Raw genomic sequence first — 230,686 nt, forward strand, 5'->3', positions numbered from 1 at the left:
TGATGGATATAATATTGTCCAAAATAATGAGGAAGTAGCAGGACAGACAGTCTTTCACTTCCATATGCATTTAATTCCGCGTTATAATGGAGATAATGTCGGAATTGGATGGAAGATGGGTGAGCTGTCTGAAGCAGATAAAAAAGAGATTTTAGAAAAATTAAAGTAAATTTGGGGATAGAATGTTGACAGGTAATCATGAATTTGATGAGATTTATAGCAAATACAAAAATCTTGTTCTCAAAGCAGCATACGATTATTCAAAAGATTACAATGAGGCGGAAGATATCGCACAGAACACATTCCTCCAGTTATACATCCATTACGATAATATGGAAAAGACGAATATTGTTTCATGGTTATATACAACAGCAAAGAATTATGCGTTGAACTACAGGAAGAAGGCTGCAAAAGAAATCTTTGAAAATGAAGACGACGCGGTCAGTATACTGGAACAAGAAAGAGAAAGCACAGAAGATGAATATATGGAAATGGTTCTTGATTTAGAGACAAAAGAATTTGTAAATCATTTATTTCTTGCATTACTTGAGAAAAATGAGAGATGGTATAAGGCTATTGTTTTGGCATATCATTTGAAAATTCCACAAGCTGAAATTGCAGAAGAAATGGGAATTAGCATTGAGGTATTACATAGTATTTTGCATAGAGCAAAAGAATGGATGAAGAAAAACTTTGGAGTAGAGTTTAATGAACTAAACGAGATCTAACAAATACCGAATGTTGGATGTCCAGAAAATCCGAACATTTTACATTCAGTATTTGTTAGTTATTGTATTAGGATTTTAAGCTGACATTTTCAATAAGCTGAATAATCGTCTGAATAGAATCCTGCTGGTTGGAATTTCTCATAGCATCTATAAATGTACCGCGGTCATTGTAAAGCTTTTGTACAGAATCTAGTAAGGTATCTTTGGAAAGATCCTCTTCTTCAAGTACCATGCTGAAGCCTTGCCGTTCAAAAGAACGCGCATTTAATATCTGATCTCCGCGGCTTGCATTTGCAGACAGAGGAATCAAAAGATTTGGTTTTCTTAATGCTAACAACTCACAGATAGCATTGGCGCCGGCTCTGGAGATAACAATATCTGCAAGTGAAAATATGTCACGAAGCTCATTTTTGATATATTCAAACTGGCAGTATCCTTTAATTTGAGAAAGAGAATTATCCAATTTCCCTTTGCCGCACAGGTGAATAACTTGAAATTTTTTTAGAAGTTCTGGTAGAGATTGCCGTATGGCTGTATTGACGACAACTGAACCAAGACTTCCACCAATTACAAGGATAACTGGTTTATCAGCAGAAAAACCACATAAGTCCATGGCGGCAATCTTATTTCCGGAAAGTAATTCCTGGCGGATTGGAGAACCTGTCAGAATCGCTTTTTCCTTTGGCAGTGTCTCTAACGTTTCTGGAAAGTTACAGCATACTTTTACAGCAGAGGGAATCGCAATTTTATTTGCAAGTCCAGGGGTCATATCTGATTCATGTATGATTGCAGGGACTTTATTTCTTTTTCCTGCAAGCACGACAGGAACAGAGACAAATCCTCCTTTCGAAAAGATTACATCTGGTTTTAATTGTTTGATTAAGGATTTCGCTTCACGGAAACCCTTAAGTACACGGAATGGATCAGTGAAGTTCTGTACACTGAAATAGCGGCGCAGTTTACCAGAAGAAATACCATGATAGGGAATTCCGAAAGGTTCAATTAATTCCTTTTCGATCCCTGTATAAGAGCCTATGTATTGGATATCATAACCTAATTCTTGAAGTTTAGGAATTAGGGCAATATTTGGAGTAACATGACCGGCTGTTCCGCCGCCGGTGAGAACGATACGTTTCATAATGAAAACCTCCAGATTTAAAATAATGATGCAGGCAGAAAAAGCCTATATCTTAATAGAAAACAAATATATTTTCATATTAACCTTATTTAATAAAATGTCAAGGAGAAAGTATTATAAAAAGAGGCAGATGGATGAAGAAATATAGAAAGTTATCACTGCAGGATGAAATAGACAAAGAGGCAAAGAGAATAGAAAAAAGAATATTGGAGAATCCAGACTTGAAAGATATTCAAGTTTCGGAGGAGTTCGATGCTGCTTTTTTGAAAAAAGTCCAGGAATATGAGAAGAAAAAAGCAGAAAGAGAAAAAAAGAAGATACATCCTACAGAAGATACAGAATTTGCAGAAGAACTTGTGCCAGATATGGACAAGTTGCCTTTTGACAGAAATAATGAAAAGGATTTTTCGAAAGGTAAGAAAGATGCTGCAGGTACAGTAACAGTATATCGCAGAAGAAAAAGAAGCTATCTTTTTGTAGCACTTGCAGCAGTATTTGTTCTTGTACTGGGAAGTGGGCTTACCAGTGTAAGAAGCAAATCATACTGGAAAGAATTGTGGAATAATTTTGTGGGAGATGAGAAAGTAAGTGGCATAGATGTTGAGGATATGGAAAAACAAGAAACAGAAGATTTAGACGAACTTGGGATTTATAAAGAAATAACTGAAAAACTAGGAATTTCAGTAGTTCGATTACAATATAAGCCTAAAGGAATGGTGTTAAGCAATTATAATTTAGATATTGAGCAAAAAAGAGCGCAATTGTTTTATAATTATAATAACAAAATAATAAAGTATACAATATATTTGAATGATACTGATTCTTCTTTAAGTCAAAAAGAATTAGACAAGTTGACAGATGTATTTATAGTTGAAAATGGAGACGAAAAAATACAGGTGGAAGAATATCAAAAAGATAGCGAATATAGATATATAGCTGATTTTGAAAATCGAGGTATTCATTATCAGTTGAAGGGTGTCATGGAAAGAGAAGAATTTAAGAATATCATAAAAAATTTAAAAATTTTATAAATTATGCGTAAGTTTTTGGCAGTTCAGTTGTTTATTTATTGAAAAGGTGAAAAATAATGCAATATAGAAGAGGTATAAAAAGTGAAAAAGAGAGTTTTGTCTATTTTAGGCAGTATTATGATGCTATGTTGTGTATTTACAGTATCTTTAACAGATGTACAAGCAGCAGGTAACGAATTGATCCAGGTAGATGGTTCTTACCTGACAACAGAAGATACATCTATTGGAAAGAGTCCGGAATCGATACTTAGAGGCGAGTACCTCATGGATGGAGAATGTTCTATCTCGAAAGCTGGAAGAAATCGGATCTATGTATATGCAGCAACAACGGCAGATTGTTATGTTGATTTTATTTCCGTTATTATCTATGTGGATCAGTATAATGAAGAGACTGGTAATTGGGAACAGATTGATGCTTGGTCTGTAGACGATACAGATAATTATTTTGTTGCCACTTCAAAATCTATTACAGTAGAAAGAGGATATTACTACAGGGTACATGCAGATCATATTGCAGGAATGGAAGATGAATATCCATATGAAGAAACTTTTTCCTATACAAATGGTATCCTTGTCCCATAACCTCCATAATTTGTAAAAGCCTCTCTTTTGAGTCTTGAAAGCAGGCGCCGTGATGAAGCGTAGCAGGAACTATTAACAATTGATTTGATTATAGAAAACCTGTACCGAGAAAACACCACAAACTTTACGCTAATTACGGCGCCCGCTTTCAGGATTCAAGAGAGAGGCTTTTATTTTTTGAAAAAAATTAAAATAAAATTTAATTGTGCAATATATATAAAAAATGAAAGTAATACATTTATTAATTGACAAAAATGTAAATGAAATGTTAGTATATAAATACAAAATGAAACGTTTCATATGGAGGTTAAATTGTCATCTTATAAAGATATAGTAAAGCTTACAGGACTGTCATTGGGAACTGTCTCCAATGTTATACAGGGGAAAGGTAATGTAAAAGAAAAGAATAAAGAAAAAGTTTATGCAGCAATGCGACAATTAGGCTATCGGATTGATTATCAGGCAAGAGGGCTGGCAACAAATAAAACAAGCTTGATCGGACTTATTGTAAGTAATATCGAAAATATCGCTGAGACAAAAATGCTAATGCCAATGGAGACATTTGCAGAGAATCATAAGTGCAGGATTATTACAGCAACTTCTCGTAATGATAGTGAAAGGGAAAGACGAAACTGTGAGGCAATGCTGAGCAGCAAGGTGGATGGGCTGTTTATCTTTTTTGAATCACTTGAAAATAAAGAATATTTTAGGAATTTAGCGGAAACAGAAAAGATTCCAATCATTTTTTTGGCAAGATACCTGGATAACTGTAAACTTCCTTATGTTGCTGTTGATAATCAGTATGCGGCAAAGAGTATGGTAGATTTTGTTTATGAGCGAGGTCACAGAGAGATTACATATCTAGATATTGCAGAGGAATCTATGTTGTCACCAAACAGAGACAGAAGGCTTGGCGTTGAGCTAGAATGTAAGAAAAGGGGGATAGTGTATAAGAAACGGGAATATAAAAGATTGGAAAACGATATGGAGGTCGGATACCATGCGGCGGAGGAAATGATATTATCGAAGAGTATGCCTAGCCTGGTATTTCCAAGAGACGATAGTTTTGCAATTGGCTTTTACAATGCATGTATTCGATATGGGATTCGTATTCCTGAAGATGTATCGATTATGAGCTTTGGAAATTTTTATCCGAAAGAAGTTACGCCAAAACGTCTTACGACTTATGACAGAAGATTCGACAAAGTGATCCACGAGGCTACGCTTATGTATTTGAAAATTAGAGAGGCAAGAGATAATGGATTGGAGGAAGATAAGATTAAGAAAAAGTTATTTGTAAAAGGAAACATTATAGTTGGAGAAACAATAAAGGATTTAACAAAGTGATTATGAAGATGGTTCACGTGAACTGTCTTTATAATTGGTAAGAAAATGAAACGCTTCAAAAATAAGGGAAGGAATGAAAATATGAAAAAGAGAATTTTAAGTATGTTTTTAGCAGCTGCAATGGTTTTTAGTATGACAGCATGTTCAGGAGACAACAAGGATAATTCTTCAGGAAAATCTGATGGAGATTCTATTACAATCAGTGTTCATCCGTCTGGACATGGCCTTCCTGCTTATGTAGCAGAACAGAATGGATATTATGAAGAGGAAGGGCTGAACGTAGAAACTTTAGTATATATTGGAGCGCCGCCTCAGATGGAAGCATATCAGACGGGAGCCTGGGATATTGGAACGACAGGCTTTGGAGGAATCGTCTTAGGAGTAGCGCAGAAGGATTTGAAAATAATAGGTCTAAGTATCGATGATGGAGCTTTGATGGGCCTGTGGACAAAAGAAGACAGCCCGATTGTAGAGGCTGGCTATAACGAGGAGACAGGATGTTATGGAACTGCCAAGGACTGGAAAGATGCGGAAATACTGTATACACAGGGAACAATTACGGATATTCTGTTGATTAAGACATTGGATAAACTTGGCTTGACCATTGATGATGTTGTCCGTACCAATATGGACTCTTCTCCTGCATTTACGGCATTTAAGTCAGGAAGTGGCGACATGGTGCAGGCAAATGCTTCTTTCTATTTTAATGCGGAAGAAGAGGGATGGGTTCCTGCGACCACAGGAGAAAGCCAGGAAATATTCTTACCGTGTGCAATTACAGCGAGTGAGACGATTATTAAAGAACGGCCAGAAGTTGTGGAAAAATGGGTGCGTGCTTATATGAAGGGTGTACAGTGGATCAAGGATAACCCAGAAGAAGCGGCAAAGATGTTTGTAGAATTTTCAGAGGCAAATGGAGTAGCGACAGATGAAGAAAATGCACTGAAATTTGTAAATGCACAGGTGATAGATATTCCGTCCCCAGAAGAACAGATGGAATATTTTGCGGAAGGGGAAAACGGAACCGTTTTACAGGACAGATTGGCAGAAGTAATGGATATTTATATCGATATGGGAAATTATACAGAGGAAGAAAAAGCGGCATTGATGGAAGAAGACAGTTATGACAGTTCTTTTATGGAAAAAATGGTAGAGGAATAGAATCTGGTAGAGTTCTCAAATTGAAAGTAATGTATTAGAGAAAGGAAATCATATGGAAAATCCAGCTAATATGGAAAATGCGATTCGTACACTCAGAAAGAAGGAAAAAAAGAAAAAACGGACGACAATTCTGTGCGGAATTATCAGTATTGCTGTATTTCTATGTGTTTGGCAGCTATTGTGTACATTGAAGATAGTAAGTGGAGATGTATTGGCATCTCCACTACAGGTTATTGACGCAATTATAACTAAAATAGGTGATCCCAGACCAGATGGAAATACTTTGATTGAAAATATTTTATCTAGTTTTAAGCTTGCCATGATTGGTTTTTTCCTGGCGCTTATTGTTGGCCTTCCTCTAGGACTTCTAATGGGGTGGTACAGACCGCTGGATAAATTAGTAAAGCCAATTTTTGAATTAATTCGTCCGTTACCTCCGATTGCATGGATACCGATTGTAATTGTACTGTTGGGTATCGGGACAGTAGCAAAATCATTTATTATATTTTTTACAACTTTTGTACCTATAGTCATTAATTCTTATACAGGCATTAGGGAGACAAATCAAGTTTATATCAATTACGCGAAAACATGCGGTTATTCTAATTGGAGAGTGTTCTGGACAATCGGAATACCGTCTGCTATGCCTTTGGCATTTGCAGGAATGGTCATTGCTTTAGGAAATGGATGGGGTACATTGATTGCGGCAGAAATGTTGGCATCAAGCAGCGGGCTTGGCTACATGATTTTTATGGGTAGAAATTACGGGAGAATTGACATTATTATAGCAGGTATGCTGGTAATAGGTTTGATTGGGCTCGGATTGACTACGGCGCTGAGTAAGATTGAAAATTATGTCTTGAAATGGAGGATAAATACGAAATGAAAAACAATGTAAAAAAATTTTCAACACGTGAAATCATCCTGAACATACTGCCGTTAGTCTCTATTATATTGTTTATCTTTATGTGGATTTTAGCTTCGGGAGAAGGAAAAATTATACCAGCTCCTGCTGATGTAATAGAAAGAGGAGAACGTTTACTAGAGAAACCTATCAATAATATTACATTGGCGGGACATATATGGGCTAGTATGAAACGTGTACTAAGCGGACTCGTATTAGCTTGTATTTTTGGAATTCCTTTTGGACTGTTGATCGGGTGGAACAAGAGATGCTGTGATTTTTTAAAACCTATATTTGAATTGATTCGTCCAGTGCCTGCTCTTGCGTGGATCCCATTGATGACACTGTGGTTTGGAATAGGAGAATCTTCAAAGATCGCACTTATTTTTATAGGAACATTGATGCCTGTAGTAGTAAATACATACTCTGGCGTCAGATTGATTCCTAGACTGAACATTGATGTTGCCAGAGCATTTGGAGCGACAGAATTTCAGATTGTGAAGGAGATAGTGCTTCCCTGTTCTTTAAGCGCGATTATGGCAGGAGTTAAAACAGCCATGGGGACAGCGTGGATTGTTGTACTTGCGGCTGAGATGATTTCGGCAAACTCAGGGCTTGGATTTATGATTATCAGGGGCTCTGATGTGGCCGATCTATCATTGGTTATTCTGGCAATGATTATCATCGGTGTGATTGGAGCAGTGCTTTCTTGGTTGTTGACACTTGCAGAAAGGAAATTATGTCCATGGAAAGAAGAAATAAATTAGAAATCAGAAATATCAGCAAGGTATTTTTAACGAAAAAGTCTTATGAAATAGCGATCGAAGATGTAAGCCTGGACGTAAAAGAAAATGAGTTTCTTGTGTTGCTGGGGCCAGGAGAATGTGGAAAAACCGTTTTACTGAATATTATAGCGGGCTTAATGAAGCAGACGGAAGGAAGCGTATATATAGACGGAGAAGTATCGCAGGGAATCAATAAGAATATTGGATTTGTATTTCAAAAATTAGGCATCATGCCATGGCTTACTGTTCGTGATAATGTGGCTCTTTCGGATAAGTTTCATAAGGTATCTAAGAAGGAAAGGTATGAAAGAACCCAAAAATATATAGACCTCGTAGGGTTAAATGGATTTGAAAAGCATTATCCGCGGCAATTGTCTGGTGGAATGAAACAAAGGGTAGGTATAGCGAGAGCTTATGCGAGTAATCCAGAAATTCTTCTTATGGATGAACCGTTCGGGCAGCTAGATGCACAGACAAGATATTCGATGCAAGAGGAGATTCTTAAGATATGGAATCAGAATAAAAAGACGGTTATCTTTGTCACAAATAATATAGAAGAAGCTGTGTACCTGGGTGATAGAATCGTTCTTTTTAGCGCGCGTCCGATGAAGGTAAAAGGAATTTATGACTTGAAAGACTTAAAACGTCCAAGAGATTACACAGATCAGGAATTTCTTAGAATACGAGAAGAAATCAGCAATCATACAGACCTGGTAATAAAATAAGGAGAGAATGCTGTGAAGAAGAATGTAAAAGTTCAGGTAAACAATTTATGTAAATCGTTCGGTGATTTGAAAGTAATTGAAGATTGTAGCTTTCAAATCAAAGAAGGAGAATTTGTATGTGTTGTAGGACCTACGGGGTGTGGGAAAACTACTTTTTTGAATGTACTTTCGAATCTGCTTGAGCCTACGTCAGGCGAGGTTTTAATAGACGGAGAAAAGGCGAGTCCCAGGAAACATAACTTGTCGTTTATTTTTCAAGAGCCGTCATCACTGCCTTGGCTCACAGTAGAAAAGAATATTGCATATGGGTTGAAAGCTAAAAATAAAGACAAAAAGTATATTCAAGAGCAGACAGAAAAAATACTCGATCTAATGGGACTTCAGAAGTACAGAAAAGCATACCCCGCAGAGCTGTCTACGAGTTCAGAACAAAAGATAGTAATAGGAAGAGCCTTTGCAGTAAATCCAGATTTGCTTCTGATGGACGAGCCATATGGACAGATGGATGTAAAAACCAGGTTTTACCTGGAGGATGAAGTTATTAGAATGTGGAAAGAACTGCAAAAGACAATTATTTTTATTACACATAATATAGAAGAGGCTGTTTATATGGCGGAAAGAGTACTGATTTTGTCCAATAAACCAGCGAAAGTAAAGGATGAGGTGGTAATTGATCTGCCCCATCCGCGGAGAGTAGATGACCCTAGATTTATAGAAATCAGAAATTATATTACAGAACAAATTAAATGGTGGTAAAGCTTATGGATAAACCGAACATTTTGTATATTATGGTAGATCATCAAATTTATTATAGGCATGGATGGGATTTTGGACCGAAAATAAGAAGAGACAATTTTGAAGAATTTGCCTTAAGTGGAGTAAATTTTACAAGAGCGTATTCTTCTAACCCCTTGTGTGGGCCGACGAGGAGATGCGTATTAACAGGTTTATATTCTCACCATCACGGAGAAATTTTAAATGATGTAAATGTGCCATTTTTAGAAAAGACATATCTGGATATTCTGACCGAGAATGGGTATAGAAATTATTATTATGGCAAATGGCATGCTGGAAATGGTACGGCGCTGGAACATGGGTGTGAAGGATACTGTTATCCATCGTATGGGAATCCTTATTTGACGCCGGAATATCAGAATTATCTGAAAGAATATAATCTACCGAAACCAAAGATCAAGATCGAGTGTACAATGGATCCGTGGAGACTGGATATTAAACCAGGAGAAATATATGTGCAGGACAAGGAGTGGACTAATGAGGAGGCATCCGGCATACTTCTGACGCCGAAAGAGACGCATGAAGCCTTCTTTCTGGCTGATATGGCGTGTAAACGATTGGAAAATATAAAAAAGGAAGGGAATCGAAACCCATTTTCTTTGAGGCTGGACTTCTGGGGGCCACATGCGCCCTATTTTGTGACACAGGAATATGCAGATATGTACCCTCCGGAGGATATTCCACAGTATCCCACGTTTGACTCGGCTCAGTTGGAAAAGCCGTCCTGCTATAGAAAAGAACATAATTTAGGAATTGCTGACAATGAGGGGAATCTGATTTATCCAAACCCTATACCCTGGGAAAAATGGCAGCTCTTATTATCACGGTGCTATGCACATTCTACAATGGTAGATGATGCGGTCGGAATTGTGATAAAGAAATTAAGGGAATTGGGGTTGGATGAAAATACACTTATTATCTGGACGGCAGACCATGGAGATGCGATTGCTTGCCAGGGCGGAAAATTCGATAAGGCGAGCTATATGGTGGAAGAAGTAATGAGGGTGCCACTGGCAATGAGTTATAAAGGAGTAATAAAACCAAAACAGGTTACAGATGCGCTTGTCAGCAATTTGGATATTCCAACAACTATATTGTCGGCAGCAGGACTTTCATTTGATTATGAGCCGGACGGAAAGAATCTTTTAGAGATGGAGGCATCTGGTTTTAAAAAGAGAAGAAAATTCTTTGTCAGTGAAACATATGGACATATTGAAAGAAATGTGGCAAAGTCTTTAGTGACATCTAGATATAAGTATACAGTGAATAAAGAAGATATTTCAGAACTCTATGATCTGGCTCTAGATCCCTATGAGACGAGGAATTTGATTTTTTCAGAATCACATTTAACATTAAAAAATGAACTAGATGAGATGCTCAAAAATTGGGTAAAAGAAGAAAAAGACAATTTTTTCGACGGAGACAGTGATTACATATTAAATGAATTTTTAAGCAAAGGGACAAGTAAACCAAGAGATTATTAAAGAAAAAAGCAATCGGATTATTTTCCGGTTGCTTCTTTTAATGCTTTTGCCAACTGATCAGGGCAAGAGGTTGTTTTAAAACCACATTTGATTCCCTCGATTCTGCGGATAGCCTCATCTACGTCCATTCCTTCGATAAGGCGGGAAATTCCCTGGAGATTTCCATTGCATCCACCTACAAAAGATACATTTTTTACTTTGTTGCCTTCGATATCAAAATGAATTTTCTGGGAACAGACGCCCTTTGTTTTGTAATCCATAAAAACACTCCTTTTTAAATTTTCCTGGCTTTGTCTGGGAATTTATTATGCAAATACCGCAAACTTAACAGCATTATAAATGTTTATTCCAATAATTACAACCATCAGGAAAATAAATAATTTATTTACTGTATTTTCATCTATTTTTTTATTGATCTTGCCTCCTATCGTACCTCCGAGAACCCCTCCAATCACCATGAAAATAAGATATGATACCTGTACATCTGGGATAGTTTTTGTAACGCAGGTCTGCACAAGACTTGTAATCTGGGAAAACATGATAATATACAGAGAACTTAAAGCAGCCTCTTTTGTAGACATAGAGAAAAACCAGGCGAGGACGACAAGATTGATAGGTCCACCGCCGATGCCTAGGAAGCTGGACATAATCCCCAGAAGAATACCGATGACAATACACAGCCAGACTTGCGTATACTGCTTTGTGCGGATATGCTTTTTGCAGAGGGTATAAATCAGTGTTCCTACAGTTATGAATATCAGTACAATTGCCTGGGTCAATCCTACGAGATTTTCATTTCCAACGGCATCCTTAAGAGTCTGAAACATAATCTTTCCCATGACTCCGCCCGCCGCCGCACCTATGGCGAGGGAGGTTGCAATTTTAATATCAAGCTTTGCAGATTTGGACTTGATATTTTTGTAGACAGAGATAACGGACATTGCAAGAACTGTACAGCCAGAAAGGAAACTAATACTGCTTACACTCATAATTCCGGTTGCGTCAAGTACCGGTTTGATAATGACACCGCCGCCGATACCGCAGATGGAACCTACAATGGAAGAAAGAATACTTACGATAAAAAAGATACAAATACCTGCCATGTTTACCTCCTTAAAAATTTTGCGATTTCCTCTAACCGTGATCCGGCCTTGGCAAAAAACATCCGGTAGCTTTCACAGAAATAGCTGCGATAAGCGCCGCTTTCAGGCTCTTTTATCCGGCTTCTTCTACATCCTCCACGGCAAAGAAAATAGTATGGACATGCCTTACATGTATTGCTGATATGTTTCGATTGTTCAATAAAGGCTTTTGCCCTTTCATTTTCAAAAAAATCAGATACTTTATTTTCATTGAAGTTTCCTAGCTTATATTCATCCAGCACATAAAAATCACACGGGTACACACTGCCGTCTGCCTCTACTACTCCCTGCATACTACAAATTCCCCTCTGCTCACAGGATTCAGGCGGATAGCCCATGCAAATCCCGATATAATTTTCGAACTGTCTTATATAGGGGGCTTTTCCGCGTTTCCAGTCTTTATACCACATATCAAAGAGTTGAATCAAAAACTCTCCATACATGGAAGGGGTGAGAGAATAGGAATTTTGCCGGTCTTCTTCCCCCAACGGCTCCAGACATGTAATGTACTGTTGGTAACTCCAGCCATTTTGTTTATATTCCTGATATATCTGCCGAATTTTTGGCGCAGTGAACGCATTTACTACTGTCAGAATGTTATATTCTACTTCATATTCTTCAAGCAGACGGATAGAGTTACGGATTTTTTTATAAGTGTCAGCTCCTGATTTTGTATGGCGGCAAGCATCATGTGTTTCCTGGGTACCGTCCACAGAGACTCCAACGAGAAAATGATTTTCTCTAAAAAATTTGCACCATTCATCGTTGAGCTGAAGTCCATTTGTCTGTATCGCGTTAGATACTCTGACTTTATTCCGGTTAAAACGATTCTCAAATTCTACTGCCTGCGCAAAGAAAGGAAGTCCCCGCAGCGTAGGCTCCCCACCCTGAAAGGCAAAGCAGATATCAGTCTGTGCATGAAATAAGTTTTTTTTAATTATATTTTTCAATGTATTTTCCGTCATCATTCCATAGGAGGCATGTTCTCTTTTTGCTGCTTCGTCGCAGTAGAAGCAATAATCACAATACATATTGCACTGGCTTGATGAGGGTTTTATTAATACGGTCTGTAAGTACATTTGATTATCCTTTATTCCTTTATTATCTTGCAGTTAAATATATGACATCTCATATAGTGTAACATAGATTAGAGTTTCGTACGCCTTTTTTCGCGATTATTTTTATAAAAATGACAATTTTGAAGTGATTCATAACAGTTTGGAGAACAGAGAGAAATTTATTGTTAAGTAAAAGGCTTAAAGTAGATTTTCAGCAGCTTCAAAATAGAGTGAAACACAGAAATATTGTTGGAAGGGCCTGTTTGATTTGTAGAAATATGTAGAACGGTTTTTGAGGAAAGTCCTTGAAAGATAGGCTATAATGTGCTCAAACGCAATGTCGGGCTGATAAGTTCCGGCAGAAAATATTGCGGCAGAATCAAAAATAGGAGGAATAGCTATGTTGAAAGAAGTAGCAGCGGACACCAATATTATTGTGTATCTGATGATTATAGTCGGTGTTATCGGAGTTCTGGCAAAAGTAATAAATCAGATTACATTGCGCAGATTGGTGAAAGCCGCAGGCAGTATGTCTAAGAGTACACACAAACTGATAAAATTGGTGCGTGCGAAATATGAGCATGCATGTATGGCACATGATTCAGTAGAAAATACAAATGCATTTGTAGAAAAATATATATTCGAATACCGAGGATTCCTGTTCCGGATACATACCTGGAGGCAGTTGGAACTACAGGCAATCTGGTTTTCAGGAATACTGGCGGCGCTTGGAGCGTCGGCTCACTATCTTTCCTACGGATTTAATGAATCCGTGTTTCAATATATTGCGGCAGGGGCGGCAGAGATGGTATTTTTGTTTGTAATCAGGCAGCTGTCGGACGAGCCATATAAAATCAATGCGGCAAAGATTTATATGGTGGATTACTTGGAAAATATATGCTCCTGTCGCTACAAGAAGCAGAAGACACCGGAGAAAGAAGCGATCAATGTAATTGCCGCGGATAGTACGGCAAAGATGGCTCCGATAAGAGAAGAAAGCGATGCAGCACCCGCAGAATCCGGCGTGCCTGCAAAAGCAGAACCTAATTTGTCTATCAATATAGAAGGAGAACCAAGAGATGTAAAAAAGGGAGAGGAGGCGCGTCAGAGTGTACGCAGGACTATGAAAGAAAAACTGGAAGAACAGGGAGAGCCGGCTTTGAAAGAGGAGGCAATCAGACAGATACTGGAGGAGTTTTTGGCTTGAATAACCCTTGCAGATTTGGTAAAATATGCTTATGACAGATAGCACAAAGAGGCTATGAGAAAGGTCAGCGGAGAGGAAGGGTATCAATGGCTAAAGTAACATTTGATTATTCAAAAGCATGTAGTTTTGTTCAGGAACATGAAATGGAATATATGAGTGGGCTGGTGGCTCAGGCAAAGGACAAGCTGCTTGAGAGGACAGGAGCTGGAAACGATTTTCTTGGGTGGATTGACTTACCGGTGGATTATGATAAAGAAGAATTTGCCCGTATCCAAAAAGCAGCAGAAAAAATAAGGAATGATTCCGAAGTTTTGCTTGTGATTGGAATCGGGGGATCTTACCTTGGCGCAAGAGCTGCGATAGAATTCCTGGGTCATTCTTTTGCAAACGTCGTTTCTAAAGACATTCGTAAATCTCCTGAGATTTATTATGTAGGTAACAGTATCAGCAGTACATATATTAAAGATCTGGCAGACGTAATCGGAGATAGAGATTTTTCTATTAATATGATTTCAAAATCAGGAACTACTACAGAGCCAGCCATTGCCTTTCGAGTTTTTAAAGAAATACTGGAAAAGAAATATGGAAAAGAAGAGGCCGCAAAGAGAATCTATGCTACGACAGACAAGGCGAAGGGAGCATTGAAAAAGCTTGCGACGGAAGAGGGGTATGAGACGTTCGTAGTTCCGGATGATGTGGGAGGACGTTTTTCTGTTCTGACAGCTGTAGGACTTCTGCCTATCGCGGTAAGCGGGGCTGATATTAAAAAATTGATGGAAGGCGCGGCTTCCGGAAGAAAAGCGGCTATGGAGAATGATTTTGCAGAAAATGACGCTTTGCAGTATGCGGCAATTCGCAACATTCTGCTGCGTAAAGGAAAGACAATTGAAGTTTTTGCTAATTATGAACCGAGCCTGCATTATGTATCAGAATGGTGGAAGCAGCTCTATGGAGAAAGCGAAGGAAAGGATCAGAAAGGAATTTTTCCTGCATCTGTTGACTTGACGACAGATCTTCACTCTATGGGGCAGTTTATACAGGACGGAAACAGAATTTTATTTGAAACAGTATTAGATGTTGAGAAATCAAGGGAAGAAATTATTATAAATGAAGAGCCGGTTGATTTAGACGGACTGAATTATCTGGCAGGGAAAAATGTGGATTTTGTCAATAAGAGTGCAATGAATGGGACGATTTTGGCACATACAGATGGAAATGTTCCAAACCTTATTGTAAAAATACCTGAGCAGAACGAATTCTATCTGGGAGAGTTATTCTATTTATTTGAATTTGCCTGTGGCATAAGTGGATATTTACTCGGCGTTAATCCATTTAACCAGCCAGGCGTAGAAAGCTATAAGAGAAATATGTTTGCTCTGCTTGGAAAACCAGGATTTGAGAAAGAAAGAGAAGAGTTGTTAAAGAGATTGTAAGTTGGTATGTAGGAAACTATGTAATGTAAAGTTCATGTAGGAAGTTCTATAAAAAAGCTGACGCAAAAGTTTGTTTGCGTCAGTCTTTTTTTGTGGTTCTATTTTTATGAAGTAAGAGGGAAACTTTAAATTCATTATCATCATATTCGAATTTGGGGATTCCCTGATATTTTTTAGCTATATCTAATACAGAACGGATTCCAATACCTTTTCTGTTCTGTGCTTTAGATGAAAGAAAAATCTGACCTTGCTGTTTTATTTTTCCCTCGTAACTGTTTTTGATTATAATGATGAAGGTGGCATTCGTAGGCATATATAACTGTACACGTATAAATCGTTTTTTTGAAAGCTGGCGGATACAGGCTTCTAATGCATTTTCAAGAAGATTTCCAAGGATAATACAAAAATCGGTATCCTGGATGGGGAGTGTATCTGTCAGGGAAACAGAAATTTGGATGTCAATTTGGTTTGCTAAAGCTTCTCTCTTATAATATCCAAGTATTGCATCTACAGCAGTATTACCGCTGTAAATTTCTGCCGCAGCAGGTTCCAGTCCGGAGATGCTGTCCTTTATATATTCTGCCATTCCAGGATAATCTTCTTGTGTTATAAATCCCTGAAGGGCAAGAAAATGGTGGCGCATATCATGCCGGATACGGCTTGTATCTTGAATATGCTGCTGCAGGTGCTCTAATTGTTTATGCTGTGCGGTAATCTGTGTGTCAGAGATATGCAGTTCTTCCCGAAACCGAGCGCTTTCACTTAAGCCTATAATCATTTTTAGTAGAATAATATACGTAGAAAATGATAGAAGAATCCATAGGAAAGGCAGCAAATAAAGTTCTGTTCCTGGGGAAAGAGTTTCTGTATTAAAAGAAGGTCCGATATACAGAGAATACAACAGATTATTACATAGAGGAACAATCCAGATGTAAGACCAGAGGGAAAGAGAACCACTTAGATCCAGGGCGGGACGCATCAGTTTCTTAAAAAATAAGAAAATAAAAGGGAATGTAACAACAATATTGATGAACATAGGCCATGCAGGGTAACCGGAGAAAACGGAAGGGAAATAACCGGTGACAGTATAATACAATAAATAAGAAAGCAGGATTACATTGTCGGCGTAACATTTGACAACAGAAGCTATAAAAAGAGCATGTACTAGTTTATAATCTACGGCAATATAAAAAATCAGCATTTCTGACAGCATAGTTATGGTAATGACACATGTCTGGATAATCCGAGAATTTTCCAGAAAATGTACGCTAAGAGCAGCTCCGAGAAGCGACAGAAGCGCAAAGACTGTGATGGAACTAAAGACGCGCAGCAGAAAAGGAGATTTAATTTTATCACGAAATGTATGATAAAGTATAAAAATAATGGGCAGAACAAAAAGAAAGATAACTATTAATGTGGAGAGGGAAAGATTCATATAGGGCATCTCCTGTTTACATAATCAAACATATAATTTGCGTAGGCTTGTGTAACTTCTTGATGCTTTCCCTTAGAAATGGGAATACATACGCCAGTTTTAAGAAGAAAATCTCCGCCTTCTAAGGATTCGATATAGTCCATATTTACCATGCAGTTTCTGTAACACCAAAGAAACTGGGGATAGGGCTTCAGCATAGGAGAAAAGGCATCAAAGGACATATAAGACCGAACAACGTTTGAAGTAGTGTGCACCTGTATATAGTGGTTATGATAGTCTGTGAAAACAATATCGTTGATAAGAATTCTGGTATACTGACGCGCCTCTTTCAGTTCAATATAATGTATAAAGCTCTGAAATATTTTTTCAAAATGATCTAAAGCTTCGGACAAATCGGCATAACTGTAAGGCTTCACTAAGTAATCCAGAGCATGAAGGCGGAATGCCTTGACAGCATGCTCTTTACTTGCAGTGGTGAAAATAATCTGGCAATTTGGGTAATGCCTGCGGATAAGAGAGGCGATATGATCTCCGTTTATCTGCTTCATATAAATATCCAGGATGACAAGATCATAAGAATGTTCTTTCAGTGAGGAAAGAAAACGAGACTCATCATGGAAGGGTTCAATCGTCATATGAACCTGATGTTCCTGGCAGTATTTCCGTATATTTTCATATAAGTACTGTATATCAGATAAAGAATCATCTACAATAGCAATCCGCATGAAAATTCCTCCTAAGTATATATACTTTAAAGAGCACACCGCAATGTATGCCTGTTCAGGCTGGCGGACTTTGTCCGGTAAGGTATACCCTAAAGGGCATACGTAATTCATGCCTATTTAGGCTGGTGAATTCTGCCCGATAAGGGATTATTTATAATTTTATCGTATACTTTGTTATGTGCAAAGGGGAAGAACAGTAAAAATAACAGAATTATAGTAAAAAATTAAAATTTAGAAGATTTTTTCGTACAAAATAAAATGGTATATAAATATAGTTTATGATATAAAACAATCGTAAAATATGATTGAAAAAGAACATAATATATGATATTATGCAATTAATAAAACATATCCGTGTTAATCAGAAGGAGGAAATTTGATGAGTAAAATTGATGAGATAACTCGTGAAAGCTGGATTATGAGTACATTCCCAGAATGGGGAACATGGCTGAATGAAGAAATTGAAAATGAAGAAGTCAAACCAGGAACAGTAGCGATGTGGTGGCTTGGCTGCACCGGAATGTGGTTTAAGACGCCGGGAGGTTGTAATATTACAGTGGATCTGTGGTGCGGAAATGGAAAGAGAACGCACGGAGACGGAAAGATGAAAGTTGGACACCAGATGGCAAATATGTGCGGGGCGAGAGCGATGCAGCCGAATTTAAGAGCAGTTCCGTTTGTCATTGATCCTTTTGCAATCAAACAAGTAGATGCGGTTCTTGCTACGCACTACCATCAAGATCATATGAGTGCAGAATATGCTTCCCATGTAATAAAAAGTGGTATGATGACAGTGGATGAAAACGGAAAAGAAATTCCTGTTCCATTTATCGGACCGAAAAAGTCGGTAGAATTGTGGCAAAAATGGGGAGTACCGGCAGAGAGATGTATAACGGTAAAACCAGGGGATTCTATTAAAATCAAAGATATAGAAATAATCGCACTGGATTCTTTTGACAGAACCTGTATCGTAACTACAGATTCCCAGGGCCCCGATAGAGAAGATTTGGAAGGAAAATGCCCGATAGATATGGATGACAAAGCGGTAAATTACCTGATTAAAACACCAGGTGGGACTATTTATCACAGTGGGGATTCGCACTATTCTATTTATTTTGCAAAGCATGGCAAGGATTATGATATTGATGTTGCATTTGGTTCTTATGGGGAAAATCCGGTTGGTATGCAAGATAAGATGACCTCTGTAGATATTCTCCGTATGGCGGAGGCATTAAGATGCAAGGTAGTGATTCCCATTCACTATGATGTATGGACAAACTTTATGGCAGATGTCAATGAAATTAAGGTACTGTATGATATGAAAAAAGATCGTCTGGGTTATGAATTCCATCCGTTCTTCTGGGAAGTAGGAGGAAAATATGTATATCCTGCAGACAAGGATAAACTGGCATATCATCATAGGAGAGGATTCGAGGACTGCTTTGAGGCTCCTCAGAATATACCGTTCCGTTCTCTTTTGTAAATCAGAGACCACTTTTCATAGAGAAGGAGTCCTCTCCTTTAGAGATGTTATAAATAAAGAGGGACAGATAGAGAAAAAGATGGTATGATGATTAAGATAATGTATGGACGGGGTGTACAGTAATGAAAAGAGAACGGGCATATGTAGAAGGAAGAAGAAGGCAGATACTTGCTCTTATGAAAGAGAATCCGGCAGTACGGGTAGACGAGCTGGCAGAAAAATTTCAGGTGTCGCTGATTACGATCCGCAGGGATTTGCAATATCTGGAGGACAAAAATCTTCTTGTCAGATTTTACGGAGGAGCTGTCTCTGCAAAGACAGAGCAAAAAGAGGATGAAGAGGTGTCCATGTATAGGAGACTTATCGCCGAGTATGCAGCGACGCTTGTAGAATCTGGAGATTCCCTGTTTATCAATTCCAGCAGAAATGCACTACAAATATTAAAGTATATTAAATGCGACAATGTGACGGTCATTACTAATAATGGGAAGGCGATTCAGACAGATTATCCAGAAGGCATCAGCGTGCTGATGACTGGAGGGGAGCTACGCCATCCAAAGGACGCAATGGTAGGAGATTTTGCTATCCGCAATTTGCAGACAGTATTTCCGAAAAAAGCATTCGTTGGCTGTTCAGGCATTTCTCCGGTATCTGGGATGACAACAGAGATTGCGGCAGAAGTAAAAATGAATGAATTAATGATACAGAATGCGACAAAAGATGTATATGTACTCGCAGACCATACAAAGGTAGGAAAAAACAGCAGTTTTACAAGTGCTCCGGTTGAACATATCGGGCATTTGATTACGGATGAAAAAGCGCCGGAGGATGTTCTGAAACAACTGAAAGAACGGGGCGTGCAGATTCATCAGGTTAGGAGAGAGGAAGAAGCAGGAGGCGTAAGCTTTGAAAATAAATAAAAAGGTGTTGGGAAATCTTACAAAATGTTATTCTATCGCGCCGCTTATGTACAATGGAAAACAGCATATTCTGGTGGCAGCAGAAAAGCATGACCCGTGTTATCTGTTTGATGAAGAAGGAAACAAGGTAGACACAGTATGGGAAGAACCAGGCGGGGTTATGAGTATGGTACAGGTGCCAGGAAGCAATGGGGTATTTCTGGCAACACATAAATTTTATTCTCCAAACGACTCAAAGGAAGCGGAAATTGTGATTGTGTCACCGTCAGAAAAAGAAGGATGGAAGATCCGTACCCTTGTGGAGCTTCCTCATGTACACCGTTTTGATATAGTCACGCGCAATGGTATAAATTACTTGATTGCATGTGCACTCAAATCGGGACATGCATATAAGGATGACTGGTCGATGCCGGGCAAGACATACGCGGCAGTGCTTCCGGAGGACTTAAGCGGCTTTGATAAGGAACATCAACTGGAGCTGACAGTTATCAAAGATAATATGCTGAAGAATCATGGTTACTATAAAATGCAAGAAAACGAGATGGAGATATGCCTGATTTCTTGTGACGAGGGAGTCTATAAATTTATTCCTCCGGCAGAGATAGGAGAAAATTGGGAAATTGAGAGGTTGACGCAAACCCCGGGAAGCGACGCGGTTCTTGTTGATTTAGACAGAGACGGAGAACCGGAGTTGATTATGATTTCTCCTTTCCATGGGCAAAATATATATATCCTCAAGAAAATAGACGGGGAATACAAAAAAGTCTACACATATGATACTGCAGAATTTGCTCACGCAATTTATGGAGGGACTTTACTTGGGGAGCCTGCCGTTATCATAGGGCACAGGAAAGGAGAAAGAAATCTCCTGGCATTTACATATGATGAAAAGGAAAAGCAATATAAAGTAACGGTTCTAGACAGAGATTGTGGTCCGGCGAATGTATGGAAATATGAAAGAGACGGTAAGGAAGTGCTGATTTCTACAAATAGAGAGATTGATGAAATCGCAATGTATATCTTTTAGGGGATATCTTATACAATGAGACTGCTGAAATGTGCAGAAAGACCGCAGAATCGGTTTCCCTCACCAAGGATGAAGAGGGAAATTTAGTCATTATGGATATTGAATCATATAACCGTAGGGAGAAGATGTGTAGTGTAATCAAGGAGGCGGCGGGATTATAGTTGGCTTATCAAGTAACAATAGAATATTAGAGCGAAAATCGTCACTTAATTGCAGGTGGCGATTTTTTTGTCCTTGCCCGTGGTGTGGAGGTGGGCTTATATTTCCTATCCCATCTAAAGTTCGGAACGGAACTCCTTAATTGGGCGTGGATAAAATCAGAAATTCTCATGTCAAAGAAGATTTTACAGTGAACTTGACACGGCCAATGAGCTCGATATGGTACAGTCTTGCGGAAAGGTCATGACTTTAAGGATTATATCTACTCAGATACCGTTGAGTTTGATTTGCTCAGCATAACCGCTGCCTGATGGATGGAAACTCCTTTACGACAACCAGTACCAGCATTTGACGGAGTTGGCAATTCCTATCCAAGGACTTTGCAGCCCCTTTTCTTTTTACAATAAATTGTTTGGATTATACCCCATTTTCTGAGAAATTTTTTGAGAATATTCTAATAAATCAGCAATGACGCTTTTTTTCATTTCTTCTGTTAACATTGCCTTAATTAATCCAATACTAATACCAGCAATAACAATTCCATTTAGGGAAAAAATAGGTGCAGAAATAGAGATTACACCTATTTGATTTTCTTCATTTTCTATAGCGTATCCCTGTTTTCTAATAAGCGCTAATTCTTGTTCTAATTTTTTAGCAGAAGTAATTGTATTTGGAGTTTTTGCAATTAGTTTGTGTTTGGAGATATATGCGTGAATACGTTCTTCTGACCAAAAAGCAAGGATCGCCTTTCCCACGCCTGTACAATAGAAGGGAAGCCGGGAATTGACCTGGCATACGATAGGAAGAACAAAATTATATTTGCTAACTTCTATATAAAGGACTTCTTCTTCCGACTCAATTCCCAAATGAATACTAGCTGTATACTTTGCCGCTAGTTCCTCCATATAGGGCTTAGTTATAATACGGATATCTAAAAAATCTTCTGCTTTCATTGCAAGCTCAGCAAGAAATAATCCCAGATGATATTTTTTTGTATCAGGATTTAATTCCACATATCTATGCTGTTCCAGGGTCGATAAAAGTCCATAAGTAGTCGCTTTATTTAGATTCATTCCTCTGGAGATTTCTGATAAACCACAGGTGCCATTATTTTCGGCAATAAACGCAACAATTCTAAGTGCCCGGTCAACAGATTGAATGGTTATCTTTGATTTTTTATCGTTCTCTTGTATTGTTTTCATATCTGGTTTCTCCTTCTCCCTAATACGTTATCTTAAAAATTATGGAAAAGCAAGCAAAAATATTTTAAGTTGATTATTTGTGGAAAGTATCTAAAAATATATAAATTATTTTGTACATAATTTTTATTGACAGTAAATATATAGAAAGTTAATATATAAATACAATGGTTGTTATTATAATACAATGGTTGATATTATAAAACAATAAGGAGGAGAAAATGAAAAATATTAGTATGAAAACAGTGACAAAGGAAGAATATGAAAATCTTGAGAGATGTATGGAAGAATTGCCAGACCCGATAGGAGCAAGAAATTGGGAGCCGGATAATACAATTATTGAAAAGATTAAAAAAATGCAGAAAACAGAACGATTGAGCAAATTGAGAGAACGGGTTTTGGATTCAAAACAGCAGCTTTATATTAAAGAAAGGGGAAAACTAGTTACTGAAAGTTATAAAGCGACAGAGGGAGAGGATGCAAATATCCGTCAGGCAAAAGCACTTGCTCATATTTTAGAAAATTATCCGGTATATATCCGTGAAGATGAATTAATCGTGGGTTCTGTAACACCTACCCCGCGCGGATGTCTTTGGTTTCCGGAAATCTGCGACTGGTTGATTGATGAAATTGATACAATTTCAACCAGGGAATATAACCCAACATATGTAACAGAAGAAGATAAGGAATATTATAAGAAGGAAATTCATCCATACTGGAAAGATCGGTGTAGTTTCTCACGTATTCAGAAGCAGCTTCCGGAAGAGATACGGGAAAAACAGAAATACGGACTCTGGTCGTGCGGAATTTCTATGGAGCAACCGATTGGTCATATCTTGTCTTTGGATAAACATAGGTTAGAAAGAGGAATTAAATGGTATAAAGAAGAGGCATTGAGATTGATAGATACGGCGGATCAGACAGATCCTAAATATGTAGATAAATTACAATTCTGGAATGCTATTGTGATTATCTGTGATGCGGTACATGTATTTGCGGAGCGTTATGCAGACGAGGCGGAAAAGATGGCGAAAACATCACAGAATAAAAAACGTAGAGACGAACTTTTGAAGATTGCTAAGACACTTAGGAAAGTTCCGTGGAATGCACCAGATAATTTTTATGAGGCAGTACAGTCGGCATGGTTTATGCAGTTGATTTATTACTATGAGTCAAATGCAGTTGCTGAGTCTCCGGGAAGAGTAGATCAGAAATTTTATACATATTTTAAGAAAGACCTAGATAATGGAGAACTGACGCTGGAAGAAGCAGAAGATATTATAGCATGTTACTGGTTGAAACTGGCAGAGACAAACAAAGTATATACGCAAGGAGAGTCGCGCTATAGAACCGGAAATCCTATGTTCCAGAATATAAGCTTGGGTGGTACAGATGTCAACGGAGAAAGTGCGGTCAACGAATTAAGTTATTTATGCTTGAAAGTAGAAGAGTTTGTACATCTAGATCAGCCCAATGTAGCGGTTTGGGTAGAAAAAAATGTACCGGATGATTATCTGGAGACTGCTGTAAAAGTAATTCGAAGTGGCGGTGGAAAGCCTATGTTTCTGGGAGCCGATTCCAGAATCAATCATTTTAAAAAAGCATGCGGACTGTCTGAAAAATCGGCACGAACCTATGATTCTGTTTGTTGTTCTTTTATGTGGCACCCACACCTCCCTAATATGGATCATGCGGCTGACATTAATCCGGGAATTGCACTGGAATATGTTTTTACAAATGGAAAAGACAGAAAAACAGGAGTACAGGTCGGACCGCAGACTGGAGATCCGAAGGATTTTAAAAATATCGAAGACGTTTATCATGCTTTACAGAAGCAGATACAATACGGAATTAAAATGGCTGTGATGCATGCAAATACAATATATAAAGTATGGCAGGATTTTCTGCGTATGCCTTATACTTCTATGTTCCAAGGAACAAGTCTGAAAGATGGATTAGATATTACATGTGGCGGTTCATTAGGACATAGTGCTGCCATGGGCGTATCGGTAGGACTGGTAAACTGTATTGATTCGCTGGGAGCTGTTGAGAGAGTAGTCTTTGATGAGAAAAAGGCTACAATAGAGGAGTTGGTTACGGCTTTGGATAATAATTTTTCAGGGTATGAAAAACTTCAAAAAGCTCTTCTTCAGGCGCCTAAATATGGAACCGATAATGAATATGTAGATAAGTGGATTGTACCTATAGAACATACGATCAATCATGAATACCTGAAATATCCAATGAGATTTGGACGTTTACGTAAGAATCCGGTATATATTCATCTGTCGGCAGGAGTGTTATATGGAAGTATGATGGGGGCGACTCCAGACGGGCGTAAAGCAGGGATGCCGCTTGCAGAAGGAGGAATATCTCCGATGCAGGGTCTGGCTTTGAATGGACCTTCTGCGTCTATGCGCAGCGCTGCAAAGTGGGATTATTCGGAAATCAATTCTGTTGTATATAATCAAAAATTCCATCCACGTGCACTTGAGAAAGAGGACGATGTTCAAAAATTAGCCAGCCTGATACGGATTTATTTATGTAATATGGGAAAAGATGGACGTGGAGCAAACCATGTGCAGATCAATGTCGTATCGGCAGAAACACTTAGAGATGCACAGGAACATCCGGAAAAGTACAGGGATTTAATTATCCGCGTTGCGGGCTATACAGCATTTTTTACAGAAATTTCCAGAGATTTACAGGATGACTTGATTGCAAGAGTAGAATTTGAATCTGTAGGGTAAATATAGAGGTGACAAATGTAATGAAATCGGGATACGTATTTGATATACAGAATTGCTCTATGCATGACGGACCGGGTCTGCGCACGACAGTCTTTTTCAAAGGCTGTCCGCTGCGGTGCCTGTGGTGCAGTAATCCAGAATCCCAAATTCAACCCCCGCAGATTATGTTTTATGCAGATAAATGTATAGGATGTAAAGAATGCATAAAAGTGTGTGAGACAAAAGCGGCGGAAACAGGAGTAGGATGTACAGGCTGTGGAAAGTGCGCAGAAGTCTGTTTACATGATGCAAGAAGAATAGTAGGAAGAACTATGACCTCTGAAGAGGTATTTGAGGAGATAAAAAAGGATAAATTGATTTATGAGCGTTCCAATGGAGGTGTAACTCTCAGTGGTGGAGAAGTATTGATGCAGCCAGAGTTTGCAGTCGAGATATTGAAACGCTGCCGGGAAGAAAATATACATACGGTACTCGACACAACCGCATATTGCCGGCCAAAGATTTTTGAATCTGTAGCAGAATATATTGATCTGGCCTATGTTGATATGAAGGCAATAGACAATGAAATTCATAGAAAATATACAGGGGTAGATAATACATGGATCTTACAAAATTTTCGGTATTTAGATGATAATAAGATTCCATTTGCTGTACGAATGCCAATTATTCCAGGATATAATGATTCAGAAGAACTGATTGACAGAACCATTTCTTTTCTAAAAGAGCTGAGAACAGAATTTATGGTATGTCTGCTCCCGTTTCACGCATATGGGAAATCAAAGTATGAAAGAATAGGATGGAAATGGCCTATGGGGGAATTACCAAATATGGAACGCCACGAATTGGAACCAATGTATGAAAAGTTCAAAAAAGCAGGATTGCATGTGATGATTCAATAAAAATTTCAGGAGGAGTAAAAGGTGAAAATAGTAGTTTTGGATGGATATACAGAGAATCCGGGTGACCTAAGCTGGGAAGGGATTGGAAAGTTTGGCGAACTGATCGTATATGACCGGACAGATATTTATAATGAGGAGGAAATACAGGAAAGAATAAAAGATGCAGAAGTAGTCTTTACAAATAAAACTCCGATTTCCAGAGAAAGTATGGAAAGCAGCAGAAATTTAAAATTTATAGGTGTGCTTGCTACAGGGTACAATGTAATTGATATACAATCAGCGAAAGAAAAAGGGATAGTAGTTTCTAATGTGCCTGCTTATGGAACAGAGGCGGTAGCACAATTTTCCATTGCACTTCTTTTGGAAATCTGTCATCATATTGGACACCACAGCCAGACAGTAGCAGAAGGAAGATGGGAAAAGAGCTCAGATTTTTGTTATTGGGATTATCCATTGATAGAACTCTTGGATAAAACGATTGGAATTATCGGATTTGGAAGAATCGGACAGGCAGAAGGAAGAATTGCCAAAGCAATGGGGATGCATGTGCTCGCATATGATTTGTATCCAACAGAAAGTGGAAAAGAGATTGCAGAATATACAGATTTGGAGACACTGATGAGCAAAGCGGATGTAATTACACTCCATTGTAATTTGACACCAGAGAATACAGGAATGATCAATAAAGATACAATTGCTAAAATGAAAGACGGCGTAATTCTTATCAATAATTCGAGGGGGCAGTTGATCAATGAACAAGATGTTGCAGATGCTCTCAATTCTGGAAAAATCAGTGCGGCAGGATTAGATGTGGTGTATACAGAACCAATACGAGGAGATAATCCACTATTAAAGGTAAAAAATTGTATTATTACGCCACATATTTCATGGGCTTCTAAAGAAAGTAGACAGAGGATTATGAAAATCAGCGAAGAAAACCTGGAAGCATTTGTAAAAGGAAATCCGATTCATGTTGTCAACGCATAGTTTTCGTAAGAAAATCTTCACATATATTCTTTGTGAAGATTTTTTTATAAAAAAAGTGTGGTGAAATAATAAAAAGTGAAGTATATACACGGTATTTAGAATAGGGATGCGGATGAATGAATATTAAATTTGGAGATAGAAAACTCCGTAAATATCAGAAAAAGAGAGGATTGTTATTCTGAGATAAAAGTTGAAAAAGTGTGGTGGCATATATTTTGCTAAGTAAAAAGATAAATCCCAAAAGAAAGGATGGAAAAAGAGATGGGAAATTATCTATTATTTAGAATTGACAGCAGATTGGTACATGGGCAGGTATGCACTGCTTGGATACCGGAGAAAGGCATTAAAAGGGCGGTGATTATTCATGACGAATATGCACAGGATCCTTTTTTATGTGACCTGCATGAGATGGCAGTACCTTCCGGAGTGAGGTGCGACACAATAACAACTGAGGAGGCGGCAAAACAATGGAGAGAAAATCAGTTTGGAGATGAAAACACAATCGTAATTTTTCAGACGCCAGAACATGCGATGAAAGCATATGATGAAGGGATTAAATTTAACAGAATTCAAGTTGCTACGTTAGCAGGAGAAAAAAATTCTGTATGCGTATATAAACAGGTGAATGTCAGTATGGAACGCGCAAAAATATTTCAGGAAATGGATAGTAAGGGAATTAAAGTATATTGTCAAATGTTTCCTGCGGATACAGAAACATCTATGATAGAACTGCTTAATCAGTCGAGAAATAAAAAGGCATTGGGACTATAAAAGAGGGGAGGAATTTTTTTGATTACATTACAACAGGCGTTATTGATTGCTTTATTTTACTTTTTAATTTTGAATCCATGGTTTACTATGGCAGCTAATCAACTGAGAAATCCTGTTTGTATCGGGATTTTTCTGGGAATTATCATGGGTGATCCAATCCAAGGAACAATATTGGGCGGTATGATACAGACAATGAATATGGCGCCTACTACAGTAGGAAATACAATAACGATGGATTTGCAAATGGCATCTTTTATTGCAATTCCTCTTGCAATGGCAGCAAATTTGGAGACGGAAGTGGTTATGGCGGTAGCAGTACCATTTACAGTTATCGGAGCTTTTTTACAGCCATTGTGCCGTTCTTTAAATCAGTTCGGTATTGTGTTGACGGATAAAGCGGCAGAAAAAGGAAATACAAGGTTGTTTTATTTTGTTTCGCTGTTTTTCCAACCGATCATACAGTTCCCGATTTATTTTGGACTCATGTTTTCTGTATTATTTTGGGGACAGGGAGCCATGAATTCTATACTTGCAGCTATTCCAGAATGGATGATGATTTCTTTTATTACACTGGCAAAATTTCTCCCTGGTATTGGATTTGCATTATTCCTAAAGAGTTCAGGACATAAAGAGAAATTTCCTTTGTTTTTCCTTGGCTTCTATATTATGTATTTCTTTAGTGAACAGATTACATTGATCGGCGTTACGATCATAGCAGCATTAATTGCAGTTATGATGGTAAACAATAAGAAAACAGCAGAACAATAATAGAGATGGAGGAAAAATGATGGGTGAAGAAATAAAAGTTCCAAAGAGTTTAGATAAATGGACATTGTTTAAAGTATTTTATATGTCGAGTACCTTTATATCAAATTTTATTACATATCCCAGATTCTATGGGACAGGATTTGCAGCGGCTGTATTACCTGCGATTAAGAAATTATATAAAAACAAACCGGAAGAAATCAAAGATGCGATGAAATCATATGGAGAAGCTTATTATTTGGCAGAGCCTATGACAGGATGTGCGGTGACAGCCATTATTCTTCGCATGGAAGAAGAAAGAGCAGCAGGACACGACATCCCCCGGTCTACAATGAATAATCTAAAAACAGGCGTTATGGGTGGTCTAACAGGATTTGGAGACACAATTTTTACAAGTACATTGAGGCCGTTAGCGTTGTCAATCTTTACTCCGATGGCGATAGCAGGAAATATCATGGGTCCGATCGGGTTTATTCTATTTAAAACAGCATGCCGATATGGATGGGCGGTTTTCATGTTTACAACATGCTACAAGCTGGGTAAAAATGCTCTTGGGAGTATCATGAAACAGGGTTCCGGAATCATGGGAAAATTAACGGACGGGGTTATGACATTGAGTATGATGGTTATGGGTGCAATGGTGTGCAAATATGTGACGCCGTCTATTGCATTATCCTATACAAGTGGGGAAACTACGGCGTCTGTACAAACAGTGCTGGACAGTGCTTTACCGGGTTTACTGCCATTGGGCTCTGTATTTTTAATTTATTATCTTATGAATAAAAAGAATTTAAGCGTAATAAAGATTATTTTAATATTCCTGGTAGTTTGTATTATCGGTGCACTCTTGGGAGTATTTGCATAGGGAAACGGGTAAATAAAATGCAAAGAAAAAAGCGGGTAGAAGAGTTTGTCTTGTATCAATGGAATAAAGCAAAGAATGAAAAGCAAGATATACATATAACTGCGGAAATGACAGCGGCCGCATTAAATATATGGAGAAGCGATGCTTCCAGGGACTTAAATAGCCTGGTAAAAGACGGGATTTTACAGAAAACAGATACGTACCCAGTATGTTTTTTCCCAAAAGAGAAAAAAATATCTGATTTTTCGGATAAACAAAAAACGTTTGAGCCATTTGAATCCATAATAGGATGTAAAGGAAGTCTGAAGAGCCAGATCCAGATGGCAAAAGCCGCGGCAGTCTACCCGCCATACGGTCTTAATATTTTCATTGCAGGAGAAAGCGGTGTTGGGAAAACGATGCTGGCAGCAGAAATATGGCGTTATGTGTGCTATATGAGACAGAATAATTCCGTGCCTTTCGTTTCTTATAATTGTGCAGAACATGCGGATAATCCACAGCTTCTGTTATCTCATTTATTCGGACATAAAAAAGGAACTTTTACTGGTGCAGATCAAGATAAGCCGGGAATTATAGAGATGGCTAATGAGGGAGTATTATTTTTGGATGAAATACATCGGCTTCCAAATACAGGACAGGAGATGCTTTTTACGGTGATGGATAAAGGTGTTTTCATCCCATTGGGCGGTATATATGAAAAATCTGTTCATTTAATGATTATCGGAGCGACAACAGAATCCGTAGACAATGCTGTGTTAGATACGTTTAAAAGAAGAATGCCGATAGTGCTGAAAATCCCTCCTTTTCGAGAACGACCGCTTTCAGAACGGCTTGCATTGATTACTATATTTTTTACAAAAGAGAGCGAAAAGCTGAAAATGCCGATATACGTGGAGAAGGAAGCTGTACGGTATCTAATTGCTTTTGAAAGTAAGACAAATATAGGAGATTTAAAAAATGAAGTCCAGATTTGCTGCGCTAGAGGATATCTGCGTTATATTGAACAGGAAAAAACAGATACAGATTATATTTTAGTACAAAAGCAGGATTTGTCGAGAACTATTATTTTAGAACAGAACAGAGAAACGTCAGTGGAGGAATTCATAAATCGCGAAATAACCGGTGGAAAAATCTGTATCACAGCGCAGAAAACAGATTTGAATCCGGAAAATGAAAAACAGATTAGCTTTTTCAAAAACAGAAAAAGAGGATTGGAGGAATTTGCTTCGCCAGGCATATGGAAACTTGCCAGACAAATAGTGGAAACTGCGGAGTTAGAACTCGTAGAAGAATATAATGATAAAACTATACAGGCTATTGCGCTGTGTCTGGAAGAGATTCGTTTTTTTACTCATCAGGGAGGGGTACCGGATGAGTCGGATACATTATATGCTTTAACCAGCCTTCAGAATAGTAAGGAAGGAATTTTTGTGATGTCTATTCGTCCTTTGCTTGAAGAACATTTTGATATGAAATTAATAGACAGTGAAGTCTTACTACTGGCGTCGGTTTTAAGACAGCATGCAAATAGCTTTGACAGAGAAAAGTTGAGAAAAAGCAAATTTGGACTAATACTGGCATCATCCTGTAAAGAACGGGCAATTTCTATGGCTAAAAACATTAACAGAACATTTAGTGAAAAATTAGCGTATCCGGCTGAAATTAAATCGAATACAGAGAAAAATCTAAAGTTAGAAGAAATAATAGATGCGGTACGTAAATTGGGTAATGCTAAGGGAGTTATTATATTGACAGATGAGAGGACTTTATTTCATACCCAAAAGTATATAGAAAAGTATACCGGCGTAAGCTGTTATATTATTCCAAAACTAACCATTCAAATTGCTATTGAAATAGCTAAAATGATATTGGTAGCAGGTGATGGACAGGAAATTAAAGCAATTTTTAATATCGGAAGGCGGAGTGGCTCTTTGGAGAAGCTAATCAATATATTGACAGGAAAAGGAATAAAATAAATGATTTTATATTTTATCAGACATGGAAAGACAAAACTGAATTTTGAAAAAAGAATATCTGGAGCGCGTGTAGATGCCCCGCTTTCCAGTAGCGGTATCTTGGAGCTTAGAGATTATGTGAAGGAAAAGCTCTATCCGGCAGATCCGGGAAACTGTTATGCCAGCAATATGAAACGGACGCAGCAGACACTTCATGTAATATATCCGGATAGGGATTGTAAGTATACAGCATTATTACAAGAGAGAGATTTTGGAGCCATTGAAACAGAAAAAGACAGAGAGAAGATTATACGATGGCGTAAAAGTATTTTTGATGAACAGGGAAAGGAGAGGGAAGAAGCATTTGGATCCGGAGAATGTACTCGGATTTTTGCTGAAAGGGTAAATAGAGATTTTCAGAAATTTTTAGATGCACGTTTTGAAAATGAAGAAAAAAAGATTACAGTATGCGGTCATGGAGCATATCTGCGTCAGCTTGGATTTAATTATGGGATAATGCAGCTGGGCGATTATAGAAATTTGGTTTGTAATGGAAAAGGAGTTGTATTCGATATAAAGCAAATGCATCCAGGAAAATATAGCATGAAAATAATAGATTTTATTGGCGGAGGCTATATGCGAGAAGTCATGGAAATAAGAAAATTTTTAGAATAGATGGAATAATTAGGAGGCGTATTATGATACAAAAATTTAAACCAGATAAAATTGAAAAAGGCTTAACTGGAATTATTGTGTTAAGTCATGGCCCAATGGCGGTGGGAATGCTGGATTCTGCGGCTGTTATTCTTGGAAACGAAGTGAAAAACAGCGCAGCATTTTGTCTAGAAGCAAATGATGATCCAGAAAAATATGGGGAGACAGTGCAGAATGCGATTGAGTCGTTTCAGAATGACTGTCTGATATTTGTAGATATTATAGGCGGAACACCGTATAATCAGTTACTTCTTACTTCTAGAAAAAAAGGGAAGATTCCTCTGGCAGTAACAGGAGTGAATTTACCGATGGTAATCGTAGCGTCATCTTTACGGGCGTCTGGAATGAAAGGAGATGAACTGATAGAAACGATGATAGAAGAAACGAAAGCGGGAACAATCAATGTAAAAAAGCGGCTTGAAAAAATGGTGAAATAACAGGGGGGAGAATATTGAAGCTCATATGGAGGAGAAAATACAAGACAGAAAAAGAAGCACGTCAGTTTATGGCATTCATCCAGGTTATCCTGGTACAAGAAGTCGGAAAACTGGCGGAAAAAGAAGGGAAAGATGTAAAAGAGGCAGGGATACTTGCACTTCTGCATGGTATTGCATTACTCTTCTTAAATTTGGAGAGGGCAAATCAGCTCTCTTTTCTTGATGTGGAGAATATGATACGGTTAAAAGAACAGATTATTATGGTAAATATGAACTTTGCATTTGGAAAGAAAGAAGTAACAAATGAAAGAATTGAAGAATTTTCAAAATTAATATACGAAATATTAAAGCTGACAGGTTTGAATGGAACAGATGAAAAAGAAATAGTTATAGAGCGCATCGGTGCCTCTCTATGTGAGACTTTACTACTAAAAAATAAAGAAAATGTACAAAATATATTAAGGAAATTGCAGGAAATGACAGGCCGGGAAATAAGTAGAATCAGCAGGCTACAGAAGACAGCTTGTTAGAACAACTAACCTGTAAATTTTGATGAGCCCCCTTCTAAGAAGAGAAGTGAAATGCAGACTTTCTACTTGGAAGGGAGCAAACTTTTAAATGAAAATTTTTGAAAATATTCGGATGTTTTTCTTGTTATTCCTTGAGAGCTTCAATGAACTGTACAATTTTTTCTCCTGCCTCTTTTTCATCCGGTCCTTCTACTTCCAGCAAAAAAGTTGTACCTCGGGAAAGACCGGCAGATAGGATGCTAATAATACTTTTTGGATTTACTATTGCATTTCCAGAGATTATTCTTATATCACTCTGTACGTTCCGGCATAATGCGGCAAAATCGGACGCAGGTCTTGCATGGAGACCAGTTTCATTTTTTACAGTTACTTCTTTTTTAAACATGTTAAAAATCTCCTTTTTTTATATTTTTCTCATTTAAATAAATGAGATGACTCACTTCGTCAGATGTTTTAGCGTGCTCTATTTTCCGCATAAACGATGGATCTTTCAGCAGGTGAATCAGAGAAAACAGCGCTCTTAAGTGTTCTTTTTTATCGATAACAGATAAGAGAATAATATAAGAAACTGGCTTCGGACCATCTGGTGTAGGAAATAAAACAGAGGCTTGCAGGCGCGTAAGCGCTATACCTAGTTTATAGCTGTTTTGTCCCGGAGAAGCGTGAAGGAGGGCAATGCCTTCCGAAATAATATAATAGGCTCCGTATGTTTCTGTAATATGGATTATTTCTTTTAAATAGTTTTTGTGAAAATACTGTCTTTCAAATAGAGGAACCGCAGATTGATAGATGGTATCTTTCCAGTCTGTACAGTGGGTATCCAATTGTATAAATGCAGGCGTAAGCAGCTGGTACAGACAGGGAGAAGAGTCCCTTTCTAAGGAAGGCGGGGTATAATCGGCGGCATAATAAATAGCTTCTGTTATCTTCCCAAAAACCTCATCTGCATTTTTGTCAACAAGTTTATAGAATACAGGGCGTATAGCATTTATAATCCGTTCAATTGTATTATCAGCTATTACAGCAGCAGGCTTGATTCCGGCATTGTGCATATCCCTTATTTTTTTTGAAATTCGCATTAAATCCTGATTTGTAATATTACCGGAAACATTTATAAATTCAATGGGACTTTGGTAGATGGGAATTGCCGAGATCAGCAAATCGGCATCCTCCGGAGTCAGTGAGGATATTTCCCAGGAATTTATTAGGCGTGTAACATGAATATTTGTAAAACATGAAAGTTTTGCCTTTATAAACTGTGAAGTCCCTGTGCCGGTATTGCATGCGACGACGACACGGTAAACATAATGATTGGAACGATACCGTTCTATGGCGGCGCTAAAATGTATGGCGATATAAATGATTTCCGTTTCGCTAAGTGGGCGCTGAAAATAGTCCTCTACTGGTCTGATATTCTCTTTTACCGCGCGGATAACGTCAGATTGTGTATTGCGAATATCGTTTAAAACAGGATTGTCGTTTTTATCTGTTACGGAGATTGTAGCGATAGAAATCAAATGACTGGAAAGATTTTCTAGTAATTGAAAATCGTGTTTTAAATCAATATGTAGATAATCTGATATCTTATCTATCAATGCAGTTGTCAATAATTGTATTTCCATAGTGTTGCGAGAAGGTCCTGCAATACCGGAAGGAGAGATTAAATTTTTCAATGTAGAAGATAAAAATAGTATTTCTGAACGTATGACCGGTATATTACAGACAGCAGAAAGGAAAGACAAGATTTTTTCTGCACAGCAGCAGAAATCAGGTTCTCTGATTTGATACATATCGATATAATTTTTTGTATGTATTTTTTCTATTGCAAAGTTGAGATAATAATTTAATATAGTAAACGTCTGATCAGAAAGAGAAATCCCCAATTCATGCTGTATCTCGTAAAGTACATTTTGTGTGATTTTGCGATTATCTTGTCTGGTTACAATATTAGATTTTAAAATCAGATTCAGTAAAAATTCATTTTCTGTGACTGTTTGCTCAATAAGCTTTACAAGCGCAGAGCGCTTCTCGTTTTCCGTATTTTTTAAAATCAACCCCTTGTTAGAGGAAGAGTACATCTTTAATCCCAATTGCTGGGTATATTCCCGCAAAAGAACAGAAGTATTGATAAAGGTAGTCCGACTGACAGAAAGCTGTTCGGCCAGTTGATTAATAGTTGTGTATTTTTCTCTGAAGAGCAGAATGATGGTTGTTACAATACAAAGCTCTTCCTTGGAAAAATGATAGAAATATAAATTAGATTCAGAAGCTCTTAAGTTCACATATCGTTTAATTTCTGTGAAATTTTCCGGACAAATAATGACACCCTTCTTAATTTGTATTTTTTCATAGTGATGTTCGGATAATAGTTCATTGATCATATTAATATCATTGCGAATAGTCTGCGTAGACACCTGATATTTGTTAGCCAAATCTTCCAGTGTACATTCTGTCTGGTAGGAAAACTCTACAATAAGTTCGATAATACGCTTATACATAATTAAACACCTCTTTACATATTTTTGACAAAAACGTGAATTTAAGATAGTGCTTTTTAATTATATTATAAATATTGTACGATAAAAATATAGTTCATAAAATTTTATTTAGAAAAAATTACCTGAACTAAACATTTTAAATCGGATGGGATAGTATAAAAGTATATTCAGTGTGTGCACAGATTGAATCGGAAAAAAGAAAAAATTGGGACAGAATACTTATTTTAGGAATCTAAGGAAATTATCTATTAAGCACAAGAGGAGAAAACCTTATGGAAATTGTAAAGGAAATTATTTTAGGTATTTATAATGCCGGAGCAGCGGTATTTTTACCACTGGTATTTTTTATCGTTGGATTGTTCTTCAGAATGAAGCCAACGAATGCATTGCGCGCAGGGTTAAAAGCAGGCATTGGTCTGGCAGGTGTTTCATTAATCACAAATTACCTGATTACAACCTTAACACCCGTAATTGAATATTATGCAAAGACAAGCAGTGGCGCGAGATTTGACATTGTAGATGTGCCATGGTCCGTATCAGCAGCGCTGCCGTTTGCACTTCCTATTTCTGTATTTTTAATTCCATGTTTTGCTGTACTGACTGTTCTGCTGGTGCGTTTCAAGGTATTCCATACATTGCAGCTTTCTATATGGGATTATGGTCAGCAGCTGACAGTGATCGGGTTTATCTATGTATTATCAGGAAATATGATACTGGCCGTTATCTGTGGATTTTTAAATTTTGTTTTCTGTATATGGTGCGGAGATAAATATGCTCCCAAATGGTCGGAAACATTAGGATTGGACGGAACCACTTCTTCTAACGTAACACAGATGAGCATGGCGTTTCCGGTATGTTGGGCTGCGAATAAAATCATGGATCATATTCCAGGCATAAAAAATAATAATTTTACACCTGAAAAGCTCAGCAAAAAGATTGGTATATTTGGAGAACCTGCTGTAATCGGTTTGATTGTAGGTATGTTTATGGCGATTATTACAAAACAAGACATTACTTCTATATTCAGTATCGGCATGGGCGTTGCAGCTTCCATTGTACTAATACCTCATACGATCAAGATTTTTCTGGACGGAGTAGGTACTCTGACGCAAGGAGCGCAGGCATGGGCTGGAAATAAACTGGGTGAGGGTCATAAGGTTTATATAGCGTGTGACATGGCTATGTCGGTTGGCTCTCCGGTCGTTATTACGATCAACAGTTTGATGATCCCTCTGGCAGTTGCGTTTGCATTGATTGTTCCTGGATTTAGGTACTTTCCTACTGGCTTGATGGGAGGCATTATTTATATGGTAGGTATATGTACTGTATACTGCAAAAATGATTTCATACGTTCTTTTGTATGTTCTATGTTGTATGTATTTTTTATGATGTCACTGATGAACTATCTGGCTCCTGAAATAGGACAGGTTTTTGCATATCTGGATCCGACACTGACAGGAACGATTACATCTCCAACAGCATTGGATTGGTTTAGCATTATAGGATGTATTATAAAACGGTTGTTCTTTATGTAATTTTATAAGATCAGGAGTGGGAGTTCCCCTCCTGATCTGCAAAGATTAGTTTACTTCTGGGAAAGGGACGGAAAATGAAAAAAATAGTAAACGCGAAAATAGTGACTCCGTATAGATACTTGGAAGGGTATGATGTCGCATATGAGAAGGGAAAAATTGTAAAAATTGAAAAAAATATTGAAAACTGTGAGAAGATCATAGACGGACAGGGGCTGTTGCTGGCACCGGGATATATAGATTTACATATTCACGGAGGAGGAGGTTATTCCTTTATTGAAGAAAAAGAAGCGGCGGTTTGCCATGCAATGGATGAAGTTGTAAAACATGGAGTAACCTCAGTATTGGCATCCCATATGGTTCCTATAAAAAAATTAGGAAAGATTTACCGGAAATATATGGAACGCTCTGAAGGACCGGAAATTTTGGGGCTTCATGCAGAGTGCGTAGACTGGGAATATATTTATGGAGATCCAATGAATGAAGGAAAGAAGACGCCGGATTATAGTATAGAAAAGTGCAAAAAAATAGTAGAAGAAATACCGGTGATAAAGAGAATAGGAATAGATCCATGCATCAAAGGGGCGCCTGAAGTTACCAGATATTTCGTATCGAAAGGAGTGACAGTCTCTATTTCACACTGCGGACCGGCGGATTATAAGCAGATTATGAAATGTGTAGAGGCAGGTGCAAATAGTGCAACACATTTATACACAGGTATGTTTGGATTTTATCGGGATAATGATACGGGAGAAAGATTTCCAGGGTTGATTGAAGACTGTCTTTTGGAACCAGATATATATGCGGAAGTTATCGGTAATGGGAAACATCTCACCGGACCAATGTTAAATTTCATATACAAAAATAAAGGAGTACAGGGGATGTACCTTGTTACAGATGCGGCTACACGGAGAGAGCCTTTTGCAGAAGGGGAAGAAATGGTTGTTCCCAATCATTTACCAAACAGGATCAGTATAAAGACAATGGCTCCTATGGATTATATTGTGCAGCAAACATATCGTTGTTCTAATATCCCCCTGTTGGATGTAATCAGAATGGCGACCCTTACTCCAGCGCAGGCGATAGGAGTTGCTCACCGGAAAGGGAAAATATGTGAAGGGTATGATGCAGATTTTGTACTTTTAGATGGAGAATTGAATGTAAAGGCAGTGATTGCCAGGGGCAAAATCTGTAAGGAGCTTGAACACTAAGGAGGAGAAGATGAAAAAAGAGGATATTCTGGTGGTTGACGCAGAGGCAAGCGATTACAAAGAAGCAATTGAACATGCGGGAAACTACCTTTTTGAGAAAGGATATGTAAAGGAGAACTTTGTGGAAGAATGTTTGAAACGTGAATTGACATATCCAACCGGATTGCCATCAGCAATTCCGATTGCGATTCCACATTGTTCCAGTAAGTTTGTGAAGAAGGAGGGGATGTGTGTCTTAAGATTAAAAAAGGAAGTAGATTTTCATCGAATTGATGATATCGAACAACATGTCAGTACATCGCTTATTTTTAATCTTGCTTTAAAAAAAGATGAGGAACATGTTACATTTTTGCAGAAGTTTGTATTGGCGCTTGGAAGTGAAGACGGAGATTTTGCAAAAGAGTGTCTGACGCAAAAGAAAGAGGAAGTGGCGGAGTTATTCGCTAAATATGAAATTATATAAAAAATATACATGCAGGGAGAAGGGAATTGAAACATGGGAAAAAAAATTGTATTTGCATTTGATGGGAGACGGCAGCCGGATCCTTATCATGGGCGCGACGATATTGCGGGACTGATCAGACAGAGCGAGAAATATGGATATGAAGTCGTATGCACGTATGACGACGGTTTGTTTTGCGAGGGCGGAGATTACCGTTCTGTGGCGCGCAGAATTGAAGAAGAAGGACCGGACTGGGTTATTTATTCAGAGGAATATCTAAAGACGGTGGAAGACTGCGAAATTCTGGTTATTATGTATAATGGAGTAAATAAAGTTCTTCTGGAGCGTGCCAGGAAACTAAAATATATTGCCGTTATGCGCAGTGGTTTGGAAAATGTAGATGTGGAAGAGTGCAAGAAACGAGGCATTAAAGTAAGTAATTGCCCGGGAAAAGTCTCTGAACCGGTATCGGAAATGGCGTGTACGATGATTTTAGATGTGATGAGAAGTGTGACGGCGGTGAATAAAAGCTGGAAGCCCGGAAATGGTTTTCAGGCAGTGGAAAGCAGTAAGTTATCCTGCGAAACGACAGTGGGTATCGTTGGATTTGGGATAATTGGGAAAAAGGTAGTAAAAAAGTTAAGCGGTTTTGATTTTCGATTTATTGCCTATGATCCGTTCGCTGATGCAGAGGTTGCAAAAAAGCTGGGAGTACATCTGATCAGCCTGGATGAATTAATGAAAAATGCCGATATTATAACAATCCACGCACGTCTGCTTCCCGAAACAGAGAATCTGATCGATGAAGAAAAAATTGCGTTGATGAAGCCATCGGCTTATCTTATTAATACAGCGCGGGCAGGCTTAGTAAATGAAGAAGCATTGATTAAGGCTTTAAGGGAAAAGAGAATAAAAGGCGCTTCTTTGGATGTGTTTAAGGAAGAACCTCTTCCGGATAATCACATTTTACATCAGCTGGATAATGTGGTTCTTACACCACATATGGCAGGAAATGCGGGCGACGTTATGTTGTTATCAGTAAAGATGATGATGGAAGAAGTAATACGTTACATGAACGGTGAAAAATTAGAAAGTCAGGTTGTTTAGGAAGGAGAAAAAGAGTATGAAATATGGATTTATTGGTGTAGGAAACATGGGATATTTTATGGCAGGACATTGTCTGAAAGCAGGCTATGAAATGGTAGTCAGCAGTACACATGCAAAAGATGCTGTGGCAAAACTGGTTAAGGCAGGAGCAGAGGAAGTGGCTTCCAATGCAGAAGTAGGACAAAAAGCAGAACGCATTTTTCTTTGTCTGCCCAACGGGGATGTGGTAAAAAATGTTATAGATGAATTGATAAAAGCTGAAAATTCAGTAGTAAAGGAAATTTATGATTTTAGTACGGTAGGGCCGATGGTTTCAAAAGAGTTGGGAAAGGAAGGAGAAGTAAAAGGATATAAATACTACGACTGTCCTATAGCCGGGGGAGTTGCAGGCGCTGAGGCGGCGACGTTGTCTATTATGATTGGATGTGCAGACGAAGAATTTGAAAAGGTAAAAGAAGTCGTGTCACCGATGGGAAAACACATTATGCATGCAGGAACAGTAGGTTCCGGATCCGCAGCTAAGATGTTTAATAATTATTTGGGGGGCTCTGAATTAGTTGCATGCTGTGAAGTAATGGTGATGGCAAAACAACTTGGCATGGATGTAGAGAATTTGTTCCAAATTATCAATAAAAGCACAGGGCGAAATTTTGCTTCTGAAATGGCAATTCCGGGTTTCTTAAAACACCGTGATTTTACGCCGAAGTTTACGACGGATTTATTCTACAAGGATATTAATATTGCTATGCAGACTGCGGATGAACTGAAACTTCCGGTAACAATAGGACCGGCTACCCTGCAGGCGTTTGGGGCAACACGTGCAATGGGATGCGGGCAAGAGCATAGCATTGCTGTTGTAAAATATTATGAAGCATTAGCCGGGGTAAAAGTGAACGAGGAAGATTAGGAAAGAAAGGGTGAAAGAAGATGCTTGTTAATACAAAAGACATTTTAGATGCAGCGAAAAAAGGAGGCTATGCAGTAGGGGCGTTTAATGTGCTGACCCATCCTACAGTTGAGGCGATTATGTCAACGGCAGAAGAAACGAATTCCCCGGTTATCGTTCAGTTTAATGACTGGGTAGATCCGGATTTAGCTCCGGCAAGACGCAAAACACAATTTGAAGCAGATATGTTTATGCATTATCTGGTAGAACGTGCGAAAGCCTCTCCGGTGCCTGTTGCGATTAACCTGGATCATTGTAAGACATATGAGGGCTGTATCCGCGCAATACAATGGGGAGCTACCTCCGTTATGATAGACGGTTCAGAATTGCCGTTAGATGAGAATATAACCGTTACAAAAAAAGTGGTAGATATCGCTCATGTCTGCAATGTATCTGTAGAGGCAGAAATAGGGCATGTGGGAGGTCGTGGCGATGATGTAGTAAAAGAAGATATATATACGACGGTGGAAGAAGCAAAAAAATTTTATGAAAACACAGGGGTAGATATGCTTGCGGTATCTATCGGAACAACACATGGGGTGTATTTGAAAAAACCAGAATTAAAATTTGACCGCATTGCAGAATTAAATGAGGCAATTCCAATTCCATTGGTGATGCACGGGGGAAGCGGTCTAACAAAAGAAGACTATATAGAAGTTTCCAAAAGAGGGATTTCTAAGATTAATTTTGCTACATATATGTTCCTGGCAGGCGGACAGGCAATGGCAGATATCATTGGTGACGGTTCTATGAAAAAAGCAGAGTTTAACACGATTATGAAAGCAGGGGTGGAAGCACAAAAGGAGATTATTCGGGAGCATATCGGATATTTCGGAACTGAAAAATGGAATAAAAAGTAAGTTAGAAAATTATGAAGAAAAAATTGCAGTATAGAAGAAAATATATATGTTTGCTTCTGTTTTGTTTATGTAGTTTTGCTATAAATTTGTATTCGGCACAATTATCTCCTTTAGCAGGACAGTTGATGGATAAGTTCCATATTACCAGGGGTCAATACACATCTCTGTATATGAGTACACTGCTTCCATCGCTGTTTCTGGGAATACCCTGTGCATGGGCAGTAAAAAAATTAGGCATAAAAAAATGTCAGTGTACCGGAATGGGGATTGGTTTGGCGGGGCTTATAGTAAGACTACTCTTTGAAGATTTCATTTTATTTTATTTTTGTACACTGCTCATTGGATTTGCTAATATTGTTATCAGTACTATGGGAGTATCCACCTTTACCCAGGGTTTTAAAAAGGAGAGCGCAGGGATTGTTACAGGGTGCATGATTGCGTCTGGCGCTGGCGGAAAGATGTTGGCAGAATCGACAACCGCCTTATTTCCTGCTTTTTGGCAGATGTCTGTGTTGGATATTATTTTACAGTGTAGTATTTTAGCGGCCTGGATTATTTTGATGGACGACTTTAAGCCAAATGATACAGCTGCATCTGTTGCGCAGACTTTTAAACAGGTCATGAGAAATAAATACATTTGGATAGCAGCAGCTGGACTTATGTTGGTGTTTGGACTATATACCGGTATAAGCGCTCAGATGCCGTCCATTTTATCACAAAAAGGATACAGCACCTTTCAGGCAGGACTCATAACTTCTTTTATATCTGTGGGATACTTTGCGGGTGCTGTTGCATTGCCAAAGATTGCATCTATGTTCTGGGAGAAAAAGAATTTTATGATATTATTTGCAGCAGTGAGTAGTCTGTGTACGATGTTTGTTGCAGTTAGTATGAACAAGCTGGTGTTAATTTTATGCATATTCAGCATTGGCATGTGTGTTGGAGGATTACTTCCGTTAACGCTGTCTATACCGGTATCCATCCTAAATTTTGATATGCAGAAGAAACAGACAGCAGGTGCTTTGTTGACTACTTTTCAGTTGGGAGGGGCCGTTTTGATACCGGCATATGTAATTGTACCTTTAGCAGGAAATAGTGAAAATGCGATTCTTATATATACGGCAATACTAATGGCGGTGGAAGGAATATTTTTTTGTAAATTACCTAAAAATAAAATCAGGAGGGTTAGAAAATGAGGAGTTTAAAAGTAATTATTGCCTGTGGAAGCGGAGCCGTTACCTCTACTATGTGCGGCGGAGTGGTGAAAGAACTTGCAGCAGAAAAAGGAATATCTGTTGATGTGACAACTTGTAGCATCATGGAATTTGAAGCACAGAGAGAAGAATATGATGTGAAGTTTACTACAATGGCTTATAAATTTCCGGAAGGTGAGAAATATACCCTTAATATTTTCCCTTTAATTACAGGTATCAATGCGGCGGTATGTAAAGAAAAAATTGCAGAGATATTGTTGGAAGCAGCGCAGGATGAAGAGAACAGATAAATATGATACATGTCAAAAAAGAGGAATGTCTAATTCAAATTTTCAAGAAAACCCTTTCAAACTTTTTAAGAAATAGAGTATAATAATAGACAGCCGGAAAGCTTTCCGGCTGTCTATTCATGTGTAGAAAATGTTGTGAAGGAGGAATTGAAGGATGTTAAGAATTGGAATGCTGACAAGCGGTGGAGACTGTCAGGCTTTGAATGCGGCGATGCGCGGTGTCGTAAAGGGTATTTGTTCCAAAAGGGACGACGTGGAAATATACGGTTTCAAAGATGGATATAAGGGTTTGATATACGCAGATTTTAACATGCTGACTTCCAAAGATTTTTCGGGAATTCTGACTCGAGGCGGGACGATTTTAGGAACATCCAGACAACCGTTTAAATTGATGCGGGTACCGGACAAGGACGGACTGGATAAAGTGGAGGCAATGAAACATACGTATCACAAACTAAATTTGAACTGTCTTGTAATTCTTGGGGGAAACGGCACGCAGAAAACAGCGAACCTGCTCAGAGAAGAAGGGCTGAATATCGTTTCTCTTCCAAAGACAATAGACAATGATCTCTGGGGAACGGAGATGACATTTGGATTCCAGAGCGCAGTAGATATTGCGACAGACACGATAGACAGGATTCATACAACAGCAACTTCACACAGCAGAGTATTTATTATAGAGATTATGGGACATAAAGTTGGACATGTTACATTGCATGCAGGGATAGCGGGAGGAGCAGATATTATTCTTCTGCCGGAAATACCATATGATATTGATGTGATTGCCAAGGTAATTCAGAAACGTTCCGCCGCTGGCAAGCCGTTTACAATTCTTGCGGTGGCAGAAGGTGCAATTTCTAAAGAGGATGCAAAATTAAAGAAAAAAGAATACAAAGAGAAAATCGCAAAGAGGAAATATCCTTCTATTGCGTATGAACTTGCAGAGCAGATTCAGAAGAAGACTGACAAAGAGGTGCGGATTACTGTTCCAGGACATACGCAAAGAGGCGGTTCTCCCTGTCCATATGACCGCGTATTTTCTACCAGAGTAGGGGCAAAGGCTGCGGAATTGATCCTGAATGAAGAATATGGCTATATGGTTGCGATGAAAAAAGGCGAGACGACGAAGGTTCCGCTGGCTGAAATAGCAGGTAAATTAAAGTATGTAGATCCAGACTGTAGTATCATCAAGGAAGCCAAGATGACAGGAATCAGTTTTGGAGATAAATAAAAAGTAAGAGGTGTAATTCATGTCATATACGGCACTTTACAGGAAATTTCGTCCGATTGCGTTTGAGGACGTAAAAGGACAGGATCATATTATTACAACACTGAAGAATCAAATTAAAGCAAACCGTATCGGGCATGCATATTTGTTCTGTGGGACGAGAGGAACAGGGAAAACGACGGTGGCGAAAATATTTGCCAAAGCAGTGAACTGCGAACAGCCGATTGATGGAAGTCCGTGCGGAGAATGTGCTATGTGCCGTTCCATTGCGGCAGGGACTTCTATGAATGTGATTGAAATTGACGCAGCATCCAACAATGGTGTGGATAATATTCGTGAAATTCGGGAGGAGGTGACATACCGCCCTACAGAAGGACGGTATAAAGTCTACATTATAGACGAGGTGCATATGCTTTCCATAGGCGCCTTTAACGCACTTTTAAAGACATTGGAGGAACCGCCGGAGTATGTGATTTTTATTCTTGCCACAACAGAAGTTCATAAGATACCGATCACGATTTTATCCAGATGTCAGCATTATGATTTTAAAAGAATCAGTATTGAGACGATTTCCAGGCGCATGCAAGACTTGATGGAGAAGGAACAGGTAAATGTAGAGGAGAGGGCGATCCGTTATATTGCAAAAGCGGCGGATGGATCTATGAGAGATGCATTAAGCCTGCTCGATCAGTGTATTGCATTTTATTTAGGGCAGACACTGACGTATGATAATGTGCTGGAGGTGCTTGGAGCAGTAGACACAGATGTGTTCAGCCAGCTGCTGCGCAGTATCCTTTCAAGAGATGTGGCAAAGGTACTGGACACTGTGGAGGAGCTTGTCATGCAGGGAAGGGAACTCACCCAGATGGCAGCAGACTTCACATGGTATTTGAGAAACTTGCTTCTGGTAAAAACATCTGATAATATAGAGGATGTATTGGACGTATCCACGGAAAATATGATGCAGTTAAAAGAAGAGGCACAGATGATTGAGACGGATATGCTTTTCCGTTTCATTCGTGTGTTTTCAGAACTTTCAGGACAACTAAAATATGCGACCCAGAAGAGGGTACTGCTGGAAGTAGCGCTGATTAAATTATGTGTTCCGGCAATGGAGACAAAAGCAGACACCCTGTTGGATAGAATCCGCGTTATGGAAGAAAAGATAGAAAAAGGGATTCCCGCGGGGAATATGGCAGAGCAGACAGCATATATAAATGCGGACAGCAGGGCAGCGGATGCACACGAAGTACGTCAGAACAGCGCAGAGCTTCCAAAGGCTATTCCAGAGGATGTCAAAGAAGTGGTTCAAAATTTCCGTTCTATAGCGGACGAGGCGTCAGGGCTTTTGCGCAATTACCTGAAAAAAGCAAGATTAAGCCTGGGAGGTGACAATCGTCTTATGATCGTGATGCCGGGGAGCCTGGAGGCAGAGTTTGTCGGCAGAGAGGATCATATAAAGGAATTAGAAGCTCTGATTGAAAACCGTATCGGAAAGAAAGTAGAAGTAGAAGTGCGGCATGTAGAAGAAGGAAGGCACTTTGAAGATACATTCGTGGATATTGAACAGAAAATAAATATGGAAATTATAGTGGAGGATTAATCATGGCAAAACGTGGAGGTTTCCCGGGCGGAGGAATGCCTGGAAATATGGCGAATCTTATGAAGCAGGCACAGAAAATGCAACGTCAGATGGAAGAACAGCAGAAAGAACTGGAATCCAAGGAATTTACTGCGGCAGCAGGCGGAGGAGCTGTAGAAGTAACCGTTTCGGGAAAGAGAGAGGTACTGAAGGTAAAGCTTGCAGAGGAAGTAGTAGATCCAGAAGATATAGAGATGCTGGAGGATCTGATTGTGGCGGCCGCAAACGAAGCTCTGCGTAAGGTGGAGGAAGAGTCTGGCGCAGCAATGTCGAAGCTGACAGGAGGCTTGGGTGGCGGTATGCCGGGGATGTTCTAAAATGGAGTATTACAGTAATCAAATCAGCAGACTTATCGAGGAGTTTTCAAGACTCCCGGGAATTGGAAGCAAGTCGGCACAGCGGCTTGCTTTTCATATTATTAATATGCCAAAGGAGCAAGTGGAGAATCTGGCGAAAACGATTGTAGAAGCACGCAATAATGTACGCTACTGCAGGCAGTGCTGTACGCTGACAGACAGGGAGATATGTCCGATATGCAGTAACGAAGAACGGGACCAGAAGACGATTATGGTGGTGGAGACGCCGCGCGATCTGGCTGCGTATGAAAAGACGGGCAAATACAATGGTGTATATCATGTATTACATGGCGCGATTTCGCCCATGCTGGGAATTGGGCCGGGAGATATAAGACTAAAAGAACTGATGGAACGGCTTCAAGGAGAAGTAGATGAGGTGATTATCGCCACGAATTCTAGCTTGGAAGGAGAGACAACGGCGATGTATATCAGCAAGCTGATTAAGCCTGTTGGAATCAAAGTAAGCAGAATCGCAAGCGGCGTTCCGGTTGGAGGAGATCTGGAATATATCGATGAAGTTACCCTTCTGCGTGCTCTGGAGGGAAGAATTAGCCTTTGATGTCAGTATAGTACCAGATGTCAGAGAAACAAAAAGCGAGGAACACAGGCGGTGAATAAGAGAAAAGTAACGTCATCTGATGTGGCAAAAAGAGCAGGAGTATCGCAAGCAGCGGTCTCCATGATATTAAATAAGAAATACAATGTTTCGTTTTCAAAAGAAACGGTACAGAGAGTGGAAAATGCGGCAGAAGAGCTGGGGTATGAACTGCCTAAGAGGAAAACACGCAGGGAAGTTCGCCGCGAAAAGTTGTTGGTGGTGCTATGTCCAAATCTGACAAATCCTTATTATGTAATGCTACTGCAAGGAATCGAATCTAGGGCAACAGAACAGGGATTTGGATTATTTGTGTGTAACACACAGAGAGACTTAGAGCTGGAGGAAAGGTACTTAAAGATGATGCCGGGTCTGAATCCGCAAGGGGTTATTTATGCATGTAATCCAAGCAGGTGTTTTATGCATTTGGTAGAAGAACTCTCTGGGAAAATTCCTTTTGCCATCATTAACAATCAAAATGAAAAACTGGACGTGGACGCTGTGGAACTGGATAATGCAAAATTAGGACGTCTGATGGCAAAACATCTGTTGGAGTTAGGACATAAGAATGTGGCATATATTGCTCCGCCTCTGACAGTAAGACAAAAGCAGCGTTCAAAAAGAGTAGAGGGATTTTTAAAGGAATTTAAGGATGCGGGCCTGGGAGAAAATGTCATCATAAAGGCGGCAGATGAACAGATTGATAAAGATATTCCGGGAATTGATTCGGAATATCGGATCGGATACGACCTTACAAAAGAGCTTTTAAAAGAACATAAAAATCTGACCGCAATCGCAGGATTGAATGATATGATTGCTTTTGGAATTCTGGATGCACTCTATGATGAAAAATATAAGGTGCCAGGAGATATTTCTGTAATGGGATGTGATAATACTCTTTTTGCAAAAATGCACAAGGTCTATCTGACGACAATCGAGCATTTTGTTATTTATAAAGGAATGGACGCCTGTGATATTATTATGAAAAAGATGAATACGAGAATGAAACGTTACGCAGAAATAGAGCCAGTCAGCATTTACCATGTGGAGTATGAACCTAGAATTGTTGTAAGAGGAACAACGTCGTATCCGCACAGTAAAAAAAGAAAAATTAATACAAGAAAGTAAATTATTATTAATAATTTAAATCCATCCTTTTCCGTTTTTGAAAAAAGGGTAGATGTAAGCAAAAGCGAAGGAAAATTTGAACTTTTACAAGAAGCAATGACGGAAGTAAAGAATTAATAAATATAGATTATAAATACTATAAAATTATTAATAATTTCAAGCGCTATTGACCTGTTTTCCGAGATTGGGATATAATCGAAAATAGGTACAATTGGTTTAAAGTTCAAGGAGGAACAACGCATGAAATTTTTTATTGACACAGCAAATGTAGAGGACATTAAGAAAGCGAATGATATGGGAGTTATCTGTGGAGTGACAACAAATCCATCTCTAATTGCAAAAGAAGGCCGTGTATTTGAAGAAGTGATTGCAGAGATTGCTTCTATCGTAGACGGGCCGATCAGCGGAGAAGTAAAGGCAACAACAACGGATGCAGAAGGGATGATTAAAGAAGGAAGAGAGATTGCAAAAATCCATCCTAACATGGTTGTAAAAATTCCAATGACTTCGGAAGGATTAAAAGCATGTAAAGTGCTTTCAGCAGAGGGCGTTAAGACAAATGTGACGCTGATTTTTACTGCAAATCAGGCATTGCTTGCGGCACGTGCAGGCGCTACATATGTGTCTCCGTTCCTGGGACGCTTGGATGATATTTCTGTAAGGGGAACGGATTTAATTGCAGAGATTGCACAGATTTTTGAAGTAGCAGGAATTGAGACGGAGATTATCGCGGCGAGTGTGCGTAATCCGATCCATATTACAGACTGTGCTCTTGCGGGGGCGGATATTGCGACAGTACCATATAAGGTCATTGAGCAGATGACACATCATCCTTTGACAGATGCAGGAATTGAAAAATTTCAGGCGGATTATAAGGCAGTATTTGGCGAATAAAAGCAGCAGGAGGAAACCATGAATAAACTGGAATTAATGAAAACTGCAAACGAGGTCCGCAAAGGGATTGTAACGGCAGTACATAGTGCAAAAGCCGGACATCCAGGCGGTTCTCTTTCAGCAGCAGATATTTTTACCTACCTTTATTTTGAAGAAATGAATGTAGATGCAAAAGATCCGAAGAATCCGGATAGAGACAGATTCGTACTTTCTAAAGGACATACGGCGCCCGGCCTTTACTCTGTTTTAGCGCAGAAAGGATATTTCCCGATAGAAGATTTAAAGACACTGCGTCATACAGGATCTTATCTTCAGGGACACCCAGATATGAAGCACATTCCGGGAGTAGATATGACGTCCGGCTCACTAGGACAAGGAATTTCAGCAGCAGTTGGAATGGCGATTGCAGGAAAACTGCAGGGGAAGGACTATCGTGTATATACACTGCTGGGAGATGGAGAAATTCAGGAAGGACAGGTCTGGGAGGCAGCTATGCTGGCAGGACATAAGAAACTGGATAATCTGGTTGTGATTGTGGACAATAATAATCTGCAAATTGATGGGGCAATCACAGAAGTCAATTCTCCATACCCGATTGATAAGAAATTCGAAGCTTTTAATTTTCATGTAATCAATATAGACGGGAATGATTTTGATCAGATAGAAGCAGCGTTTAAAGAGGCAAGAACAGTAAAGGGATGCCCGACTGCGATCATTGCCAAGACTCTGAAAGGAAAGGGAGTCTCTTTCATGGAAAATCAGGTAGGATGGCATGGCAAGGCTCCGAACGATGAAGAGTATGAAATTGCAATGAAAGACTTGGAGAAAGTAGGTGAAGCATTATGCCAGAAGTAAAGAAAATCGCGACAAGAGACAGCTATGGCAATGCTTTGGCTGAACTTGGAAATGAGCATAAGGATATTGTCGTGCTGGATGCGGATTTGGCGGCAGCGACAAAGACAGGAGTATTTAAGAAGGCACATCCAGATAGATTTATTGACTGCGGAATTGCAGAAGGAAATATGATGGGAGTTGCGGCAGGTCTGGCGGCAGCCGGAATGGTTCCATTCGCAAGCTCTTTTGCAATGTTCGCGGCAGGACGTGCTTTTGAACAGGTGAGAAATTCTATTGGATATCCGCACTTAAACGTAAAGATTGGCGCTACACATGCGGGCATTTCCGTAGGAGAAGACGGGGCTACACATCAGTGTAATGAAGATATTGCTTTGATGCGTACGATTCCGGGAATGGTTGTGCTCAATCCTTCGGATGATGTAGAAGCAAAAGCTGCGGTGCGTGCGGCGTATGAACATCAGGGACCAGTTTACTTAAGGTTTGGACGTCTCGCGGTTCCGGTTATCAATGACAAACCAGATTATAAGTTTGAAATTGGAAAAGGTGTAGTATTAAGAGAAGGAAAAGATGTAACCATTATCGCGACCGGACTTCCGGTGGCAAATTGTCTGGAAGCAGCAGAAAAGCTGGCGGCAGAAGGAATAGAGGCAAAGGTCATCAATATCCATACGATCAAACCACTGGATGAAGAGCTTGTGGCTGCGGCGGCAAAAGAGACAGGTAAAGTCGTTACAGTTGAGGAACATTCTGTAATCGGAGGACTGGGAAGTGCAGTGTGTGACGTCCTTTCAGAAAAGGCTCCGACCAAGGTGTTGAAAATCGGAATCAATGATACATTCGGTGAATCTGGTCCGGCATTGGAGCTTCTGAAAAAATACGGACTGGATACAGAGAGTATTTATCAGAAGATTAAGGCATTTATATAGAAGCAGGAGGAAAGCTTCCTGCACTATAAATTTAAGAAAAGAGGGTATACAGTATAAAAATGCTGTTATACTCTCTTCTTTTTATGCGCTCCTTTAGACAAAAATGACTGAAATAGTGCGATTTCGGATATGATAGAAGTTAAATTGTTAAAGGAGGAAACAAAGGGTATGCAAAATGACAGAATACAGATTGAGAAGGTAATGTTAACGGATTTTAAAAAGTATCTACAGGAACGGGAGAATGCTCCTTCCACAATAGAAAAATATCTTAGAGATGTAAGGAAATTTATAGAGTATTCTTGGAGAGAAAAAATAATTAGTAAAGAGGTACTTCTTAGTTATAAGACGTGGCTGATGGAACAGTATTCTGTAAGTAGCGTCAATTCTATGCTTGTTGCGCTTAATCAGTTTTTACAGTTCTTAGATATGGGAAAGCTACGTTTAAAAAGAGTAAAAATGCAGAGGCAGGATATGCAGAGTATGGGAAAGGAGCTGCAAAAAGAAGAGTTTCACAAATTGATTCAATATGCCAGAGAACAGGGGAAGGAGCAACTGGCTATGATTATGGAAACGATTGGCGCAACAGGAATCCGTATCAGTGAATTGAAGTTTTTTCGTGTTGAAAACATTAGAAATGGGTTAATTAAAGTATGGAACAAAGGAAAATACAGACTTGTTATTCTTCCGCGAGTCCTACAAAAGAAACTTTTGAACTTTATTAAAAGGCAAAAAATCAGCAGCGGACCTATTTTTTGTACGAAATCCGGTAGAGAAAAAAATCGCTCCAATATATGGAGAGAAATGAAAAAGTTAGCTATAGGGGTTGGAATTGCGCCGGAAAAAGTATTTCCACACAATTTAAGACATCTTTTTGCACGCGTTTTTTATAAACGGACCAAAAATTTACTCAATCTTGCTGATATTCTGGGACATAGCAATCTGGAGGTGACACGTATATACGCGTCAGAAGGACTTGCAGAGTGGAAACGGAATATAGAACAATTGAAAATTTTAGAAATAAAAACAACATAATATTAATTATGTTGTTAAAAATTACTATAATTATGTGGAACTTAGAAAATACTTATTTCCCTTGATTTTATACTACATATTTTTAAAAGTCAATACTTCCAAAACATATTTCAAGGTAATAATCGTTAGGTTTTCTGAAGCTAATATCTATATTTAGGCATACAAAAAACACATAAAAATCAGTATGCCTGAAATCTATGCTCTCTTTTGTAAAAATCCCTAATAGAAAAAGTAAAAGCTTATAAAAAGGTAGATGATTTTCTAGCAGATATTCTTTCCAGACAAAGGATTTATAGTCCAATACAGAAAGAAACAACAACATAATTAATATTATGTCACTTTGCCATTTGTCATTCCCCATATTTCTTCAATTGCAAAACAACATAATTAATATTATGTTGTTTTGCCATGTAAATTACCTTTGCAGATAAATGGAACTGAAAGTATAGCATCTATAAACCAAATTTTTATAAGGGGAAGGGATTTCAGCAATGAGCAGGACAAAAAAAGGAAGAAAATTAAGGGGAGGAAGGAAGCTACGAAGGATTGGTGCAGGTATCGTATCAGCCGTAACCGTGATAGCAATGGCATTTGTACTTCTTCCCCAGGAATCTGTACAGGTTCTTGCAGCGGAAACGGCTGCGGACAATAATACGACAAAAGACTATATGCAGTCGCTGGGCGAGAATGCGTCTACTAGATATGCAGGACGCGTATGGACAGACAAGACTGTTTATACGGAAGATGCAGTATTTACTGGGGACGTGGGAAGTGTAACAGTGGAGAAGGGAGATGCAGATTTTCTGGTATCCTATTCGGCACTGTCTACTTCAATGGAAATAAGCGGATCGGCAGTGGCACCTTTGGATGTTGTTTTTGTTATAGATGATTCCAGCTCGATGGTAAACAGCGGATACTTGGATGATACGGTCACAGCAGTAAATCAGTCACTTGCCAGTCTAATGGAAATGAATGAAAACAATCGGGCAGCAGTCATATTATATGACACAGACAGTGCTTCACTGCTTCCACTTGGACATTATACATCCTCGGAGAATGGTACATTTATCAACTATACAGGCTCGGGGCGTTATTTTTATAATACAGTGGAACAGGATGTAGCATATAATAATCCTTCCTCTGACAGATGGGGTGTGGATACAGATGAATGCCTGGACATGGGAAGTAGTCGTGGGACAAACATTCAGATGGGTGTATATACAGGGATGAATATTCTGGCAGAAAACCAGGATACTACGGTTCAGGTGGACGGGACCACAGTCAACCGTGTTCCGGCAGTGATCGTACTTTCTGATGGTTCTCCGACTTATTCTTCTTCCAGTAGAAGCTGGTGGAGTCCAAGTAATGATAACAGACAAGGACCCGGAAGCAGTACATATTATGGGAATGGCATGCTTGCTATGGCAACAGCTTCCTATATGAAACAGCAGATCACAGATAACTATGCACAGGGTAATGCAGAATCTCCCTATGCGGCGCGGGTCTATACGGTGGGAATGGGAATTACCTCTCTGGACAACGAAGAATGGAGCTGGGGACAATCGTATTATACAGGCGAGAGGGATCTTGCCAATCTGACATTAGATCCATCCGGACAGGGTAATTGGAATAATGAGATCGCTGAACAAGTCAAAACGGCATTTGAACAGTATACACAAGGAAATAATGTTGAAATAGAGGTTGATTCGGGAGGCTGGGGAAGCAGTGGAACATATACCATGAGACACCCTGAATCTGGCGATATAACCTCTCTTACTTATAATGATGGATATTATGATGCGGCTGCCGCAGGGGATGTAGTGGGGGTATTTGAGGATATAATCAGTGAAATATCTATCAGCACGCCGCAGGTACCGACAGAAGTGACAGGCAGTGATCCGACAACAGATGGTTATATTACCTATACGGATCCAATCGGAGAATATATGGAAGTATCCGATGTAAAAGAGATTATTTTTGGCGGAACAGAATTTACAAAAAAAGAAACCTCTGCTGCAGGGCAGAAAGTGACATATACCTTTGAAGGCGAAATTAACAGCGAGGTATATGGCAAGCATAATCTAAGCGAGATTCAGATTACAGTGGAGCAGACAGATGATACACACCAGATACTCACAGTAAAAATTCCTGCTTCAGTGATTCCGCTGCGAGTAAATACAATTGCATTAGATGCGGATGGTAATGTAAAAAGTAATACAAATAACCAGGCATATCCTATTCGTATCTTATATACGATTCATGCACAGGAAGGAGTGGATCTGGAAACCCTCGAAGGTGTCAGTGAAGAATATATTGCGGAACATACAGGTACGGACGGCAAAGTAAACTTTTACAGTAATGTATATACGGGCAATACACAAGGAGACACATCTGTAGGAGATGCAAAAGTAGAATTTACTCCGGCAAAAACAAATCCGTTTTATTTTGTGCAGGAAAATATACCTTTATATACAGATGAAGGGTGCAGGGAACCAGCGGTACAGTATGATAAAGGGGCGACCTATTATTTCCAGATTTACTATTATGACGGAAACGCGAAGCGTACAGCAGTGGTGAGCCGGAGTGCAGACCTAATGGAAGGTTATACGGAAGTTATACAGGGACAGCTCAATTTGAAGGAAGGTTCTCCAAGACTTGGAAATCTTCAAGATTTTACGCAACATAAAGAGGGAAATACAACGGATACTGCTGCCGCTTATTATTATCCGACATTTACAGGAGATCTTGATACAGGGCACTTTACGGTATATTTAGGAAATAACGGAGTTCTTAAGGCGGAAGCTCCAAGTTCTTTGACAATAGAAAAAGAAGTAACTGCAGAGGAGGGGCTAACTGCACCTGATAAGGCTTTTTCATTCCAGGTAACTATTCCTTCAAAAGCAGAAACAACGATACAGGCAGTTCTGCATACAGAGGGAAGTTCTGATTCTACAGTAGAACTAAAATTTGGCGGTGACGGTGTGGCCGAATTTGAACTAAAAGATGGGCAGTCCCTAGAAATACCACATATTGGCAATGGTACAGAATATAAAGTAGAAGAAAAGAATATCCCACAGGGCTTTGCATTTGTACAGACAGAAACAACAGTGGGAGAGCAGGAAGCAGTTATCGGAGATTCCAATCCGGCAGAAGGGACTATGACAACAGCAGATGCGCATGTTGTTTTTCATAACCGTTACAGCACAGAGCCACTTACTATAGATGCAGATGTTACATTAGGTCTTGCTGGGACAAAGATACTTTCCGGAAGAGAGTTTAAGGAAACAGACAGCTTTACATTTAAGCTGCGCGCAAGTCAGGTGACACCGAATGCGCCTCTTCCAGAAGAAACAGAAGTGACAATCGAGCCGGACAATGGTGACACAGCAGATTTTACCTTTGGTGAAAAGAGCGATATTACATTCACAAAACCAGGAGAATACCGTTATATTATCCAGGAAGTAAATCCGAATGTAGCGGAAGGGGGACAGGGTCTGCCAGGAGTTACTTATGATGCAACATTGTACCGCTTGATCGTGACGGTGAAGGATGAAGGCAACGGCACACTGTCAGAGACACATACTTTGGAAAAGCAGATTGCGGGAAGCGACACATGGCAGCCAGTATCGGCAGGAGAGCTGGATTTTACAAATACATATAATGCCGAAGCGGTGACAGCTTCTTTGAGAGGAACAAAGGAACTGAATGGAAAAGAACTTGTGGATAGTGCATATACGTTTATACTTAGCGCAGGTGGTTCCAGGGCAATAGGAAGTGAGGACGCATACCAGGAGGACAGCACTCAGCCTATGCCGGTAAATACAGAAATTAGTAATATCGCTGCCGGAGATATTGTATTTGACGGGATTACCTTCACACAGGAGTCAATCGGGAAACAATATCTGTATTATGTGACAGAGAAGCAGCCGACAGAGAATGGGCTGTATGACGGTACGCCACTCGAAGGAGCCGTTAAGAATGAAACAGGACAATGGGTATATGAAGGCGTTACGTATGACCATTCTGTAAAGGAGATTACAGCAGCAGTATCCAGTGAACTTGTAGAGGAGACAGAAACAGTTCGAGTGACAACAAGTGGGGAAGAATTTGTATTTACAAATACATATAAAGCCATAGGAACACTGGATTTGACAGGAACAAAGACGATAGACGGGCGCAGCTTCCAGAGTAGGGATACATTTACATTCACAGTAGAGAACACAGAAAAGCCGCAAGAAGTGGAGAAGGCGCCTATGCCAGAATCCTCTGAGGTGACTGTGACACCGACTTCCGGTAACAGTGTAGCAGTTGAGTTTGGTACAATAGAATTTACCGAAGAAGGGACATATAGATACCAGATCACCGAGACAAAAGGAAGCCTGGGTGGAATGACGTATGATACAGAGGCGAAGCTGGTAACCGTAACTGTAACAGATAACGGGGACGGCACAATGCATGTGGATACTTCATATTCCACAGGAGAATCACTTATATGGGAAAATACATATAAGGCGGTTTTTAACACAGATACAGCAGTGAACTTAAACGGAACAAAGAATCTGTCAGGGCAGAGCCTGGAAGAAAGTGAATTTTTCTTTACTGTAGAAGCAGTAAATGACGCGCCTATGGGGGAAAGCCTGGGAACAAATTCTAATGAAGCAGGCACGGACGAGGATGGAGATGGAACTTATACAGGCGATATCCGCCTTCTGAAAAATATTACGTATACAGAAGCAGGAGAGTACTACTATCTGATACGGGAACAGATTCCAGAAGTCCCACGTACTGGAATGACGTATGATGAGACTATATATCAGATTACTGTGAAAGTTACAGATGATCTACAGGGAACTTTGACAGCAGAAGAACCTATTATTGAAAAAGGAATTATGTCAGATGGTATCTTTACGAAAACAGAGGACGCACAAAGTATAGTATTTAATAATCAGTATGCGCCTCTTACTGTCAATGTTACACCTCTTACACTTACGAAGGTTTTAGATGGGGACAGGGCGGAAGGACTGAAAGAAGGGGAATTTTCCTTTGAATTGAGCCTTGTTTCAGCAAATCCAGAGGATGGAATTATACTTCCTTCGGAGACAATCATAACAAATAGTGCGGACGGTACAGTGCAATTCGGCGATATAACCTTTACAAAACCAGGAACCTATGTGGTAAAAGCGGCAGAATTAAAACCACAGGATGGTAAAGTACCAGGAGTAGAGTATGACAGCCATGAAATAACAACAACCTTTACTGTGCGTGATATAGATGGACAGTTGAGATACAGCAGAAATACGCAGGGAAGTCAGACATTTACAAATACATATAAGGCAGAAGGAAGCTTAGAGGGAAGTACGACTCTACAGGTTGAAAAAATTCTTTCTGGCCGTGAATGGCAGGAAGGGGATAGCTTTACGTTCCTTTTGACAGGAGATGAAACGACAGAACAGGCTGTACAGGATGGCTTTATCACGATGCCGGACAGAGAGATTATAATAGAGAATACAAGTGAACATAAGACTGCGGCATTTGGGAACATTACATTTAGTAAGCCAGGCGACTACATCTTCTATATTTCAGAAAAAGCAGGGGGAATCGGAGGAATTACATATTCAAAAGCACAATATACGATTTCTGTGCATGTCGAAGACAACGCGGACGGTACAATGACGGTGGTTTCTTCTATGGTACAGACAACAAATGATGCAGGTGAAACAGGTAGTATACCTGCAGCAGATAATACGGCTGTATTTACGAATACATATATAGCAGGAGAGATAGTTGTAGATGATACAGATCTACAGTTTACAAAGGTATTCACCGGAAAAGACTGGAATAAAGAAAACTTTGAATTTACCTTGACACCGACAGGCGGTAAAGATGACGAAGGAATAGAGATTACACCGCAAGATGTACCAATGCCGGACATAACAAAGGTATCTGTTGATACACCAGATACAACAGGTGGAAATTCTGCTACATTTGGTTTTGGGCCAATTACTTATACACAGGCAGGAGTTTACTATTATGATGTGACAGAAACCAATGGCGGTACGACACAGAATGGTATCACCTATGACGGAAGGACAGCGAAAATTACGGTTACAGTTACGGACGATTTAAATGGCAGCCTTGTCGCACATATAGAAAAAGAAAATGATACTTTCAGGAACAGCTATTCTACAGAAGTAGATTATGATGCCAAAGGCGGACTTTCTGTGGTGAAGAACCTCACCGGCCATGCAATGGCACAGGGACAGTTTACTTTCCATATTACACCGGCAGATGAAGCGTCAGCAGAAAAAGCCGGAATAGATCCGAGTGGAAAAGAATTTACCAACGCAGCAGCAGGCATGGAAAATGGAATAAGTACAGACACAATGATACCGCTGACGGGTCTTACATTTACGCAGGAAGATAGTGAAAAGACTTATACATATGAGATAAGAGAAACTGGAGAGCAGGCGGAAGGCTATACAAATGACAGCACTGTATATACGGTAGAAATATCTGTTTCAGATGATGGGGATGGTGTGATGACGGTTACGACTACAGTGACTCCTTCAGATGGAGAAGCACAGACATTTGTTTATAAAAATACAGAAGAAACACAGGCTCCAGTTGAACTTACATTTGACAATTTATATGAGGCAAAAGGTACGTTAGGAGGAGATGGTGAGGTTTCTCTGGAAGCAGCCAAAATACTCAACGGGCAGAATCTTGACGAGGGTATGTTTACCTTCCTGGTAAAAGATAAAAATGAAAATACAGTGACAACAGGAACGAATATGGCAGCGGCAGATGGAGAACAGGGAAAAATTGTGTTCGATCCAGTTACCTTTACGACAGAAGGATTGGAACAGGCTGTACAAGACGGTATTGCAGAGTATAAAGAAAAAGACGGAAATAGAATGTATATATTCCAATATACTGTATCGGAGGATGTGAGCAGCCTGCCGGAAGGAGTGACCGCAAATGCAGAACATTTTGCAATCACGGTAACTGTGGAAGATAAGGGAAATGGAAGTCTTGCTATTGCAGTTACATATCCGGATGAGGGACTTACATTTATCAATACATATGGTAAAGATGAGACAGCGCAGATTCTTATAAATGGATTTAAGGAGTATGAAGTACAGTCAGGAGACAATGCGCCTGATATTACAGGGGCGTATACCTTTACTTTGTCAGGAAACAATGGAGCGAAGCTGCCGGAGAAGATTACAGCCCAAAATGATAAGGCAGGCAATATATCTTTCGGAATGATCACTTATACGATGGAGGATATGATTGGAGCAGAGGAAAATCCGGACGGAAGCAGGACAAAGGAGTTTATATACACTGTGACAGAGGAAGGAGAAGTACAGGGAGTTGCCAACGATCCTGAAACAGAAAAGACGTTTACAGTGACGGTGACAGACGATGGAAACGGACATTTAAGTGTGCTGTCTAATCCTGTAGGAATACAGTTTACTTTCACAAACTGTTATTTTGTTACACCGACAGATCCATCTTCGCCAACAGACGGAAGTATAACACTCACAAAGGAATTGACAGGACGTAAGCTGAACGCAGATGAATTTACTTTCGTAATGGTAGATAAAAATGGAAATATCGTTTCCCAGGGAACCAATACCGAGGATGGCAATGTAATCCTTAGTGGAATCACCTTTGAAAGCCAGGGAACATATACTTATGAACTCCGAGAGGAAATAGGAACACTTGGGGGAGTCAGCTATGACAGCCGTATTTATAAGGCTTTTGCGTATGTGACGGATACAGGGATAGGCACCTTGGATGTTCAGTGGAGTATTACGGACAGCGAGGGAAATCCTGTAGATAAGATTGCATTTTGCAATACATATAAAACAGAAGGAACTGCAAGCGTACAGATCGGGGCATCTAAGAGGTTAGATGGTCGTGCCCTCAAGGAAGGCGAATTTACATTCTGCCTTAAGAATGAAGACGGGGAGACTGTGGCGGAAGCGATAAATGACGAAACTGGTAGAATACGGTTCGAGACATTGTCCTTTGATAAAGCCGGTACTTATGTATATACTGTATCCGAGATGGCAGGTGCAGACGAGACGATCCTGTATGATGATACGACATATGAAGTGACTGTAACGGTTGAAGATGATTTGCAGGGACATTTGAAGGCTTCTGTGGATACAGCAGGTAAAGAGCTTGTATTTACGAATGTTTATAAAGAACCTATAAAAGAGAAAGGTTCTTCTGCTCCTGGAACGGGAGATGATTCTGCGGTTAGGCCAGTTTTATTAACAGCGGTGGTAGCGCTAGTTATCTTGGCAGCAGCAGTTGTATTGATATTAAGAAGACGTAGATAAAGAAAAGGGGAAGTCGGTTAATACCGAATTTTAACCCCTGACACACAGAAAAGAGACAATCCCAGAGAATTCGGATTTTTTTAGGAACAGAATTCTCTGTTGGATTGTCTCTTTCTTTTTATCCCTCGTATTTTAGGGCGCAAAAGTCCCCTGTTCTGGATTGCAAGGGGCGCTCCATCCGTTAAGCGGCTTTCTGCTCCTTTTTCCCTTCGTATTTCTCGATTTCATGATGCAGGAACCGGTGGTATTTCAGGATGTTCCGGCCTATTGCATACAGCATGAACTCTTTATACACTTTTTCCGCTGAACGGTAATTAAAACGCCGGAAGTTTTCGTTCTCTTTGATATCTCCAAAGTGCCCTTCTGTCTGAATCGATCGTGTCTGGCGTTTCAGAATCCCTTCTTCACTCTGGATATTCGCATTGGATTCCTCCCGCAACGCTTCCCACCGTTCGTTGATCTTCATGACTTTATTGCGGTCTGGATTCTTTTGGGCATTGTATCTGTAAAGACATCTGGATTTATGCTCACAGCCGCTGCAGTCCGCACAGCCGTATACTTCCACCGTCTGGGTATAGCCGTCCTGTTCTTTGCTTTCTGTCCGGATATGGCGCAGTTCCCTTCCATCATGGCAGATGTAATAATGCTCATCTTCAAAGACAGCGTATGTCATGTTGGAATACTTCCCGATGTCCTCTTTGTATGCCCGTGTCTTTCGTTTCTCATGGTCTTGAAGTTTGATATAACTCCGGATCTCATTCTCTTTCAGATACAGCAGGTTCTTCTCACTGCAGTAGCCGCTGTCGGCAGTCACCGCCTCCAGCGTATCTCCAAACGCATTCCGGTGCTTTTCTAAAACCGGGATCAGCGTATTGTAGTCTGTCCGGTCATTGCTCACATATCCATGGATAATGAAGTAGTTCTCTACCGCGATCTGGACATTGTATGCCGGTTTTAACTGCCCGTTCATCATATGGTCTTCTTTCATCCGCATGAAGGTTGCTTCCAGGTCTGTTTTGGAATAGCTGTTGCGGTCTTTCCCCATGATCTCAAAACATTCCTTATATTCCATCAGGCGGGTCCCGCATTCTTCCAGTTCCTCGCAGAGCTTCTGGATTTCTGGTTTATGTTTCCCCTTCCCGTAAACAAATCCGATCCCCTCTCCCTGCGCAATCCGCATCAGGTTCCTTTGCAGCTTCAGGAGCTCCAGTGGGGAACAGTGGTCAATCTCAAGAATAGTGTTATTGGAGATTTTCTTATGTTTTGTCAGCTTTCGTTTCCTGTTTTCTTCAATAACCTTCCGGACTTTGTCCATTCCTTCGACCACAAACATCCGGGCATCCCCGAGGTCGTATTTGGGACCGTACCCGTTCTCGAGCAGAAACGTATTATACTTTGAATAAAGGGCATCTATGGTGTCCAGCAGGCCGGCAAGATGATAGTTGAGGCTGCCCCGCCAGACGAACGTATATCTGTTTGCGTTTGCTTCGATCTTTGTCCCATCGATGTAGAGCTCTTTCAGCGTGATAAGGCCTTCCTTTTCCAGACGGCGCATAAACTGGTAATTCAATTCATCCAGAACTTCTCCCGTCAGCTTTTTCCCTTTAAAATCGTAAAAAACATCCCGCCTCGGTTTCTGCCCTTTGGTCAGCCAGATAAAGGCAAGAACTCTCTGGCATAAGTCTACAATACGGTCAACAGCCCTGACCCCGCGCATGTTTGCGTAGGTAACAACAGCATACAGCATGATTGGGTTAAACCCGGTTCTTCCCTTATCTGAATAACAGGCCAGCAGGCCTGAAAAATCTAATTCCTCCATTACTTTTTTCAGGGTATAGACTGGATCGTCGTCGGGTAAACACAATTCAAAGAAACTGAAGTTGATTTTTTGTTGACCAATTTCAAAAAAATCGTTATAATAATCTTGTTTAAGCATAGTTCCATTATAACATGGAACGCAGAGAAGGATGGTTGTCGTTAGCCATCTTTCTCTTTTTTAGGGAATAAATTCAGGGGCAGGTGTGACTCGTGCGAATCACACCTGCCCCTGTTTAAGACTATCTATTTCCCGATAGCCCCTTTTATCTGTTTTTGGCTACCTGCGGGACGATTCCAGCAGGCCACAGTATTTATCTGTCAATGTGGTGATCCATCCTTCCTTTGTCCTGGGGAATGCAAACAGTGTGACCGGCCACATATGATGCAGGATAATATCTTTTTCTATATGGTTTAGATGAAAAAATTTCCTGGCGTGCTTATAGGCCGTCTTTGGATGGGTAAGGCCGTGGAAATGATTTCCTGTCTTCTTTGCATGAGTATGCCAGTCGTAGAGAAATAAATCATGGAGCATTCCCGCCCGCGCCGCAGAAGAAGCGTCCAAATGAAAAAAACGGCACCACTGGTAATTATAAAAGGCCACATGGAGGCAGTGCTGATAACAGTTCGTCTGTCCATGATGGGGATAGAGCTTCATACGTAATACGACGGGATGTTCCGCAATGTCTTTGATACATTCATAGAATTCTTCACCCCAGTCGCGTTTTAGATTTTCGTGTTTTTGTACTGCCTCTCTGTGCAGGTTTTTAAGTAGCTTATTATGCAGTCTGATCATCTTTTCTCCTCAAAAACATTCATAGTTTTCCTTATTATACATGAAAAGAAAAACGGATACAATGAGGGAATCACTCTTTCCAGCGTGCAAAATGGGTATTTTTTGAATTTGTCGAACTTACCTGACAGCAACTGCTAAAATCAGCCTGTTTTTGTATGCTATGCTAAGAAAAAATTTAAACAGAGGTGAGTATAATGGAGAGACAGATTCCAAAAAATGTGCGGCAGATTGGGAATGTCAGTGACAGTCCGAAGATTTATGTGGAGGATTATGTAGATACATTTTTTACACAGTTATGTGAGAAAGCAGAGGAAGGGCCTGTAGGAGCATTTCTTATAGGAGATATGCAGAAGACAGAAGAAGATGAATATGTGTATATATACGGGGCGGTACGTATACACGATCTGAAGCTTTCGGGAAAAGACTATGTAATTGATGAGGATACTTGGAAAAAGGCATATGAAGATTGTAAGCAGTATTTTGAGGATGGGGAAATGCTTGGCTGGTTTGTGGCTCATGCGGGCGTGCCTCTGACGCCGGAACACAGCACGATAAAGTTACATAAAAAATCGTTTCCGAAGAAAAATACCATATTTATTATGAAAGATCCGGTGGAGAAAGATGAGGTTTATTATGTTCATAAGCTCAATGATCTTATGGAGATAGGCGGACATTATACTTATTACGAGAAAAACCCCTGCATGCAGAATTATATGATTTCTGCAAGAAAGAAAAATGGGGTGTGTGCCTCGGAAACTGTTGAGGATAGAGCTGCAAAGGACTTTCGTAGTCTGGTTAGAAGCAGGGAAGAAAAGCAGCAACAGAAAAAAACAAACCGTATGATCTATGCGGTGAGTGCGTGTCTGGTTCTTGTAGTGATTATCATGGGAGTTACAATGGTAAATAATTTCGATAAGATGAAATCTGTACAGACTACGCTGAATAACTTGGCAGATGTGACCTCTTCTGATACGAGTTCCGTTGAGACGCAGGAGACAAGCGGCAGTGTAACTGCAGTGACAGGGGAGGAAACAAAACAGACGGATACGCAGCAGGACGCGTCAGCTCAGGACACAGAACAGGAAGATGGACAGGCTTTGGAGGCAGAAACGGAGAATGAGGACAAGCAGGGAGGTAGCGAAGACGTGAAAGTACAATCTGGCGAAAACGGCAGTGACGGGGTCTATATAGTAGAAGAGGGTGATACGTTGGCAATTATCAGCAAAAAGATGTACGGCGATGTAAATCATGTAGAATCGATATGCAAGATGAATGGAATCACAGATGGAAATCTGATTTACGTGGGCCAGAAATTGCTATTACCTTAAAATGATGTTATAATCGTGTGGAAAAGATGAAAGGCAGAAATTAAGGGGAGTTGTATGGCGCAAAAGAAAAACCCATATCTACGGGCGGTAAAGGTTCCGGATGTGGAGGAAATAAAAAAAAGGGAGAAAAAGCACCGCAGAGAAAAAATAAAAAAAATAGTCGTGATAACCGGACTGATAGTTCTTGCTGTGATTGGTACTATTTTGCTGCTGAAAAACAAAGCGTATGGGACAGCGCGGACAGCGGCAGAATATATACAGGAAACCTCCGATAGTAATCGGTATGCAGTATTTGCAGACGGGCTAGTCCGCTATAATCGGGACGGGGTTGTGCTGTTGAACCATAAAAATGAAGAACAATGGATTCAGCCCGCACAGTTTCAGAATCCTGCAATTGATGTAAATGGAGATACATTTGCAGTGGCGGATATTGGGGGGAACACTATTTTGGTTTTTACCGAGAAGGGGCTAAAAGGAGAAGTGGAGACGAATCTTCCGATTGAAAAGATTACGTTGTCTGATCAGGGAATTGTCGGTGTTCTTCTGAAAAATGAGAATACGCCGATGGTGATGGCGTATGATGCTACGGGAAATATATTAGTCGAGCATCAGGTGACCGTGGGAAATGCCGGGTATCCCACGGCGCTGGAAATCTCAGACGACGGAACGCTTCTTGCTGTTTCCTATTTATCTGTAAATGGAGCTGTATTGAAATCCAGGGTTGTATATTATAATTTTGGCGAGACAGGAAAGGCAAAAGCAGATAATGAGGTAAGTGCACAAGAATATGCGGATACGGTTGTTGGAGAAATATTTTTTATGGGGAACGACCGATCAGTGGTAGTAGGAGATCATTCCTTTGTTATCTACGAAGGTGCAGATATTCCGGAAAAGAAGAAAGAAGTAGAGCTAAAACAGGAGATAAAAAGTGTCTTTCATACAGACAAGTATATTGGATTTGTACTTTTAAATAATGAAAAATCAGGCTATGAAGTTCGTCTTTATGATAAAACAGGTAAACAGGTGATGAACCGAGGATTTACTGGGGAATACAGCAATGTAAAGATGGACGGAGACGAAATTATTCTGTATGAAGGTTCAAAATGCTGCATTATTACAGATACAGGAATTTTGAAGTTTCAGGGAGACTTGAAGGTGGATGTACTGGAAATCACCAGGGCATGGGGACTAAACAGATACTATGTGATGAGCGCGAATGGACTGCGCGTAATTTACCTGACAAAATAGGAGAACATATGGATAATTGGCTGTTGATCATTGTAGGAGTTATATTTTTGGTGAGTGTTGTAGTAGGATACATCCGAGGATTTTTCAAGATTGGATTGTCCTTGCTTTCTACTGTTTTGACTATTGTTATAGTGATTGTTTTGTCGCCTTATGTGGCAGACGCACTCCAGAAATATACACCGGTCAATGAACTGATAGAAAAAAAGGTTGTAGAAGCATTTATGCCGGAGATTTCTACAGAAGAGTTAGGCAGCGCGGATTTAAGCGGCACGCCTCTGGAAGGCTTGAATCCAGATGAAATTCAGGAATTAAATGATTTGGATTGGGATATGCTGGGGATTACTCCACAGGATATCTTAAGTGTCGTTGGGGAGATTCCAAAGGACATTCAGATTCGGGAAATTGAAGATGCCCCGATTCCAGAATTTTTAAAAAATGCATTAATAGAAAACAATAATGCCACGATTTATGATGAATTGGGAGTTACTACCTTTCCTGAATATGTGGCAGCGTTTATATCCAGGCTGGCAGTGAGGATTCTGTCGTTCCTCGTGACGTTTTTATTGGCAATCATTATAGTAAAGGCGTTGATGGTTGCTGTGAATATTATTGGAGAGCTTCCGGTTATCGGATTTTTCAATCATTTGGGCGGTGCTGTGTTGGGAGTCTTTATTGCTCTGCTTATCGTGTGGCTTGGTTTTTTGATTTTAACAGTTTGCTACTCGACTGCCGCAGGAACAGCATGCTTTGAAATGATTGAAAAGAGTTCGATTCTTACATTTCTGTATGAAAAGAATATTTTACTTAGTAAGTTACTGTCATTTTAGAGGTGGGGGGAATTACCTCTTTTCCTATAAAAACAGGATATGTTATAATAAAATAAAAGGGGACAGTCGAAGCTGTGATTGATATTAATAATTTGCAGGAATACTTTTTGAAAGATACGATAGTTATATCTGCACATGCAAAAAACAGGTGCAGAGAACGAGGGATTAAGCAAAAAGACATTAGGAATTGTATAATGACAGGAGAAATTATAGAGCAGTACCCAGAGGATTATCCATTTCCGAGTTGTCTGGTTTGTGGAAAATCTACAGATGGCAGAATTATACATGTCGTTATTAGTAACGAGGGAGAAACAGGGCGTATTATAACAGCATATATTCCAAGTTTAGATAAATTTGAGAGAGATTTAAAAACCAGAAGGGAGCATTCATTATGAGATGTACAAGCTGTAAAAATGAAGAAATGATAGAAACTAAAACAACATATTTTGCACAGCTTAAAAATTGTTATGTAATTATTGAGAATGTACCGTGTTTAAAATGTACACAGTGTGGGGATGTTGTTTATCGAAATTCAGTTATGGAAAAGGTAGATGATATTTTAGATGAGTTAGAAAAAATAGTAAGTAAAGTATCTATTATTGATTATTCTAAAGTGGCATAATGAAGAAAGCTTCAGAAAAAACAAAAATTAATGACTAGATATTGACAAGATCCCTTGTTGTATGATATTCTATCAAGGCTGTATGAAAACAGTCGTATGGGGGATTAGCTCAGTTGGGAGAGCGCCTGCCTTGCAAGCAGGAGGTCACGAGTTCGAATCTCGTATTCTCCATTATAAGAGTAGAAAGTGTATAAGTTTAATTCTATAACAGTACAAGAAAGAGGCGGATACCAGAATCGGTATCCGCTTTTTTGCCTGTCCTTTTAGTTTGGATTTAGGGTGGAAAAGTAAATGTATCACCCATTGCACCGGTAATTTCTTCATTACCAGCGCCATTGCGGTATATCCGTCGAGTTGCCCGAGTTAAAATAATTGAAATTTTCATAAAATATGTAAGAAATATCCCCTGTCAGATTATCTGACAGGGGCGGTCGTATTACGTATAATTAAAGATGGTTTTAATATAACCCGTTCCGGTTGTGAATGGGAAGTAGTTAATTGTTTTATCATTAACTCGGAAGCAATCCGTCCCATTTCTTCTGCATGCTGGCTAACAGTGGTAAGCTGAATGCTATGCAGAGAGGAGATGGATATATCATCAAATCCGATAATAGAAAGCTCATCTGGAATATGAAGTCCCTCTTCTATACATCCATCCATAAAGCCGATTGAGGTCATATCATTTACAATGATGACGGCAGTGGGACGGTGCACAAGCTGTAAAAACTCTTTTGAAAGTTGCTTTCCGTCCTCCAGCTTTAAGTTACTTTTCCAAATATATTCTTCTTTGACCGGCAGATTATAGTTTTGCATTGCTTGGCAGAAACCGCTGTATCTTTGTGTGGAAGCAGAAGAGGAAGAGGGACCTTCAATAAATCCGATCTCTTTGTGGCCAAGATTAATCAGATGAAGAGCTGCTTCATATCCAGCTTGAAAGTTGTCGGTCAACACAGAAGAGCCGGAATAATCCGGAATAATCCGATTTACCAGAACTTTTGGAATGGGAAGCCTCTCTAATTTCTGGGAGATTGCCTTGTCCTGCGCTGTGATTAGAATCAGACCGTCAAAATGGAACAATTCTGCCTTTTTTATAAATTCAAGTTCTTGTTCCGTATTATATTCGCTGTTAAATAATACCATCATATAATTGTGTTTTGCTAGGTGTTTCTGAATAATATTGGCAAGATCCGCATAAAACGGATTTCCCATATCTCCCATAATTAGTGCGATGATATGTGTATTCTCAGTGAAAGACTGACGTATGCTGCCGGGTGGCCGGTAGCCAATCTCATTACAAAATTTTAAAATTTTGTCACGCAGTTCCTCTCCGACCCCGCTTGAACCAGACAATGCACGGGATACAGATGCGGTAGAAATATGGAGCGCTTCGGCAATATCAGATATAGTATATTCTTTTCGTTTCATAAACTGTACTCCAAACATTTGATTTACCAAATTATATCATACTTTTAAAGTATTGAAAATCGGGAGATGGAATAGACATTTATAGGGGTTCCATCTCCCGAAGGGAGGACATATTAATTTTATAAAGATACCGGTATTTTCACAGCATATCCGTACAGCAGGGAAATCAGCATTTTGTAAAGTACATAGAGATTCCCTGGCCGCCGCCGATACACATAGAAATCATAGCATCCTTTTTATCTGTACGCATCAATTCATACAATACTTTTACTGTAAGTATACAGCCAGTTGCTCCGATCGGATGGCCGATGGAAATACCGCCGCCATAGATATTCACTTTTTGGGGATCAAGTCCTAAGTCACGACTTACAGCGAATGCCTGGCTTGCAAAAGCCTCGTTAATTTCAAACATGTCAATGTCTTTTAAGTTCAGATTTAATTTTTTAGCCAGTTTTTCGCTGGAGAATTTCGGTGAATATCCCATTAACTCTGCGTCAAATCCCGCTACAGTATAACCTTCGATTTTTAATTTTGCAGTTATGCCGAGTTCCTCTGCCTTTTCTTTAGACATTACGACAACAGCGGCGGCACCGTCATTTAAACTAGAGGAATTACCGGCTGTCACTGTACCGCCTTTTACGAAACAGGGGCGAAGTTTTGCCAGCTTTTCAATGGTCTGCCCATCTCTAGGTCCTTCATCGGTGTCAAAGATAGTTACATTTCCTTTTCTGTCTTTTAACTCCACAGGAAGAATTTCGTCTTTGAATTTACCTGCTTTGATTGCTGCACATGCTCTTTGGTGAGACTGAAGTGCAAATTCGTCCTGTTCTTCTCTGGAGACATGGTATGTAGAAGCAACATTCTCGGCTGTCACACCATTATGATTGCCGTCTAAGGGCCAGGTCAGAATATCAATGACACCGTCCTCAAATACTTTGTGTCCCATCCGTGCGCCCCAACGCGCATCTTTTATGTAATAAGGAAGCTGAGAAATGCTCTCTGCTCCGGCAGCGACTACAACATCTGCAAAACCAGTTTGAATTTCCATTACTGCGTCTGCAATCGCCTGCAAGCTAGAACCGCACTGCCTGTTTACAGAGTAAGCAGTGCACTCTTTTGGAAGTCCGGCTTTTAAGCTGATAGCACGGGCTACAAAACCATTTTCAGCAACTTCTCCTACCTGACCTACAATGACTTCATTTACATCATCTGGTTGGATTCCGGCACGCTTTACTGCTTCTTTTACAACCATAGCACCCATATCAATAGCCGAGAGGGATTTTAAACTTCCGCCAAAAGAAGCTACTGGCAGGCGAACGCCGCTAACGATTACTACATCTTTGAATTCATTCATATTTCATTCCTCCTAAAATTAATTTCTAAATTAGACGATCATGCCACCGCCGACATTGATAACTTCAGATGTGATATATGCAGCTTCATCTGACGCCAGAAATGCGACCATATTTCCAACATCAGACGGTTTTCCTGCATATCCCATGGGGATTCTCTGCATCATACTGTCCCAGGCAGCTCCATCATTGACAGTTTTTAATTTTGTTGTCATGTCTGTTTCGATAAATCCAGGGCAGATAGCATTGCAGGTAATTCCTTTTCTTGCATTTTCTCTGGCGGCTGTCTTTGTAAGGCCTACGACACCTGCTTTGGCCGCGGCATAGTTTGCCTGCCCGATATTGCCGAGCCAGCTTCCAGAAGAAATATTGATAATACGACCATAATTTTTGGTACGCATATATTTAAGCGCTTCCTGTGTTCCATAAAATGTTCCGGTCAGATCAATGGCGATAACAGTGTCCCAGTTTTCTACTGGCATTTTGTGTAACATACCATCGCGATTGATTCCGGCGTTATTCACCATGATGTCCAGGGTTCCATAGGTGTCTATGGCATATTTGACAAGGGCCTGCACATCTTCTTGTTTCGCCACATTTGCCTGAAAGGAACTTGCTGTTCCGCCGAAAGCTGTAATTTCCGCTACTGCCTTTTCCGCAGAAATAACATCAGCGATTACGACTTTTGCTCCTTCTTCTGCGAGCTTTACTGCGATTCCTTTGCCAAGGCCTCTGCCTGCTCCTGTTACGATTGCTACTTTGTCTTTTAGTCTCATAATTGTACCTCCTAAAATGATTTGTTTGCTATTATATTTTTAAGACCAAATGGTCCATTTTCACGGAAGAGTTCTGGATTCATAAGCTTTAAGTCCGAACTAAAAATTGGGCGGAATTCCATCAAGTCTAAAATCTGTGTTTGTAGATCTATGCCGGGCGCTATTTCTGTGAGTACTAGACCTTCAGGCCGAAGTTCAAATACGGCACGTTCTGTTACATAGTGCATTTTTTGACACTTACTGCGAGCGATTTTTCCGTTGTAGGAAATCTGAGAAACATTTTTTACAAATTTAGTCAGGCTTCCTTCCTGAAGAATATGAAGCTTGTTATCCTCAAAGCTGCATTTGAGGCCTTTTCCTGTAAAGGTAGAACAGAAAACAACATGTTTGGCGTTAGTCGTAATATCTATAAATCCGCCTGCACCTGTAGGAAGAGGGCCTAATCGGGTGGCATTGACATTGCCTTCTGGATCGATCTGTCCGGCACCCATAAAAGTAATGTCTACTCCTGCTCCGTTATAGTAGTCAAACTGATCGTCGTGACGTACCAGAGCAAAATTGTTTTTAGCGATTCCGAAATCTACACCTCCAAGCGGTATGCCTCCATAAATTCCAGATTCTACTGTTATGGTAACGTCTTCATCTATTCCTTCTTCGGAGAGAATTGGGCCGACTACATCATTTGGAATCCCAGTTCCTACATTCAATATATCATTCACAGAAAGCTCCATCATGGCGCGTCTTCCGATCAATTTACGGATAGTAAGAGGCAGAATGTCGGAAGTGGAAACCGGAACCTTTATATCACCGCAGTAGGCGGGATCAAAGGCAAAACTGTGTGTCTGCCGGTGATTGGTTTCCGGATCATCACACATGACAACTGCGTCAATAAATACGCCGGGAACAGTGACACGTTTGCAGTGAAGCTGACCGCTTTTTACTTTATATTTTGCCTGAGCAATGACCTTACCACCAAATTTCTTACATGCGAGAACAGCCGGAAAGACCTCCAGGCTCATTGCCTCTTCATCTGTTGTGAGATTACCGAGCTCATCTACATAGGTGCCGCGGATAATTACATAGTCGAGAGGAATAGGTTTATAACGCATATACTCTTCTCCGTCGATAGTGACGACATCGGAAATATCCGGAGCAGATTTTGTTATTTCATTCATTTTTCCACCGTCAAGTCTAGGATCTACAAAGGTTCCAAGACCGACCTTGGTAATTTTTCCCGGCTCACCGCCTGCCATAGAACGGAATAGCTGCGCAAACTGCCCCTGAGGGATACAGTAAGCCAAGATTTTATTCTCAGAAATCAATTCCATCATTTTAGGCTGGAGACCCCAATGTCCTCCGATAATACGGTGAAGCATGCCTTCATGGGCAAAGTGCTGGATACCTCTATCTCTGTCACTCTGGCCACAGGAATGTACCAATGTCAGATTTTTGGGACTCCCTTCTGTAAGAAAACGGTGTTCAACTGCTTTTAAGATTGTCTCGGAAGCAGATACAAGTGTCATGCCGATTGTGGCGATGGTACTGTTGTCAGAAATCATTTCTGCTGCTTCTGCTCCATTGATAAAACGTGGCTTTTTCATAAAGAACCTCCTGTTTAAAGATTTTGTGACAATAACTGTCGAATTTTGTTTTTATCGATTTTTCCATTTGGAGTAATGGGCAATCTGTCTGTAAAAATAAATTTTGTAGGTATTTGAAATGTGGCGAGGCTTTTTCTTAGCCTAAGCTGGATCTCCTCCGCTGTAAGGGAAATACCTCTAGAAAGCTTAATCATAGCTGCGGGTGTCTCCCCATATATGGCATCGGGTATTCCGACTACAGTAGCCTCTGCAATGCCAGGGATACTATAGAGTATATTTTCTACATCCAGGCTGCATATCTTTTCGCCGCCGCGGTTAATCATATCTTTTTTCCGATCTACAATATAAAGATATCCTTCCTTGTTAAGGTACCCGATGTCTCCGGTATCAAGCCATCCATTTTGGAAGGCTTTTGCCTGTAGGTGGTAGTATCCTGTAGTAACGACACTTCCTTTGATTAAGACGGATCCAGGTGTGTTGTAGGGAAGGAGCGTGCCCTCCTCATTGCAGATCTTAAGCTGTACGCCGGGAACTGGCTGTCCGGAAGAACCAATATAAGGACTGACTGCCGCATCATCCGGAAAAATAGTTGCGGGGGAGGAAGTCTCAGTGAGTCCATAGACGGTACGAAACCGTACGTGAGGCATCCACTGATGGAGTTTGAGTATCTTTGCTTTCGGCATATTAGCGCTGCCACAGGCAAGAATACGTAAGGAGGGAAGATTAGGCCATTCCCCCTCATGTTCCATTAACATGGAGAATACAGTGGGCGATCCATGTAGGAACGTAATATTGTACTGGTTTACTGCATTGAGAACTCTTCGCGCATTAAAGAATTTATGTAAATAGATACAACTACCGCAATGGATAAAAAGCCCTAGTAGCGCGAGGAGTCCGGTTACATGGTAGATAGGTACCGGAATAACCGTACGATCTGTCTCCGTAATATGAAAAATTTTCTGATATACAGTTATCGCGTGAATGGCGTTGTAATTACTCAAGCAGACACCTTTGCTCTGCGAGGTAGTTCCGGAAGTAAACATAAGAATAGCTGTATCATCCAGAGACCGGCAGTCTGTCTGCAAATTACAGACAACACCGCCTACAGGCAGCGTACAATGCCCTTGTCCGTTTGTGACGGGAAGAAGGAATATAGCAGAAGAGGGGAGCGTTCCTCGGAACCATTCTGAAAAATCTTTATCATAAATAACTCCAGAAAGTTCTACTTTTTCCATCAGAGAAAAAATTTCTGCTTTCCTATATTTTGTAGAAAGCGGGACAACAATGGCACGCAGCTTATTAATCGCGTAGAAAGCAGTACAAAATTCGATACTGTTATACATAAGAAGTCCGATACGAGAACCGGCACGGACATAGTACTGTGTGTAGAGGACACGAGAAAATTCCTCAACTAATTCAAAAAACTGCTGATATGTATAAGTTGCTCCGTTATCGTCGACGATACAACATTTATCAGGAAAGTGGTTTTTTGAATTTACAAGGGAGTCATATAGAGAGCAGGGGGTATTTTCATAGAGCTCCCAGTTTCCGTTTTGAAGCTGTACTTTATGAAGCCCTGCGCGTATGTCATCCTGCCACAATGTACTTCCGTCAATAAAAGACTTGTTTGAATAATCGTGATTCATACTCTGCCTCCATAGTGAGTATTTTGATTACGTTGTTCTTTGCGCATATAATACGTTGAAAATTTGAGAAAGTCAATAAGAAAAAAGTAAAAAATACTAAAAACAGAAAAATAGTTGCATAATAAGCAACTAAAAGTGAGGGGTTGCGCGATGTATTAAAGGTAATGAGTTTGATTGGTTACAAGTAACGTAAATTTTACTTAAAATAAAAAAGGATATATAGAAAATAAAAGATTGAAAATAGTTGCGTTATTCGCAACTGATATTGCGATATTTGTTGACGTCGAAAATAACCCATGCTATTTTTAAGTCAAAAGGCATGATATGTCAGGTGTTTTTCATTGGAAAACAGAAGAAAGGACGGTAATATGAAGAAAATGGATAAGGTAAAAGTAGGTCTTGTAGGCTTGGGGCTAGTTTCAGACTCTCACATAAAAGCATTTCAGTCTCATAAGAATGCTGAAGTTACGGCTGTATGTGATTTGGATGAACAGTATGCAAAAGAAGTTATGCAGCAATATGGAATTACAAAGTATTATGCTGATTATGACGAAATGTTAAAAGATGAGGAAATTAATTTGGTAGATATCTGTACACCGACATTTACACATGTAAAGATGACCGTAGCGGCAGCAGAGGCGAAAAAAAATATTTTGTGTGAAAAGCCGTTTTGTATGAATCTGGAAGAAGGGCGCGTTGCATGCGAAGCAGCGGAGAAAAATGGAGTTTCCCTTACAGTAGAAGAATCTTATCGCTTTATGACATCTATTATAAAAGCAAAAGAGCTAATTGATGCAGGAGAGATTGGAAAACCGACACAAATCAGACAGCGTTTTGGAGAGTGGGTTCCCAAAGAAGGGGTACTTGATACGAGAGAGACAACGGAGAATCACCGCGGTTGGAGAATGAATACAAAGAAAGCTGGTGGAAATGGATTTCCATGGATGTTTGATCATTGCGTACATTTTTTCACAGCAGCGGAGATGCTTATGGGAAGCAAGATTACAGAAGTATATTCAATGATGTCAGACAACTCATGGATTCACAAAAATAGTGATGACAAAGTGGAAATGTCCTTGCATGGCGGAACAGAAGTCGGCGATATTGCAATGCTGACATGGAGTCACGCGGATCCTGCATGTAAAGGTGTGTGGATGCGTGCCGAAGAAATCAACGGCAAATATGACTATATGACAGGATTTTCGATTACTGTAATCGGTGAAACAGGGATGATTGAAGTTCTTGGAGAAGGAGCTGGCGGGTTACAGTATAACGGTGAAGAAGTTCATTTGATTCTTCGCAAGAAGGATGGAACAGTACAGACGATGCGTTTTGAAGAAGGTGGCGATGATATATGGGAATCTGAGATGTCGTATTACAGCCACGCACACATGAATTTGATTCATCGTATGGTAGACAGTCTGCTGGAAGGGAAAGAGGTTCCTTATTCAGGAGAACAGGGCGTACATGATGTAAAAACAACACTTGCGGCAATCTGTTCTGCAAAAGAAGGAGTTCCTGTAAAAGTAGATGAAGTGACAGATGCCAGATATTTGAATTAAAAGAACATAATTAAATAGGAGGTGGCAGTAATGAGTACATTTATAAATCGATTTAGCCTGGAAGGAAAAAAGGCGATCGTAACCGGAGGCGCAAAAGGTTTGTGCAATGGAATGGCACAAGCACTTCACGATGCGGGAGCTGAGGTCGTGCTGTTGGATATTCTGGATATAGTGGATAAGTCTGCGGAAAAGATGGCTGTAGAGGGAGCGCCGGTACACGCGGTGAGAGGGGATTTATCAAAGCCAGAAACATTGGAAGATGTGTATGGAGAATGTCTCAAGAAACTGAACGGACGAGTGGATATTCTGTTAAATGGAGCAGGAATCCAATATCGCTGTCCGGCAGTAGATTTTCCGGCTGATAAATGGGAGAAGATCTTGGATATTAACTTAAGCGCTGTTTTTTATATGTCCCAGCTTGCAGGACGCACAATGCTTGAACAGGGGTATGGAAGAATTATCAATGTTGCTTCTATGACGGTTTACTTTGCAAGTGTTCTGATTCCGGCATATAGTGCAAGTAAAGCAGGTGTGGCACAGCTTACAAAGGCACTTTCCAATGAATGGGCGGCAAGCGGTGTGACAGTAAATGCCATTGCTCCAGGATACATGGCAACTGAATTGACAGCAAATATGAAAGAAGTAAACCCAAAACAGTATGAAGAAATCACCGGAAGAATTCCAATGGGACGCTGGGGAAATATGGAAGATCTCCAGGGAACGGCAGTATTTCTTGCATCTGATGCAGCAAACTATATTTCCGGAGCAGTGATTCCGGTTGACGGCGGATTTATGGGAAAATAAGGAGAGGTATGACTATGAGTGAAATGATGGAACAGAGAAGAAAAAGAGCGAAAGAGATTAAAACATTCGGTACGGTGCGAAAAGCAATAGAAGCGGGGCACCTGGAACAATTTCAGGATATTAGCCTTAGTGAGGCGGTTGTTTTAGGACTGATTAATCAAGGAGTAAAAACCTTTGTGGGAATTTTCGGACATGGAATGACAGATGTAGGCGAAGTGCTGCGTATATATGAAGAGGAAAATGCCGTAAAGACAGTAAATGTACGAAACGAGGTGGAGGCTGCTCATATTGCCTCTATGCTTAGATGGAAATACAATGAGGTTTCCGCAGTATTTACCTCCATCGGCCCGGGAGCTTTGCAGGCTACAGCAGGTTCTTTGGTTGCGCTGGCGAACGGACTTGGCGTATATTATCTGATGGGAGATGAAACAAGTCATAGTGAAGGCCCTAATATGCAGCAGATACCGAGAAGAGAGCAGGAGCTGTTCCTCAAACTTCTGTCAACATTCGGACCGGCATATTCACTGCATACACCAGAAGCTGTGTTTACAGCATTAAAAAGAGGAGATGCCGCAGTGAATGGAAGAGCGAAACAGACGCCATTCTATATGTTGCTTCCGATGAATATCCAACCCAAGATTATGGAAAAATGCAATCTACTGGAATTTGTTGAAAAATCAGTGGAGTCAAAAGTCGTAAGTACAGATGTAAAACTTTATGAATCAGCGGTTGAGGCAATTTGTAATTCGTCCAGAATTACTGTAAAAGTAGGGGGCGGTGCAGCTAATATTTCGACAGAGGTAATAGATGAATTTTTGGAGCTTACAGATGCCGTATATGTACATGGACCTCAGGTTTCAGGCTTGTATCCCTATTCAAAACCGAGAAATATGAGTGTTGGAGGCTCCAAAGGCTCGATCAGTGGGAATTATGCGATGAATGAATGTGATTTGCTTATTGCGATCGGGGCACGCGGTGTTTGCCAGTGGGATAGTTCAGGAACAGCCTTCCGTAAAGCAAAGAAAATCATTAACATCAATTGCGATTATGACGATCTGGCACAGTATGGTAATTCTGTACGTATCCAAGGTGATGCTCAAGAGGTGCTTTTAAGACTGAATGATTTACTTAAAAAGACGGAGCATAAAGCGGCAAATCCAGAATGGTTAAAAGAATGTACACAAAAACGAGATGAGTGGGAGGCATATAAACAGGCAAGATATGCTCATCCGGTTTTAGTTGATGAAAAACGTGGAAAATCTATTCTTACAGAACCTGCTGCAATTAAAGTAGCAGTAGACTTTGCTGACCGGCATGGATGCGTGAAAATATTTGATGCAGGAGATGTGCAGGCGAATGGCTTTCAGATTGTGACAGATGAAAAGCCAGGGCAGACAATCACAGATACAGGCTCATCTTACATGGGATTTGCAGTATCATCTACACTTGCATTTGCATTAGCAGGAGGCAAGGACTATCCGATGGCATTTACCGGCGACGGCAGTTTTATGATGAATCCACAGATATTGATAGATGCGGTGGAACATGGCTTAAAGGGGATGATCGTTCTGTTTGACAACCGACGTATGGGGGCAATTACCAGCCTTCAGTATGGACAGTATGATGTGGGATTCAAAACAGATGATACAGTTGCAGTAGATTATGTGAAAATGGCAGAAGCCGTAGAAGGAGTCAAAGGATTCTATGGCGGAGCTACAGTAGAAGAACTTGAAAAAGCATTAGATGAAGCATATGCGTATGAAGGATTGTCATTAATACATGTTCCTGTATATTTCGGCAGAGAAGAATTTGGTGGACTAGGTTCCTTTGGAGATTGGAATGTAGGTAACTGGTGTAAGAGAGTTCAGGAGATGAAGCATAAAATTGGATTCTAAGAAAAGGAGATGATAAAAAATGAAAATAGCAGTTATTAATGAAGTAAGTGCTTGCCAGAGAAATATAGATATTATAGCGGCATTAAATGCTGTAACAGATGCAGAAGTTTTAAATATCGGTATGAAAGAGTCCACAGAGGAGCCGCAGCTTACATATATTCATACCAGCTATATGGCGGCACTTTTGCTCAATGCTGGAGCCTGCGATATGGTCATCGGCGGTTGCGGCACAGGTCAAGGGTTTTTAAATGCGGTATTACAGTTCCCAGCCGTAACTTGTGGACTCGTTAGTGACCCACTGGATGCATGGTTGTTTTCACAGATAAATGGAGGGAATTGCGTTTCTCTCCCATTGAATAAAGGTTATGGATGGGCGGCAAATATCAATCTGAAATATGTGTTTGAGAAACTGTTTGCAGATCCATCAGGAGCAGGATACCCTCCGGCACGTGCAGAAAGCCAGGCACAGAGCAGAAAGACACTGGAAAGAATTTCTGCTGTTACACATAAAGATATGCTGACAATCTTGGAGGAATCTGATAAGGAGATTTTGAGAACGATTGCCCGAAATCAGACCTTTATGGAAGAGTTGGTACATGCTTCTATGGTGGATGAAAAATGGATTGAAATCTTGAAAAAATCCTGATTATATGTAATGATACTGGTAAATAGAGACCAGTATAAGGAGGAAAACCCCATGATACAGTCGTTGGCACGCGGGATCGAGATATTGTCTATTTTAGAAAGAATGGAAAGTGCGGGTGTGACAGAGATTGCAGAAGAATTAGGAGTGGACAAAAGTACGGCTTCCAGGCTGCTTCAGACACTCAAAGAATACGATATGGTCCGTCTTGATCGGCATACGAAGAAATATCGTCTTGGATTCAGGATATTGTATCTTGGGGAAGGGCTTCGTAATAATATAAATGTGGCATCTATAGCCCGACCGTATATGTATAAACTGTGTGAAACGATTGATGAGAGTATACATCTTGCAGCATTGAGCAACCGAATGGTGTATATTATTGATCAGGTTTTGAGCAAAAAAGAATATAAACTGTCAGCACGTATTGGTATGACAGAGTCCTGGCATTGTTCTTCTGTAGGGAAATGCATACTTTCTTATAAATCTGCCTCTTACTTAGAAGAAATCCTGGCAGGACATGAAATGGTGAAATATACGGATAAGACAATTATAGATGCCGATATGCTGAAAAAAGAACTTAAGTGTATTCGGGAAAACGGCTATGCGATTGATAATGAGGAGCGTACGCCGGGAGTATGCTGTATTGCAGTTCCTATTTTTGACTATCATGGGAATGTAAATCATTGTATTGGAATATCTGCACCGAAAGAGCAGTTTACAGAAGCTGCGATTAAAAATTACGTTCGACACATGCAGAAGTATGGAACAAAGATCAGTAGAGAGCTGGGATACGGGTTTAATAGGAGATAAAAGCAGGAGAGGTGTTCTTTGCGAAGGACACCTCTTATTATTTATATTTTATATAAGCGGTGTAATAGGTTTCTTTTTTCGGTATTCTTTTGGAGTACACTTCATTAATTCCTGAAAAACTTTGCTGAAATAACTGCCTGAACTAAAACCACAGCTTTCACTTACAGTGATGATATTTTTATCAGTCTGGAGCAGCATTTGCGCAGCGGTTCTAATTCGGTACTCATTTAAGTAGCTGGCAGGCGAAATTCTAATACAACGCTGGAAACAACGACTGCATTCTCTTGTGCTGATGTTAGCTGCCGCCGCGATATTTTCCAGTGTAATCTTCTCCATATAATGTGCATGGATAAATTCCATCATTGTTTTTAGACGTTCTGTGTCAATCAAATTTCCGCCTTTGTGATTGCTGCGCAGTTCTGCTGTGTCTTCAAACAGCAGACACCAGAATCGGCTTAATTCACTTCGTATCTCAAATTCATATCCAAACTCTTCTGTACGGTTTAATTCAATAATTTTCAGACATTTTTCTATCATGCGGATGCGCCTGTACGAGTCTGGACGGATAATATAAGTCTGGAAATCTTCATTTTGTATAATAGGAAGTAAATATTTTTGTTCAAACAGACTATTGTACATTCCTGACAAAAAATGCATGTCAAATATATGTGCATATGTTTTGCAGCCATTCATCTGTTCTTTGGCGCCTATATTGTGCATAACACCAGAATTAATAAAAATTATTTCGCCTTTTTTCAAAATATAGGTATTGTCCGCAGTACGAAGCTCTACTTCTCCTTCTTCTATGTAATCCAGTTCGAGAAGTGGATGCCAGTGCCAGGAAAGACACCGATTTATGCAGGTATTTAAGTCTGTGTAATTACAGATATAAGGGAATTCCACTGAATTTATAGGAAGAATTTCTTTTTGTTCTGCTGTTGTCTGGAAATTTGAACTGTGAATCATAGGAACCTCCTACTGTGTATGGATATAAATACAAAAAATTATATTTTTTGTCTTAAAATTACTCTTTTGTAAATTGAAATTTGTACAGTAAAAACATAAAAAAAGATGAACTGTACATAAAAAAGATTATATATTGGTTAAATTATACAAAAATATTGAAACGGAAGCAAGTCTTGATAGTAGTGTTTTTAGTCTGGAAAGACATTTCTTGTCAAAGCAGGAAAAAATATAATACATATATACAGAGCGAAAATAAAAAGAAGGAGGTTTTAGAATGAACCAAAAGAAAACAGGGGTGTCTCTGGGCGTCAGGCTGGCTTATGGAGGCGGCGATGCAGCAGCGAATATTGTATTTGGGATGATCTCTACAATCCTGACATTATTCTATACAGACTATGCGGGCATACCGGCAGCTACAGTAGGTGTTGTTATGTTAGTCACTAGAATATTTGATGGATTTTCAGATGTAATTATGGGATATATCATTGAAAATACACATTCCAAGTGGGGGAAAGCGAGGCCTTGGCTCTTATGGATGTGTGTACCATATGCGATTTCTGCAGTTCTGCTTTTTGCGGTACCAGATTCCAGTGTAATGACGAAGGCAGTTTACATGTTTGTTACATATAATTTATGTACAACGGTCTGCTATACAGCGACAAATGTTCCGTACAGTACATTGACGTCTATGATTTCCAGAGAACAGCACGATCGTGACATGTTAAGCATTTACAGAATGGGAATCGCTCCATTTGGAAGGATTCTGGCAGTAAGCTTTACACTGCCATTAGTGAAGCTATTTGGTGATGCACAGTCATCATGGATAAAAACAATGGCAATTTGGGCTACGATTGCTGTCATTCTGAATCTCTGGTGTTTTTCAAAATGCAAAGAGAACGTAGATATTCCGGCGCGCAATGATACGAAGGTACCACTTAGAAAATCTTTAAAAGCGTTGCTGACAAATCAGTATTTTTATGCGGGAATATTCTTCCAGATGTTCCAGAATATCCTTTTTGCAATTACAGGAACCATGCTTCCATATTATTGCAAATATGTATTCCACAATGATTCCTGGCTTTATAGTGCGATGTATACAGCGGAGACATTGTTGATGATTGTCATAACAATGGCGTTTAGCCCGCTTCTGCTGAAAAAATTTGGGAAAAAGAAGATGTCCCTTGGTGGACTGGTGCTTGCAGTTCTAGGACAGATTATCTTTATGTTTAATCCATATAATCAAACATTGGTATTTTTAAGCTGTATTTTGAGAGGAATTGGTTTTGCTCCGCTTAATTCAGTATTCTATGGATTTGTCAATGAGGCAGTAGAATTTGGACAGTGGAAATCTCATATACGCCAGGAAGGGCCGATTTTTGCAGGAAGCAATATGGGAACAAAATTTGGAGCAGGTGCAGCTTCAGCGATTATGACTTCTCTGCTTGGATGGGCAGGTTATATCAGTACATCTGGGACAGCAGTTGTGCAACCGGACAGTGCGGTGAACATGATTATTACCATTTATACATGGGGACCGGTTCTTGTGTATGCAGGATATATATTACTTCTGTTGCTATACAGACTGGATAAGAAATATCCGGCGATTATGAAAGAACTGGAGGAACGCGAAGCAAGAGGGGAATTATAGGTAGCAAAAAATTTACATAAATCTAAAAAAAACGGAGGTATTAAAAATGAAAGTAGATAAGGTAAAGGTAGGAGTAGTTGGTCTTGGGATGGTTTGTTATTCGCATATTGATGCTTATGAGGCACATCCGGACGCAGAGGTTATTGCGGTATGTGATTTGAATGAAGGACAGGCAAAAGCAGTAGCAGAAAAATACGGGATCCCTAAATATTACACAGACTATGCGGAAATGTTAAAAGATCCGGAAATTAATACAGTTGACATTGCGACCCCTACGTTTATGCATTCGAAAATGAGTATCCAGGCAGCAGAAGCGGGGAAAAATATTTCCTGCGAAAAACCATTCTGCCTTACACTGGAGGATGGGATGGCAGCGTGTGAAGCGGCAGAGAAAAATGGAGTTACACTGATGGTAGGCGAATCTTATGTATTTATGTCCTCTATAGAAAAAGCAAGAGAATTGATCGATGCAGGGGAAATCGGAAAACCAACGCAGATTAGGGAGAGATTTGGTGCATGGATAGAGAAAAATGGAGTTATGGATAACCGGCCAGTATCTGCAGACAGACAATGGCGTATGGATTCTTCAAAGGCAGGTGGAAATGGTTTTCCGTGGATGTTTGACCACTGTGTACATTTCTTTTCTACAGCAGAGTATCTTATGAATGATTCTAAGATCAAGGAAGTATATTCTTTAAAGAGTAGTCTAGACTGGATGAACGATCAGCAGATACATAAAGTAGAAAGTGATAAGATGCATTTATATGGTACAAACGCAGCGGGAGATATTCCGATTATGACATGGACGTATGAGGATTCTGCATGCCAAGGTGTTTGGATGCGTGCGGAGTATTTAAATGGAAAATATGATCCATATACAGGCTTCTCTGTCATTGTAAGCGGTGATAAAGGAATGATTGAAGTACTGGGAGAGGGTGGAAAAGGTCTGAAATATGAGGGAAAGGACGCACATCTTGTTTTGTACCGTCAGGATGGCACTACAGAGGCGTTCCGTTTTGATGAAGGTGGAGATGAAATCTGGGATTCTGAAGTATCTTATTACAGTCGGGCACACAGAAATCAGATCTTTGAATTTGTCGATAGCCTTATTGAGGGCAGAGCTCCAAGATATACAGGAGTAGATGGGACTCGTGCGGTGCGCACGACTATGGCTGCTATTTGTTCTGCGAAAGAAGATGTACCTGTAAAAGTTGCAGAAGTAGACGATGCAAGATACGATAAGTAAAGAAAAAGAAAACACCTAAAAGCTCTCCATGAAATGTTCCCTGTCAGAGTATAACTGGCGGGGAACATTTTCTTTTATGTTTTAGGATAGAAGTTTGTCTTGAGAAATGCCAATTATTGCAGGCGGCAATTGTAAGAATATTGCTTCCTATATAAGTAAATGTATGATAAAATGATGACAATAATATTTGTAGAGAGACTTTAAGCATTCAGATAAATACTATGAAGAATAGACTTGAAAAGAAAAAACATGTAAAAAAGGACAGAAGCAAAAAATACACCAGATATGATATATATATGGTTTTTGCGTGTATTCTTTTATTGGTAAGTGGAATTTTTACTGTATGGGCGGCAAAAGATACGCAGATGGCGCAGTGGTATTCCGTACATATATATCCGTTGCTGGTGATGTCTATAGGAAGAGCAGCCGGAATGGTTTCATTTTCTGTGTCAGAAATTTTGATTTACTTATTGTTACTGCTGTTTTTGCTTTCCTTTATTCAAATGATATGGAAAATATACAGGGGCAGAAAAAAGGGAGAAGCATTTTTTGAGTGGTTTTCCAGAGTATTTCTGGCACTGGGTATTCTTGTGTTTCTCTATGTTGTAGGATGTGGTATAAATTATCACAGAATACCGTTTTCAGAGGAGGCAGGAATAAGGACTGCAGACTATACAGTAGAGGAATTAGAAGAAATCTGTATATGGTTGACTGAAGAGGTTAATGAAAGGGCAGAACAAGTAAAAAGAGACAGCAGTGGTCTGCTGTGTTTTGGAGGCGTGTCTGATACAGAAAAGGGCGACCTGGCAGGGGAGACAAAACCAGATACAGTCCGTAGAGATGCAGTGTCAGCAATGGAGAAGCTGGGTGAAGAGTTTGCCTGTCTGAAAGGATATTATCCCCAGCCCAAAGGATTGGTGGTATCGGAGCTTTTGTCTTATCAAGGATTGACGGGAATTTATCTGCCTTTTACAATAGAAGCTAATTATAATGAAGATATGACTGCATACAATATACCATTTACGCTCTGCCATGAGCTTTCTCATTTGCGGGGATTTATGCAGGAACAGGAGGCAAATTTTATTGCATTTTTGGCATGTACAGAGTATGAGAGTATAGAGTTTCAATACAGCGGATATCTATCTGGATGGGTGTATTGCATGAACACTCTTTATGATGTATCTCCGGAGAGGTGGCAGGAGACAAGAGCAATGCTGTCCGCAGCGGCGGAACCGGATTTAGCGGCGAACAATGTGTTCTGGAAGGCGTACGACGGCACAGTGGCAGAAGTGGCAAATCAGGTAAATGATACATATCTCAAGGCGAACGGACAGGAAGACGGTGTACACAGCTACGACAGGATGGTAGATTTAATCGTGGAATATTTTTATAAAAAACTGTAACTTTTACAGGCGATAAAGGGTATTTTATATGAAAGGACGGGCACAAAAAAAGAACAAAATAGATGCGGAAGAGGCGCTTATGGAATACGGGGACATGGTGTACCGTATTGCATTGCTTCAGATGAAGAACAGAAGTGAAGCGGAAGATGTCTTTCAGGAGGTATTTCTGCGGCTGGTAAAATATCACAGCCGTATTGAGGGCCAAGAGCATTTAAAAGCGTGGCTTATCCGAGTTACGATAAACTGTTGTAGAAAGCAGTTTGACAATGCGTATAGGAGAAAGACAGTACCGTTTTTGAAAGAGGAAGCTGCAGAGTCCTTTTATGAGATGGAAACGGAAGAATACGGTGTGTATGAAGCAGTACAGAATCTACCGCCAGATTATAGAAGCGTGGTGCATCTGTTTTATTATGAACAATATACAGTCAGACAAATCAGTGAGGTTCTCGATGTGTCAGAATCCGTAGTAAAGACTCGGCTTTCCCGTGCAAGGGCGAAGCTAAAGGAGATACTGAAAGGAGAATTTGGAAATGCAGGAGCAGTATAAAAACGCAAATGATAAAATTCATGCTCCGCAGGAACTTTTGGAGAGAACTAGAAAGCAGATAAGAGCCGAAAAAAACAGGCGCAGGACGGTATGTATTGTTAGATACGGCGCAGCAGCAGCGTGTTTTTGTCTGGTGGCTATAGGAGCATGGCAGTTTACTACAAGAGATAAGATATATATAGAAGAAGTGCAGATTGCAGCGGCAGAATGGACTGCCGGAAAAAATTTTGGAAAGGCGGAGAAGAACGATCGGGAGCAAAGCGCACAAGAGACGTCAGACATCAATATAGAGTTTCTTGCAGGAGACAGCAAAGACGTGGCGCCGCAGGAAGTATGGGAGCTTAAGACAAGTAAGATAAATGGTACAGAGGTGCATATTGGAAGAGAGGGTGCGACGAAGTGGTTTGCGGCCTATGAAAAAGAGGGTGATTATTATTATGTAAAGGGAGAGGGTATTTCAGAAAAAGAATTCCTGGCATATTTGCAAAAAAATCTGTAATTACTGTAACCTTAGAGAAGGATGAGAGGTATTATAAGTAGAACGCGGATAATTATAAGTACTCTGTAAAGAAAAATCAGGTTTAGTAAAACAGATGAGGGGTGGTAGGATGAGAAAACAATTAGCTAGGTGTCTATGTGCTGTGATGGCAGTAGTGATGCTGTCCTCGGGATGTACAATTAAAAAAAGCAGCGAAGATAAATATGGCGCAGTGATGGAGACGGAGAAGCTAGCAGAAAAGATCAAAGAAAAATATGCAGAGGATGAAAAATATGAGTATACAGAACCACTCAAAGATGTTGCACGGGATGAAAAGCTGACGCTTCAGATGGGATTTGACATTAAGGGCAGAGAGTTCACAGAGTATACGCAGATTGTAAATGTATTCAAGGATGCGAATCTGAAACAGGCTGCCGGCTGTCATTTTGAATGGGATGAAGAAGAACAGATACTTTCGGTTACTCCTCCACGCTGGGAAGCAGCGGGGATCGCTAGTACGAATCTGGGGGAAGAGGATCCAGGGTATAATCCGGCGGATAGTACTTTATTTGATAAAGGAGAATTAAATGACTGGGGAAACCTTCCGCAATATTACATGGTACAATATGTAGACAGTGAAACAGGGGAAGTGTTAGAAAAGCCGAGAGTAACAGTCTTTACAATCGAGCATGAGGTGAAGACAGCCCCGCGGGTAAGCCTGCAGATAAGCGACGAGGGAAAACCAGTATTTAGGTGGAAAGGTGTCAAGGGAGCAGAAAAATATTATGTTCTGTCTATGGAATATACGGAGGAGAATGGATTTACCGGAAGCGGGCTGGTGAGGGGAAGTACAGACAAGACACAATGGATACCAGATTCAACAGCACAGTTTATTACTTATACGGTATCGGAGGCAGAGAGAAGCGAAGCATATAATATAGAGAAATATGGGGAAGGAACGGAGGCGATTCCAAAAGATACGGAATATGATACATATTACTGTGTTGTCGCTGTATCAGAGGACGGAACTTCTGCGATCAGTAATACATTTGATGTAAAGGATATTGCACGAAAGGTTCCTTATACAGAAGAGGTGAAAATGAACCTGTCCGAAGGTGGTTCCAACTATGTAGACCATTTTGCGGATATGCCTTCTTATAAATGGATCACAATGTGCGACGGTACACTGGTTCAAAAATTGATTAATTATGAGTTTGACGAAGCAAAAAAGACGACGGAGACATGGGGCGAATATGAAAAGGATGATATGTCGGACTTAAGACTGGTGGAAGTAGAGATTGTAAAAGTGCCGTATACGATAGACGGAACAGACTTTAAAGGAACCGTTATTGTGGAGAATTATAACCCGAATACATGGGAAGAGGAAATGGAGGCGGTTTATAAGCGGCAGGAGGAGCTTCGCAGCAAAGGTGGGGCAATAGACATAGAGATGACGCAGGAAGAGGAAGAGACAGAGGAAACTGCCGGTGCGGTAAGTGTGTCCGCATATAAGGTTTCGGCAAACGGTGCTTTGAGTGAATATCTTGCTGTGAATATGATGAACGGCAGTACAGCAATAAGTCTGGAGGATTTTCCGGAAAGTGCAGATCAGGAGTATCTGCTGGATTCCTGGGAGGAAGCAGTTTATCAGAACCCTATGGTTCTAGGGGTAGAAAGCGCAGCTTTGTCGGGCGGCGGTAAAACGCTGACGGTCAAATATGATACAGACGCAGAGGAGATAAAACAGAAACAAAAAGAAATAGATGCAGAAGTAAAGCGGGTCATAAAAAAAATTATTACAGAGGACATGACGGAACTAGAGAAGGAGCTGGCGATTAATCAATATTTGTGCGATACGGCTGAGTATGACATGGACGCCCTGGAAAATGCAGAAGAAAAGGAATTTGCTGACGTAGATGCGGAATTTAACGATTCGTTTACACCATATGGTGTACTTCTGAATAAAAAGGGAGTGTGCTCTAGTTACGCGGGTGCATTTAAACTTTTGGCAGATGAGGCAGGACTAGAAAGTATTGTGGTAACGGGATATTTAGAAGGAGACCTGCCCCATGCATGGAATAAAGTAAAAATTGACGGACAATGGCAGATTGTAGACAGTACAAATAATGACAATGAGTTGATTTTTAATGCACTTTTCAATCTTCCAGATGACGCGGCCAAGAAGGTTTTGGTAGAGGATGCCCGATATGTGCTGGACGACAGGCTTTCAGATTATGAGGCCTCTACTGACGAGAAGGAATATTATCATATAGAAAAGAAGTTCTATGAAAAAAATGAGATTGCCTCTCCGGTGATAGAGGCGTTAAAAGCGGAGGGGAGTGCAGTTTTCAGAACAGATTATAATCTAAATGATGAGGAGTTCATGGAAATTGCTAAACAGGTTATCACCCAATATGAGAGCGATAAATTAAGCGGTTCTTATTGGATGGGAGTGATATATTTAACGAATCATTAATGGAAAAGGAGAGAAAGAAGTATGAAAAAGAACAGAAAAAGAGTTGCAGCGGCGGGAATTGCTGTGGTGATGACGGCATCTATGGTGTCCGGCTGTGGAACAAAGGCGACACCGGAGAATTTATTCAATGATATGTCGAAAAATATGAAGGACGTGGAATCCGTACTTTGTAACATGAATATGGAAGCTTCTCTGACAGACGGCACAGATAGTATGGAAATGAGTATGAAGCTGGAGGTGGAAGCAACCCAAAAGCCAGAAGCGGCGCACCTGAAAGGGAATGTTTCAATTGGTGTCAGCGGAACAGATATGAGTACAGAGGTAGAAGGATATTCAGTTAAGGAAGACGATAAGTATGTATCCTACAGCATGGTTGAAAATGAATGGTCGAAAACGGAAATGGACGAAAGTGAAGTGGATGTACTCAATGACAGTATGTTTGACGGGTTAAAAGATGCGGCAGACGATTTTGAACTGTCGAAGGATTTGACTGAAGTAGAGGGCGAAGAATGTTTCGAACTAACCGGAGACATCAAAGGGGATACACTGACTAGTTTGATGGATGAGGAAATGATGAGTTCCTTCGGCTTGGATGTTTTGGCGGATGAGGATGTGATGGCAGATGTGACGATTCCGTGCACTGTAGAAGTTTATAAAGATTCAATACTTCCGGCACGATTGAATATAGATATGAAGGAGGTTATGGAGTCTATACTGGAAGAGTCCGGAGAGGATGTAGAAGTATCTGATTATTTTATAGAGATGATTTATGCAGAATATGACAGTGTGGATGAAATTACTGTTCCAGATGAGGCGAAAGAGGCAGTTTCTGATTCTGATGCGGGCAAAGATGTTAAGGAAGATAACAAAGATACCGGAAAAAAGGCGTCAGCGGCTAAACAAAGTGAGGAGCTTGGAGAAAGCTGGGACAGTTATACGGTTCAGATCAATGATACAGTTATTACACTTCCATGTGAATTTGCAGATATAGAAGCAGCAGGATTGACCTTGAACAGCAGCTATACGCCGGAAAATTATGTGGTGAATGCAGACGAATATGAATTGGCATATTTTATGGATGCAAATGGAAATGAAATTATGGTTGACGTTATCAATACCTCCGGTGAAGCGAAGGAATTAAAAGACTGCTTGATCGGTGGAATTTCCGTAGATGACTATGGCGTGGAAAACGGAGGAATGACAGTTATTTTCCCAGGAGGTATTCAGATAGGAAGCACGAAGGAGGATGTGACAGCCGCTTATGGATCCTGTGAGGATGTCTACGAAGGAGACTATATGCATATGTATAACTGGTATGCAGCCGACAGCTATTTCAATGGCTGTGAAATAGATTTTGACGCAGAAACAGGCCTTGTAATGTCTATGTATCTGGATCGCCATGAATAAGAAACAGAAAGAGAAGCCGTGTAGCGGCTAATCCAAGTTGCTTTGGCTGACCTGTTGCATTTTTAAGAGAAACTTAGAAAAAAGGGCTTGCAAAAGAGAAGTATATATGCTAATATAAAAAACGGTCACTACGAAAGTGGTGACCGTTTTAAGGCTCCGTGGTCAAGCGGTTAAGACATCGCCCTTTCACGGCGGTAACACGGGTTCGATTCCCGTCGGAGTCATTATTGTCCGGTAAGTTTGAGAAATCTCACTGACGTGACGATGTAGTGCACACGTAAGTGCCTAAAAAATAGACACTAAGTGCTCATACTCAGGCGCAGTAGCCAAGTGGTAAGGCGTGGGTCTGCAACACCCTGATTCACCGGTTCAAATCCGGTCTGCGCCTCTTGTTAGATACCCTGAAATGCTTGATTTTCAAGTGTTTTAGGGTATTTTTCTTACATTATGGGTGGATAATAATCCTTTGAGAGATACGCGCATATAATTGTAATAGAGTGCCAGAAACGCCATTTTATGATTTGAACCTAATAATAGAAAAAGAATATGTAAAGGACTGGAGTGAAGCGAAGTTTATGGCAAAAAATGATATTGTACTGTCGCTTTCCTGAATAAAGCCGCAGCAGAGACGCTCCATGAAATCCATCGGCAGGGCGAAATTAGGATTATAGTCTATACTTATCTGGTAAATGATTTGGTTACTTCAATGAAAGCTTGAATTCAAGGGAATTAAATAAAGGAAGAGATATACTGGGAAGTGATACAACGTTATCAAGGACGTATTCCTGTTATATCTGGAGGATCTGATTATCACGGAGACAGGAAAAGAGGTGTGGAAAACCCAAGAGAAATAGGAGAATGTGGACTGACAGAAAGTGAATTCTATCAGAACCGAGTTTTATGTTCACTTTTACCAGAAATAAAGATGGAGGTGTGTAAGCGGTGAAAGAAATTTTTCATAGAATTAGCGTAAGAAAGTACCAAAAACAGGCAGTAGAGCCGGAGAAAATCGAACAGCTATTAAGGGCAGCAATGGCGGCGCCGTCTGCAAAAAACCAGCAACCATGGGAATTTTATGTAGTGACGGATAAGGAGAAAATGGTGCAATTATCGGAGGTAAGCCCGTATGCAGGATGTGCGGCAGAAGCTCCAGCAGTGATAGTATCTGTTTACCGGAGAGATACAAAACTTCCGGATTATGCGCAGATCGATATGAGTATTGCCCAGGAAAATATGTGGCTGGAGGCAGATGCCTTGGGTTTAGGGGGCGTATGGCTTGGTATTGCGCCTCGCAAGGAACGGATGAAAAAGGTGGAAGAAATACTGGAGATACCCGAAAGTTTAAGTGCGTTTTCAGTGTTTGTGTTTGGGTATCCTGCGGAAGAACGTCCGCAGCAGGATAGATTTGACAGAAGCAGGATTCATTATATTTGATGGATCCTGTTTATATTTATACCCTATAAGTGTGTAGGAATGTTAGGAGAAAAAATGAATAAATTGACAAAAAGAATACTGCAAATTTTATCTTATGAAAGTACAGAATGGAGCGTAGAAACTGCAAGAAAAATTACGGAGTTAAAAAAATTAGATCCCATTCGGGTGATCGCCAAAAAGCTGGATCGGGAAATTTATAATGGAGATTATAAAATTCCGGTAAGGCTCTACTTTGCTTCTAAGGACATGGAAAAAATTGGAGAAAAGTATGCGGGAAAAGTAATCTTGTTTTTACATGGAGGAGGCTGGGTGAATGAAAGTATAGAAACTTATGAACGGATCTGTATGCAGATGGCATATTCTACGCAGCAGTTAGTGATTTCCGTGGGATACAGGCGTGCACCAGAGTTTCGGTTTCCGGTTCCGCTGCAAGACTGTTATACTGCGGCAGAGGCATTATTTTGCGGAAAACTTTTGGAAAATGTAAAGCCAGAAGATATTACTGTAATTGGAGACAGTGCTGGAGGAAATCTGACAGCAGCGCTTACATTAATGGCAAAAGAGAAAGGAGATTTTATGCCTAAACGTCAGATACTCATTTATCCGGCAGTTTGGAATGACTATACAGATACTTCTCCATTTCTATCTGTAGAAGAAAATGGAAAAGAATATCTTTTGACAGCGGAAAAGATGGAAACTTATTTGAATTTATATCAAAAGGAAGCAAAAGATCGGGAAAATCCGTATTTTGCACCGCTACTTGCAAAAGACGTAAGAGGACTGCCAAGAACATTGATTCTGACAGCGGAATTGGATCCTCTGCGGGACGAAGGAGAGCGATACGGACAAAGACTAAAAGAGGCAGGAAATCAGGTGGAGATAAAACGCATACCAGATGCTATCCATGGGTATTTTGCATTGGGAATCAAAAATATATATGTAAAGGAAAGCCTGCATTTGATTTGTACTTTTTTAAAGGAGGAATGAAAAATGAAGGAGAAAAGGAGAAAATTGGATAATGCGGCACTGGCATTTCCGGCGGCTACAGATAAAAATGATAGCCGTGTATTTCAGATTTCTTGCGTGCTGACCGAGGAAATAGAAGAGGCTGCGCTAAGAAAAGCGGTAAATGCGGCAGTACGTCACTATCCTATGTTTCAGTGCGTGCTGAAAAGAGGAAACTTCTGGTTTTATTTTGAAAAAACAGAGATGCCTCCGGTTATACGCAAGATGGATGACACCCCGTGCCAGGCACTTTATATAAAAGAGGAAGAAACACTGCTGTATCAGATCATATATGGTAAATGTGAGATTCATCTTGAAATTTTCCATGCTTTGACAGATGGGACAGGTGCTATTGCCTTTCTCTGTGCGATAGTGCGAGAATATTTAGAAATTGTGCATCATCTACCAGGGGAGAGATACATATATCCTTCTGTAGAGCAACAGGAGGAAGATAGCTTTTCAAAATATTATTCTTCTGAAAAACAGGAAAAACAGACAAAAAAGAGTGAACATGCTGTTCAAATTACAGAGGATAAAATGCAGGATGGAAAAATGCGGGTTCACGAATATACAGTGTCATCTGAACAGCTTTTAAGCAAAGCAAGGGAGTACAGAGCTTCGATTACAGCATATCTGACGGCTGCCTTTTTACAGGCAATTGCGATGTCTTTGCATACAAAGCAGAAAAGAAGACCGATTGTGTTGATGATACCTATTAACTTGAGAAAATTTTATCCATCGGAATCAATGGCGAACTTTTTTGGATGGATGGAAATAGAGTATCGGTTCCGAGAAGGAACTTCCTTTATGAATGTGCTGCACCATGTAAAACGCCGGTTCATACAAGACTTACGGAAAGAACAGGTTGCGGCTAGAATGAATCGATATGTGAAATTAGAAAAGAATATATTACTTCGGATCATTCCACTAAAAATAAAAGATATTTTTCTGAAATGGGGAACAAAGCTTGGTAGCAAAAATGTAACAGGAGTATTCTCCAATATGGGAATAATAAAGATGCAGGAAAGTTATAAGCCATATATCAGAAGATTTGGGGCTATGGCAAGTACAGACAGGATACAAATGTGTTCCTGTTCTTATGAGGATGCGTTTTATTTTAGCATTACTTCTAAATATACAGAGGAGAAAATAGAGAATCTTTTTTTACAATTCTTACAGAAGGAAGGACTGGAAGTAAAAGAAATCAGAAATAGTAGTAAGAATGTACTATAAAAAATACATGAAAATTGTTGAATATTATATAGTTTTACCATATAATTATTTTTAATTGATAATTTTTTAACTATAACGTATAAAATTAAGGAGGGATTCCAATGTTAGACCAGACATATTATGAAAAAACGGATGAGATTATTGCGGAACATGGAGCCGAACAGGCATCTCTCATTCCTATTATTCAGGATATTCAGGCAGAATATCGTTATCTACCGCCGGAGCTTTTGGATTATGTAGCAGGAAAGCTTGGGATTAATGAAGCGAAAGCATACAGTGTCGCAACGTTTTACGAAAATTTTTCCTTCGAACCTAAAGGGAAATACATTATTAAAGTCTGTGATGGGACGGCATGTCATGTACGTAAATCTATCCCTATATTAGAACGGCTCTATAGTGAGCTGGGACTATCCAGCGAGAAAGCCACAACAGACGATATGATGTTTACCTTAGAGACAGTATCTTGCCTGGGAGCCTGCGGGCTGGCGCCGGTATTGACGGTCAATGATAAGGTATATCCGGCTATGACTCCGGACGCGGCAGCAGAGTTGATTCATGAATTGAGAGGAGCTTGAGCTTATGGAAAGGATTGAAAACAGAGAGATGCTTGAACAGGTCTGTCAGACCTCAAAAGCGCAGATAGAAAACAGCAGATGCAGAATATTGATTTGTGCCGGTACAGGATGCCTGGCAGGTGGTTCTGGTAAAATTTTTGAGAGAATGTGCGAGCTGGTGAAGGACAATCCAGATGTGGAAGTGCATTTTGGGCCAGAGATAGCGCATGGAAAGAAAGAGATACATAAAGACGGGGAAATCGGTGTGAAAAAAAGCGGTTGTCATGGCTTTTGTGAGATGGGGCCTTTGATGCGGATCGAACCGCAGGGAATTCTTTATACAAAGGTACAGTTGGAGGACTGTGACGAAATTTTTCACAGAACGATCGAAAAAGGAGAGCCCATTCGCCATCTTCTTTTTAAGCAGGACGGAATCGAATATAAACGTCAGGAAGACATTCCATTTTACAAGAAACAGACTAGAAATGTTTTGAGAAACTGTGGGCACATCGACGCAGAGCATATTCAGGAATATATTTCCACAGGTGGTTATAAGGCATTGGAGAAGGTGTTGTTTGAAATGACACCGGAGGAAGTGATAAAAGAAATCTCCGATTCCAATCTCCGTGGACGTGGGGGCGGCGGCTTCCCAACTGGATACAAATGGTCTCAGGTGGCAAGACAGAAGGAAAAGACACGTTATGTTGTCTGTAACGGGGACGAGGGAGACCCGGGAGCTTTCATGGACAGAAGTATCATGGAAGGCGATCCGCATAAGATGATAGAGGGAATGATGATTGGAGCCTATGCGGTGGGAGCAAGAGAAGGATATATTTATGTGCGCGCGGAATATCCGCTTGCCATCAACCGTTTGAAACTTGCCATCTCCCAGGCGGAGGAATGTGGTCTTTTAGGAGAGCATATCCTGGGAACGGATTTTAGCTTCCACTTACATATCAACCGCGGAGCAGGCGCATTTGTCTGTGGCGAAGGAAGTGCATTGACGGCCTCCATTGAAGGAAACAGAGGTATGCCGCGTGTAAAACCGCCGCGTACAGTAGAGCAGGGCTTGTTTGGTAAGCCAACCGTTTTGAATAATGTGGAGACCTTTGCGAATGTGCCGATGATTATATTGGAGGGTGCTGACTGGTTTAAGAGCATTGGGCCGGAGAATAGCCCGGGTACAAAGGCATTTGCCCTGACAGGAAGTGTAAAGCATACGGGACTGATTGAAGTGCCAATGGGAACGACACTGCGCGAAGTCATTTATGACATTGGCGGTGGAATCAAAGGGGATGGAGAATTCAAGGCGGTGCAGATAGGCGGCCCGTCCGGCGGCTGTCTGATTACTCCGCATTTAGATGTAAACCTGGATTTTGACTCTCTGAAAAAAATGGGTGCCATGATCGGGTCAGGAGGACTTGTTGTTATGGATAACCATACCTGTATGGTAGAGGTGGCAAGATTCTTTATGAATTTTACACAGAATGAAAGCTGTGGAAAATGCGTTCCATGCAGGGAAGGAACCAAACGCATGTTGGAGATTCTGGAGAGAATCGTGGCAGGAAATGGCAAAGTAGAGGATCTGGATCTTCTGGAAGAGCTGGCGACGACGATAACAGAGACGGCGTTGTGCGGTCTTGGAAAGAGTGCTGCGCTTCCTGTTATGAGTACGCTTAAGCTGTTCCGGGAGGAATATATGGAACATGTAGTAGACAAAAAGTGTGTTTCTCATACTTGTACGGCGCTTCGCAGGTTTATTATCAGTCCGGAACGGTGCAAAGGATGTTCTAAGTGTGCAAGGAACTGTCCGGTAGGGGCGATCAGCGGCAGAATCAAGGAACCATATGTAATCGACAATGAAAAATGCATCAAGTGCGGCGCATGTGAGAGTGCATGTGCATTTGGCGCAATACATATTGAAGGATAGGAGGACACAGGCATGAGTTATATGACAATTAATAATAGAAGAGTAGAATTTACGAATGAAAAAAACGTTCTCTCCATTATCCGTAAATCGGGGATTGACCTTCCAACTTTCTGCTATCATTCAGAGCTGTCTACATACGGCGCTTGTCGTATGTGTGTGGTAGAAGACGACAGAGGAAAGATATTTGCTTCCTGTTCTGAGACTCCAAGAGATGGAATGGTAATATATACGAACACGCCGCGTCTACAGCATCACAGAAAGATGATTATAGAACTTCTGCTGGCTTCCCACTGTCGGGACTGTACGACCTGTGCAAAAAATGGGATCTGTACGCTGCAGAAGCTGTCTAGGCAGCTTGGCATTATGGATGTGCGGTTTGAGAATAATAAAAAACAGCTTCCCAAGGATACCTCCTCCGAATGTGTGATTCGAGATCCAAATAAATGTATTCTATGCGGTGACTGTGTGAGAACCTGCGACGAGATACAGGGGCTGGGAATTTTAGATTTTGCATTCCGCGGCTCTAAGATGCAGGTGACGCCGGCATTTAATAAAAACCTTTCTGAGACGGATTGTGTAGGTTGCGGTCAATGTCGCGCGGTCTGTCCAACAGGAGCAATCAGCATCAAACAGGATGTAGAGCCGGTATGGAAAATTCTTGCGGATAAAAATATACGGGTTGTGGCGCAAATTGCGCCGGCAGTGCGTGTTGCGGTCGGAGACAAATTCGGCATTAAAAAGGGAGAAAATGCACTGGGGCGTTTGGTTGCAGCTTTGAGAAGAATCGGGTTTGATGAAGTGTACGACACGAATTTCGGCGCGGACTTAACGGTTATGGAGGAGTCAAAAGAGCTGGTAGAACGTCTGGAATCAGGAGAAAATCTTCCACTATTTACGTCCTGCTGTCCGGCATGGGTAAAATTCTGTGAGAGAAAATATCCGGAATTCAAAGAGCATATTTCCACATGCCGTTCCCCACAGGAGATGTTTGGCGCTCTGATAAAAGAAGACGCGAAGATGAAAGCAGATAAGGAACCCAGAAAGACAATGGTGGTTTCCATTATGCCTTGTACGGCAAAGAAAGCAGAAATCACCAGACCGGAGCATTTCACCGACGGGGTACAGAACGTAGATTATGTACTGACGACGACAGAAATAACAAGGATGATTCAGGCTGCCGGAATCGATCTGGCACAGGTGAAGCCAGAAGCAATGGATATGCCGTTTGGCCTTGCATCAGGAGCAGGCGCGATTTTCGGAGTAACCGGTGGTGTGACAGAGGCTGTGTTAAGGAGGCTGGTGAACAGCAACCGAGCAGAGGATCTAGAAGCCATCAGCTTTACGGGAGTCCGCGGCGCAGAAGGAATAAAAGAGGCGACAGTTAAGCTAGGGGAGAGAGACGTGCATATAGCGGTTGTAAATGGGCTTCACTGTGCGTCTGAGGTCTTGGATAAAATAAAAACAGGTGAAGTACACTATGATTTTGTAGAGGTGATGGCATGTAAGAGAGGATGTATCGCCGGAGGCGGACAGCCTGTGCCGATTGGGCCGAGAACGAAAAAAGCGCGTATGGAAGGAATGTATAAGATTGATAGTACCGCGCAGATTAAGCTGTCCAATGAAAACCCGATTGTGACGACGGTATATGAAGGAATCTTAAAAGGAAAAGAACATAAACTGCTGCATAATAAATAATAATATAAAAGCATAATCACAGAACCGTATTATTCTAAAAGAGGAATAATACGGTTTTGTTAGTTATAGAATTACTTTTTATAGGAAGAAGGCGGAATACCAAAATATTTTTTAAATACTTTAGAAAAATAAAAGAGATCGTTATATCCTACACGCTGTGCGATTTCTGTTAAAGTAAGACTGGTTTCAGTTAGAAGCTCTTTTGCTTTTGTAAGGCGTATTTGGTTTAAGTATTGACTGATGGAAAGCCCGCGTACTTTCTTAAAAATACTGCTCAAATAAGAGGGACTGATGAGTAGATTCTGTGCAATGAGTGTCAGGCTTAAGTCATTTCTGGCATAATAAGATTCAATAAAGCGTGCTGCTTCTGAAACAAGCTCTTGCTTTGTGCTTCCCCCTACGTCTACTTCATGGTTGTGTAACATGGAGATAAACAGATTACACAAACGGGGAGTCAAATAGCTAAAATCGTATCCGGCAAATAAAAGCTCTTTTAATTGCTCGGGATGTGTAAACTCCCATACAGACGCTAGATTTTGATGTGCGTCGGATCCTTTTTGCAGGAAGCTTGCGCTCAGCAAAGAGAGCCCCTGCTCCAGAAAGGCGAAGGAAGAAGGAGCATCTTCTAGGTGTGAAAAATAGAGTTCCAGGCACCTTAAGAGTTCTGTTTCATTTCCGGAAGAAAAACAGACTTCTATTTTAGGGAGCAGACTAGAAAGTACAGAGATATTTGGAGTAGGAACACTTTCGGAAGAATATACTGTATAATCTGTTTTTCTAATGTTGCTTAATACATAAGCATAGAGAGCATAGTTGTAATACGTATGCATATTTTGAATAGACAGATGGAAAGAGGGACTGATACCAATGCTGATATAAAGCTTAAAAAGCTCTTTTATTTTCGTTGCAATATTCTCTATGCGGTTAGAAAAAAATTCGGTTTTATCAGATAGGTCATCTGGAATCTTACACAGCAATACGATATGCCCATACACATCGGCGGTATGGACAGAAGTGAAATCTGGCTGTAAGAGTTCGCACAAGATATTACAGGCAGAATCGCGAAAAAGCTGTAGATGCTCTTGAGAGAGTGTACGAATATTCTGATACTGAAAATCAAAGATCAGAATACGATACCAGGTTTCAAGTGAAAGCTGATATTCTTTTAAACCATTGTATAATGACTCTATATCAGAGGTCATAATAGGATGGCTTGAAAAGAGCTTCTGAAAAAAGAGCTCTTTTCTGATAGATGCCAATAGATAATCAGCACGGTGCTTTTCTGACTTTATATGGGAAGCGAGAGCTTCTTCATCTAGTGTTTGTCTTATGCGAGAAAGTGCTTCTAGCAGTTTTTCTTCGTCGATAGGTTTTAGTAGATACTGCGTAACGCCGTATTCAATCGCTTTTTGTGCATAATCAAAGGTACCATACCCAGATAAAATAATAATTTTAGTAGAGATATTTTTTTCGCGCATTTCACGTATCAGGCTTAGTCCATCCTTCTGAGGCATAGAGATATCGACGATCGCTAAATGAACAGAGTTCTTTGTGAGAAAAGTAAATGCTTCATTCGCATTGGAAGCTTCTCCAACAATCTGAAAACCTGCATCTTCCCAATGGATACAGGTTTTTAAACGCTGTCGGATATAGTATTCGTCATCTACGATTAGTACATGATAGGTCATAAGACAGATTCTCCTTTTTCGAAATTTCCTCTCCCTGATGTTTTAGAATGAGGCGGATAGAAGTGCCTTTTCCGAGAGCAGACTCTAATTCTATCGTAACATTATCTGCACCCAGAAAGAGTAGGAGCCTTTGATACGTACTTACGATACCGAAACCGGAAGCCGGCTCTTGTCCAAAATTTTGGTGAGAGAGTGAATTTCTTAGTATACCCAGACGTTGTTCCGCTATTCCGGCACCATTGTCGGAGATAGAAATGATACAGCTATCTTTTTCGTATGTAACACAGACAGTGATGTGACCATTTTTCCCGGTGGGGATAATTCCGTGAATCAGGGCATTTTCTACGAAAGGCTGTAAAGTAAGCTTGGGGATTTTATATTGGGCGGCTTCTGGCTCCAGAGTAATGCTATAGGTATAAATTTCACAATACCGTTGCTGTAAAATATCCAGGTAACAGCGAGTGATTTCAAGCTCCTGGCTAATTGGAATGATTGGAATCCCCTTACTTAGCACCTTACTGTAAAATAAGGATACATTCTGGATTGTTTTAATTGCTTTCTGCTTTTCATCCACAGCGATCATACCACAGATGGTTTCCAATGTATTATATAAAAAATGCGGACTCATCTGAAGTTGGATATAAGAAAATTCAAACTGCCGTTTCAGAGAGCTTTCTTTTTCTATTGTATCTAGTAGCTGAAGTGTATTTTCTGCCATACTGTTTACACGGGAGGCGAGGCAGCCAATTTCATTTTCAGGACCGGTATCTGCGCGAACCGTATAATCCCCTTGAGCTATTCTCTCGACGGCATCTGTAAGATGAAGGAGAGGGCGTATAATGAAGTTCGTGATAGAGTGTAGGAGTATAAAACCAAGCAGGAGAGCTAAAAAACCTATAAAAAAGATCGTCATAACCAAAGTACGGGATTCTTTTAAAATGGCTTCTAATGGGAGAGTACTTACTAGTGTCCAGCCAAGTATCTCATTTTTATGAGTAGTATAGAGATACGTATCGGAGGCATTGAGGAAGCTCCCTTTAGAAAAAGGTGGATACATTTGCTGTAGTTCTTTTAGATCTCGATGAAGCAGAGACTTGTCTTCTGCGGAAATGATAGTTTGGTTACTATCAAGTATATAAAAATTATAATGATCCGCAATTACCGTATCATAAATAGACTGGATAGACTCTTCTGTCAGATTTAGCTCCATAATTCCAATGAGCTCGCCTCGGAACGAATATATTTTTCGTAGGAAAGAACAGACCCATTGAGGGGAAGATAAGCTTTGGGGATCATCGAAATAATGAAACCCATACCATTTGGAGCTGGCATCTTCTGCTTTAAATTCTTCAATATAATCCACGCTTTTTTGCTGTACAGAAGATATATTAGAACGTGCATCGCTAAACATATAAGAACCGTTGACATCATAAAATGCAATCGAATCTACAGAGGACTGTACAATAATAAAATCGTGAAGGAAAGAAAGAATACCGCTAGTATACAGGAATTGCTGGTAGGGATCTTCTGAATATGTATTGTCCTGCACCTGTGTAAGATACAGGGATTCAGATTCTAGTTTTGCGGTAAAGAGGTTAAGCTTTTCGTCTAAGAGGGTGAGTTCTCTGTCAGCAGAAACAACAGATTTATTCAATAAGGCATTTGAACTGATAAAGCCGACAGCGATGGAGATGCAGGTGATTAGGATAAAAATAATGACTGCATACATAACGGTCAGTTTTGTTTTAATGGAATGGAATTTCATAGTTTCCTCCAAGTAGGTTTACTTATATACTGTAAAAAATTATAACATATATAAAATAAGTGGAGAACAAAAAGAGTAAATAAAAGTACAAACGACTGAAAAATATTCCATGTATTTTCAAGGATGGGTATGATATATTGTTGCCAATACGAAAGGTGCACCATTTACAGTGATAGGAGGAAAATACAATGAAATGGAAAAGAATATGCAGTGTAGCACTGGCTACAGCTCTCACATTCTCACTTGCAGCCTGCGGCAGTTCAGGCTCATCAGACAAAGCACAGTCGAAAGCAGACGACGGAAGTGTTAAGATTACATACCTGTCTAGATATACAAATCCGGAGGACGCCAGGGCGAAATTTTTTATGGACAAACTGGAGGAATTTAAAGAACTGCATCCTGAGATTGAAATAGAGGATATTTCGGTTACAGATGCAGAAGCTTACATGTCGAAAATGAAATCTCTCATCGCAGCAGGTTCCGTTCCAGATGTGTTTGCATGCTCTTACGAGATGCCTCGATATGATTTGGCAAAAAATGAAACGATTGCAAATATAGAACCCATACTGGAAGCTTCAGACTGGACCGGGCCTACAGATAGAAAGTATTTCGTGGGATATGAATTTGAGGAAGAAGGACTCGATGGGGTATACGGAGTGCCAAATAACTTGGCAACGATTCAGATGTTTATCAATACAAAGGTCTTTGAAGATCTAGGACTGGAAATACCGCAGACATGGGAGGACTTGGAAGAGGTGTCAGATACGCTGATTGAAAACGGAATAACTCCGGTAGGACTGGCAGCAAAGAATAAGCCGAAATGTGTCCAATTTTTTACCATGTTAGGAGTAAAGATGTATGGTATGGAATTTCAGAAAAAATTCGTAGACGGGACAATAGACTGGAAAGATGAAGAGGTAAAAGCGGTACTGGATCAGTATAAAGAATGGGTGGATAAAGGGATATTCGGAGAGAATGCGATTTCGTATGCCTTTGAAAATGTAATGGCAGATTTTGAACAGGGAAAGGTAGCCACAATGTTCGAGATGAGTTATCAGTTTGCTAAGATTTCGTCCATGTCAAATAGTGCTGATATTACGTGTGTAAATGTATTCCCATTTGAGGATAAAATGGAATATAAAGGAATCTGGTTTACAGATTATTATGACGGAATGTGCATTGGTGCGAAAGAGGGAACTCCAGAATATGATGCGGCTGTGGAGCTGTTTAAGTTTATGCTTTCACAAGAGACATTCAATCAGTATGCCCAGGTGATGGGAGGAGGCGCATACCCGCTGGAAGTAGAGTTTGATGACAGCAGTGCCAGTAATGTTATGAAGGACTTTATGGAGGCTTATAAAGATTGTACGGATATCACAGCCATGTTGACGGCATATTGTGATGATACTGTGATTGCAGATGTGACGGGATCGGAACTACAGACATTGTTTGTTGGAAGGAACACTGATGAGATCGCAGATACACTGAATCAGGAATATGAAAAAGTCTTGAAGGACTAAATGGAGGCTAAAATGAAACTTCGAAAGAGGAAAAAGAACAGTGTGGAAGCGATTTTGCTCTCCATGCCGGCGTTGATTGTCTATTCCTGCGTGATTATTTATCCTATTTTAAGTATGTTTGTCACCTCGTTCTATGAATGGAACGGGGTGCCGGACTCGCCGAAAATTTTTGTGAAATTCGCGAATTACCAGAGTTTTTTTACAGATTATGCGGCGGAATACGCTATGAAAAATATAGGTATCCTTATGGCAGCAGGATTACTCTGTACGATACCGATCGCGTTTTTCCTTGCTACGGTTATCAATAAAACGTTCAGAGGAAAGAGAATATTCCGTGTGTTTTATTTTATGCCGGTGCTTGTAAACCGAGTAGCGATAGGGCTTATGTTTACATTTATCTTTTTCCCGGAGATAGGCCCGGTTCCAGTGCTTTTAGAACAATTACATATTGCGGAGAATGTAAATCTTTTAGGAAATGTAAACACAGCTATGTTTACGGTGGCATTTGTACATGTATGGTGTGACGTTGGATTTCAGATGATCATCTTATCCTCCGGTATGGCAGCTCTGCCAGGCGATGTTTTTGAGGCAGCGATGCTAGATGGCGCTACTCCGTGGCAGAAGCTAAGATATATTACCCTACCTATGATGAAAGGAACGTTAAAAATATGCGTAATCCTTGTATTAACAGGTTCTTTTAAGGTGTTTGACTTGGTTATGGCACTGACTGCAGGAGGACCAGGCAATGCAACGCAACTTCCAAGTACATTGCTTTACACAGCGGCATTTTCACAGAGTAAATTTGGTTATGCCAATGCGATAGCAGTGATGACGGTACTATTTTGTATGTGTATAACTGTTATTGTAAATTTCATATTTAAGGAAAAAGACGAGAAAAGAGCGAAGAGAAGAGGTGGAAATTCGTGAAGAAACAGAAAAAAAGATGGACGCCGGGACGTATTCTCTATGGCGCTTGCGCGCTCATCTGGTTTTTGACGGCGGCGTTTCCACTTTATTTTACCTTTATTTCCGCATTGAAAGAGGACAGTGAAATTTTTGCTAATTATTTTGTTCCCTCTTTGTCACCGAAGCTTGAAAATTTTGTGACGGCAAATGAGATGTCCGGGATTGTGAGATCCATCTTTAACTCTCTGGCAGTATCTGTCAGCGCGGTAGTGCTGATGCTCCTTTTAATCATTCCACTGGCATATGTTGTGGCGAGAAGGAAAATCAGACTTACAAATACTGTTACAGTCTACTATATGGCGGCTTTGATGGTGCCGATCCAATGTGCGATTGTGCCCATTGTACAGGGAGTAAACACAATTCACGGACAGAATAATCTTTTCGTTTTAGTTGTTATCTATGCAGCGATTAATATGCCTATGACATTTTTTATTATGACAGGAGCGATATCGGAGATAAGCAAAGAACTAGATGAATCTGCGGCAATGGATGGATGCGGGCTTTTACAGACAATTTTTAGAATCATCGTACCCATTGCAAAGCCAAGTATAGCAACGTGTTCGATTATTGCTTTTTTAGCAGTATATAATGAACTGGCACTGGCAAATGTGCTGATATCGGATAAAAAGTATCACACGATTTCTGTGGCGTTGCTAAATTTTAAAGGGGATTTCGGAACTTATTATTCCGTTATTTTTGCCGCAGTGCTGATGTGTATTATACCAACGGTGATATTCTATCTGCTGGCACAGGAAAAGGTCGAGAAGGGAATTAGTACCGGTGCTCTAAAGGGATAAAAAATAGAATCTAGAATAAAAAGGAGGATAATTTATTATGCCGAAAACAAATGCGGTTAATCCGTGGGAAAACGCAAAAACAGTGAATGGACTTGTCGCTGATGAAGTGATATCCATGCTTCAAAAAGCGATCAGGAGAGGATTGGAAGAGGATGCGGTAGATGCTGCATATGAGCTGTATCTAACGAGTAGTGAATTAGAACATGTTATGTGGAGACGCCTGATTATGATTGCAATGGAAGACATTGGATTTGGAGATATCCGTTCGGCTGCGATTGTATATGCGTATTATCAGGCAAAGGATCTTTATGACAGGGACAATGGAGACAGGCAGCTTCCGTTTATACAGATGATCCGTTATCTATGCCGGTGCCCGAAGGAGAGATCCAGCAGTTATTATCAAAATCTTGAGGCAATGAAATTCGACAGAGGATATAAGATCGATATTCCGGATTATGCTTTAGACAAGCATACAAAACGGGGAAAAGAAATGGGCAGGGATACAATGTTCTTCTACACAGATGGCGACCGGGTACATCCAGAATATGAAGATGAAGAAAACTTACATACAAAAGCACTGAAAAAAAGAGCGATGGAAGAAACAGAACAGAATGGAAATTAGTGGAGGAACGGCAATATGAAAGCGATTATGGTCATGTTTGATTCTTTGAACAGAGGAATGTTGCCGCCATATGGATACCAAGATATACAGGCACCAAATTTTGAGAGGCTGGCTCGCAGGACAGTGGTATTCGATAACTGCTATGCAGGAAGTATGCCCTGTATGCCAGCGCGAAGAGAACTTCATACAGGCAGGTATAACTTTCTGCACAGGAGCTGGGGCCCTCTGGAACCATATGATGACTCTATGCCGCGGATACTAAAAGAGAATGGAATTTATACACATATTACTACAGACCATTGGCATTATTGGGAAGAAGGCGGCTGTAATTATCTGAACCAGTATAATTCTTATGAATTTGTACGGGGACAGGAAGGAGATCCGTTCAAAGGACTGATACAGTTTGAAGAACCTGCTCACCTGGATGGACGTAAGGATTTCTGCGGCAGACAGGAATTTATCAATCGACACTATATGCAGGAAGAAGAACAACAGTCTATCACACAAAACTTCTCAAATGGTCTGCAATTTATCCGGGAAAACTATGAGGCAGATAACTGGTATTTACAGTTGGAAAATTATGATCCGCATGAGCCATTTTTTACACCTGAAAAATATAAAGAGCCATATCGTGATGGGTATGAAGGAATTATGTTTGACTGGCCAGGTTACCACGAAGTGGTAGAAACGCCAGAGCAGGTCGCGCATTGTATCAATGAGTATAAAGCACTTGTTACTATGTGCGATACATATCTGGGGAAAGTTCTGGATATGATGGACGAATACGATATGTGGAAAGATACCATGTTGATCGTCAATACTGATCATGGATTTATGCTGGGACAGCATAATTGGTGGGGAAAAATGATGATGCCATATTTTAATGAGCTAGTCAATATCCCGCTATTTATCTGGGATCCGCGGGCAAAGGAAGCAGGGGTACGGCGACAGGCATTGGTGCAGACAATAGATCTGGCACCTACGCTGCTAGAGTTTTTTGGACAGGATATACCGAAAGATATGCAGGGAAAGCCATTGGATAAAACTATAAAAACAGATATGCCAATTCGCGAATATGCGCTGTTTGGACAGCATGGTGTACATGTGAATATCACAGATGGAAGATATGTATATATCCGTTGTCCACTTCCTGAACGTGAGCAGGAATTATATAATTATATAATAGAGCCAACTAGTTATCCTGGTGCAATTACGACGGAAGAAATAAAAACTGCCAAGCTTCACAAGGGATTTTCATTTACGAAAGGGTGCCCACTGCTTAAAATTAAGGGGGGATATGGAATCCGCACGTTGAATTTCCCACCAAAAGTTTTAATGGAATTTGGAACATTGCTTTATGATCTGCAAGAAGATCCAGATCAGGAAAATCCAATTCAAGACGCACAGATAGAAGAAAGGATGATATGTGCTATGGTAAAACTTATGAAGGAAAATGATGCACCTGAAGAACAATATAAAAGATTAGGACTGGAGGCATATGTAGTTTAGGCTTGTAGAATAGAATATTTGGATAGATAGGCGGATTCATAAAAAACGGACTCTTTGGAGTTCGTTTTTTTATTTACAGAGAAACAGAAGATTGTTTTTCAGCACAAAAAAGCAGGGGGACTATTCGGTACCGGTAACGTTGTGGAAAGCCCTCTTTCTCACTTATAATAAAGCTATATTTGGTAAATATGTACATAAAATACCTATTAAAATCCGAAAATCAGTGCAAATTACACTGAAACGGGCTGCGAGAAGGAGGGAATTTATGGATACTTTTTTACAGGCAATTACGAACGGCCTGATGGTTGGGGGCATATATGCCCTGATAGGAATGAGCCTGACAATCATTTTCGGAGTTATGAAAATCATCAACTTCTGTCAGGGAGAATTATTGATGGTCGGAATGTATGTATCATTTGTTCTATACGACCAGTTCGGACTAGATCCATTCCTGGCCATTCCATTAGTGGCAATCATCATGTTTGCGATTGGAGCATTATTGCAATCGACAATTATCAACAGAGCAATGAAAAATACAGAGAGTGATGATACGAATGTCTTATTCCTGACAGTAGGGCTTGGAATTCTGTTTACAAATCTGTGCCTAATGTTCTTTAAATCAGATTATCGTACAGCAGTCAGTGCGGTTTCACAGAAAAATGTGGAATTGGGCAATATTACGATAAGTATGCCGAAATTAATCAGCTTTCTGATTTTGATAATTATGTCAGTTCTTCTATTTTTATTTTTAAAGCATACTACTCTCGGAAAACAGATACGCGCGACTTCACAGAATAAAACAGGTGCACAGGTGTCTGGAATTAAGACAAAGATGGTATATGCGTCTACCTACGGGCTGGGGGCGGCGCTTGCAGGTATCACAGGAGCCTGCCTGATGTCCTATTATTATGTGTTCCCGACAGTAGGAGCAGTATACGGAACACGCTCTTTCATTGTAGTAACACTAGGAGGATTAGGAAGCATACCTGGTGCATTTATCGGGGGCTTGGTATTGGGACTTTTAGAGACAATCGGTTCGGTTGTAGTCGGGGCATCATTTAAAGATACAGTCGTGTTCCTTGTGTTCATTCTGATTCTGGTTACTAAACAGTTAGTGAAGTCAAAAAGGGGGTAAAGGCACATGAAAAGAAAATTTGGTTCACGACAGATATTATTACTACTACTAATTGTGATTGTAGCGCTTCTCCCTCTTTATGTACAGTCGACCTATACGATTACAATCTGCATTATGACTTTTTATATGGCAAGCGCATCACTGGCATGGAGTGTACTGGGAGGGCTGACCGGACAGATTTCCCTGGGGCATGCAGCTTTCATGGGGCTGGGAGCTTATATAAGTACGTTGCTTTTAGTGAATTTCAATGTTTCACCCTGGATTAGTATTCTGATCGTATTTGTAGTTGTAGGCGCAATTACAGCATTGCTTTTATCTCCTTGTTTCGGACTGAGAGGGCCTTATTTTACTCTTGTTACTATCGCATTTGGAGAGACATTCAGAAATCTGTTTACGAACTGGGAATATGCAGGGAAAGGAAAAGGAATTCTTCTCCCATACGGAGAGGACGACTTTGGGCTGATGCGGTTTTCAGACAAACAGTCTTACTTTTATCTTGGGCTTGGCATGGTTGTATTGATTTATATCATCGTAAAAATGATTGACAAGTCTAAACTCGGTTATGGATTAAAAACCGTACGAGAAGATGAAGACACAGCGAACGCGATTGGTATCAATCCATGGAAATACAAAGTAATCGCGACCTTTATCAGTTGCGGTCTTATGGCGGTATGCGGCGTGTTTTACGCAAATTATTACAGATTCATCGATCCGGAAATTATGATCCAGACACAGTCTGTAGAGTATCTGATGCCGGCAGTAATCGGAGGAATCGGCAGTGTGACAGGGCCACTTCTCGGGGCAGTTATTATTACACCTCTTTCGCAGTTTTTGAATGCGACTTTAAGCAGCATTGCGGCAGGCTCAAACCTGGTAATCTATGCAGTGATACTGATTGTCGTAATTTTGTTCCAGCCGCGTGGAATTATGGGATGGTTTAACGGGAGTAAATTAAAAGCCAAAATTGATAGAGTGTTTGATTCCATTGATGGAAAATTATTTAGCAGGAAATAAACTACGGAGGAGGTACAGGGATGGGAAATATATTAGAGATTAAAAATCTTTCTAAGAATTTCAAAGGACTCAAAGCAGTCAGCAACGTCAGCTTTTCCGTAGAAGAAGGAAAAATTACGGGATTGATTGGCTCTAATGGCGCGGGTAAGACAACGCTTTTCAATATGGTAAGCGGAGTATTCCCGCCTACGGAAGGAAATGTGATTTATAAAGGAACAGATATTACGGGAATGAAACCATATAAATATTCTGGACTTGGAATCGCGCGTACTTTCCAGATAATGAAACCATTGGCACATATGACGGTGTTAGATAATGTGGCATCTGGAGCACTGTATGGAAAGAAGAAAATTGGAAGTCTGAAGCATGCAAAAGAATATGCAGAAGAGATATTAGAGTTTACAGGATTGTACGAAAAGAAAGACTGGCTTCCAGGAAATATGGGAACTGCGTATAAAAAGAGGTTGGAGGTTGCAAGAGCGCTTGCGACCAATCCAGATTTGTTACTGCTGGATGAGGTTATGGCAGGGCTGAATCCGACAGAGACAGATGAAGCAATTGAGCTGTTTAGGAAGATTAATAGTAATGGAACTACGATCTTACTGATTGAACATGTTATGAGGGCGGTCGCAAATCTTTGTGAAAAAGTAGTTGTCATGCATCATGGGGAGATGATTACAGAAGGAACTCCACAGGAGGTTATGAATGATCCGTATGTAATCGAAATTTATCTTGGAAAGGAGGAGGAAAGTGATGGCTGACAAATACTTTGAGGTAAATAACCTAAATGTAAAGTATGGAGACATACAAGTACTGTGGGATATTAATTTCTATGCCAAAAAAGGGGAAATCATTGCGATTGTAGGCAGTAACGGCGCCGGAAAAAGTACGACAGTAAAAACCTGTGCAGGGCTGGTAAGGGCGGAGAGTGGCTCTATTAAAATGGAAGGCAGAGAAATTGCCAAAGGGACTTGCAGACAATTTATCGATCAAGGTGTAATACTGATCCCAGAGGGCAGGCAGCTTTTCGCAGGGATGACCGTATATGAAAATCTGGAAATGGGAGCGAGCAGCCCGGAGGCTAAAAAGAAGAAAAAAGACACAATGGAGCAGATTTTCACATGGTTTCCGAAATTAAAGGAAAGAAAGAACCAGCTTGCCGGAACGCTAAGCGGCGGGGAGCAACAGATGGTTGCTTTTTCAAGAGGTATGATGGGACTTCCGCGGCTTCTGATGATGGATGAGCCTTCGCTTGGACTTGCACCGAATATCGTAGACAATATCTTCAGTATTGCGAAGGGAATTGCCAAGGAGTCAGGGCTTACTATTATTTTGGTAGAGCAGGACGTCCGTAAAGCGCTGAAAATTGCAAACAGAGGGTATGTAGTTGAAAACGGGCAGATTACACTGGAAGGAACAGCAGAGCAATTGATGAATGATCCGGAAGTAAAGAAAGCATATCTTGGAGTATAGGCTCTGCCGGATAAGCTGAAAAGCAGTCGACTGGTTATGAGCAAGCTACATGCGGGTCGTAGTATCCGCTTGACTAAGAAAGGAGAAAAGGGATGAAAAAGAGAATATTAGCAGTAGTGTGCGCATGTGCATTAACAGTATCTATGCTTATGGGATGTGGAGGAAAAGAAGAATCCGGCGGTTCCGGAGGGGACAGTGGAGACACGATTAAAATCGGTACACTGTATCCTCTGACAGGAGATGTGGCATCCATCGGACAGAATATTATGCGAGGTGTAGAATTTGCGGTAGATGAAATCAATGAAAAAGGCGGAATTGACGGAAAGCAGATTGAAATTGTACAGGGCGACTCTGCGGGCGATACAAAGACAGGAATGGCAGAAGCAGAACGTTTGATTACACAGGAGAACGTAGTGGCAATTCTCGGTGCATACCAGAGTAGTGTAACAGAGGTTGTGGCACAGGTGACAGAGCGCTATCAGGTTCCTCTTTTGACGGCGATCTCCACAGCAGATTCTCTGACAGAGAGTGGATATCAGTATTTCTTCAGACTGGCTCCGACAAATAGTATGTTCCTGCGTGACATGATTCAGTCTGTTGTAGATTTTTCAGGCCAGAATCCAGAAGTAAAGGCAGGCAGTATTGCGGTATGTGCAGACAACACATTATTGGGACAGGAGACGGCAGAATGGGCAAAATATTTTGCAGAAGAACAAGGAATTGAATATTTGGGAGAGGTGCTCTATACGAAAGGGGCAGCAGATCTTTCTTCAGAAGTCGTGCAGTTAAAGGATTTGAATCCAGATGTACTGGTTGTAGATAATTATATATCTGATGGGATCTTGTTGACAAAAACAATGGCGGAGCAAGGTTATAAACCAAGCATTATGATCGGAAAGGCAACGGCGTATATCGATCCGTCTTATATACCGGCAGTTGGAAATGCGTGCAACGGAATCGTCACAGCGGCAGAGTTTAACCCGGGAACAAAGGGCAAAGAGATTTCAGATGCTTTTGAAAAAGAGTATGAGGTGGCAATGAACGGACATTCCGCAGAGGCTTATACAGCAGTATGGGTATTAAAAACAGCGATAGAGGAAGCTGGAAAGGCAGATCGCGAAGCAATCAAAGATGCATTGACAAATGTAAAGATTGAAGGCTCTTTCCCGGGTGGAGAAGAGATTATTCTTCCTTACGATACAATCGAATTCAGCAATATGGACATGAACGGACAGGAACACACAAATACAAACGGCGGGGCAACACTTACCATTCTGCAGATTCAGGATGGAGAGTACAAGACCGTGTGGCCACTAGAGATAGCAGATGCAGAGCTTCAGTATCCTGCATCTTATGAATAAATAAAGGACGAGAAGAATATGCAGTAAGTTTGGAGGCGAAAGCGGCATGAAATTATTAGAAGGAAAAGTGGCAGTAGTAACAGGCTCTGCACGGGGAATTGGATTTGGCATTGCAAAAGTGCTTTCAGAGAAAGGCGCACGCATTGTCATTACAGATGTAATGGAAGAAGCTGCGAAGGAAGCGGCAGAAAAACTAAAAGAAGCAGGTGGAGACGCGATTTACGTTGTCAGTGATGTGTCCAAAAAAGAGGACGCGGATAAAATATTTGAGAAGACTATCGAGGCATATGGACAATTAGATATTTTAGTAAATAATGCAGGAATCAATCGGGATATGATGGCACACAAGATGACAGAAGAAGCGTGGGATGCTGTAATCGGCGTCAACCTGACAGGCGTATACCACTGTATTCGATCTGTGCTGCCTTATATGAGAGAACGTGAATACGGACGAATTATCAATATTTCTTCTGCTGGATGGCAGGGAAATATCGGACAGGCAAACTATTCAGCGGCAAAGGCAGGAGTGATCGGGTTGACAAAAACAATCGCCAAAGAAAATGCGAAGAAAGGAATCACCTGCAATGCAATCTGCCCCGGATTTATTGAGACGACAATGACAACCAGTATTCCAGAGAAAGAATGGAATATTATGGTATCTAAGATTCCGATGGGATATGTAGGAAAACCGGAAGATGTCGGCAAAGCAATCGCATTTCTGGCGTCAGATGAGGCGGCATATATTACCGCTGAGGTTATGAATGTAGGCGGCGGTATGGTTCTGTAAGCAGAGAAAGAAACAGTGGATATAAGGAAAAACGACAGAAGGGAGAATAAAAAATGCGTGAAGAGATTGTACTTGTATCAGGTGCCAGGACGGCGGTTGGAAGCTTTGGCGGCTCATTAAAACAGTTCGAGACAAGTGATTTAGGAGCTATGGCAGTGAAGGAAGCTGTTTTAAGAGCAGGTTTGAAGCCGGAGGACATCGACGAAGTGGTGATGGGCTGTGTAGGACAGTTCGCAGAGAATGCATTTATGGCAAGGCTGTGTTCATTAAAGGCGGGGATTCCTGTAGAAGCAGGTGCATTGACTGTAAACAGGTTGTGTTCATCGGGATTGCAGGCCATTGTGACGGCAGCGATGGAAATCGACAATGGATTTGCAGAAATTGCGGCAGCAGGCGGCGCAGAGAGTATGAGCAATCTTCCTTATTATGTGAGGAAAGCGAGATTTGGCTATCGTATGGGGCATGGAGAATTGGAGGACGGGTTGATTACAGCGTTGTCCGATCCAATGACAAGAGATCATATGGGAATTACAGCGGAGAATATCGCGGCAAAATTTAATATTACAAGGGAAGACCAGGATACATACGCCTATGGCAGTCAAATGAAAGCCGCGGCAGCAAAAAGAGAAGGCAGATTTAAAGAAGAGATTATTCCGGTGGAAGTAAAGGTAAGTAAAAAGGAGACGAAGATTTTCGCAGAAGACGAATTTATACGGGAGGACAGTACACTTGAAAAGCTAGCAAAGCTACGTCCGGCATTTAAAAAGGATGGTACGGTCACTGCGGGAAATGCATCTGGAATCAATGATTGTGGAGCTGCTGTTATCGTGATGAAGGCAGCGGAGGCAGCAAAAAGAGGAATCAAACCGATTGTAAGAATCGTGGATACCGCAGTAGCAGGGGTAGATCCGGCATATATGGGGCTTGGCCCTATTCCGGCAGTAAAAAAACTCTGGGAAAAAACAGGAATCAAGGATGAGCAGATTGGATTGTATGAATTGAATGAAGCGTTTGCTGCGCAAGCTCTTGCCTGCATCAGAGAACTGAAGCTGAATCCGGATAAAGTAAATGTAAATGGAAGCGGCATCTCCATCGGACATCCGATTGGCGCGACCGGCTGTATGATTACAATTAAACTGATGAATGAGATGGTACGGCGCCATGAGAAATACGGAGTGGCAACACTTTGTATCGGCGGCGGACAGGGGCTGGCAGTATTGTTCGAACTGATGGAATAGAAGACAGTGAAGTACAGGAGCAGTTTATAGATGGATATGAACTGCTCCTCTATATTCCAGGGGGAAAACAAAATGGAAATGAGAAATTTATATGATACTTTGAAAAACACGGCAGAAAAATATCCGGGTAAAACGGGCATTGCAGATGAAGAAGAAAGTATTACTTACGCGGAACTTTTAAAACGTACAGATAATCTGGCAGCATATTTTACAGACAAAATAGGGCTGAAAAAAGGAATGAGGGCGGGAATTGCCATGTTAAACAGTGTGCAGTATGTAGTTTGTGTCTATGCGGCGGCGAAAATTGGCATTGCCCTGGTGTTAGTTAACGTGAAGCTTCATGCTAAGGAAATTGCATATATATTGGAGGACACACAGACAGAATATATTATTCTTCAATCAAAGATATGGGAGAAGATTTCCCATGAAGTAAATCATACACGAGTAAAGAATCTTATTCTAGAGGCAAACGTAGTATGCGAACATATGGAAAATTACAAAATTTATAATCTGGCAGAAGGGATACAGTACCAGGGAAAAGCAAAGACGCATCCGGTAGAAGAAAAGCAGGATGTACCAGAACCAGAGGATACGATGGCGGTTTTATATACATCAGGGACGAGTGGTGTGCCAAAAGGGGTAGAACTGTGTCACCGCGCGATATTGGAGACAGTAATTTCTTATAAGAAATTACTGCGGCTGGATGCAGAACAGAGTACATTACTGGCAGTGCCACTGTTTCATGTGACGGGTTTTTCCTGCATTATGGCACTTTTCATTTATATTGGCGGGTTTATGCGAATTCTTCCTTCTTTTCATTCGAGGCGGGCGGCAGCTATCCTTTCAGAAGAACACATCAAACATTTTCATGCAGTGCCTACGATCTATCAGATGCTTGTGAATGTAATAGACAGAGAATATGACCTTTCTGGCTTAGAATCTGCAGTTTGCGGGGGCGGGTATATTGAGGACCGATTGATGGAACAGTTTCAGGCGATTGCGCCGAACGTGCGATTCCATCCTGCTTATGGGATGACAGAAACGGCGGGTGGAGGCGTACTGTTTCCAGAAAATTATCTTGAAAGCTCTAAGCGGGGGTCTGCAGGAAAGGTAATGGAAAACTGTGAGATTACTATATTTGATGAGAGGAATCGAGAACTTCCTGTTGGAGAGATAGGGCAGATTGCTTTTCGCGGGCCTATGATTATCAGACAATATCTGCATGGGACAAAGGAGGAAAGCTTCATTGGAGACTGGCTGCTGTCCGGTGATGTGGGAAAATTGGACACAGACGGATATATCTATGTGCTTGGCAGACTGAAATCGATGATAAACAGAGGCGGTGAAAAAATCTATTCTCGTTTTGTCGAGAGAGAAATCTGCGCCTTTTCAAAGGTAAACCAATGTATGGTATTTCCGGTGGAGGATTCCCTGTACGGAGAGGTACCGGGGTGTGTGATCGTACCGGAAAAGAATGTAAGCATTACAGAACAGGAAGTAAGAGCATTCTTAAAAGAGAGAATACAGAAAACGGAAATTCCACAATATATTGAATTCTGGGATACTCTTCCCAATACGGCAAGTGGAAAGGTAAAGGTTGCATATCTTACCAGTCTGTTTTCCGAAAAATACAGCGTGAAGGAGGAAAAAGAAAAGTGAAACATCCGGTTTTTATTTCCGCACAGCAGGCAGCGGATATGATACAGAGTAAAACAACACTGTGTACCATTGGAATGACATTGGTATCAGCAAGTGAAAGTATTTTAAAGGCAGTAGAGAAAAAATATTTGGAGACAGGAATACCGAACGGGTTGACGTATCTGCATACATGCGGACAGTCTGACAGAAAGAATGGGAAGGCACATCTGGCACACGAGGGATTGATAAAAAGAGTAATAGGAGGACACTGGGGGCTTTGTCCGCCTTTTATGAAACTGATTTCTGAAAATAAAATCGAAGCTTACAACCTGCCGCAGGGACAGATGGCGAATATGTTTCACAGCATGGCGCTTAGAGAGCCGGGCAAGATAAGTAAAATAGGACTTGGAACATACATAGATCCGCGTATCGAAGGTGGAAAGATGAACGCGGTGACAAAGGAAAAAGAAGACATTGTAAATGTGATTACAATAGACGGAGAAGAGTATCTGCAATATAAGCCAGTTCCTATCGATACGTTGATTATCCGCGGGACTTACTGTGACGAGAACGGAAATATTACGACAGAGCATGAGGCGATGGTCTTGGAAGTATTGCCGGCTGTGATGGCGACGAAACGTTATAACGGAAAAGTGATCTGCCAGGTGGAGAAAGTATTGAGAAATGGAACGATTGATCCGAAGAAGGTAACAGTTCCAGGCGTGTTAGTTGACGCAATTGTAGTGTGTGACAATCCGCTGGAGGATCACAGGCAGACTTCCTCTTGGTATTATGATCCTTCCTACAGTGGACAGGTATTTGGACAGGAATCCACTGTCGAACCGATTCCGATGAGTGTACGCAAAATCATAGGCAGACGTGCGCTTATGACTCTGGTTCCTGATGTGATTATCAATGTGGGAACAGGGATTCCCAATGACGTGATTGGCCCGATTATGGCAGAAGAAGGGATTGCACAGGATGTCACGATTACAGTGGAGTCTGGTATATATGGAGGAGTACCGGCAGGAGGGATTGATTTTGGAATTTCCAGAAATCCACAAGCGTTGATTCCCCATGACAGGCAATTTGAATATTACAACGGGGCAGGTATTGACTATACATTTATGGGAGCAGGAGAGATGGATGCCAGCGGTAATGTAAATGCAACGAGGATGGGAGACAGGGCGCCTGGAGCAGGGGGATTTATTGATATAACCAGCACAGCACAAAACGTTATATTCTGCTCCACATTTACAGGAGGAGGACTGGAAGTCGAGTATGGCGAACAGGGATTACATATTGTCAAAGAAGGAAAATTCAAAAAACTGGTAAAAAATGTACAGCAGATTTCTTATAATGGAGAGCTTGCCTATCAGAGAGGGCAAAAGATGTATTATGTGACAGAACGGGCGGTATTTTGTCTGACGGAGAAGGGGCCGGAGCTGATTGAGATTGCCAGAGGAGTGGACTTGGAAAAGGACATTTTGGGACAGATGGAATTCAGACCTCTGATATCAGACAATCTGATTTACACAGATACCTGTCTCTATATGCCAGAACGTTTTGGACTGAAGGAAAGAATTTATGAGAATGGAAAGAAGGAGGCGTAGAAAATGAAACCACTTAGATTACATCATGTAGGAATCATTATGCCGACAATGGAGAAAGCAGAGATGTTTTTGGAACAGTTTGGTTTAGAGAAAGATTACATGGAATATGTAGAAGCCTACCATGCATACTGTCTTTTTACAAAATATACAAAAGAAGAAAGTCCTGTAGAACTGATTATTCCAACAGAAGGGGTTCTTACCGAATATAGAGAAGGAAAAGGAGGATTACACCATATTGCATTTGAAGTGGAGGATGTAAGAAAGGCAAGAGAAGAATATGAAGCAAAAGGACTTCAGATGTTGGAAGAAAATCCGGTGACAGGAGCAGGAGGGATCATTGTTAATTTCCTAAGACCGAGGTATGGATTTGGCGTACTGGTAGAATTTGTCCAGAGAACGAAATAGAAATACTACTGTTAGAAAAAGAAGGTATCCCAAAGCAGGATGCCTTCTTTTCAAATTAGGAAGAATTATTCATGGAAGCCGTCAAAATAAAGTGCGATGATAAGGGGAACAGCTTCCTCAAGTATTCTTGGATCATAGCCTGTCAGCAGTTTCATTTTAGACAGGCGGTATTGCAGTGTATTTTTATGTATGAACAACTCTTCGGATATTTTTGAGATAGAGCCATTGTTTTTTACATAGCTTTTCATACATTGCAGAATTTCCGACTTCTGATTCATACTACATTTTTTAAATATTTCATTGAGAAAGGCTTCTCTTTTTGGCGCGGAAATATTAATCAAAAGCATAGATATATCCGTTTTCGTATAAATGCGGGCTTTTTCTTGTTTTTCTATTTTTGCCATATGACATGCCATATTGGCTTCCTGATAAGATTTACGAAGCCCTGTTTTATCGGTGCTGACGCCTCCTATACCACAGAAGAGGCGGCATTTATACAGTCCGCGCAGTTTCGATGTTACATTGTCGAGAATACCGGATACAAGTTCTTCTTCTTTTGCATTGTGTACGATGATGATTTTCATTCCCAGGCGTACAATGAGAGGATGGAGATCGGAATGGATTTCCCGTTTAATTCTGGCGAGAAGGTTTTCAAGATTTTGTTGTTCCTGCTCCTTCGAATAATTTTCTTCCGTACATATCTGGAGTACACTTATGATTTTGGGTTCATTTACATTGATATGTAGCATTTCACTTTCCAATTCATTCTTTTCACTGTCGTCTCCAAATAAAAGTTCAATGAGAAAAGAACGTTCCAGTTCTTCAACGGCAAGCTTCTGATTATTTTTATACCAGTCGAGGATCAGAATTTCCGTCATCTTTTTAATTACAACGCCCAGGGTTCGGACGTCATCTACATCCCCTGTAATACCTACGACGCCGATAATCTCATCTTTGATTACCAGAGGAAGATTGATTCCCTTTTTCATACCCTGGCAATCTTTTTCTACAATTAATTCCGGAAGCTGGCTTTCCATTAGATTTACAGCGCCCACATGAAGGGCGCCAATCCTCTGTGGATCGGTACTCGCAATAATACAGCCTGTCCGATCCATGATATTTACATCATTTTTAATTGTGGCGCCAACTTCTTCTGCAATTCTTTGCATTTGTATTTTTGGAATAACCATTATTTTCCCAGAAATCCGCCGTCAACTGGGATAACAGCCCCTGAAATATAGGCGGAAGCATCAGAGGCGAGAAAGACAACCAAGCCGGACAAATCTTCGGGTTTCCCCCAGCGGCCCATCGGAATACGGGAGGTGATTTCATTGTATTGTGCCGGATTGACTTCCTTCATATTTTGCGTCAATTCTGTCGCCATATATCCAGGGGCTATGGCATTAACGTTGATTCCCTGGGAGGCCCATTCGTTGGATAATGCTTTGGTAATCTGGGAGACACCTGCTTTACTGGCAGAATAGGCGGGGATAAGGACACTGCCGAAAAAGGAGGTCATGGATGAGATGTTTATGATTTTTCCGTAATGTTGGTTCAACATAGTTTTTCCTGCCGCCTGGCACATATAAAAAACTGCGCTTAGATTAATATCTAAGATTTTTTGCCATCTGTCCTGCGGAAAATCTGCGGCCGGACATCTATATTGGATTCCTGCCCCATTAAGCAGAATATCAACCCTGCCGTTTAACTTGTCCAGACATGCGTTGTAGATACTGTTCAGAGATGAGAAATCGGATAAATCTCCTTTTACAGCATGTACGGGGGCACCAGAAGCTTCCATTATATCGGCGGATTCAAAAACCGAGTCCAGGATATCGAGCAATACAACTTCAGTGCCTGCATCATGGAGCGCCTGTGCCATTTTGTTGCACAATCCTTTTGCGCCGCCTGTGACAATCGCCTTTCTCCCCTCCAGACTGAAGTTTTCTTTAAAAATATCCATAAAATTCCTCCCTTTCCATAATTTGTTATTAGATTATTATAGAAAAAGAAAAATATAGAAACAATGTTCCAGAATCCCAAAAAAAACCAGGAAAATTTAGTACCGATAACGGAAAAAATTGGCTTCACGCTGTTATGTATTTCCAATTGGAAGTCAACAAGTCTTTCTGATTGGAATTAGCTACAGTGTGAAGCCTCTTTTTATTGGAAGAACTGTGCCGCCGCTTTTACGAGATATTCGGTATCCTTTACTCCTGCCGTCTCATAAGGAGAGTGCATAGCAAGCTGAGGAAGACCGATATCTACAGCACGGATCGCCACCTGCGTACTGGAGATATTACCAAGGGTAGAACCTCCCGCCATGTCGGAACGGTTTACAAAAGTCTGTACCGGTACGCCTGCCCTGTGACAGAGGTCTTTAAACATAGCAGAGGAAATGGCATCTGTGCAGTATTTTTGGTTGGCGTTATATTTTATAACAATTCCTTCATTTAAATAAGGGCGGTTGGAAGGATCTGTTTTATCTGTAAAGTTGGGGTGAACGGCATGCGCATTGTCTGCTGAAATCATAAAGCTTTTTGCTATTTGGATAAGATACTCTTCCTTTGAAAATCCAAGAGAAGTATTGATTCTGGTAAGCGTATCGTATAGAAAGGTAGAGGCTGCGCCCTGCCTGGTTTGGCTTCCGGTTTCCTCATTGTCCAGCACACAGTGTACGGCGAGAGAGGTGGCCTTTTCACCTGCAAGAAAGCCTTTTAGGGAAGCAAAGGCACATTGCAGATCGTCCAGACGTCCGCTGGAGATAAATTCGTTGTCAGCTCCCCAGATGGTTCCCTCCTGCCGGTTGTATAAAAAGAGATCATGCCCCAGTATTTCCTCTTCTTTTACTTCGGCAGCCTCTGCAATCTGTTTCAAAAATGAGCTGTTCGCCGAGGTCGTTTTATAAAGTGGGAGAAGATCCTTCTGAGCGTTGTATTTATATCCGTCGTTGGCTTCCCGATTCATATGAATAGCAAGGTTGGGAATCAGAACCAGATCTCTGTCAATATTTATAAGCTTAGAAAGGAATTGTCCGCCTGCTTTAATGACCACCCTGCCTGCCACAGAAAGAGGGCGATCAAGCCAGGGAGCACAGAGCATTCCGCCATAGCGTTCCACGTTCAATTTTACATATTTATTTTCTACGGTAATTTCCGGATTTTCTTTGATTTTAAAGGACGGAGAATCGCTGTGAGATGCCAGAATACGATACCCGTCTATCGATTTTTCAGGAATGGAAAAGGCAATCAGTGAGGAGGAGTTTCTTGTGACGAAATAGTGTCCACCTTTTTCCAAATTCCATTTTTCATGCTCCTTTAATTCATAGAAGCTTTCCTGACGCAGTATTTTTCCCATTTCATAGACTGCATGAAAGCTGGTTGGACTTTGTTTTAGAAAGTGAAGAAGCTCCTGAGCAGTTTTCTGATACATATTCATACCTCCTGGTAAACGTTAATTCTTAACGGCTTTGCCGCCGCCGAGCTTTGGAGTGAGAATGTGCAAAGCACATTCTTTTATAAAGTGTCAAGAATGAATAAGTCTAGATATATCCTTTCTATACAACAGGATTCCCACAAGCATAGTTAAAAATTCTGCCGCCGGAAATGCGAGCCAGATTCCGGTGCTTCCAAACAAGAGTGGAAGAAGGTATACAAAAGCGACAACCAGAATACAGCCGCGCAGGAGGCATAGGGCAAGAGAGTGTATTGCCTTTGCCACAGATTGAAAATAACAAATGAACACCATATTGATGCCCAGGAAAAGAAATCCGGTAAAGTAAATGCGGACGGCAGGTGCAGCGAGGGAAAGAATTTCTGTGGCAGGATCCAGGAAAATATAGGTAAACAGGTTTGGGACAAGGAGTCCCGGAATAAGCGGAAGCATGCAGACAATCAGGGAGGTCCATATAGAAAGAGACTGGATTCTCAGAATCCGTTTCGTAAGCCCTGCTCCATGATTGCTGGAAAGGATCGGCTGTGCTGCCTGTTCTATACCTTTATACAGACAGGTAACGACAATGGCAGTGTTGCTGATGATACCATATACACTGACGCCGGTGTTTCCTAAGTAGTGAAGGAGCTGCTGGTTAAAGATAAATATAGTGAATCCGGAGGCAATCTCAATTACAAAACTGGTAAAACCGTTAGCAAAGATTTTTCCGAGAAAAACCGGTGAGAAAGCTTTTAGAGAAAATGCAAGCTGGTTTTTGGATGAGAAAAAATGGGTACAGAGAATAAGCACAGTCAAAGAAGAGCCGATGACTGTGGCAAGCGCCGCACCTTTCATTCCCATATCAAGAGGAAATACAAAGAGATAGTCCAGTATAATATTAGTGACGCCTCCAGTGATAACTGCATTCATAGACAGCTTTGGGGCGCCGTCATTGCGTACAAATGTCTGTAAAAAGGAAGAAAAGAAGAATACGCCCATTCCCCAGATAATATATGGGATGTAGTCCATAATATATGTAAAAGTATCTTCTGTCGCTCCGAGAAGCCAGGCAATGTCCTCCATAAATAAAACACAGAAGACCAGAGAGATAATCCAAAGGATAAAAGTGAAAATCAAAGCAGTGCTAAAGAACGCATTCCCCTCCGCTTTTTTACCTTTTCCGCGGGCAATGGACATCAAAACGGAGCCTCCTACACCACAGAGGAGCCCCATTCCAAAGAAAATGTTATAGACAGGCAACGCAATATTTAAGGCGGCAAGACCGATTGCGCCCAATCTTTGTCCGATAATGATTGTGTCCGCTAGTACATAGATAGAAGTCACCATAGTTCCGCAGATAGCAGGGAAGAGATAATGCAGAAATACCTGGCGTACGGGTTTGGTGATAAAATCATTTGTATTCATATGAACCCCTCCTTTTTTATCCATTTCAACTGACTGTAAGGATAACACAGAAAACATTTTGCTACAAGCAGAAAAGCATAGGAAATCTGAATGTGAAAAATCTATTTAAAAATGAGAATAACTTAATTTAATTTTAATCTAAAGGGTGTATACTCTTAAGACAGGAGAATACATAGGTCAAAAACTGCAGGCAATAATTCTTGCCAATAGGAAAATGAAAAGGGTATACTAAAAAAATGAGGTGATTTTATGCGGATTTTGATTGCAGAGGATGAAAAAAGCTTGAATCAGATAATTGCAGCCAGATTAAAAGAGGAACATTACAGCGTAGACGCCTGCTTTGACGGAGAAGAGGCGCTGGACTATATTGCCGGCGCGCAGTATGATGCGGTGATATTGGATATTATGATGCCAAAAAAGGATGGACTGTCTGTTCTAAAGACACTGCGCAGGCAGAATAAGAATACGCCTGTACTTCTGCTGACAGCAAAAGACAGTATAGAAGACAGAGTAAAGGGACTGGACGCAGGAGCGAATGATTATCTGGTAAAGCCGTTCGCTTTTGAGGAATTGCTTGCAAGAATACGGGTGTTGCTTAGAAGACCCGATACAGCAGAGAATTCTTGCTACCAGGAGGGAGGCCTTGAGGTGCATACAGATACGCACCAGGTGCTAAGAGATGGGAAAGAGATTCAGCTTTCTGGAAAGGAATTTTCCTTGCTGCGGTATATGATACAGAATAAAGGAATTGTGTTATCCAGGGAGAAATTAGAGCAGCATCTCTGGAATTATGACTATGCGGGCGGTTCCAATGTAATTGATGTCTATATACGGTACCTGCGCAAAAAGATCGATGAAGGATATGAAAAGAAGTTGATTCATACAGTGCGAGGAACCGGATATATATTAAAGGAGAGAGAATGAGAAAACTGTCTTTAAAAGTAAAGCTGACGATTGTATATACGCTTTTTATGATTCTGGTTACCTGTACGGCGCTTGGAATCTTATTTTCTTTAAGTTCGCGGGAAGTGTTGACTTCCACACAAAATCAGTTGGAAACTCGAGTACAGGAGAGCGTAGAGGATATAGAAGCGGAAGATGGAAAGGTAGAGGTAGACGCAGACTTTTATTCTGTGGAGAATGGAATCTATCTTGCAGTATATGAAAAAGACGGGTATTTCCTGTACGGAAAGGTACCTTATGGATTTGATGAACAGCCAGAATTTTCCGATGGAGAGATACGCAGAATACGCGAAAAGAATAGAGAATGGTATGTGTACGATCTCTCTTACCGACCGGAGAAAGGAAAGACGGTATATATAAGAGGGATAACGTCCGTTACAGACGCAGAAGAAAGCTTTCGGATTACCCTGCGTTTTTCCATGATTATACTTCCGCTATTGGCAGGAGTAGAGGCATTTATCGGTTATCGCTTTACGAGACGGACGCTTCTGCCCGTAAAGAAAATAACGGAAACTGTACAGGACATTCGTACAGATGCGGATCTGTCAAGGCGGGTAGAGCTGACAAAGGGACGGGAGCATGGAAGAGACGAAATGTATCATCTGGCGCATACATTTGACCAGATGCTTGGACAGCTTGAGGGTGTTTTTCAAAGGGAGAAGCAGTTTACGTCGGACGTGTCCCATGAACTGCGTACGCCGGTCAGCGTGATATTGGCGCAGTGCGAGGCATGTCTTTCTGATCAGGAACTATCTGAAAGGCAGAAAGAACCGATCAGGCTGATAGAGAGAAAAGCACAAGAGATGGCAGGAATGATTTCGAATCTGCTTTTACTGTCCCGCGCAGACGAAGGCAGGCAGAAGCTGAATAAAGAACGCCTGAACATAAGTGAGCTGACACAGATAATAGCAGAAGAACAGCAGCTGCTTGCAGAGGAAAAGAACGTGAAGATCTATACAGATATTGCTCCAGATATTTTTGCGCAAGTGGATGAGAGCTTTTATATCCGTCTGCTGGTGAATCTCATTTCTAATGCTGTGACATACAGCAAGGAGAAAGGAACAGTAAAAATATCTTTAAAGAAGAGAGGGGAAGAAATTGCGGGTATGGTGGAGGATGACGGAATCGGAATTGCGCCAAAGGACTTGCCATATATCTGGGAACGGTTTTACCGTGCAGATACCTCACGTACAGACAGTAGTCATTCTGGACTGGGTCTTTCTATGGTAAAGTGGATTGTTGAGGCACACGGCGGAAGAATCGAGGTAGAGAGTGAACAGGGAAAAGGAAGTAAATTTATATTTTATCTTCCTCTTTAATCTTTCTTTAATGTTTCTTGGATATACTGATAGCAGATAAATAAAAGAACAAAGTTTAGGAAGGAGAAAAATTGTATGATAAAAAAATATATGACGGCGGCGCTGGTTTCAGTTATGGTCTTAGGAGCACTGACAGGATGTGGAATTGGAGGCGGCAAAGATATAGGAAAAGATGCCGCGCTGGAGGCTGCATTAAATGATGCGGGAGTAAAAGAAGAAGACACTACGAGGCTGAAGGTTTCAGAAGATAGGGATGATGGAAGAAAAACCTATGAGATTCGGTTTGATGTAAATGGCAAAGGGTATGAATATGAGATAGACGCGACGGACGGCGATATTTTAAGCGTGGATACAGAGACAATTCAGAATTCGACAGTACAAAATAATACACAGGGGAAAGATGGTTCGGGAAATGAAAATACCGCAGGTAGCCAGTCAGAGCAAACACAGAACGGAACCGGCAGTACAGAACAAAATGGAACCGGCAATGCGGCACAGAACGGTACCGGTAATACAGCACAGAATTCTTCAAACGTAGCGCTTAGTATGGAAGAAGCAATACAAATTGCTCTCGAAAGAGTGCCTGGTGCGACAGACAGAGATGTGAGAATAGAACTGGATTTTGACGACGGGCAGTACAAATATGAAGGGGATATTATTCACGAGCAGAGAGAGTACGATTTTGAAATAGACGCAAATACAGGGACTGTTCTGGAATGGAGTGAAGAAAGAAGATAAAAATAAGGGCAGGCAGGGGAATACGAAATTCGGATTAAGATTTACCTGCCTGCTCTTTTATTCTGATAAAATTAAAAAGTGAAAGGAAATAGAAAAACTTGGAAAAAGAGGTCAACAAAAAGCAGTTTATAGTTTGACGAAAAGCAAAATTTGAGGTATAATTTAGGAGTTGCATGAATAATATATGCAGTGGAAGCACGTAAGCAACCAAAGGACGGTTGCTAAGTACAGTCAAGGAAACATCGCCTTGTAAATTCGAAAGAACCTCATTAACAGTGGCGATGTGGTTCGCACATAAGTGCCTAAAAAACAGACACTAAGTGCTCATACTCAGGCGCAGTAGCCAAGCGGTAAGGCGTGGGTCTGCAACACCCTGATTCACCGGTTCAAATCCGGTCTGCGCCTCTTGTCAGGCACCCAGAAATGCTTGAAAATCAAGCATTTCTGGGTGTTCTTCTTTTTTATTTCATTGTACAAATTCTATATAGCAATAGCATAAGTGGTGAAAGCGCCCTGTCTATATAATTTATTGCAGAAACAAAGGTTCAAATATATAAGAAGTTGACAATAATAAAAATGCAGAAGTAAATACAATAGATAAGGTATGTAACATACTGGATTGTAAGGTTGAGGATATTATGAGACATTATCCAGATGACAACACATTTTGCGTAATTGGAGATTAAAAAGAACAGTGTTTGACAAGATAAGTTTGTTTTGCTAAAATAAGAATAGAAAAAGGCACTACCGATAAGCGGTTAGTCCCAAATTTTTTTAGCTACAAAAAGTAACCGCAATCCTTTGGCTGAGGGGCGGTTACTTTTTTGTATGATTGATATATGCGACTAATATTGTTACAACGATACTAAGTATCATTAATACAATAGAGAGCATTTCAAAATCACTCATAAGTTTGCCCTCCTTTCCGCAGATTTCTCTTTACAGAGATTTCTATGTAATCAGAGGGTTCAGTCCCTCCGTAGAAGGACTAACCGCCTACCGTTTTTCTGATAGTGCCTAATTTATTCTAGCAAAAATAACATTTTCTGACAAGGAAAAATGCAGGTTTTAAAAACTATATAAAAGAAAATGAAAAAGTTGTACAAATCTTGTACAGTAATAGCAGAAGTGGCGCAACCCTCCCTTCTATACGGCTTTTTTGGTAGGTGCAGAGGTTCAAATCCGGTCTGCGCCTCTTTAAAAGAGATAGATAATTGTACCTTAATAGTAAAGCACAGGAAAGATGACTGTGTTGAACTATTAAGGTATTTTTTATTTAAGAGAAAGTGACAGGTAATATATAACGGATACGTTATAGTTTAATGGCTCTCAAGATGAGAAGTGTTATTTAAAGTCTGAACAAAAAATTCTCCATTTATATAGTCAATGATGGAGATAGATGCATGCAAAGAAAATTATTGTGATTGATGATGTAGTTGCGGCCAATGAAATGATGGCTATGGGATTACAGTTTGCAGCGCCGGCAGGGACAAAGGCACTCTGTTATTCGGTAGAACAGGCAGCGGCACAGTGGAGTATGGATTCATTTGGGAACGGAACGGTAATGGTCTTATTCCGTGATGTTCAAACTGCATATAAAACATGGAAGGCAGGATTCAAATACGAGAAACTGAATATAGGCAATATTCCAACTGCACCAGGACGTATAAGCGTGTATAAAACATGTTTTATGAATAAAGAAGAAATGGATTTGCTGAAAGAACTGGAGAAGGAAGGCGTAGAAATTTATTTGCAGTTTATGCCCCAGGAAAAAATCGTATCTTTTGACAAATTAAAAGAAAAACTGAAATAGAACGGAGGATACAAAATGATACCAAAGTTGCATTATGCGTTGGATACCCTGTCGGTAGAAGAGACGTTAGATTGCCTGAAAGCGGGAGTGGGAGAAACAGCAGATATTATTGAGATGGGTTCAAGCATTATTTTATCTGAAGGGAATAAGATTATAAAATATGTAAAAACTCTTTTCCCAGATAAAGAAATCGTTGCAGACATTAAGATGCTTATGCCAACAGCACGTGGTAGTGTACCGCCGCTTATGGACGCAGGGGCAGATGCTATTATCGCTGTCAGCAGTATAGATTTAGATATGATAGCTGTAGCTGTAGATGAAATCTATCATAAACGTAATAAGAAGATGTATATGTATATCCATATAGAAAATGGAAAAATGTATACAGAAGAATATATGGAAAAATGGCGCAGCGCAGGTATAAAAAATGTGATTTATCATTCTATTAATCCGGGATTTGCATGGAATAATAATGACACGGAAATAGTAAAAACTCTGTGTAAATCAGGTTTTGATGTATCTGTTACAGGAAAATTAAAACTGGAAAGTATTCAAGATTTTGCAGGACTTCCTATTTATTCTTTTATAGTAGGGACTGCAATTGCCAAAAGTGAGAATCCATTGAAACAGATACAACTGTTTAAAAAGGAAATAGAAACCGTATTTGGCTAAGAGCTGAAGCAGAACCCCTCGGTGTAGAGCATACACAGAGGGGTTATTTGCTAAAACTTTAACATGATTTTCATACGGACCATGCTAGAATATCACTGAAATTATGTGATAAAGGAATGGTAAAGTACGGTGGACAGAAAAGAAGGATATGGAAAGCTGAAGATTTTTCTTGGATATGCGCCAGGGGTAGGAAAAACCTATACGATGCTTCAGGAGGCAAACCGCCTAAAGGAGAGAGGGCGGGATGTGGTTATCGGGTATTTTGAACCGCATGGCAGGCAGGAGACAGAGGAGCAGATCGGAGAAATACCGCAGGTGCCATATCTGGATGTATGGCATAATGGGCACTGTTTTCAGGAAATGAATACAGAGGAAATTATCAGAAGACATCCGCAGCTTGTATTAGTAGACGAGCTGGCACATACGAATACGGAAGGAATGAAACATAAGAAACGGTATGAGGATGTACTAGAACTCCTGGAAAATGGAATCAATGTCTATTCCACAGTGAATCTTCAGCATCTGGAAAGTATGACGTTTTTAGTAGAAAGGATTACCGGAATCCATGTGACAGAAACTTTACCGGATAAGGTGCTGGAAGAAGCAGATGAGGTTGTGATCGTAGATATTCAGCCTAAGAGCCTGCAGAACCGTTTAAAAAGAGGGGCAATTTATGCCGACGGACATTCGGCGGAAGCACTGGAGCACTTCTTCCGTCTAGGCAACTTAAACGCACTGCGGGAATTGGCGCTGCGCAAGGTGGCAGATCAGGTAGATGTAGACTTAGAGGAATATCGCCAGCAGCATAATATTAATAGCTTCTGGCATACGACAGAACGGATCCTGGTAGCGATCAAAGCAAGTGAACAGAGTCAGCATCTGATCCGAGAGGGAGCTAGGCTGAATCAGAGGCTAAAAGGAGACTTTTATGTAATATATGTAGACTGTACCCACTGGCTTAGTGCGAAGGAAACCGAAGCGACGCGGACGGTGCTGGAGAAAAACTTTCAGCTTGCCAGACACCTGGGAGCAGAATGTCTTGTCTTACAAGGAAAATCGGTTTCAGAGGAGTTAATAAACTTTTCTGCCAGAAAACAAATTACAAAGCTGCTGATTGGACATACGAACCGAAGCTGGTTCGTGCGTGCAGTGCGCGGCTCTACTATAAATAAAGTACTCAAAAAGCTGGAAAATGTACAGGTGATTGTCACACCGAATGACTATTTTTAACAGGCTGCTGCTTCTGTGTCATTTTCCGGTATTCTAAGGGCAGAGGCGCCTTTAACTGGTGTAAGGAATTTATGTCCTTACACCAGTATGCTTTTCCGCCGTTTTAAGTAATTGCCACAGCCCTTTTCTCCTAGAAAATGGTTGTCTTTTACAATGACATTTCCCCGGAGCATAACCAATTCGATATCCCCTTTGACTTTCCAGCCCTCATAACAGGTGTAGTCGCATGCTCCATGCATATCTGTATGGGTCAGAACGCGACTTTTCGTCGGATCCAGTATGACAATATCGGCATCAGATCCGGGGAGGAGTGTTCCCTTCTGTGGATACAGGCCATACATGCGGCAAGGATTTGTACACAGGTACTTTACCATCTGTGGCAGTGTAATGCGGCCCTTCATAACCCCCTCCGAGAACAGAACACGTAAACGTTCTTCTACGCCGGGCGCTCCGTTGGGGCAGGCAGTAAAATCCATTGCACCTGCCTGTTTGTCTCCTGCAAATAGAAACGGGCAATGATCGGTTGCCACGACGTCAATGACATCATCTTTTAACGCCTGCCATAGCGCCTGGGTGTCTTCCTCTTTACGCAGAGGAGGGGACATAATGGCTTTCAATCCTTCCTGGTCATCCTGATAGAGAGAATCGGTCAAAGTAAGATATTGGGTACAGGTTTCTACTGCAAAATGCTTCTGATGGGAGGCCTTTGCCTTTTGTATCTCCAAAAGCCCTTCTTTACTGGATAAATGCACAATATATAAAGGCGCTTCCCCTGCCATTGCTGCCAGATGTAGCATGCGGTTTATCGCCTCCGCCTCACAGCGCGCCGGACGGCTCAAAGGGTGGTATTTCGGTTGTGTCAGCCCCTGCTCCACATAGGTTTTTCTAAGGTAATTAAGAACGCCGTCATTCTCACAGTGTACGGCAATCACGATACCAGCTTCCTTTGCTTTCTTGAGCACTTGATAAATTTCATCATCCTTTAGCATGAAATCATAGGTCATATAGATTTTAAAGCTTGTGATTCCTTCGTTGTCGGAGATTTCTTCCATTTCCTTTAATACAGATGGGGTGACATGCTGGATAACGCCATGAAAGCCATAATCTACAACAGCATTGCCGTCGGCAAGCCGATGGTATTCTTCTACTTGATGCCAGAGACTGCAGCCCTTAGGCCCAAACGCCATATGATCCACAATAGAGGTGGTTCCTCCGCAGGCTGCCGCAACGGTACCGGTGTAAAAATCATCTACAGCGCGATATTTGCCTGCCTGTAAATCCATATGCGTGTGTACATCGACGGCACCTGGGAGCACATACTTTTCAGAGGCGTCTAGGATCTCGGCATCCGGATCGGACAAGGTGTCTCCGATCGCCGCAATGATACCATTCTCTATCAGAATATCCCCTTTAAACACCTGGGAATCTGTTGCAATCCTGCCGTTTTTGATTATTTTTTTCATACCGCGCCTCCTTTTTCTATTTTCTTTTTGCCAATTTTCTGTAAAATCTGCATATATACTATATGAACAGAATACTACAATAAGAAAAGAAATTCAAGAATTGCACAAGGCAGAGAAAGACGTCTGGCAGAGATGCAGAAGGCTATGCAGGGAGGGCGGAAATATTAAAATTCTATGATCTCCTTGATTCATATTTTCGCGAGTATTATAATGCAAAACATGAGAATATAGAACAGAAAGGGAAGGCATATGCTTCAGATCAGACATATATGCAAAGAATACAGGACAGGGAAGCTGGTACAAAAAGCGCTGGACGATGTGAGCTTAAACTTAAGGGACAATGAGTTTGTTGCTATTTTAGGTCCCAGCGGTTCGGGGAAAACGACACTGTTAAACATCATTGGTGGATTGGATCGTTACGACACAGGAGATTTAATTATCAATGGAATTTCTACAAAAGAATATAAGGACAGAGATTGGGATTCCTATCGGAATCATACAATCGGCTTTGTATTTCAGAGCTACAATCTGATTCCACATCAGACGATACTGGTAAATGTAGAATTGGCGCTGACGATCTCTGGAATCGGCAAAGCACAGCGCAGAGAAAGGGCGTTAAAGGCACTTGAACAGGTAGGCTTAGGGGAACAAGTACATAAGAAACCGAACCAGTTATCTGGCGGACAGATGCAGCGTGTGGCAATTGCGCGGGCGCTGGTAAATGATCCGGATATTGTACTTGCAGACGAACCTACAGGAGCCCTGGACAGTGAAACCAGCGTTCAGGTTATGGAGCTGCTCCGCGAAGTGGCAAAAGACCGCCTTGTCGTGATGGTCACGCATAATCCGGAGTTGGCAGATGCATATGCCACCCGTATCGTAAAATTAAGAGATGGGAAAATACGGGAGGATTCGGATGCGTTTGAGGTGGAGAAAGAGAGCTTAGAGGAGCCGAAACACAAAAATATGGGGAAAGCGTCCATGTCGTTTCTTACGGCGCTGTCCTTGAGCTTCAACAATCTGCGCACGAAGAAAGCGCGGACGCTTCTGACTTCTTTCGCAGGCTCTATCGGTATTATCGGGATTGCGCTGATTCTGTCGCTTTCTACAGGGGTCAACGATTATATCCAGTCAGTGGAGGAAGATACACTGTCAGAATATCCGCTTCAGATCCAAAGCACAGGCTTTGATCTTACCAGCATGATGACCGGAGGCGAGACGGGGACGACAGGAGAAAGTGACAAGTCCGGCGACGTGCATGTAATCCAGATGGTTACGGATATGTTTTCTACAATGGATTCCAATGACCTGGAATCACTAAAGCAGTATTTGGACAGTGCGGACAGTGGTATTGAAAACTATACGAACGCGGTAGAATATTCTTACAATGCTATGCCGCAGATTTACCGACAGGATGGGGAGGAGATACGGCAGGTAAACCCAGATAAAACTTTTTCTGCGCTTGGGCTTGGATCCTCTACGTCGTCAAACAGCCTGATGTCCTCCATGATGAGTACAGATGTGTTTTATGAAATGCCTGAAAATGAGACGCTCTATGAAGGGCAGTATGATGTAAAGGCAGGACGGTGGCCTCAAAACTACAATGAATGTGTTCTGGTATTGACCTCCGGCGGGAGCATCAGCGACTTTATGCTGTACACAATGGGACTGCGCGACGCGGCGGAGCTTCAGGATATGATTGAGCAGTTTATCAATGAAGAGGATATTCATGTCCCCGAGGATATGGGCACGTATTCTTATGAAGATATGGTAGGGATTACGTTTAAGCTGGTAAATAGTTCTGACTATTATGAATATGACAGTCAATATAAGGTATGGAAAGACAAATCTGACAACGAAGACTATATGAAGCAGCTTGTAGAAAACGGAGAGGATCTCACAATCGTAGGAGTGGTGCAGCCGTCCGAAGATGCGAATGCAGTGGCATTAAGCGCAGGCATAGGATATCCGGCATCTCTTACAAAGCATGTGGCAGAGCAGGCAGAGAAAAGTGAAATTGTAAAGCAGCAGATAGCAAATCCAGATGTAGACGTATTTACAAACGAACCGTTTGGCACAGAGGGAGAGGAAGAAGAGTTTGATATGAATTCTCTCTTTACTGTGGATGAGGCGGCATTAGAAAATGCGTTTCAGTTTGATGAGAGTGCGTTTTCACAGGGAATGGGCAACATGAACATAGCAGATGCGTTTGTCGTGGACGGCGGCGCGCTTGATATGTCCGGTATGATAGATTTGGATGATATTCAGCTGCAGACGCCGGATATGCCGGATATGAGCCTGGGAGATATGCTGGACGGGCTGGAGCTTACCGTTTCCGAGGAAGGGATGGAAAATTTATCCGCAAGTCTTTTGGCAGGTTATCAGGCATATGCGGCACAGCATCCAGAAGCGGACTATTCTCGGTTAAATGAGTTTTTCCAAACGTATCTGGGTACAGAGGAAGCACAGCAGATTTTAAAGAACAATATTGCGGCAATTATCCAGAACAATGGAAATGTGTCTGTTTCTGTGGACCAGCTTGAGCAGATGGCGACAGATGTCCTGACAGGCTATCTGGGATATGTAAACGGCAAAGGATATGAAGAGGCAGAGAACTTAGGGCAGTATCTTGCCGAGTATTTACAGACAGACGGAGCACAGGGGATTCTTTCACAGTATACCTCCAGTGTCTTTCAGATAAGCGGGGATATAGAGATTACGCAGGAACAGCTTGAGAAGCTGTCCCAAGAACTGACAGACGGATATGGGACATATGCGGCCGCCAATGGCTTCCCTGACCCATCTATGATGGACGATCACTTTATGGAGTATTTAAACACACCGGAAGGAAAGACGGCGCTTTCCTACGGCGTGATGGGAATGTTGGATATGGAGAGCCTGGAAGGACAGATTTCCGGAGCAGTTGCAAGCTATATGCAGAATGCAATGGGTGTATATACAAAAGCAATGTCTGAGGCAATATCCGGCGCGATCTCTTCTGCTATGCAGCAGGTAGTCAGTCAGATCAGCAAAAATATGGAAAGCGTGATGCAGCAGGCAATGGGGCAGGTCGGTACGCAGTTACAGGAGAGTATGGGCAGTGCGTTGCGTATAGACGCAGAAGCGTTTGCCAATGCGTTTGAGATGAACATGAGCGAAGAAGAACTCACAGAGCTGATGATGTCCTTTGCTTCGCAGGAAGATGCATCTTATGACGGTAATCTCCAGAAGCTGGGGTATGTAGATTTTGACAGTCCAAGCGGGATCGACATTTATCCGACAGACTTTGAGAGCAAGGAAGAGGTTGTAAAAATACTGGATGACTACAACAGCCGTATGGAGAAAGAAGGAAAAGAAGAACAGGTGATTACCTACACAGATATGGTAGGTGCGCTGATGTCGTCTGTGACAGACATTATCGACATTATCAGTTATGTGCTTATCGCATTTGTGGCAATTTCGCTTATTGTTTCTTCCATTATGATTGGAGTCATCACCTACATCAGCGTACTGGAGAGGAAGAAGGAGATTGGAATTCTAAGGGCAATCGGGGCGTCCAAAGGAAATATCTCCCAGGTATTTAATGCCGAAACCTTTATCATCGGGCTGTTTGCAGGGCTGATAGGAATTGGGATTACACTGCTGCTCTTGATTCCAGGAAATGCTCTCATCCATCATCTGGCAGGAACAAATGACATCAGCGCGGTTCTTCCGGCAGTTCCGGCAGTGATACTGGTTCTGTTAAGTGTGGTGCTTACCCTGCTTGGAGGGCTGATTCCGTCCAGAAAGGCGGCAAAGAGCGATCCAGTAACGGCGCTGCGCACAGAATAGAGGAGAATAAAAACAAATAAGGAATAGAAGAATAGAATAGACAGGTATTGCAGACGATACAGCATAACAGGGAGCAGCACTCTCTGTTATGCTATTTTCTTTTCAATTTCTGTCAGTCGTTTTTGCATGTCTTCAATAATTTTCAACAATATAGTTGTATTATCATTTTCCAGCTTCGTAATTCTGTAATATTGTTCCAGAGTTTCTATATTCTTTTTTATATCGCAAATTTGTTTTTCCAGATATGTTTGTGTCTGCCCGATCTCATCGAGCAAGAGATTTTCTGTTTTTTGTATATGTGCAGATAGTTCTGTCCGCAGCATTTCTCTCAAAACATCTAAATCTTTTTGTTCTAACATTTTATGACTCCTTTCAGATTTTATACTTTTTATTGTAACATCTTTTATGGCGCTTATAAACCTCTTTTTTATTAGCGGCGGGCGACGTTTAGTTTCTATATACATTTACTATGGAAAATATTACTTCTTGAATATAGAACGTATGTTCTATAAAATAAATGCAAATAGATAATAAAAATGCAAATGGGAGGGAGAATGTTGAAAAGAGTAATTTTCCATGTGGATGTAAATTCGGCCTTTTTATCCTGGGAGGCAGTCTACCGTCTGCACCACCAGGGAGGCAGAAGGGATCTGCGGGAAGAGATTTCTGCGGTGGGCGGAGATATTGCCATGCGCCGCGGAATTATTCTGGCAAAGTCGGTGCCTGCGAAAAGGTATGGTATAAAGACAGGAGAGACGATTCTGGAGGCAAAAAGGAAATACCCTTCTTTGATTCTGGTTCCGCCCAATTATAATCTATATGAACGGTGCTCCGCGGCATTTATGAAAGTCCTGCGGCAATATACACCGAATGTGGAACCGTACTCTATAGACGAGGCATTTGCAGATATGACAGGAACGCAGGGGCTGTGGGGTTCTCCTGTGGAGGCAGCGCAGCAGCTTCGAAGGCAGGTAAAACGAGAGCTGGGTTTTACAGTGAACATTGGAATTTCTGAGAACAAGCTGCTGGCAAAGATGGCGGGGGATTTTCAAAAGCCGGACAGAATACACACTCTTTGGAAAAACGAAATAAAAGAAAAAATGTGGGGACTTCCGGTGAATGAATTGTTTTTCGTGGGAGGAGCGACAGCGAAAAAACTCTGCCAGCTTGGAATCCGGACAATCGGGGAGCTGGCGGTTACGGATGTGGAAATATTGAAACGGCATTTAAAAAAGTATGGCGAGGTTATATGGGCGTTTGCAAATGGAATGGACGTGTCGGTTGTACAGCCGGATACTCCTGCAAACAAAGGATATGGAAATTCTACCACGATTCCGTTTGATGTAACGAGGGCATCAGAAGCAAAACTAGTGCTTCTTTCTCTTGCAGAGACAGTGGCAGCGCGTCTGCGGGAGGCAAAAGTGCGGGCAGAAGTGATTGCCGTAGGAATAAAAGACCAGGAGTTTCATTACGCGAGCCATCAAAGGACGCTTTCTAATGCGACAAATATTACAAAAGAAATCTATTGTTATGCCTGCCGGCTGTTTGACGAGTTGTGGGACGGAAAACCGATCCGGCATCTTGGCATTTATACAGGGAAGATACAGAATGGGGAATGGATACGTCAGATAGATATGTTTGACAGGACGGATTATGAAAAATTACAGAGGGTAGATGAAACGATAGACAGAGTCCGGAGAAGGTATGGGATAGATGCGGTAAAGCGGGCGGTATTTACAGAAAAAGGGCTGAGAATCGATCATATGTCAGGAGGCGTGAGACGAAAATGAGCATGGGAATTGGAATCAATACACAGAAACCCGATGCAGGCGAAATAAGAGGTAGACAAGAAGACATTGCGTGCGGGGTGTGGTTTACCAGTGGCGGAAATCCGATACCACAGCTGGTCAAATATAAGGAAAGGGAGGAAGTACATAGTATTCGGAATATCCGCGTCCTTACCAGAGAGAAGAAATATTACTGTGGGATTCCTGTCATGGAGTATCTTTGCAGTGCTGTGGAGGAGGAGATGGAGTATCTGTTTAAACTCTATTATTATCTGGAAGAATGTAAATGGAAAATAGCGTGGTTGAAGGAACTGTAGGAAACGCAATGAAAGAATTGTTATTACAGCCTGATTTCAGTATAATAACTACAGTAGCAGAAAAGAAAGATGCGCAAGGCGGGTGAAAAAGATGGGACGCACATATGTAATGTCAGACATACATGGTATGGCAGAGCTTTTATGGGAAATGCTGGATCAGATACAGTTTTCTGCGAGTGATACCTTGTATATATTGGGAGATATGATCGACCGAGGGCCGGATCCGGCGGGGGTTCTTGATACAGTTATGGCGCAGGAAAATATCATTGCACTGATGGGGAACCATGAGGACGCGTTTGCAGGCTGGTATGACAGTATTTTAAAGGGCGGTATCTACGGATATTACTATAATACATACGATATTTTAAGCCGAAGTCCGTCAGGTTGTAATAAAATTGCAGAATATGTGCAGTGGATGAAGGGGCTTCCATATTATAAGAAGATAAAAGTAGACGGGAAGAACTATCTGCTTGCCCATGCTTCTACAGATGGAATTCTTTCCGTGAGAAACAGAAAAGACATCTGTCTTTGGGACAGTCAATTCGTGGAGAAGCAGAGTGGAATCCCGGGTTTTATCTCCATTGTAGGGCATGTTCCCACATTTATCCTACGGGGATACCCGAAGGATAAAGCATGTATTTGGCACAGTCCAAATGGAAGGATACTGGATATAGACTGTGGAGCAGTGTTTAAAAGGCATGGGGGTAGACTTGGCTGCCTGTGCCTGGAAACGGGAGAAGAGTTTTATACAAAAAGTATGGAGTGAAGGACAGGAAAAGTGGAAAGAAGGACAACATGAAGATTCATTATAGAATACAAGGAAAGGAAATCGAGATTGTACGGTGCTTTGGAACGGACAGAAGCGTGCGGGTGCCGGAGGTAATAGACGGTATGCCGGTGACGAAGGTCTCTGCCTATGCTTTTTCCGCAAGGAAAGACAGGGAGGAAAAGGATATATTTCTGTGCGAATCAGAAGAAGCTGTACTGTTCGGACAGGAGGAACACTTGCTTGCAGGCTGGGAGATCGAGGAGGTGAGACTGCCTAATACATTAAAAGAAATCGGAAATTATATTTTTTATGGCTGCAAAAAATTGAGGCGGTTAGAATTTTCCGACAGTCTCACACAGATAGGGAGTGGAGCCTTTACAGGATGCAGCGGGCTGAAAGAATTGCATGTGCATATGCTTGCAGGGGAAAAGTCCTGTGTCAAAGAGATCTTAGGAGACCTGTGGCAGAGAATAGATGTCACATTTACCCATGCGGACGGACAGGAAATACAGCTTGTATTTCCAGAGCATTATGAAGAGGCAGTGGAAAATACTCCGGCGCGGATTTTATTTACACAGCATCATGGCTCCGGCAATAATTACCGGCAGTGCTTTTATAATAGAGAACTAGATTGCCGCAAATATGACGAGCTTTTTTCTGTCGCAAAGGCACAGGACAAGACAGACGTTCTGGCGGATTTGATTTTCAAGCGTCTGCGTTATCCGGCGGAGCTTACAGAAAGCGCGTGTGAAAGCTATGAACAGTTTGTAAGGGACAGACAGCCGGACATCCTGGTGTATTTGGTAAAGAAGGAAAAGCTGGAGGAATTAAAAGAGATGTCCAGGCGGAAACTCTGGACGGAGGAAGGGCTGGAAATGGGAATTAAAACGGCGGCAGAACAACAGAATACAGAATTTTTAAGCTTTTTAATGAATGAAAAGCATAAATCGTTTCCCGAAAAGAAAAAGAAATTTGTGCTATAGGGATATATGAGGTAAAATGAAAAATAGATATGTCAGAGAGGAGGCGGCCACATGGAAAAGCGTCAAGGCAGTATAGCGGCAGAGGACAGGGAAGAGGCGCAGCGAAGGCTTCAGGAAATTGGCTGCCAGATTCTGCGTGCTTCCCGGGATGAGCTGTATCTTGGCATGCGGTTTATGGATGTTGCTTTGAGCAGCTTTATGTATTGCATGGATTCTGGTGTGTCTCCATTTGGGACAGACGGGAATACAGTTTACTTTCACCCCTCGCAGCTGGGAGGACTGTACCGGCAGAATCGAATTTTGGTAAACAGAGGGTACCTGCATATGGTGCTGCACTGTATTTTTCGTCATATGACAAAGCAGGGGATGGATGGTAGATATTGGAATTTAAGCTGCGATATAGCGGCGGAACATATCATAGATGGGTGTGACCAGAGGGCAGTGCGTTTTTCCAGGAGCCTTTTGCGAAGAGAAACGTATCGAAAGCTAGAGGCGGAAAAAAAGACACTCCATGCGGAACGGATTTACAAGCTGTTAAGACAGTGGGAGCTTCCACAAAGGGACATAGAAAAATTGGAGCGTGAGTTCTATGTGGATGATCACCGGTACTGGGAAAATCAAAATCCGCAGAAGAGACCAGATCCGAATCTGAATAAAAAATGGCAGGAAATAGATGAGAGGATGGAAACCGATCTGGAGACCTTTTCCAAAGAGGCGTCAGAAAAGAGTGGAAGCTTTCTGGAACAGTTGAAAATACAGAACAAGGAACGGTATGATTATAAAGAGTTTCTGCGGAAGTTTTCTGTTTTGCAGGAGGAGCTTGGTGTCGATCCGGATACCTTTGATTATCATTTTTACAGTTACGGGCTTTCTCTGTACGGCAACATGCCGCTGATTGAACCGCAGGAGACAAAGGAAGTCAAAAAAGTCAAAGAGTTTGCTGTTGTTATTGACACCTCCATGTCCTGTTCCGGAGCTCTTGTCCGGAAGTTTCTGGAAGAGACCTACAGCGTGCTGACGGAAGAAGACGGCTTCTTTAAAAAAGTCAATGTGCATATGATACAGTGTGACGAAGAGGTACAGTCAGATGTAAAAATCACCTCTTCGGAGGAATTAAAAGAATACATGGAACATCTGCAGCTTTTCGGAGAGGGCGGGACGGATTTCAGGCCGGCCTTTGAGCACTGCACGCGCATGGTAGAGCAGGGGGAGTTTGAGAATTTAAAAGGGCTGATTTATTTTACAGACGGATATGGGATTTATCCGAATAAGATGCCGCCCTATCAGACGGCATTTGTATTCCTGGAGGAAGAATATAAGGACGCGGACGTGCCCTCATGGGCTATGAAGCTGATATTGACAGGCGAAGAATGGAGAGAAAAGCATGGATATAAAACGGGCGAAACAGGAAATTAAAGATTCTATAGAAGCATACTTAAAAAAGGATCGGTTCGGGGAATATGTGATTCCTCTAGTGCGGCAGCGCCCTGTCCTTCTGATGGGCGCGCCGGGGATTGGAAAAACCCAGATTATGGAGCAGATAGCCAGAGAACTGAAAATCGGGCTGGTGGCATACACAATCACCCATCATACACGTCAGAGCGCTGTGGGACTGCCATTTATCAAAGAAAAAGAATTTCAGGGAAAGCGGTTTTCGGTAACAGAATATACAATGAGTGAAATTATCGCCTCTGTCTATGAGAAGATAGAAAAGACAGGAATAAAGGAAGGAATTTTGTTTATCGATGAGATCAACTGTGTATCAGAAACACTTGCGCCTATGATGCTGCAGTTTTTGCAGGGAAAAACCTTTGGGAACCAGGAAGTCCCGAAGGGCTGGATCATTGTTGCCGCAGGAAATCCGCCGCAATACAATAAATCGGTGAGAGAGTTTGACGTGGTGACTTTGGATCGTCTGAAAAAAATCGAGGTGGAAGCAGATTTTCAGGTGTGGAAAGAATATGCGTACAAGGAAGAAATCCATCCCGCAGTGATTTCCTATCTGGAGCTTCGCAGAGAAAACTTTTACCGGATTGAAAACACAGTGGATGGAAAGCTCTTTGCGACAGCGAGGGGCTGGGAGGATCTTGCCAGACTCATACAGGTATATGAAAGCCTGGGGAAAAAGACAGACCGGGACGTTGTATCCCAATATATCCAGTATCCTGTGATTGCAAAGGATTTCGCGAATTATCTGGAACTCTATTATAAATATAAGAAGGATTACAAAGTAGAGGAGATACTGGAGGGCAGATGGACAGAGGAAGTTTTAAAGAAAATCAGGGCGGCGGCCTTTGACGAGCATTTAAGTATTGTCAGTCTGTTAAATGGAAAGCTGGGCAGTCTTTTCACAGAGTGCTTTAAGATGGATGCATTTGTGGCGAAGCTTTACGAATATCTTCTTTATTACAGGGATAATCAGTCGGCAATGCTGCTGGAGGACGTTAAGAATCTGGCGCAGAAAGATATGGAAAGACAAAAAAAGGCAGAGCTTCTTACCAGACAGGAGGAGCAGATTTTCCAAGACGTGATTGATGCTCTGGAAAGATATGCGCGGGAATTAAAAGGAGAGCTGTTTATCGGAGATGCTGCGTTTGACGAAGTCCGCCGAATGTTTGCGCGCAAGACACAGGAAAGAGAAAGTCTTATGGAACACACAGGGGAGATACTGACGCATGTCTTTGACTTTATGGAGGCGGCATTTGGGGAAAGCCAGGAAATGGTTGCATTTATTACAGAATTAAATGCGAACTATTACAGTGTATGGTTTATCAAAGAAAATGGATGCGACCAGTATTACAAATATAACAAAGGGCTTTTGTTTGACAACCGACAGCAGGAAATACTGCAGCAGATGGACGAGGCAGAAGGGATGCTGAATGTAGGAATCAAATAGATCCTGCCAGAAAGATGTGATAAGATAAAAAGAAGTGGAGTTCAACCGGAGAGGGATAGAAAAGGAAGGAGAATGTAAAAATGGATGTCAGAGAGATGAGAAATGACGCGCTGGGGAAACGAGTTGTAAAGGCGCTCGAGTCCCGTAATATGGAGGCTTATTATGTAAAAACAAAGGAAGAGGCAGTCTGTCAGGCGCTGAAATTGATTCCAAAGGGAAGCACTATCAATATGGGGGGCTCTAAATCTGTAAGAGAAATAGGACTTACCGATATGCTGTCCGGTGCAGAGTATACATTTTATGACCGAGACAAGGCTGAAAGTCCGGAAGAGAAACAGGAAATTGCGCTCAAAGCATTTACCTGTGATTACTATCTTGGCAGTGTCAACGCAATGAGTGAGGACGGAGTGCTTATCAATATTGACGGAAATGCGAACCGGATTGCGGCATACGCGTTTGGACCTAAGAACGTACTTCTGATAGTTGGAATGAATAAGGTTGTAAAAACGGAACAGGATGCCATGAGCAGAGCCAGGAATGAGGCTGCGCCTGTTAACGCACAGAGATTCGGGATTGACACGCCCTGTGTAAAAAACGGGAGCTGTTTTGATTGCAAGAAAGAACAGTGTATCTGCTGTCAGATATTAGTTACCCGTTTCTCGAGAGCTGCGAAGAGAATCAAAGTCATTTTAGTAGGAGAGAATTTGGGATTTTAAGGAGTTATGGCAGAAATGGACAGAAGAAAAAAAAGAGGTGCGAGGAAGAAAAAAACAGCAGGCAGAAAAAATACGTTCAACGTCGTATCTACAGTTGTCTTATTGGCGGCAGTCTGCGTCTTTGTATTTTCGGCATATCAGCTTGTTATGATGCTGGTACCCTACTATGTAGGGGGAAAAGAATACGACGAAATTAAGGAACTGGCAATTATCACAGATGATAAAGGAGAAGGCTTCACGGTAGATTTTGACGCACTTCTCAAAGAAAATCCAGATACAGTGGCATGGATACGGTTTGAGGAGCCTTCTATTATTAGCTATCCGGTAGTGAAGAGTAAGGATAATGTGGAGTATCTTACAAAGACGTTTTCCGCGAACGACAACAAGTTGGGAGCGATTTTCATGGACATGAGGAGCAATTCCAGCTTTTCGGACAGAAATACTTTTATATACGGGCATCATTTAAACAGCGGGGGAGAAATGTTCTCTAAGCTGGAAGAATATGCAGAAGAGAGTTTTTGTAAGGAATACCCATATTTTTATATTTATACGCCAGACGGAAAAACGAGAACCTATCAGGTGTTTTCGGCAGGGGTGGTAAAGGATACCGCGGAAAATTATAATATGACTTATGCCACAGAGGAAGACTATGTAAAGTATCTGGAAGTGTGTCAGGAATCGTCAAATTATAAAGTGGACGTGGAATTGAATGCGCAATCGAAAATCGTAAGCCTTTCTACTTGTACAAATGTAAATGATGATGAACGTTTTCTTGTACAGGGCGTGCTGGTGGAAGAAGTAGGAGGAGAATAAATGCCGGAAAAATACGAGATCGGAGATGTTATCCGAATGAAAAAGCCACACCCATGTGGAAGCCATGAATGGGAAATTCTGCGGGTAGGGGCAGACTTTAGGTTAAAGTGTATTGGATGCGGACATCAGATTATGGTGCCACGCAGGCTGGTGGAAAAAAATACAAAGGAAATTACGAAAAAAGCTTGAAAGAAACCAGTTCTTATGGTATGATATTTAACCGTGACATACTGTCGTTATATGACAGAAATTAATTATCCTTGTTCCCGGCTTGTCCGGGAGCCAGAGACCATAAGGAGGTGCAAGAACACATGAACAAGTATGAATTAGCTGTTGTTATCAGCGCAAAGCTTGAGGATGAAGCGAGAGCAGAAGTCATCGAAAAAGTGAAAGCATTGATCGCACGTTTCGGCGGCAATGTGACAGATGTTGATGAGTGGGGCAAGAGAAGACTTGCTTACGAAATCCAGAAGATGAAAGAAGGATATTACTACTTCATCCACTTCGAATCTGACACGACTGTTCCGGGAGAAGTAGAACAGCGTATCCGTATCATGGACAATGTGATCAGATATTTGTGCGTGAAACAGGAAGCATAAAGAAAGAGGTATATATGAATAAGGCGATTTTAGTAGGAAGGTTGACAAGAGACCCTGAGATTCGGTATTCACAAGGAGAGAACGGAACAGCAGTCGGCAGATATACAATAGCTGTAGACCGCAGATTTAAACGCGACAATGAACCTACTGCAGATTTCATTCCGTGCGTAGTATTTGGACGTTCGGCGGAGTTCGCAGAGAAATATTTCCGCCAGGGAATGCGGGTTTCTGTTTCCGGACGTATTCAGACTGGAAGCTATACGAATAAAGATGGTATCAAGGTATATACCACAGAGGTTATTATAGAAGAACAGGAATTTGCAGAGAGCAGAGCCGAAAGTGAAGCGAACAGAGGCGCTTTCCAGCAGTCAGCTCCAAGTCCGGCGCCAAGCGTTGACGCGGGAGACGGATTTATGAACATTCCGGATGGAATTGACGAAGAATTGCCGTTTAATTAGAGAATTGTGAAAGGAGAGACTGGTCATGGCTTACGAAAAGGGAAGTAAACCAGAGGGCGGCTTCAAGAGAAGAGGCCCAGCGCGCAGAAGAAAAAAAGTGTGCGTATTCTGTGGAAAAGAAAACAATGAAATCGATTATAAAGACGTAGCAAAGTTAAAGAAATATGTCTCTGAAAGAGGAAAAATTCTTCCAAGAAGAATCACAGGAAACTGTGCAAAACATCAGAGAGCTCTTACTGTGGCAATTAAGAGAGCAAGACATATCTCTTTGATGCCGTATGTACAGGATTAATTACAGAATATAATAAAAAAAGAAAGCTGGGATTAGCGGAAAGCCGCAGAATCTCAGCTTTTTTCTATTTTATAGTTGACAAAAAAATATGGGGGGGGGGGTATACTGGATTTGATCTACATTAAGGTATTGAATAAGAAAGGGGATTTTGGGGAAATGAGAAAGAAAGTATTACCCATGCTGCTTGCTCTGTTTATGTTTGTGGCGTTGCTTCCGGTTACAGTCCATGCGCAGGATTACGCGGAGTGGAATGACAGTACAAGCCTTCCTGAAAGTGGCGTGTACAAGCTGATGACGGACGTTGTTTTAGAGACGGAATTTTCGGACTATCCGACGATAAGAGGAAATGTAGTCTTGGATTTAAACGGACATACGGTAAAGGTTGCAGGATACGGACAGTATGCGTATTTTATAAACTCCGGAGGAAGTCTTATAATTGAGGATAGTGTGGGGAGTGGAAAAATTACTAATGAAGGCGTCACTTCCAGTTCCAAAACACTGATTCAGGTAAACGGAGGCAGCTTTACTCTGACAGGAGGCACTTTAGAGAATACAGCTTCCAGCGGATATGCTCTGTTTGCAAACAGCGGAAGTGATGTTACAATATCTGGAGGGACGGTGCTAAATGTAGCTTCCAGCGGAAAAGCGCTTCATGTAAATGGCTCCGGTACTAAGGCGACCGTAAACGGCGGAACGGTAGAAAATACGGCGGAAGGCGCAGAGGCTGTGTACGTCAATAACGGGACATTTAGTTTGGAAAGCGGCACAGTGAAAACGAGTGCTACCTATAGTTCTAAGGCAGCCATTTATGTGAATAACAGTGCGGAGTCTGTGGTAATTTCTGGAGGAACCATTGAATCTGCTACAATGGGCATATATGCTGCTTTTACACCGGTATCAGTGACGGGCGGAGTGATTGATACGGCAGGATATGCTTTCCAGACCAGAAATACGACGATTGATCCGGCAGAGGGCAGTTCTGTAACAGTGAACAGTGGAAAAGAGCTGTTTTATACGTTCAGCGGTTCTGCTAATGCTGTACACGGTGGTGACTTTAATGCACCCGGAATTACAAAAGCATACACGAGCGATCAGCCGAGTACAACAACAATTACAGGAGGCACTTATAGTACAGCGCCGACAGAGTATGTGTCCGGAGAAGAGACGGTTATCAGTCATACCGGTACAGATTCCGGTACAGTTTATGTAGTGGGAGCCCAGGAGGAAATCAACGCGGCCGTAGGAGAACTGGCACAAAACGGTTCTAAAATTGATGTCGTAAAAGGAGATGCGGAGCTCACAGTTTCAATAGAAGGCGTAGAGGTAACGAATTCTGGAAATGGAACAGTCAGTGTAAATAACCAGGAGGTAGAGGTGGGAGAACCGGTAATTACACATGCAAATGTGCAGAAGGTAGAGGAGAAAGCTCCTACTTGTACAGAGGCAGGAAATAAAGCCTACTGGTATTGTGAAGAGTGTGGAAAATATTACGCAGACGCGGAGCTGTCCCAGGAGATTGCCCGTGAAGATACTATAATTGCTCCGATAGGACATAAGGCGGAGAAGGTGCCGGCAAAAGAAGCAACTGCCAAAGAGGATGGCAATATTGAATACTGGTACTGCGCAGAATGCGGAACATATTTTAAAGACGCTGCATTGACCCAGGAGATTACACAGAAGGATACTGTCATTGCGGCAACCGGAGAGAAAAACCCGGGAAAAGATAATGAGAAAACAAATAACAAAACACCGGATAAGGTGGCAAAGCTATCTTCTGTTCCTGTAACAGGAGATACAGCGAATATAACTGCCATTTGTATAGTGCTGGTAGTAGCGGCCGTCTGCGTTTTGGGAACGATTGTTGCTATCAGAAAAAATAAAGTGAAATAGAGAAGAACCTACTTCTAAAAGAGAAGAGGTGCTGGGTGGATTCCCTGTTGCGCGTAAAAATGCGGGCAGCAGGGAAATAACCAACTGCCCTTTATTATACACTTTATATCAGATTACAGGGAATAAAACAATTCAGCTTATCAATCGGTATCACTTCCTCGCACATGCAGATAATACCGCCGCAGCCACGTTCCAGTTTTGTTTTGTCGATCAGTTCATATTTTTTGACCTCCCTTCGGTCTGGATTTGCGGATTTTTTTATCTCTAATGGGTGAATCAGCCCATTTTCTTCCACAATCACATCAATTTCCTTTGCATTGGAATCACGGTAGTAGGTCAGATTCGCTTTATCTGCCGAATAAGAAAAATTTTTCAAAAGTTCAACGACAATATAGTTTTCAAAATAATGTCCGTTTGCGGCCCCGTTCATCAGGGCATCTCTGGTAAGCCACATGGACAGGTACGCGCACAGGCCGGTATCACAGAAATAGAGCTTCGGCGTCTTAGACAGACGTTTCAGTTCATTATTCGCAAACGGGGGAAGAAGATATACAATCCCCAAACCTTGAAGAATCCGCAGCCATTCTTTAGCTGTTGGCTGTGAAACTTCCGCCGCGTCAGCTAAGGTTTTATAATTCACCTGTTCTGCGGTCAGCGCTGCACAGGCGTTAAGAAACTTCCGAAAGCGTACTGAATCCGTAATGCCTCCTTCTTCCGCTACATCGCGCATAAGATAGGTTTCAATATAAGAATTGAAATATTCCTGTCGCTGCTCGGCGTCAGCGCTCAAAGCGTCCGGCATACCTCCGCGCCATATATGTTCAAATACATCTACAATATCATTCTTTTTGGCCGCTGTCTGCCGTTCCAGCAGGCAAGGCAAGGAGAAATCCAGCTTGTTTGAAAAGAGTTCTCCGTCTACTTCGTTTTTAGAAAGACTGTATAATTCTAAAATTCCAATTCTTCCAGCCAAAGTTTCACGGATATTTTTTATCATTTTATATTGCTGGGAACCGGTCAGCCAGAATAAGCCGCGTTCTTCGGTTTCATCGCACATGATTTTGATTTGTTCAAATAGTTCCGGCGCTTTCTGTATTTCGTCAATGATAATCGGCGGCTTATACGTTTGAAAGAACAGAACAGGGTCCGTCTGTGCAAGCATCCTCGCCATCATATTATCCATAGTAACATAGGTTCTGTTCTGCCCTTCTGCCAGGTGCTTTAACATTGTGGTTTTTCCTACCTGCCGCGCGCCCGTTACAAGGATTGCTTTAAAGAAAGAACTCATACGCAGAAATTTTCTTTCTAATGTACGCTCAATATATGTCATAATATAACCCCTTTTCTTTTTGATTTTAGGAAAATATAAAGTTTACTTTATTTTATCCTGAAATAACAATTCTGTCAACGGAGTCAAAAGGAATCACATACTTATTTGATATCTTGTCGTGCGGAGCATGCCCATGCGTAGCATCTAAGTTACAGTATGCCCGAATGGGTATAGTTTATCCTGCCCGCTGTTTTTTATTCTTTGATGGGGCCAATAAAATTACGAAAATTGAAGGCGCGGTAAGTTGCAATGCAGAAGATTACGGACTGGCTCTCGGCGAAGCGCACGGCGCAGGCTTTACGCCGGAACGGTTTGAGGCTGAGGTGGCACATCCGGAGGAGTTCTTGAGCATGGATAAGAAGAGGAACCCCTTTTCTTATTCAATTGATGGAAAATTATGTTGGACGGATTCCCTGTTGTGCGTAAAAATGCGGGCGGCAGGGAATTTTTTATGGTCGGAGGCAACTGACGGCAGCATATTTCTTATTTTAAATAGCATATAAGACTAATGCATTAGTCGGAATAGGACATGGAAAATGCATCTCAGAATATGATAGTATAAAATATCAGAGTGATATTTTCATAAAGCAGGAGGTGCATTTTTGCTATGCAGAGGACAGAACAATGGGAAATGGTAGAATTGACATTTCAAGGGAAAGAAGAGGGCAATCCATTCACTGACTATAAGATATACGTGGAGCTTGTAAACGAAGGTGACAGGAAAGTGATATGCGGTTTTTATGACGGTGGTGGTATATACAAAGTCCGATTTATGTGCTGCAAGACAGGGATATATCATTATAGAGTGTATGGCAGTTTTTCAGATATGCAGTATGAGGGTGAGATTGAGGCGGTCGCCCCGGCAGATAAAAATAATCACGGAATGGTGAAAACGGTTGAACAGTACTACCTGGCCTACTCAGATGGCACACCGCATTACTCTTTCGGGACAACTTGCTATGCATGGATGTATCAGCCGGAGGAGTTACAGGAACAGACATTGAAGACATTGTCTGACGGTATATTCAATAAATTGCGGTTCTGTATTTTCCCCAAATTTTATCCGTTTAATGAAAGGGAGCCGAAGATATATCCGTATAAGAGGGGAAAACGGAGGGGGATTGATGAGGAACGAATAAAACGCGCGATTACAATACAGTTTTCAGCGGAAAGGGAGAAAAAAGATATCACAGATTTCGACTGCTTTCAGTTTAATCCAGAATTGTTCCGTAAATTTGACAGACGGATTGCACAGTTATGTGATATGGGGATCGAAGCAGATATTATCTTGATGCACCCTTATGATAAATGGGGATTTTCTAATATGACACGGGAATGTGACCGACTGTATATAGAGTATGTCGTGGCAAGATATGCGGCATACCGTAATGTTTGGTGGTCCATGGCAAATGAATACGATATGATGACGAAGACAGAAGTAGAATGGGATGAACTGGGAGAACTTGTAAAAAAGAACGATCCGTACGGGCATATGCTCTCTATACATAACTGTAGGGAATTTTATGACTACAGGAAAGAATGGATTACCCACTGCAGTATGCAGCGCAATAATTTGTATCAATGCGCTGAACTTACGGATACTTATATGAAACAATACGGGAAACCTGTTGTCTGGGATGAAATCAGCTATGAGGGGAATATGCCGCAGGGGTGGGGAAACATCTCGGGCGAAGAACTTGTCAGGAGATTCTGGGAAGCATTTTTACGCGGAGGAGCCGCAGGGCACGGAGAGACATATGAAGGAGAGACGATATGGTGGTCTCACGGCGGTGCACTCTATGGGACAAGTGCCCCAAGGATAGGATTTCTTAGAAAAATCATGGAGGAGACTCCAGGAACATATTTAAAGTATACGAAACGGGCATTTGACGAGATTGTTGGTATTCCTTATCGGACGGAAGTGCGGGAAGAATGGACGTATTTTGCGCCTGTGAAGTACGCGGATTACGAGATACATTATTATGGATTTTGCCGTCCGTCGAGAAGAGAGTTCCACCTGCCGGAAAATGAGTGTTTTCGGTTTGAGATAATTGACACGTGGAATATGACTATAACAGATGCAGGCGTCCACAGCGGATATACAAAAATTCGGCTTCCCGGACGGGAATATATGGCAATCCGCATAAAGAGGGAAGACGCCGGCTCTAAGAACTGATTGACTGCGCTTTCTTCCGAAGCTCCCCGGGGCTAATGCCATACCTATGTGTGAAGATGCGGTAAAAATATCCCTGATTTTGATATCCCACATAATGAATGATCTGCCCGATGGGAAGTTGCGTTTCATTTATCATCCGAAAAGCTTCTCCCAGACGTATATTCTGGATAAAAGAAGCCAGAGTGACAGCATTTTCCTTGCGGAAGATCCTGTTCAGATAATCAGCGTTGTAGTGAAAATGTCCGGCAATATCTGCGGCGGATGTAGTGGGATAATGAGTCAGGACATAAGAATAGATACTGCAGGTCAGGGCGCGGTATGGGGAAATCTCATGCCGCATTTGGCGAATATGAAAATCCTTTTCCAGTATATGACGTACCCGCTTCGGAGAAACGGAGTCTGGCAGAGCTTTGCCTGGGCACCTGCCGTACAGCTCTAAGAGCAGTAGGCGGAAAAAAACGGACATATCAGAAGCATCTGCCAGGGGAGAGAGGACAGCATAAGTGAAATCGTGGCTATCAGGGAAGTCGGTATTTACACCGAGAGAAAATACAGCACTCTCCTCCGAATAAAGGAATTCTGCATGCGGAACACCAGGGTTGATCAGCAGAATCTCTCCGGGAAAGAGAGAGACTTTTTCTCCGTTTACAAAAAAATAGGATATTCCATCTGCCGCATAGATGAATTCCGTATTGGTGTGAGCATGAAAGACGCCACGCATACCATTTTTGAATGGCGTATTCCATGCGCGTAGAATAGGGGAAGATAAGGTGGTGTGAAATACTCTCTGAATAGAATCTTTTCCGGTATGCCATCCGGTCAGATACAGTTCACCATGCAAAGAGCGAAGATATCTGTCATGGCAAAAATGGAATGTTTTTACCATACAGTCAAGATGCTCTTCATAGCTTGCGGGCAGAGGAACCTCCGGGATATTCTGGTGTATAGTTTCGTATAAAATACTTTTCAGATTCATAGGATCACTCATTTCTTATTTAAAGGCTTAAAGTTATTTCTGAGCAGATTTTTCCGATATTCACTGGGCGGGTAGCCGATTATCTTTTTGAATACTTTGGTGTAATAGTTATGATCTTCCATTCCCACATAAAAAGCGATCTCCTGGATTGGCATGTTTGTCGTGCTTAACAGACGGAGAGAGCTGTGTATGCGGCAGTTTGTAATATAATCTGTAATAGTTGTACCTACTTCTTTTTTGAATGTTTTGGACAGGTATGGCGCGCTGACGTGGCAGTATTCCGCAAGTGTACTCAGATTCAGCGGGCGGCTTATATTCAAGTCAATATGATTTAATGCATCCCGAATTAGTTTGGAATACTGATTACGGGCTTTATTTTGTACCAAAAGACAGTATTCGCGTACCATTTTTTCATGAATTTTGTCCAACTGAGAGAGGGCAGTACTGTCACTGATTAGCTTTACAAATTTGCTGGAAAGCTCATGGAGAAAGACTGGATGTACATTGCTTCGCCCGGCGCCGAGCCTTAGCATCGTGTTTGTTGAATATAGGGAAGCCTTTTTGTCTGCGATAGAATTATTAATGCGCGGGGCATAGACTATGCTCATAAAATGCCTTGTGAGAGCCAGGGCTTCTACGGTATTTCCTTTTGCAATTGCCTGGAACAAGGGTTCTTCCAGAGAATAGCGTTCCTCGGTGGCGGCCATATGGAGGGTATAGTCGTCGATGGGAATATAGGAAGTATCGGTCTCTCTTGTGTTTTCCACTATTTTCGTATTAAAAGTGTACCCGGGACTGATATAGTTGAGTATATCTGACATGATAGATATAAGTCGAAAGTTGTCGTCGATAACAGGAAACTGGTATAGAAGTCCTCGTATACTCTCAATCTCTGTGTGGTTTAAATGGTGCGTGGAGATGAGTGAATCGAGATAGTGTTGGTCGATAGTGATACGCAAAAAAGGCCCTGCCACGACGAGATCTTCACAGTCAGGATAAGGATGAAAAAAGAGATAATTAATATTATATCTGTCGCTGTAAAAGTAAAAAGTATTATGCTCGGCCTGCGACAGGAATTCCCGGAGATTCTGATATAGAGTTTTCGAATCCTGCAGCCCTCTGCGCAATCCGACATCCATAAGGGAGAGATCGCCGAACGGGAAAGTATAATAATTAAAATTTAAAGACATTGTGTCTTGTAGCAGACGTTTTAAAAAATGAATTGTTGCAGCATCCATAATGGTTCCTCTTTTCTGTAATAGATTGCTGAAAATATTTTATCATAATTGCTAAAACATGAAAAGATAAATATGATAAAAGCAGTACAAAAAAATATATATAGATAAAATATTACTAATATATGTCCATTTTTTTATAACAATATAGTAAAATAAGTGATACACTAAGCGTAAAGAAAAATCAGGGAGGAGCAAATGACAGCGGATAGGAAATGGAGGGTTATTTATGAGTGAAACAGTATTCGAGGTCAGGCATATGCGTAAAACTTTCGGACCGACGGTCGCGCTCAAGGATGTTGATCTTATACTGAGAGCCGGAGAAATACGTGGGCTGATTGGAGAGAATGGCTCTGGAAAATCTACGGTCATGTCAATTGCCAGCGGCAAGCAGAAAGCAGACAGCGGCGAGATGATATACAGGGGAAAACCATGGGATCCGGAAACAATGATTCAGGCCCAAAAAGCAGGTATTTCTATGATTCTGCAGGAAGCCAATACAATACCAGGTATTACGGTAGCACAAAATATATTCGCCGGGAGAGAGAAGGACTTTTCAAAATTCGGCATTGTAAATATGAAAAAGATGAATGAAGCTGCCGCCGCATTGCTTGATAAATTTGGGATTAAACATATTCATGCGGCAGATCCTATTAATTATTACAATTTTGAGGACAGAAAGCTGGTAGAGATTGTCAGATGTGTGACAGAGGAGACCCAGATCTTAGTCGTTGATGAGACAACTACCGCGCTGTCGCTGGAAGGAAGAAACATTCTATATCAGCTGATACATAAAATGGCAGAAGAGGAAAACAAAGCAGTTGTGTTTATATCCCACGATATGGATGAGATACTGGAACACTGTTCAGTACTTACCGTGCTTCGGGATGGCGACATCGTAGGAGAACTGAGCAGGGCTGAGATGGAAGCTTCTGACGCTGTAAAAAGAATCCGCTATCTGATGGTGGGACGGGAAATCGGGGAGAAGTACTACAGGGAAGATTATGACGTCTCCCACAGCGGCGAAGCGGCGTTGGAGTTAAGACACATTACATTTGGAGAGATAAAAGATTTCTGTCTTACGGTTCATAAGGGAGAAATCGTCGGATTTGGCGGTCTGTCAGGTTGTGGGATGCATGAGATTGGAAGGGCAGCGTATGGGCTGGAAAAATTAGATGCAGGGGAAGTGCTGTGCGGTGGTCGCAAAATCAAATCCCCGGTTCAGGCGATACGGCAGGGGATTGGCTATATCTCAAAGAACAGGGATCAGGAAGCTCTTGTACTGGATGCATCAATAGAAGAAAATATCGTACTTCCATCGCTGCCGTCATTAAAAAGAGGAATCATGGTATTACCGAAAGATGAACATGATATGGCAAATCGCGAGATTGATGCACTCAGGATAAAGTGCCACGGAGGCAGACAACTGGTGAATACTCTGTCAGGAGGAAATAAGCAGAAAGTCTCTTTCGCAAAATGGTCTGCAAAAAAATCAGAAGTTATCATCATGGACTGCCCGACAAGAGGGGTGGATATCGGAGTGAAGCAGTCTATGTATGCTTTGATAGAAGAGATGAAAAAGGAGGGAAAGGCGGTACTGATGATTTCGGAAGAACTGTCAGAACTGGTCGGAATGGCAGACAGGATACTTATTATGAAAGATTTTAAAGTGACAAAAGAGTTCGCACGTTCACCAGAGCTGAAACAGACAGACATCGTTGAGTACATGATTTAACGGAGGAAGAGTGGAATGAAAGAAAAGAAAAATGCGATACCACTTAGAGAGTGGTGGAGAAAAAACGGGGCTGTCGCGGCATCCTATGGTGGATTACTGTTCTGTGTTATCCTGTTTTCAATCGTGACCCCGCTTCGAGGAGAGAGTATCTGGTCCCCGGCGAAACTGGCTACATTGATGTCAGATGTGATTGTGACAGCGCTGATGTCTGTTGGCGCAGTATTTATCTATGCTCTCGGTAATCTTGATATCAGTATCGGGAAACAGATTGGGCTTTATGCGACGATTATGGTGTTTCTGGGAAATATGACGGGAAGCCTGCTTCCGGGGGTTCTAATCTGCATTGTACTTTCGGTGGTAATCGCAATTATAAACGGAGCATCTGGACCACTTCTTAACATTATACCGATTATTCCGTCTGTAGTCGTGATGCAAATACTTTCAGGTATTATTACAGTAGTATTTTCCTCTTTAGGGACAAGGAGCATCACACTGCGGACGATAGACTATAGTGTGTTTAAATCGCCAGTATTGATGTTCATTGTACTGGCGGCCGAAGTGGCGATTGCAGTATTTCTGTTTAACTATACACAGATTGGTAAATACGCAAAAATGTTGGGGGCGAATAAAATAGCAGCCGGTCAGAGTGGGGTAAGCCTCATCAAGTTCCGGGTACTGTGCTATATGATTGCAGGGCTCTGCTTTGTGGTTGCATCTGTGTTCCAGATGGGATACACAGGATCTGCATCAGATTCTACGGGAACTGGCTTTGAGATGAACATTATGGTAGCCCTTATCTTAGGTGGAATGCCGATATCAGGTGGTATGAGATCGAGAATCTCAGCAGCCGTTGTAGGTGCATTTACATTTTCTATTCTGGATGTGGGCCTGCCTATGATTGGTCTTCCGACTCGAATGACATTTATTGTAAAAGCAGTTATTTTCCTGATTGTGGTATTGATGACCAGCAGGAAGAAAGACGGAGCATTACCTAAATAATATATAGGACAGACTATATATTTATAGAAAGTTCCTTCTCATATTCTAGAGAAAGGACAGAAGCCAACAAAACAAACGGAGGGAAAAAAGATGGCAAAACGTAAAAACACATGGAAAAAAGTAACGGCGGCGGCAGCTTCAGCTATACTTGCAGTATCTATGCTGGGTGGCTGTGGAGCATCGAGCGATACTTCGAAAGACTCTGGCGGAGAGGATGCGGCAAAAGGAGGAAAGCTTCTGCTTATGTCTAACGTAAACAGCGGCGCTATGTATGATTTTAATATTGCATTTATGGATACATGGACACAGGAGCTTGGATATACTTACGAGGTTATATACGGAGACAGTGCAAATGATCCTGCCGGCAATCTAAACGCGGTGAAGAATGCAATGACGGATGATGTAGTAGGTCTGATTGCGATGCAGGACGGAGGGCTTGTGGATATTATGACAGAGTATCCGGAACTATATGTGGCAGGAATGGGAAATGACATGCTTTCTGTATACGGAGAGGGCGGAGCCAATGCTGCCGTGGCGGATAACGATCATTTTCTCGGAAGCGTGGCAGGCGGCTATGCTGACGGGGAAGATACAGGAAAGATGTTTGCACAGGCAATTATAGACGCAGGGTATGAGAAAGTGGCAATCTGTATGTCTCCTGCATTTGCATACCCGCAATATGAAGTGGCAGATAAGACAATCCGAACAGAGATTGAAAAGTACAATGAGACGGCGGACAATCCGATTGAGATTGTGGGAGACGAGGCTACAGTACTGATGTTTAAACCGCTGGATGATACATTTTTTAATGAACCAGAGAACCAGGATCTGGATGCTATCGTCGGTCTGTGTGGAGGACAGCAGTTTATCTATCCACCGCTGTCAAATGCAATTGCAAATGGAACAGCAGATCCGGACACAAAACTTATAACATTAGGGCTGGAAAGTTCAAGTGATTTGGTCGCAGATGTGGGAACCGGGATTGTACAGCAGTTATTTGTTCCGAATTATGAAGAAATTTTCTTCTGTATGGCGATGCTTGACAATGCAATCCAGGGAAAACAGTACAGTGATTTCACGAAGTCTGAAGTGTTGGATGGGGTATATGTACACATTGCAAGTGACGAGATTATGACGAATATTGAGAATAACAGCCCGATGCTAGATGCGGATATGTCAAAGGCATCCGTATCTGTAGACGAAGGAAAAGAATATCTGACAAGGTACAATCCAGATGCGACGTATGCAGATCTGAAGGAATTTATATTATCAGATGCATTCTCTGAAAAGGCATATGAATAGAAAATGCGGATATAGGATTCAGAGAATATCAGTAGATAAAAAATAGGAGGTCAGTGCGGTTTATGAATAGAAAAATGGGGATAGGAAAACGGATCGCAGGTACACTTGTGCTGCCGGTGTTGATGTTTCTCATCATGCTGATCTTATGCTGGTCTAATGGAAAGATGTATTATGGGACATTGGATATGTGGAAGACGCTGATTGTCAATATTACCATTTCTACGACATGCGCAATGGGGATAGGACTTCAGTTTAATAATGGGCGTTTTGACTTTTCAGGCGGTGCGGTTATGCTGCTCTCGGCAATCATCGGAGGAAACATTGCAAAGAATATGAACAGTAACTTAGCGCTGTTTGCAATCCTCTGTATCGTGCTCTGCACCCTGTTGAGCGTGGGTGTTGCAGTACTTTACGTGTACGGCAGGCTTCCGGTAGCAATCAGTACGATTACTATGGCGCTGATTTATGAAGCGGTCACGCCTCTGTTCTTTAACGGAGCAGGGGTGAACCTGATTGCAAGTATGGAATTGAAAAAGGTGGCGATGTTTCCGGGAGTGCTGATTCCACTTGTACTGGCATTTGTAATCTATGCATTTTATAAACGCTTTACTTTGACGGGAAAGCAGTCAGAGTTATTAAAAAATAATCAGAATGTTGCCGTTGATATCGGTATCAATGAAAGGAAAAATGTTATTTTATCCTATGTATTCAGTGGTTTGATTTTCGGATGTGCGACAATGGTATGGGCGTCATCCACGATTAAGTCGGCCTCTTTTACGTCACTGTCTACAGTTAGCGACCTGTTTACGAATATCCTGCCGGTATTTATCGGACTTGCTTTGAGTAAATACTGCGGAGAGGCGCTGGGGACAGTGGTAGGCGCAGTGACATTGAGCCTGATGTCTTACGGACTGCAGGCGCTTCTGTCAGCGGAACTGGGAACTGCAGTTTCCATGGTGGTAACAGGTGTATTTGTATTTGTGTTTAATATTATTACAACACCTTACGGAAGTATTATTACAGCATGGTTCGAAGCAAGAAAACGTAAAGGAGCGTTGAAAAGAGTATGACTGTTAATTTAAAAGAAAAGCCGTTTTACCTGGAGCAAGAGGGGATTAACTGGGTACATGATACGATAGAGAAGATGTCGCTTGAAGAAAAAATTGGGCAGCTTTTTATTCATCTGGGGCAGAGTACGGAAGAAGAATACATAAAAAATATGGCGGAAAAGTACCATATCGGAGGCGCCAGGTATACTGAAACCGACGCGGAGAAAATTTTCCGACAAAATCAATATTACCAGAAGTACAGTAAGATTCCTATGTTTATTGCCGTGAACGGAGAGACAGGCGGAAATGGTATCTGCAGCGGAGGCACATTTGTTGCAACGGAAGCAGAATGTGAAGCAGCAGGGGATACCGGCGCTGCATATGGAATGGGACTAGTAGCTGGAAGAGAGGCTCATGCCCTTGGATGCAACTGGAATTTCGCCCCCATGGCTGATATGGTATTTAACTGGAGAAATACTATTGTAAATACAAGATCATTTGGGACAGACCCGGATATTGTGACAGAGATGTGCCGCGCCTATTTGAAGGGATGCAGGCAAAATAATGTGCTTTCCTGCGTGAAACATTTTCCGGGAGACGGGGTGGAAGAAAGAGATCAACATCTGGTGCTTGGGATTAACTCGTTATCCTGCGAAGAATGGGATGCATCATTTGGCAAGGTATATCAGGCTTTAATAGACGATGGGATTGAATCTGTCATGGCGGGGCATATTGCGCTTCCTGCATACAGCAGAAAGTATCATCCGGAACTTACAGACGACAAGATAAGACCTGCCACATTAGCCCCGGAGATCATCAGAGGACTTTTGAGAGAAAAGCTGGGGTTTCAGGGAATCGTTGTGACAGACGCTTCTCACATGGGAGGAATGCTTAGTGCAATGCCTCGATCTGAGCAGGTGCCCGGAGCTATTGCGGCGGGGTGCGATATGTTTTTGTTCTTTCACGACCCGGAGGAGGACTTTCAATATATGCTTGATGGCTATCGTAAGGGGATTATTACAGACGAACGGCTGAATGAAGCTCTAGAACGTATCCTTGGAATGAAGGCAAAATTGGGGCTGCACAAGAAGAGAATGCCGGATGTGATGGATGAAGGGCAGGTGCTCGGGTGCGAAGAGCATTACAGAATTTCCAGGCAGATCGCAGATCAGGCAGTCACTTTAGTTAAGGATACACAGAAAATTCTTCCGATAGATCCTTTAAAGAAAAAAAGAGCAAGGCTTTATTATCTCGAGAGTGCGCCTGTCTCGTACAAAGATGGCGGAGACCCGGCCAAAAAGATTGTAGTCGAAGAACTGGAAAAAGCTGGATTTGACGTAGATGTAAATGAATCCTATTATGAGCTGGAAATGCAAGAAATGTCCGTAATCAACAGATACAGGGCGATGGAAATGCCGAAGGTGGAGACATTTAAAGGCGATTACGATGTTGTATTTGTGTTTGTGAATATGAAAGGGTATGCACAGGAAAATAATGTAAGGGTAAAATATTCGGCAGCACATTCAAATGAGCTCCCGTGGTGGACGAATGAAGTACCTACAGTATGTGTATCCTTGAATTATACAAATCACCTTTATGATCTTCCGATGATGAAAACATTTATCAATGCATATGCGCCTACACGCGCGTGTATCCGTGCCACAATACAAAAAATTATCGGCAGGAGTGAATTTAAGGGCAAATATAATGAGAATGTCTGGTGCGGCAGTCGGGATACGAGACTTTAGAAAGCCGTCTTTATTTATACAAGGACACATCCAGATCAAAGAAGTACCAATGCACAGGAGGAGGTTATGAAAAGACCACATATTATTATTTTAAACCCTGATGAGATGCGATGGGATGCGATGGGACATATGGGAAACCCAGCGGCAAGGACGCCATTTTTGGATAAACTGTCGGATAAAGAGGCAGTTTTGTTCCGCCGTGCTTATTGCCAAAATCCAGTCTGCGTGCCAAGCAGGTGCAGTTTCCTGACGGGGTTATACCCACATACCCGAGGACACCGCACGATGCAGTATCTTCTTCGCGAGGATGAGCCAAGTCTGTTTAGCGAGCTAAAAGATGCGGGGTACTATGTGTGGATGAACGCACGTAATGATCTGGTGGCAGGACAGTTCCCGGGACTGGCAGACCGGCATGCGAGTGAGATATATTATTACGATAAGGATGAGAAGGAATCGGCAGCTGTTTCTAAAAATCAAGGACTTTATAGGAAACGGATAAAAGAGGAGACGAGGTTTCGCTATTCTCACTTTGAAGGGCTTAGAGAAGAAGGGACAGATAAAGACTGGGATGATACGCGGGCAGCCTGCAGAAGAATTTTGTGCCTGCCCGATCCTGAGAAACCGCTGTGCCTCTTCCTAGGCTGGACGAATCCACATCCGCCGTACCAGGCTGAAGAGCCTTATTTCAGCATGATTGACAGAGCAAAAATCCCTCCGGAGATAAAATTTGAGGAGACTGATGGGAAGTCTTTGATGCTTAAGAAGCTCCATGCATTAACACAGATGGGGGATTATACAGAGACACAATGGAGAGAACTTCGGGCGGTATATCTTGCTCAGTGCGCGAAAGTGGACGACATGGTGAAAATGGTGTGTGATACGCTTAAAGAAGCCGGAATGTATGAGAACAGCGCTATCTTTTTTCTCTCCGACCATGGGGATTTTTGCGGAGACTATGGGCTGCCGGAGAAAGCGCAGAATACTTTTGAAGACTGCCTGACTAGAGTGCCTCTTCTGATTAAACCGCCGAAAGGCTTTCAGACAGATGCTGGCATTACGGACAGCCTTGCCGAATTAGTAGATTTTTATGCCACGGTGATGGATTTTGCCGGAGTGTCGCCAAAACAAGACCACTTCGGGCGCAGCTTGCGCCCTGTACTTAATTCGCGGAGCGCGTCAGTACGTGAGTTTGTGTGCTGCGAAGGGGGAAGGCTGCAAGGCGAAGTACAGTGTGATGAGTGGCATGCAGAAGGAGAAAAAGGGCCTGCCAAAGAAAATCCATATTGGCCAAGGAAGACAGTGCAGTTGGATTCAGAAGCTCATGAGAAAGGTACGATGATATTTGACGGAAGATATAAATATGTGCATCGGCCGTCCGGGCGGAATGAATTATATGATTTACAGAACGATCCGGGTGAAAGAAAAAACATCTATGGGTCGAAAGTGGTCATTGGTCAGACGGAGAAAATGCAGAAGTTAATGCTTGACTGGTATCAACAGACATGCGATATTGTACCCAAGGATTATGACAGTCGTTTTACGGAAGAAGGTCTGTGGGCTGCCATGAGGACTGTCTGCCCATCAGAAATGGAAGAGGAAATACGCAAGTATCTCAGAGAAGAAAGTCCTGGTATCGTGCAGGCAATCCGTTATGTTCTAGAGAAAAAGGCTAAGAGATTACAACACACAGAGGAGAAAGAACAATGAAGATAGAAAAGTTAAGGACAAATCATCTCGGCAATCCAATTGGGTACGATCTGTCGGAGATATCACTATCATGGACAGCAAAGAGCAGCGGGAAAAAGCAGGAAGCGTCAAGGATCAGGGTGGCGGAGGACAAGGAGTTCCTCCGCCTTGTTTCAGACAGCGGATACAGAAAACTGGACAGCCTAGGACATATACCGGTAGACAAGGAGGGGCTTCCCTTAAAGCTTAAGCCATTTACACGATATTACTGGGATGTATCAGTGCGCGCAGATGATGGAGATGAAGGGGTAAGTGAAACAGCCTATTTTGAGACGGGAAGGTGTGGCAAACCCTGGACAGGAAAATGGATTACGGCTCCGTTTGAGGAACACCCTGTTTTCCGTGGAACATTTCAGGCAGAGAAGGGAAAAAAGGCTAGGATATGTCTGTGTGCCGCAGGGCTATATGAGGTGTGGTGCAATGGGAAAAAGGTAACGGAAGAAGTGCTGCTTCCGGGTTATCATAGCTATGACCTACAGTTGATGTACCAGACATTTGTTCTGGACGATTTTTTGTGCGGAGGGGTAAATGAGATCACGGTTATGCTCGGAAAAGGCTGGTACATGGGGCGTTTTGGATTTGGGAAAGGCGTTTCTGATATTTATGGAGACCGTATGGCGCTGATATGTGAAATCTATGTAGATGGAAAGTTAGAGGCATACAGCGGGAGAACATGGGTATGCAGAAAGTCCCCGATACTTGACAGCAATATTTACGACGGAGAGGTTTGGGATGCGCGTCTTGAAGATTACGGCGAATGGACGAGAGCAGAATACTTGGAAACGAAGGAAGCAGACTCCATGACAGGCAGGCTGACCGAAAGGGTTAATCCGCCAGTTACTATAGTAGAAAAGAGAAAACCGGCAGAGATTCTGACAACGCCTGGCGGTGATACCGTTCTGGATTTTGGACAGAACCTTGCGGGGTGGTTTGTATTTGAGTGTGATCTTCCAGAGGGACAGGAGGTCAGTGTGGACTGTGCGGAGTTGATGCAGGACGGAGAATTTTACAGGGAGAATCTAAGGACTGCGCGCGCATCTCTGACATATATATCAAAAGGAACAAAAGAGAGTGTACGGCCTCATTTTACATTTTTTGGATTTCGCTATCTGAGAGTAAGAGGCATTGTAGATTTAGAGAAGGCAGGGTTTGAAGCATGGGTTCTCTCTTCAGTGTCAGATAGGACAGGATTTTGGGAGACGTCAGATCAGAAAGTGAACCGGCTGATAGAAAATGCCAGATGGGGACAGATAAGTAATTTTATCGACCTGCCTACAGATTGTCCACAGAGAGATGAGAGGATGGGCTGGACGGGAGATGCGCAGATTTTCTGTGCTACTGCTTGCTATCATTATGATACAGCAGCTTTTTATGCAAAATACATGAAAGATATGTATCTGGAGCAATGTCAGATCGGAGGCAGTGTGCCATTTGTCGTTCCTTCGCCAAAAGTAGATTTGATGCCCGGGGCACGCCAGAGCAGCGGAAGTTGTGCGTGGAGTGATGCGGCAGTGATTATACCGTGGACGTTATATTTGTTTTATGGTGACAAAATGCTGCTTAAGCGAGAGTATCCGGGAATGAAAGCATGGGTGGACTATATCCGGACACAAGAGACAAAAGATCATCTCTGGAACAGCGGTTTTCATTTTGCAGACTGGCTAGCGCTGGATAACTCGGAACCAGGACCGATGGGAAAGACTGACCCGTATTACTGTGCAAGCGGATATTATTACTATTCAACTCTGCTGACAGCGAAGGCGGCTAAGGCGCTTGGATATGAGGCGGATGCGGTATTTTACAGGGAATTATCTGAGAAAATCCGTATCTCTGTACAGAAAAAGTATTTTGGTCTGGATGGACTATGTCTGTGTGATACGCAGACAGCCGATGTTCTGGCACTGGAGTTTGGTCTGTGCCGTGATGAAGACAGAGAAAAAATCGCATACCATCTTCACGATAAGCTGGAAGCAAATGGAATGCACCTGGATACGGGATTTATAGGTACGGGGTATCTGTGTAAATCCCTGGCACAAGCAGGACGGAACGAGGATGCGGTTAGTCTGCTTCTGCAGGAAGATATGCCAGGATGGCTGTATCAGGTCAGGATGGGCGCGACCACTATATGGGAGAGGTGGGACAGCATCTTGCCGGACGGACATATCAATCCGGAGGGAATGAATAGCCTAAATCATTATGCTAATGGCTCAGTATGCAGATGGATCTATGAAGAACTGTGCGGGCTGTCCCCGCTTGAACCAGGATTTCGCAAGGCGCTCTTTTGTCCTAAGCCTGATAGAAGACTGGAATTTGTAAAGGGGAATTACAAAAGTGCAGCAGGAACTTATGAATGTGGTTGGGAAAGGCGAGGGGATGAGTATATGTGTCATATCAAAGTCCCGTTTGACTGTTTAGCTGTTGTACGGATACAAGGACACCCTGTACAGGAGATTGAAGCTGGAGAATATGAGTTTCTGATTTCAGATACGGTGAAAGATGAGGTTATGAATCCGTATCTTCCATTGTGGGAATATGTGCCGGATGCGGAACCGAGAGTCTTTGGAGACAGAGTGTATGTGTACGGTAGTCACGATGCTCCGGGAACGGAAGAGTTCTGTGTGAGAGATTATGTTGTCTGGAGCGCTCCTTTGGATGATTTAGGAGCGTGGAGGTATGAAGGCGTATCTTATACTTATAAACAGACAGGAGAGACTTTGGAGGAAGCTGGTAATCTTGCAGCTCCGGACTGTGTCAAAGGTTTGGATGGAAGATATTATCTCTACTATAACCGCGGAGCAAAAAATGCCTGTGAAGTGGCAGTCAGTGACCGGCCGCAGGGACCGTTTGAATATATAGGGAATGTTGTGTTTCCGGATGGGACAGAACCCAAGGACAAGCTGTTTGATCCGGGAGTTTTGGTGGATGACGACGGAAAGATCTATCTGTACACAGGCTTTGTACCTACACCTGGATCGCCCTGGATTAATGTTGCGGGAAGGTACAGCCAGGCTTTTGAATTGGAGAAAGATATGAGGACAATTAGACAGGGACCGGTAGATGTGCTTCCGGGATGTCTGGCAGCCAAAGGCACAGAATTTGAAGGGCACGCCTTTTATGAGGCGTCTTCTCCGCGTAAAATCGGAGGAAAATATTATCTGGTATACTCTTCAGAGCAGAGTCATGATTTATGTTATGCTGTGTCTGATAAGCCGCTGGAGGGATTCCGATATCGTGGCGTTATCGTGTCAAATGCTGATATCGGCTATGCGGGAAATCAAAAACCCAAAACGCCTTACGGAAATACGCATGGAGGCCTGGCAGAGATAAAAGGACAGTGGTATATTTTCTATCATCGCCAGACACATGGCATCGAATGCTGCCGTCAGGGATGTGCGGAACCAGTATTCTTAAATGAAAAAGGAGATTTTGACCAGGTTGAAATGACAAGCTGCGGGTTAAATGGAGGGCCCCTACGAGGGATAGGAACCTACAGCGCAGCATATGCATGTAATCTGATGCATGAAAGCATTGGGAAGGAAAAACTGACAGTGAGAAAAAATGTCCGGAAAGAACAGCCGCATATTTTTGAAAGAAAGGAAGAGGGACAGGAGACAATTCAATATATCGCAAATATCCAAAAAGGAACAGTGGTTGGATTTAAGTATTTTAATCTGGGAGAAGCAAACAAAATCAGTATGGTTATGGATGCTTCAGAAGCCGGAGTGATAGGAGTATATCTGGATGAGAAATGTACAGAAAAAGCTGCAGAACTTGCCTTTGGAAAATCGGATAAATGGCAGCGGATTCAGACAAATTTCTGTACTCCCAGAGGAGTATTTCCGTTGTATTTTCGTCTGGAAAGTGATGCGGTTGTAAACTGGAAAGAATTTACGCTGCGGTAAAAATCAGCATATTGCTCAGCGGACATCGCAGCAGGAGGATATTATGTTTGAAAAGAGACATAACTATATTATTTGTGTAGATTCGGATGGTTGTGCAATAGACAGTATGACTATCAAGCATCAGAGATGTTTTGGTCCGGAGATGATAAAAGTATGGAATCTGCAGGAACACAAAAAAGAGATGCAGAAAAAATGGGATGAAGATAATCTGTATACAATTACAAGAGGAATTAACCGTTTCAAAGGACTTGTGCTTGCGCTTACATATGCGTGTCAAAGAGGATGGCTCGAAGAAGAGTTGTCTCTCTTGAAAGAGTGGACAGCATGTACAAAAGTTTTGTCTGCGAATAGTCTGCAAAAAGAAATCGTATTGCACAAAAATGAGCCGGGGTGCAAAACGTTGGAAAAGGCGCTTCTGTGGTCTGAACGGGTAAATCAAAGTATTGACAGGCTTCCAGATGTGGAAAAACCTGCATTTCCAGGGGCTAAAAGGGCGCTTCTGGCGGCAAAAAAGCGTGCTGACGTAGCGGTTGTCTCTGCGGCAAATGCGGAGGCAGTGGAGCGAGAGTGGCAGTACAATGGATTGGAAGAAACTGTGGATATTTTCTTTACACAAGAAAACGGAAGTAAGGCGGAGTGCCTTAAAAAGCTTCGGGAATATGGCTATGACAAGGAACATATACTGATGATTGGGGATGCCCCGGGCGATGTCGAGTCAGCAAGGGACGCGGGGGTACAGTTTTATCCAATCCTTACAGGCAGGGAAGCAGAGTCCTGGAAAAAATTTTCAAATGTCATTCTGGAAAGTCTGATTCAGGGGAAATATAGCTGCGAGTGGATGGCAGAAGAAACCAGAAAATTTTATGAAAAACTGGAAATAGGAAGATAGACTTTCCCATAGTGTTTCTACACCTGATTGCAGATTTATTGCAGATATGGTTTACGGAATCCTTACGTCCTTGTAAAATCGGAAGGAAAACGGTTTATAAAAATGGATAAGAAGAGGGAGCGATGTGACACCCTCTTCTATATTTATGGTTGATAAAAAAATATGAGGGGATGCACACTGCGCGCAAGAGGAAAATGGTTGCCGACACAACCGCGCTTCGGAGCGACAATGTGCAATGCACATTCTTTTTTACTCTATTCTAACGAAGAAGTTTCTGGTAAGATAGTGATGACAGAAATGTAAGAGAAGTAAGAGAGGGTGAAAGCATGAACAAGCTATCCAATTTGAAAAATAAGCTGTTGGTGGAGGAGACAAGAGATCGTATTTTCCGGTATATATTAGACAGCCAGATGGAGATAGGGACAAAGCTGCCGAATGAATTTGAACTGGCAGGGAAATTTGACGTGGGCAGAAGCACGATCCGAGAGGCGGTTAAGCAGCTGGTATCGCAGGGAATTTTACAGGTGAAGCAAGGTTCCGGTACATATGTGATAAATACAACGCCGGCAGACAGAGACCCGCTGGGGCTGCAGATGGTAGAGGATAAGATGAAGCTGGCGTTGGATCTGGCAAACGTGCGGATCATTTTAGAACCGGCTATTGCAGAGATGGCCGCGCTGAACGCAACTCCGGAGGAGGTAGAAAAGCTGTATGCCCTCTGTGAACGGGTAGAAAAGAAGATAGACCATGAAGATTCTTACGTGGAGGAAGATATTGCGTTCCATATAGAGATAGCAGTGTGTTCGAAAAATATGGTGATGGAACAACTGATTCCCATTATTGACACAGCGGTTATGATGTTTGTAAATGTGACCCATAAAAAGCTGATAAACGAGACGGTGATGACTCACAGGGCAGTGGTGGACGCGATTGCGCAGAAAGATCCGATTGGAGCGCGATCTGCTATGAGCATGCATATGGCTTTTAACAGAGATTTAATAAAGAAAATGATGAAAGAAGAAAAAAGAGCAGATGAATAAAGATTTTTCTGACATTTACTGATAATGAAATAGCTGCAAATCATCAGATGATTTGCAGCTTTATTTTTTTGAACTAAAATATAAAATTGGATATTTGGCGAAAAATACAATTTTTATTATGAAAAGTGCCTAATTTTATGTAATAAAAATATATAAAAAGTAGAAATATGGCGTGATGATTTGAAAAAAAGATTTTTATACACTATAATAATTTCGTAAAATATCAGATGATTTAAAAGAGAGAAGAAAAAGAAATCATCTGATGTAATGGAATCTGCCGCGCAGCCTGAACGGATTATCTTGTTGGCGGAATTAGAGCATGATTGCAAATTTTACACTATTGTTAAGCAATTCTAGTAACATTTAAGAAAGGGAGGAAAATGAATGAGCTTGAAAACAGGAATTATAGGATGTGGGAAAGTAGGAGATTTCCATGCAAAAGCCTATGCTGGATTAGAAAACAGTGTTTTCACTGCTGTATGTGATGCAAATTACGAGCGTGCGAAGGCTTTTGCAGATGCTTATCATGTAAAAGCTTACACAGACATTGCAGAGATGATCCAAACAGAGCAACTGGACGTAGTCAGTGTCTGCACCCCTCACCCACTGCATGCAAATCCAGCAGTTACAGCAGCAGAGAACGGCTGTAATGTGTTGATTGAAAAACCATTGGCTTCTACACTTGCCGATTGTGACAAAATCATTGAGGCGGGGGACAAGAACAAAGTAACGATCGGCACTATGGTGCAGCGGCGTTTCTACCGTCCATGCATGCGTATTCACGAGGCGATCAAAGACGGGAAGATAGGCAAGCCGGTTCTGGGTATGGTTACAATGCTCGGATGGAGAGATGAGGCTTACTACCAGAGTGATGCCTGGAGAGGAACATGGGACGGAGAAGGCGGCGGCGTACTTGTAAATCAAGCGCCTCATCAACTGGATCTATTGCTATGGTATATGGGCGAGGTGGAGGAAGTATACGGCGTGTGGAAAAATTTAAACCACCCATATATTGAAGTAGAAGATACGGCTGTAGCTGTCGTGAAGTTCAAAAGTGGTGCAATCGGAAACATTGTTACAAGTAACAGTCAGAATCCGGCGCTTTATGGAAAAGTACATATTTTCGGTGAAAACGGAGCAGGAGTCGGAGTGCAGACAGACGGCGGCGCAATGTTTATCGCAGGTATGTCTTCTATTACAGAGCCTCCTTATAACGACCTGTGGACGGTGCCCGGCGAAACGGAACAGTTGGAAGAATGGAAAAAAGGGGACTGCGACTTCTTCAACAGTGTGGATTCGATGTACTATTACCACCGTGAACAGATAGAGGATTTCCTGAAGGCTGTAGAAAACGGGACGAAACCACTGGTAGACGCCAGGGACGGACGCAAGACGGTGGAATTGTTCACCGCGATTTACCGGAGTACGAAGAGTGGAATGCCGGTGAAATTTCCACTCACTTAAAGAAAAGAGGAAATAGTTATGTATACATCTTATAATGAAGCCTGCGGTAAAGACTGTTCGGATCTGATGACAGATTTGAAATTGTGTGAGAAAGCAGGAATGGACTATATTGAGATACGGCTGGATATGCTGAGAGATTTTCTGAAAACAGGAACACTGGAAGAATTAACTGATTTTTTTGCAAAAAGCCGGTTGAAGCCACATGCAATTAATGCCGTATATCTGCGGCAGGATTTTCTAAAAGAAGATACAGATGCGGCAGACGATCCTGTAATGCAGGATTTTCTTCTGGCCTGCGAGGCGGGCAAGGCGATTGGCAGCCATTATATGATTATCGTTCCTCCGCTGGATCCAAGCGGAGTGTTTACAGGGGACGTACAGGAGGCAGAAAAAGACTGCATACGTATCTTAAAGAAGCTTTCCGAATTTGCACGTCCCTACGAAATGAATCTCTGCTTTGAACTGGTAGGCTTAAAAAAGAGCTGTGTGCGCACGATAGAGGCGGCAGACCGTATAGTACGCGCTGTGGATGAGGATAACGTAGGATTTGTCTTTGACTCTTATAATATCTATCTTTGCGGAAAGTGCAATGATTTTTCAAAGATTAGAGAGGTTCAGCCGGAAAAAATCTTTGCTGTCCATCTGATGAGTGCGGATGACGTGCCGGAAGAAGAAATGGGACAGGACAAACGCTGCTTCCCAGGGGAGGGAGTGGTTGACACAGATACCTTCCTGAAAACACTTGGGGAGACCGGATATAACGGAATGGTATCGGTGGAAACTTTCCGGCCGCAGTATTGGCGTCAGACGCCTGAGTGGGTAATTGAGAATGCATATCGGACAGTGCATGAGGCATTAAAAAAGAATGACTGCCTATCCTATTTATAATTATCTAATTTAAGAAAGAGAGGGAAAAAAATGACACCATTACAATTTGTGATTATGTTGGCTATCGCCATTGTTATCTTGACGATTCTCACGTTGAAATTCAAAATGCACCCGGTTATGGTGCTGTTCTTGACCGCTACGTTTTGTGGTCTTGCATCCGGGAAAGGAATCGTAAACACATTTGCTTCCATAACGGAATATTTTGGCTCGACCTTAGGATCTATCGGCGTTATGATTATCTTCGGAGCGATCATTGCGTCAGGAATCAATGACACAGGAGCAGCTACCAGTATGGTAAACTACTTTATTCGTCTTTTTAAGGGTAAATGCCTAGAGCTTGCGCCGTCATTGACAGGATTCATTATGAGTATCCCTGTTTTTGGTGATATTGCGATTATTCTCAACGCACCGATTTCCGCTATTCTTGCAAAGCGTAAGAAAATGGGCATGCAGCAGGTAGCTCCGTTTGTCAACCTGGGATTGACACTGACACACGGACTCGTACCGCCTACACCGGGTATTCTGGCAGTATCTGTTCTGCTCGGGGCGGATATAGGTACTGTGATTATATTGGGATTGATTTGTTCTGTGATTTCTTTTGCTGTCTGCTATCTCGGACTTCGCCCGATTTATGCAAAAAGCGAATATGTAGCTCCTCTGCCGCAGTATACGGAAGGGATAGAAGAGGTAGAGGATTCCGGCAACGTGGAGGCGCTTCTGATTAAAGAAGATCATGTTCCAAAGCCTCTTGCAGCCTTTACACCATTGCTTCTGCCGGCTGTAATGATTGCGGTTGGCTCTATCGGTAAGCTTTTCTGTGAAGAGGGAAGCGGTGCATATAAGTTCTTTGATGTTTTTGGAAATACCGTACTGGCTCTCTTTATCGGTATACTTGCCGTAGGATTTATGGTATTTGGACGTAAGACGAAGGTTATCGGCAAAGCAAATGATGATGGAAACGGATGCAAACTGACAGAGAAGAGCAGTTGGTTTGAAATCGTAATGAACAACTGGGTAGAGCGTGCGTTAAAGATTGCGATTAGTGCACTTTTGATTACGGCAATGGGCGGAGCTATGGGTGGAATCCTCCGCGAGAACGAAGCGATCCAGACTATCGGAGAAATGATCGGCGGCAGCGCGTTCCCGGCTCTTCTTGTACCGTTCATCATGGGCGCTATCTTGATGACTGTATGTGGATCTATGACTACGGCAGCTATGACAGCGGCTGGACTGATGGCAGGGTTAATGCCAGTTTTAGGACTGAATCCAGTAGTAACAAGCCTTGCAATCGGATGCGGTTCTATGGTAGGATGGCACGTAAACAACAGCGGATTCTGGATTTTCTCTTCATTATACGGTTTCAATGCAAAGCAGGGTATCAAATACTTTACGACAACAAATGCTCTTGGCGGAATCGTTGCATTTATCGTCCTTGCCATTCTTACAATGATCGGCATTGCATAATGTAACAAGGAATTAGGAGGTAGAGGAAAGATATATGGAACTGATAAGTCAGAAAATGAGAAAGCTGGCCCCAGAGCTGGATCCGCTTCGGATTGGGACAGGCTGGAAAAAGGAAGAACTGGAGAAACCGCAGATTATAATTGAAAGCACCTTTGGAGACAGTCATCCGGGAAGCGGACATCTGGATAAACTGGTAGAAGAGGTACAGCGGGGAGTGCAGGAGGAAGGCGGCAAAGGAGCGCGCTACTTTTGTACAGATATATGCGACGGCGAGAGCCAAGGGACGGACGGCATTAATTATAGCCTTGCAAGTCGGGAAATCATTGCAGATATGATCGAGATCCATGAGAAGGCAACTCCCTTTGACGGAGGTGTATTTCTCTCTAGCTGTGACAAAGGAATGCCTGGAAATCTGATGGGAATGGCGCGGGTCAATGTACCGTCTCTTATGGTTACCGGCGGTACCATGAGCGCAGGCCCTAACCTCCTGACGCTGGAGCAGTTGGGAATGTACAGCGCGAAGTATGAACGCGGAGAAATTGACGAGGAAACATTTAACTGGGCGAAATGTAATGCCTGCCCAAGCTGTGGCGCATGCAGCTTTATTGGTACGGCTTCTACCATGCAGATTATGGCGGAGGCGCTGGGTCTGGCTCTGCCGGGGAGCGCATTGCTCCCTGCAACCAGTCCAGACTTATTGGAATACGCATATCGTGCCGGCAGACAGGCAGTCCGTCTTGCCCTGGAAGGGATAAAGCCGTCTGATATTGTAACGGAGAAGAGCTTTGAAAATGCGATTCTCGTACACGCCGCTATTTCGGGAAGTACGAATGCACTTCTGCATATACCGGCTCTCGCCCATGAATACGGGTTAGAGATTACGGGCGATACATTTGACAGGCTGCACCGCGGTGCACACTATCTTCTGGATCTGCGTCCTGCCGGACGCTGGCCGGCAGAATTCTTCTATTATGCAGGCGGTGTGCCGGCGATTATGGAAGAAATCAGGGAAATGCTGCACCTGGATGTAATGACAGTGACTGGGAAGACACTGGGAGAGAACTTGGACGAACTGCGTCAAAATGGATTTTATGATAAATGCCAGAAATGGCTGGATGATGCAAACAGAAAGTATGAAATATCTCTGACAAAAGATGATATTATCAGACCGTATGACAAGGCGATTGGCACAGAAGGCAGTATTGCCGTATTAAAGGGAAATCTGGCTCCGGAGGGGGCGGTGATAAAGCATACCGCATGTCCAAAGGAAATGTTTGAGGCGACACTCTATGCCCGCCCGTTTGACAGCGAAGAAGAATGTCTTGATGCCGTACTGCATCACAAGGTACAAAAAGGCGACGCGGTCATGATTCGATACGAGGGGCCAAAAGCCAGCGGCATGCCGGAGATGTTCTACACATCAGAGGCGATAAGCTCTGACGCGGAGTTAGGTAGGAGTATTGCCCTCATTACAGACGGACGATTTTCCGGGGCGTCCACAGGGCCAGTGATCGGACACTGCAGCCCTGAGGCAGCCGATGGCGGACCGATTGCATTAGTAGAAGAAGGCGATTTGATTTATATTAACATACAGGAAAGAAAGCTGGAAATCGTCGGCATAAAAGGAGAAAGACGTTCTCCGGAGGAAATCGAGAAGATTCTGGCAGAGCGCCGAACAAGGTGGACACGTCGTGAACGGAAATATAAGCGCGGTGTGCTCCGGATGTTCAGCGAACATGCGGCCTCGACGATGAAGGGCGCATATCTGGAATTTGACGATTAAAGAAGCATAATTTTTGAAAAGTAGGCACTTACAGGGAAAGATGTAAGTGCCTGTTGTTTTTAGGATTGCAGCCTTTAATGTGTTCGTTTCTGAATCCATTGAAATCATCGCCAGGAATGCCATGCATAAGGTGATATAAAAGTTGAGTGCATTGATAGCACAAAGCTTCCGCACACGAAAGTTTTCAAATTGGAATATCTGCTTTTTGCAACGGAAATATTCTTCAATCTTCCATCTGGAAAAATAGGTTCTAGCCACCTTGATGACATCTTCTTTCGATTTTATTTCTTTATTGGTGGCAAGCATCATGGGATTTAAGGTAGTGCCTTTCGGTCAAGGGTACAAAGATATGTCCCCTCTGACCAAGGAACTGATGAAACTTGCGATGGAGAAAAAACTGGCTCACGGCGGGCATACTTTTCCTTTGAATAAAATATTGGTATTCGGACATACTATTTCCGGCGTTTAATAAATTGGGGAACATTTCTGTGTGATTTTTTAATAAAAAGTTCCCCAATTCCTATTGAATATTGAGGAGTATTATGGTATGATTTGTTCCCCAAAGGAGGAAATGCTATGGCAGTACAATATCAAGATATACAGGAATTGCTCAGAAGTCGAGCTGACCTTCACGCAAGACTGAATCTGATGCCTTATGATGGGACACCTGAAATCAAAGAGCGTGGAGATGGAAAATATCTCTATGTCAGAAAGCGTGTGGCAGGCAAACAGACATCGACTTATGTAGGTGCATATACAGAAGAACTTTATAATCTACTCCTTCGTAATGCAAAAGAAGCCAGAGAAATCAGAAAAGAGCTTCGTGGTATAGAAAAGCAACTTGCTGCCGCCGGATATTCGGAAGATGAACTTTCTGATGATGTGATAAACAATATCGCATTCGCACGAGCCAATATGAAAATGAATATCTATGATCAGGCTGTTTTGGAGGGCGTTGCTACATCTTTCCCACAGACAGAAGAAATCATAGAAAATGGAAAAGTATCCGGCATGACAGCTACTGATGTTCAAAAGATTTTGAACTTAAAACACGCATGGGAGTTTATCCTCGACCGTGATGTGGTTGCCAGCCGTTCCGACTACTATATGCTCAGTTACATTGCAAGGCTTGTTAATGAAGGTTTCTTTGCCGAGGGTGGTCGCATTCGTGGTGTGCCTGTCACGATTGGCGGTTCATCGTATGTTCCGCCGTTACCTAACGAACAGGATGTAAAAGACAGAATCCGTGAGATTACCGAAGAAACGGACGAGGCGATAAATATTGCTATCAAACTGTGTCTGTATTGTATGAAGACGCAGATATTTTTGGATGGCAACAAGCGAGCTTCTGTTATTTTCGCAAATCATTATCTGATTGCTCACGGTGGCGGTTTCCTGGTAATTCCCGAAAAGGAAGTGCCAGAGTTCAAAAAGTTGCTTGTAAAATATTATGAAGGCGAAGATATTTCCATTATTGCAGCTTTCATGAAAGAGCGTTGTTGGAAAACGATGTGAAATAAATAAAACACTGTTGGGGAACAAAACTTGCTGTTAAATGCAAATTTGTTCCCCAATATTTATTCCAAAGCAAATGTGGTCAATTCACTGATGGATAAGGTTGCCGCCAAGTGTGCAATCAAATCCGAACCAGCCCGAAAAACCAAAGCCGATGACCTTACGGAAACTCAAGTATAATGAAAAAGTAGAATAATCATAAAAAAGATGGTATAATAGGAACAATTGGCAGGATACTGCCTGTATGGGGAGTGATGGCAGCCTGTTTGCAGGGCTGTGTAAGTAAAATGTCTGTACTTGAAGTGAGGAAAGAACAATGAAGAAAAATAAAATGCGTTTAAAAGGGCAGCTTCGGATGTACATGCACTGGCCGTTGATTATGACTGTTCTTTTGCTTGCCATGAATATATGGATGTATATGATTGACAAGAAGGCGGGCATGATGATGTCTGCGTTTATTATTATCTACTTTGTGATTGCAGGCGTGCTGTATTTCTATAACCGTTCTCTTATTCTGGCTGACCTGATCCAATTCTCTACACAGTATAAAGGCATACAGAACACATTGTTAAAAGAGTTGGCGCTTCCGTATGCGATTACGCTGGAGGATGGGAGAATACTCTGGAAGAATGACAGCTTTGAAGCTCTGGTGGAAGGAAAGAAAAGAGAACCGTATTTAAACAAAATTATTCCCGCGCTCAATAAAGGGGTATTTCCAAAGGACGATATGGAACACATAGAACTGGAAGTAACCTTCAAGGAACGCAGCTATCAGGCAGTTCTGAAAAGAGTTTCTCTTGAGGGATTCAGTAAATCAGAGGAACTTTTGCAGATACCGGAAGAAAAAGAATATTTTATTGCTGTCTATTTAAAGGACGTCACAGAGCTGAACGCCTATATCAAAGAAAATGAAGAACAGCGTCTGATCGCGGGACTTATCTATATTGACAATTACGACGAGGTGATGGAGAGCGTGGAGGAAGTGCGCCAGTCACTTCTTGTTGCATTAATTGACAGGAAAATCAATAAATATATCGGAGACCTTGATGGAATCGTTAAGAAGCTGGAGAAGGATAAGTATTTTATTGTAATTAAGAAAGAAAGCTACCGGCAGATAGAGGCGGACAAATTTTCTCTGTTAGAGGAGGTAAAGCAGGTCAATATTGGAAATGCCCGCTGTGCTACTTTAAGTATTGGGCTTGGTTTAAATACCTCGACATATGCGCAGAGCTATAATTATGCGCGGGTTGCGATTGACCTGGCGCTTGCCAGAGGCGGAGATCAGGCGGTCATTAAAGATTGTAAAGGGATTACGTACTTTGGCGGCAAGAAGGAGCAGACGGCAAAGAATACCCGCGTCAAAGCACGTGTCAAGGCAGAGGCGCTGCGGGAGTTTATTGAGGCAAAAGATCAGGTCATCGTTATGGGCCATAAGATTGCAGACGCAGATTCCTTTGGAGCATGTATGGGAATCTACAGGGCGGCGGTGAGCCTGGAGAAAAAGGCGCATGTTGTTATCAATGAGGTGACGAGTTCTATCCGTCCGCTGTATGATGAGATAGCAGAGAGTCCGGCATACGAGGACGATATTTTCCTGACGTCAGAACAGGCACTGGATCGTATTTCTGACAGTACAATGGTGATTGTGGTGGACACGAATAAACCACAGATGACGGAATGTCCGGATCTGCTGAAGCGCTCTAAGATGACGGCGGTATTAGATCATCACCGTCAGAGCAGCAACATCATTGAAAATGCAGTGCTTTCCTATGTAGAGCCCTATTCCTCTTCTACATGTGAAATGGTAGCGGAGGTACTGCAGTATATTGTAGATGATATTAAATTCCCTTCGGTGGAGGCGGACTGTCTGTATGCCGGAATTATGATAGATACACGCAACTTTATGAATCGTACCGGCGTGCGTACCTTTGAGGCAGCGGCGTTTCTGCGCAGATGCGGCGCGGATATTACGCGCGTGCGTAAAATGTTCCGGGATGATATGGCGTCTTATCGGGCAAAGGCGGAGGCAGTCAGAAGAGCAGAGGTATACAGGAAGGAGTATGCCATTGCAGTTTGCCCAAGCGATATAGACAGCCCTACGGTGCTGGCGGCGCAGGCGGCCAATGAACTGTTGGATATTGGCGGAATCAAAGCGTCCTTTGTGCTTACCGTATATGAAGGGAAGATATATTTAAGCGCCCGTTCCATTGATGAAGTGAACGTACAGATTATTGCGGAAAAACTGGGAGGAGGCGGCCATATCAATTCGGCAGGGGCACAGTTTGAGCATACAGATATTGATGAGGCGGTGAATGCCTTGAAAGAAACAATAGACCAGATGATTGAGGAAGGAGATATTTAAAATGAAAGTGATCTTATTGCAGGATGTAAAGGCTCTCGGGAAAAAAGGAGAAATTGTCAATGTAAGCGACGGTTATGCAAGGAATTTTATTTTGCCTAAGAAAATGGGAGTGGAGGCAACCGGAAAGAACTTAAATGATTTAAAGCTGCAAAAAAATAATGAAGTAAAAGTAGCAAAGGAACATCTGGAAGCGGCAAAAGAATTAGCGGCAAAGCTGGAGGGCGGTAAAGTGACGCTCCAGATTAAAGTCGGAGAGGGCGGAAGGACATTCGGCTCTGTTTCCAGTAAGGAGATCGCTGCGGCAGTGAAGGAACAGATGGGACTGGATGTTGACAAAAAGAAAATCCAGTTAAAAGAAACGATAAAGACACTTGGAACGCACAATGTGCCTGTAAAGCTTCATCCAGAAGTGACGGCAGAGCTGAAGGTTTCTGTGACAGAGGAAAACTAACGGGCAGGTAGACAGAAGTTAAGGAGAGATGTTCTTTATGGAAGCAGCCATTAAAAGAATACTTCCACATAGTGCAGAGGCAGAGCAGGCAGTAGTGGGAGCTATGCTTATGAATAAAGACGCGATTATCGCGGCTTCAGAGATCCTGTCGGGAGAAGACTTCTACCAGTCTGCATACGGGATTTTGTTTGACTCTATGGTAGAACTGTTTCAATCAGGGAAACCAGTAGATTTGATTACCCTGCAGGAGCATTTGAAAGAAAAAAATGTTCCCCCCGAAGTAAGTGGGATGGAATTTGTCAGAGAATTGATTGTGAATGCGCAGACCTCTGCGAATGTAAAGTATTATGCAGAAATTGTACAGGAGAAGGCGACCCTGCGGAAACTGATCAAGATAAATGAAGAAATTGCAAATATCTGTTATCTGGAAAACCAACCGTTGGAAGTGATTCTGGAACGGGCGGAAAAAGGAATCTTTGAACTCGTAGAACATGGAAACATGCAGGAGTATACTCCGATTAAACAGGTGGTGCTCAATGCTTTGGACGTCATTGAGAAAGCGTCAAAGACAAAGGGGACGGTGACGGGAATCCCTACTGGATTTATCGATCTGGATTATAAGCTTTCCGGACTGCAGCGTTCCGATTTGATTCTGATTGCAGCGCGTCCGTCTATGGGAAAGACCGCGTTTGTGTTGAATATCGCACAGCATGTGGCATTCAGGCAGAATCTTGCTGTGGCGATTTTCAGTCTGGAGATGTCAAAGGAACAACTGGTAAACCGTTTATTTTCCCTAGAGTCCCATGTGGATGCGCAGGTATTAAGAACGGGAAATTTGAAAGACACAGACTGGGAAAAGCTGATTGAAGGCGCGGGAACAATTGGAAAATCGAAGATGATTATCGACGACACGTCGGGAATTTCTATTGCAGAGATGCGCTCGAAATGCCGAAAGTATAAGCTGGAGATGGGGCTGGACTTAATCATCATTGACTATTTGCAGCTGATGAGTGGAAGCGGCGGCAGAAGCAACGAGAGCCGGCAGCAGGAAATTTCCGAAATTTCCCGTTCTTTAAAAGGACTTGCAAGGGAGCTGAATGTTCCTGTGATTGCGCTGTCTCAGTTAAGCCGCGCGGTGGAACAGAGGACAGATAAGCGTCCTATGCTTTCGGATTTGCGTGAATCCGGGGCAATCGAGCAGGACGCCGACGTATGCATGTTTATTTACAGGGAAGATTATTATATACCAGATACCGAGGATAAAAACATCGCGGAGATTATCATAGCCAAACAGCGTAACGGTCCGGTAGGGACAGTGCGGCTCGCATGGATGCCGCAGTATACAAGGTTTGGAAACGAACTTCGGCAGCAGGACAATGGATAAAAAGGCACAGCTAAGAAAGTAAAAACTTTTTAGCTGTGCTGTGTTTGTCTTATTCTACCGGTGCACATGGATGACTTCATCTTGTCCCATTTTTACCTGGCTGCCCTGGCTTAAAATATCCCGCATCATTTTTTCCTGTGCAGAGATATTTATATCTAATTCCGGAGGATAGCCGATACTATTTTCGCTTTTTTTCTCGAAGATATAGATATGTCTGAAATCAGGCGTAAAAGAAACGGAAGAGCCCGAGCTTCCGGGTATCGTATTATCAACAGAAATAATTTCTTCTCCGTTCATACGGAAATAGATTCCCATTTTATTCCCATAATCTTCAATATAGTCGACTTCTCCGCCCAGGGAATTGTCAGATAGTCCGGCGTGCAGATGGATATGTTCCGGACGGATCCCAAGGTAGAATTCGGTTTCTTTGGACGCAATAATCAGTTTTTCCCACATATCGGGGAGCTTCAGAGAATACTTGCCGCAGTGGAGCAGTCCGTTCTTCCAGACGGCAGAAATAATATTCGTTGCTGGAGACCCGATAAATTTTGCTGTAAATACATTGGCAGGGCGGTGATAGACATTATAAGGTGTGTCCAGCATCATCAGCTTTCCTTCACGCATAAGCGCGATACGGTTTCCGAGTGTCATAGCCTCTACCTGGTCGTGGGTGACATAGATAAAGGTCTGATGGTAGTATTGATGTACTTTTACGAGTTCCTTACGCGCCTGTAAACGGAGCTGGGCGTCCAGGTTCGACAGAGGCTCGTCCAAGAGCAGATAAGGAGAGCGCTTTACCAATGCGCGCGCGAGTGCGACGCGTTGCCTTTGTCCTCCGGATAACTCTTTTGGCTTCCGGTTCACATAGGTTTCCAGTCCGAAAATTTTTAATACCATTTGTAGGCGTTTTTCAATTTCTTCTTTCTCTTCTTTGTGTGCTTTTAAAGCATAGCAGATATTGTCTCTGACTGTCATGTGAGGGTACAGGGCGTAGTTTTGAAAAACCATAGATACGCCTCTTTTTCCGGCGGGTACGTCGTTGACGCATTTTCCTTCCATGACTAATTCTCCGGAGCTGATGGTCTCCAGTCCTGCGATCATCCGCAGAGTTGTGGATTTTCCACATCCGGAAGGGCCCAGGAGAATCAGGCGCTCGCCTTCGCGGATATGTAGATCTAAATGTTCGATCACTTTTGTTTTTCCAAATGTTTTTTCTACGTTTTTAAATATAATATCTTTTTTGTTTGCCATAATGAAACTCCTTGTATAATAAGCTTTTATCCTTTTATTCCCGACGACGCAAATGTACTCATAATATGCTTTTGGAAGATTAAATATAACGTGAGAGGCAGCAGCATTGTAATGACTGCCATTGCTAATGTTATCGTATATTCCACGCCGCCTTCGGAATCTGTAAATACCTGCATGGCAAGCGACAGGGTATAATTTTCTCTGCTGCGCAGTATCAGCGTAGGCCAGACATATTCATTCCAGGAATTAATAAAAAAGATGATGCCTGTAGAAATGATTGCCGGTCTGCATATAGGAATAATGATATTCCGTAAAATTTTCATTTCTGAAATGTCATCCAGATGAGAAATTTCTATCAACGGTCGGGGAACCGTTTTCATAGTCTGCCGTAAAAGAAAGATTCCCGATGCATCTGCCAGTTGCGGAAGGACAACGCCCCAGATTTTATCTACTAGATTCAGATTAGAGACAGTCAGATAGTTCGGGATCATTGTTACAGTAAACGGAATAAAAATTGTACATATCAAAAAGAAATAAATTACATTTTTCCCCTTAAAATCAAAAAATACAAATGCATATGCGGCTAATGTACTCGTAACTACTTTAAAGACAGTAACTGTCACAGCAATTATGAAGGTATTCAGCGTAATCTTAAAAATAGGGAGAGAAGATAAAATTTCTCCGTAATTGTCGAATGTTATCTGTGATGGAAGCAGGCTGCCGTTATATAATTCCTGCATGGATTTGAAGGAGCTTATGAATGCGAACAAGACAGGAACCAGCGCAATGATTACCAGAAGCACCATCAACAGATGCCACCCAATCTGCCGCTTATGAAGAGGGCGGGCGGTTCTTAAATTTTGATTAGTTTTCATAGTAAACTCCCTTCTCTACATATTTGAATTCCAGAACCAGAAGGAAAATAAAAATAAGCATCATTAAAATAGCATAAGCGGAGGCGGAGCCGGTTTTGTAAAAACCAAACGCTTCATTATACACGTTGTAGATCAGGTTACTGCTGCCATAGTCCGGCCCGCCCTGCGTGATCATGTTGATTGGAGTAAACACCTGCTGCATTCCCTGGACGATTGCGAGAATCAACACATAGATGCCGGTAGAGCTGCTCATGGGCACAACAATTTTTAGAAATATTTTGTGCAGAGGTATATTGTCTACTCTTGCCGCTTCAATGATTTCTAATGGAATACTTCCGACGCCGGATAAGGCGACGATAAAATTGTATCCAAATATTTTCCATGAAGTAATGATACTGATTACAACGATAACAAGCCCTTGCGTTGTGCTCCAGATAGGAACCTCCTGGCCAAATGCTTCCATAATTTTGGCGGCCGGTCCGGAGATCGGGTTTAAAATCCAGACAAAAATCATGGTTCCTGCTACAAGGGAGATGACACTCGGCAAAAAAATGGAGCTTCTATAAAAATTTTTACCTTTTTTTATAACGAAAGACAAGATAAAGGAAAAAATGTATGGAGCAACAAAATTAAAAATCAGAAGCAGGAAAATATATAAAAAAGTATTTACTAATATTTTCTGGATATTTGGATCCTGAAACATATTGATATAATTGGCGAAGCCGACAAATTCTTTTACCGGCTTCACCATGTTCCAGTCAAAAAAGCTTAGATAAATCGTATATATCAGAGGATAAAACATAAAAATTGCCAGGACGGCGGCAGCGGGAAACAAAAACAGATAGGGCCGGAGAGTTTTACCGGTTTTCCTGACCCTATCTGGTCTGCTTGCACTTGCCGCTGGCTTATGAATATTTTTCATAAAACTCAGCCTTTCTTTTATTCGAATAGTGCATTAATAGAATTCTGACATTCTGTAAGCGCGGTATTTATATCTTCACCGTTTAGAATCTGGTCTCTGGCATCAGAGATATACTGCTGTGCCTGCAGGCCGGAATCGCCGGGGAATGCAGCCCATGGAATAATATCTTCTACCTGTGAGGAAGCTGCCTCACGCAGACTGTCTTCCGCCAGAAGCTGCTGCATACCGTCAGAATTTAACGCGCTGTCTGTAGGAGCCACATAACCGGTTCCTTCTACCCAGTCTACGAGGTTGTCGTCTTCATACAAAAATTCAATAAATTTAGCGACGGCTTTCTTTTTCTCATCATCCTGTGAAGTTACAGCCAGTACGCATCCGCCGGCAGGTACTGCGCGTTCTTTTCCTTCAAATACAGGGAAAGGAGCTGTTCCGATTTCAAAAGAAGCAGATTCTTCAATACCTGCCAGGTTTGCACAGGAGGATGCCAGCATAGCAAGTTCCCCTGCGTTAAATGCCTGCAGTGCCTCATCTGTGCTGATATGTACAGAAGTCTTGTCATTCAGCGTCATATCTGCGTATAACTGGAACGCTTCCGCACTTGCCGGATCAGCTATCGTACATTCGGGAGTACCGTCTGTCCATGTCAGGAAGCTGCCGCCATTACACTCTAATAATGCCTGCAATGCCCAAGTATCATTTTCCTGGAGATGGAAAGCATTTTTTCCGGTTGTTTCTTTGATTGTCAAAGCGTAGTCCTTTACTTCCTCCCATGTTTCAGGAGCGTCTGTAAGTCCTGCCTCTTGCAAAATATCCTTATTGTAGTAGAGGATAGGATTACTTACTGCATAGGGAAAGCCTACAAGGTCTCCCTGGCTGTCTGTCCCAAGACTGATAATATTTTCTGCAAAATTATCAGAGATAAATTCCGGATTATCCGAATAGTTTTCCATCAATTCGTCCGGTGCTGTATAGGAAAAATTGTTCGGAAAATATTCGAGGTTAGAATAAGAAACCTGTACCAGATCTGGCGTATTGCCTGCCGCCGCATCTGCCTGTAGATTCTGCATAAGCCCGTCATATCCGTCATTATAGCGTCCAATGACTTCAATGTCCGGGTTCGCCTCGTTAAAGGCTTTAATCTGTTCTTCAACTGTGGGGCCTCCGCGGGTCTCGGAATTTGTGTGCCAGTATTCGATTGTCACTTTCTCTCCTTTAGAATCACTGGAATTTCCGCAGCCGCCAAGCAATCCGCCTAACATGGAAACGGAAAGAATCAGCATAATTATTTTATTTCTCTTCATTTTTTTCCTCCAAATTTTTTCATAATTCCTCTGTTGTGTTTTTTTCTGTCAAGAATAAATCTAAAAGGGATACCGAAAGAGTACGCCCTAAAGAGTACACCCTAAAGGGTATCCCGTAATACAGTCCCTTCGAGAGGGCGGGCTTCGCCCGATAAGGTATACCCTAAAGGGTATAAAAAACGGGGTTATAAGGTGTCAGGACATGCATGTGGGAAACAATATCGCCGTCTTCTTTTAACCAGCATGTGCAATACCCTTTTGTCTCTGTGTATACAACCTCTTGCTTTCTTGTCTCAACTCCATAGTTAAATGCTTCTGATGTCAACTGAATAAATGTTCCAAGCTTCCGGCTTTCTTGAAAATGAGCATGGCCACATAGATAAGCGATTACGTCGGTTTTTTGCAGCTTCTCGATAAAATTTTCTGGTAGTTTGGTCTGAAACCAGGACTGTTCACTTTTGAATGGGTGGTGCCCCAACAAAACAGTGCCTTTTTTATAGGGAGACGCTAATTGGCGAAAGAGCCATTTTTCCTGTTCGTCTGATATATATCCGTCTCCCTCCCCTTCTATAGAGGTATCAAGAACAATAAAACGGTAATCGTGGATATATTTCACATAATATACCGGCTTGTCAGAGATTCTCTGGCAGAAGCCTTCATAAAAGCTCTTTTTGAAATCATGGTTTCCCAGGACGGGAAGTACGGGCTTACCACATGCGTATGTATCAAGTAGTTCTTTTAAATAGGTGTAGTCTTGTGCACTTCCTTCGTGAACCAAGTCTCCTGTAAGCACGATTAGATCGTAATCTGCATTATAGATTTCTTTTAAAGCAGTGATAAAATAATCGGTCGGCATTGTCCGCTGCCGGATGATTTCATCCATATAAGTACCAGAATATTTACAACGTAAATGTATATCAGATAAGTGTGCTATTTTTAACATCATTTCCTCCTTTCTTTCTCGGGAGTGGGCTGTATACAGTAAGCTATTATATAGACGGTATGTTAAATAAAAAAGTAGGACGAGGTTAAATGCACGTTATTCTGGGCTTTATAGGGAAAAGCCTGACAGTCTGGAGGAAAGGATCTGAAAAATACCCTTTAGAGTGGGTTTTTAAAGAAATATATTTAAGGCAGAAAATCATGGATATGTAAAGAAATGCAAAAGAATAAGGGGAAACTGTATTAACATAGACTTTACACAGCAGGATAAAGAAAGATACAAAAAAGAGGAGGCAGGCTGTCGGGATATAGCCTGCCTCCTATAAACATAAAAATTAGTTATTCTGTTATGATTTCTGGCTGATGTAGCGGTATACAGTAGATTCGGAAAGCTTAAGCTGACGGGCTATCTCCGAAATAGCGCCTTTCATGCGGGGAATCCCGCGATCGGCAAGATCCCACACAATTTCCATTTTTTCTTTTCGTGTCATCCTTTCCGGAGAAATATTAGAATCAGCAATTGTTTTAGCGATAATAGAATCGGCAAAAGAAACGATAGGAATATCCAAATTTTCTTCTACTGACGTGTTCGTGCTGTTGTTCTTATCCATTGTAAGCACAGCGCCTCCTATATGAAGCGTTTCGATTAGCTGCTGCGTCGTTTTCATAAAGCTGCGGACGGCGGTGGTGTCCGTATTCAGGCAAAGCATGCCGATTAATCTTCCTTGATTTTTTATATAGAAAGTAGAGGCGATAAATTCTTTTCCCTTTGCCTTTGCTTTATAGTTGACAAGATAATCCTCGCTTTCATATTCTTTATTATTTGTGACTTGGAATGCAAAATCGGTAAGTGAGCTGCCGACTGCTCTGCCGGAATGAAAGCCATGTTCGATAGCGACGATCGACTGCTCCGGACAGGAAATATCGTGCAGCACAACCTCTGTATTTTCCCCCAGCACTTCTCCGAGAAACTTTACAAATGGAATAAACAGGGATAAAATTTCTTGGTCTGTCATTTTGTATGGTTCCCCTTTCTTTTATTTGTTTTTACTATACATTTTTCACAAAAATAAGTCAACAAAATTGTGATATTAGTAAAAAATTATTTTTTTAATAAAAATTTATTGTTAAAATCTGGGGGGGGGTGTAAAGTGAAAGCAGGTGAAGAGTTGAAAAATTGAAAAAAGGAGGTGAAGGAGATGAAAGAAAAGATAGAATCACCAAAAGCGCCTGCTGCAATCGGGCCATATTCCCAGGCTGTGATGGACGAAGGACTTTTGTTTGTTTCGGGACAACTGCCGGTTGATTCTGAAACGGGAGAGTTTCCGTCAGAGGATATTGCCGATCAGACAAGACAGTCTCTGGAAAATATTCGGGAAATATTAAAGGAGGCAGGTTATACGATGGAACGGATTTTAAAAACAACGGTCTATCTGCAGGATATGGGAGACTTTACAGCAATGAATGAGGTATATCAGGAGTTTTTCACAGCGCCATATCCGGCACGTGCGGCATTCCAGGTCGCGAAGCTGCCTAAGGGAGCAAAAGTAGAGATTGAAGCAGTAGCAAAATGAGCTTTGCAGTACGAAGGTGAAAACAGAAAGGAAGCGCCGGAACGTGTAAGAGAGAAGGAAACTTTGCATCTGGCGCTGATGAGAGAAGAGGTGCTTAAATGGAAGAAAATAAAAGATTAGAATTTCGAGGCAGCAGCTTTATGGCGTTAATCCCATTTGCTATTTTTATCATTATTACGATTTCGCTGTCATTCTTTAATGCTGCGGATCAAAATATGATGATTGGAGCAGGGGTTATTGGCCTGTTAGTGGGTATGTTTTTTGCTAAAAATCTGGGAGACTATTGGGATGCTGTTCTGGAAGGACTTGGTTCTAAGGTTGCCATGACAGCGGTAATGCTATGGCTGGTAGTAGGAATTTATGGCAATATCTTAAACAGAGGACAGATTGTCGAGGGTCTGGTCTGGCTGAGCGTAAAGATTAATGTCAGCGGCGCTGCCTTCACAGTCGCAGCCTTTATCTTTGCAGCTATCTTTGCTATGGCTACAGGCTCTGGATTCGGTACGATTTCTACAATGAGTTTTATTCTTTATCCGGCAGGTATCCTGTTAGGTTCAAATCCTGCTGTGCTCGCCGGAGCAATTCTCTCTGGTGCGGCGGTGGGAGATAACCTGGCTCCGGTATCAGATACTGCGATCATTGCCTCCTCCAGTCAGGAATACAAGAATAAAGACGGTGTGGCAGATATTGGAAGCACAGTACGTACAAGAGCAAAGTTCGTTTTGATAGCAGGCGTGATAGCGGCGGTTTTGTTCTTTATTTTTGGAGGCGCCGGTGAAGCTACAGACGCGGCGGAAGCTGCACGTCTGCTGGAAGAATACCAGAATCCAAAAGGACTGCTGCTTTTGATTCCTACAATTTTAGTCATTATTCTTGCGGTAAAAGGAATTAATATTTTCGCGGCGCTTGGAACAGGTATTGTGGCGGCAACTGTGATAGGGCTTGTATCAGGACTGTTTCCACTTTCTGCATTGTTTTCATTAAAGGACGGTACAGTGAGTGGGGCGATACCGGAAGGCGTAGCAGGTATGACGACAGTAAGTATCGTTTTGATTCTTGTTGTGGCAATGGGAAACATGCTGGTGAAGAGTGGGTGTATGGACGCGATTGTAGACTGGTTAAATGAGACGGTCATTAAAACACCACGCGGCGCGGAAGTCGCAATATGGATGCTCGCTACTATTTTCGGAATTTTGATTGCGGCGATCAATACAATCGCAAATATATGTGTTGCACCGTTCGTCAATGCGGTAGGTAAGAAGAACGGCTTACATCCGTACAGAAGAACCGAGATTCTGGCGACTACCATTTGTTCTTTCCCATTCTTCCTGCCATTTGGCGGATGTGTTCTCCTTTTATTGGGCGGTATTTCTTCCATGATGGATACATATCCATTCCTGCCAAAACTAGGCGGAGCAGATATGATGTTTACAACATTCTACAGCTGGGCGATCTGGGTCGTAATGTTTATTGTCTGCATAACAGGATGGGGGCGTTCATTCGAAGGAAAGAATGGAGAATATGTGCTTGCTAAAGATAAAAAAGAAGAAAAATAATTTGGGAATGATAATACAGGAGTGATAAAAGGAGGAACCAAGTATGCATGAATTATCTCAAATGATTAAGGAGGATATGAAGCCTGCACTTGGTGTGACGGAACCTGGAGCCATTGCATTTGCGGTGGCGAAAGCAAGGAGCTACACAAAGGGAGAGATAAAAAAGATTAATGTCGCAATGAACAGCGGAATGTACAAAAATGCATTTACCTGTGGAATTCCTAACAGTAAAGAGGTGGGCAATGTATTTGCAGCGGCATTAGGCGCGGTTGCGGGTAATGCGGATAAAGGACTGGAGTCTCTGGCGGATGTGACAGAAGCAGATAATGAAAAAGCACAGCAGATGATAGATAAAGGAATTGTGACGGTAGAATTAAGCGGAATTACCAGCAGAATCTTTATTGAGGCTTCTGTGGAGACAGAATCAGACTGTGCTGTTGTGACGATCCGCGATTCCCATACGAACATCACGAAAATTACGGTGAATGGAAAGGTAGAGCTGGAGACAGAGGCAGAAAAAAGGACAGAAGAGGAAGAAGGAGGAGAAGAGAGTCATTCTATCCATACCTATACGCTCCAGCAGCTGTATGATTATATAAGAACGGTAGATATTGAAGAAATTCGCTTTATAGAGGACGCATATAGAGTAAATTTAGAGCTGTTTCACGAGGGTCTGTCAAATCCGAGAACTACATTTGCGAGACATTTGCTGGAGTTAAACGGCGGAAAAGAAGTATCTGACAATGAGCAGGCAACGGCGTCTCTGATGTGCAATGCGGCAATTGAAGCAAGGGTAATCGGTCTGGATAAACCGGCAATGAGCATTACAGGCTCCGGAGCGCATGGCATTATCGCGACAATGCCTTTGTATGCTGCGTATAAGGTGAACGGGTATACTAAGGAGCAGCTGCTTCGGGCAACCGCTTTAAGTTATCTTGTCTGTATGTATATTAAAGAATATTCGGGACGCCTGTCGGCATTTTGCGGCTGTGCCATTGCAGCGGGCTCTGGTATGGCATGTGCACTGGTCTACCTGCGCGGCGGTACAGTAGAGATGATGGCGCATACATTGAATAACATGGCAAGCAGTATCACTGGTATGATATGTGATGGCGGAAATCAGGGCTGTACAATGAAGGGAATTGCGGCTGTGGATGCGGCATATAAATCTGTAGAGTTCGCTATGAAAGGAATCTATATTTCCAATGTACATGGTATCAATGGAAAGACGCCGGAAGAAACAATGCACAATATGGGTCTGATTGCTTCGCCGGGAATGGTGGGGACAGAAAAGACAATTGTGGAAATTTTTGAGGACAAGCTGAAGAAATAAAGGAAGAATCCCCTTTCAGGCAGAAGGACGGTACAGAAAAGGCCTTCTGTTTAGAAAGGGGATTTTTATTTATGTAAGCATCTTTCTTAATTTCATGATCGGGTTTGCTTTTACTGCTTCCTTGCGGTTTGCCTGCTGCTGGCGTATCAGGCAGTCCAGTTTTCGGAAGTGTTCTTCCTCCTGACGCTCCTTTGCCTGGAACAGAAAGTCCATTTCCCGTATGACATCTGTAGTTACAGACTTGCTTATCTCTTTTTTTAACGTTTCATTGTTGGAAGATACGACGTCTGTGAGAACGTCCCCGATAAGAGAGCGTACCTGCTCAAGCTGTGTGACAGTAATAACATCAGCGGCAGCAGGTGCAGAAGGAGCCGCCGGAATATCAGAAGCTACGATAGCTGGTACAGAAGGTGCGTTTTCCTGCACTTTTGGTTTGGCAGACTCTGCTGCTTTTAATTTCAGGCGGGTTTTAGTAAGTTCAGGAATTAAAGGCTTTAAGTCTTTCAAAAGCATACCTTCATCTTTTAGTTTTTTAATACAGCAAAACAGTTGTATATCATCTTTGGTATAATATCGGTGTCCCATTTCCGTGCGTCCAATTTTTAAATCCAGCTCTTCTTCCCAGTATCTTAGAACATGAGATTCGACGGAAACCTGTTTGGCAGCCTCGGAAATCATAAATCTGACTTCACCCATTAATTATTATACCTCCTTAAAACAATCTGAGAGCATGTCCATCAGCCTGTTATTATTATAGCACAGGAGGATTTCATAAATAGAAGAAATCGTTCGTCAAATTCTGTCAGCAGGGGACAAAGGACAGATGGCAAAACGGGATTCTGCAAAGAAGATCAGAGATCCCGTATCTGTCAGCCATCTGGATGAGAAAAATCAGCCTTCCGAAGCTTCAGCCGGCGGAATGTTTTGTTCGGCTGGTTCTGTATAACAAGAATTGCAGGGCTCGCATGAGCCGCACTCGCTTTTTAAGCGTTCTTCATATTTAGGAGGACCTAATTCTAACGGTTTGATTTCATAATCCAGAAGATCGCCGGATACAAAATCAAGACATACACTGTCTTCGTCAGGAACTACGCTGCCTTTCGGTACGACAGCTCTTCCGTTATGAGGGATGAGGTACTGTGAGAAGTATACGCTTTTAATATAGAAGGTAATTCCAACTGTAAGGGCAGGAGTTGTTGTATCAAAGTTGAGTATTTTTGGAATTGCAATCATGTTCAACCCCTGCTGTAAAGTATTATTCGTGGTGCTAAAGCCGATATAATTGATGACGGGTTCCTGCGTATTGCCGTCCTGGTAGGTTAGGCCATATGGAGCGAAGATTTCAAGCTCTACATCAGAAGGATTTGTGTCTTCGTCGTGATATATATAGTCTGGAATGGATGAGTTGGAAGCCAGGTATGTGGCGGTCTCGGTCAGTACACTTACAACGCGTTTAGAGCAGTCATATACTGTGACTGCGAAGGTAACGGCAAGGTTTGTCAGAGTTATAAGGTAACAGTTCGGACGGCCGGGTATCCGTGCGATTGTAGTCGCATCTCCACCCTGAGGGGCGAAAGATACATTTAAAACCTGGACGGAAGCACTAAGAGGAAGTCCGGTCGTAGGAAGAGCTCCTGTAATGGGAACTTCGCGGCACAGGTTAATACCGATTTCATCGTATACAACAGGTGCAAGCAGAGTCAAATTGTCTGCGGTTCCGCAGATAGGATTTGTGCAGACGTCTATGCAGTCAGAATAATTGGTAATACCGTTGCTTACATACCGTTTTTTAGAAGCACATTTGCAGCCTTTAGGCATATATTTTGGCATATGAAAAATCCTTTCTCGAATATTTCTTTGGTATATTTTATGCATAGGAAGTCTTTTGGTTCCGAGTTTTCTATCTGCATTTAAAAAATTGAAGAATTTGTGCATGGATGAGGGAAAATAAAAATATACTTGAAAAAAACAGGTAAATAAAAATGAATCGTATGTATAATTTGCCGGACGGGAGAAAAAGCATAGTATATGCGGAGGGAAACCGCATTATGCTTTATACATTTCCGGCGCGCAGAGGAAATATGCCCATTGTATTAAAGGAGGACTATATATCCGATTTGACATCTGTGTCCTTTTACGGAGTCATCTATTTTGCCTATAAGAATACAGAGGGAAACATTGTATTTGACGGAATCGGAGAAGGAGAAGAAAAAATTTTTACTTACGGGAATGAGGAAGGGACAAGGCAGGAGATAAAAGAAGAGTGGATTCACCTGACGCTTACAGTCTTAGGCGGCGAGCTTTATCTGATGTATTTACTTTATAAGATGTCTGAAGGAAAGTGGAAATTAAAAAGCGTCTCGCCTTTTGATGAAGAAAAAAACAGTGAAATAACAGAAAAAGAGGAGGAATTTGATTACTGGTTAGAAGAGACAGGAAAGAGAAAAATTTTGTCTGTGTTTACAGGCACAAGTCTGGAATACTGCATTTGGGAACGGGATCATTTTGTACCTTATATGGATGAACGGTGGCAGGCACTTTTTGAGGGAATGAAGGAGACTGCCCGAAAAGCAGAAGAGGAGAGGAAAGAAGAGCGTAGCAGGGAAGCAAAGAGACAGGAAGAACTGAAACAGAAGAACAAAGAGCTGGAACAAAAGATAGAGCATTTAGAGGAAATAAATAAAAGACTAGAGGAAGAAAAAAGGAAGGTGCAAATGGAATGTGAAGAAAAATTAAAATACGCCAAACAGCGGTATGACGAGCTTGCAGGTATTGCCGGAAAGCTGCAGGAAGCGTGCCGGAAATGGAAAGCTGCATATGGCGGAGAGGAGGAATGGATGGTATAGAAAAGGATTGACAAAAATATACGGGGGGGGGTAAAATATCCTCATAATCCATGCTAGTGTGGATAAATTGTGATAAACAAAAGGAGGATATTATGGGGAAAACAAGATACAGAAAATTACCAGTACTTTTCGCTGCTGTTTCTGTAGCTTTAGCCATGACTGTAGGTATGACAGTATCCGCAGAAGAGGGGGAAGTGCGGAAAAGTCTAGCAGGACAGGGTACAGAAGAAAATATTTGCAGCGTAGGAGGGATAGGATATACTTCCCTGCAGGAAGCTTTTAACGCAGCTTCTGATAATAGCGTAGTCGTATTGGAAAAAGACATTGCAGATTTTAAAACGGAAGATATTGTTACAGTATCTGAGGAAAAGAGTGTAATTTTTGATATGGCGGGACATACGATAACCGTAGATTCCGCAGCCTTCGAAGGACGTATATTTGTCAACAATGGTACTTTAACAATTACGGGAAATGGTACGATTGATACTACAGCGACTACGAAAGGCTACGGGCCGGTAGATAATTATGGGACGCTTACGATTGAGAACGGAACGTACAGAGCGTCAAGCGAAACCAATTCGGTGGGAATCTGGAACCGCGCTGGCGGAACGGCATATTTTTATGGCGGCACGTATGAGGGATTTCCTACGGCCATTCGTACGGCATATGGTTCAACAACGGTGATCAGCGGCGGTACTTATACGAACAACCGTTATCCTGCAATCGAAAATGACGGAGAAATGAAGATTACCGGGGGAACATTTAAAAATACGTCCTGTAGCTCCTGCGATTCGAGATGGGGATATACTGTCAGAAATGGTGTTGGAGGACAGGATTCGCATCTCGTGATTGAAGAATCATCAGAGGGTGCGGTTTCCATTATTGGTGTACAGGGGGCTTTGGCAAATTCTTGTGGATTGCTGGAGGTAAAGAGTGGCTCTTTTGAAACGGTTGCTTGTGAAACACATGGAAGTGCTCCTGCACATTATGCGCTTTATGTTGCGGGAGAACAAGGCGATTCAAAGGCGATTATTACAGGTGGTACGTTTAAATCTGTTTCCAAGACAGCGGTGATGATCGGAAATGACAACACGAATGGAGACGGGGGAATTAATGCCAACGCGACTACAGAGATAAAAGGTGGTACATTTATTGCTCCTGAAGGACAAAAAGCAGTTACGGGGGCTCCTAAGACGGGGAATCCAAGTATTTCCGGTGGGACTTTTTCCAGTGATGTAAGTGAATATATCATAGAAGGCGGAGAAACGATTCCAAACGAAGATGGCTCCTATGAGGTGCATACACACACAATGATTTATGTTGAGGCAGTCGCAGCGACTTGTACAGAGGATGGATACAGTGCACACTGGGAGTGCAGCGGGTGTGGAAAATACTTTAGTGATGAAAAGGGAGAAGAAGAAATAAATCCCGAGGATATAAAGATAGAGGCAAAAGGACATGTTCTCCAATATGTAGCAGCAAAAGACGCGACGGAAAAGGAAGCAGGAAATAAAGAGTATTGGACATGCTCTGCCTGTGGCGGTTATTTCCTGGATGAAGAGGGAAAAGAAGAGACAACACTGGAGGACGTAACAATTCCGGCATTGGGAGAAAAAATACCTGGTACAGGCGGAAATTCCAGCACAGGTGATAATACCGGACAGGTATCCGGAGCAGAGAAGAACAACAGCCAAACGTCCAAAGCAGTCCAGACGGGAGATTCTACACAGCTCCTTCTGTGGGAAATTCTTGCGGTTTTGGCGATAGGTACCGCGGGAAGTGTAATTATTGTGAGAAAATATAAAAGATACAGATAAGAGAACTGGATAGAAAAAGCATAAGAGGCGAACGACAAAAGAAATTATGGAATTGTACCGGATACGGGGTTAGAAATAGTCGGGAGTGCCGCAGGAATGTTATCAATAAATAACACTGCGGCATTTCCGGCTAATTTTGAAAGCTGGTAATTTATCCAATATATGCACCCAATAGGCAGAGAGCAATAATGAGCCAGACCATTTTGGCTGCAGAAATAGGAAAGCTTTTATTAGTAATAAGCAGATACACACTTCCTACTGTTCCGATACAGAGTATATCAGAGAGTCCGTCATGTACCCATCCTGATGGAAGAAAGTATAATATATCGGGGAGCTGTACGTTGATAGCAATGAGTGAACCGATAACAATACTTCCAAGAAGCATAAGAGAATTGGTGAATGTATCAAGTTTTTCTTTTCCTTCTGTAATAAACAACACACCTTTAGAATATCCGATTTGGAAAAGCTTCCAACGTATGATAAGCAAAAAAAAGCTAAACAGCAGACAGAGGCACATTCCGAGGATATTTCCATCCATTGCGTAGTGAGCGCTGATACCGGCAGTAACAATCGTCAGCATATTATTAAAGAGGGTATCTCCAATACTTGTAAAAGGCCCCATTAAACTAGTGCGTAAAAGGGAAGCAGAGTAGATTCCTACTACAGAATGTTCCTTTTCTTCCATAGCCAGGGAAGCTGCCAGAAGTGCCGCGCCAAGATAAGACTGACTATTAAAAAAATGAAACTGCTCCATGAGAGAATGTCGGCATAATTTTGTATTATCTGCATATATTTTTTGCAACACAGGCCCCAGAGCAAAGACGACACCGCAGCTTATATGAGTTTCGTAATTGAAGGCCGCCTGTACAGTACATAGATAACGGAAAAATACGTTTTTTAGATCTTTATCTGTTACACGATAAGCAGAGGAATCCTTCGATACTGTATGAGGGGTAGGCGAGATGTTTTCAGTATGTCCAGTTATCAATCTATCTGTGCCAGATGAAGTGGATACAAGCGTAGGCATGGCTGTGCCGTTATCTGGAGAAAGAGTGACAGGTTTAGTGGGATGAGAGGCATATTTTTTATAGGAGTGATATGCCAGTACTATGCCGATTATTGCAACGGCAAGAATCGGCATATGAAATATAGCTGATAAAATGTAGCCTGCCAGAATATAAAGAACATTTTTAACAGGTATATGTTTTATCAGAAGGCAAATTCCAAGAGCAGGTAGAATATTACCTGCTATTTTCATACCATCTAGGATCCAGGATGGCGCAAGAGAGAGTATATTATTAACAAATAGAGAACCGAGGAACAGATAAATAATAGCAGGAAGCGTACCGGTAAAAATACCTCTGCTAAAAGAACTGGCTCCGATAATTTTGTATGCGGTATGGTAGTTTCCGCGTCCTATTTGTCTTTGGACAATGTGCAACAATGCACACCCGAAGGTTTTAGCTAAAATATCAAAATTTACACTTAACGCGGCTACTGGCATACCGATTGTAAGTGCAATATTGAGTCCCTGTCCAGATGTAATAGCAAATGCAGTTCCGATACAGGCTCCGATCTGATAATCCGGCACAGAAGAACCAGAAGCACCATAAAGTCCTACCTGCATCAGTTCCATTGTACCGCCAATGATAAGGCCGGTATGCATATCCCCCATAATTAAACCAGTTATAAAACCAATCAGTGTAATGCCACCATATTTTGTGACAATCTGACAGTTATTTGTATCCCATTTTATCAATGTGATTGTCAGAATAATTGCTGCTATTTGTAGGTATGAAAACATATTTATCGCCTGCCATATTTTGTTCTATGATTCCCAGGTAATGTCTTTTTTCACGCGTCCCCATCCGTTGGCGGCTGCTTCCCATGCGGTTTCAGCAAGTCCTGGTAGAGATAAGCCTCCGTCTATAATAAGGGAAATGCCAGTAATATAGGATGCCTTTTCTGATGCAAGAAAAACGACTGCATTTCCAATATCTTCTGGAGTTCCATAGCGCTCAAGTGGAATACGACTGGAGAGATAACGAATTTTTTCTAAATGCGCGGGATCCTGTGTAGCCTCTTCTTGCGGAAGGAAACGGCGGGTAGCTCCGGGAAGAATATTGTTGATCCGTATTCCATAAGGGGCGGCATCAAGGGCAGCAGACTGGCAGGCGCGGTTAAGTGCTGCCTTTATTCCGCCGTATACAGCGTCACCCGGATGAGCGCTTGTGCCCCGCACAGAACTGATATTGATGATATTTCCGCGGATGGCGTGTGCTGCCATATAGGAAGAGGCTTCCCGCATAAGAATCAGATAATTACGCAGTAGAAGTCGATATAGATAATCCAGGTTTTCTTCTGTTAAATCAAAAATACTTTCTAATACAGTAACCCCAGCATTGTTGACAAGCAAATCGATATGACCAAGAGTTTCCACTGCTTTTCGGAAAAATATTTTTCCGGCATTATCTTCATTAAGCTCTGCTTTGATGGAGACAAATATGCCGTCAGCATATTTCTTCCTTAAATCATTTATTATAGTTTCGGCGTTAGACTTTCCATTTCTGTACGAAAATACAATATCATATCCGGCTTCTGCGAGACAGTATACAATTCCTCTGCCTATACCGCTGCTTCCACCGGTTATAACTGCCTTTTTTCTTTGTTCTAAATGTGTATTCATATGTAAATTCCTCGCTTTTCTATAAGAGTGCCTGCGTTTCTTCCTTTATCTGTGCCGAAAATGCAAGAAAAATTAAGAAATCTTTTCCGGTATTCCCGATGGAATGTGTACTGCCGGCAGGAATAAATACGGCATCGCCGTCGCGGAGTGGCTTTGTTTCACCGTCTATGGTGATTTTCCCTTCCCCAGAAATAATGTAATAGACTTCTTCGTGATCGGCATGGGAATGGGCTTCATAAGATTTTCCTTCCTGAAGCATGGCATATGCCACGTATAACATACCTTTCATACAATAATTTTCTTTTGCTGGATCATAAAATGCCTGTCCTTTTAAAAGTTTATAATCAATTCCATAGTTATGAACAATAGTAGGTGAAACATTTCGCCAGTTTTGAACTACCATAATAGCGCCTCCTTTTATATTTTGATAACAAATTCTTCTCTTTGCAGACCGGTCAGAATATCGTGGGTGTTTGCGGTTACGAGTACCTCATCTTCGATTCGCAGACCACCAACTCCAGGAATGTAGATACCGGGTTCTACGGTAATTACCATATTTTCTTCTAAAATTTCTTCAGATTCAGGAATAATAGGCGGATATTCCTGGCTACATATACCAATACTATGCCCCAGATAAGGATGGAACCATTGGGCATATGTGTGGCCTTCTAGAATCTGATAGGCACGGTCGAACAGTTGATAAAATGTAATTCCGGGACGAATAAGTTCGATAAGAAAACGCTCTATATCCCATACTAGGCGATAGAGTTCAAGCTGCTCTTGCCGTGCGGAACCCACAGCAAATGTACGTGTCCAATCGGAAGCATACCCATTTACGGTAGCTCCAAAGTCCAGAAGAACCATGTCATATTCTTGAATTATACGGTTACTTGGAAGGTTGACTGTTCTAACTGCATTCTCTCCTGACAATACCTTAGCGGTAAAAGGAACGCCATCAGAACCGTTTTTTCGCATAGAATATTCTAGTTCTGCTGTAAGTTCAAGTTCTGTTGTGCCCGGACGTATCTTGCCTCTGATCTCCTCCATGGCATTGCAGGCTATTCTTGCAGAGTCCCTAAGAGCTTGTATTTCCTCCGGAGATTTTCGCTTTCGCGCTTGCTTTAATGAAAGCGAAATGTCCTGCCATTGTATTGGTTTTATAAAATGCTTGAACTGTTCGGTAAGTTCTAAATAAAGTTCCAATTCCATGCCGTCCTTTTCAAAACCGAGAATCTGGCGGTTTTTAAAGGAATCTGTCAAAAGATTAGAAATTTGTTTCGCAAGACCGGTAATACCTTCGGTATAGGGAATAAGCTGTATGTCACCGAATGAAATAGGGTTCTTTTTAATATCGTCTTCTATGTAAGACTGCCAGTTTAGCGGAATGATAAAGAAGGTCTTTTCGGGAAACATAAGAAGGCAGTTTGGCCCAATCTGTGCAGGTCTTTTGGCAGTTGTAGAAAATCCTGATATATAAAAGATATTCTGGGATGAAGAGATTAAAATAGGATACCCTTTATCTTTAAAAAGTTCGGAATAACGCTTCATAATTTACAGTAACCTCCTTTTTACTTATCGGGCAGAACTACAAAAGCAGTGTCTGTGTTATCAGACGAAACATCTGCATTTTCTATAATAGCCAAAGTTGTGCCAGGCGCTGTTATGTGGGTATGCCAGACGCCGGCTTTAATATTATACAGACAGAGAGGAACCATTGGTGTACTGGTTATATTGCCTGCATCTTTTCCTTTTCCATCACCTGTATACAAAGTACAGGAACCGTTAAGGAGCAGGAAAACTTCATCAGAAGTGGTGTGCCGTTGCATTTCATGTACGTTTTCTCTATGAAATTTGGGAGTATCATTGAGAAAGGCAACACGCCACCCGTCAAAATATACAAGGGGATGATAACCTGCCTGCGTGCAGGGAATAATTTCGAGGAATCGTTTGTCCATAATAAACCTCCTGTTAAAATTCTTCTTTAAAATACATCAAAAGGCATTCGGACACAATATAAAAATAACAGAATTGCAATAGTTTCTATCTTGAAAATATTTTTCTGCAAATTATTCGATTTTCATAAAAAATATCTGTACCTGGACAGAAAAAGAGTAACTTTCTGCATGGTACAGATAATGGGCTATTTCTTTTTACGACTGGAAAGAACCACTTTTTTACAGGCTTCTACCTTGTCAACAGACATAGGGCGTCTAAGAATTTCAGCCTGGATAGAACCGATAATTTCAATTTCACAGATACTTGCAAGATGAGAGTATTGCAGGTCATCGGGAATATTATAACTATATAGCAGCTTTTCATCAGCCATTTTAGCCATTGTAGAGTTAGGAGTGGCTGTGATAACAATGACAGAAGCCTTATTTTTTTTCGCAATATTTAAGGCGTTGATGACAGAATGAGCTTCACCGCTGTAAGCAATACCTATGGCAACATCCCCTTTTTTCATGGTGTTTGCAATCAGCTTCATGTCGACTACATCATTGGCAACAATACTGGATATATTGACTCTAAGTAATAACTGCTGCGCGTACAGGGCGGAGATGTACCCGCCACTTTGACCGAAAAAGACGAGTTTACCTGCCGACTGAATAGCATTTACAGTGCGAATCAAGCTTTTTGGATCTAAAGTACGCAGGGTGTCAAAGATAGCATTATAGGAACTCTTTGTAAGCTTCTGCATAATTACATGTAAACCATCATGTTTGTTTATAATAGAATCGGCGGTGAGAGGCGGGAGAAGATTTTTCTCTACATAAACTTTTAACTCATTAAAACCTCTGTAGGATAAGGCTTGACAGAAACGAGTGACGGTAGAAGGAGCTGTTCCGGTTTTTTTAGCAATCATAGTGATGGAACTTTTAGCGACTATTTCCTGATTATTTAGAATATAGTTGGCAATTCGTTTCTGTGCTTTAGAAAAGGAGGAGTAGGAGGTTTTAATTCTTCCTACATATTCTACATCTTTGTTTTTTGAAAATATTTCCATATTTTGTTGTATATCCATTTATATTCCCTCCCGTCTGTTTCTGAAACTATGTATATTATAACACGATTTTATAAGTATTTGTGAAGAAGATGTGATAGCAGAACTTTAGGGTAAAATCGAATTTTTTGCAAAAAAAGTCATATGATTTTGGAAAGTGTTGTAATATGGAAGGTTTTAAGTTTACAATTTTGTAGGCTTTTGGTACAACATTAACTATAGAAAAACGGCCATTTTTCTTCTAAGAAATTCTGAATAAATATATAGGTTAAAAGGGTTAAAAGATTATGAAGATTACTCAGGTAAAAACGATTCTTACATCTCCCCGCCAGAATTATCTCTTTGTAAAAATTTACACAGATTCTGGAATATATGGAGTGGGAGATGCATCCTTAAACGGTAGAGAACGTGCGGTTGCAACGCTTATAGATGTATATCTGGCTCCTATGCTTATTGGAAGAAACCCCGAGCAGATCGAAGATTTCTGGCAGCTCGCCTACCGAGGCTCGTACTGGCGGGGAGGCAACGTAGAAATGAGCGCGCTTAGTGGGATTGATATGGCGTTGTGGGATATTCTGGGAAAGAGTGCCAATAAGCCACTATATGCATTGTTAGGGGGAAAAGTACGTAATAAAGTGCTGTGTTATTCACATATCTTTTTGGATGATACAGAAAATGCAAAAGAAAAGATAGCGGATTATGTACGTTCAAGACAAATTCAGGTAATACGACTGCGGGTAGGAGCTCCGGCTGCAAAAGGAACATTAGGCGTAAATGAAGAACAGATGACACCGTTTGTAGAAAATTGGGATTCGGAAGAAGAACTGGAACGTACAGTAGAATACTTTGCCAGAGTCAGAGAAGCAGTTGGTGAAGCAACAGGCATTATATATGATTTACATGAGCGTTTTAGCCCGGACAGAGCAGTTCGCGTTATCCGCCAATTAGAACCATATAATCCATACTTTATTGAAGATCCGATCGCTCCGGACTGTGTGGAAAGCCTGCGCTATATCAGAGAAAAAACATGTGTTCCTCTTGCATTTGGGGAATTGTATAAAAGTAGATGGGAATGTCTTCCTGCTTTAACTGGAAAATGGGTGGATTATTTAAGGTGTGATGTGATTCGAGTCGGTGGAATCACAGAAGCACGTAAAATTGCGGCGTTGGCAGAAACATATGATACGAAAATGGCATGGCATGGACCAAATGATGTATCACCGATTACACATGCAGTGAATTGGCATCTGAATATATCGGAATATAATTTTGGAATCCAAGAAGATGGAACAGTTGATGATTTGATTAAAGATGTAGTATCAGGCGGGCCGATATATCAGGACGGATGGCTCGTAATGGAAGAACGGCCGGGAATTGGGTGCGACATAGATGAGGATGCGGCGGCGCTGTATCCATTTCGAAAAGCCTACCTTCCTATTTGCAGACAAAAAGATGGCAGTATACATACATGGTAAGAAGGATAAGATGAATGGATATTCAAGTACAAGGAGGCAAAGAAAGATGGAGCAATTAGATTTTTTGTTAGATGCAGAGATTCCTGATAGTGGATGGAAATTTGAGGCGGAATTAAGCTGCCTTAGATATTCTCATAATGGCCCGGCGGATATCGATGGTTTTATAAAAAGTAAATATGGTTTGATATATAAGAAACTAAAAGAACTTGGCTATATGTATGAAGAAGACCCTACAGGGGCGCCCATTACAAAATATTATGAAAAGATGGGACTCAACAGGGAAATGTTTGAAAATGAAGATTACTATACGAGGTGGCTTCTGATTTCTCCGAAAGAGATAGAAAAGGAGGGTAAGAATGGGCGAAAATTTCCCCTTGTGATAGTAAATCATGGCGGTTCTCATGCAATAGGAGAAGATGAGTTTGTATGTGGTATGCCTTTTGTAGCAGCTAAAGAACGGATTATGGTCATGTATGCACAAGATACACGTTGGACTAATACAGACCGTATACTAAATATCATTGCGGAGAAATATCCTCTTGATACAGAACGGATTTATATGATAGGACATTCTGCTGGAGGGTATCAGGTGACGTCTACATATTTTCGGATACCGTCGCGACTGACGGCAGTGGCACCATGCGGGTGTGATATTTGGAGAGATTATGACAGTTTTAACGTCCCATATACAGAGGAAGAAATAAAAAAATTAACGGATACATTTGTCCCATTTATGCAGATAGTTGGGCAATATGAGGCGTCTGGATTTGCGCCAGTCAATAATTGGCATCCCCGTAAAGACTGGGGGAAAGAAAGGGATATGGAACCGTGGAAAGATCCCCGCAGAGATGACGACAGAGATCCTACTCGAATTCATGGAGGACGCAGAAGGTTTAGTGATATGCCAGTACCTCCGGAAGGGGCGGATATCCATGAATGGATGATAACCCGATTGAATAAAAGAATGCATTCATTGGGATGTGAAGAAAGAGATGCCAAAACATGTATTTCTTATTTAGAAAATCCAGATACAGAATTACATCATGTACTTGGTTTCTACGGCGACAGAGAAAAGATAGAATATCTTTACGGTTATAAACACTATATGGCAGATATTTACAACAAAGACGGTATCGATGCGTTCAGGTACGTAGTAGTGGAGAATTCTCCTCACTGCTGGCCGGTTACAACAGGACAACTGACATGGGACTTTTTTAAACAGTTCCGCAGAGATAGGGCGACGGGAAAAATCGTAGAAGAAGAATATAAAAATAATGATAGTCAAAGGGAATGAATGGAGGGGTTTCCATGGGTAAAGAAAAAACAGTGAGTAATGTACAAATGAAAATATGGAATCTGGGATTTACGTGTGTATTTATATCTTATCTGGCAATGTCAGTGGGACAAAAATTGGTAAATCCACTTATTTCGAGATACACAAATTATCTGGGCGGTTCTGCGACAATTATAGGACTGGTATCCAGCAGTTTTGCCATTGTAGCGCTTGCCTGCAAGATTTTTTCAGGACCAGTAATCGATACGTTTAAGAAAAAAAGTGTTTTAATTTTTGCATTGGTTGTAATGTGTATTTCCTATGCCGGGTATGCAATTTCTACGAGTGCGACAGAAATGCTTGTCTTTAGAATGATACAGGGACTGGGACAGGCGTTTACCTCCACTTGTTTTACTGTGGCGGCGACGCAGACGCTTCCAAAGGAAAAGTTAAGTGCCGGAATGGGAGTATTCTGGACAGCACAATCAATTCCGCAATTATTTGGTGCGGCATTAGGCGTACAGCTTGCGGATATGGTAGGGTATCATTTTGCATTTGGATTAGGCGCGGGGCTTATGCTTTTGGCAGTGATTATTACCTGCTTTATGAAAATTGACTCCGGAGAACCCCATGAAAAGAAAAAAGTGGAAATTAAGCTGTCCAATATTATTACAAAAGATGCTCTGCTTCCAGCTTCGTTTATTGGTATATTGTATCTTGGGTACTGCTCGATTGGTTCTTTCTTAATTGTATTTTGTGATGAACAGCATATTGCAGGAAATGCAGGATTACACACAACAGCATATGCAGTAGCTCTTTTAGTGGCACGCCCGTTTATTGGGAAAATGGTAGATCGCTTCGGTTTTGTCAAGGTAACGATAATTAATGTAATTCTTTGTATTGTTACATTCTTTATGATTTCAGCTGCAAGCAATATATGGATAATTATTCTTGCAGGAGCAGTTGTAGCATTTGGCTTTGGAGCGACACAACCGACGATTCAAGCGTTGGCTATGAAGTGCTGCAAATCAGATAAAAGAGGGGCGGCAAGTAGTACAAATTATATCGGTCAAGACTTAGGAAGTTTATTCGGTCCGTTGATTGCCGGAGTTGTGGCGGATACTTTTGGATATGTAAACATGTGGCGCATTATGACGATTCCATTTTTTATTGTTCTCGTCCTTCTTTTCTTGTCGCGTAGAAAGATTGGAAAGCTTGAATCAGACTTTGTGGCTGAGAAAGTGGAGAAGTGAGCAAACTACAGATGAAAAACTATATGTAAAAAGGATATGCAAAATATAGAAAGAGGCGGAGAAAATCTTCTCTGCCTCTTCTGCTTGTGATCACTTTGCGATTTATTTATTATTATTCTGCTGAGATAGCACCTGTTGGACAGGCAGCCTCACATGCCCCACAATCTACGCATGCATCAGCGTCGATTTCATATTTGCCATCGCCTTCGGAAATAGCGCCTACTGGACATTCGCCTTCGCAAGAACCACAGCTTACACATTCATCACTAATTACGTGTGCCATGAGTATGTACCTCCTTTATAAATTTACAACAGCATATACTTACTATTGTTACCCTCATTCTAATACAATTAAAATAAATATACAAGCAGTTTTGTGCTCTAAATTAAGTACAAAGAAATAGTTACTAATAAAAAATTAAGAAAAATTTCCTTTCTTTTTCCAAAAGTTTCGTGTATTGTATATAGGTAGTGTGTGCCCTTTGGGGTATATCGTATCAGGAGAACGAATATAAAGTTGGGGTTAAAATACTGGAGGCTGCAAAATGAAAAAGAGATTTGTTATACTCACATCGCTTGCCGTTTGTATAACAGGCATTTTAGGAGGGTGTGGCTCGGATAATGGAGGAAATCCTTTTACGGGAGACAAGACGAAGGAGCCGGCATATCAGGCGAACCTGAATGCGATTTCTCCGGCGGCATACAGAGATGCTGACGGTCTGGAGCTTGAGCCTGGTTCTTATATTTCTATTATTGGAAAGGACGACAGCTCTGCTTATTGGAAAACGGTACAGGCAGGTGTTGAACAGGCGGCTGAGGATTTGAACGCGGCACTGGGATACAGTGGGGAAGACAAAATAAAGGTGACATATAATGCGCCGGACAGCGTAGAGAATATTGATGAGCAGGTGAATATACTAGATGAAGAGCTTGCAAGGTATCCGGACGCCCTCGGTATTGCAAGCATAGATGAATCTGCCTCAACGGTTCAATTTGATCTTGCGGCAGAAAACGGAATACCGATTATTGCACTTGATTCGGGGAATGCTTATCAGGGTATACAATGCACCTGTAAGACAGACAATGCGGATGCGGCAAAGACAGGCGCATACAAGCTCTGTGATGAGATAGAGGATGAAGGGGAGGTTGTGCTTTTCGTCCATGATTCTATATCCAGTACGGCAAAGGAGCGCGAGGAAAGCTTTAAGGCGGAGATAGCGGCAAATCATCCAAATGTGACGATTGCAGAGACGATCTATTGTGATCAGCTCGATGAGATGAAGAAGACTGCTGCAGAGGAGATGAACGCCGAAAAAGGAGAAGAAGAGGCGGAAATCACGGCAGACAGCCTGAGTGATGAAGATGTGATCCAGTATTATTTGGATAAGCATCCGGAAGTAAAGGGGTGCTTTGGAACCAATATTACGGCTACGCAGTTGATTGTTACGACGTTAAGACAGATGGAAAATACAGAGAACGTAGTGGTTATGGGATTTGACGCAGGCGAGTCACAGTTGAAAGCTCTGGAAAGCGGAGAGATAAAAGGTCTGGTAGTGCAGAATCCGTTTGGCATTGGATATTCCTCGGTAATAGCTGCGGCGAGGAGTGCACTTGAGATAGGAAATGAGGCGGTAGTAAATACAGGGTATATCTGGGTAACACAGGAGAATATGGAGCAGGATTCGATCAAAGATATGCTGTATGAGTAAATATAAGTGATGACCGACTGAAAAATACAAAGAATACGTCTTGTATAAGGGCTTTAGCTCTGACACAAGACGTATTTTTATTTTAGAATAGTCAAATCTTCGTTTCGACGTTTTATATTCTACAGTGTTTTCTTTTATTTGATATTTAGTTCTTTTTCAGAATTCATAAAGAAACGTTTGAGCGCATCTTTTAATACCTTCTTATCCTTTTGCAAAAGGGCGGTCAAAACCTTACAGCGGTAAAGAACAGCGCTTTCTCTGGAGCTTGTAAGGCTTAAAATTTTGATGGAAAGCTCCTTACGCAAAGCGAGTGTTGTCTGAAGCAGCTTATTCATAATACTATTGCCGCAGTATTTTCCGATATGCAGATCAATATCAGCTAACAAGTGTTCCATCTGGCTGCCGGTTATTGTATCGGTATTTAAGTTGAGCAACTCTTCCCGAGCCTGTGTAACGTAGTCGCGGATTTCCTCATTCATTTGATCAAAGCATTCCAGGTAAACTTCGGTTTCGATGAGCTCCCGCGCTGTATAGATCTCATCAAACTGGTTTAGATTTTGATGATACATCCAAAGTACGGTTTCTTCTGGAATGTCAGAATTATTATCAGCTACATATGTGCCGCCCCCAGGGTGTATATTTACCATTCCGATCAATGCGAGGGCTCGGATTGCCTCTCTGACACAGCTGCGTGTAACTTTATATTTTTCGGCAAAAGCCCTCTCTGTAAGAAGCTTTTCACCAGACTTTACCTCGCCGGATACAATCATCTGTGCAATGCTTTCGATCACTTTGTCTGAAGCAGTTGTTTTGTTTGTTTCATTGCTCATTATAAAATCTCCTCAAGTAATCAGGTATAGAATGTGTATTGATAATAAAAAATAAAAATAGTTATACTCAAATATAAATATTTTAACACAGCTATAAGCGGACGGGCAATAAAATTGTTTAAAAAAGTATCAGTTCAGCCCGCGCCATTCATAAAACCGCACTTCGTGCTTATTGTGGCTGCCGCCACTGTTTTACTCATTGACGGGCGCTTTGCTCATCTGTATATCAGTCGCCGGATTCTTATGCAAGCATAAATCCGTCTCCTGCTAACAGATGGCTGAACTGATACAAAAAAGTAGCCGATGCATAAGTGTTCAGCTTTAAAGTATGAACTACTTAATTTCATCGGCCGTGTACTTAATTGTTATAAATTAATTTTTTGTCTATTACTGCATCCAGCTTTGCTTTTGCTGTATCGTTGAGAGGAAGCAGAGGCCGGCGAACATTACCAGCATGTATTCCCTGGCGCCCGAGAATATATTTGATGGAAGCAGGTAGACCCACGTTGAGAAGAACCTGGAGAATATCGGTCGAAGCGGAAATGATTTTATAAATTTCACTTTTTTTAGGAGTTTCATATAATTCTACGATTTTATTATACTGTGGCAGCATGAAATTAAAGGTACTGCCGATAAAGCCGTCACAGTGGTAATTCAGCATAGGAATCATACGGCTTTCAAAACCGCCCATAATTTTAATATCCGGATTGATTGCCTTGATACGTTTCATTCTATAAGATTGCAGATTGGTGTGTTTGATCATTCCGATAGCACCAGATTTTAATAGTGCCCGAATTTCTGCATCATCTGTGTTCAAATCAGCATGTGTGCTGGAAGGAATATCGTAATACAGAACAGGTCTTCCTACTGCTTCCGCTAAATCGTAATAATAATGCGCCAGTTCCTTTGTTGTAAATGCGAAATAAAAAGGCGGTGTAGAAGCGATGTGTTTTATACCGCAGGAAAGAGCAGCTTTTGCCATTTCGATTGCATGATCTGTACTGATAGAGCCGACATGTGCGTAGATATCGAGATCATGGAGTGTATTGCTAGCAAGCTCAAACATGTGAATACGTTCTTCTGTAGAGAGAAGAAAACATTCTCCGACACTTCCGCCTATAAAAAATCCGTCTGCTCCTTCTTTTATATTCTTTTTCCACAGCTTTTGCATCTCTGCATCGTCAATACGATTGTTTTCATCAAAAATCGTGATTGACGCGGAGATCATTTCTTTTCGGCTTATCATAACTCTCTATCCCTTTCTTCTATAAATCTTAACTCTAATTATAAACTTTGAAATTTTTATATGCAATAAAAAAATGAAAAAATTGGCTATACCAAATTGATTATAATTTATATAAAAAAGAAAAATGAAAATGTATTAATTAAAATAAGTATATGGTATAACCAATTTCACACCTTTATATCAGTATATTTGTTGAGAGAAATAAAATCAATAGTTAAAAATGCACATAAAATAGAATAATATTTTGTATAATTGTTCGTATTGACAATAAAATGGATGAAGTGCATAATCTTAATAAAATAAAATTGGTACTACCAATAGTTAAAAATAAAACAAACAATAAATGGAGTGGACAATGGAAGAAAAGAAGATATTAAAAGGAATTACATGGGCACATAGCAGAGGGTATACGTCTATTGTAGCAGTTTCACAGAGATTCATGGAGTTGAATAAAGACGTGGAGATTACTTGGGAAAAGCGTTCGTTGCAAGAATTTGCAGATGCTCCGATTGAAGAGCTTTCTAAGCGGTATGACCTGCTTATTATTGATCATCCCTGGGCTGGGTTTGCTGCAAAGCATGGGATTTTACTCCCGCTTCAGAAATATTTAAGCGCAGAGTACTTAAAGGATCAGGAAGAAAATTCCGTCGGAAAATCTTATATCAGCTATGACTTTGACGGGTTTTTAAGCGCTCTGCCAATTGATGCGGCGACGCCGATTGCAGTGTACAGACCGGATTACTTTGAGACAACAGGAGAAAAGGTACCGGAGACATTTGAAGAGGTTTTGGAGCTGGCGAAAAAAGGAAAGGTTATATATGCGGGAATTCCGATCAATCTTTTGATGGATTTTTATATGTTTGGTATAACCGCAGGCTATACGATGTTCAATGGAGAAGAAGTAATCGGCAGAGAAGACGGCTGTGCGGTTCTCGAGGAGATGAGAAGACTTTCTTCTCTGTGTACAAAGGAAATTTTTGACTGGGATCCGATTGCGGTGCATGAAGCGCTTTCTTCTGAGGAAAAATATGCATACTGTCCTTTTGCATATGGTTATACCAATTATTCTAAGGAAGGGTATGCAAAGCACCTTTTGAAAGCGTGCGATGTAGTGTCATATAAAGGAGAACATTTACATACAGTACTGGGCGGTACAGGTCTTGCTGTCTCAGCGGCATGTGAAAATAAAGAGACGGCGGTGAAATTTGCAGAATATGCAGTATCGCCTCTGATTCAAAGAACATTGTTCTTTGAGGCGGGCGGCCAGCCGGGACACCGTGCAGCATGGCTGGATGAAGAATGTAACAGAAGAAGTCTGGATTTCTTTAAAGATACTCTCAGGACGCTGGATGAATCCTATTTACGTCCAAGATACAGCGGGTATCTGTATTTCCAGGATCATGCAGGCAGCTATGTGCGTGAGTATCTGATGAACGGAGGAAATCCGGCAGAAGTTCTGGAAAATATGAATACACTCTACAGGAAATCAATGGAGGTGGATGCATGAAGCCATTAGAGGGAATCCTTGTCCTGGATTTTAGCCAGTATCTGGCAGGGCCGTCATGTTCTCTTCGTCTGGCGGACATGGGAGCAAGGGTAATTAAGATAGAAAGACCGGGCGGCGGAGACAACTGCCGGAAAATGTCTTTGAAAAATCTGGTAATAGATGACAACAGCGTATTATTTCATACGATCAACCGCAATAAAGAAAGTTTTTGCGCAAACATAAAAGATCCGGAAGATTTAGAAATTGTAAAAAAATTAATTGCAATGGCGGACGTTCTGATTGAGAATTTTCGTCCCGGTGTTATGAAGAAAAACCAGTTAGATTATGAGTCGGTTAAGAAAATAAATCCGAGATTGGTATATGGAACAATTACGGGATATGGAGCAGAGGGTCCCTGGGTGAGAAAACCGGGACAGGATCTGCTTGTCCAGTCTATGTCAGGACTTACCTGGCTGAACGGAAATGGAGAGAATCCTCCGACTCCATTTAGCTTGTCAGTCGTAGATTCCTATACAGGAGTACATTTGGCAGAAGGGATTCTGGCGGCTCTGTTTAGAAGATGTAAGACAGGAAAAGGCGCGCTGGTGGAAACAAGCCTTATTGAGTCGGCGATCGATATGCAGTTTGAAGGGATTACCACCTATTTAAACGACGGAGGGAAGCTGCCGGTCAGGGCGAATTATAATAACGCGCATGCGTATCTGGCTGCGCCGTATGGAGTGTATAAGACACAGGACGGTTATATCGCTCTTTCGAAGGGAAGCTTAAAGGCGCTTGCAGGATACCTGAATATTCCAGAGCTTGCACAATTCAATGACTACGAGGATACGTTCCAGAAACGAGATGAAATTAAACAGTTGATAGGGGATAAGCTCGTTACCAATACAACTGCTCACTGGCTGGAAATACTGGAAAAAGAAGATTATTGGTGCTCCGACGTGTATACATGGGAAACACTGCTGAACACGGAAGGATTCCAAGCATTGAATTTCCTGCAGGATTTGGATTTCAGAGACGGCAGAACGATCCGCACGCTTAGATGTCCGATTAAAGTGGATGGAGAGGCATACTATTCTTCTAAGAAAGCTCCGGATTTAGATGAAGACACAGACAGAATAAAACAAGAATTTGAGCTGGAAAAGGAGGGACTGGCATGAAACCACTTGAGGGAATAAAAATACTCGATTTCAGTCAATATCTGGCAGGGCCTTCCTCTACACTGAGACTGGCAGATTTAGGCGCTGAAGTAGTGAAGATAGAGCGTCCCGGCAAAGGAGACGGCTGTCGGGATTTATATGTGCCTAACTGCACAATAGAGGGAGAAAGCCCGTTATTTTGTGCTGTCAATCGCAATAAAGACAGTATTGCGCTGGATCTGAAGGCGGAGGAAAATGCAGAAATCTTAAAGAAGCTGCTTCAGGAAGCGGATGTGGCAATCTTTAGTTTCCGTCCGGGCGTGGCAGAGAAATTGGGTCTTTCTTATGAACAGGTAAAACAAGTAAATCCCAGATTGATATACGGAGAAGTGAGTGGCTACGGACAAACCGGCCCGTGGAGTACGAAACCGGGACAAGATTTACTGGCACAGTGCATTTCCGGACTGCCATATTTAAACGGAAATAAAGAGGACGCACCGACGCCGCTTGGACTGTCGTTGGCGGACATGTTTGCAGGACAACATTTGGTACAGGGAATTCTGGCGGCATTGATACGGCGTGAGCAGACGGGGCAGGGGGCTTATATTCAAGTAAATTTGCTGGAATCTATATTGGATATTCAGTTTGAAGTGCTTACGACCTATTTAAACGACGGACATGAGCTTCCGGTCCGAAGCGCCGTCAATAATGCGAATGCCTATATTTCAGCGCCTTACGGGATTTATGAGACGAAAGAAGGGTATCTTGCGCTCGCTATGTGCTCGATTGTTGTGTTGGGAGAGCTGCTCGGATGTGAAGCGTTGACAAAATACACAGATGAAAGTGAATGGGCGACGAAGCGAGATGAAATCAAAGGCATTTTAAAAGAACATCTCATGCGTGAAACGGCAGACCATTGGTTATCTATTCTGGAGAAGGCAGACATATGGTGTGCGAAAGTGCTGAACTGGAAAGAATTGTTTGAGACAGAAGGCTTTAAGCAGTTAGGTATGCTGCAGGGAATATATAGAGATGGAAAAGAAATATTTAAGACAACAAGCTGCCCGATAAAATTTGACGGGGAACGTTACTACAGTGAAAAACCTGTTCCCTCTATAGGACAGGATAATGAAAAATATATAAGGAGGTAAAGGAATTGGAGAAAGCTATTTACTATGAGGATTATGAGATTGGCTCTGTACGGGAGACAACAGGAAGGACGATAACGGAAACGGATATTGTTCTCCATGCCGGACAGACGGGGGACTTTTTTCCGCATCATATGGATGCAGAGTGGTGCAAGACGACGGATTTCGGACAGAGAATCGCGCACGGAACTTTGATATTCAGCGTAGGAGTAGGTATGACGGCAACGCTGATTAATCCGGCGGCATTTTCTTACGGATATGACAAGCTGCGTTTTATCCGTCCGGTATTTATCGGAGATACGATAAAGGTAAAAGTTGTACTGAAAGAAAAATATGACAGCCCGAAACATCCGGATAAAGGATTTGTCGTAGAAAACGTTCAGGTATATAACCAGAAAGAAGAATTATGTCTGGTAGCGGATCATCTGATGCTGTGTGATAAGAAAGAATTTCATGGTACAGAAGCATAAGGGTGGAAATCAATAAAAAACTGAAAGGAAAAGGAAAACAAATATGAATAACGTTTTATTAGCGCTTTTTTTGATTTCATATGTAGTTATGATAGTTGCCCTTGTGAAGGGGTATAATCCTTCTCTGGTCTTACTGGGGACAGGTATTTTGTGGGCAGTCCTGGGAGGTATGAACCTTCAGGGAGTGTTAAACGATCTGATTTCAGGACAGTTCAACGCGCAGGCGGTTTCGTTTATGACCATCATATTCGGTTCATGGTTCGCGCAAGTTATGATACAGACCGGAATTGTAAAGACAATTATAAGGACAGCGGTCGAGCTGGGCGGAGATAATCCGAAGATTCTGATTGCGATCATTATGATTGTTGTCAGTGTTATGTTTACTTCTCTATATAGTATCGGACCAGCGATCGCGGTCGGTGTTATTGTGCTCCCGGTTATGATTTCTCTCGGGATTCCGTCTAGAATCTCAATCGTGGCATACGGAGTATCTATCGCGGTAGCACAGCTTCTAAACGTTTCACAGTACGTTGTTATGAGAGGGCTTCTCTCCTACATAGATGAAATTCCAGAGACTATGACATCCCCGTGGACACCGTATGCGTTTGTTGCATTTGGAGTGGGCGTCGTAGTTAGCATTGCAGGTGTTCTATTTATGTATAGCTTATCTACGAAGAAGAAGGCAAAGAAAGTAAGAAAAGTAAAGAGCTGGGCGGTGAAAACTTCTGACAGCGATGAGGTTACGTTTGTTCCATGGTATGTCTGCATTGCAACGATCATTCCGGTGATCCTGATGATGGCGTTCAAGGTAAATATTTTCGCTGCATTTATCATCGGTGTTCTTTATGCAATTCTTACCGCTAAGATTACATATAGAAAGATCCGTATCTTCCCGATGATCAGCAAAACTTTTAAAACAGGGGCAGGCGAATCAGCAGGGATGATTATGTATATGGCATGTGCATATACAGTGGCAAGCGGAGCATCCGCAATCAGGCCGGTTCTGCAAAATACCCTGGGGGGGGGGTGTTGCCTGAAACAACATTAGGAATCACCATTTTTATGCTCGTATTAGTTCCTTTGTTTATGTATCGTGGACCTTTGGCTCTAGCTGGAGCCGGTGCGGCGATTTATGCGACGATTTTCGCCGTAGGTGCAGTTCCGGTTACTTATCTGTGGCTATTATGTTTCGCAGGAAACTCTATTTACAGTGCTGTGGATCCGACAAATTCAACGAATGTATGGACTTGTTCTTATGCGAAGGTAAAGCCGTTTGAATTTATCAAGACGGCACTGCCGATCAGTTGGATATATGGTATCGTCATACTTGGAATTTTGTATTATATGCATGGATAAAAGGGCATGGGTAAAAAGGAGGAGCTATGAGTAAAAGAAAAGTACGTATGGGAATAGATGTAGGCGGAACTCATACAAAAGCGGTTGCAATAGACAACGACACATTTGAGATTATTGGTAAGGTGCAGGTACCGACTACACATGACAGTGAACAGGGCGTTGCTGCGGGCGTAGTAGAATGTTTTCAGAAATGCCTGAAAGACAATGAGATCAATCCGGAGGATGTAATCTTTCTGGCACACAGTACGACACAGGCGACCAACGCTCTGCTGGAAGGCGACGTAGCGCATGTCGGTATTATCGCGACAGGAGGAAAAGGGCTTTCCTCTCTTCTTATAAAGAGCCAGACAAAATTGGGGAACCTTCCTCTTGTAACAGGAAGGTATATAGAAACACATACCCGTTACATCGACAAACAGAATTTAAATGAAGCGTCTGTACGCAAGGCAATTCAGTCTATGAGGGCAGAGGGTGCAGAAATCATTGTTGCCTCTGAAGTGTACGGCGTAGACGACGGCGAAGGAGAAAAACTGATCGCGAAAGTAGCAAAAGAAGAAGGGCTGAACGTAACACAGGCGTCCGAGATCAGCAAGCTTTACGGATTGACGACCAGAACCCGTACCGCAGCCGTGAATGCGAGTATTCTTCCGAAGATGCTGGATACGGCAAATTCTACAGAAAATAGCGTAAAGGCAACAGGGATACAGGCGCCTCTTATGATTATGAGAGGAGACGGGGGCGTTATGAGCATTGAGGAGATGAGAAAGCGTCCGATTCTATCCATGATGTCGGGGCCGACTGCCAGTGTTGTCGGCGCGCTGATGTATCTGCGTGCGTCTGTAGGTATTTATTTTGAGGTAGGCGGTACGAGTACAAATATTGGCGTAATCAAAAATGGAAGGCCGACGATCCGCCATGCAGAACTGGCTGGCTACAGGACATATGTCAATTCATTGGATGTACGTGTTCTTGGCGTGGCAGGGGGCAGTATGGTACGTGCAGATCATGGAAAACTGGTAGATGTAGGGCCGAGAAGCGCCCATATCGCAGGCCTGCCGTACAGTGCATTTGCTGACGAGAAGGATATTGAGGAGCCAGAATTGTATTTTGTAACACCAAAGAAGGGGGATCCGTCTGATTATTGTGCGATCCGCTGTAAAAACGGAAAGAGCTATACGATTACAAATACGTGTGCGGCAAATGTTCTGGGACTTACCAGCCCTGAATTTTATGCACATGGAAATCAGGCAGCTGCGAAAAAGGCAATGAAGCCACTGGCAGATTATCTTGGCGTTTCAGTTGAAGAGGCGGCGCGCCAGATTTTGAGCACTGCGTGTGCAAAGCTGATACCGGTCGTAGAAGAACTGATTGCCGAGTACAAGTTAGATTCCGATCAGGCAGTGCTTGTAGGCTGCGGCGGTGGAGCTGCCGCCCTCATTCCGTTCATGGGGCAGGCGATGAACATCAAGTATAAAATCCCGCAGAATGCGGATGTTATTTCCTCTATTGGCGTAGCGCTGGCAATGGTGAGAGATACGGTAGAGCGTATTATCCCGAATCCTACGGAGGCGGATATTACAGCAATCCGAAGAGAAGCGGTAGAATCGGTAATCAAGCTGGGAGCTGCTCCGGACAGTATTGAAACAGTAGTGGAAATTGATAATCAGAAACAGAGAGTCTCTGTATCGGCAATGGGTTCTACAGAAGTGAAGACAACCGATATGATGAAGGCGGTAGACGAAAAAGAGGCGAAAAAAATCGCCGAGGAAAGCTTTGGAAACAAAGGGCAGAAGATAGAGCTTGCAGGAAAGACCGACGCAATGTACGTATACACACAGGAGCGTCCAGAAAAGAAGCTGGGCAGAAAAGCAAAGGTGACACATGCGATCCGCGTTCTGGATCAGAAGGGCTTTATCAAGCTGCAGACAGCGCAGGGCACTGTGATGGATTCTACGATAGGAGCTCTGGAAGCAGATTTCAAAAAGCTGTTTGACGAACTGAGTACTTACAAGGGAGATGTCATCATTTGTCCGGATCTGTTTATCGTAGTAGGCGGAAGAATTATCGAGGTGTCCGGCGTATCGAACTTAGAGCAAGGAATCGGTATCATCAATGCAGAGATCAGCGGAATGCCGGCAGGCGAAACCGCGATCATGATCGGTATCAGACAGGCGATTTAATCAGGAGGCTATGACGTTGGACAGCATACAGGGAGATGTGATTTCCTATTTAAAAACCATACCGGAAGAAAAATGGGACGCCTATATTTTACGGCAGGATATGTTTTACAGACATTACACAGAAGAGATGTGTGCCAGTATCGTACAGAAAGCAAAAGAAGCCGGCCGTAGAAAGGCTTTTGAGATATTGACTGAAGGAGCAGATATAAATGAGCTTATCAGGAAGTACGGATTAAATGTAAAAGACGCGGAAGACAAAGAATTTATCATGCCGGATTCCATAAATTTTGCAGAGTACCACGACGGAAATATCCTGATATCGAAAAGGCTGCTGGAGGTTTTAGAACAGAAAAAAGAACTTTTGCGCGCGGGATTAGGCGACTTCAAGGTGTGGGACGTTTTGTTTTACCATGAGCTGTACCACCACTTTGAGGATATAGAGGATCATCTCGAAAACGCCGGAATCACTTACGAGGTGAAGCCTCTTCCCTTTATCAAAAAGAAAATATCCCCAGAGAGCGCCGGTGAAATTGCAGCATATGAATTTGCCAGACAAATGCAGAAAATAGATTTTCATCCGTATATACTGGGAATTATCGGATTGTATGAGTATAAAAAAGAAACGGCGGAAAAAATTATAGAAGACATTATGAAACTTTGATTCCTAAGCGAATAGCATGAACAAATGAAGCTGTGTGCATTACTCAAGTCTGTATCAGGCATAGTTTCAGAAAGCAGTGAAATTGATGGAGATAAGGGAAAGAAAATGCGGAACATGAAACAGAAGAGAATTGCGGAAATCATAAATAATCTGATCGCAGAGGGGGACAGTATCATGCTGGATGCCAGCGGTATTGCTCTGGAGATTGTCAGGCTTTTAGATAAAAAAGGTCTTACTGTTATCACAAATTCTGCATCAGTTGCTTTTCAGATAGTGAAGAAACCTGGCTGGAGAGTTCTGCTTACAGGCGGAACTCTGTCCAGCAAAAGCCATGCATTTGTCGGGCCTTATACAGACAGGACACTGCAGGGGTATCGGGTAGATAAAGCAATTATCTCCTGCGATGGAATTGCTCTTTCTGCAGAAATTACAGATGCAGACATGTACTATGCAAACAGCAGGAAAATGATGCTGGCCGCGGCGAAAGAAAAGATTCTGGCTGTTGAGAGTGAAAAATTTGAAAAGACAGCTTTTGCCGGTATCGGTACACTTCGTGAAATGACTACTGTGGTGACAGACAGAAAGCCTGACAGGGAGTGGGAAAATATTTTTGAAAAGAATAAAGTACAGTGCCTGTATCCAGGTATGTGTGAAAAAGGCATATCTTATCGGGCAAAGCCGACCATTTCGAAGGGAATAAATTACGGTGTATCCTTTAGGATATAGAAATAACATGATATGAAAAAAAGAACCTCTATTTGCCTAATAGGGGTTCTTTGACATTCTGAAGGTGCCCGACTGGATGTCCAACACAACAGTTAAGCCTTGCTCAGAGAAAATATAAATTCAGTTCCTACCCCTTCTGTACTGATGACATTGATATGTTCGTCGTGGGCGGAGATGATTTCTTTGACAATGGACAGCCCGAGACCGGTTCCTTTTTTGTCTTTGCCGCGCGAAAGATCGGACTTATAGAAGCGTTCCCAGATCTTGTTGAGTTCTTTTCTGGGGATTCCAATGCCGGAGTCTTTGACAGAGACAAAAATCTTATCATTTTTTTGAGTTACCTCTATGATGACAGAAGATTCATTTTCACTAAATTTAACAGCATTGTCTACCAGATTGTATAAAACCTGCTGGATTTTGCGTTTATCTGCATAGACCTTTGGAACATCAGGAAGGAGAAGAAGCTGTATGGATACGTGCTTTGCCGTACAGGCTCCTTCAAAAGAGGCGGCAGTGTTTTTAATGACTTCCTGTATGTCAAAAGAGGTTTTGTCTAAAAGCAGCTCTTTTGTGTCAAATTCATTCAGGGTGAGCAGGTCATGTGTCAGATCTGTCAGCCGTTCTGTCTCAAATAAAATGATTTTCAGATATTTTTCATGCAGATTAGGAGGAATTGTTCCGTCTGTCATTGCCTCTATATATCCTTTGATGGAGGTGAGAGGAGAACGAAAATCGTGGGAGACATTTGCCACGAACTTTTTCTGGTAATCCTCCATATCCTTTAGCTGGGAAGACATATAATTCAAAGAAGCGGATAAATACCCCATCTCGTCATGGGTATAAACCGGAATCTCGTAATCCAGATTTCCCAGTGCATACTGCTTGGCTGCTTCCGAAACCTGTGCGAGAGGCCTAAATACGAAGAAGTGAAAGCCGAGCAGAAAGATAAAAGAAAGAATATAAATCACGAGCAAAGTAATATAGATGGTGAACATCAGGCTGCTGCAGGTAGTATCGATAGAAGTGACAGGGCTGTGTATGAGCAAATACCCTTTGGTTGTGAAGCCCTGTGTTACGGGCGCCATGACAGTAATCACATCTTCATCAAAGTAACCGTGGTAGTCCCCGATAATATACTGATTATTTCCGATTTCTGCAGGATCAAAGTCCTCAATGCATTCAGGGTAAGTATTACTTTCTAAATTAGAAGAAGTAATCAGCACGCCGTCTTTGTCTACAAACCACAGAGAGGCATTCAGGTAGAGCTTCATTGCCTTTAATTGGGAGTGGACGGACCAGGAAGTCATATTTCCTGAAAAATAGGACGGCAGATACTCAGTGGCAATCAGATTCGCCTCCTTAAACAATGTCTGGGAGGTATTTTCTTCCAGGCGATCCTTGATTAGCTGTGGAGAGAGTGTGGCAGTCGCAAAGATGCTTAAAAAACCAAATATAATATATATAATAATAAATTTTAAGTACAGAGTACTTTTCATAGAGCAACTTCCTTTGCCGGTTTTTTATTTTGCTTCAAATTTATAACCGATTCCCCACACAGTGCTTAAGCTCCAGGTGGGATGATCCTTGATTTTTTCGCGCAGACGCTTGATATGGACGTCTACTGTTCGAGTATCTCCGATATATTCATATCCCCAGATGCGATCCAGCAGTTGCTCCCTTGTAAACACCTGGTTTGGGGAAGCAGCGAGGAAATATAGCAGTTCTAACTCTTTGGGAGGCATGTCGACGGGTTTTCCATCACAGAGAACGGAATAGTTGGTAAGATTGATAACCAGATCCTCATACTCTACGCATTTTGTCTTTTCTTTCTTGGGCTCTTCTGTTTTAGCGGGCTGGTAACGGCGAAGCACAGCGCGGACGCGCGCCACCATTTCTTTGGAGTCAAAGGGCTTCATAATATAGTCGTCAGCACCTAATTCTAATCCTAAAACCTTGTCAAATACCTCGCCTTTTGCTGACAGCATGATGATCGGCGTGGAAGATTTTGCGCGTATTTCCCGGCAAACCTGGTATCCGTCGATGCCAGGCAGCATCAAATCGAGTAGAATGAGATTAGGACGGTAAGTTTCGAACGCTGTCAGGGCGTCCTCGCCATTGTAAACCATTTTTGTATCAAAACATTCTTTTGTGAGATAAAGAGAGATAAGCTCTGCAATATTCTCGTCATCATCTACAATTAGAATTCTCTGTTTTCCTATCATAGCAGCCTCCTTATGATTATTTTATTGTTTTGACTTTTATTTTAACTCTACAATCGTAACACCGGCATCTCCTTCGCCAAACTCACCAAGACGGTAAGATTTGACATGTCTTTGGCGGCGGAGATATTCGTGGATACCTTTTCGCAGAGCGCCTGTGCCTTTGCCGTGTACAACCCGGACGGTATTTAAATGAGACAAAAGGGCATCATCCAGGTATTTGTCCAGTTCCATAACCGCCTCATCCACAGTTTTTCCCAAAAGATTGATTTCCGGACTGACGGACAGAGATTTGCTCATTTTGAGTTTTCCTTTATTTGTCCGCTTCATATTTTTAGCCGTATAGGATACAGGCTCTTCGATGATCTCTAAGTCAGAGAGGGGAACCTGAGAACGTAGAATGCCCATCTGTACGGTTACAGTTTGACGGGAATCGGGGAGAGAACAAATGGTTCCTGTCAGATTCATACTCAATACCTTTACAGATTCTCCAAGCTTGAAGTCGGAAGGCTTGTATATTTTCTGTGGCTTTTGTATCTGTATGGAGGAGGAAGAGGCAGTAGCTTTTATTTTCTGGCGCAGCCGTTCACGTTCCTTTTCCATTTCCGCTGCTGAGATATTTTCCTTCCCGAATTTACGGAAATTTTTTATAGTCTCGTCTGCAACCTCTTTCGCATCACGCAGGATAGCGGCGGCTTTCTCATTTGCTTCACGAATAATTCGATTTTTTTGATCCTCTAATTTCTCTTGTTTTTGGAGAGTCTTTGTTTTCAGCGCCTCAATCTCCCGTTTGTAGGCCGCGATTTCTTCCCGTTCTTTTTCTATCGTATGTCTGCTTGCTTCTAGATCAGATAAGAGATCTTCGAAGGAAACATCCTGCTCACTTAATCTTTTTTTTGCATCCTCAATGATATAGTCCGGAAGTCCCAGCTTTCCTGAAATTGCAAATGCATTACTTTTCCCTGGAATTCCGATTAAGAGACGGTAAGTCGGGCGCAGACTTTCCACGTCGAATTCACAGCAGGCATTTTCTACGCCGTCTGTAGAGAGCGCGTATACCTTCAATTCGCTGTAATGTGTGGTTGCCATGGTACGGATTTGGCGTTTGTGAAGATGAGAGAGGATCGCGATTGCCAGGGCTGCTCCCTCCGTAGGATCAGTACCTGCTCCCAATTCGTCGAACAATACGAGCGAATGGCTGTCTACCTTCTTTAAGAAGGATACAATGTTTGTCATATGGGACGAAAAAGTACTCAGACTCTGTTCAATGCTCTGTTCATCTCCTATATCCGCGTAAACCTGGTGGAAAACGGCAAGCTCACTTCTGTCGGAGGCGGGAATGTGAAGACCTGCCTGTCCCATCAATGTAAAAAGCCCGACCGTTTTTAAAGATACCGTTTTTCCGCCGGTATTTGGACCGGTGATGATAAGCAGGGAAAAATCTTCTCCCAGAGAAACGGTGATGGGAACCACCTTCTGCGTATGCAAAAGTGGATGGCGCCCTTCCCGTATATGAATTCTGCCTTCTGTATTTAAAAGTGGACGGCTTGCGTTCATGGATAAAGCTAAGGAACCCCTTGCGAAGATGAAATCTAAGTCCGTAAGAATTCTGTAGTCTGTACGGATTTCTTCTATATAAGAAGCCGCTTCTTCACTTAGACGGGATAAGATAACCTGTATTTCCTCCTGCTCTTTTGCATAGAGCTCTTTTAAGTCATTATTTAATTTTACAACCGCCATTGGCTCGATAAATAAGGTGGAACCGGTGGAGGACTGATCGTGTATAAGCCCATGTACCTGTCCTCTGTATTCCGCTTTTACGGGAAGGCAATAGCGATCACCACGCATGGTAATGATAGGATCCTGCAGATACGTGCGGAGAGAACCATTTACCAGATTATTTAACGTAGCGTGTATTTTGCCGTTGATGGATTCCATACTCCGCCGGATACTTCTTAATGTGCTGCTGGCGTCATCGCTGATTTCCTCCTCGGAGAGAATACAGCGTTCAATTTCACCGGAAAGCAGGGTGAGAGGCTCCAGACCATCAAAATAATTGTCCAGGCAGTCTGATGACTCCTCCTGTGTGTCGTGCCTGCCGTAAGATTTCACACGTGCGGCACCCTGCAGCAAACGGCAGATGCGCAGGAGTTCCCCGCTTCCCAATGCACCACCGATTTCCAGACGCTTCATGGATTCCTCTACGGGGGAGGCGTCTCCGAAGGAAGGACGGCCCTTTTTGATGATGCGTGTAAATGCAGCGGCGGTTTGTTCCTGGTATGTGTTGATTTTATCTATATCCGTCATTGGCTTTAAACGGCGGCAGAGCTGTTTCCCGCGAAAAGAAGAAGCTTGTTCTTCGAGCAGCAATGTGATTTTATCGTATTCCAGTTTATTTAATGTTTTCTGGTTCATATTTTACACCTTTTCATTTCATAGCTTTAAATCTACTCTTCATTTTACCTTATAATGAAAGCAAAGAAAAGGTTTTTTGTGACAGAGTGAAATGAAGTTGAACAATCAGAGTGAATCGGTTATACTATTGACTGAAGGAGATTAGAGCCTATGCCGTACGATGAAGACCCGAAACAGAGTCCGAAGGAGGGCTCTGGGAAAAAGGAAGAAGAACCTTTTTCTTTTTTGCAGGAAACAATCAAGCCGAAGCCTCTTAGCAGGGAAAAAATTTTGAGCCAGTTAGCCCGCATTGCTATATACGGGCTGATTTTTGGAGTTTTTGCCTGCTTTGGTTTTTTTGCGCTTAAACCATGGATAGGAAAACACTTTCAGGGAGATCCAAAGACCGTTACCATACCGGAGGATGAGGAAGCCAAAGAGAATGAAGAGGCAGAAGCAAACGAAGAGCAGGTAAATGCGACGGGACTTAGTGCGCTCAGTTATGAAGAAATGATGGAAAGTATGTATGAGACGGCTTCAGAGGCATATAAAGGGGTTGTTTCTGTGACGGCTTCTTCCAATACGGAAGACTGGGAGAGTACAGCAACAGGACTTAGGACAAGCGTAACCGGTGTGATAGTGGCGGACAATGGGCAGGAGCTTCTGATACTTGCAGATAATTCGATCTGTGCAGAGGCACAGGGGTGGTATGTTGTCTTTGCGGATGGAAACAGATACAGCGCTTCCTTGAAAAAGCAGGATAAAAACAGCGGTCTTGCTGTATTTGGTGTGGTGAGGGACAATATAACAGATACGACATGGAATGCGGTGAAAGTGGCGGAGCTGGGAAATTCAAATCTTTCTAAGCCAGGTGACGTGGTGATTGCGCTTGGAAATACATTTGGCTATGCGGACGGAACCGGATACGGCATCATCAGTTCTAATTCTTATAAAGAAATATTTTCTGACGGAGAGTGTCAAGTGCTCGCGACAGATATTGCGGCTTCGGAGGACGGAACGGGTATTCTTTTTAATCAGGAAGGGCAGGTAATCGGACTGATTTCTCCAAATATCTGGGAAGAGAAAGAAGGCGCTACGGCAAATGCATTTGCAATTTCTGACCTAAAGGCGGCGATTGAATTGTTAGTAAATGGGGAGAGTGTCCCTTATATTGGAATTTCCGGAACGGCAGTGACAAATGAGATTGCGCAGCAGCAGTCAATGCCGTCGGGCATGTATGTGGTGCAGGTGGACGCAGATTCACCGGCGATGGCAGCAGGAATTCAAAGTGGAGATGTGATACAGGAAATTTCCGGTACGGAAGTGATGAACACTTCCACATACGAGAAGGCTGTGCTGGAGTGTAAGACCGGAGAGAATGTAAAGCTGAAAGGGAGCCGCCTGGGAGCTGACGGATATGTGGATATTGAGTTTACTGTGACGGTGGGAAGCCAGGAATAGAATGCTGTAAGAAATAGAAGTATGCGCAGTAAAACAATTAAAAAATTGACAGTATAGATAGAAAGAGGACATGAAAAGCGTATGAGATATATTGACGGACTACATGAGGGTGAAACAATCAGGAACATTTATTTGTGCAAAGGAAAACGTTCTGCTGAGACGAGAAATGGGAAACCATATGACAATCTGCTGCTTCAGGATAAGACAGGAACTCTGGACGGAAAAGTATGGGATCCGAATTCACAGGGGATTGCGGATTATGATGAAAAAGATTTCATTGAGGTATACGGAGAGATTATTCAGTATAATGGCAATCTTCAGATGAACATTAAACAAATAAGAAAAGCACAGGAAGGAGAATATAATCCGGCGGATTACATGCCTACTACAGAAAAGAGTGTGGACAGGATGTATGAGGAACTGCTTGCCTATATTCGTCAGATTTCGAATTCTTATCTAAAACAAGTGCTGGAATATTATTTTGTCAACGATACAGAATTTATCAAGTCGTTCAAAGAACATTCTGCGGCAAAGACGGTACATCATGGATTTGCCGGAGGACTTTTGGAACATACGCTAAGTGTGCTCCATCTCTGTGAATATTTCGCGGGAGCGTATTCTATTTTAAACAGGGATCTGCTGTATACAGCGGCGATTTGCCATGACATAGGAAAGACGAAAGAGCTGTCTGCTTTTCCTGATAATGATTATACCGACGAGGGACAGCTGATTGGACATATTGTCATTGGGATTGAAATGCTCAATGACGCTATCCGTTCCATTCCGGATTTCCCGGAGAAGCTTGCCAATGAGCTGAAACATTGTGTCATTGCTCATCATGGAGAACTGGAGTATGGTTCTCCGAAAAAGCCGGCGCTTGCAGAAGCGCTTGCCTTAAATCTCGCCGACAATGCGGACGCGAAAATGCAGACGCTGACAGAGATTTTTAAAGGTAAAACAGGAACAGACTGGCTGGGCTACAACCGTTTGTTTGAGTCAAATTTAAGAAAGACATCGATATAATTTTGGAGAAAAAACATGCAGAAAAATGAAATTGTGAGAGTCACAATTGAAGATATTGGAATGAATGGAGAAGGTATAGGCAGAGTAAATGGCTATACCTTATTTATTAAGGATACGGTGATCGGCGACAAGGTTGAGGCAAAAGTGATGAAGGCAAAGAAGTCCTATGGTTACGCGAGGCTTCTTAAAATTATACAGCCTTCGAATGACCGAGTGCCTGCGCGCTGTGCATTTGCCAGGAAATGCGGCGGCTGCCAGATTCAGGAAATGGCGTATAAGAAGCAGCTGTTGTATAAAGAACGGAAAGTAAAGGAGAATCTGGAACGGATAGGGGGATTTGCCAAAGAGACGATTGAAAAGGTGATGGAACCAATCGTAGGAATGGGAACATCAGCAGTGCAGCAGCCAACCGTAGAAGAAAACTTGACGCCTGGAGCTAAAAGTGCATCTGACATTGTGTTCGGATACAGGAACAAGGCGCAGTTTCCATTTGGGACGGATAAGGAAGGAAATCCAATTACTGGATTTTACGCCGGAAGAACACATACGATTATCGCAAATACGGACTGTGCGCTGGGCGTGCCGCAAAATCAAGAGATTTTGGAAACGATCCTTTCTTTTATGAAAAAATATAAGATTTCTTCCTATGACGAAAGAATAGGAACAGGACTGATTCGTCATGTGCTGATTCGATATGGCTTTAAGACAGGGGAATTGATGGTCTGCCTTGTAATAAATGGCAGAAGGATTCCTCATGCAGATATTTTGATAGAGATGCTAAATACCGTAGAAAAAATGACGAGTATTACGATAAGCACTAATATGAAGCAGACAAATGTAATTATGGGAGATACCTTTGAGGTTCTCTGGGGACAGGACCATATAACGGATTATATAGGGAATATAAAATACGAGATTTCGCCGCTTTCTTTCTACCAGGTCAATCCCGTACAGACCGAAAAGCTGTATGGACTGGCGCTGGCATATGCGGGACTAAAAGGGACGGAAACTGTGTGGGACTTGTACTGTGGAATTGGGACGATTTCTCTTTTCCTCGCGCAGGGGGCAAAACAGGTATACGGTGTAGAGATTGTCCCCCAGGCAATAGAGAATGCCAGAAGAAATGCCAAGTGCAATGGTATCGAAAATACGCAGTTTTATGTGGGGAAGGCAGAAGAAGTCCTGCCCAGATATTATGAACAGTACGCAGAAACACATCCGAGAGAAAGTGCGCACGCGGATGTGATTGTTGTAGATCCGCCCCGAAAGGGATGCGACGTGGCGCTGCTTGAGACGATTGCAAAAATGCAGCCAGAAAAGATTGTGTATGTAAGCTGTGACTCCGCGACGCTGGCACGGGATTTGAAGTACCTGTGCGGGCGGGGGTATGAACTGAAGAAGGGGAGGGCGGTGGATATGTTTCCACATACGGTGCACGTAGAAACAATTATAAAATTATCCCGTAAAATCAAGGAAAATCAGAAAGCATAGAGCCTATAAATGACGTTTTGCCTACCTCCTGCCTACCAAAATCTAAACGGTAGGCAGGTTTTCTTTTTATGATGTGGCTTGTATGAACAGCTTGACAGCGTCATCTTTCATTTTGTCTGTATTAAATATATAACGCTCTAGCGTGGTTTTCAAGTCCCTATGCCCCAGGCGTTCCATAACGGTTTTTGGCTGCGCGCCGTTTTCGGCCAGTATGGTTCCATGTGTATGCCGCAGACAATGACTGTGAAAAAATGGGTTATTCAGTTCATTATGGACAACGCGGGCGCAATACTTGAATGATTCGGGAGTAAGCAGCAGCCCGTTTTCCCGGACGGACAGCGGCATGATTTCAAGGTACGGGGCAGAGACGTCCGCAGGTGCCTGTATTATGCTGCCGTCTGGCTTTACATAGGACTTGGTAAAGTATTGGCCATATTTCATTTGATTTAATTTCCGGGTATGGATTTCAGCCTTTAGAGCGTCCGCATATACTGGGTCTATACGAATATCACGCACAGAGTTATATTTTGGCGGCCGGTAATACCAGCCCTTCCCTTCTTTGGCCAGTTGGTGCCTTATATGCAGTGTATTCGTCTTAAAATCAATATCCTGAAGCAAATCAATACCGTAAGTCTCGCCGATTCGTGTACCGCAGTGATAGCCGGTTAAAATTGGGAGGTGAAAAATATTCCCAGCCGGAAAGCGTGCCAGAATAACCGCGTAATCTTCTTTTGTACAGATATATTCCGTATGTGCTTTTCGCTCTGCTTTGACAGCGATTCTAGGCGTTTTTACATAAATACAGGGGTTTCCCTTAATGTACCGGCAGGGCTGTACTGCGTAATTCAGCGCACCGGACAGGCAGCAGAGCATATTCTTGACCATGCTTTGCGAGTAGCCTTCATCTTTCTTTTGGTCGATCCATTTCTGTACTATGTCCGATTCTAAAGAGATAAGGCGGTACTTCCCCAAATGCGGCTTGATATGCAGGTCGATTTTATTCTTATAATCCCTCTGCGTATTATATGACAGGTTTCGCATGACGTAATTTTCATACCAGTAGTCAAGGAAATCCGCTACGCTGATTTCAGATGGCTTGAAAATTCTCCCGGCGTTCTCATATTCTGCCTTTGCTTGCGTGCCTGCGGTTATAGCTTCCGCTTTGGTGCGGTATCCACCTTTTGAAATCGGCTGTCTTTTACCGCCTATCCGGGCACCCTCAAAAGACCATTCCCAATTCTTGCCGCGTTTTCTTGTTCGTAATTCTCCCATGTATACCATTCTCCTTTCATAGCTGGCGGGCTGTGGTTAAAGAATGATATTTGACATATTCCAGAAGATTGACTATAATATACTTAACAAGGGAGCCGTTGGTCAGAGTACACCTGACCGCTGGCAAAATAAAGTTCTAAAAATAGCGCCTTAGTTTACCAGACGAGGGGCGCTATTTTTTGCGTTTAAATGTTACAACAAGGGTTATAACAGCGCAAAGCATAATTACAAATGTGAACAAGTCAGAGTATGTAACCATAAGCACCAACCCCCTTTCTGTTCGTCCAGCGGTTGGCGTAGCACCTCAACGGTTCCCTTAGTAAGTATATTATTGTCAATGTACAGCGGAAAACTCCACGCTATTTACAGAACGCAATTTTGCGTTGTGTGTCCAATTTTGGACTGGGCTATTCGGTGTCTTTTCTCTGGCTTTTAATAAATTCGGCAAACTTCCTAATTTGTTCTAGTTCTTCCTCTGTGTATTCATCACCGTCAAAATGTGCGGCGATAGTGTCTATATTTTTAAGGCCGTCATCGTGGTTATCTTTAGGGATATTGTCTTTAAAATCTTTTTCCCCGAATAATAGATAACTAGCAGAAACGTTAAGATAAAAGGCAATTTCATCTATTGCCTCAAGTGATATGCTTCTACTGCCATTTTCCCATAGTGCTATAGCTGTTTGAGATACCCCCATTTTTGCCGATAATTCTTGTTGTGTTATTTTTTTGTGTTGCCGAATCTTTTTGATTCTGCTGCCAACTTCTATATCTCTATCACTCATATCAAAAAACCTCCTTATTAAGGATAATAACAAATTGAAATAATACTTTCAATATCATCTTGACAATATTACAAAATGATATTATAGTAATATTGCAAAAAGAAATATTGCAAAATGATATAAGGAGGTACGCAAATATGAAAATCAATGACGCAAAGTTTGAAATCGCTCTTGCCAACAGTGGTTTGACTATTGGACAGGCGGCAGAGCGAGCAGGAATCAGCAGACAGCGCTATGCTATGATTTTGAATCAGAAGAACGCTATGCCGCAGGCTGTCGGAAGGATTGCCAAAGGCGTAGGCGTAGACGTAACAGACATCATTGAAACAGACGACTAACTACTATGGCGGGCTGTGGTTAGGGAATGGAACGGACAAAACAAACGAAAGGAGAGGAAAGCAAATGGCAGTACAGGAGTATAAGCCGATTTATACAGCGAAAGAAGTGTCAAAGCTGTTGCAGGTCAGTATTAACACAGTGTACCAGCTTATGAACAGCGGGGCACTTCCTTACCTGGTACTAGGTTCAAAGAAGATTAAGGGAAGCGACCTGGAACGTTTTATTGAAAGGTATCCGGTAGAGCAAGTGACGCGAGATGAAAATACTAGAGCAAGTGCCTAATGATGTTTTTGCTCAAATTTGCGCGGAAATGGAATCAATGGAGCAGTCCGGGGAATTTGAACAGTTATTCAATAACAACCCTGCAAAACCTACGCACCAATTTACAAGAACAGACTTTATGCATTCATTCAGCGCGGATATGAAGCTGTATAAAAGCACGTTTAAGAGAATCTTAGGCTATGACATCACAACGCCAGGATTCGCAGAGGACGCGCTTACACGGCTTGAATGGTTAGGGTGCAGCAGGGCGCGGGAGTATTATGAGACTGTAAAAGCGGAATGGCAGCAGGAACATGACGCACAGATGAAGAGCGTGGCGCATTGGTATAAAGGACAGTGTGAAAATGAATGGGAAAGTATGAAAAGAAAGGCGGTGAGGGAAAGAATTGGAGACCGAAGAAAGTCAGAATATAAATTTGAAGGATTTCCAGAAGATTGGTAAGAAGAGTGATGAACCTTATGACATACTTGATGATAAAATTGCGGAATACATAACGCGAAAACAGTTAAAAGTGTTCATTTTAAACGGCATTCCGTACATATATAGGCGCGGGTATTATCTGCGAGATGATGACGGGAAAATACTTAAGGCACATATAAAGAAATTAATCTGGCCGGAACTGATCACAATCGGAAGAATAAACCGAGTATATAACTTGATTCTGGCAGATTACAGACTGACAAAGAAAAATGAAGAGATTAACCAATACCCAGCGCACTGGGTCAACTTTAAAAATGGGATGTATGACCCGGTATTAGAAATCATGCATCCACACAAGCCGGAATACTGTTCTATCAATCAAGTTCCGCATAAATATGATTCAAACGCAGAATACAGCGGAACTGTTGTAGAGAAATTCCTTGAAGGAATATTCCCGGACAGGCAAGACCGCGAAATGTTTCTTACGTTTTGCGGGTACTGCATGACAGCAGATACAAGCCTACAGAAGTTTTTAATTATTATCGGTGTTCCGGGATCGGGAAAGTCAACGGCTATTAATCTTTTGATTGACGCAGTAGGCGCTGAAAATGTGAGCTGCATTACTTTACAGGATTTGAATGAGCGTTTCACCCCAACGGAGTTATTAGGTAAGCTGCTCAATGCCTGCGCTGATTTACCAAAGAAAGCACTGGAGCAGGTGGACGCGATCAAGCGGATTACTGGGGAAGATTTAGTAAAGGGAGAGTATAAAGGCGGTAAGGTGTTTGCGTTCCGCAGTTATGCAAAACTGATCTTTTCAGCTAATGAAATGCCTGTCAATCTTGACGAAAAGTCAGATGCTTTTTATAGACGTATGCTCTCTATTGAGGTTATGCAGAAGGGGGAAGATATTCCCGATCTGAAAGAGGGGCTTGCTTACAGTATGCCGGGATTTATCCGGGAGTGTATGGCGGCTCTGACAAGGCTATACACCACAAGACGGGAGATAGACAGCCCGAACAGTAAAAGGCTGGTGCATGAGTATCACAGGGAATCAGACAATGTACAGGCGTTTCTTGATGATCGGATCGAGTGGAAGCCGGGCGAACGGATAGAACGGACAGAGTTATTTAAACTCTACGAGAACTATTGTTATTTCAATCAGTGGACGCCATTGAGCAGCAGGAGCTTTTACAAGAACCTTAGAGGTAAGGGGTACCGAGATTACATGTCAAGCGGGAGCAGATACTTTGGAGATATGTGCTCTCAAAGAGCACTTACAGAGCAGGAAAGGGCAGATTTCAGACAAGCTACACTTGAAGAAAATACCGTATTTGCTGAAAATAATCCGAAATAGAGCAGAAAGAGCAGGAAATTTTAATTTCAAGTATAAGAGGGTAAAAAGAAATTATATAGTTGCTTTACACCTATATATAGATAGAGTTAAAAAAATGTGCTCTTTCTGCACTGATAGAGAAAGGAGAAAGAAAAATGACAAAAAAATATAGAGAAATTATAGATGAATTTTGTGAAGTAGCAGGTGATAATGATTCTTTTGCGTTGGAGGTGATGAAAATAGAACAGCTAAAACGAATAGCAGACGTGCTGGAGGATATAAACGGCGCCCTTATCAGCATGGGCGGAGATATTGAGGCCCTGGGCGAGTGCGTAGGTACAATACCTACACCATATACAAAGGGAAAAGCGTGCCGTTTCCTGCATATTGGCGGCAGTATAGACACCGGAGTATAAAGAAAATAGCCCCATAGGGCAGTACTCTCTACGGGGCAATATATCCTTAAAACGCTGGCGGGCTGTTGAAAGGATACAAGTACATGATAACAGAGTTTTAAAGAAAGGAAAAGGGAAAGATGGAAAAACGGGTTGCAGAATTGACGATCGAAGATTTAAAGCTTTTTACATATCCTAATCTTATGGCAGAGGTAAAAGAAACAACTTATTCTATATGTACCATAGCGGAGCACATGGGGCTTCCGAAACCATATCGGGAGTGGAATGACCCGGAAACATGGGACAAACTGACAGGAAAGACAGAAATATTGTGCGGTGAGGCGTTCGGGCTTGCTAATTTATTTGGTGTTTCAGCAGAATATCTTTTTAGTCATGAATTGAAAGTTGTTTGTGGAGAAACAGCGGCGCATTGGCGGTGGCTTGATAGAAAAGAAGAGGTAAAAAAAGATATTGAACGCAGCAGGCAGGTAAGAGAGATAGAAAGAGAATTAAGAGAAAAGCCGTATCTCCTCACATTTATGAAAACTGCTGTAACCTGGGATAGCGAACAAATTAATGATTTTATCAAGATGATTGAGAAAAGGAAAACAGCATAATAAAAAGCCCATACCCTTCCCAGTGAGCTGCGGCAACAGCAAAACCAGGGCGGCAGAGGATTAAAACAGAGAAGTGAACGGAGCTCCGGTTTGCTGGTAATACTGCCGGAGCATTTAGGAATAAAAAGACTGCCCTCCTGCGGATGGTACGCCAATACTGGAAGCAGGCGGCAGGAAGAAAGGAGGAAAGGCATGAGCGTAAGAATAAAGGTGTCTTACACAGAGGATAAAGAGCTGCCGGAAATTCTCCGGTTACTTTCTCCAGTGGTAAAAACATACAAGATACAGCCACAGAAGGGACGGTATAAGAGGGCGTACATTTTAACGAACAACGGAGGAACTACGGGAAACGCAACGCATAGGGGGCAGAATATCAAAACAAACAAAAATGGGGAGACAGATTGATATATTTTAATGTTTTGTTCGCTTTAAGTATCCGAACGTTTGCAACGTTTTAATGAGTTGTTATGCTATCATTTTGTTGTTTAAAATGCTTGTTACGCGTAGAATATTTTGATATAATTGATACAGAACAAATAGAATATATAAGTACCCCAGCAACTACCTACCTTCGTTGTTGGAAGCTGATATATAAGGCGTGGGAATGACTTACAGATAGAAATATCTAAAAGTTATTCCTGTGCCTTTTTGTTTGTTCTACATTCGTTTTTCATTAATTACCAATAGCCGACCGGGCGTTAAGCGGGGAAAGGAATTATACACATGGAAAATCAAAACATGGAAAGTCAGACAATGGCGCAAGAAGGACAGCAGGAAGGAACAAAAGCTAATCAACAGCCTTACCAGCAGTCAGAAAAACTGTTCACACAGGATGAAGTGAATAGGATTATAGGTGAAAGGCTTGCAAGGGCAAAGAGCACGCCGGGGGCAGATTATACGGAACGTGAGCAGGCTCTCAATGCAAGGGAACTGCGGTTAGATGCCAGGGAGAAACTGGCAGATGCAGGAATATCAAAAGAACTTTTACCTCTTGTAAATTGCAGCAGTAAGGAAGAGATGGAAAATAGTATAAAACTCATAAGCGCGCATTTAAAAGAGCGTCCTGCTACAGGGGGAACTTATCGGGTATCAACCGGAGGCGCCTCTACAGGGTCAGGGAATGGGCATGGAAATGCAGGGGACGCTGAAATACGTGCAGCTATGGGACTGAAAGGATAATGTAAAATGGCAATAGAATTAGTAACCAAATATTTGCCGTATGTAGACGAACAGTTTACAACTGAAAGTAAAAAGCAATTAGTAACAAATCAAGACTTTGCTTTTGCTGGGGCGCATACGGTAAAAGTTTATAAGATTTCAACCGGGACTATGAACGACTACGGTCGCACTGGCCCAACGGGTGAAAACTGGTCGAGATACGGTAAAGTACAATCTTTGGACGCAACGACAGAGACCATGACACTTTCAAAAGACCGTTCCTTTACCTTTGCTATTGACGCATTGGACGAGGACGAAACAGAAGGGCAGCTTGAAGCAGCGTCCGCTTTGGCCAGACAGGTAAGACAGGTTGTTATACCGGAAGTAGACACATATGTATTTGACAAAATCTGTAAAGGCGCAGGAACAAAACCAACAGCGATTACACTGACGGCCGATAATATTTATGATGAAATCATAAAGGCAAGTAAAGAGCTGGATAATGCGGAAGCCCCGGAGACAAACAGAGTTCTTGTAGTAACGCCGGATATTTATTTGTTGATGAAAAAGTCCCCGGATATAGTCTTAGAAACCGACATAGGGGAAGATATGAGACTGCGGGGCGTGATCGGAAATCTGGACGGGTTAACGGTAATCCGTATGCCCGCGTCAAGATTACCGGAAAATTTTGGATTTTTGGTAGTCCATCCATGCGCAACAGTGGCACCGACGAAACTGGAGAGTTACAAAACGCATGATAATCCACCGGGAATCAGTGGCGCACTGGTAGAGGGGCGTATTGTGTATGACGCTTTCGTACTGGACAACAAGAAAAAGGCAATCTATTATCAGGAAAATAAGGCGTCAGCGTAAGGCAATAACTTAATATTGATAAAAGCACCCTGGGCGTTTTCTCCTTGCGCCTGGGGTGTTTTTGAAAGGTGGCGTATATGGTGGACAATGAACAGCTAGTTGTCAGGATAAAAGCAGGAATACAGGAAGCAGAAAATATGCTGCAACTTTGGAAGCAAAACCAAAAATTTATTGAAATGCTGGCGGGAAAGTATGCGGCTTATGCAGAGACAGAGGACTTGAAACAAGAAGGGTATATTGCCCTATGTGAGGCTGTGCGGCATTATAAGCCGGAAAAAGGGGTATTGTTTATCAATTATGCCGCGTTTTGGATAAAGCAGCGTATGCGCCGTTATATAGATAATTGCAGCCGGGTTGTGCGTATTCCATCACATATTGTGGATGAAGTACGGCAATATAAGAAAATAGCCGGAGAATATAACAAGCATTATGGCTGTGAACCGTCTGACAGGGAGATGATGGCTTTTTTGTATATTAGCCAGGATAAACTTGACCAGATAAAAGAAGCGGTTCAAATGGGGCAAATACGAAGCCTTGACGAACCAATACAGAAGATGGACGAAAGTATAAATATAGGGGATACTATATCAACTGATAAGGATATGGAAGCGGATGTTATAAAGGCGTTAGATACAGAGAACATGAAGCGTGAATTGTGGCTTGCGGTAGATGACTTACCAGGGGAGCAGCCTGCTCTTATCCGGTTAAGATACCGAGAAGGATTGACGGCAAAAGAAACGGGTGAACATCT

General features: G+C 41.8%; 203 protein-coding genes, 4 tRNA genes and 2 pseudogenes (2 of these 209 only partly in view). 159 read left to right on the forward strand and 50 right to left on the reverse strand.

What is annotated here, in order from left to right:
• Positions 1–169, forward strand: partial view of an HIT family protein gene (locus ACZ5C4_RS00560; protein ID WP_464519326.1) — the end only. It extends 239 nt beyond the left edge of the window; 169 of the gene's 408 nt are visible here — the last part of the coding sequence; its start codon lies off the left edge, out of view; its stop codon occupies positions 167–169.
• Between the two features lie 13 nt (positions 170–182).
• Positions 183–728 carry an RNA polymerase sigma factor gene (locus tag ACZ5C4_RS00565; RefSeq protein WP_464519327.1) on the forward strand — a complete coding sequence of 182 codons (546 nt, stop codon included), beginning with the start codon at positions 183–185 and terminating at the stop codon, positions 726–728.
• 67 nt (positions 729–795) lie between these two features.
• Here ACZ5C4_RS00565 and ACZ5C4_RS00570 read toward each other — a convergent pair whose 3' ends face one another.
• On the reverse strand, positions 796–1,866 hold the full coding sequence (locus tag ACZ5C4_RS00570) for an undecaprenyldiphospho-muramoylpentapeptide beta-N-acetylglucosaminyltransferase (protein WP_464519328.1): 1,071 nt from the start codon (positions 1,864–1,866) through the stop codon (positions 796–798).
• A 134-nt stretch (positions 1,867–2,000) separates the two neighbouring features.
• On the opposite strand from ACZ5C4_RS00570, the gene ACZ5C4_RS00575 reads away from it, so the two are divergent.
• The 9 genes from ACZ5C4_RS00575 to ACZ5C4_RS00615 all read left to right on the forward strand — a co-directional run bounded on the left by ACZ5C4_RS00575 (position 2,001) and on the right by ACZ5C4_RS00615 (position 10,680).
• Positions 2,001–2,897, forward strand: coding sequence for a DUF4367 domain-containing protein (locus tag ACZ5C4_RS00575; RefSeq protein WP_464519330.1), 897 nt, complete (start codon positions 2,001–2,003; stop codon positions 2,895–2,897).
• Between the two features lie 81 nt (positions 2,898–2,978).
• The gene (locus ACZ5C4_RS00580; RefSeq protein ID WP_464519332.1) at positions 2,979–3,479 is read left to right on the forward strand and encodes a DUF6147 family protein; all 501 of its coding nucleotides are present in this window, start codon (positions 2,979–2,981) and stop codon (positions 3,477–3,479) included.
• Positions 3,480–3,791: 312 nt separating this feature from the next.
• Positions 3,792–4,826, forward strand: coding sequence for a LacI family DNA-binding transcriptional regulator (locus ACZ5C4_RS00585; RefSeq protein WP_464519333.1), 1,035 nt, complete (start codon positions 3,792–3,794; stop codon positions 4,824–4,826).
• Between the two features lie 81 nt (positions 4,827–4,907).
• Positions 4,908–5,987: an ABC transporter substrate-binding protein gene (locus ACZ5C4_RS00590; protein ID WP_186875903.1), complete on the forward strand. Its 1,080-nt coding sequence runs from the start codon at positions 4,908–4,910 to the stop codon at positions 5,985–5,987.
• A 52-nt stretch (positions 5,988–6,039) separates the two neighbouring features.
• Entirely contained in the window at positions 6,040–6,873 is an 834-nt protein-coding gene (locus tag ACZ5C4_RS00595; RefSeq protein ID WP_464519334.1) for an ABC transporter permease, read from the forward strand.
• Positions 6,870–7,658 (forward strand): ABC transporter permease, encoded by a 789-nt coding sequence (locus tag ACZ5C4_RS00600; protein ID WP_464519335.1) that lies wholly within the window; start codon positions 6,870–6,872, stop codon positions 7,656–7,658. Before ACZ5C4_RS00595 ends, ACZ5C4_RS00600 begins: the two co-directional genes overlap by 4 nt.
• Positions 7,637–8,401 (forward strand): ABC transporter ATP-binding protein, encoded by a 765-nt coding sequence (locus ACZ5C4_RS00605; RefSeq protein WP_464519336.1) that lies wholly within the window; start codon positions 7,637–7,639, stop codon positions 8,399–8,401. The genes ACZ5C4_RS00600 and ACZ5C4_RS00605 overlap by 22 nt, the downstream gene beginning before the upstream one ends.
• 12 nt (positions 8,402–8,413) lie before the next feature.
• Positions 8,414–9,157 (forward strand): ABC transporter ATP-binding protein, encoded by a 744-nt coding sequence (locus ACZ5C4_RS00610; RefSeq protein WP_186875906.1) that lies wholly within the window; start codon positions 8,414–8,416, stop codon positions 9,155–9,157.
• A 5-nt stretch (positions 9,158–9,162) separates the two neighbouring features.
• Positions 9,163–10,680: a sulfatase-like hydrolase/transferase gene (locus ACZ5C4_RS00615; protein WP_464519337.1), complete on the forward strand. Its 1,518-nt coding sequence runs from the start codon at positions 9,163–9,165 to the stop codon at positions 10,678–10,680.
• A gap of 17 nt (positions 10,681–10,697) precedes the next feature.
• Here ACZ5C4_RS00615 and ACZ5C4_RS00620 read toward each other — a convergent pair whose 3' ends face one another.
• The 3 genes from ACZ5C4_RS00620 to ACZ5C4_RS00630 are packed head-to-tail and all read right to left on the reverse strand — an operon-like array spanning position 10,698 to position 12,901.
• The gene (locus tag ACZ5C4_RS00620; RefSeq protein ID WP_464519338.1) at positions 10,698–10,940 is read right to left on the reverse strand and encodes a TIGR03905 family TSCPD domain-containing protein; all 243 of its coding nucleotides are present in this window, start codon (positions 10,938–10,940) and stop codon (positions 10,698–10,700) included.
• 45 nt (positions 10,941–10,985) lie between these two features.
• A complete protein-coding gene (locus tag ACZ5C4_RS00625; RefSeq protein WP_464519339.1) occupies positions 10,986–11,783 on the reverse strand; it encodes a TSUP family transporter in 798 nt (265 codons plus the stop codon).
• 2 nt (positions 11,784–11,785) lie between these two features.
• Positions 11,786–12,901 (reverse strand): anaerobic sulfatase maturase, encoded by a 1,116-nt coding sequence (locus ACZ5C4_RS00630; RefSeq protein WP_464519340.1) that lies wholly within the window; start codon positions 12,899–12,901, stop codon positions 11,786–11,788.
• Between the two features lie 379 nt (positions 12,902–13,280).
• Here ACZ5C4_RS00630 and ACZ5C4_RS00635 point away from each other — a divergent pair, with 379 nt between their 5' ends.
• Together ACZ5C4_RS00635 and ACZ5C4_RS00640 are read left to right on the forward strand one after the other, a co-directional pair.
• Positions 13,281–14,087: a hypothetical protein gene (locus tag ACZ5C4_RS00635; RefSeq protein ID WP_464519341.1), complete on the forward strand. Its 807-nt coding sequence runs from the start codon at positions 13,281–13,283 to the stop codon at positions 14,085–14,087.
• Between the two features lie 86 nt (positions 14,088–14,173).
• Positions 14,174–15,520, forward strand: coding sequence for a glucose-6-phosphate isomerase (locus ACZ5C4_RS00640; RefSeq protein ID WP_464519342.1), 1,347 nt, complete (start codon positions 14,174–14,176; stop codon positions 15,518–15,520).
• Positions 15,521–15,599: 79 nt separating this feature from the next.
• Here ACZ5C4_RS00640 and ACZ5C4_RS00645 read toward each other — a convergent pair whose 3' ends face one another.
• Complete coding sequence (locus tag ACZ5C4_RS00645) at positions 15,600–16,955, reverse strand: sensor histidine kinase (protein WP_464519343.1); 1,356 nt, start codon at positions 16,953–16,955, stop codon at positions 15,600–15,602.
• Positions 16,952–17,680: a LytR/AlgR family response regulator transcription factor gene (locus tag ACZ5C4_RS00650; protein WP_464519344.1), complete on the reverse strand. Its 729-nt coding sequence runs from the start codon at positions 17,678–17,680 to the stop codon at positions 16,952–16,954. Before ACZ5C4_RS00650 ends, ACZ5C4_RS00645 begins: the two co-directional genes overlap by 4 nt.
• Before the next feature lie 379 nt (positions 17,681–18,059).
• On the opposite strand from ACZ5C4_RS00650, the gene ulaG reads away from it, so the two are divergent.
• The 4 genes from ulaG to ACZ5C4_RS00670 all read left to right on the forward strand — a co-directional run bounded on the left by ulaG (position 18,060) and on the right by ACZ5C4_RS00670 (position 21,271).
• Positions 18,060–19,163 carry an L-ascorbate 6-phosphate lactonase gene (gene ulaG, locus ACZ5C4_RS00655; protein ID WP_464519345.1) on the forward strand — a complete coding sequence of 368 codons (1,104 nt, stop codon included), beginning with the start codon at positions 18,060–18,062 and terminating at the stop codon, positions 19,161–19,163.
• Positions 19,164–19,285: 122 nt separating this feature from the next.
• Complete coding sequence (locus ACZ5C4_RS00660; RefSeq protein ID WP_464519346.1) at positions 19,286–20,083, forward strand: DeoR/GlpR family DNA-binding transcription regulator; 798 nt, start codon at positions 19,286–19,288, stop codon at positions 20,081–20,083.
• Positions 20,070–21,110, forward strand: a complete 1,041-nt coding sequence (locus ACZ5C4_RS00665; protein WP_464519347.1) for a hypothetical protein — start codon at positions 20,070–20,072, stop codon at positions 21,108–21,110. Before ACZ5C4_RS00660 ends, ACZ5C4_RS00665 begins: the two co-directional genes overlap by 14 nt.
• Before the next feature lie 29 nt (positions 21,111–21,139).
• Positions 21,140–21,271: a hypothetical protein gene (locus ACZ5C4_RS00670; protein ID WP_464519348.1), complete on the forward strand. Its 132-nt coding sequence runs from the start codon at positions 21,140–21,142 to the stop codon at positions 21,269–21,271.
• 396 nt (positions 21,272–21,667) lie between these two features.
• On the opposite strand, the gene ACZ5C4_RS00675 is transcribed toward ACZ5C4_RS00670, so the two are convergent.
• Positions 21,668–22,471, reverse strand: coding sequence for an IclR family transcriptional regulator (locus ACZ5C4_RS00675; RefSeq protein ID WP_464519349.1), 804 nt, complete (start codon positions 22,469–22,471; stop codon positions 21,668–21,670).
• 218 nt (positions 22,472–22,689) lie between these two features.
• On the opposite strand from ACZ5C4_RS00675, the gene ACZ5C4_RS00680 reads away from it, so the two are divergent.
• The 10 genes from ACZ5C4_RS00680 to ACZ5C4_RS00725 all read left to right on the forward strand — a co-directional run bounded on the left by ACZ5C4_RS00680 (position 22,690) and on the right by ACZ5C4_RS00725 (position 33,141).
• Positions 22,690–25,218, forward strand: a complete 2,529-nt coding sequence (locus ACZ5C4_RS00680) for a glycyl radical protein (protein WP_464519350.1) — start codon at positions 22,690–22,692, stop codon at positions 25,216–25,218.
• 20 nt (positions 25,219–25,238) lie between these two features.
• Positions 25,239–26,117: a glycyl-radical enzyme activating protein gene (locus ACZ5C4_RS00685; RefSeq protein ID WP_464519351.1), complete on the forward strand. Its 879-nt coding sequence runs from the start codon at positions 25,239–25,241 to the stop codon at positions 26,115–26,117.
• A 21-nt stretch (positions 26,118–26,138) separates the two neighbouring features.
• Positions 26,139–27,104, forward strand: a complete 966-nt coding sequence (locus ACZ5C4_RS00690; RefSeq protein WP_464519352.1) for a D-2-hydroxyacid dehydrogenase — start codon at positions 26,139–26,141, stop codon at positions 27,102–27,104.
• Positions 27,105–27,365: 261 nt separating this feature from the next.
• On the forward strand, positions 27,366–27,875 hold the full coding sequence (locus ACZ5C4_RS00695) for a PTS sugar transporter subunit IIB (RefSeq protein ID WP_464519353.1): 510 nt from the start codon (positions 27,366–27,368) through the stop codon (positions 27,873–27,875).
• An 18-nt stretch (positions 27,876–27,893) separates the two neighbouring features.
• Positions 27,894–28,643 carry a PTS sugar transporter subunit IIC gene (locus tag ACZ5C4_RS00700; protein WP_464519354.1) on the forward strand — a complete coding sequence of 250 codons (750 nt, stop codon included), beginning with the start codon at positions 27,894–27,896 and terminating at the stop codon, positions 28,641–28,643.
• 16 nt (positions 28,644–28,659) lie between these two features.
• Positions 28,660–29,505 (forward strand): PTS system mannose/fructose/sorbose family transporter subunit IID, encoded by an 846-nt coding sequence (locus ACZ5C4_RS00705; protein WP_464519355.1) that lies wholly within the window; start codon positions 28,660–28,662, stop codon positions 29,503–29,505.
• A 17-nt stretch (positions 29,506–29,522) separates the two neighbouring features.
• The gene (locus ACZ5C4_RS00710) at positions 29,523–31,481 is read left to right on the forward strand and encodes a sigma 54-interacting transcriptional regulator (protein WP_464519356.1); all 1,959 of its coding nucleotides are present in this window, start codon (positions 29,523–29,525) and stop codon (positions 31,479–31,481) included.
• On the forward strand, positions 31,482–32,135 hold the full coding sequence (locus ACZ5C4_RS00715) for a phosphoglycerate mutase family protein (RefSeq protein WP_464519357.1): 654 nt from the start codon (positions 31,482–31,484) through the stop codon (positions 32,133–32,135). It abuts the gene before it with no gap.
• 23 nt (positions 32,136–32,158) lie between these two features.
• On the forward strand, positions 32,159–32,611 hold the full coding sequence (locus ACZ5C4_RS00720; RefSeq protein WP_464519358.1) for a PTS sugar transporter subunit IIA: 453 nt from the start codon (positions 32,159–32,161) through the stop codon (positions 32,609–32,611).
• 14 nt (positions 32,612–32,625) lie between these two features.
• Positions 32,626–33,141 (forward strand): hypothetical protein, encoded by a 516-nt coding sequence (locus ACZ5C4_RS00725; RefSeq protein WP_464519359.1) that lies wholly within the window; start codon positions 32,626–32,628, stop codon positions 33,139–33,141.
• 124 nt (positions 33,142–33,265) lie between these two features.
• Here the strand turns inward: ACZ5C4_RS00725 and ACZ5C4_RS00730 are convergent, their stop codons facing one another.
• Both ACZ5C4_RS00730 and ACZ5C4_RS00735 read right to left on the reverse strand, forming a co-directional pair.
• Positions 33,266–33,526 (reverse strand): HPr family phosphocarrier protein, encoded by a 261-nt coding sequence (locus tag ACZ5C4_RS00730; protein WP_464519360.1) that lies wholly within the window; start codon positions 33,524–33,526, stop codon positions 33,266–33,268.
• A 1-nt stretch (position 33,527) separates the two neighbouring features.
• Positions 33,528–35,639, reverse strand: a complete 2,112-nt coding sequence (locus ACZ5C4_RS00735; protein WP_464519361.1) for a BglG family transcription antiterminator — start codon at positions 35,637–35,639, stop codon at positions 33,528–33,530.
• Positions 35,640–35,911: 272 nt separating this feature from the next.
• Between ACZ5C4_RS00735 and ACZ5C4_RS00740 the strand changes: the two genes are divergently transcribed.
• The 18 genes from ACZ5C4_RS00740 to ACZ5C4_RS00825 all read left to right on the forward strand — a co-directional run bounded on the left by ACZ5C4_RS00740 (position 35,912) and on the right by ACZ5C4_RS00825 (position 60,248).
• Positions 35,912–37,174: a PTS transporter subunit IIC gene (locus ACZ5C4_RS00740; RefSeq protein WP_464519362.1), complete on the forward strand. Its 1,263-nt coding sequence runs from the start codon at positions 35,912–35,914 to the stop codon at positions 37,172–37,174.
• A 74-nt stretch (positions 37,175–37,248) separates the two neighbouring features.
• On the forward strand, positions 37,249–38,382 hold the full coding sequence (locus tag ACZ5C4_RS00745) for an N-acetylglucosamine-6-phosphate deacetylase (RefSeq protein WP_464519363.1): 1,134 nt from the start codon (positions 37,249–37,251) through the stop codon (positions 38,380–38,382).
• A 10-nt stretch (positions 38,383–38,392) separates the two neighbouring features.
• A complete protein-coding gene (locus tag ACZ5C4_RS00750) occupies positions 38,393–38,845 on the forward strand; it encodes a PTS sugar transporter subunit IIA (RefSeq protein ID WP_464519364.1) in 453 nt (150 codons plus the stop codon).
• Between the two features lie 33 nt (positions 38,846–38,878).
• A complete protein-coding gene (locus tag ACZ5C4_RS00755) occupies positions 38,879–39,931 on the forward strand; it encodes a 2-hydroxyacid dehydrogenase (protein ID WP_464519365.1) in 1,053 nt (350 codons plus the stop codon).
• A 16-nt stretch (positions 39,932–39,947) separates the two neighbouring features.
• Complete coding sequence (locus ACZ5C4_RS00760; protein WP_464519366.1) at positions 39,948–40,838, forward strand: NAD(P)-dependent oxidoreductase; 891 nt, start codon at positions 39,948–39,950, stop codon at positions 40,836–40,838.
• A 20-nt stretch (positions 40,839–40,858) separates the two neighbouring features.
• On the forward strand, positions 40,859–41,737 hold the full coding sequence (locus ACZ5C4_RS00765; protein ID WP_464519367.1) for a class II fructose-bisphosphate aldolase: 879 nt from the start codon (positions 40,859–40,861) through the stop codon (positions 41,735–41,737).
• Positions 41,738–41,748: 11 nt separating this feature from the next.
• Entirely contained in the window at positions 41,749–42,933 is a 1,185-nt protein-coding gene (locus ACZ5C4_RS00770; RefSeq protein WP_464519368.1) for an MFS transporter, read from the forward strand.
• Positions 42,930–43,241, forward strand: coding sequence for a PTS sugar transporter subunit IIB (locus ACZ5C4_RS00775; protein ID WP_464519369.1), 312 nt, complete (start codon positions 42,930–42,932; stop codon positions 43,239–43,241). Before ACZ5C4_RS00770 ends, ACZ5C4_RS00775 begins: the two co-directional genes overlap by 4 nt.
• Positions 43,242–43,395: 154 nt before the next feature.
• Complete coding sequence (locus ACZ5C4_RS00780) at positions 43,396–44,472, forward strand: 6-phosphofructokinase (RefSeq protein ID WP_464519370.1); 1,077 nt, start codon at positions 43,396–43,398, stop codon at positions 44,470–44,472.
• A 19-nt stretch (positions 44,473–44,491) separates the two neighbouring features.
• On the forward strand, positions 44,492–46,072 hold the full coding sequence (gene dnaX / locus ACZ5C4_RS00785) for a DNA polymerase III subunit gamma/tau (protein ID WP_464519371.1): 1,581 nt from the start codon (positions 44,492–44,494) through the stop codon (positions 46,070–46,072).
• A gap of 2 nt (positions 46,073–46,074) precedes the next feature.
• Positions 46,075–46,428, forward strand: a complete 354-nt coding sequence (locus ACZ5C4_RS00790; RefSeq protein WP_186875920.1) for a YbaB/EbfC family nucleoid-associated protein — start codon at positions 46,075–46,077, stop codon at positions 46,426–46,428.
• Position 46,429: 1 nt separating this feature from the next.
• Positions 46,430–47,026 (forward strand): recombination mediator RecR, encoded by a 597-nt coding sequence (gene recR / locus ACZ5C4_RS00795; RefSeq protein ID WP_464519372.1) that lies wholly within the window; start codon positions 46,430–46,432, stop codon positions 47,024–47,026.
• A gap of 51 nt (positions 47,027–47,077) precedes the next feature.
• Positions 47,078–48,190 (forward strand): LacI family DNA-binding transcriptional regulator, encoded by a 1,113-nt coding sequence (locus tag ACZ5C4_RS00800; protein ID WP_464519373.1) that lies wholly within the window; start codon positions 47,078–47,080, stop codon positions 48,188–48,190.
• A gap of 240 nt (positions 48,191–48,430) precedes the next feature.
• On the forward strand, positions 48,431–49,084 hold the full coding sequence (fsa, locus tag ACZ5C4_RS00805) for a fructose-6-phosphate aldolase (RefSeq protein WP_464519374.1): 654 nt from the start codon (positions 48,431–48,433) through the stop codon (positions 49,082–49,084).
• An 18-nt stretch (positions 49,085–49,102) separates the two neighbouring features.
• The gene (locus tag ACZ5C4_RS00810; RefSeq protein ID WP_464519375.1) at positions 49,103–49,939 is read left to right on the forward strand and encodes a transketolase; all 837 of its coding nucleotides are present in this window, start codon (positions 49,103–49,105) and stop codon (positions 49,937–49,939) included.
• Positions 49,927–50,865: a transketolase family protein gene (locus ACZ5C4_RS00815; RefSeq protein ID WP_464519376.1), complete on the forward strand. Its 939-nt coding sequence runs from the start codon at positions 49,927–49,929 to the stop codon at positions 50,863–50,865. The genes ACZ5C4_RS00810 and ACZ5C4_RS00815 overlap by 13 nt, the downstream gene beginning before the upstream one ends.
• Positions 50,866–51,033: 168 nt before the next feature.
• Positions 51,034–51,897 (forward strand): tyrosine-type recombinase/integrase, encoded by an 864-nt coding sequence (locus tag ACZ5C4_RS00820; protein ID WP_464519377.1) that lies wholly within the window; start codon positions 51,034–51,036, stop codon positions 51,895–51,897.
• Between the two features lie 491 nt (positions 51,898–52,388).
• A complete protein-coding gene (locus ACZ5C4_RS00825; protein ID WP_464519378.1) occupies positions 52,389–60,248 on the forward strand; it encodes a Spy0128 family protein in 7,860 nt (2,619 codons plus the stop codon).
• A gap of 181 nt (positions 60,249–60,429) precedes the next feature.
• On the opposite strand, the gene ACZ5C4_RS00830 is transcribed toward ACZ5C4_RS00825, so the two are convergent.
• Both ACZ5C4_RS00830 and ACZ5C4_RS00835 read right to left on the reverse strand, forming a co-directional pair.
• A complete protein-coding gene (locus tag ACZ5C4_RS00830; protein ID WP_464519379.1) occupies positions 60,430–62,184 on the reverse strand; it encodes an IS1182 family transposase in 1,755 nt (584 codons plus the stop codon).
• A gap of 159 nt (positions 62,185–62,343) precedes the next feature.
• Positions 62,344–62,859 carry an HD domain-containing protein gene (locus tag ACZ5C4_RS00835; protein WP_464519380.1) on the reverse strand — a complete coding sequence of 172 codons (516 nt, stop codon included), beginning with the start codon at positions 62,857–62,859 and terminating at the stop codon, positions 62,344–62,346.
• Between the two features lie 194 nt (positions 62,860–63,053).
• Between ACZ5C4_RS00835 and ACZ5C4_RS00840 the strand changes: the two genes are divergently transcribed.
• From ACZ5C4_RS00840 to ACZ5C4_RS00865, 6 genes are all read left to right on the forward strand, one after another.
• Complete coding sequence (locus tag ACZ5C4_RS00840; protein ID WP_464519381.1) at positions 63,054–64,187, forward strand: LysM peptidoglycan-binding domain-containing protein; 1,134 nt, start codon at positions 63,054–63,056, stop codon at positions 64,185–64,187.
• Positions 64,188–64,241: 54 nt separating this feature from the next.
• Positions 64,242–65,435 (forward strand): DUF5711 family protein, encoded by a 1,194-nt coding sequence (locus ACZ5C4_RS00845; RefSeq protein WP_464519382.1) that lies wholly within the window; start codon positions 64,242–64,244, stop codon positions 65,433–65,435.
• A gap of 8 nt (positions 65,436–65,443) precedes the next feature.
• The gene (locus ACZ5C4_RS00850; RefSeq protein ID WP_186875931.1) at positions 65,444–66,262 is read left to right on the forward strand and encodes a CvpA family protein; all 819 of its coding nucleotides are present in this window, start codon (positions 65,444–65,446) and stop codon (positions 66,260–66,262) included.
• A 74-nt stretch (positions 66,263–66,336) separates the two neighbouring features.
• Positions 66,337–66,657: a DUF4258 domain-containing protein gene (locus ACZ5C4_RS00855; protein ID WP_464519383.1), complete on the forward strand. Its 321-nt coding sequence runs from the start codon at positions 66,337–66,339 to the stop codon at positions 66,655–66,657.
• The gene (locus ACZ5C4_RS00860) at positions 66,654–66,884 is read left to right on the forward strand and encodes a type II toxin-antitoxin system MqsA family antitoxin (RefSeq protein WP_464519384.1); all 231 of its coding nucleotides are present in this window, start codon (positions 66,654–66,656) and stop codon (positions 66,882–66,884) included. The genes ACZ5C4_RS00855 and ACZ5C4_RS00860 overlap by 4 nt, the downstream gene beginning before the upstream one ends.
• 98 nt (positions 66,885–66,982) lie before the next feature.
• A tRNA-Ala gene (locus ACZ5C4_RS00865) sits at positions 66,983–67,055 on the forward strand.
• Positions 67,056–67,298: 243 nt separating this feature from the next.
• Here the strand turns inward: ACZ5C4_RS00865 and ACZ5C4_RS00870 are convergent.
• From ACZ5C4_RS00870 to ACZ5C4_RS00890, 5 genes are all read right to left on the reverse strand, one after another.
• Positions 67,299–68,309 carry a LacI family DNA-binding transcriptional regulator gene (locus tag ACZ5C4_RS00870; RefSeq protein WP_464519385.1) on the reverse strand — a complete coding sequence of 337 codons (1,011 nt, stop codon included), beginning with the start codon at positions 68,307–68,309 and terminating at the stop codon, positions 67,299–67,301.
• A 166-nt stretch (positions 68,310–68,475) separates the two neighbouring features.
• Complete coding sequence (locus ACZ5C4_RS00875; protein WP_464519386.1) at positions 68,476–69,663, reverse strand: thiolase family protein; 1,188 nt, start codon at positions 69,661–69,663, stop codon at positions 68,476–68,478.
• Between the two features lie 30 nt (positions 69,664–69,693).
• Positions 69,694–70,437 (reverse strand): 3-oxoacyl-ACP reductase FabG, encoded by a 744-nt coding sequence (gene fabG / locus ACZ5C4_RS00880; protein WP_464519387.1) that lies wholly within the window; start codon positions 70,435–70,437, stop codon positions 69,694–69,696.
• An 11-nt stretch (positions 70,438–70,448) separates the two neighbouring features.
• Entirely contained in the window at positions 70,449–72,038 is a 1,590-nt protein-coding gene (locus ACZ5C4_RS00885; RefSeq protein ID WP_464519388.1) for an acyl CoA:acetate/3-ketoacid CoA transferase, read from the reverse strand.
• A gap of 14 nt (positions 72,039–72,052) precedes the next feature.
• Positions 72,053–73,684, reverse strand: a complete 1,632-nt coding sequence (locus tag ACZ5C4_RS00890; RefSeq protein WP_464519389.1) for a class I adenylate-forming enzyme family protein — start codon at positions 73,682–73,684, stop codon at positions 72,053–72,055.
• Positions 73,685–74,052: 368 nt separating this feature from the next.
• Between ACZ5C4_RS00890 and ACZ5C4_RS00895 the strand changes: the two genes are divergently transcribed.
• The 5 genes from ACZ5C4_RS00895 to ACZ5C4_RS00915 are packed head-to-tail and all read left to right on the forward strand — an operon-like array spanning position 74,053 to position 79,401.
• Positions 74,053–75,246 (forward strand): Gfo/Idh/MocA family protein, encoded by a 1,194-nt coding sequence (locus tag ACZ5C4_RS00895; RefSeq protein ID WP_464519390.1) that lies wholly within the window; start codon positions 74,053–74,055, stop codon positions 75,244–75,246.
• 30 nt (positions 75,247–75,276) lie between these two features.
• Positions 75,277–76,050 carry an SDR family oxidoreductase gene (locus ACZ5C4_RS00900; protein WP_464519391.1) on the forward strand — a complete coding sequence of 258 codons (774 nt, stop codon included), beginning with the start codon at positions 75,277–75,279 and terminating at the stop codon, positions 76,048–76,050.
• 14 nt (positions 76,051–76,064) lie between these two features.
• Positions 76,065–77,945 (forward strand): thiamine pyrophosphate-dependent enzyme, encoded by a 1,881-nt coding sequence (locus tag ACZ5C4_RS00905; protein WP_464519392.1) that lies wholly within the window; start codon positions 76,065–76,067, stop codon positions 77,943–77,945.
• Positions 77,946–77,964: 19 nt separating this feature from the next.
• Positions 77,965–78,591, forward strand: a complete 627-nt coding sequence (locus ACZ5C4_RS00910; RefSeq protein WP_464519393.1) for an RpiB/LacA/LacB family sugar-phosphate isomerase — start codon at positions 77,965–77,967, stop codon at positions 78,589–78,591.
• Between the two features lie 51 nt (positions 78,592–78,642).
• Positions 78,643–79,401, forward strand: a complete 759-nt coding sequence (locus ACZ5C4_RS00915) for an IclR family transcriptional regulator (RefSeq protein WP_464519394.1) — start codon at positions 78,643–78,645, stop codon at positions 79,399–79,401.
• A 48-nt stretch (positions 79,402–79,449) separates the two neighbouring features.
• Here ACZ5C4_RS00915 and ACZ5C4_RS00920 read toward each other — a convergent pair whose 3' ends face one another.
• Positions 79,450–80,367, reverse strand: a complete 918-nt coding sequence (locus ACZ5C4_RS00920; RefSeq protein ID WP_464519395.1) for an AraC family transcriptional regulator — start codon at positions 80,365–80,367, stop codon at positions 79,450–79,452.
• A gap of 274 nt (positions 80,368–80,641) precedes the next feature.
• On the opposite strand from ACZ5C4_RS00920, the gene ACZ5C4_RS00925 reads away from it, so the two are divergent.
• The 15 genes from ACZ5C4_RS00925 (at position 80,642) to ACZ5C4_RS00995 (ending at position 97,423) form a co-directional block, all read left to right on the forward strand.
• Positions 80,642–82,015 (forward strand): MFS transporter, encoded by a 1,374-nt coding sequence (locus ACZ5C4_RS00925; protein WP_464519396.1) that lies wholly within the window; start codon positions 80,642–80,644, stop codon positions 82,013–82,015.
• A gap of 46 nt (positions 82,016–82,061) precedes the next feature.
• Positions 82,062–83,261, forward strand: a complete 1,200-nt coding sequence (locus ACZ5C4_RS00930) for a Gfo/Idh/MocA family protein (protein ID WP_464519397.1) — start codon at positions 82,062–82,064, stop codon at positions 83,259–83,261.
• A 221-nt stretch (positions 83,262–83,482) separates the two neighbouring features.
• Complete coding sequence (locus ACZ5C4_RS00935) at positions 83,483–84,664, forward strand: DUF3810 domain-containing protein (protein ID WP_464519398.1); 1,182 nt, start codon at positions 83,483–83,485, stop codon at positions 84,662–84,664.
• Positions 84,665–84,692: 28 nt separating this feature from the next.
• The gene (locus tag ACZ5C4_RS00940; RefSeq protein WP_464519399.1) at positions 84,693–85,211 is read left to right on the forward strand and encodes an RNA polymerase sigma factor; all 519 of its coding nucleotides are present in this window, start codon (positions 84,693–84,695) and stop codon (positions 85,209–85,211) included.
• A complete protein-coding gene (locus tag ACZ5C4_RS00945; RefSeq protein WP_464519400.1) occupies positions 85,195–85,710 on the forward strand; it encodes a hypothetical protein in 516 nt (171 codons plus the stop codon). Before ACZ5C4_RS00940 ends, ACZ5C4_RS00945 begins: the two co-directional genes overlap by 17 nt.
• A gap of 109 nt (positions 85,711–85,819) precedes the next feature.
• Positions 85,820–88,165 (forward strand): transglutaminase domain-containing protein, encoded by a 2,346-nt coding sequence (locus ACZ5C4_RS00950; protein WP_464519401.1) that lies wholly within the window; start codon positions 85,820–85,822, stop codon positions 88,163–88,165.
• Between the two features lie 21 nt (positions 88,166–88,186).
• Entirely contained in the window at positions 88,187–89,572 is a 1,386-nt protein-coding gene (locus ACZ5C4_RS00955) for a DUF6612 family protein (protein WP_464519402.1), read from the forward strand.
• Positions 89,573–89,724: 152 nt separating this feature from the next.
• Positions 89,725–89,796: transfer RNA gene (locus ACZ5C4_RS00960), tRNA-Glu, on the forward strand.
• Positions 89,797–89,888: 92 nt separating this feature from the next.
• Positions 89,889–89,960 (forward strand) — tRNA-Cys (locus ACZ5C4_RS00965).
• A 554-nt stretch (positions 89,961–90,514) separates the two neighbouring features.
• Positions 90,515–91,006 carry a nitroreductase family protein gene (locus tag ACZ5C4_RS00970; protein WP_464519403.1) on the forward strand — a complete coding sequence of 164 codons (492 nt, stop codon included), beginning with the start codon at positions 90,515–90,517 and terminating at the stop codon, positions 91,004–91,006.
• A 54-nt stretch (positions 91,007–91,060) separates the two neighbouring features.
• Complete coding sequence (locus ACZ5C4_RS00975) at positions 91,061–91,993, forward strand: alpha/beta hydrolase (RefSeq protein WP_464519404.1); 933 nt, start codon at positions 91,061–91,063, stop codon at positions 91,991–91,993.
• Between the two features lie 3 nt (positions 91,994–91,996).
• A complete protein-coding gene (locus tag ACZ5C4_RS00980) occupies positions 91,997–93,244 on the forward strand; it encodes a phthiocerol/phthiodiolone dimycocerosyl transferase family protein (RefSeq protein ID WP_464519405.1) in 1,248 nt (415 codons plus the stop codon).
• Positions 93,245–93,345: 101 nt separating this feature from the next.
• Positions 93,346–93,819: a complex I 24 kDa subunit family protein gene (locus ACZ5C4_RS00985; protein ID WP_464519406.1), complete on the forward strand. Its 474-nt coding sequence runs from the start codon at positions 93,346–93,348 to the stop codon at positions 93,817–93,819.
• A gap of 4 nt (positions 93,820–93,823) precedes the next feature.
• Positions 93,824–95,728, forward strand: a complete 1,905-nt coding sequence (gene nuoF, locus ACZ5C4_RS00990; protein ID WP_464519407.1) for an NADH-quinone oxidoreductase subunit NuoF — start codon at positions 93,824–93,826, stop codon at positions 95,726–95,728.
• Positions 95,729–95,740: 12 nt separating this feature from the next.
• Positions 95,741–97,423, forward strand: a complete 1,683-nt coding sequence (locus ACZ5C4_RS00995; protein ID WP_464519408.1) for a [FeFe] hydrogenase, group A — start codon at positions 95,741–95,743, stop codon at positions 97,421–97,423.
• A 71-nt stretch (positions 97,424–97,494) separates the two neighbouring features.
• On the opposite strand, the gene ACZ5C4_RS01000 is transcribed toward ACZ5C4_RS00995, so the two are convergent.
• Both ACZ5C4_RS01000 and ACZ5C4_RS01005 read right to left on the reverse strand, forming a co-directional pair.
• Entirely contained in the window at positions 97,495–99,111 is a 1,617-nt protein-coding gene (locus ACZ5C4_RS01000; protein ID WP_464519409.1) for a response regulator, read from the reverse strand.
• Positions 99,083–100,876, reverse strand: a complete 1,794-nt coding sequence (locus ACZ5C4_RS01005) for a cache domain-containing sensor histidine kinase (protein WP_464519410.1) — start codon at positions 100,874–100,876, stop codon at positions 99,083–99,085. The genes ACZ5C4_RS01000 and ACZ5C4_RS01005 overlap by 29 nt, the downstream gene beginning before the upstream one ends.
• A 188-nt stretch (positions 100,877–101,064) precedes the next feature.
• Between ACZ5C4_RS01005 and ACZ5C4_RS01010 the strand changes: the two genes are divergently transcribed.
• The 15 genes from ACZ5C4_RS01010 (at position 101,065) to ACZ5C4_RS01080 (ending at position 116,954) form a co-directional block, all read left to right on the forward strand.
• The gene (locus ACZ5C4_RS01010; RefSeq protein ID WP_464519412.1) at positions 101,065–102,396 is read left to right on the forward strand and encodes an ABC transporter substrate-binding protein; all 1,332 of its coding nucleotides are present in this window, start codon (positions 101,065–101,067) and stop codon (positions 102,394–102,396) included.
• A gap of 12 nt (positions 102,397–102,408) precedes the next feature.
• Entirely contained in the window at positions 102,409–103,323 is a 915-nt protein-coding gene (locus tag ACZ5C4_RS01015; RefSeq protein WP_464519413.1) for a carbohydrate ABC transporter permease, read from the forward strand.
• The gene (locus ACZ5C4_RS01020) at positions 103,320–104,159 is read left to right on the forward strand and encodes a carbohydrate ABC transporter permease (RefSeq protein ID WP_464519414.1); all 840 of its coding nucleotides are present in this window, start codon (positions 103,320–103,322) and stop codon (positions 104,157–104,159) included. Before ACZ5C4_RS01015 ends, ACZ5C4_RS01020 begins: the two co-directional genes overlap by 4 nt.
• Before the next feature lie 37 nt (positions 104,160–104,196).
• On the forward strand, positions 104,197–104,781 hold the full coding sequence (locus ACZ5C4_RS01025) for an AAA family ATPase (protein ID WP_186875952.1): 585 nt from the start codon (positions 104,197–104,199) through the stop codon (positions 104,779–104,781).
• Positions 104,782–104,796: 15 nt separating this feature from the next.
• Positions 104,797–106,290, forward strand: coding sequence for a sulfatase (locus ACZ5C4_RS01030; protein ID WP_464519415.1), 1,494 nt, complete (start codon positions 104,797–104,799; stop codon positions 106,288–106,290).
• A gap of 265 nt (positions 106,291–106,555) precedes the next feature.
• On the forward strand, positions 106,556–107,425 hold the full coding sequence (locus tag ACZ5C4_RS01035) for a branched-chain amino acid ABC transporter permease (protein ID WP_464519416.1): 870 nt from the start codon (positions 106,556–106,558) through the stop codon (positions 107,423–107,425).
• Between the two features lie 6 nt (positions 107,426–107,431).
• Positions 107,432–108,439, forward strand: a complete 1,008-nt coding sequence (locus ACZ5C4_RS01040) for a branched-chain amino acid ABC transporter permease (protein ID WP_464519417.1) — start codon at positions 107,432–107,434, stop codon at positions 108,437–108,439.
• Between the two features lie 20 nt (positions 108,440–108,459).
• Complete coding sequence (locus ACZ5C4_RS01045; RefSeq protein WP_464519418.1) at positions 108,460–109,200, forward strand: ABC transporter ATP-binding protein; 741 nt, start codon at positions 108,460–108,462, stop codon at positions 109,198–109,200.
• Positions 109,193–109,912 (forward strand): ABC transporter ATP-binding protein, encoded by a 720-nt coding sequence (locus ACZ5C4_RS01050; RefSeq protein ID WP_186875957.1) that lies wholly within the window; start codon positions 109,193–109,195, stop codon positions 109,910–109,912. The genes ACZ5C4_RS01045 and ACZ5C4_RS01050 overlap by 8 nt, the downstream gene beginning before the upstream one ends.
• Before the next feature lie 92 nt (positions 109,913–110,004).
• Positions 110,005–111,273, forward strand: a complete 1,269-nt coding sequence (locus tag ACZ5C4_RS01055) for an ABC transporter substrate-binding protein (RefSeq protein ID WP_464519419.1) — start codon at positions 110,005–110,007, stop codon at positions 111,271–111,273.
• A gap of 46 nt (positions 111,274–111,319) precedes the next feature.
• Complete coding sequence (gene fabG, locus ACZ5C4_RS01060; RefSeq protein WP_464519420.1) at positions 111,320–112,060, forward strand: 3-oxoacyl-ACP reductase FabG; 741 nt, start codon at positions 111,320–111,322, stop codon at positions 112,058–112,060.
• 53 nt (positions 112,061–112,113) lie between these two features.
• A complete protein-coding gene (locus tag ACZ5C4_RS01065; protein ID WP_464519421.1) occupies positions 112,114–113,298 on the forward strand; it encodes a thiolase family protein in 1,185 nt (394 codons plus the stop codon).
• A gap of 72 nt (positions 113,299–113,370) precedes the next feature.
• Positions 113,371–114,957, forward strand: a complete 1,587-nt coding sequence (locus ACZ5C4_RS01070) for a class I adenylate-forming enzyme family protein (RefSeq protein WP_464519422.1) — start codon at positions 113,371–113,373, stop codon at positions 114,955–114,957.
• On the forward strand, positions 114,954–116,549 hold the full coding sequence (locus tag ACZ5C4_RS01075) for an acyl CoA:acetate/3-ketoacid CoA transferase (protein WP_464519423.1): 1,596 nt from the start codon (positions 114,954–114,956) through the stop codon (positions 116,547–116,549). Before ACZ5C4_RS01070 ends, ACZ5C4_RS01075 begins: the two co-directional genes overlap by 4 nt.
• A gap of 3 nt (positions 116,550–116,552) precedes the next feature.
• Positions 116,553–116,954 carry a VOC family protein gene (locus ACZ5C4_RS01080; RefSeq protein WP_464519424.1) on the forward strand — a complete coding sequence of 134 codons (402 nt, stop codon included), beginning with the start codon at positions 116,553–116,555 and terminating at the stop codon, positions 116,952–116,954.
• Positions 116,955–117,019: 65 nt separating this feature from the next.
• Here the strand turns inward: ACZ5C4_RS01080 and ACZ5C4_RS01085 are convergent, their stop codons facing one another.
• The 4 genes from ACZ5C4_RS01085 to ACZ5C4_RS01100 form a co-directional block, all read right to left on the reverse strand.
• Positions 117,020–118,144, reverse strand: a complete 1,125-nt coding sequence (locus tag ACZ5C4_RS01085; protein ID WP_464519425.1) for a CdaR family transcriptional regulator — start codon at positions 118,142–118,144, stop codon at positions 117,020–117,022.
• Positions 118,144–118,917 carry an SDR family oxidoreductase gene (locus tag ACZ5C4_RS01090; RefSeq protein WP_464519426.1) on the reverse strand — a complete coding sequence of 258 codons (774 nt, stop codon included), beginning with the start codon at positions 118,915–118,917 and terminating at the stop codon, positions 118,144–118,146. Before ACZ5C4_RS01090 ends, ACZ5C4_RS01085 begins: the two co-directional genes overlap by 1 nt.
• Positions 118,918–119,117: 200 nt before the next feature.
• Entirely contained in the window at positions 119,118–120,386 is a 1,269-nt protein-coding gene (locus ACZ5C4_RS01095; protein ID WP_464519427.1) for a M18 family aminopeptidase, read from the reverse strand.
• Between the two features lie 93 nt (positions 120,387–120,479).
• On the reverse strand, positions 120,480–121,811 hold the full coding sequence (locus ACZ5C4_RS01100) for an MATE family efflux transporter (protein ID WP_464519428.1): 1,332 nt from the start codon (positions 121,809–121,811) through the stop codon (positions 120,480–120,482).
• A 249-nt stretch (positions 121,812–122,060) separates the two neighbouring features.
• Between ACZ5C4_RS01100 and ACZ5C4_RS01105 the strand changes: the two genes are divergently transcribed.
• The 8 genes and pseudogenes from ACZ5C4_RS01105 to ACZ5C4_RS01140 all read left to right on the forward strand — a co-directional run bounded on the left by ACZ5C4_RS01105 (position 122,061) and on the right by ACZ5C4_RS01140 (position 128,546).
• Positions 122,061–122,735 (forward strand): response regulator transcription factor, encoded by a 675-nt coding sequence (locus ACZ5C4_RS01105; RefSeq protein ID WP_464519429.1) that lies wholly within the window; start codon positions 122,061–122,063, stop codon positions 122,733–122,735.
• Positions 122,732–124,093 carry a sensor histidine kinase gene (locus ACZ5C4_RS01110; protein ID WP_464519430.1) on the forward strand — a complete coding sequence of 454 codons (1,362 nt, stop codon included), beginning with the start codon at positions 122,732–122,734 and terminating at the stop codon, positions 124,091–124,093. The genes ACZ5C4_RS01105 and ACZ5C4_RS01110 overlap by 4 nt, the downstream gene beginning before the upstream one ends.
• Positions 124,094–124,168: 75 nt before the next feature.
• Entirely contained in the window at positions 124,169–124,831 is a 663-nt protein-coding gene (locus tag ACZ5C4_RS01115) for a PepSY domain-containing protein (protein WP_464519431.1), read from the forward strand.
• Positions 124,832–125,164: 333 nt separating this feature from the next.
• A tRNA-Cys gene (locus ACZ5C4_RS01120) sits at positions 125,165–125,236 on the forward strand.
• 182 nt (positions 125,237–125,418) lie between these two features.
• Positions 125,419–125,517 (forward strand): annotated as a pseudogene (locus tag ACZ5C4_RS01125) (helix-turn-helix domain-containing protein); the annotation flags it as partial.
• A 713-nt stretch (positions 125,518–126,230) separates the two neighbouring features.
• The gene (locus ACZ5C4_RS01130) at positions 126,231–126,644 is read left to right on the forward strand and encodes a PTS sugar transporter subunit IIB (protein WP_464519432.1); all 414 of its coding nucleotides are present in this window, start codon (positions 126,231–126,233) and stop codon (positions 126,642–126,644) included.
• Positions 126,645–126,659: 15 nt separating this feature from the next.
• Positions 126,660–127,316 (forward strand): orotidine 5'-phosphate decarboxylase / HUMPS family protein, encoded by a 657-nt coding sequence (locus ACZ5C4_RS01135; RefSeq protein ID WP_464519433.1) that lies wholly within the window; start codon positions 126,660–126,662, stop codon positions 127,314–127,316.
• A 129-nt stretch (positions 127,317–127,445) separates the two neighbouring features.
• Positions 127,446–128,546: a universal stress protein gene (locus ACZ5C4_RS01140; protein WP_464519434.1), complete on the forward strand. Its 1,101-nt coding sequence runs from the start codon at positions 127,446–127,448 to the stop codon at positions 128,544–128,546.
• Between the two features lie 77 nt (positions 128,547–128,623).
• On the opposite strand, the gene hydA is transcribed toward ACZ5C4_RS01140, so the two are convergent.
• A complete protein-coding gene (gene hydA, locus ACZ5C4_RS01145; RefSeq protein WP_464519435.1) occupies positions 128,624–130,009 on the reverse strand; it encodes a dihydropyrimidinase in 1,386 nt (461 codons plus the stop codon).
• A gap of 249 nt (positions 130,010–130,258) precedes the next feature.
• Between hydA and ACZ5C4_RS01150 the strand changes: the two genes are divergently transcribed.
• Positions 130,259–133,840 carry an ABC transporter ATP-binding protein/permease gene (locus tag ACZ5C4_RS01150; protein ID WP_464519436.1) on the forward strand — a complete coding sequence of 1,194 codons (3,582 nt, stop codon included), beginning with the start codon at positions 130,259–130,261 and terminating at the stop codon, positions 133,838–133,840.
• Between the two features lie 86 nt (positions 133,841–133,926).
• Here the strand turns inward: ACZ5C4_RS01150 and ACZ5C4_RS01155 are convergent, their stop codons facing one another.
• A complete protein-coding gene (locus ACZ5C4_RS01155) occupies positions 133,927–134,199 on the reverse strand; it encodes a hypothetical protein (RefSeq protein ID WP_464519437.1) in 273 nt (90 codons plus the stop codon).
• 195 nt (positions 134,200–134,394) lie between these two features.
• On the opposite strand from ACZ5C4_RS01155, the gene ACZ5C4_RS01160 reads away from it, so the two are divergent.
• The 13 genes from ACZ5C4_RS01160 (at position 134,395) to ACZ5C4_RS01220 (ending at position 145,360) form a co-directional block, all read left to right on the forward strand.
• A complete protein-coding gene (locus ACZ5C4_RS01160) occupies positions 134,395–135,630 on the forward strand; it encodes a Y-family DNA polymerase (RefSeq protein ID WP_464519438.1) in 1,236 nt (411 codons plus the stop codon).
• Positions 135,627–135,944, forward strand: a complete 318-nt coding sequence (locus ACZ5C4_RS01165; protein ID WP_464519439.1) for a hypothetical protein — start codon at positions 135,627–135,629, stop codon at positions 135,942–135,944. The genes ACZ5C4_RS01160 and ACZ5C4_RS01165 overlap by 4 nt, the downstream gene beginning before the upstream one ends.
• 91 nt (positions 135,945–136,035) lie before the next feature.
• Positions 136,036–136,710 carry a fructose-bisphosphatase class III gene (locus tag ACZ5C4_RS01170; protein WP_464519440.1) on the forward strand — a complete coding sequence of 225 codons (675 nt, stop codon included), beginning with the start codon at positions 136,036–136,038 and terminating at the stop codon, positions 136,708–136,710.
• 29 nt (positions 136,711–136,739) lie between these two features.
• Positions 136,740–137,696, forward strand: a complete 957-nt coding sequence (locus ACZ5C4_RS01175) for a leucine-rich repeat domain-containing protein (protein WP_464519441.1) — start codon at positions 136,740–136,742, stop codon at positions 137,694–137,696.
• A gap of 51 nt (positions 137,697–137,747) precedes the next feature.
• A complete protein-coding gene (locus ACZ5C4_RS01180) occupies positions 137,748–139,112 on the forward strand; it encodes a vWA domain-containing protein (RefSeq protein ID WP_464519442.1) in 1,365 nt (454 codons plus the stop codon).
• On the forward strand, positions 139,081–140,592 hold the full coding sequence (locus tag ACZ5C4_RS01185) for an ATP-binding protein (protein ID WP_464519443.1): 1,512 nt from the start codon (positions 139,081–139,083) through the stop codon (positions 140,590–140,592). Before ACZ5C4_RS01180 ends, ACZ5C4_RS01185 begins: the two co-directional genes overlap by 32 nt.
• 80 nt (positions 140,593–140,672) lie before the next feature.
• Positions 140,673–141,308, forward strand: coding sequence for a lactate utilization protein (locus tag ACZ5C4_RS01190; RefSeq protein ID WP_464519444.1), 636 nt, complete (start codon positions 140,673–140,675; stop codon positions 141,306–141,308).
• Between the two features lie 6 nt (positions 141,309–141,314).
• Entirely contained in the window at positions 141,315–142,121 is an 807-nt protein-coding gene (srtB, locus tag ACZ5C4_RS01195) for a class B sortase (protein ID WP_464519445.1), read from the forward strand.
• Positions 142,122–142,310, forward strand: coding sequence for a DUF951 domain-containing protein (locus ACZ5C4_RS01200; RefSeq protein ID WP_186876067.1), 189 nt, complete (start codon positions 142,122–142,124; stop codon positions 142,308–142,310).
• 122 nt (positions 142,311–142,432) lie between these two features.
• A complete protein-coding gene (gene rpsF / locus ACZ5C4_RS01205) occupies positions 142,433–142,720 on the forward strand; it encodes a 30S ribosomal protein S6 (RefSeq protein ID WP_464519446.1) in 288 nt (95 codons plus the stop codon).
• A 14-nt stretch (positions 142,721–142,734) separates the two neighbouring features.
• A complete protein-coding gene (locus ACZ5C4_RS01210; protein ID WP_186876069.1) occupies positions 142,735–143,178 on the forward strand; it encodes a single-stranded DNA-binding protein in 444 nt (147 codons plus the stop codon).
• A gap of 25 nt (positions 143,179–143,203) precedes the next feature.
• Positions 143,204–143,470 carry a 30S ribosomal protein S18 gene (rpsR, locus tag ACZ5C4_RS01215; RefSeq protein WP_022074687.1) on the forward strand — a complete coding sequence of 89 codons (267 nt, stop codon included), beginning with the start codon at positions 143,204–143,206 and terminating at the stop codon, positions 143,468–143,470.
• 156 nt (positions 143,471–143,626) lie between these two features.
• Positions 143,627–145,360 (forward strand): autotransporter outer membrane beta-barrel domain-containing protein, encoded by a 1,734-nt coding sequence (locus tag ACZ5C4_RS01220; protein ID WP_464519447.1) that lies wholly within the window; start codon positions 143,627–143,629, stop codon positions 145,358–145,360.
• Between the two features lie 103 nt (positions 145,361–145,463).
• On the opposite strand, the gene ACZ5C4_RS01225 is transcribed toward ACZ5C4_RS01220, so the two are convergent.
• Positions 145,464–146,690 carry an ATP-binding protein gene (locus tag ACZ5C4_RS01225; protein ID WP_464519448.1) on the reverse strand — a complete coding sequence of 409 codons (1,227 nt, stop codon included), beginning with the start codon at positions 146,688–146,690 and terminating at the stop codon, positions 145,464–145,466.
• Between the two features lie 218 nt (positions 146,691–146,908).
• Here ACZ5C4_RS01225 and ACZ5C4_RS01230 point away from each other — a divergent pair.
• Together ACZ5C4_RS01230 and ACZ5C4_RS01235 are read left to right on the forward strand one after the other, a co-directional pair.
• Positions 146,909–147,028, forward strand: a pseudogene (locus tag ACZ5C4_RS01230) (dihydrodipicolinate reductase); the annotation flags it as partial.
• A 269-nt stretch (positions 147,029–147,297) separates the two neighbouring features.
• Positions 147,298–148,866 carry a DUF5605 domain-containing protein gene (locus ACZ5C4_RS01235; RefSeq protein WP_464519449.1) on the forward strand — a complete coding sequence of 523 codons (1,569 nt, stop codon included), beginning with the start codon at positions 147,298–147,300 and terminating at the stop codon, positions 148,864–148,866.
• Here the strand turns inward: ACZ5C4_RS01235 and ACZ5C4_RS01240 are convergent.
• Together ACZ5C4_RS01240 and ACZ5C4_RS01245 are read right to left on the reverse strand one after the other, a co-directional pair.
• Positions 148,856–149,842 carry an AraC family transcriptional regulator gene (locus tag ACZ5C4_RS01240; RefSeq protein ID WP_464519450.1) on the reverse strand — a complete coding sequence of 329 codons (987 nt, stop codon included), beginning with the start codon at positions 149,840–149,842 and terminating at the stop codon, positions 148,856–148,858. The two genes, ACZ5C4_RS01235 and ACZ5C4_RS01240, sit on opposite strands and share 11 nt — an antisense overlap.
• Before the next feature lie 8 nt (positions 149,843–149,850).
• Positions 149,851–151,080, reverse strand: a complete 1,230-nt coding sequence (locus ACZ5C4_RS01245) for a helix-turn-helix transcriptional regulator (protein ID WP_464519451.1) — start codon at positions 151,078–151,080, stop codon at positions 149,851–149,853.
• A 226-nt stretch (positions 151,081–151,306) separates the two neighbouring features.
• Between ACZ5C4_RS01245 and ACZ5C4_RS01250 the strand changes: the two genes are divergently transcribed.
• The 18 genes from ACZ5C4_RS01250 (at position 151,307) to dnaB (ending at position 176,798) form a co-directional block, all read left to right on the forward strand.
• The gene (locus ACZ5C4_RS01250) at positions 151,307–152,812 is read left to right on the forward strand and encodes a sugar ABC transporter ATP-binding protein (protein WP_464519452.1); all 1,506 of its coding nucleotides are present in this window, start codon (positions 151,307–151,309) and stop codon (positions 152,810–152,812) included.
• A gap of 15 nt (positions 152,813–152,827) precedes the next feature.
• Positions 152,828–153,811 (forward strand): ABC transporter permease, encoded by a 984-nt coding sequence (locus ACZ5C4_RS01255; RefSeq protein WP_464519453.1) that lies wholly within the window; start codon positions 152,828–152,830, stop codon positions 153,809–153,811.
• A 90-nt stretch (positions 153,812–153,901) separates the two neighbouring features.
• A complete protein-coding gene (locus ACZ5C4_RS01260) occupies positions 153,902–155,113 on the forward strand; it encodes a hypothetical protein (protein ID WP_464519454.1) in 1,212 nt (403 codons plus the stop codon).
• A 62-nt stretch (positions 155,114–155,175) separates the two neighbouring features.
• On the forward strand, positions 155,176–156,183 hold the full coding sequence (locus tag ACZ5C4_RS01265) for an ABC transporter permease subunit (RefSeq protein ID WP_464519455.1): 1,008 nt from the start codon (positions 155,176–155,178) through the stop codon (positions 156,181–156,183).
• A complete protein-coding gene (locus tag ACZ5C4_RS01270) occupies positions 156,180–157,910 on the forward strand; it encodes a glycoside hydrolase family 3 protein (RefSeq protein WP_464519456.1) in 1,731 nt (576 codons plus the stop codon). Before ACZ5C4_RS01265 ends, ACZ5C4_RS01270 begins: the two co-directional genes overlap by 4 nt.
• 66 nt (positions 157,911–157,976) lie before the next feature.
• Positions 157,977–159,617: a sulfatase-like hydrolase/transferase gene (locus tag ACZ5C4_RS01275; RefSeq protein WP_464519457.1), complete on the forward strand. Its 1,641-nt coding sequence runs from the start codon at positions 157,977–157,979 to the stop codon at positions 159,615–159,617.
• A complete protein-coding gene (locus ACZ5C4_RS01280) occupies positions 159,614–163,558 on the forward strand; it encodes a family 78 glycoside hydrolase catalytic domain (RefSeq protein WP_464519458.1) in 3,945 nt (1,314 codons plus the stop codon). The genes ACZ5C4_RS01275 and ACZ5C4_RS01280 overlap by 4 nt, the downstream gene beginning before the upstream one ends.
• A 43-nt stretch (positions 163,559–163,601) precedes the next feature.
• Positions 163,602–164,447 carry an HAD family hydrolase gene (locus tag ACZ5C4_RS01285; protein ID WP_464519459.1) on the forward strand — a complete coding sequence of 282 codons (846 nt, stop codon included), beginning with the start codon at positions 163,602–163,604 and terminating at the stop codon, positions 164,445–164,447.
• Positions 164,448–164,773: 326 nt separating this feature from the next.
• The gene (locus ACZ5C4_RS01290) at positions 164,774–165,487 is read left to right on the forward strand and encodes a FadR/GntR family transcriptional regulator (protein WP_464519460.1); all 714 of its coding nucleotides are present in this window, start codon (positions 164,774–164,776) and stop codon (positions 165,485–165,487) included.
• Between the two features lie 384 nt (positions 165,488–165,871).
• On the forward strand, positions 165,872–166,951 hold the full coding sequence (locus ACZ5C4_RS01295; RefSeq protein WP_464519461.1) for a Gfo/Idh/MocA family protein: 1,080 nt from the start codon (positions 165,872–165,874) through the stop codon (positions 166,949–166,951).
• 18 nt (positions 166,952–166,969) lie between these two features.
• The gene (locus ACZ5C4_RS01300) at positions 166,970–167,839 is read left to right on the forward strand and encodes a sugar phosphate isomerase/epimerase family protein (RefSeq protein WP_464519462.1); all 870 of its coding nucleotides are present in this window, start codon (positions 166,970–166,972) and stop codon (positions 167,837–167,839) included.
• 30 nt (positions 167,840–167,869) lie between these two features.
• On the forward strand, positions 167,870–169,303 hold the full coding sequence (locus tag ACZ5C4_RS01305; protein WP_464519463.1) for a GntP family permease: 1,434 nt from the start codon (positions 167,870–167,872) through the stop codon (positions 169,301–169,303).
• A 34-nt stretch (positions 169,304–169,337) separates the two neighbouring features.
• Positions 169,338–171,086 carry a dihydroxy-acid dehydratase gene (ilvD, locus tag ACZ5C4_RS01310; protein WP_464519464.1) on the forward strand — a complete coding sequence of 583 codons (1,749 nt, stop codon included), beginning with the start codon at positions 169,338–169,340 and terminating at the stop codon, positions 171,084–171,086.
• A 307-nt stretch (positions 171,087–171,393) separates the two neighbouring features.
• Positions 171,394–171,555 carry a hypothetical protein gene (locus ACZ5C4_RS01315; RefSeq protein ID WP_464522375.1) on the forward strand — a complete coding sequence of 54 codons (162 nt, stop codon included), beginning with the start codon at positions 171,394–171,396 and terminating at the stop codon, positions 171,553–171,555.
• Between the two features lie 107 nt (positions 171,556–171,662).
• The gene (locus tag ACZ5C4_RS01320) at positions 171,663–172,601 is read left to right on the forward strand and encodes a DUF6788 family protein (RefSeq protein ID WP_464519465.1); all 939 of its coding nucleotides are present in this window, start codon (positions 171,663–171,665) and stop codon (positions 172,599–172,601) included.
• A 316-nt stretch (positions 172,602–172,917) separates the two neighbouring features.
• Positions 172,918–174,963: a DHH family phosphoesterase gene (locus ACZ5C4_RS01325; protein ID WP_464519466.1), complete on the forward strand. Its 2,046-nt coding sequence runs from the start codon at positions 172,918–172,920 to the stop codon at positions 174,961–174,963.
• A 1-nt stretch (position 174,964) separates the two neighbouring features.
• A complete protein-coding gene (gene rplI, locus ACZ5C4_RS01330; protein WP_464519467.1) occupies positions 174,965–175,414 on the forward strand; it encodes a 50S ribosomal protein L9 in 450 nt (149 codons plus the stop codon).
• Positions 175,415–175,451: 37 nt separating this feature from the next.
• On the forward strand, positions 175,452–176,798 hold the full coding sequence (gene dnaB, locus ACZ5C4_RS01335) for a replicative DNA helicase (RefSeq protein ID WP_464519468.1): 1,347 nt from the start codon (positions 175,452–175,454) through the stop codon (positions 176,796–176,798).
• Positions 176,799–176,852: 54 nt separating this feature from the next.
• On the opposite strand, the gene ACZ5C4_RS01340 is transcribed toward dnaB, so the two are convergent.
• From ACZ5C4_RS01340 to ACZ5C4_RS01365, 6 genes are all read right to left on the reverse strand, one after another.
• On the reverse strand, positions 176,853–178,049 hold the full coding sequence (locus ACZ5C4_RS01340) for an ABC transporter ATP-binding protein (RefSeq protein WP_186876081.1): 1,197 nt from the start codon (positions 178,047–178,049) through the stop codon (positions 176,853–176,855).
• A 26-nt stretch (positions 178,050–178,075) separates the two neighbouring features.
• Positions 178,076–178,924, reverse strand: a complete 849-nt coding sequence (locus ACZ5C4_RS01345; protein WP_464519469.1) for a carbohydrate ABC transporter permease — start codon at positions 178,922–178,924, stop codon at positions 178,076–178,078.
• Positions 178,914–179,846, reverse strand: a complete 933-nt coding sequence (locus ACZ5C4_RS01350) for a carbohydrate ABC transporter permease (RefSeq protein ID WP_464519470.1) — start codon at positions 179,844–179,846, stop codon at positions 178,914–178,916. Before ACZ5C4_RS01350 ends, ACZ5C4_RS01345 begins: the two co-directional genes overlap by 11 nt.
• A gap of 17 nt (positions 179,847–179,863) precedes the next feature.
• Positions 179,864–181,147, reverse strand: a complete 1,284-nt coding sequence (locus tag ACZ5C4_RS01355) for an ABC transporter substrate-binding protein (protein WP_464519471.1) — start codon at positions 181,145–181,147, stop codon at positions 179,864–179,866.
• A gap of 163 nt (positions 181,148–181,310) precedes the next feature.
• A complete protein-coding gene (locus ACZ5C4_RS01360; protein WP_464519472.1) occupies positions 181,311–182,090 on the reverse strand; it encodes a metallophosphoesterase family protein in 780 nt (259 codons plus the stop codon).
• A gap of 346 nt (positions 182,091–182,436) precedes the next feature.
• Positions 182,437–183,105, reverse strand: coding sequence for a helix-turn-helix transcriptional regulator (locus ACZ5C4_RS01365; protein WP_464519473.1), 669 nt, complete (start codon positions 183,103–183,105; stop codon positions 182,437–182,439).
• 183 nt (positions 183,106–183,288) lie between these two features.
• On the opposite strand from ACZ5C4_RS01365, the gene ACZ5C4_RS01370 reads away from it, so the two are divergent.
• From ACZ5C4_RS01370 to ACZ5C4_RS01380, 3 genes are all read left to right on the forward strand, one after another.
• A complete protein-coding gene (locus ACZ5C4_RS01370; RefSeq protein ID WP_464519474.1) occupies positions 183,289–183,663 on the forward strand; it encodes a RidA family protein in 375 nt (124 codons plus the stop codon).
• A 98-nt stretch (positions 183,664–183,761) separates the two neighbouring features.
• On the forward strand, positions 183,762–185,219 hold the full coding sequence (locus ACZ5C4_RS01375; RefSeq protein ID WP_464519475.1) for a Na+/H+ antiporter NhaC family protein: 1,458 nt from the start codon (positions 183,762–183,764) through the stop codon (positions 185,217–185,219).
• A 43-nt stretch (positions 185,220–185,262) separates the two neighbouring features.
• Entirely contained in the window at positions 185,263–186,552 is a 1,290-nt protein-coding gene (locus ACZ5C4_RS01380; protein WP_464519476.1) for an L-cysteine desulfidase family protein, read from the forward strand.
• A 69-nt stretch (positions 186,553–186,621) separates the two neighbouring features.
• Here ACZ5C4_RS01380 and ACZ5C4_RS01385 read toward each other — a convergent pair whose 3' ends face one another.
• Positions 186,622–187,248 (reverse strand): helix-turn-helix domain-containing protein, encoded by a 627-nt coding sequence (locus ACZ5C4_RS01385; protein ID WP_464519477.1) that lies wholly within the window; start codon positions 187,246–187,248, stop codon positions 186,622–186,624.
• Positions 187,249–187,443: 195 nt separating this feature from the next.
• Positions 187,444–188,382 (reverse strand): hypothetical protein, encoded by a 939-nt coding sequence (locus ACZ5C4_RS01390; protein WP_464519478.1) that lies wholly within the window; start codon positions 188,380–188,382, stop codon positions 187,444–187,446.
• 152 nt (positions 188,383–188,534) lie between these two features.
• Between ACZ5C4_RS01390 and ACZ5C4_RS01395 the strand changes: the two genes are divergently transcribed.
• On the forward strand, positions 188,535–189,398 hold the full coding sequence (locus ACZ5C4_RS01395; RefSeq protein WP_464519479.1) for a hypothetical protein: 864 nt from the start codon (positions 188,535–188,537) through the stop codon (positions 189,396–189,398).
• A 92-nt stretch (positions 189,399–189,490) separates the two neighbouring features.
• A complete protein-coding gene (locus ACZ5C4_RS01400; protein WP_464519480.1) occupies positions 189,491–191,215 on the forward strand; it encodes a hypothetical protein in 1,725 nt (574 codons plus the stop codon).
• 151 nt (positions 191,216–191,366) lie between these two features.
• Here the strand turns inward: ACZ5C4_RS01400 and ACZ5C4_RS01405 are convergent, their stop codons facing one another.
• From ACZ5C4_RS01405 to ACZ5C4_RS01430, 6 genes are all read right to left on the reverse strand, one after another.
• Positions 191,367–193,019, reverse strand: coding sequence for a PTS sugar transporter subunit IIC (locus ACZ5C4_RS01405; RefSeq protein ID WP_464519481.1), 1,653 nt, complete (start codon positions 193,017–193,019; stop codon positions 191,367–191,369).
• A 24-nt stretch (positions 193,020–193,043) separates the two neighbouring features.
• Entirely contained in the window at positions 193,044–193,901 is an 858-nt protein-coding gene (locus tag ACZ5C4_RS01410) for an SDR family NAD(P)-dependent oxidoreductase (RefSeq protein ID WP_464519482.1), read from the reverse strand.
• A 19-nt stretch (positions 193,902–193,920) separates the two neighbouring features.
• Entirely contained in the window at positions 193,921–194,304 is a 384-nt protein-coding gene (locus ACZ5C4_RS01415) for a cupin domain-containing protein (protein WP_464519483.1), read from the reverse strand.
• A 14-nt stretch (positions 194,305–194,318) separates the two neighbouring features.
• Positions 194,319–195,449 carry a M24 family metallopeptidase gene (locus tag ACZ5C4_RS01420; RefSeq protein ID WP_464519484.1) on the reverse strand — a complete coding sequence of 377 codons (1,131 nt, stop codon included), beginning with the start codon at positions 195,447–195,449 and terminating at the stop codon, positions 194,319–194,321.
• 20 nt (positions 195,450–195,469) lie between these two features.
• Positions 195,470–195,856 carry a cupin domain-containing protein gene (locus ACZ5C4_RS01425; RefSeq protein WP_464519485.1) on the reverse strand — a complete coding sequence of 129 codons (387 nt, stop codon included), beginning with the start codon at positions 195,854–195,856 and terminating at the stop codon, positions 195,470–195,472.
• A gap of 185 nt (positions 195,857–196,041) precedes the next feature.
• Complete coding sequence (locus ACZ5C4_RS01430) at positions 196,042–196,923, reverse strand: MurR/RpiR family transcriptional regulator (protein WP_464519486.1); 882 nt, start codon at positions 196,921–196,923, stop codon at positions 196,042–196,044.
• Positions 196,924–197,189: 266 nt separating this feature from the next.
• Here ACZ5C4_RS01430 and ACZ5C4_RS01435 point away from each other — a divergent pair, with 266 nt between their 5' ends.
• From ACZ5C4_RS01435 to ACZ5C4_RS01445, 3 genes are read left to right on the forward strand one after another with little or no spacing between them, the layout of a single operon-like run.
• Positions 197,190–198,377: an enolase C-terminal domain-like protein gene (locus ACZ5C4_RS01435; RefSeq protein WP_464519487.1), complete on the forward strand. Its 1,188-nt coding sequence runs from the start codon at positions 197,190–197,192 to the stop codon at positions 198,375–198,377.
• 46 nt (positions 198,378–198,423) lie between these two features.
• The gene (locus ACZ5C4_RS01440; RefSeq protein WP_464519488.1) at positions 198,424–199,671 is read left to right on the forward strand and encodes an alpha/beta hydrolase family protein; all 1,248 of its coding nucleotides are present in this window, start codon (positions 198,424–198,426) and stop codon (positions 199,669–199,671) included.
• Positions 199,672–199,685: 14 nt separating this feature from the next.
• A complete protein-coding gene (locus ACZ5C4_RS01445) occupies positions 199,686–200,903 on the forward strand; it encodes an MFS transporter (RefSeq protein WP_464519489.1) in 1,218 nt (405 codons plus the stop codon).
• 112 nt (positions 200,904–201,015) lie between these two features.
• Here ACZ5C4_RS01445 and ACZ5C4_RS01450 read toward each other — a convergent pair whose 3' ends face one another.
• Positions 201,016–201,186 carry a DUF362 domain-containing protein gene (locus ACZ5C4_RS01450; RefSeq protein WP_009244075.1) on the reverse strand — a complete coding sequence of 57 codons (171 nt, stop codon included), beginning with the start codon at positions 201,184–201,186 and terminating at the stop codon, positions 201,016–201,018.
• 262 nt (positions 201,187–201,448) lie between these two features.
• Between ACZ5C4_RS01450 and ACZ5C4_RS01455 the strand changes: the two genes are divergently transcribed.
• Entirely contained in the window at positions 201,449–202,612 is a 1,164-nt protein-coding gene (locus ACZ5C4_RS01455; protein ID WP_464519490.1) for a substrate-binding domain-containing protein, read from the forward strand.
• 134 nt (positions 202,613–202,746) lie between these two features.
• Here the strand turns inward: ACZ5C4_RS01455 and ACZ5C4_RS01460 are convergent, their stop codons facing one another.
• Positions 202,747–203,442 carry a FadR/GntR family transcriptional regulator gene (locus tag ACZ5C4_RS01460; protein WP_464519491.1) on the reverse strand — a complete coding sequence of 232 codons (696 nt, stop codon included), beginning with the start codon at positions 203,440–203,442 and terminating at the stop codon, positions 202,747–202,749.
• A 358-nt stretch (positions 203,443–203,800) separates the two neighbouring features.
• Complete coding sequence (locus ACZ5C4_RS01465) at positions 203,801–204,688, reverse strand: dihydrodipicolinate synthase family protein (protein WP_464519492.1); 888 nt, start codon at positions 204,686–204,688, stop codon at positions 203,801–203,803.
• A 355-nt stretch (positions 204,689–205,043) separates the two neighbouring features.
• Here ACZ5C4_RS01465 and ACZ5C4_RS01470 point away from each other — a divergent pair, with 355 nt between their 5' ends.
• The 9 genes from ACZ5C4_RS01470 to ACZ5C4_RS01510 all read left to right on the forward strand — a co-directional run bounded on the left by ACZ5C4_RS01470 (position 205,044) and on the right by ACZ5C4_RS01510 (position 213,872).
• Complete coding sequence (locus ACZ5C4_RS01470; protein ID WP_464519493.1) at positions 205,044–206,195, forward strand: extracellular solute-binding protein; 1,152 nt, start codon at positions 205,044–205,046, stop codon at positions 206,193–206,195.
• Positions 206,192–207,352, forward strand: a complete 1,161-nt coding sequence (locus ACZ5C4_RS01475) for a CaiB/BaiF CoA transferase family protein (RefSeq protein WP_464519494.1) — start codon at positions 206,192–206,194, stop codon at positions 207,350–207,352. The genes ACZ5C4_RS01470 and ACZ5C4_RS01475 overlap by 4 nt, the downstream gene beginning before the upstream one ends.
• Positions 207,349–208,482: a CaiB/BaiF CoA transferase family protein gene (locus ACZ5C4_RS01480; RefSeq protein WP_464519495.1), complete on the forward strand. Its 1,134-nt coding sequence runs from the start codon at positions 207,349–207,351 to the stop codon at positions 208,480–208,482. The genes ACZ5C4_RS01475 and ACZ5C4_RS01480 overlap by 4 nt, the downstream gene beginning before the upstream one ends.
• A gap of 5 nt (positions 208,483–208,487) precedes the next feature.
• The gene (locus ACZ5C4_RS01485; protein WP_464519496.1) at positions 208,488–208,949 is read left to right on the forward strand and encodes a MaoC family dehydratase; all 462 of its coding nucleotides are present in this window, start codon (positions 208,488–208,490) and stop codon (positions 208,947–208,949) included.
• A 43-nt stretch (positions 208,950–208,992) separates the two neighbouring features.
• Positions 208,993–209,997, forward strand: a complete 1,005-nt coding sequence (locus tag ACZ5C4_RS01490) for a hypothetical protein (RefSeq protein ID WP_464519497.1) — start codon at positions 208,993–208,995, stop codon at positions 209,995–209,997.
• Positions 209,979–210,305 (forward strand): hypothetical protein, encoded by a 327-nt coding sequence (locus ACZ5C4_RS01495; RefSeq protein WP_464519498.1) that lies wholly within the window; start codon positions 209,979–209,981, stop codon positions 210,303–210,305. Before ACZ5C4_RS01490 ends, ACZ5C4_RS01495 begins: the two co-directional genes overlap by 19 nt.
• A gap of 26 nt (positions 210,306–210,331) precedes the next feature.
• Positions 210,332–212,485 (forward strand): hydantoinase/oxoprolinase family protein, encoded by a 2,154-nt coding sequence (locus ACZ5C4_RS01500; RefSeq protein WP_464519499.1) that lies wholly within the window; start codon positions 210,332–210,334, stop codon positions 212,483–212,485.
• A gap of 16 nt (positions 212,486–212,501) precedes the next feature.
• Positions 212,502–213,146, forward strand: a complete 645-nt coding sequence (locus tag ACZ5C4_RS01505) for a hypothetical protein (RefSeq protein ID WP_464519500.1) — start codon at positions 212,502–212,504, stop codon at positions 213,144–213,146.
• A gap of 114 nt (positions 213,147–213,260) precedes the next feature.
• On the forward strand, positions 213,261–213,872 hold the full coding sequence (locus ACZ5C4_RS01510; protein ID WP_464519501.1) for a DeoR/GlpR family DNA-binding transcription regulator: 612 nt from the start codon (positions 213,261–213,263) through the stop codon (positions 213,870–213,872).
• A gap of 92 nt (positions 213,873–213,964) precedes the next feature.
• Here the strand turns inward: ACZ5C4_RS01510 and ACZ5C4_RS01515 are convergent, their stop codons facing one another.
• The 3 genes from ACZ5C4_RS01515 to ACZ5C4_RS01525 are packed head-to-tail and all read right to left on the reverse strand — an operon-like array spanning position 213,965 to position 218,506.
• A complete protein-coding gene (locus ACZ5C4_RS01515; RefSeq protein WP_464519502.1) occupies positions 213,965–215,368 on the reverse strand; it encodes a sensor histidine kinase in 1,404 nt (467 codons plus the stop codon).
• A 24-nt stretch (positions 215,369–215,392) separates the two neighbouring features.
• Entirely contained in the window at positions 215,393–216,094 is a 702-nt protein-coding gene (locus ACZ5C4_RS01520) for a response regulator (RefSeq protein ID WP_464519503.1), read from the reverse strand.
• A 36-nt stretch (positions 216,095–216,130) separates the two neighbouring features.
• Positions 216,131–218,506, reverse strand: coding sequence for an endonuclease MutS2 (locus ACZ5C4_RS01525; protein WP_464519504.1), 2,376 nt, complete (start codon positions 218,504–218,506; stop codon positions 216,131–216,133).
• Positions 218,507–218,656: 150 nt separating this feature from the next.
• Between ACZ5C4_RS01525 and ACZ5C4_RS01530 the strand changes: the two genes are divergently transcribed.
• From ACZ5C4_RS01530 to rlmD, 3 genes are all read left to right on the forward strand, one after another.
• Positions 218,657–219,946 carry a S1C family serine protease gene (locus ACZ5C4_RS01530; protein WP_464519505.1) on the forward strand — a complete coding sequence of 430 codons (1,290 nt, stop codon included), beginning with the start codon at positions 218,657–218,659 and terminating at the stop codon, positions 219,944–219,946.
• A gap of 81 nt (positions 219,947–220,027) precedes the next feature.
• Positions 220,028–220,969 (forward strand): 3'-5' exoribonuclease YhaM family protein, encoded by a 942-nt coding sequence (locus ACZ5C4_RS01535; protein ID WP_464519506.1) that lies wholly within the window; start codon positions 220,028–220,030, stop codon positions 220,967–220,969.
• Between the two features lie 15 nt (positions 220,970–220,984).
• A complete protein-coding gene (gene rlmD, locus ACZ5C4_RS01540) occupies positions 220,985–222,460 on the forward strand; it encodes a 23S rRNA (uracil(1939)-C(5))-methyltransferase RlmD (RefSeq protein WP_464519507.1) in 1,476 nt (491 codons plus the stop codon).
• 66 nt (positions 222,461–222,526) lie between these two features.
• On the opposite strand, the gene ACZ5C4_RS01545 is transcribed toward rlmD, so the two are convergent.
• Together ACZ5C4_RS01545 and ACZ5C4_RS01550 are read right to left on the reverse strand one after the other, a co-directional pair.
• On the reverse strand, positions 222,527–223,732 hold the full coding sequence (locus ACZ5C4_RS01545; RefSeq protein WP_464519508.1) for a tyrosine-type recombinase/integrase: 1,206 nt from the start codon (positions 223,730–223,732) through the stop codon (positions 222,527–222,529).
• Positions 223,733–224,139: 407 nt separating this feature from the next.
• A complete protein-coding gene (locus ACZ5C4_RS01550) occupies positions 224,140–224,514 on the reverse strand; it encodes a helix-turn-helix domain-containing protein (protein ID WP_464519509.1) in 375 nt (124 codons plus the stop codon).
• A gap of 137 nt (positions 224,515–224,651) precedes the next feature.
• On the opposite strand from ACZ5C4_RS01550, the gene ACZ5C4_RS01555 reads away from it, so the two are divergent.
• The 10 genes from ACZ5C4_RS01555 to ACZ5C4_RS01600 all read left to right on the forward strand — a co-directional run.
• Positions 224,652–224,852 (forward strand): helix-turn-helix domain-containing protein, encoded by a 201-nt coding sequence (locus ACZ5C4_RS01555; protein ID WP_464519510.1) that lies wholly within the window; start codon positions 224,652–224,654, stop codon positions 224,850–224,852.
• A gap of 64 nt (positions 224,853–224,916) precedes the next feature.
• The gene (locus ACZ5C4_RS01560; protein ID WP_464519511.1) at positions 224,917–225,135 is read left to right on the forward strand and encodes a helix-turn-helix domain-containing protein; all 219 of its coding nucleotides are present in this window, start codon (positions 224,917–224,919) and stop codon (positions 225,133–225,135) included.
• Positions 225,110–225,577, forward strand: coding sequence for a hypothetical protein (locus tag ACZ5C4_RS01565; RefSeq protein WP_464519512.1), 468 nt, complete (start codon positions 225,110–225,112; stop codon positions 225,575–225,577). Before ACZ5C4_RS01560 ends, ACZ5C4_RS01565 begins: the two co-directional genes overlap by 26 nt.
• Positions 225,522–226,913, forward strand: a complete 1,392-nt coding sequence (locus tag ACZ5C4_RS01570) for a DNA primase family protein (RefSeq protein ID WP_464519513.1) — start codon at positions 225,522–225,524, stop codon at positions 226,911–226,913. The genes ACZ5C4_RS01565 and ACZ5C4_RS01570 overlap by 56 nt, the downstream gene beginning before the upstream one ends.
• Positions 226,914–227,047: 134 nt before the next feature.
• Entirely contained in the window at positions 227,048–227,308 is a 261-nt protein-coding gene (locus ACZ5C4_RS01575) for a hypothetical protein (RefSeq protein WP_464519514.1), read from the forward strand.
• Between the two features lie 119 nt (positions 227,309–227,427).
• Positions 227,428–227,904, forward strand: coding sequence for a hypothetical protein (locus ACZ5C4_RS01580; protein ID WP_464519515.1), 477 nt, complete (start codon positions 227,428–227,430; stop codon positions 227,902–227,904).
• 192 nt (positions 227,905–228,096) lie between these two features.
• Positions 228,097–228,309, forward strand: a complete 213-nt coding sequence (locus ACZ5C4_RS01585) for a hypothetical protein (protein ID WP_464519516.1) — start codon at positions 228,097–228,099, stop codon at positions 228,307–228,309.
• Positions 228,310–228,627: 318 nt separating this feature from the next.
• A complete protein-coding gene (locus ACZ5C4_RS01590; protein ID WP_464519517.1) occupies positions 228,628–229,083 on the forward strand; it encodes a hypothetical protein in 456 nt (151 codons plus the stop codon).
• 6 nt (positions 229,084–229,089) lie between these two features.
• A complete protein-coding gene (locus tag ACZ5C4_RS01595; protein ID WP_464519518.1) occupies positions 229,090–229,935 on the forward strand; it encodes a hypothetical protein in 846 nt (281 codons plus the stop codon).
• A gap of 77 nt (positions 229,936–230,012) precedes the next feature.
• Positions 230,013–230,686, forward strand: the 5' portion of a protein-coding gene (locus ACZ5C4_RS01600; protein ID WP_464519519.1) for a sigma-70 family RNA polymerase sigma factor. Its footprint extends 217 nt past the window's final position; the window shows 674 of its 891 coding nt (coding positions 1–674); its start codon is at positions 230,013–230,015; its stop codon lies off the right edge, out of view.

The sequence above is a fragment of the Mediterraneibacter flintii genome (genome assembly GCF_055387595.1).

Excerpts from the sequence above, each read along its gene's own strand:
- ACZ5C4_RS00565 (WP_464519327.1), top strand. The coding sequence starts at position 183 with ATGTTGACAGGTAATCATGAATTTGATGAGATTTATAGCAAATACAAA.
- ACZ5C4_RS00570 (WP_464519328.1), bottom strand. The coding sequence starts at position 1,866 with ATGAAACGTATCGTTCTCACCGGCGGCGGAACAGCCGGTCATGTTACT.
- ACZ5C4_RS00575 (WP_464519330.1), top strand. The coding sequence starts at position 2,001 with ATGAAGAAATATAGAAAGTTATCACTGCAGGATGAAATAGACAAAGAG.
- ACZ5C4_RS00590 (WP_186875903.1), top strand. The coding sequence starts at position 4,908 with ATGAAAAAGAGAATTTTAAGTATGTTTTTAGCAGCTGCAATGGTTTTT.
- ACZ5C4_RS00595 (WP_464519334.1), top strand. The coding sequence starts at position 6,040 with ATGGAAAATCCAGCTAATATGGAAAATGCGATTCGTACACTCAGAAAG.
- ACZ5C4_RS00600 (WP_464519335.1), top strand. The coding sequence starts at position 6,870 with ATGAAAAACAATGTAAAAAAATTTTCAACACGTGAAATCATCCTGAAC.
- ACZ5C4_RS00605 (WP_464519336.1), top strand. The coding sequence starts at position 7,637 with ATGGAAAGAAGAAATAAATTAGAAATCAGAAATATCAGCAAGGTATTT.
- ACZ5C4_RS00615 (WP_464519337.1), top strand. The coding sequence starts at position 9,163 with ATGGATAAACCGAACATTTTGTATATTATGGTAGATCATCAAATTTAT.
- ACZ5C4_RS00620 (WP_464519338.1), bottom strand. The coding sequence starts at position 10,940 with ATGGATTACAAAACAAAGGGCGTCTGTTCCCAGAAAATTCATTTTGAT.
- ACZ5C4_RS00625 (WP_464519339.1), bottom strand. The coding sequence starts at position 11,783 with ATGGCAGGTATTTGTATCTTTTTTATCGTAAGTATTCTTTCTTCCATT.
- ACZ5C4_RS00630 (WP_464519340.1), bottom strand. The coding sequence starts at position 12,901 with ATGTACTTACAGACCGTATTAATAAAACCCTCATCAAGCCAGTGCAAT.
- ACZ5C4_RS00635 (WP_464519341.1), top strand. The coding sequence starts at position 13,281 with ATGTTGAAAGAAGTAGCAGCGGACACCAATATTATTGTGTATCTGATG.
- ACZ5C4_RS00640 (WP_464519342.1), top strand. The coding sequence starts at position 14,174 with ATGGCTAAAGTAACATTTGATTATTCAAAAGCATGTAGTTTTGTTCAG.
- ACZ5C4_RS00645 (WP_464519343.1), bottom strand. The coding sequence starts at position 16,955 with ATGAATCTTTCCCTCTCCACATTAATAGTTATCTTTCTTTTTGTTCTG.
- ACZ5C4_RS00650 (WP_464519344.1), bottom strand. The coding sequence starts at position 17,680 with ATGCGGATTGCTATTGTAGATGATTCTTTATCTGATATACAGTACTTA.
- ulaG (WP_464519345.1), top strand. The coding sequence starts at position 18,060 with ATGAGTAAAATTGATGAGATAACTCGTGAAAGCTGGATTATGAGTACA.
- ACZ5C4_RS00660 (WP_464519346.1), top strand. The coding sequence starts at position 19,286 with ATGAAAAGAGAACGGGCATATGTAGAAGGAAGAAGAAGGCAGATACTT.
- ACZ5C4_RS00670 (WP_464519348.1), top strand. The coding sequence starts at position 21,140 with ATGTGCAGAAAGACCGCAGAATCGGTTTCCCTCACCAAGGATGAAGAG.
- ACZ5C4_RS00675 (WP_464519349.1), bottom strand. The coding sequence starts at position 22,471 with ATGAAAACAATACAAGAGAACGATAAAAAATCAAAGATAACCATTCAA.
- ACZ5C4_RS00680 (WP_464519350.1), top strand. The coding sequence starts at position 22,690 with ATGAAAAATATTAGTATGAAAACAGTGACAAAGGAAGAATATGAAAAT.
- ACZ5C4_RS00685 (WP_464519351.1), top strand. The coding sequence starts at position 25,239 with ATGAAATCGGGATACGTATTTGATATACAGAATTGCTCTATGCATGAC.
- ACZ5C4_RS00695 (WP_464519353.1), top strand. The coding sequence starts at position 27,366 with ATGGGAAATTATCTATTATTTAGAATTGACAGCAGATTGGTACATGGG.
- ACZ5C4_RS00705 (WP_464519355.1), top strand. The coding sequence starts at position 28,660 with ATGATGGGTGAAGAAATAAAAGTTCCAAAGAGTTTAGATAAATGGACA.
- ACZ5C4_RS00710 (WP_464519356.1), top strand. The coding sequence starts at position 29,523 with ATGCAAAGAAAAAAGCGGGTAGAAGAGTTTGTCTTGTATCAATGGAAT.
- ACZ5C4_RS00715 (WP_464519357.1), top strand. The coding sequence starts at position 31,482 with ATGATTTTATATTTTATCAGACATGGAAAGACAAAACTGAATTTTGAA.
- ACZ5C4_RS00720 (WP_464519358.1), top strand. The coding sequence starts at position 32,159 with ATGATACAAAAATTTAAACCAGATAAAATTGAAAAAGGCTTAACTGGA.
- ACZ5C4_RS00730 (WP_464519360.1), bottom strand. The coding sequence starts at position 33,526 with ATGTTTAAAAAAGAAGTAACTGTAAAAAATGAAACTGGTCTCCATGCA.
- ACZ5C4_RS00735 (WP_464519361.1), bottom strand. The coding sequence starts at position 35,639 with ATGTATAAGCGTATTATCGAACTTATTGTAGAGTTTTCCTACCAGACA.
- ACZ5C4_RS00740 (WP_464519362.1), top strand. The coding sequence starts at position 35,912 with ATGGAAATTGTAAAGGAAATTATTTTAGGTATTTATAATGCCGGAGCA.
- ACZ5C4_RS00745 (WP_464519363.1), top strand. The coding sequence starts at position 37,249 with ATGAAAAAAATAGTAAACGCGAAAATAGTGACTCCGTATAGATACTTG.
- ACZ5C4_RS00750 (WP_464519364.1), top strand. The coding sequence starts at position 38,393 with ATGAAAAAAGAGGATATTCTGGTGGTTGACGCAGAGGCAAGCGATTAC.
- ACZ5C4_RS00755 (WP_464519365.1), top strand. The coding sequence starts at position 38,879 with ATGGGAAAAAAAATTGTATTTGCATTTGATGGGAGACGGCAGCCGGAT.
- ACZ5C4_RS00760 (WP_464519366.1), top strand. The coding sequence starts at position 39,948 with ATGAAATATGGATTTATTGGTGTAGGAAACATGGGATATTTTATGGCA.
- ACZ5C4_RS00765 (WP_464519367.1), top strand. The coding sequence starts at position 40,859 with ATGCTTGTTAATACAAAAGACATTTTAGATGCAGCGAAAAAAGGAGGC.
- ACZ5C4_RS00770 (WP_464519368.1), top strand. The coding sequence starts at position 41,749 with ATGAAGAAAAAATTGCAGTATAGAAGAAAATATATATGTTTGCTTCTG.
- ACZ5C4_RS00775 (WP_464519369.1), top strand. The coding sequence starts at position 42,930 with ATGAGGAGTTTAAAAGTAATTATTGCCTGTGGAAGCGGAGCCGTTACC.
- ACZ5C4_RS00780 (WP_464519370.1), top strand. The coding sequence starts at position 43,396 with ATGTTAAGAATTGGAATGCTGACAAGCGGTGGAGACTGTCAGGCTTTG.
- dnaX (WP_464519371.1), top strand. The coding sequence starts at position 44,492 with ATGTCATATACGGCACTTTACAGGAAATTTCGTCCGATTGCGTTTGAG.
- ACZ5C4_RS00790 (WP_186875920.1), top strand. The coding sequence starts at position 46,075 with ATGGCAAAACGTGGAGGTTTCCCGGGCGGAGGAATGCCTGGAAATATG.
- recR (WP_464519372.1), top strand. The coding sequence starts at position 46,430 with ATGGAGTATTACAGTAATCAAATCAGCAGACTTATCGAGGAGTTTTCA.
- fsa (WP_464519374.1), top strand. The coding sequence starts at position 48,431 with ATGAAATTTTTTATTGACACAGCAAATGTAGAGGACATTAAGAAAGCG.
- ACZ5C4_RS00810 (WP_464519375.1), top strand. The coding sequence starts at position 49,103 with ATGAATAAACTGGAATTAATGAAAACTGCAAACGAGGTCCGCAAAGGG.
- ACZ5C4_RS00815 (WP_464519376.1), top strand. The coding sequence starts at position 49,927 with ATGCCAGAAGTAAAGAAAATCGCGACAAGAGACAGCTATGGCAATGCT.
- ACZ5C4_RS00820 (WP_464519377.1), top strand. The coding sequence starts at position 51,034 with ATGCAAAATGACAGAATACAGATTGAGAAGGTAATGTTAACGGATTTT.
- ACZ5C4_RS00825 (WP_464519378.1), top strand. The coding sequence starts at position 52,389 with ATGAGCAGGACAAAAAAAGGAAGAAAATTAAGGGGAGGAAGGAAGCTA.
- ACZ5C4_RS00830 (WP_464519379.1), bottom strand. The coding sequence starts at position 62,184 with ATGCTTAAACAAGATTATTATAACGATTTTTTTGAAATTGGTCAACAA.
- ACZ5C4_RS00835 (WP_464519380.1), bottom strand. The coding sequence starts at position 62,859 with ATGATCAGACTGCATAATAAGCTACTTAAAAACCTGCACAGAGAGGCA.
- ACZ5C4_RS00840 (WP_464519381.1), top strand. The coding sequence starts at position 63,054 with ATGGAGAGACAGATTCCAAAAAATGTGCGGCAGATTGGGAATGTCAGT.
- ACZ5C4_RS00845 (WP_464519382.1), top strand. The coding sequence starts at position 64,242 with ATGGCGCAAAAGAAAAACCCATATCTACGGGCGGTAAAGGTTCCGGAT.
- ACZ5C4_RS00850 (WP_186875931.1), top strand. The coding sequence starts at position 65,444 with ATGGATAATTGGCTGTTGATCATTGTAGGAGTTATATTTTTGGTGAGT.
- ACZ5C4_RS00860 (WP_464519384.1), top strand. The coding sequence starts at position 66,654 with ATGAGATGTACAAGCTGTAAAAATGAAGAAATGATAGAAACTAAAACA.
- ACZ5C4_RS00870 (WP_464519385.1), bottom strand. The coding sequence starts at position 68,309 with ATGAAACGAAAAGAATATACTATATCTGATATTGCCGAAGCGCTCCAT.
- ACZ5C4_RS00875 (WP_464519386.1), bottom strand. The coding sequence starts at position 69,663 with ATGAATGAATTCAAAGATGTAGTAATCGTTAGCGGCGTTCGCCTGCCA.
- fabG (WP_464519387.1), bottom strand. The coding sequence starts at position 70,437 with ATGAGACTAAAAGACAAAGTAGCAATCGTAACAGGAGCAGGCAGAGGC.
- ACZ5C4_RS00885 (WP_464519388.1), bottom strand. The coding sequence starts at position 72,038 with ATGAAAAAGCCACGTTTTATCAATGGAGCAGAAGCAGCAGAAATGATT.
- ACZ5C4_RS00890 (WP_464519389.1), bottom strand. The coding sequence starts at position 73,684 with ATGAATCACGATTATTCAAACAAGTCTTTTATTGACGGAAGTACATTG.
- ACZ5C4_RS00895 (WP_464519390.1), top strand. The coding sequence starts at position 74,053 with ATGAAGAAAATGGATAAGGTAAAAGTAGGTCTTGTAGGCTTGGGGCTA.
- ACZ5C4_RS00900 (WP_464519391.1), top strand. The coding sequence starts at position 75,277 with ATGAGTACATTTATAAATCGATTTAGCCTGGAAGGAAAAAAGGCGATC.
- ACZ5C4_RS00905 (WP_464519392.1), top strand. The coding sequence starts at position 76,065 with ATGAGTGAAATGATGGAACAGAGAAGAAAAAGAGCGAAAGAGATTAAA.
- ACZ5C4_RS00910 (WP_464519393.1), top strand. The coding sequence starts at position 77,965 with ATGAAAATAGCAGTTATTAATGAAGTAAGTGCTTGCCAGAGAAATATA.
- ACZ5C4_RS00915 (WP_464519394.1), top strand. The coding sequence starts at position 78,643 with ATGATACAGTCGTTGGCACGCGGGATCGAGATATTGTCTATTTTAGAA.
- ACZ5C4_RS00920 (WP_464519395.1), bottom strand. The coding sequence starts at position 80,367 with ATGATTCACAGTTCAAATTTCCAGACAACAGCAGAACAAAAAGAAATT.
- ACZ5C4_RS00925 (WP_464519396.1), top strand. The coding sequence starts at position 80,642 with ATGAACCAAAAGAAAACAGGGGTGTCTCTGGGCGTCAGGCTGGCTTAT.
- ACZ5C4_RS00930 (WP_464519397.1), top strand. The coding sequence starts at position 82,062 with ATGAAAGTAGATAAGGTAAAGGTAGGAGTAGTTGGTCTTGGGATGGTT.
- ACZ5C4_RS00935 (WP_464519398.1), top strand. The coding sequence starts at position 83,483 with ATGAAGAATAGACTTGAAAAGAAAAAACATGTAAAAAAGGACAGAAGC.
- ACZ5C4_RS00940 (WP_464519399.1), top strand. The coding sequence starts at position 84,693 with ATGAAAGGACGGGCACAAAAAAAGAACAAAATAGATGCGGAAGAGGCG.
- ACZ5C4_RS00945 (WP_464519400.1), top strand. The coding sequence starts at position 85,195 with ATGCAGGAGCAGTATAAAAACGCAAATGATAAAATTCATGCTCCGCAG.
- ACZ5C4_RS00950 (WP_464519401.1), top strand. The coding sequence starts at position 85,820 with ATGAGAAAACAATTAGCTAGGTGTCTATGTGCTGTGATGGCAGTAGTG.
- ACZ5C4_RS00955 (WP_464519402.1), top strand. The coding sequence starts at position 88,187 with ATGAAAAAGAACAGAAAAAGAGTTGCAGCGGCGGGAATTGCTGTGGTG.
- ACZ5C4_RS00975 (WP_464519404.1), top strand. The coding sequence starts at position 91,061 with ATGAATAAATTGACAAAAAGAATACTGCAAATTTTATCTTATGAAAGT.
- ACZ5C4_RS00980 (WP_464519405.1), top strand. The coding sequence starts at position 91,997 with ATGAAGGAGAAAAGGAGAAAATTGGATAATGCGGCACTGGCATTTCCG.
- ACZ5C4_RS00985 (WP_464519406.1), top strand. The coding sequence starts at position 93,346 with ATGTTAGACCAGACATATTATGAAAAAACGGATGAGATTATTGCGGAA.
- nuoF (WP_464519407.1), top strand. The coding sequence starts at position 93,824 with ATGGAAAGGATTGAAAACAGAGAGATGCTTGAACAGGTCTGTCAGACC.
- ACZ5C4_RS00995 (WP_464519408.1), top strand. The coding sequence starts at position 95,741 with ATGAGTTATATGACAATTAATAATAGAAGAGTAGAATTTACGAATGAA.
- ACZ5C4_RS01000 (WP_464519409.1), bottom strand. The coding sequence starts at position 99,111 with ATGACCTATCATGTACTAATCGTAGATGACGAATACTATATCCGACAG.
- ACZ5C4_RS01005 (WP_464519410.1), bottom strand. The coding sequence starts at position 100,876 with ATGAAATTCCATTCCATTAAAACAAAACTGACCGTTATGTATGCAGTC.
- ACZ5C4_RS01010 (WP_464519412.1), top strand. The coding sequence starts at position 101,065 with ATGAAATGGAAAAGAATATGCAGTGTAGCACTGGCTACAGCTCTCACA.
- ACZ5C4_RS01015 (WP_464519413.1), top strand. The coding sequence starts at position 102,409 with ATGAAACTTCGAAAGAGGAAAAAGAACAGTGTGGAAGCGATTTTGCTC.
- ACZ5C4_RS01025 (WP_186875952.1), top strand. The coding sequence starts at position 104,197 with ATGCCGAAAACAAATGCGGTTAATCCGTGGGAAAACGCAAAAACAGTG.
- ACZ5C4_RS01030 (WP_464519415.1), top strand. The coding sequence starts at position 104,797 with ATGAAAGCGATTATGGTCATGTTTGATTCTTTGAACAGAGGAATGTTG.
- ACZ5C4_RS01035 (WP_464519416.1), top strand. The coding sequence starts at position 106,556 with ATGGATACTTTTTTACAGGCAATTACGAACGGCCTGATGGTTGGGGGC.
- ACZ5C4_RS01040 (WP_464519417.1), top strand. The coding sequence starts at position 107,432 with ATGAAAAGAAAATTTGGTTCACGACAGATATTATTACTACTACTAATT.
- ACZ5C4_RS01045 (WP_464519418.1), top strand. The coding sequence starts at position 108,460 with ATGGGAAATATATTAGAGATTAAAAATCTTTCTAAGAATTTCAAAGGA.
- ACZ5C4_RS01050 (WP_186875957.1), top strand. The coding sequence starts at position 109,193 with ATGGCTGACAAATACTTTGAGGTAAATAACCTAAATGTAAAGTATGGA.
- ACZ5C4_RS01055 (WP_464519419.1), top strand. The coding sequence starts at position 110,005 with ATGAAAAAGAGAATATTAGCAGTAGTGTGCGCATGTGCATTAACAGTA.
- fabG (WP_464519420.1), top strand. The coding sequence starts at position 111,320 with ATGAAATTATTAGAAGGAAAAGTGGCAGTAGTAACAGGCTCTGCACGG.
- ACZ5C4_RS01065 (WP_464519421.1), top strand. The coding sequence starts at position 112,114 with ATGCGTGAAGAGATTGTACTTGTATCAGGTGCCAGGACGGCGGTTGGA.
- ACZ5C4_RS01070 (WP_464519422.1), top strand. The coding sequence starts at position 113,371 with ATGGAAATGAGAAATTTATATGATACTTTGAAAAACACGGCAGAAAAA.
- ACZ5C4_RS01080 (WP_464519424.1), top strand. The coding sequence starts at position 116,553 with ATGAAACCACTTAGATTACATCATGTAGGAATCATTATGCCGACAATG.
- ACZ5C4_RS01085 (WP_464519425.1), bottom strand. The coding sequence starts at position 118,144 with ATGGTTATTCCAAAAATACAAATGCAAAGAATTGCAGAAGAAGTTGGC.
- ACZ5C4_RS01090 (WP_464519426.1), bottom strand. The coding sequence starts at position 118,917 with ATGGATATTTTTAAAGAAAACTTCAGTCTGGAGGGGAGAAAGGCGATT.
- ACZ5C4_RS01095 (WP_464519427.1), bottom strand. The coding sequence starts at position 120,386 with ATGTATCAGAAAACTGCTCAGGAGCTTCTTCACTTTCTAAAACAAAGT.
- ACZ5C4_RS01100 (WP_464519428.1), bottom strand. The coding sequence starts at position 121,811 with ATGAATACAAATGATTTTATCACCAAACCCGTACGCCAGGTATTTCTG.
- ACZ5C4_RS01105 (WP_464519429.1), top strand. The coding sequence starts at position 122,061 with ATGCGGATTTTGATTGCAGAGGATGAAAAAAGCTTGAATCAGATAATT.
- ACZ5C4_RS01110 (WP_464519430.1), top strand. The coding sequence starts at position 122,732 with ATGAGAAAACTGTCTTTAAAAGTAAAGCTGACGATTGTATATACGCTT.
- ACZ5C4_RS01115 (WP_464519431.1), top strand. The coding sequence starts at position 124,169 with ATGATAAAAAAATATATGACGGCGGCGCTGGTTTCAGTTATGGTCTTA.
- ACZ5C4_RS01130 (WP_464519432.1), top strand. The coding sequence starts at position 126,231 with ATGCATGCAAAGAAAATTATTGTGATTGATGATGTAGTTGCGGCCAAT.
- ACZ5C4_RS01135 (WP_464519433.1), top strand. The coding sequence starts at position 126,660 with ATGATACCAAAGTTGCATTATGCGTTGGATACCCTGTCGGTAGAAGAG.
- hydA (WP_464519435.1), bottom strand. The coding sequence starts at position 130,009 with ATGAAAAAAATAATCAAAAACGGCAGGATTGCAACAGATTCCCAGGTG.
- ACZ5C4_RS01150 (WP_464519436.1), top strand. The coding sequence starts at position 130,259 with ATGCTTCAGATCAGACATATATGCAAAGAATACAGGACAGGGAAGCTG.
- ACZ5C4_RS01155 (WP_464519437.1), bottom strand. The coding sequence starts at position 134,199 with ATGTTAGAACAAAAAGATTTAGATGTTTTGAGAGAAATGCTGCGGACA.
- ACZ5C4_RS01160 (WP_464519438.1), top strand. The coding sequence starts at position 134,395 with ATGTTGAAAAGAGTAATTTTCCATGTGGATGTAAATTCGGCCTTTTTA.
- ACZ5C4_RS01165 (WP_464519439.1), top strand. The coding sequence starts at position 135,627 with ATGAGCATGGGAATTGGAATCAATACACAGAAACCCGATGCAGGCGAA.
- ACZ5C4_RS01170 (WP_464519440.1), top strand. The coding sequence starts at position 136,036 with ATGGGACGCACATATGTAATGTCAGACATACATGGTATGGCAGAGCTT.
- ACZ5C4_RS01175 (WP_464519441.1), top strand. The coding sequence starts at position 136,740 with ATGAAGATTCATTATAGAATACAAGGAAAGGAAATCGAGATTGTACGG.
- ACZ5C4_RS01180 (WP_464519442.1), top strand. The coding sequence starts at position 137,748 with ATGGAAAAGCGTCAAGGCAGTATAGCGGCAGAGGACAGGGAAGAGGCG.
- ACZ5C4_RS01185 (WP_464519443.1), top strand. The coding sequence starts at position 139,081 with ATGGATATAAAACGGGCGAAACAGGAAATTAAAGATTCTATAGAAGCA.
- ACZ5C4_RS01190 (WP_464519444.1), top strand. The coding sequence starts at position 140,673 with ATGGATGTCAGAGAGATGAGAAATGACGCGCTGGGGAAACGAGTTGTA.
- srtB (WP_464519445.1), top strand. The coding sequence starts at position 141,315 with ATGGCAGAAATGGACAGAAGAAAAAAAAGAGGTGCGAGGAAGAAAAAA.
- ACZ5C4_RS01200 (WP_186876067.1), top strand. The coding sequence starts at position 142,122 with ATGCCGGAAAAATACGAGATCGGAGATGTTATCCGAATGAAAAAGCCA.
- rpsF (WP_464519446.1), top strand. The coding sequence starts at position 142,433 with ATGAACAAGTATGAATTAGCTGTTGTTATCAGCGCAAAGCTTGAGGAT.
- ACZ5C4_RS01210 (WP_186876069.1), top strand. The coding sequence starts at position 142,735 with ATGAATAAGGCGATTTTAGTAGGAAGGTTGACAAGAGACCCTGAGATT.
- rpsR (WP_022074687.1), top strand. The coding sequence starts at position 143,204 with ATGGCTTACGAAAAGGGAAGTAAACCAGAGGGCGGCTTCAAGAGAAGA.
- ACZ5C4_RS01220 (WP_464519447.1), top strand. The coding sequence starts at position 143,627 with ATGAGAAAGAAAGTATTACCCATGCTGCTTGCTCTGTTTATGTTTGTG.
- ACZ5C4_RS01225 (WP_464519448.1), bottom strand. The coding sequence starts at position 146,690 with ATGACATATATTGAGCGTACATTAGAAAGAAAATTTCTGCGTATGAGT.
- ACZ5C4_RS01235 (WP_464519449.1), top strand. The coding sequence starts at position 147,298 with ATGCAGAGGACAGAACAATGGGAAATGGTAGAATTGACATTTCAAGGG.
- ACZ5C4_RS01240 (WP_464519450.1), bottom strand. The coding sequence starts at position 149,842 with ATGAATCTGAAAAGTATTTTATACGAAACTATACACCAGAATATCCCG.
- ACZ5C4_RS01245 (WP_464519451.1), bottom strand. The coding sequence starts at position 151,080 with ATGGATGCTGCAACAATTCATTTTTTAAAACGTCTGCTACAAGACACA.
- ACZ5C4_RS01250 (WP_464519452.1), top strand. The coding sequence starts at position 151,307 with ATGAGTGAAACAGTATTCGAGGTCAGGCATATGCGTAAAACTTTCGGA.
- ACZ5C4_RS01255 (WP_464519453.1), top strand. The coding sequence starts at position 152,828 with ATGAAAGAAAAGAAAAATGCGATACCACTTAGAGAGTGGTGGAGAAAA.
- ACZ5C4_RS01260 (WP_464519454.1), top strand. The coding sequence starts at position 153,902 with ATGGCAAAACGTAAAAACACATGGAAAAAAGTAACGGCGGCGGCAGCT.
- ACZ5C4_RS01265 (WP_464519455.1), top strand. The coding sequence starts at position 155,176 with ATGAATAGAAAAATGGGGATAGGAAAACGGATCGCAGGTACACTTGTG.
- ACZ5C4_RS01270 (WP_464519456.1), top strand. The coding sequence starts at position 156,180 with ATGACTGTTAATTTAAAAGAAAAGCCGTTTTACCTGGAGCAAGAGGGG.
- ACZ5C4_RS01275 (WP_464519457.1), top strand. The coding sequence starts at position 157,977 with ATGAAAAGACCACATATTATTATTTTAAACCCTGATGAGATGCGATGG.
- ACZ5C4_RS01280 (WP_464519458.1), top strand. The coding sequence starts at position 159,614 with ATGAAGATAGAAAAGTTAAGGACAAATCATCTCGGCAATCCAATTGGG.
- ACZ5C4_RS01285 (WP_464519459.1), top strand. The coding sequence starts at position 163,602 with ATGTTTGAAAAGAGACATAACTATATTATTTGTGTAGATTCGGATGGT.
- ACZ5C4_RS01290 (WP_464519460.1), top strand. The coding sequence starts at position 164,774 with ATGAACAAGCTATCCAATTTGAAAAATAAGCTGTTGGTGGAGGAGACA.
- ACZ5C4_RS01295 (WP_464519461.1), top strand. The coding sequence starts at position 165,872 with ATGAGCTTGAAAACAGGAATTATAGGATGTGGGAAAGTAGGAGATTTC.
- ACZ5C4_RS01300 (WP_464519462.1), top strand. The coding sequence starts at position 166,970 with ATGTATACATCTTATAATGAAGCCTGCGGTAAAGACTGTTCGGATCTG.
- ACZ5C4_RS01305 (WP_464519463.1), top strand. The coding sequence starts at position 167,870 with ATGACACCATTACAATTTGTGATTATGTTGGCTATCGCCATTGTTATC.
- ilvD (WP_464519464.1), top strand. The coding sequence starts at position 169,338 with ATGGAACTGATAAGTCAGAAAATGAGAAAGCTGGCCCCAGAGCTGGAT.
- ACZ5C4_RS01315 (WP_464522375.1), top strand. The coding sequence starts at position 171,394 with ATGGGATTTAAGGTAGTGCCTTTCGGTCAAGGGTACAAAGATATGTCC.
- ACZ5C4_RS01320 (WP_464519465.1), top strand. The coding sequence starts at position 171,663 with ATGGCAGTACAATATCAAGATATACAGGAATTGCTCAGAAGTCGAGCT.
- ACZ5C4_RS01325 (WP_464519466.1), top strand. The coding sequence starts at position 172,918 with ATGAAGAAAAATAAAATGCGTTTAAAAGGGCAGCTTCGGATGTACATG.
- rplI (WP_464519467.1), top strand. The coding sequence starts at position 174,965 with ATGAAAGTGATCTTATTGCAGGATGTAAAGGCTCTCGGGAAAAAAGGA.
- dnaB (WP_464519468.1), top strand. The coding sequence starts at position 175,452 with ATGGAAGCAGCCATTAAAAGAATACTTCCACATAGTGCAGAGGCAGAG.
- ACZ5C4_RS01340 (WP_186876081.1), bottom strand. The coding sequence starts at position 178,049 with ATGGCAAACAAAAAAGATATTATATTTAAAAACGTAGAAAAAACATTT.
- ACZ5C4_RS01345 (WP_464519469.1), bottom strand. The coding sequence starts at position 178,924 with ATGAAAACTAATCAAAATTTAAGAACCGCCCGCCCTCTTCATAAGCGG.
- ACZ5C4_RS01350 (WP_464519470.1), bottom strand. The coding sequence starts at position 179,846 with ATGAAAAATATTCATAAGCCAGCGGCAAGTGCAAGCAGACCAGATAGG.
- ACZ5C4_RS01355 (WP_464519471.1), bottom strand. The coding sequence starts at position 181,147 with ATGAAGAGAAATAAAATAATTATGCTGATTCTTTCCGTTTCCATGTTA.
- ACZ5C4_RS01360 (WP_464519472.1), bottom strand. The coding sequence starts at position 182,090 with ATGTTAAAAATAGCACACTTATCTGATATACATTTACGTTGTAAATAT.
- ACZ5C4_RS01365 (WP_464519473.1), bottom strand. The coding sequence starts at position 183,105 with ATGACAGACCAAGAAATTTTATCCCTGTTTATTCCATTTGTAAAGTTT.
- ACZ5C4_RS01370 (WP_464519474.1), top strand. The coding sequence starts at position 183,289 with ATGAAAGAAAAGATAGAATCACCAAAAGCGCCTGCTGCAATCGGGCCA.
- ACZ5C4_RS01375 (WP_464519475.1), top strand. The coding sequence starts at position 183,762 with ATGGAAGAAAATAAAAGATTAGAATTTCGAGGCAGCAGCTTTATGGCG.
- ACZ5C4_RS01380 (WP_464519476.1), top strand. The coding sequence starts at position 185,263 with ATGCATGAATTATCTCAAATGATTAAGGAGGATATGAAGCCTGCACTT.
- ACZ5C4_RS01385 (WP_464519477.1), bottom strand. The coding sequence starts at position 187,248 with ATGGGTGAAGTCAGATTTATGATTTCCGAGGCTGCCAAACAGGTTTCC.
- ACZ5C4_RS01390 (WP_464519478.1), bottom strand. The coding sequence starts at position 188,382 with ATGCCAAAATATATGCCTAAAGGCTGCAAATGTGCTTCTAAAAAACGG.
- ACZ5C4_RS01395 (WP_464519479.1), top strand. The coding sequence starts at position 188,535 with ATGAATCGTATGTATAATTTGCCGGACGGGAGAAAAAGCATAGTATAT.
- ACZ5C4_RS01400 (WP_464519480.1), top strand. The coding sequence starts at position 189,491 with ATGGGGAAAACAAGATACAGAAAATTACCAGTACTTTTCGCTGCTGTT.
- ACZ5C4_RS01405 (WP_464519481.1), bottom strand. The coding sequence starts at position 193,019 with ATGTTTTCATACCTACAAATAGCAGCAATTATTCTGACAATCACATTG.
- ACZ5C4_RS01410 (WP_464519482.1), bottom strand. The coding sequence starts at position 193,901 with ATGAATACACATTTAGAACAAAGAAAAAAGGCAGTTATAACCGGTGGA.
- ACZ5C4_RS01415 (WP_464519483.1), bottom strand. The coding sequence starts at position 194,304 with ATGGTAGTTCAAAACTGGCGAAATGTTTCACCTACTATTGTTCATAAC.
- ACZ5C4_RS01420 (WP_464519484.1), bottom strand. The coding sequence starts at position 195,449 with ATGAAGCGTTATTCCGAACTTTTTAAAGATAAAGGGTATCCTATTTTA.
- ACZ5C4_RS01425 (WP_464519485.1), bottom strand. The coding sequence starts at position 195,856 with ATGGACAAACGATTCCTCGAAATTATTCCCTGCACGCAGGCAGGTTAT.
- ACZ5C4_RS01430 (WP_464519486.1), bottom strand. The coding sequence starts at position 196,923 with ATGGATATACAACAAAATATGGAAATATTTTCAAAAAACAAAGATGTA.
- ACZ5C4_RS01435 (WP_464519487.1), top strand. The coding sequence starts at position 197,190 with ATGAAGATTACTCAGGTAAAAACGATTCTTACATCTCCCCGCCAGAAT.
- ACZ5C4_RS01440 (WP_464519488.1), top strand. The coding sequence starts at position 198,424 with ATGGAGCAATTAGATTTTTTGTTAGATGCAGAGATTCCTGATAGTGGA.
- ACZ5C4_RS01445 (WP_464519489.1), top strand. The coding sequence starts at position 199,686 with ATGGGTAAAGAAAAAACAGTGAGTAATGTACAAATGAAAATATGGAAT.
- ACZ5C4_RS01450 (WP_009244075.1), bottom strand. The coding sequence starts at position 201,186 with ATGGCACACGTAATTAGTGATGAATGTGTAAGCTGTGGTTCTTGCGAA.
- ACZ5C4_RS01455 (WP_464519490.1), top strand. The coding sequence starts at position 201,449 with ATGAAAAAGAGATTTGTTATACTCACATCGCTTGCCGTTTGTATAACA.
- ACZ5C4_RS01460 (WP_464519491.1), bottom strand. The coding sequence starts at position 203,442 with ATGAGCAATGAAACAAACAAAACAACTGCTTCAGACAAAGTGATCGAA.
- ACZ5C4_RS01465 (WP_464519492.1), bottom strand. The coding sequence starts at position 204,688 with ATGATAAGCCGAAAAGAAATGATCTCCGCGTCAATCACGATTTTTGAT.
- ACZ5C4_RS01470 (WP_464519493.1), top strand. The coding sequence starts at position 205,044 with ATGGAAGAAAAGAAGATATTAAAAGGAATTACATGGGCACATAGCAGA.
- ACZ5C4_RS01475 (WP_464519494.1), top strand. The coding sequence starts at position 206,192 with ATGAAGCCATTAGAGGGAATCCTTGTCCTGGATTTTAGCCAGTATCTG.
- ACZ5C4_RS01480 (WP_464519495.1), top strand. The coding sequence starts at position 207,349 with ATGAAACCACTTGAGGGAATAAAAATACTCGATTTCAGTCAATATCTG.
- ACZ5C4_RS01490 (WP_464519497.1), top strand. The coding sequence starts at position 208,993 with ATGAATAACGTTTTATTAGCGCTTTTTTTGATTTCATATGTAGTTATG.
- ACZ5C4_RS01500 (WP_464519499.1), top strand. The coding sequence starts at position 210,332 with ATGAGTAAAAGAAAAGTACGTATGGGAATAGATGTAGGCGGAACTCAT.
- ACZ5C4_RS01510 (WP_464519501.1), top strand. The coding sequence starts at position 213,261 with ATGAAACAGAAGAGAATTGCGGAAATCATAAATAATCTGATCGCAGAG.
- ACZ5C4_RS01515 (WP_464519502.1), bottom strand. The coding sequence starts at position 215,368 with ATGAAAAGTACTCTGTACTTAAAATTTATTATTATATATATTATATTT.
- ACZ5C4_RS01520 (WP_464519503.1), bottom strand. The coding sequence starts at position 216,094 with ATGATAGGAAAACAGAGAATTCTAATTGTAGATGATGACGAGAATATT.
- ACZ5C4_RS01525 (WP_464519504.1), bottom strand. The coding sequence starts at position 218,506 with ATGAACCAGAAAACATTAAATAAACTGGAATACGATAAAATCACATTG.
- ACZ5C4_RS01530 (WP_464519505.1), top strand. The coding sequence starts at position 218,657 with ATGCCGTACGATGAAGACCCGAAACAGAGTCCGAAGGAGGGCTCTGGG.
- ACZ5C4_RS01535 (WP_464519506.1), top strand. The coding sequence starts at position 220,028 with ATGAGATATATTGACGGACTACATGAGGGTGAAACAATCAGGAACATT.
- rlmD (WP_464519507.1), top strand. The coding sequence starts at position 220,985 with ATGCAGAAAAATGAAATTGTGAGAGTCACAATTGAAGATATTGGAATG.
- ACZ5C4_RS01545 (WP_464519508.1), bottom strand. The coding sequence starts at position 223,732 with ATGGGAGAATTACGAACAAGAAAACGCGGCAAGAATTGGGAATGGTCT.
- ACZ5C4_RS01550 (WP_464519509.1), bottom strand. The coding sequence starts at position 224,514 with ATGAGTGATAGAGATATAGAAGTTGGCAGCAGAATCAAAAAGATTCGG.
- ACZ5C4_RS01555 (WP_464519510.1), top strand. The coding sequence starts at position 224,652 with ATGAAAATCAATGACGCAAAGTTTGAAATCGCTCTTGCCAACAGTGGT.
- ACZ5C4_RS01560 (WP_464519511.1), top strand. The coding sequence starts at position 224,917 with ATGGCAGTACAGGAGTATAAGCCGATTTATACAGCGAAAGAAGTGTCA.
- ACZ5C4_RS01565 (WP_464519512.1), top strand. The coding sequence starts at position 225,110 with ATGAAAATACTAGAGCAAGTGCCTAATGATGTTTTTGCTCAAATTTGC.
- ACZ5C4_RS01575 (WP_464519514.1), top strand. The coding sequence starts at position 227,048 with ATGACAAAAAAATATAGAGAAATTATAGATGAATTTTGTGAAGTAGCA.
- ACZ5C4_RS01580 (WP_464519515.1), top strand. The coding sequence starts at position 227,428 with ATGGAAAAACGGGTTGCAGAATTGACGATCGAAGATTTAAAGCTTTTT.
- ACZ5C4_RS01585 (WP_464519516.1), top strand. The coding sequence starts at position 228,097 with ATGAGCGTAAGAATAAAGGTGTCTTACACAGAGGATAAAGAGCTGCCG.
- ACZ5C4_RS01590 (WP_464519517.1), top strand. The coding sequence starts at position 228,628 with ATGGAAAATCAAAACATGGAAAGTCAGACAATGGCGCAAGAAGGACAG.
- ACZ5C4_RS01595 (WP_464519518.1), top strand. The coding sequence starts at position 229,090 with ATGGCAATAGAATTAGTAACCAAATATTTGCCGTATGTAGACGAACAG.